Below are 230,686 nucleotides of genomic sequence, written 5' to 3'. Positions count from 1 at the left end.
AGAATATATCCAGATTCAATTTGTTTAATTGCTTTTGCATTGATTGATGTTTGTATAGCGACTTCGCTCACACTTAAATCTTTGCTATAACGAATTATACGTAATCTTTGTCCAATCAATCGCATTTAATCACATCCTTATACTTTTTATTTGTAAATTACTTTTTTAAATTTCTCGTATAAATTTATATTTATATATAGTAAAATTAATATATAACATACGACTTAATGATCATATCCAGGAGGGTATCTAAATGTTTAACGATAAAATAGTTTTTAACTACATGTACAATTTGTGGGTTGCAGTTATTTCTGATTTGAAAGATAAAGAAGTCGAAGAAATTGGTCAAGAATTGCAAGCAAAGTACAGTAAAGAATATAATGACCAAAATGATACCAATTTATCAGATGATGATTTCATTGATATGGTTTCTAATTACACTGAATCAATTCGTGAACAAGCAGTCAGTGATGCTGAAGAAGATGTCAAAAATCATAAAGCACCTAAATTTATTAAAAGTGGTTCTACTTGGAATGTATAGAAAGGTTATCCAAATTTGGATAACCATTTTTATTACTCATATTTATCAACATCCCAAACTAGAATTGACGCTAAAATAGCTATCATGCCAAAAACTAATAACATTGCACCAAATGCACCTAATCTATCAAAATTAATTACCATTAATGCTATTCCAGCAATTAGTAATGTAATTGAGAGTATATAAGAAACACCTCTAGTTAAATGTTTTTTTATCTTTGCGTTTAATGGATTGTATAATCCCAAAGGGTTAACTATTTTATCTAATCGCCCCCAGTGATTACTCCAAAGACTACCAATAAATCCAATTGTAAATAAAATCGAATATGGAATAAATGAATCATAATTAATTACAAAGATAGAAATTAAAAATGGAATCATCGATAAATCACTTACTAAATATCTTCTGTTAACTTCATCTTTAACATCTTCCTTATTAACCAAATCATCTAACGATAAATTGTAATATTTACTTATTTTATCTAATTGGAAAATGTTTGGCTTTTCATTATTAATTTCAAAACTATAAATTTTATTTGCTGAAATCTTAGTATTAGCTGCCAATTCTTGAATTGATATTTCTTTATCATCTCTAAGATTTTTCAATCTTTCTCCTAAACTCATATTAAACGCCACCTTATGTATTTATAATTAGTATAAAAAAGACATATATTATTTACAACCGATAATTAAAAATTATAGATGTTATTTGATCTATAGTTAACTATAGGTTGTATGTTAGGAATTGATAAATAATTTAACAAACAAATTATTTGTATTTAAAATTTTGATATAAGAAAATGTATTTACATAATAAATAATTTAGGTAAGGGGATTTGAAAATGAAAAATACTTTATTTGTTGAACCTGGTAAAGTTAAGATTGAAAATATTGACAAGCCTCAAATTCAAGCTGACGATGATGTAATTCTTCGTGTTGTTCGTACTTGTGTTTGTGGATCTGATTTATGGGCATATCGTGGATTGTCTGATAAGGAAAAGAATTCACAAAACGGTGGTCATGAAGCTATCGGAGTTGTTGAATCAGTTGGTAAAGATATTACTACTGTAAAACCTGGTGACTTTGTGATTGCTCCATTTACTCACGGTTGTGGTAAATGTGCTGCATGTCGTGCTGGATACGATGGTAACTGTTTGAACCACAAAGACAATACTACTTCCGGTGCACAAGCTGAATTCTTACGTTATCAACATGCTGAATGGTCATTAGTTAAGGTTCCCGGTAATCCTGATGACTATAGTGATGCAATGTTAGACTCATTATTAGCATTATCTGATGTTATGGCTACTGGTTATCACGCTGCTCATGCTGCTGAAGTAAGCAAGGGTGATACAGTTGTCGTTGTTGGTGATGGTGCCGTTGGTCTATGTGGAGTTATTTCTGCACAAATGATGGGTGCTAAAAAGATTATCATCATGAGTCGTCATGAAGATCGTCAAAACTTAGCCTTTGAATTTGGTGCAACTGATGCTGTTGCTGAACGTGGTGACGAAGCTGTTGAAAAGGTTATGCAATTAACTAATAACCAAGGCGCTGATGCTGTACTTGAATGTGTTGGTACTGAACTATCAACTGAAACTGCACTTAAGGTTGCTCGTCCAGGTGCAAGTGTTGGTCGTGTTGGTCTTCCACATGTTAAGAACCCAGATGTTGTTACACCATTCATTAAGAATGTTGCATTATCCGGTGGAATTGCTTCAGTAACAACTTATGATAAAGATGTTCTATTAAAGGCTGTTTTAGATGGAGAAATTCATCCAGGAAAAGTCTTTACTAAGAGCTTTGACCTAGATAATATTGATGATGCATATCAAGCTATGACTAATCGTGAAGCTATCAAGGCTGCAATTACAATTGATTAATTAAAAAATATCTTAATGAAAGCGACTACTTTTTGGTAGTCGCTTTATTTTTTGTTTTTTTAATATGATAATAAATATTTAATATGGCAATGATTAACACAAATGTGAATTCATTTAACGGAGTTGTATCATATTGAGTAAATAAGAATATTATTGCACTTGTAATTAAAACAATTGTTAATATTACTTCAGTAACTATTAAAGCCCGTAGATTAGTAAAAATTTTTTCAAACCATGTGCTACTATATAAATCTAATCTTTTTTCCAAAGTTACGAATTTCCTCTGAACATAAACAAAGGATGCGCATATTATTATAAAAACTAATAATAATAATAGTTGCACCCATAAATTAATGTTTAAAGCATTCTCAAAAAATATTAAAAGATATGCAAATAGAACAGCACAACCTAATATATTAAGTCCAATCTGAATTGGTCTTAATCCAACTTTTACATCTTTTTTATCCAAAAATTCTTTCATTCCCACATCTTCTTTTAATAAAGTATCTAAAGAAATATGATAAAAATTACTAATTTGAATTAAGCTATTAATATCGGGGTAACTATTTTCATTTTCCCAACTAGAAATTGTTTTACGTGAAACTTTAAAAATAACTGCAACATTATCTTGCGTCAGCTCTTTCTTATTTCTAGCGGTTTTTAATCTCTCACCAAAACGCATTTGAACACTTTCTTTCTTTAAGTTATTTACATATATCATATATATTTTTTATTGAAATAACTAGCTAAGTTTCTTGGCATCATTGTTATATCAACATTTTAATTTTGTGATATGATTTGTATTAAAGATAAAACAAGGAGAAAATTATGCAAACTGACCAATTATTAAATTTATTTATTAACCATAAAAATGAATGGCTGTCAGGAAATGAATTAGCTAGTAAACTATCAATTAGCCGAACGATGATTTGGAAGCTGATTCGTAATTTAAAACAATCAGGACATCAAATCGAAAGTAAGAAAAATGCTGGGTATAAATATATTGGATCTAATAATTTTGATCGATTATTGATTCAAAAAAATTTACACGCACCATTTGACGTTCAGACCTTTAATGAAGTTGATTCAACTAATACTTATGCTAAAAAATTATTAAGTCAAAATAAGATATCGGACCCGATGGTGATTGTAGCTGATAAACAAACTGCTGGTCATGGTCGTCGTGGGCGTGAATTTTATTCACCCAAAGATACAGGTATTTATATGAGTATGGTTTTACCAATTAAGGATAATGAAGTATTTGATGGTGGCTTGATAACTACTATGACGGCAGTTGCGACAGTCCATGGTTTAAAGCAATCCTATCCTAACGTTAATTTTCAATTAAAGTGGGTTAATGACATTTATGTAAATAATAAAAAGGTTTCGGGAATTTTAACTGAATCGGTCATGGATGTTGAATTGATGCACCCATCTGCGTTAATTATTGGCATTGGGATTAACCTTAACTCTAATCATTTTCCTAAAAATATGGGGCGACCAATTGGTGCAATTAGTGATAATAAAGTTGATAAAAATAAAGTAGTTACTGATATTCTAAATGAATTTTATAAGTTATATCCTAATTATCAAAAGGGTGAATTCATGGATGAATATCGTGATTTATCAATGTTGATTAATCATCAAGTTCAAATTGAAACTCATAGAGGCTTAATTACTGGTAAAGTTGTTGATTTTGATCATCATGGCAGATTAATTTTAGATGATGGTAATGAAACAAAGTCTATAATGACCGGTGAAGTAGTTAAAGTTCATTTTTAAAATAAATTGAATGGTGAAAGACACATTTTGCATTAAATTGGTGTTGACAATTTGGACAATAATTCATTTTGTACTGATCATAATTAAGCAAAGTTTGGCAATTACCGCATAATATATTATGTAATTGTTTCACCGAAACAGCTTTAAATAAGTGATTATTTAAGGCATCATGGCATTTGTAGCAAGCATAAAATTGATGACATTGTTGGCACATTAAGGCTACAATGTCATTTTTATTATGGTAATGGATACAGCGTCCTTTGTAATCTAAATTAATACCGTGTATTTTCATTTTTTCTCCTAACTGTTAACTTAAATTGACATATTTGTTAACTAATTATATCATTATTATTTGTTAACGTTATTTTTAATATCAGTTAACTAATACATATGTGAGGTAACTTATGAAAACTAAAGACTTAACACAAATCGCTTTAATGACCGCTTTAATTATTGTTTTAGGAATGTTTCCAGGCATTCCAATTTTGATGATTCCAGTGCCAATTGTGCTGCAAAATTTTGGTATTATGTTATCCGGTATCTTATTAGGCGGTAAAAAGGGAACCATTGCAGTTTTAATATTTATGCTGCTGGTGATGATGGGATTCCCATTTTTATCAGGATTTCGTGGCGGTATTGCTGTATTTGTTAGTCCAACTGCTGGATATTTATTTGCATGGATGTTAACGCCAATGCTCATAGCCTTTATTAATCGGATGATTAAACATTATATAAACTGTAAAAATAATTTTGGACCATTATTAATATCTACATTGTTAACCTCAGTTTGTTTTACCTATTTAATAGCAATTTTGTGGTTAAGCATTCAAAGTCACGTTTCACTGTCAGCTGCATTTTATGCTAATGCATTATTTATCCCAGGGGATGTTTTAAAGGCAATTATAGCGGTATTGCTGGCACAAAGATTAAATAAAATAATCAAATAAAAAAGGCAGATTCATTGGAATCTGCCTTTGATATTAATTATTTAAATTGCTAATTAACATTTTAGCAACAGCTTTAGCTGAAAAAGGATTTTGTCCAGTTATAATATGACCATCTTGAACAACAAATTCTTTATATGCACGACGTTTTTTAAAAATGGCACCATGTTGTTCAGCAATTTCTTGGTTAAAAAATGGCACTAGTTTTAATTTACCAGCGATCATCTCTTCTGCTTTTGTAAAACCAGTTACATTTTTTTTATTAATTAGGTATTTACCGTTGCCATCTCTTATATTTAAAAGTCCAGCAATGCCATGGCAAACTGAAGTAATGAAACCGTTATTATTATAAATAGTTCTGGAAATATTTTGTATTTCTACATTATTTGTAAAATCCCACATAACGCCATGACCACCAGTGTAGTAAATTGCAATATATTCGCTGGAATTAATGTCACTAGGTTTCAAGGATTTGCAAAGCGCACGATCTTGAAAATCACTGATTTCATAATCTTCCATAATGTCTTCATTTACATATTTCATACTGCGTGGATCAATCGGCACAAAACCACCTTTAGGACTGACATAATCAACTGAATATCCGGCTTGATGAACGACATCTACAAATTCTGTAGCTTCACCTAGCCAAAGCCCAGTGGGCTCATTTGTATGCCTGTATCTAGTGGTATTTGTTAAGACTACCAGGATTTTTTTCATGTTTCTATCCCCAATATAAATTAATTAATTTTATTATATAGCACATTTGGTCTAAAATGAAGTATATAGTAAGGAGATAATATATAATGAAAACAATGATTTTTGCACATCGTGGTATCCCAGTTAAGTTTCCTGAAAATTCTTTAGAAGGCTTTAAATATTGTATTGAAAATAATGCCGATGCAGTTGAATTTGATGTCCATTTAACTAAAGATGGCATTCCAGTCATTATGCATGATGAAAAAATTGACCGCACAACTGATGGTGAAGGCTTAATTAATTCTTATGATTTTGATGAATTGCGTAAATTTAAATTAGGTAATGGGGAAGCAATTCCCAGCTTGAAAGAATTTTTAAATCTATTTTCTGGTAAAGATATTAGATTAAACCTTGAGTTTAAGACTAATAAAATTCATTACCAAGATATTGAAGAAAAAGTTATGAACATGGTTAACGATACTAACTTAATGTATCCGGTGATTTATTCTTCATTTAACATTGATAGTATTAAAGTAGCTCAAAGAATTGATCCTAATCAGGATTATAATTTTCTATTCGACAAAAGAATGAATGTTGATCCTAAACTATTTATGGAAAGCGAACACCTTAATAGTTTACATCCTGGTACATACATTCCAGGCATTGAAGATCATGAAAGAATTTGGACTGTTGATGATGATATGGAAATTCATCAATTATGTAAGATTGGTATCCAAGGTATTTTTACTAATGATTTTGAAAAAGCTCAGAAAATTAGGAATACAATCTAGATAAAAGTCTTATCCTTTGAATTAAACATGTACAAGTGTTACAACAGAATTAAAGGAGATGATATTATGAATTTTGATGATATCAAGAATAAGGCTAGTGAAACTGCTAGTGATTTAAAAGGCAAAGCTTCAGAAGCAGCTGGCAAAGCTAAAGGAAAGGCTTCTGAAATGTCTGGTAAAGCCAAAGGTAAAATGTCTGAAATGACTAACAAAGCCGACTCAGATAAATAATATCAATAACAAATTACTAAAATGTACATGCTATACTTAGCATGTACATTTTTTTGTGAAAAGAGTTGAACATATAAATGATAACCATCGAGTATTTTAATAATCACTATTTTTATAAAAAAGATTTGCAACGTCTTTGTAGAAAATATGGATTGCCTGCAAATGGGACTAAAGCTGAATTAAACAATTATATTTTAAAAATGCTACATGGTGTGTTACCAAAAGATATTAAACCATTAAGAAAATTGAATAAGCAAAAATCTTTGCAATTTTCAGAGATTAGTTTAGATACTAAACTGTTTAATTCAGGATTTAAATTGAATAATGAAGCTAGAAAGTATTTTGCTAATTATTTTCATGTAGCTAACTTTCATTTTAAAAAGTCGATGGCAATTAAAATGAGGCAAGTACAGACAAATCATGATAATAGGGCAACCGTTAAAGATTTGATTTTAATATTAAATAAACCTAGTAAAGTATTAAGCAATTCTGAAGAAGATACGTATCAATGGAATCATTTTTTGCAAGATTTTTATAAAGATCCTTCATACCGAAAGTTTAATATGCCAATAAAAGTTGCTGCGATACTATGGAAAATTATACGTGATTCCAATCTTCCTAAAAAATACAATCACAACTTAATTATTGATTATTATTCATTAATTAAACAATACAAAAAAAGATGCTAAATAATTATTTAGCATCTTTTTGATTTAACTTATTATTAAGTTCTTCATAATGATTTAATTTATATTCTAAAACTTGCTGAGCATTTTTATATTTTAGAATTTGATATTTAATGTCATCTAATTGATCAGCAATTAGTTGTTTTCTTTGTTCAAAAGTTTGGTCACCATAGCTATATAACAACATATATTTTTGTAACTTATTGATAGTCATTCCAGCATTACGCATACAAGAAATGAATTCAATTTGTTTTAAATTTTCTTCATCATAATTTCGATAGCCATTGCTATCCTTATCGATTTTATATAGTAAGCTAATTCTTTCCCAATAATATAATGTTTGTTTAGAAATATTGTATTTTTTAGTTACTTCTGAAATTTGCATTAAACATTTTGACCAGTAGGGCGAACCAAGATTTCATTCATATTAACATTATCAGGTTGTTCCATCATAAAGATGGCTGAGTTAGCAACATCTTCAGCTGATAATGCCATATTTTTGTCTTTTGACATTTTAGTAATAGCTTCTTGGATTTGTTTGTTTCCAATTGTTGAAACTAAGTTAGTATCAACAGCACCTGGAGATACAATACCAGTCTTAATCCCATTACCGTGTTCTTCTTGGCGTAGACCTTCCATAATTGCACGAACAGCAAACTTAGTACTGTTATATACAGCAGAACCTGGGTAAACAACATGACCAGCAACAGAATCAGTAGCCATGATTAAACCTTTACCTTGCTTCTGCATAATTGGTAAAGTAGCTTTAATTCCATTTAAGACACCAATGACATTAGTATTAAACATTGCTTTCCAAGATTCTGGATCACTATCTACCAACTTATCTTGTGGCATAATACCGGCATTATTATAAATAATATCCACTTTGTCGAACTTATCAACCGCAGTTTTTACTAAAGCTTTAACATCTTCTAAATTAGTGACATCAGTTTTTTGGTAAACAACATTGGCCGGATTTTCAGTGCTATTAGCAATTGCTTTTAGTTTTTCTTCATTTCTAGCTCCGATTACAACTTTGGCACCCTTAGCGATTGCTTTTTTAGTAGTAGCAGCTCCCATACCAGAACTAGCACCAGTAATAACGATTACTTTATTTTGTAAAGTCATTATAAAACACTCCTTTATTGATTAAGTTCATTTATAATAAACCTTATACCCAACTATAATGCAAATGATTAGTCTTTTTTATTTATAAATACGTTATTATTGCCAAACCAAAATAATAATGTTGATATGATTGCAGCGATATACATTTGATGACCTACAAAATTGATACATAAACTATATATGGAAGTTATGACTATTATAGATGAAAAAATTATTGCAAATAATCTGTTAATTTTTATAAATAATAAAATATTCTGTAAAATTAATAACAGAATTAAAATAATTAATGTTATGTACAAAGATTTAGTAATTAAATTACTACTGTTATATGCAGGACCACCAATACCTCCATCTGAAAATGCGTAATTTAATCCTAGAAACACAATAGCAAATAAACTAATATAAAAGCTTAATAATTTAAAAAATAATTTCATATATACATCCTTTCTTTTGTAATTAACAATAACAAAAAATTTAGATACTAAAAAATACCAACTTACATTTAAGCAAGTTGGTATTTTTATATCAATTTTATTCTTGATTAATTTTCTTAATACCATGTGAATAGAATAACCATGCCACAATGATAAAGAAGACTGGTCCAAATAATGTCCAGAATGCAGTTTGAACATCATGATCCATCAATGGTTGGATGGTGGTGAAAATAATAGCAAATGCTAATGTAAGAATGGTAATCACAGTAGTTACATTTGTAAAGGTTTTGTTTTGATAGAAAATAAAGCCATTCTTATTTTGTGTAATCTTTTTCTTAAACAATGGAAATGCGATTACCAAGAATAAGTATGGAACCGCAGTCGTCATATTATTCATGTCAGTTAAAATTGTATAGAAAGCTTGAGCTGATGATCCACCAAATGAAACCCCAGCAATAATCAAGCAAATAACTAAACATTGAACCCAAAGTGCATGGGCAGGGACATCAAATTTATTAAGCTTAGTCATTGTCTTAGGCCATAATTTTTTTGGTGAACCTTCAATGAATGACTTAATTGGAGCATAGGTTAAGAAGATGAATTCACCTAAATAACTAATAAAACCAGTTAAACTGGTAAATCTAGCAACCCATTGTCCCATTACTAACGATTGACCAGAGTTTAAATGCAGGAAGTTATGCCCAAATTCAACACCCAAATTAGTTAGTAGGGCGAAACGAACATTTCCTAGATTAATATCACTATGGCCTAAATCACGAAGCCAGTTAGCACTAATTCCACACATTAGGATTCCTAATAGGTATCCAACAGTCATTACAACCGTAGCGATAATAACAGCACGAGGAAATGTTTTCTTAGGATTCTTGGTATTATCAGTAATACTACCTAATGTTTCCATTCCAGCATATGCAAAGATTGCATAAACTAAGAAAGAAAACATAGAAACTGGTGATTGAAAGGCAGGATTAGGTGAAGTTACCATGTTATGCATGTTAATTGGTTCAGCAAATTGTCCATGATTAGCCATTAATACTAAGATAGATAATCCAACAAAGATAACTAAATCCACAATTCCAATAATTCCACTGACGTATGATAATCCAGCAATGGACTTCATACCACGTGAAGCTAACCAAGTTACAAACATAATAACTAAAATTCCTAGTACACCAATGGTAGCAGTTGAATCTAAACCAAATAAATGCCAACTACCAGTAGTATCTTTACCAGAGATAGTAACGGCTAAAGGAATCCACATATTAGTAACTAATGAAACTAATGTGATGACCCAACCAGCTAGCCAGGTAAAACTACCTATAAATGCCCAACGCTTGCCAATAGTTTGTTCTAACCATGAGTAAATCCCACCATGAGCATCTTTAAAGGTGGAACCATATTCAGCAAACATTAAACTTGTAGGGATAAAAAATAAAATTGCCCCTAATATGTACCAAATAATACTTGAATAGCCCATCTGATAAAAGGCTGTTTGTGAATTAGAAATTCCAAAAATGGTTGAAAAGATAATTAATACTAATCCCATCGTGGAAATCTTCTTTTGACTCTGCATGTTTTCCATGAAACATTACTCCCTTCAATGAGGAAGATACTTTTAATTGATAAAACAAATTTAATTATTTATAATTCACAAGTATAAACAGTTAAGTTAATAAATAAAGGGAACTATTCAAATTGGAATAGTTCCCTTAAAGTATATTATCAACGTTTTATTTTATCGTCAGTTTACCTTAAAAGCACCCCGTAAGTTTCAACTTACGACAGTGCTTAGCTTATTAAGCTAAGCCCCAACAAATTAATTTGTTAAGCAAATTAATAGTTTCGGCAATTATCCCTTTCAACTTATATCAACATGTCTTAACTCATTACTTAAGTCTACTGATAATAATCGCGCCTCTTCCTTAGATATATTTAATTTACATTTATTATATTATCATTAATCTTTAATAATGCAAAGGTTTTAATTTAGTGAGTAGGATATTGATGCTCAATTTCATATACGATTTCTGGATCATCACCGGTACGTTGTTGTTTATCCAATGCGTTGATTTGTTTCATTTCTTCATCCGATAAGTTGAAATCGTATATATCAGCGTTTTGTTTGATTCTTTCAGGGTTACTAGATTTAGGAATGATTGCAATACCACGTTGTAAATGCCATCTTAAAATGACTTGAGCGGTTGATTTGTTATGGTTATTAGCAATTCCTTTTATATTTGAATCATTTAGAGTTGCTCCACGACCCATTGGACTCCAAGCTTGAGTTAGGATATTTCTTTGCTTATTAGCATTGAGCATGGGTTCTTGAGTAAGATATGGGTGATCCTCAATTTGATTAACAACTGGCATTTCGTCAGCTGCAGTTGATAATAAATCTAAATGAGTCTGGTGATAATTACTTACTCCGATAGATTTAACTTTACCATCAGCTTTTGCTTTTTCAAAAGCACGCCAAGTTTCAAAAAATTGGGAATGAATAGGCCAGTGGACCAAAAGTAAGTCAATATAATTGGTTTGTAACCTTGCTAAAGATTCATCAATTGCGTTTAAGGTTGATTGATAACCTTGTTTTGGTTCAGGAATTTTAGTCGTAATAAATATTTCTTTTCGATTAAGTTTTAGCTTTTTAATTGAATTACCTAGTAGTTCTTCATTATTATAGAACTGTGCGGTATCGAATAAACGATAACCGCTTTCAAAAGCAGCCTTGATTGCTGCATCCATGGTAGCTTGATCTGCTAATTTGTAGGTTCCAAAACCTTCCATTGGCATTTGGTTACCATCAGCCAATTTAATTGTATCTTTAATTGAATTAGGCATAATAATCCCCCTTGGATTTAAAGTAATTTAATAATAAGACAATTTGATAAATAAAATCAATTAAAAAACATAAATGAGGTGAGATATTGGCAGAACAAGTAAACAGCCAGAAGGGCTTAACCCATTCTGAAGTAAGTAAATTATATGCAAAAGGTCTTCATAATAATAAAAGTCATGATTTTACGTTAAGCATTTCACAAATCTTAAAAAACAATACATTCACATTATTTAATTTAATTAACATTGTGTTAGCATTAATGGTTTTATATACAGGTGATTATAAAAATTTATTGTTCCTAATAATTGCCGTGGCGAATACTATAATTGGTAGTATTCAAGAAATTCGTTCTAAAAGACAACTAGATAAGATGGCCATTTTATCTGAAAGTAAGATTAAGGTTGTTCGTGATGGCAACGTGCAAGAGGTAGATCCTGAACAAATTGTTTTGGGAGATGTGATTTTGCTTAGTCACGGGGACCAAGTACCAGTTGATGGTGAAATTTTAACCGCAACTGGGTTACAAGTAGATGAATCACAGATTACGGGCGAACCTAATTCGATTGCTAAACAAGCTTCTGACCATATTACTTCTGGCAGCTTTGTTCTAAGTGGGAGTGCACGTATCTTGGCGGCTAAAGTTGGTGATGATACATTTGTTAATAAAATGGAATCAGAAGTTAACCAAACTGATAAAAAGTCTGACAGTAAGATGCTCCACACTATCAATCGTATTATTAAAATTCTTACCTTTATTATCGTCCCTTTAGGCAGTGCTTTATTGGCTATCAAATTATTATCTGGCGATGATATTAATAAAGCTCTGTTAGGAACAGTTGCATCCATGATTGGTATGATTCCTGAAGGACTGGTACTTTTATCCTCAGTTACATTAGCAGTATCAGCGATGAAATTAGCGAAGAAAAATGTGCTGGTAAGAGATTTGTCGGCGATTGAAACATTGGCACGAGTGGACACAATTTGTCTGGATAAAACTGGAACTATTACCACGGGTAATCTCAAATTTGAGGATGTTGTGCCTGTTGGTAAAATTTCAAAAGAAAATATGAAATCAGTTTTGGGAGGCATTGTTTACTCTAGTGATGATGACAATGAAACTTCCTTAGCAATCAAAAAATCCATTGATGATCCTAATTGGAACTTAGTTGAAAGCGTTCCATTTTCTTCTGATAAAAAGTGGAGTGGTGCTAAATTTGATAATGGTAATTATGTAATGGGAGCTCCACAGTTTGTTTTCAAGAATATGAATAGTGAACTCAAAACAAAAATTGATAGTTATACTTTAAGTGGCTATCGAGTATTGTGTTTAGCTAAGGTATCTGGCGAATTAAAACAACCATTGAATAATGCAAGTCTATTAGGATTGATTTTAATTAGTGATGAGATTCGTTCAGATGCACGCGATACACTGGCTTATTTTAAGAATCAGGATACTGATTTAAATATTATTTCAGGTGATGATCCTAAAACTGTTAGCAATATTGGTCAGCGTGTAGGGTTACCTAATAGCAGTGATTTAGTTGATATGTCAACGATATCTGATAACACTGATTATCAAGAATTAGTAAATAAATACACTATTTTTGGCAGAGTTACACCTAAACAAAAGAAACGTTTAATTCAAGCTTATCAATCCAATGGTCGTACAGTGGCGATGACTGGTGATGGAGTTAACGATATGCTAGCCATGAAACAAGCCAATTGTGGAGTTGCGATGGCTTCTGGTAGTGAAAGTACCAAAGGAATTGCTGATTTTGTTTTGATCAACTCTAATTTTTCGTCAATGGTTAATGTTTTAGGTGAAGGACGTCGGGTGATTAATAATATAAGTAGTGTTGCTTCATTATATTTGATTAAGACGATGTTTTCATTGGCGTTAACGGTCTTATTTATGTTTAGTGCATATAGTTATCCATTTCAACCAATTCAATTAACACCGATTAATACTTTCATGGTCGGATTACCATCTTTTCTATTAGCGCTTTCGCCAAATTATCAACGAGTAACTAATCAATTTTATCGGAAGATATATGAAGTGGCATTACCAGCAGCAATTACGATTGTTGGATATGTCTTATTGATTATGCTGATCGGAGAATGGGTTGATTTTACTTATTTACAACGAGCCACGTTAAGTGTTCTTGTAACTGGATTTATCTATTGGCTGGCCTTATTTATGGTTTCAAAACCATTTAATAAAACCAAGATAGTTATTATTGTACCAACGATTGTTATCTTTGCGATGATTTTTATCTTCTTCAATAAAGTATTTTCATTGGTATCAATCTTGGATTATCCAATTAATTTACATGCGTTGCTTGTCGTAGGAACTTCAATTCCAGTATTCTTTTTTGTTACATTAATTGTTACGAAAATAGTTAAAATTTGTAGTAAATATAGAAAACGTAAGTTAGGCTAAGTAATTATAGAAACTAGATAATATGATATAATCATTGCATAGAGGTGGTTATATGAATAAGCAATATAATAAATGGCAAACGCAAATGAAAAGCGTAAGTTTGCCTAAATGGGAAGATTTACCAAAATTTGATTTGTACATGGATCAGCTGATTGCAGTTGTGAATGAAGCAATTGGACCATTAGGTATGGACACGGTTACTAGATCGATGGTAAATAATTATGTAAAACAAAAAGCTACTTTTGCGCCCGTAAAGAAAAAGTATCAAACAGTTCATGTTGCTGACATTATTGTTATTAGTTTATTAAAACCAGTTTTCTCAATTAAGGACATTCGACAAGGAATTGATGAGATTACTAAAAATCAATTTCCAAAACAAGCATATGATGAATTCATTGAAACATTAGTTGAAAAGCTACATCATATTGCCGACGAAGGTGAAAAGCCGGTTAGCGATAATGATATCGATCATTTATTAAACGCAATTGCTGATACGATTATTAATCGTTTAATTGCGAATGAAATTTATTCAGATATGATGCATGAAGAGTGATGTGATGAAATTCATATCACTCTTTTTATTTATGAAAAGGGATGTTATTTATGAATGAGATAGCAGAAATTGCTAATTTTGTAGAAGGACAATTAGCAGATGATCAAACAGGGCATGATTTCTCACATATTAAAAGAGTTGTTAAGCTGGCAGAACAATTATCAGATGAAATTCCTAGTTCTAATCAAATGATTGTTTTAACTGCCGCTTATTTACATGATGTAATTGATGATAAGCTAGTTAAAGATACTAATAAACAGAAAAATTTGGTGATTGATAAATTATCTGAATTGGATTTTTCTTCTGAATATATTAATCAGATTATGAATATTATTGAACATATGTCTTATAGCAAAAATCTAACTAATCACTATCAATTAGATATCAATGGTCAAATTGTTCAAGATGCTGATCGACTGGATGCAATTGGGGCAATTGGCATTGCTCGAGCTTTTTATTTTGGTGGACATTTTGGGGACGCAATGTATAATCTTGATCAGCTACCTCGCACTAATATGGATAAAAAAGAATATCGTAAACATACCACTGTGATTAATCATTTTTATGAAAAATTATTTAAATTACCAGATTTAATGAATACAAAAACCGCAAGAAAACTTGCGGCTCAAAGAAAAAAATATATGGAAAATTTTGTAAATGAATTTAAAAATGAATGGCAATAAACTATTTTTGACGAATATCAGCAAAATTTCCTTTAACTAAATTAATCATTTTTTCAGCATTAACTTCAACAGAACGACCAACTTGGCCAGAAGAAACTAGAATATTTTCTTGTTGTTTAGCTTCTTGGTCAATATAAACTGGATAATGGAACTTTTCATAAATTCCAATGGGGGTGTTAGCTCCATGAACATATCCGGTAGTTTTTAGTAAATCTTTAAGTGGAACCATATTTACTTTTTTATTACCAGACTCTTTAGCCAATTTCTTTTCATCTAGACGTTCATCCATTGGGACGACTCCAACAACCGGTCCAGTGTTTTTACCGTTTAGGACTAAAGTTTTATAAACCCGATGTTGGTCGACACCTTCTTCAATGTCCATTTGTCTAACGTCACCCTCTTCGTGAGTGGCAAAAGTATATTGTTTATATGGAATTTTATTTTTATCTAGAATTTGTTCAACTAAAGTTTTATGAATGCTGTTCTTTTTTTTCTTTTTTGACATTCAAATCACCTCAATAGATATTTTAGCATATTATTTGTTTAAAATTTAATGTACAAATCTGTTATACTTATTTTAATAAATTTGTTCGAGTTAGGAGTAAACAATGGCTGATTTAGTTTATCGTAAAGTTATGCACGATTTGAAACAAAAAATTGTGAACAATAAATTTCCTAATAAACGTCTTCCTGATGAACGTAGCCTAAGTGAAGAATATAATGTAAGTCGTAGTTCCATAAAACGAGCTCTTAAATTATTAGCTGATGATGGAATTATTTTTAAAAAACGAGGGTCTGGAACTTTTATTAATCCACTATATATGAAGAATCAAACTATTTTTCACTATGAAGGCTCTAATCTAGGAATTACTGATAGTTTAAAAAGTCAGGGAAAAACACCGAAAATTAAATTATTAGATTTTAAAGTTATTCCAGCAAGTAAAGAAATCCAGCAAGATCTCTTCCTATCTGAGGGTGATTTTGTTTATGAGATTCAACGGCTTCGTTTGTTTGATGATAAGCCATTTATGATTGAAACAGGTTATATTCCAATTAAGATTGCACCAGAATTAAGTAGACAAATTGTTTCGGGATCTATTTTTAATTATGTTGAAGATAAGATTAATAAACGTGTAACGCAATCGTTTTTATCAATATTAGCTAGTCCATCAAATGAACAGGACCAAAAATTACTTCATTTAAAGCCTAATGAACCGGTTGGATTAATGGAAGGAATTTTTTTCTTAGACGATGGAACGCCATTTGAAGTTTCAAACATGCGTCTTCATTATCAATATTTAAGATATAATACTTTCGTTATGTTAAACGATAATTAATTATTAAAATTTGTGAGAAATATTGGACTATTGCTAATAAATCGTTCATAATAATGACGATATTAATAATGATTTATTACAATCATATTAATTGGACCGTATCAATTTATAAAAAGGTTGACTTTTTATAAAAACCAGTTATCATATTCATTGTATTAAAAATTATTAACCATTTTGTTGATGATTTTTTATGTAAACCATTATTAATTTCAATAGTTTTTTATTAAAAAGGAGTGTTAATTAATGGCACAAGATTTCGATTCCAAACAATACTTGGAAGAATTAGACAAATACTGGCGTACTGCTAACTACTTATCAGTAGGTCAATTATATCTAAGAGATAACCCATTATTAAAGAACAAGTTAACATCAGACGATGTTAAAGTTAAACCAATTGGACACTGGGGTACTATCGTATCTCAAAACTTTATTTACGCACATTTAAACCGTGCAATCAATAAATATGACCTAAATATGTTCTACATTGAAGGTTCAGGTCATGGTGGCCAAGTTATGGTATCTAACTCATACATTGATGGTAGTTACTCAGACATTTACCCAAATATTTCACAAGATGAAAAGGGTATGGCTAAATTATTTAAACAATTCTCATTCCCTGGTGGAGTTGCATCACATGCTGCCCCTGAAACTCCAGGTTCAATTCACGAAGGTGGAGAATTAGGTTACTCACTATCACATGGTGTTGGTGCTATCCTAGATAACCCTGACGTAATTGCTGCTGTTGAAATTGGTGATGGTGAAGCTGAAACTGGCCCACTAGCTGCTGGTTGGTTCTCAGATAAGTTCATCAACCCTGTTAAAGATGGTGCTGTATTGCCTATCATTAACATGAATGGTTTCAAGATTTCAAACCCAACTATTATGTCACGTATGTCAGATGAAGAATTATCTGACTACTTCAAGGGTATGGGATGGAAAGCTTACTTCGTTGAAAACGAAGAAGACTTTGACGATCACATGGCTTACCATGAAAAAATGGCTAAAGTTATGGATGAAGTTATTCCAGAAATTAAAGACATTCAAAAGAATGCTCGTGAAAACGAAACTGCTGACACAGCAACTGAACCTGTATGGCCAATGATTGTTGTTAGAACACCAAAAGGTTGGACTGGTCCTAAGAAGAGTCTTGATGGTGAACCTATCGAAAACTCATTCCGTGCTCACCAAGTTCCACTACCAATTTCTTCAAACAATATGGAACATGCTGATCTACTTGTAGATTGGATGAAGTCATACAAGCCAGAAGAATTATTTAACGATGATGGTACTATCAAGGATGACATTAAGGCATTAGCACCTAAGGGTGACCGTCGTATGTCAGTAAACCCTATCACTAATGGTGGTATCGATCCTAAACCTCTAGTTTTACCAGACGTAAAGAAATTTGCTGTTGATGTTAAAACTCCAGGTGAAACAGTCGCTGAAGATATGAGTGTATGGTCAAACTGGTTAGGTGCTGTTATGGATGCAAACCCTAACAACTTCCGTGCCTTTGGTCCTGATGAATCAATGTCAAATCGTCTATACGGTGTGTTCAATGAAACTAACCGTCAATGGATGGAAGACATTATGGAACCAAATGACCAATACATCGCTCATGATGGTCGTTTAATTGATTCACAATTATCTGAACATCAAGACGAAGGTTGGTTAGAAGGTTACGTTCTAACTGGTCGTCATGGTTTCTTTGCTACTTATGAATCATTTGGTCGTGTAGTTGACTCAATGTTAACTCAACACTTCAAGTGGTTACGTAAAGCTGCTGACCAACCATGGAGAAAACGTTACCCATCATTGAACTTTGTTGATACTTCAACTGTATTCCAACAAGATCACAATGGTTACACTCACCAAGACCCAGGTATGTTAACTCACTTATCTGAAAAGAAACCTGAATTCATTCGTGAATACTTACCAGCTGATGCTAACTCATTATTAGCTGTAGGTAAGGTTGCATTTGCAAGTGAAGAAAAGATTAACTTAATCGTTACTTCAAAACACCCACGTCCACAATGGTTCTCAATTGAAGAAGCAACTAACCTTGTAAACAATGGTTTAGGTTACGTTGACTGGGCTTCAACTGACCAAGGTCAAGAACCTGATGTTGTTATCGCTTCAGCTGGTACTGAACCTACTTGGGAAAGTCTTGCTGCAATTTCATTATTACACGATGAATTCCCAGAAATGAAGATCAGATACATTAACGTTGTTGACTTCTTGAAGTTACGTTCACCTAAGGTTGACCCTCGTGGATTAACTGATGAAGAATTTGATCGTCTATTTACTACTGACAAGCCAGTTGTATTTGCATTCCACGGCTTCGAAGGTTTAGTTAAAGATGTATTCTTCGATCGTCACAACCATAACTTACATGTTCATGGTTACCGTGAAAATGGTGACATTACTACACCATTCGACATGCGTGTATTGAACCAATTAGATCGTTACGACTTAGCTAAAGAAGTTGTAAATGATATTCCAGAATACTCTGTTAAGGGTGCTTCATTCGTACAACGTATGAATGACATGGTTGACAAGCACAATGCTTACATCCGTGAAGTTGGTACTGACTTACCAGAAGTAAATGATTGGCAATGGAAACCATTAAAGTAATTAGATAATAATTAACTTTTAAAACCTAAAAAGAGCCGTATCCATTTGGATGCGGCTCTTTTGTTATATAATTTTAAATTCTTCTGGAATAGGCGATGATATAATTTTTGTTTGCATATAATATGGTGTGATCAACTTTAATTTCCAAGAGTGTAACAACATTTTATCTACGTTACTTTTTTCATTATATAATGGATCACCAATGATAGGATGACCAATTGCTTGCATATGAACTCTGATTTGATGGGTACGTCCCGTTTGGATGTTAATTTTGACTAAAGATTCGTTTTTATATTCTTTTATAACTTGATATTCAGTTAATGCTTTTTTGGAATTTGGACCGTTTACTGCTCTTTTTCTTTTATCTGTTTGGTCATAACCAATAGGTAAATTAATTTTACCCGTTTTTTTATGAAATATTCCATTAACCCATGCTAAATAAGTACGATGGATTGTTTTTTCCTTAATTAATCTTACTAAAATTGGAACAACAGCAGGGTTTTTACCAACTATAATGGCTCCTGAAGTTTCCTGGTCTAAGCGATGAATCATATAAGCATTTTGATTGGACTTATTTAGATATCCCTCACAAAAATTCAAAAGGGTGCCAATTTCCTTAGGTTTATTAGGATGGGTCTTGATACCACGTTTCTTATTGACCACTAATAAATCGTTATTTTCAAATAATATTTTGATACTTTGGCTATTATCAGGCAATAAATTTTGGGTTGGCAAGTTGAAATCATTATCAATAAATGTAATTTTAATATGATCATCATTTTTGATGGTAAAATTCATGGGTAAATATTTTTTATTAACAGTTACTCTTTTATCTTTTCTTAATGAAAAAATTAAGTGTTTAGGGATTAATAAATATTGGCTTAAATATTCTCTAATGCTAATAGTCGATTTAAGATTTTGAACTATTATTTGATACGTCCACTTATGCATTTCAAGCCTGCTTTCTTAAAATTTTTTAGTAAAATATAATAAGTTGTGATAAGGTGTAAATGAGTAAAATGTACTGGAGGAGAATATGAATAAACATAAAATTGCGTTAGTCAGTGCATTATCATTAATAATATTTATTATATGCGATATTTTAATGAGTGGAAATAGTGCTGATTTACTTAAAACAATTATTATTGCAATTATTTTATATGTTGGTTTTAATGTTTTAGGCTACATTAGATGGAAGTTTGCATATCATTTTTTAGGGGTCATTATTGGTATTTATACACTTAGTTTATTTGTAATTATCAATACTATGTTTAGAAGCCCTGATGTGCCTGCTTTACATCGTTTTGGTGCCATTTTAATTGCTATCATTGGTGTAATTGTAAATCTCTTTTGGTATCGTCTTGCATGGCCACGTATAAAAAATGACTATGTAAGAATTGTAAAACGAAATATAAAGAAAAAATAGGTGTAAAAGATGAAAATGGATGTACAAGAATTCATTGATAAGATTAATGATGAACAATTTGAGGTGCAAACTGTTGAAGTAACCTCTGCCGACTTAGCTAATGATCCGGTTAAGTCATTTCAACCAATTTTAAAATTTATGGAAGAACAAGTTAATCTGGGTCATTTAGCTTCTGCAATGCTACATGTAAAAGGTGAAGAAACTAGCTTTTTCTTGCAAAATTGTATTGTTAACTTACCATATCGTTATTCTAAAAATATTAGTAAAATGATGTCTGGCGATGGAGATTGTGACTTAAATATCTATATGATTGTTGAATCACCAGATGTTAATCGTTCGAAATTACGTATTGATGAACTATCTTCTCAAGATGACTTTTCTGATAACACTAAGCTAGAACAAAAATTAGCTGATTGGTCTAAAGATCAGTTAACATCAATTGATGAAAATAAAGAAAAACGTCTTAAAGCTGAAAAAGAATTAGCTCAAGATTCTAAAGGCAAAAAGAAAACGACTAAAAAGAAAAAATCTAGTAAAAAATAATTAAAAACATGTTATAATTAATTTGCGATGAGTCGAGAAGGTCACGCAACTTGTTTGTTTTCATCAGATGATGATTAAGTGATGTTTTTGATGTGGGACACATGATGCTACCGTATTGTAGCGTGTTTGATAATGCTGGTGATGTGAACACCACTTATCCATTTATTTGATAAATGCCACAAAAATACCCCAACTATTAAGTTGGGGTATTTTTTATTTTAATTTACAAAATATAATTGATCTTTAATTAAGTCAAAGGGGCGATGATGTGTATTTAATTCATTTGCTATGTCTGAATTAATAATTTTTGCATTATCCCAGAATGATTTTGAGTCAGTAGCACCATACTTTTCACCGATTACTATTAGCTGAATATCTTTATTATATTCACGAATTTTTTGTAGTAATTGCCAATCGATATCAACGCCATCAGGAGACCAACACATAATGACAAAGTCAATTTCATTTTTATATTTATCAAAGGCTGCATTAGCATCTAATTTTTCAATATTAGTTACTAAATGATGGCCAGTTTCATTTTCTTTTTGCCAGCTCATACTATCAGTACAAATGACATCTGCTTTGGCATCACGCAGGCCCTTCGAAATATAACCATTACCAGCCATTACTTCAAGTGCTTTTTTACCATTTATATATTTAGCAATACCATTTGTGAAGGAAGCTGATATATATGCCCACATACCATACTCAGCTTCTAAATAATCACGAAATGACCTTAAATCTTTGTCTAAGATAGGTAATTGATCTACATATTTATTCCATACTTTGTCACCTTCACGATCATTCATTGAGTATTGATTATTAACAAATTGGAAAATTTCGTCTTGAATATTATTGGGTAAAATTAATTCTGGCAAATCTTGTGGTAATTGATTTGATCTTAAAAGTCGGTCAGCTTCCAATATATTATTAACTAAAAAAATGATGGCAGGAAAATCACTGAAGATTTTTCTATATTTTTTCATTCTTTCAATATATGAGGGCTTTTTGACTATTTTTTTATTTTTACGTAATTTCCTTATTAGCTGTTTTTTATTCATAATAACCACCTTTAACTACTTAATTGTATTTGAAAAAAACAAATGATGCAAAATACATTTTATGTGATAACTTATAACATTAATTGATAAAAAATTGATTAAATTTTTAATATTTTTAACATTTATCTTTTTTAATGTTATAATTTATTACATTAACATAAGGGAAGCGATAATAATGGACTTAGCTAGTACATCATTCGTATTTTTATCAAGTATTTTGGTATTATTTATGACTCCAGGTTTGGCATTTTTCTATGGAGGACTGGTTTCAAAGAAAAATGTAGTTAATACAATGTTGTCAGTTTTTATTATTACTGGTTTGGCAATCTTATTATGGATTATTTTAGGGTACAGTTTATCATTTTCAGGGAATATTGGAGGATTTATTGGGAACTTATCGAATCCTTTTATGCATGGAATTGATTTAAAGACTTTAATGCCTAATAAAATTCCTACCAGCGTTTATGCAATTTTTGAAATGATGTTTGCAGTTATTACCCCAGCATTATTTGTTGGTTCTGTCGTTGGTAGAATTCATTTTAAATTTTTGTTGGTTTTTATTATATTATGGTCGATTATTTTGTATTATCCAATGGTACATATGGTTTGGTCAGCTAACGGAATTCTAGCAAAATTGGGTACTTTAGATTTTGCTGGAGGCACCGTTGTTCATATTAATGCAGGGGTTACGGCTTTAGTTTTATCTATCTTTTTAGGTAAAAGAATAAAGGGTAATCGTAATGCTAGTCATTATAATTTACCTTGGGTTTTATTAGGAACTACAATTTTATGGATTGGCTGGTATGGATTTAATGCTGGATCGGCATTAGCAGTTAATAATGTAGCAATGCAAGCAACAATGACCACTACTATTGCTACTGCTACTTCAATGCTTGTATGGATGTTATTGGACATGTATTTTGTTGGTAAACCACAATTAAATGGAGTATGTACAGGAACATTATGTGGGTTAGTTGGTATTACCCCAGCTGCTGGTTTTGTCACTATTACGGGTTCATTTATTATCGGGATTGTTGCTACATTAGCTAGCTACTTCTTCGTAAATTATTTAAAGCCAAAAATTGGTGTTGATGATGTTTTAGATGCTTTTGGTTGCCATGGTGTTAGTGGGATTGTTGGCAGCATTTTAACCGGATTTTTAGCTACTAAATCAGTTAACTCAGCAGTAACTATTAATGGATTGTTTTACGGTGGCGGATTTCATATGGTTTTCATTCAGATAATTGCTACAGTAGGAACAATTATTTTTGTTGTAATTGCCTGTTCAATTATTATTTCTTTATTAAGGTTAGTTATTCCAATGCGTGTAACTAAGAAAGAAGAAATGCGTGGATTGGATCAATCTGAACATGGTGAAAATGCTGATTACACAGTTTCTATTAATGATCAAGCATTTAATAAGAACAAAGATATTGAAGTGAATGCTAGTGAATTTAAAGGACAAGTTGGGCATTTAAATAATCCTAATTTACCAAAAGATTAATAAAAGAGGATGATTTCATTTTTGAAATCATCCTCTTTTATTATCATCCTCTAAATTTAAATTTAGGCTTTCTTGATATTCATTATCATTTTTTGTTTTATTTTTGTTACTTTTACCATGAAGGTATCCATTAATCAATTGAAAAATTTCATAACGATCATGATGAGTTAAGGTTTGATCGTTAAATGTAATTTTATTTTCACTCATTAAAACAGTTGCTAAATTAAAATGTTGAATTGATGTTCTACCAATTAAATAGTCCATACTGACATTAAAATATGACGATAACTTTTTGATTTCCAAATAAGACGGTGATCTAACACCACGTTCCCAATTTCCAATTTGGGCTGGTGTATTATGATGTTCACTATCTTTTGAATAGTTATTTAAGTTTTCAGCTAATTGTTTTAAACTGATTTTTTGACCTTTTCTTAATGCTTTTAATCTTATTGGAAACAACTTAATCACCTCTAATAATAGTATAACTTAAAATAATAATTCCTGTTAGATAGTTGTATTTTAGTAATATGCAACATATAATCAAAATAATATTAAATTAAATGGAGTGGTTTGATTTGGGTAAAAAAATAAAAATTTTCTTAACTACTTTAGGAATATTCTTTTTCCTATTGTGTTTTGGCTTTTTGGGAGCTGGACTATATTTCTACCATGTAGCAGTAGTTCCAGGAAAGAAAAATTTCTTAAAAGACAAAAAAGTATCTAAATCATCACCACTTTATCCAGGTGATCAGTGGTATAAATCAGCTAAAAAATATCATTGGACCCAAATGTCAACAACTGACCATCTAAAACTAGTTGCTAATTATTTACCGGCTGATAAACCCACAAAGAAAACAGTAATCATTGCACATGGATACATGGGTAATAAAGAGCTAATGGCTCCATATGCTTATATATTTCATCGAATGGGCTACAATGTTTTAACTCCTGATAGTCGTGGCCATGGTCAAAGCCAAGGTAACTATGTAGGATATGGTTGGCCTGATCGCATGGATTATATCAAATGGATGCGTCGAGTAATTGAGGAAAATGGTAAGAATTCTAAATTGATTATGTTTGGAGTTAGCATGGGTGGTGCTACTACCATGATGGTATCTGGTGAAAAATCGGTACCATCTCAATTGAAAGCTTATATTGAAGATTGTGGATATACTAGTGCTTCAGATGAAATTAATCATGAAGCAAAACAGTTATATCATTTATCGGATTTCCCTAGATGGCCATTAGTGCCAATTTTAAGTGGAATTACTCATATTAGAGCTGGTTATAGTTTGTATAAAGCTTCTGCTTTGAAACAAGTTAAAAAGAATCATAAACCAATGCTATTTATTCATGGATCTAAAGATAATTTTGTACCTACTAGAATGGTTTATCCTGTGTATAATGCAACCGAGGGACCTAAAAAACTATTATTAGTTAAAAATGCTCCACATGCTGCATCTTATCAAACTAATCCAGAATTATATGTTAAAACAATCAAATCTTTCTTAGATCGTTATTTTAACTAATATAGATAAGCTATAATTTATTTTATAGCTTATTTTTTATAAAATTATTGTTTATTATTATAAAAAAAGGGATTTAAAATGTTATGATAATAAGAGTATATAGATACTTTAAATTAAATTTAATATAAAAAGTAATTAATAATTTTAGAAAGGGGGACGCCATTTTGGTTGGTTTATTATTTGCTTTATTTTTGTTATTAGGAATTATCGCTGGTGTATTGATCAATAAATTTAAAATGAATAATGAAATAAATAATGCACAAATAAAAGCGAAATACTATCTTAAAGATAATAATCGTAAAGTTGAAGAATATTGTAATAATATCGTTAATAAAGAAAAGCATGATATAGACCAATATATTAAAACTTCTAATGATGAAATTGAAACACAAAAGTATGAAAATGAGACTCGTAATCAACGTCTTGATCAGCATGAAGATTTTTTAAATCAAATGAAAGAACGTTTAGTAGGATTTTCTAATGATTTAAATAATCGTAAATTACAACAAGATGAACTAGTTTCAGATGTTGATAAAACTTTAGATAATGCCCATGGTATTTTAAAGCAACGTTATGCTAAACTTGAACAAATTAGTGATTTTAATTTTGATCAAGCTCGCGATTATGTATTAGCAAATACTAAGCAAAAGTTAAAACGAGAAATGGATATTGAAGTTAAATATCAATTGGCTGAAAGTAAGGTCTCTGCTAATAAACGAGCTAACTCATTATTAATTGAATCAATTCAGCGTGGTGCTCGTGATGAACCTAAGACACATATTGAACGAAACATAGTTTTACCTAATGGTGATTTAAAAGCTAAGCTAATTGGAAGAGACGAACAACATATTCGACTATTAGAATCGTTGACGGGCACTGAATTAATATTTGATGACGAAAATTCGCTATTATTGCATATTGTTACCCATGATGCCTTTCGTCGTGAAATTGTTCGTACAACCATCGAAAACTTAATCATTTCTCGTCAATTTACTAATAGTAATATTGAAAATCAAGTTAATATTTCAACACAAAATGTACATGCTGGTTTACGTGAAACCGGTGAGAATGTTGTTCGTTCATTAAAAGTGGGCCTGATGCATCCTGATTTAATGAAGATTATTGGTAAATTAAAATTCAGAACTAGTTATGGGCAAAATGTTTTATACCATTCAATTGAAGTTGCTCAAATTACCGGTGTATTAGCTGCTGAATTAGGGATGAATGTTAAATTGGCAAAACGAGCAGGTTTGTTGCACGATATTGGAAAAGCCATTGATCATGAAGTTGATGGGACACATGTTGAGTTAGGAATTAAATTGACTAAAGCATTTGATGAAAATTCCGTTATTGTTAATGCAATTRCTTCTCATCATGGCGATGTCGAGCCAACTAATGCCATTTCCATTTTAGTAGCAACTGCGGATTCAATGTCAGGAGCTAGACCTGGTGCTAGAAGTGAATCAATTGAAGAATATGTTACTCGATTAAGAAATCTTGAAAACATTGCTAATCAACATAAAGGCGTTAAAGATAGTTATGCTATTCAAGCTGGCCGTGAGATTAGAATTATTGTTAATCCAGAAATCCTTAATGATGACAAGAGTAAAGCACTTACTCAACATGTTAGAGATCAGATTCAAGATGAATTAACTTATCCTGGTAAAATTAAAGTGACAGCTATTCGTTCATTAAAAGCAGTTCAATATGTTGGAAAACGCAAAAAACAGTATTCGGGTAGTAAATAAAAAATAACCTCTAGATTTGTCTAGAGGTTATTTTTTATGGTTCATAAATCACTTTAAAGTTATGATTGTTTTTTGCTTTAATATTTTTATGATTTCTTAAATAATCAGCGATTAATTGACTCATCATACGACCGTCTTTTTTGATAATTTTACTAGCATTAAACATTGTAAAATTACCACCACCAACAGCTCGATAAATATTTAGAGCAATTTTTAGTTTTTGATTACTAACAACTGGTTTGCCATGATATAGTAATTTTGTAACACGTTGACCAAATGGCTTGGCAACGTTGATTACATAGTCAATTCCTTCATACATATCATAGTTATAATGTTTAGCTTTAGGGAAAATATAATCATGATTAATGGTTATATTCCCATTTTCAGCTGTAAAATATTTGGCACTAGTTTCAATAGCGGCTTTTAAATCAGCACCGGTTATTTCTAGCACAGCTAGTGTATTCGGATAGACATAATTAGTTATAATATTACGCATTGTGATAGGGTTCTCAAAGCCATGTGCTTCATTGTTAAAAAGAGCAGTAGCTGAAATATCAACACCCATAGTTGTCATTTGAATTTCTTGGATAAATTGAATAAAACTATTTTTATTTAAACGAACATTAAACGAATCATTAAACTCCATATTACCTTGAATATTGGCCATAGGTTCATCTAACCAATTATTAATTTGATTTTGTATAGGTAATAAGGTTTTAGCAATGTCGTTATCTATTTGGTAGCCTTTTGTTTCGATTAATTCGGCATTGCTATTTTTTACAGAATATTTACCGTCTTGTTTATCAATATCTAGCTCAATGTGTCCCACATATTCACCACGATGACCTACTTGGATGATTGGAACGTTGAATAAGTGCCCAGCAATTTTGCGATGTTGGTGACCAGTAACGATGGCATCAATACCGTCAATATTAGACAAAATTTCGTAAGTTTCGTTTTCGCCATTTAATTCTTCAGTTGGATTACCAAATTCATCTTTTTCAATACCCCCATGATACACAATGACATTTAAGTCGGTTTGTTTACACATTTCAGGAACGTATTTTTTAGCAGTATCAGCTGCTGATAAAAATTTTAAACCTTTTAGATTATCGGGATTTTCCCATTTGGTAGTACCTTGAGTGGTTAAGCCCAAGAAACCAATTTTAATGCCATTAACATTCTTAATTGCATATGGTTTACCAAGTGGATGATTATTGTGCTCGTCGATAATATTAGCACATAAAAATTGGCGATCAGATTCTTTAATTGCTTTATGTAAATAATCCAACCCATAATTAAATTCATGGTTCCCTAACACTCCAAAATCATAATCCATCATATTGAAAGTATTACTAATTTGAGAGGGAGAAGGTTGCTTTTTAACTTTAGCTATAAAATATGCTAAAGGCGATCCTTCTATAAAGTCACCATTATCGATAGTTACAGTATTTTCCATTTTTTCTTTTTGGTCTTTAAAGCAAGATGCACATCTTAAAAGCCCAAAAGGTTTATTATCTTTTAAATTTACATAGTTAGTAGGGAATAAGAATCCGTGAGTATCACTAGTTGCTAAAATGTTAATTTTCATTCTTTTTCACTCCCGTATATATTCCGTTCATTTAATGAAATTATAATCTTATTTTATCCTTGTGTAAATTTATAATATGTTTTTAAATGCTGTTGATTTCTAATTCTAGTGTGTTAGCATAAAAGTAGTTATGAATATTTACTATTAGTAAGTATTTATAATTAGATATACTTGTTTTTTCGTTAATTAAGCGATTTTAGAGGTGATAGATATGTTGAATCTTTATGTTGCACCAAGTAGTGCTTCAAGTCGTAAAGCCAGAGCTTGGTTAAAAGCTCATAATATCTCATTTAAGGAAAGAAACATCAATTCTAATCCATTAAATGCAGACGAAGTAAAACAAATTCTTCGTTTAACTGAAAATGGTAGTGAAGATATTATTTCAACTCGTTCCAAAATATTTAAGAAATTAAACATCGATTTTGATAGTCTATCATTATCAAAATTAGTTGATTTAGTTGTTAAATACCCAGATTTAATTAAGCGCCCTATCGTGTTTGATAACAAGCGTCTAGAAGTCGGTTATAACGAAGAAGAAATTCGTCGTTTCTTACCACGTTCTATTCGCGAAACTGAATTGAAGGAACTCGAATCACAACTCGAAGCTTAAGCTTGATTTTTAGAGTATACGGCATTAATTCATATTTGAATTAATGCTTTTTTTGTATAGAATGGTATTAACAGGGGAGATGAATTTTATGATACAAATGATTGCGTTAGATTTAGATAATACATTATTAAATTCACATAAAGAAATTAGCCCAAGAAATGAAGATATTTTGAAAAGACTACATAGCCAAGGAATTAAAATTGTTTTATGTACTGGGCGTCCAATTAATGCGGTGTGGCCATATATTGAACAATTAGGATTAACAGAAGGCCAAGACTACACCATTACCTTTAATGGAGCAATGGTTATTAGAAATCGTGATAAGCACTTACTATTCAAAAAAGGATTAAAATTAAAAGATTTTGATTTGGTGCATAAATTTGCTAAAGAGAACGATTTACCATTAGATATTTTAGATTTTGAAAAAGTATACGAATTAACTGACCTAGTTAAGTCTACCTATAAAGAAGTTTTAAATTCTGATTTAGAATTTATTAACGCTAAATTTGATGACCTATCTGATAAGGAATATAGTAAAGCCATTATGTCAGAACAATCAGCCAAATTAGATTGGGCTCGTGATCATATGCCTGAAGCAGTACAAAATCATTATCATGTTGTACGATCGCAACCTAAAATTATGGAATTTATTCAAAATGGTATGAATAAATCAGTTGGATTAGAACAATTATTGAAGCATTTTGATTTAGATTTTGATAATCTGATATCTTTTGGTGATGCAGAAAATGATATTGAAATGCTAAAATCTGCACAATTAGGGATAGTAATGGATAATGCTAAGGATAATATTAAAGCAATTGGTGATGATGTAACGCTTAATCATGATCAAGATGGTGTTGCTGATTATTTAGAAAAATATTTTAAAGACTAAATAAAAAAGTTTCCTACTAATTATTTTATAGTAGGAAACTTTTTTGTTATTTATTGTCTGCAAATAATTTAGTTAAATATTGCATAAATGTTTTTAGATAACGTTCGTCATCAACTTGAATGGCTGCTTTATCTGAAGGATTAGGATCATCTAATTTTGCAGTATCACCAGTAGTACGGCCATAATTTTCTTTACCGTGATGAACAATCATATCAAGATCTAATGTTTTAACAAAAGTAGGGTCACAAGCAACACCAACCGCTAGTGGATCATGAAGCGAACAACCACCTAGTTCAGGATACATTTCATCATAAATGCCAATGTAGTAATCAACAATGTCCGCAAATTTTTCACCAGCCATTGTACCTAAATCACGCCATTGTTGAGTTTCTTTTTTAGTTAATAATGTTCTTAAAGTAACATCTAAACCAACCATAGTAACAGGCACTTTGTTAGTGAATACTTCATTTGCGGCTTCAGCATCTTGATTAATGTTTGCTTCAGCAGCGTCTGAAACATTACCAGGAACAGTTAGAGCACCACCCATTAAAGTAACGTGACCAATTAAATCACTAATTGCAGGATCCTTGCGAAGTGCTGCTGCCAAATTAGTTAATGGACCAGTAGGAATAATAGTTAAATCTTTGCCATATTTATGTGCAGCATCAATCATAAAATCAACACCAGATTCTTTTTCTACTGAACGGCTACTTTCTGGTAATTGAACTTCACCAATTCCATTTTTGCCATGAATATGAGCTGAAACAGGCATTACATCAAAATGATCACTTGTTTGTGAATGACTTTCACCTTCGAATACTGGCACATCACTTGCACCTAGTAAATCAAGAATTTGTAATGAATTTTTAGCTGCTTGTTCAACAACTACATTTCCATAAGAATTAACGATACCAACTAAGTCAGCATCAGGTGCAGCAACAGCATAAGCAATAGCCATTGCATCGTCTACACCAGTATCTAAATCAAGAATTAATTTCTTTTTTGCCATAATGAAAAACCCTCCCAAATTTTTTGCCCCTCATGAAATTATTTTTTCATGAACATTTTTCATTTATAAATTCATTATATTGCTCAAAACTGAAAAAATAAACCATTTTAATATAATTTATTTAATGAACTATATTAAATCCGAACAATAAAAAAGACTGAAGCACATATCTTCAGTCTTTTTCTTATAATTTAGGATGCTTATTAAACAAGAATTCAGCAATCGTCTTATCAAGGCTAGGGTTTTCATGAAGCATTGAATGTTCTGCTGAAAGTGGATCAGCTCGATAGAGATAGAATTGATAACTCTTAACATATGGAGATACCAATTTACCCATAGGTTTAACAATATTAACGGCTTCTTCACCATCAGTACCAACATTATAAATTTCACCAGCAATGTTTAATACATGTAAAGTACGAGGTAAATTCTTAACACGTTTATCATTTGGATCATAATCATTAGCGATACTTACAAATTTATTAGCCTCTGGAGCATTCTTTTGATGTGGATGTTTTACCATGTATTCATAGGCAATTGTTCCACCAGATGAATGCCCTAAGAAGTTTACTGACTTAATGTTGTATTTATCATGTAGGTATGACATTACGTTAACCATTTGATCAGCTTGTTTTTCAGGATGAGTGTTATCTTGGAAAATTAATTGCACTAATGGGTTATCTTTCTTAATTTTTTTAACATATTGTTTCATGGTAGAAACTTTACCATCATTAGATATATAAATACGTAATGAACGTTTAGCAATCCCATGATCATTAAATTGGTTTATGAAATCGTCAGTAGAAACGGCATTCCCACCATAACCAGGGATGAAAATGGTTGCAGTTCTGCTTTTTTCGACTTTAACGTCATTTAAGACGCGTCCTCTAAAAACCCAAAGGGTAGATGTAATAAACGCAATTGCTTCTAGGAACAAAACAATTCCGATGATAATCTTTCTTTTTCTTCTGCTATGCATAAGTGCTCTTCCTTTGCTAAAGTATGACTATATGGTACATAATATATTAAATAACACCAAAATAAAAGGAGTTAATTTAAAATGACAGATTCAACTTATGATATCACAATTATTGGCGGTGGTCCTGTTGGAATGTTTGCAGGTTTATATGCTGGTCTAAGGGATGCTAAGTTTCAAATTATTGAAAGCTTATCTGAGTTAGGTGGCCAAGTAAATGCTCTTTATCCAGAAAAAACTTTATTAGATATTCCTGGTCAAGCAGCTATTAAAGGTCGTAATTTGGTAAGTAATTTGCAAAGCCAATTAGATACAATGAATGGTGATATTAAGTTAAATGAGACTGTTACCAATGTAGTCAAGGATGAAAATATATTTAATATTACTACCAATAAAGGTAATAGTAAATCGAAAGCCATTATTATTGCCGTAGGGAATGGAGCATTTAATCCTCGTAAATTAATGGCAGATGGTGCCGATGATTTTGAAGGCAAACAATTAGTTTATACCGCTAAGGATGTTCAACAATTCAAAGATAAGACAGTTTTAGTTGCTGGAGGTGGTGATTCAGCAATTGATCAAGCTTTAATGTTAGAAAAGACTGCCAAAAAAGTCTATTTACTTCACCGTCGTAATGAGTTTAGAGGATTAGAACATATGGTAGATTTATTGAAAAAATCTTCTGTTGAATTAATTACCCCATATTTAATTAAACAATTGAAAGCTGCTGATAACGACCAAGTTAAAGTTGTTGCTAAAAAGATGAAGACCGATGATGATTTTAAAAATCTTAACGTTGATAAAATTTTAGTAAATTATGGTTTTATTTCTAATAACAAAAATATGGAAGGTTGGAATTTAGACCTAGAAAAAGATCATCATGCTACTAAAGTTAACCCAACTTTAGAAACCAACATTCATAATATATATTCAGTAGGTGATCAAGCCAAATATAATGGTAAACAAACTATTATTGCTACTGGCTTTGGAGAAGTGCCTATTGCAGTTAATGCAATTATGAATGATTTATATCCTGATAATCATACTCCAATTCATAGTACTCAGCTAACCAATGATTAGTTTTTATTTTTAGTGTTCCTTTTTTGGGGAACACTTTTTTTATTAATATTTTTTTGTAAATAATTGACCTGTTTGGTTAATTCTTCAATTTGTGCACTTAGTTTATCAATTTTATCATCAGTTGCATCACTACTATCATGAGTGAAAAAATCAGTAATGGTAGATGTTAACAAACCAATAAAACCAACCCCTCCGAACATTAGGAATACAGCGATACATCTACCGCCAGCAGTTTGAGGGGCAATATCACCATAACCAACAGTGGTAGCAGTTGTAATTGCCCACCACAAAGAAGTGGATAGATTATAATGTTCAAAAAATGCAAAAATTAATGCACTTAAAATTAAAATTACAATACTGACAGAAAATAGATAAATAAATCCAGTGTCATATATAAAACGATGTAACCCGCCAGTAAATTTACCATCCCAGCCAAATTTCCAAAAAATATTGTAGTATCTTACAATTCTTATCACCCGGTATAATCGAAAAATTACAAAAATAGGGTGTGCTGGAATCAATGAGATTAAATCCAAAGCAGTATCTAAAAGGAATTGTTTTTTATTCTCTGCCATAAAGAACCCAGTTACATAATCTATGATGTAAAATATCCAGATACCATAATATATTTTAAATAAAACACCATGATAAATGTTAATAATATTAAGATAATCAAAGATGACCAGTAAAACTGATATAACTGCTAGCATAACAATAAAAATACTATATAGTATTTCAATCTTTTTATTTTTAAATCTTTTCATTTCTTAACGCTCACTTATTAATATAAATTTATTACAGTCATTTTAGAATAAAAATTATAAAATTCAAATAAAAAAGCGAACACTTATGACTAAAATGTTCGCTTTTATTTAATTATCAAGGTCTTGATGTTTGTTATTTAATTTAGAATTTCTGTTGGTATAGTGCCTTAATTCGGGAGCATCAGTCTTATATAGTGCTTTGGTTGAGCGATTTTTATTTTGACTGAAGATACTAGTAGATTTTTTGCCTAATTCAGTTTCTTTACCCTTTTCTTTTTGTAAACCATTGGTGTAATTATAATCATTAGGATTTACTGGTGTAAATCCGTTTGGATTGTAAAAACGTAGTAAGTTTTGCTCGTTTAATTCATCTGAGAACGATAATTCAGTATTTACACGTGCTTGCATCTTATTAAAAATTCGACGTTGATTTGGTGATGGTTGTAATGCTTTACCAGTTTTATTGCTATAGATAGTCCCACCAATTGAAGTGTATTTAGTGCTTACCCAATCTCGATCTCTAAATGCCACGATTGTATCGTGTTCATTTGAGAATAAATCAGTTCCAAATTGAACATATTTTTTAGTATTAATTCCCAATAAGTGTAATAGAGTAGGTAGAACATCAATTTCACCGCCATAAGTATGGTCGACATAACCACCTTTTTTACCAGGAATATTAAACATTAATGGAACTCTTTGTAATTGTGCATTATCAAAATCATTCCAATTATCAGGATTTTTACCAATTACTTTGGCTAAATTAGGATTTTCAGAATTTGAAATACCATAATGATCACCATAAAGCATAATGACAGATTTTTTCAATAAGCCGACCTTATTAAGATAATTATAAAATTCTTTAATAGATTGATCTAAATAATGAGCAGTCTTAAAGTAATTATCAACACTGCTATCACCAGTGTTAGTAGTCTTAAATTTAGAATCTTCATTATCTAAAGTATAAGGGAAGTGATTGGTAACAGTTATATACTTAGCATAAAAAGGTTGTTGTAATCTTTGCAGGTATTTTACTGAGTCTTTAAATAACAATTTATCTTTTAGTCCATAGCCTAGTGATTTATCACCAGAAGTATCATAGTAACTAGAATCAAAGAAATATTGGTATCCCATATTTTTGTAAACACTGTTACGATTCCAAAAACTAGCAACGTTTCCATGAAATACAGCACTAGAATAATTTTTTTGCTGTTTTAAAATAGCTGGGGCGGCCTGGAAAATATTATCACTACCAAATTGGGTAAATAATGATCCTTGTGGTAACCCAAACGTACTGGTTTCTAGCATGTTTTCAGCATCCGATGTCTTTCCTTGACCAACTTGATGAAAGAAATTATCGAATGAATAAGTGGACTTATTTTTATATAAACTGTTTAAAAAGGGGGTGACTTCTTTACCATTAATCTTTTTATTAATTAGAAATTGTTGAAAACTCTCTAAATGAATTACAAAAACATTCTTACCCTTAGCCAGGCCAAACATTTTGTTATTAGGAGCAGCATAATGTTTACGCGTATATTTTAAAACATCATCCATTTCTGATTTAGTAGCCATTGCTCTTAAATCATTATTATGTTGTTGTTTAATAGCATCATACATAGTGAAAGAGTCAATTCCTAAATATTTTACTATGTAAGTTCGATCAAAAGTTCTTGTTAGCAGTTGAGGTCTATCCATTTCACCAAATGATAAATTGATGGTAAATAATAATACTGATAATGAAGTAATTGTGAATGCTCCTTTAAAACCAATTGGCTTTTTATCAATTCTAATAACTCTTAATAACATTAAAAATATAATTATTACTAAATCTAACCAAAAGAAAACATCGTGAGGCATAGTTAAAGCTAAGGATGAACCACTTAAACCTTGATTTACTTTAGAATAACCAGTCATGGTACTAATCGTCATAAAATCGGTGAATTCACGGAAATATATAACGTTTAAATACAATAATAGAGTATTTACGATATCTAGGATTAATATAATTGGATAGAATAAACGACTTGGCTTGATATACATTGCAATGCCAAATAAAAAGGCAGTTGTTGCAATAGGGTTTATCAAAGCCACTATGAATTCAAAAGGACTATTTAATCCTAACTGAAAATCATAAAAATATGCATATATAGTTTTTAGCCAAAAAAGAAATAACAATAGACTAAAGAATCCCAGTCTAGTACTTAATTTTTGACGAATATAATTCATCGCTTTCAATTTTATAGCTCCTTTGATAATTCATAATAGTTTTAATATTAACAGACAAATAAAAAAATGACATTCTTTTATTTAATCTAAATTTCAGTAGCTACTATATATAGATTTTTTTATTTTTGAAATCTATATATAGTTGAAATTTATATAATTTGTTGTAAAATAAAAGTTAAGTTATTAGGGGAGGTTTATTTAGACAATGCAAGCAAAAAAGAAACTTGATATTCAATTGAATGATGGCAAAATCATTCAATTTATGCCTGATATGATTCATAAAGATTTATTGTCTTTAACGAATAATCAAGAAATTGTTTATAGAACTGAACGTTTGATTTTGGTGCAATTAGCCTCCTACAATTTAATAAAATTACATGAATTAAGAATGATTATTTATCGAACCTTAGACCAATTAAGATATCATAAAATTGCTTCTAAGTATTATCATGAGGAGCTAAGTTAATATATCCATTAAAAAAGATGTTTCCCAATTTAGGAAACATCTTTTTTAATTATAAACATTTTAGAGATTTTTAATCGTCGATATGACCATAGCCAACAACGTTCCACCAAGGAGCCTTGATGCTTTCTTGAACAACACCGCGGTTTTGTGCATCAATCATTTTACCATGACCGATATACATACCTACATGATAGATACTTGCAGTTGAACCACCAATAAATACTAAGTCACCTTTTTGTAAGTTATTACGTGAAACCTTAGTTGAAGCATTGTATTGAGCTTGAGCAGTTCTTGGTAATCTAACACCTAGAGAATTTTTATAAACATATCCTGTAAATCCTGAACAATCAAATGCATTGGATCCAGTTGCACCATATATGTATGGACTACCTAATTTTGATTTGGCAACTGTATAGACTTGTTGAAAATTATCATTTGCATCTGCATGTACATTATTGTTGCTGATTGCTGATCCCATAAATAATAGTGAAGTAAATGCAATCATGGTCATCGCTAACTTTGTAAAATACTTTTTCATCTCTAAAAATGTCCTCCTCGTTTATTTATACTTATAATAATAGTAAAAGAATATTGCAAAAGTGTAACAAAGCAGTTTCATTCCGATTAAATCATGCAATTAATAGTGTAATAAAGTGATTTTTGTTGTTTAATATTAATTGTGATATAAAAATTAATGAAACTAACTAAAAATTATGCTAAATTAATAAATAGTTTCACAATTATATTATTGCAATGAAAGGAAAACACAATGGATAATAATTTTAAACCCTTATTTCCCAAAGCCTTAGATTTAGATCAATTAATATTTAAAATAGGCGAGGTTAGTAAGATATTAAATGTCTCTGCTCGCCAACTAAGATATTGGGAACAAAGGGGATACATTCAATCTATTCGTAGCAATTCTTATTCATCACGTGTTTTTGACATGAAAAATTTCATGTGCGCTAATCTAATGAAGTATTATTTAGATAAAGGTTTCACTCTGTCTGTTGCTCATGAATCGGCTAAAAAGAACTTAGATAACATGAAGTTTATAAGAAAATTTATGACACACTCGTTTCAGGGAATCGAAAATATTAATAATCATCCTGCTGTTAATTTAGGATATTTTGATAAAGAAAAGAAAAAATTATTATATGGATTTATTGATGAAGAAAATAATATTAGTTATAAAGTATTAAAAAATGACTAATTTTGAGGAGAAATATTTAAATGAAAACTTTTAAATGGATTTTTGGAATAATAGTTGTTTTAATTATTGGCTTTTTTGGTTTTAAAGGTGCTAAAGCTGTTTACAATAATATGGAACAAAACCAAGTTGCTAAAGATAATCAAAATCAAATTATAGAAACACAAAAAAAAGAAGCTGAAGCCAAGCATAAATTTGCTGTAAGTATTGCTAATCCTTCAATTAAGGTCTATAAACAAAGCCATCAAGTATTGCCAAGTATTGTGGTTGCCCAAGCAATTCAAGAATCTAATTGGGGAACTTCTGAATTGTATAAGAAAGCCAATAATATTTTTGGTATTAAGGGTAAGTACAAAGGGCAATTTATCAGATACTATACTGATGAATATGTAAGTAATGATACACCTACCAAAAAAGGTGAAAAAGTTGTTCGTGAAGGTTCACAAAAGAAAGTATCTGTTCCTGCAACTTTTAGAAAATATCCAAGTATTACCGAAGCTGTTGAAAATCATGATCGTGTAATTGCACTTAACTTTATTAAACAAAAGAATATTACTAGTTATGTTGATCAAGCTAACATGTTACAAAAAAATAATTATGCGACAGATCCTACTTATGCAAAATCGTTAATCAAATTAATTCGTCAATATAATCTAGAAAAATATGATAATGAGGCAATAAATAATTAAGACATTTTATGTCATTTTTTAATTAATTTAATATATAATATAGTTATATTATATAAGTAAAGGAGACCTTAGTTGTTATCGATATTAGGTAAGTTATATGGTCCATTTTTTGATGGAAATAATTGGATTAGTGTCCTAACATCTGAAGATGCATGGATTGTTATTCTTTCATTAGTTTTAATTGAATGTTTATTGTCAGTTGATAATGCAGTTGTACTAGCTGCCCAAACACAAGTTTTACCAGATAAAAAAGAGCAAGAAGAATCTTTATTTTATGGTATTTGGGGATCTTATCTTTTCCGCTTTATAATAATTGGATTAGGTACTTTTTTAATTCATTTATGGGAAATTAAGATCATAGGTGGTTTATATCTATTTTATTTAGTGTATAAACATTTTTTTGGTCGTGAAAAACAGAAGAAAAATTTTTCCAATAAAGCTAAACCTGGTAGTCGAAAACAATTCTGGATGACAGTTGCACAAATTGAATTTATGGATATTGTTTTTTCTGTAGATTCAGTGTTGGCAGCACTAGCTATTTCACCTAATCCAGTTGTGGTATTAATCGGTGGTTTAATTGGTATTTTATGTATGCGGGGAATTGCTGAAATTATTATGGTAATTATGAAGAAAATTCCTGAGCTTAAATCTATGGCATACTTTTTAATTGCTGTTATTGCATTGAAATTGGTCCTTTCAATCCCGGCAATTGATATTGAGATTCCACCTGTTTACTTTGGATTAATTGTATTAGTTACTTTTATAGTTACAATTATTATCCATTTTGTTCGTCGTAAGATAAAAAAATAGGAGCGATATATATTTCAACCGAAATTACTAGAAATAATATTAAACAAGAAACTGATAATAAAATAACCGTTATTGATTTTTGGGCTCCTTGGTGTGGTCCATGTAAGATAATGGATCCAGTTATAAATCAAATGGAGAAACAATTTGCTGATAACATTCACTTTGGAAAAATGAATGTTGATGGTAATGAAGATATTGCCAAACAGTATAAAGTAATGAGTATGCCTAGCATTGTTTTGTTTAAAAATGGTAAGGCTGTTGAAAAAGTAACTGGAATTTACTCAACTAAACAAATGGCACATTACTTAAAGCGTAAATTAGCAGAGATTTAGTTTCTTATTGACTTTTAAAATACCAGATGCTAATATTTATTTAATCGAATATTAATAAAACAGTTATTCCAAATTTAAGTAACAATTTAACTGAGCGTCAGGAAGTCGACGGTTGCTGCGAGTCGATCAGGTTAAATTTGATGAAATACGTTGGATAGTGTCTACCCAAGAACGGAGCTAGAACCGTTACTTTCTAGAGAGTGAGGAATCTTGTTATTGTAGATTCCTAATTTGGGTGGTACCACGGTAAAATAAAAATTAATTCGTCCCTGTTGTTTTAAACAACAGGGACTTTTTTTATGGAAAGAAGAGGTATTAATTATGATTAAAAATAATTGTGGAGGTAATCCTCGATATATAAACGCCGTTTAATTACATAATTTACTGAATAAAAAATAAAGGAGCGTTTATCATGGAAAATGAAAAACCAAAAGTTAGTGTTTTAGAAGGCATTATAGTTTTGTTAATTATGATTGTTATGATGTCATTTGGAGTTATCGGATTGGGAATTTCTCCAGAACTACCCATATTAGTAAGTATTTTGTTATTAGTATTTTGGGCAAAGTTCAGAGGATTTGCATGGGATGATATTGATGAAGGATTTGTTGTAGGAGTTAAAAATGGAATCGTTCCATTATTTATCTTCATTTTAATCGGAAGTTTAATTGCAGTATGGATTGCATCTGGTGTTATTCCTAGCTTAATGGTCTTTGGCTTTCACTTAATTAATGTTAATTGGTTTTTACCATCAATTTTTCTAGTTTGTGCTTTAGTCGGAACTGCAATTGGGAGTGCCTTTACAGTAATTTCTACATTAGGAATTGCCTTTATGGGAATTGGAATTACTATGGGGATGAATCCAGCAATGATTGCAGGGGCTGTTATTTCTGGAGCTGTTTTTGGAGATAAATCTTCACCATTATCTGCAACCGTTAATTTAGCTTCTGCAGTTGCCGGAGCAGATTTAATTGATCATATTAAAAATTTAATGTGGTCTACAATTCCAGCAATGGTTGGTTCATTTATTATTTTTGTATTTTTGAATCATAGTAGCGGATCCGCTAATTTAGGGAATGTTAGCAAAACTGTTGCAACTTTAAATGCCCATTTCAACATTACATTTTGGGCTGTGATTCCAATTGCATTACTTCTAATTTGTGCATGGAGTCATATTCCAACTATTCCAACATTATTTATTAATATCGTAGTTTCTTCAATTTTACTTTTCATTGAACATCCACATTTCGGAATCATTAAATTGAATGATTTAATTTTGAATGGTTTTGTATCTAAAACAGGTAATAAATCAGTTGATGTTTTACTTTCACGTGGTGGAATTAGTTCAATGATGGGAACAATAGCATTGATTATGATTGCTTTAGCCTTTGGTGGTTTATTAATGCACCTTGGCATTATTGATGCAGTAATTACTCCTTTGGCTAAACATTTGAATACTGATGCTAAATTAATTGTTAGTGTAATCTTTACAGCCATCGGTGTTAATATCTTTGTTGGTGAACAATTCTTATCAGAAATTTTACCAGCCAATGCATTTAAAGGAGTCTTTAAAAAAGCAGGTTTAGCTCCTGTCGCATTAAGTAGGGCGTTAGAAGATGGTGGAACAGTAATTAATTACTTAGTACCATGGGGGGTTGCCGGTGCATTTATTTCAGCAACTTTAAACGTGCCAGCAAGTCATTTTGCTCCATTTGTCTTTTTAAGTATTCTTTCACCAGTTTTCTCAATTTTAAGTGCGGTTACTGGAATCAAAATTAAACATATTAAAACAACAAAATAATTAAAAAGGGATAGTTAATTTTTAACTATCCCTTTTTAAGTTGCATTTTATTATATATGCAACTTCATATTTAAAATATGTTTATACAATCATAATATGTTGAAAAATAGTTAAACCTTTTTAAATCAACAGTTTATAAATGATTTAAATATATATATTACAATTACATTAATATTATTTCTGCATGCCTATATTTGTAATTTTATGGAAACTTGATTGTAATGTTTAACCTATAGAATATTTTTTTGTTGCTCAATTACGGGTAAATAATTCGCAATTATATATTTTTTATAGGAGTGTTTAAATCATTACAGAAAGAAATCGTTACTTTTTTTACCTTTTTATCGTGATGCTAGCAATAGTATCAATTTCTATTTATCGTAAATCTACAAATAATATTGCTGATGCCAATACTAATTCTGTAGTTACTGTCAAATCTGGTGATACTTTAGAAAATCTATCAGATAAATATAATATATTTATTTCTATGTTAAAAAGTGCCAATGGTAAATATGATAATAGTCAATTATTACCTGGAGATCATTTATTACTTTTAAATGGAAATAATAAAAATTCTTACTCAAAAGAAAAGAAAAATGTTGCTGATAAACAACAAAAGGCTAAAGAGCAAGACTTGGACGCAAAAGAAAATTATGAAAAGCAATGGAACCAAGCAAATGCTGATGCAAAGGCCTGGATTTCTTTTCATGAATCAACTGATTCATATACAGCACAAAATGGTCAATACTATGGTAGATATCAGTTAGATAGAAACTATTTGGGTGGTAATTATTCACCCGAACATCAAGAGCAGGTAGCTAATCAATATGTATCAGATCGATATGGATCTTGGATTAATGCTAAAGCTCATTGGGTTTCTAATAATTGGTATTAGTGAAAAAACATGTAGAAATTCTACATGTTTTTTTAGTATATATTTTTATTTGTAAAATTAGCTTTCCTGTTTTTATAACTATAATTATGATAATAGTTTCATAAAGTTACATAATAAAAACATTATTACATAAAAGGCTTATTTTTTAACTAGTTTGAAACTTTCATGTAAAAAAATAATTGTACGATGTTCTCAGTTGATTGACGAAGGTTAAGAAACAACAATTGAAAACAAAATATATTTAAGATTTCTTACAGGAGTGATTTTATTTTTAAACCAAACAATATCAAATCAATTTTATTTGCAACTGTTGCCGCTGCCGGATTATTCATTGCAGGTGGCACTGCCGCTAATGCGGATCAAAACACAAATTCTAATTCACAACAAACAGTAACTGTGAAATCTGGTGATTCATTATGGAGCTTATCTCAAAATCATAATGTTTCATTAGATGCTTTGAAGCAAGCTAATCAAAATGTTTCAAATGATACTATTTATGTTGGAGAAAAATTAGTATTACCAAGTACTGCTCAATCAGCAAGTACTAGTGATAATGTGCAAGTACAACCACAACAAGCACAATCTTCACAACAAACTACTAACCAGAATCAATCAACTAATAGTTCTACTAATTCTTCTAGCAGTTCTAATTCTGCTAAAGATTGGATTGCATCTCACGAATCAAGTGGTTCATATGGAGCATCAAATGGACAATACTATGGTAAATACCAAATATCCAAAGCTTCATTAAACGGGGACTATTCTGCAGCTAACCAAGAAAGAACAGCTGATCAATATGTTCAATCACGTTATGGTTCATGGGACAATGCTAAATCTTTCTGGCAACAAAATGGTTGGTATTAATTAGAAATGCCAATTAAAAAAATGCATCGATTAATTTCGATGTATTTTTTATTTTCTATATAATACTTTTTAAAATTACAAATTTTTAATTACCCTAAAGGGGGCTATTTTCAAAAATCAACCCTTATTTATAAAAAATTAATGAATATTATATTTTTTAATCTTATTGTGCTTAATTTTAAAATGTTGATTTAACAGTGTTTTGTTCAACTAGTATGTCTTTATATTACATAAGTAAGACATTATTACGAAAAAACTGATTATTTTAATTTTGATGAGAAGTCTATGTAATGATTAGCATGTACTATATGAAACAGTTAATCAATAGCGATTAACACTTTGGAAAATTATCGAATTACAAGATATAGATTTTTATAGGAGTGAATTATTATTATTAAGTTAAACAATATTAAGTCAATGTTAGTCGTAACTGCAGCTGCTGCAGGTTTATTCATCGCAAGTGCTGGTTCTGCCAATGCTGATCAAACTACAAATACAAACGCAGACCAAACAAAAGTTACTGTTAAGTCTGGTGACACTCTATGGAGTTTAGCTCAACAAAATAATGTTTCATTAGATTCATTAGAACAAGCAAATAACAAAACATCTGATTTTATGATTTATGTTGGTGAACAGCTAACATTACCAAGTAATGCTAGTACAAATAATCAGCAAACTACTCAATCACAATCAGTTCAAGCAAACTCAGCTCAATCTCAACCAGCTCAACAAACACAATCAACAACTACTCAAAATACATCTGCATCAACTGGTGATAACTCAGCTAAAGAATGGATTGCATCTCATGAATCAAGTGGTTCCTATGGTGCATCAAATGGCCAATACTATGGTCGTTACCAACTAGATAAGAGTTATTTAAATGGTGACTATTCTGAAGCAAACCAGGAAAGAGTCGCTAATCAATATGTTCAATCACGTTATGGTTCATGGGAAAATGCTCAATCATTTTGGCAACAAAATGGTTGGTATTAAAATTTAATTTGAACAACCAATTTTAATTACTCATCTGATATTAAGACATGGATTTTTTAATCCATGTCTTTTTTGTAGCTTGTAAATATTAAGATTTGTGCTATTATTATAAATAACAAATACGAAAGACCTTTTAATAGTTGACCAGAGAGTCACCAAGGGTTATAAAATATGGGATATAAGTAGATACTTCTAGACCAACCTTGGGACTTTCTGAATTTTCAGGAAGTCTTTTTTATTTCAATTAAGTTACTCCAGAGAGGGAACATTGGATTTAAGTAACAATACCAGTCCATCTAAAGCACCTTACTCTGTGTAGTAAGGTGCTTTTTTATAATTTTGGAAGGAGTTGTAATGGCTTTAGATATGAATTTTTTAAATATTAATGAATTTTCAAATGATGAAATTAAACAAATGATTTTATTAGCACATAAATTTAGAAATGGTAAGCAAATTAAATTTAAAAAACAAATGTATGCAGCTAATTTATTTTTTGAAAATAGTACTAGAACCCACACCTCATTTGAGATGGCACAGCGTAAATTAGGAATACAAACTTTCAACATTAATCCGCAAACTAGTTCAATGAAGAAAGGTGAATCTTTATCAGACACTATTAAAACACTACAAGCAATTGGAATGGATTGCCTAGTGATTAGACATAAACTTACAGGATGGTATCAAGAATTATCTAAAGATTCTAATATCAACATTTCATTGGTCAATGCTGGTGATGGTAGTGGTCAACATCCTTCACAAAGTTTGTTAGATTTAGTAACTATTGACGATGAATTCCACAAATTTGCTGGATTGAGTATTGGAATTATTGGGGATTTAGTGCATTCAAGAGTTGCTAGATCGGATGCGGAAATTTTGCAAAGACTAGGTGCAAATGTATATTTTGCTGGACCCAAAGCATGGTATCCAAAAGATTTTGATAAATTTGGCACCTATGTAACCATTGATGAAATTATCGATAAGTTAGATGTTGTAATGATGTTAAGGGTGCAACTAGAAAGACTAAATCATGAATTGGTATCAAAATTTACCAATCAAAATTATTTTGAAGATTATGGATTGACTAAACAAAGGGCAGCAAAAATGAAAAAGAAAGCTATTATTATGCATCCAGCACCAGTTAATCGGGATGTTGAAATTGCTTCGCAATTAGTTGAATCATCTAATTCAAGAATTTTTAGACAAATGAACAATGGCGTTTACGCAAGAATGGCAATTCTTACAACTGTATTGAATAAATACTTGGAGGACAAATAATGAAGCTATTAATTAAGCACACAATTTTAAATAATAATTTAGTCGACCTTTTAATTGAAAATGGAGTTATTACTTCAATTTCACCAGAAATTATGGAAGATGATGCTCAAATATTTGATGCCAAACATCATACCATTTTACCAGGATTGGTTGATGTGCATGTTCATTTTAGAGACCCCGGATTAACTTATAAAGAAACAATTGCAACTGGTAGTAAAGCAGCTGCCCATGGTGGATTTACTAGTGTCCTTGTCATGCCTAATGTAAGGCCAGCAATTGATAATCCCGAAGCTTTAAAAGAACAACTTGAAAGAAATAAAAAGAAGAGCTTGATCAATATTTATCAATTTGCTGCCATATCGAGTAATTTAATTGCATATAAAACTGCTGATATTGAAAAGATGGCTAAATTAGGAGCAATTGGATTTACTAATGATGGACATGGCGTTCAAGATGCTGAAACAATGTATCAAGCGATGCTTCAAGCAAAATTAGTGAATAAACCAATTTCTGCCCATGTTGAAGATGATAGTTTAATCAACGGTGGTGTGATGAATGCAGGATCAGCTGCTGACAAATTAGGTTTACCAGGAATGAATCCATTATCAGAAGCTAGTCAGTTAGCACGCGATTTGGTTTTAGCTAAAGCTTCTGGAGTTCACTACCATGTTGCTCATATTTCAACCAAAGAATCAGTGGATTTACTAAGGATTGCTAAAAAAGAAGGAGTAAATGTAACTGCTGAAGTTTCACCTCATCATTTATTATTAGACGATGAAATGATTGAAATGGATAATCCAATGATGAAAATGAATCCACCACTGAGAACACCTACTGATCGAAAAGCATTAATTGGCGGCTTACTAGATGGAACTATTGATATGATAGCAACTGATCATGCTCCACATAGTGAAAAAGAGAAATCTGGATCAATGTTAACTTCTTCATTCGGTATTGTTGGTTTAGAAACAGCTTTTAGTTTAATTTATACGCATTTTGTAAAAAGTGGCTTAGTTGATATGCAAACCTTAATTAATTGGATGAGTAATAATCCAGCACAAAAATTTAATATTAATGCTGGCGTAATAAAAGTAGGGGCACCAGCTGACTTAACCATTATGGACTTAGTACATCCGTATAAGATTGATGCTAAAAACTTTTTATCCAAAGGTAAAAATTCACCATTCATTGGTGAAAAAGTCTATGGAAAAACAATGGCAACTTTTGTAGCAGGTAAATTAGTTTATCAAAATGGGGGTAATTACTAATGAAACGTTACTTGGTATTGAAAAATGGATCTATTTATAAAGGTAATGGATTCGGTTCTAAAAAAATGGTTCATGGAGAGCTAGTTTTTTCTACAGGGATGACAGGTTATCAAGAAAGTATGACGGATGCTAGTTATGATGGTCAGATGTTGGTATTTACTTATCCATTGATTGGTAATTATGGTATTAATCAAGATGATATGGAAAGCTTACACCCAGCAGTAAATGCAATTATTGTGAAAGAAATTGCCCGTCTTACTGGTAATTGGCGAAGCAAGATGACATTGCAACAATATGCTGAAAGGGAAGATTTACCAGGAATTTCAGGAATTGATACTCGGGCATTATCAAAAGAATTAAGATTGTATGGATCAATGGAAGCAATTATAGTAGATAGCTTAGACAAGAAAGTTATCAATGATGCCTTTAAAAGTCCATTAGCAAGTTCATCTGCTCAATTAGCATCTACTAATAGTATCTATCAAGCTCCCAATAGTGGATTACGAGTTGCGATGATAGATTTTGGCTTGAAAGATTCGATTTTAAGAGCCTTAGCTAAACGAAATGTCAACGTCATTGTTTTTCCTTCTGATACTAGCGCTGAAGAGATTATGAAAGTTGATCCTGATGGATTGTTGCTATCAAATGGTCCTGGAAATCCAGAAAATATTGCATATGCTTTGCCAACAATTAAATCATTAGAACAGCAATTACCAGTTTTAGGAATTTGTATGGGTCATCAGTTATTTGCTCTAGCCAATGGAGCCAAAACATACAAAATGAAATTTGGCCATCGTGGATTTAATCATGCTGTAAAAGATGAAAAGCAGATTAGGACTAACTTTACCTCGCAAAATCATGGTTATGCGGTTGATGAATCATCATTAAAAGGTACTGATTTAGAAGTGACACAAAGAGAAATTAATGACGGGACTGTTGAAGGACTAAAATTAAAACATCTTCCAGTATTTTCTGTTCAATATCATCCAGATGCTTCTCCAGGACCACACGATGCAGAATATGTATTTGATGAGTTTATTGATGCAATGAATGCAAATCAGAAAGTGGGGAATAAATAATGCCAAAACGTACAGATATTAAGAAAATTTTAGTGATTGGTTCAGGCCCAATTGTGATTGGACAAGCTGCTGAATTTGATTATTCTGGTTCACAGGCATGTCTATCATTAAAAGAAGAGGGTTATCAAGTAATCTTGATTAATTCTAATCCAGCTACAATTATGACTGATACCGAAATTGCCGATAAAGTTTTTATTGAACCAATAACCGTTGACTTTGTTAGCAAAATCATCCGCCAAGAATTACCGGATGCTATCCTACCAACATTGGGAGGGCAGACAGGTCTAAATATGGCTAAAGAATTGTCTGATTCGGGAATTTTAAAAGAATTTAATGTTGAATTGCTAGGWACCAAATTAGATTCAATCGAAGAGGCTGAAGATCGCGAAAGATTTAAAGAATTGATGCTTGAAATTTCAGAGCCGGTTCCAGAATCAAAGACGGTAAATAGTATGGATGAGGCAGTCAACTTTGCTAACAAAATTGGTTTTCCACTTGTAATTAGACCTGCTTATACTTTAGGCGGCACTGGTGGCGGTTTTGCATATGATTTAGATGAATTTAAAGAAATTGCTCATAATGGACTGAGATTATCACCTATTAATCAGATCTTAGTAGAACGTTCAATTATGGGATACAAAGAAATTGAAATGGAAGTTATGCGCGACCATAAAGACAACGCCATGATTGTTTGTTCAATGGAGAATGTAGACCCTGTTGGTATTCACACTGGTGATTCAATTGTGACTTCACCAGTTCAAACTCTATCTGATCGTGAATATGAAATGATGCGTGATGCCGCCTTGAAAATAATTCGGAATTTACATATTGAAGGCGGATGTAATGTTCAAATGGCAATAAGTGAAAATAGCATGCAATATTACATTATTGAAGTTAATCCTAGGGTATCTCGATCATCTGCGTTAGCTTCTAAGGCAACAGGTTATCCGATTGCCAAATTGGCCGCTAAGATTGCAGTTGGTTTAAATCTAGATGAGATTAAAAATCCAATTACTCAAACAACGTTAGCACAATTTGAACCAGCTCTAGATTATGTAGTCACTAAAATTCCACGTTGGCCATTTGATAAATTTACTAGTGCTGATAACCACCTAGGCACTCAGATGAAAGCCACCGGTGAAGTTATGGCCATTGGTAGAACTTTTGAAGAATCTATATTAAAAGCTATTCGATCACTAGAAATTGGTAAAACCTATTTCGATAATGAAGATTACAAAAAGATATCCACAAATGATTTAATAGCTAACTTAATGCCGGCTACTGATGATCGGATCTTTTCAATAGCAGAATTAATTCGTCGAAATATCAAAATTGAAAAGATATCAGAAATAACTAAAATTAATATTTTCTTCTTAGACAAAATTAAACATATTATTGAAATTGAAAATGCATTAAAGAAAAATCAATCCATTGAACTATTAGAAACAGCCAAACAATATGGCTTTAACGATACCGAAATATCTAAATTATGGCAGCAAAGTGAAAATGAAATTCGTGATTTAAGGAAACAACACAACATTACTCCTGTTTATAAAATGGTTGATACTTCAGCGGGCGAATTCGAATCATACACTCCTTATTACTACTCAACTTATGAACAAGAAAATGAATCAATCAAAACCAATCAACCATCAGTATTAGTTTTAGGATCTGGACCCATTAGAATTGGTCAGGGGGTTGAATTTGACTATGCAACTGTTCATGGAGTACAAACCATTCAGAAATTAGGATATGAAGCCATTATTATGAATTCTAATCCCGAGACTGTCTCGACTGATTTTTCGATTTCAGATAAATTATATTTTGAGCCATTAACTTTAGAGGATGTATTAAATGTAATAGATTTGGAAAAACCAGAAGGCGTCATCTTACAATTTGGTGGTCAAACAGCAATTAACTTAGCTGAAGCCTTGCATAAAAGAGGTGTAAAAATATTAGGGACCACCGTTGATGATATTAATCGTGCTGAAGATCGTCACCAATTTGATGAAGTTATTAAGCAATTAAATTTACCACAACCCAAGGGTGATACAGCCACTGACACAAAGGAATCTGTAAAAATTGCTAATCGAATTGGGTATCCCGTTATGATTAGGCCATCGTATGTATTAGGTGGAAAAGCAATGGAAATTGTGAATAACAATGATGAGTTAAATCACTATATGCAAAATGCAGTGAAGGTTTCTAATGATCATCCAGTGCTAATTGACTCCTACTTACTAGGTTCAGAAGCAGAAGTTGATGTGATTTCTGACGGTGAAACAGTAGTTATTCCTGGAATCTTAGAACATGTTGAAAGAGCAGGAGTACACTCTGGAGATTCAATGGGCGTTTATCCACCACAACAAATGCATCAAAGTGTACAAAAACAAATTGAAGATGATGCGATTAAGTTAGCGAAAGCTTTAAACACTAAAGGTTTAATGAATGTTCAATTTGTCATTAAAGATGGTAAAGCATATGTCATTGAAGTTAATCCACGTGCCTCTAGAACAGTGCCTTTTATGTCTAAGGTGACTAAGGTGCCAATGACTCAATTAGCAACTAAAGTGATGCTCAATCACAAACTTTCAGAAATGGGATATGAAACCGGTCTAGTTAAGAAGGCTAAAAGGATTAGCGTTAAATCACCAGTATTTAGTTTTTCTAAATTGCCATTGGTAGATAATACTTTAGGACCAGAAATGAAATCAACCGGTGAAGCGATGGGATCAGATAAGAGCTTTTCTAAAGCCTTATATAAATCATTTATTGCTTCAGGTATTCAAGTGCCAAATACGGGGACTATCTTATTTACGGTAGCTGATGAAGATAAAGCAACGGCTTTGAATTTGGCAAAACGTTTTCGCCATTTAGGTTTTCAAATTGAGGCCACTAAAAATACTCAAGAATATTTTGCAAAAGGTGGCCTAAAAACTAAATGTGTTGGAAAAGTTGCTAACAAAGATGCGATTAATCCAGTAACTGAATTATATAAGCATCACTTACAATTAGTTGTTAATACGATTGATAATTCGAATACTACATTTGATGATGAAGCTAAAATTAGAGGGGCTGCAATTGAAAGTTCAGTACCATTATTTACAGCCTTAGATACAGTAGCATCACTGTTGACAGTACTCGAAGCACAAGCATTTGACGTAACTGCGCTACAATAGGAGGAATTATTTATATGACTGTTGATTTATCATCTAAAATTCAAAATACTCAATTTAAAAATCTTTTCTTAAATGCATCTGGCATTCATTGTCAAAGTAAAAAAGAGCTAGAAGAATTAATGAATGATCATTATTCTGGTGGATTAGTAACCAAGAGTGCAACACCAAACAGTCGCTTTGGTAATCCGTTACCTCGTTATCATTCACTACCAGCTGGCTCAATTAATTCGATGGGTTTACCTAATGAAGGATTTCAATTTTATTTAGACTATGTAACTCATTCAAACATCCAAAAACCAACTATTTTATCAATAGCTGGGATGTCCAAAGAAGAAGATTTAGAACTATTACATCAAATTCAAGATTCCAAATATCAAGGATTAACCGAATTGAATCTTTCTTGCCCTAATGTAATTGGTAAACCACAAATGGCCTATGATTTTGCAAGTTCCAATCAAATGTTAAAAGAGATTTTTGCATTTTTCAAAAAGCCTTTAGGAATTAAATTGCCACCATACTTCGATTTAGTACATTTCGATAAAATTGCTAAAATATTAAATCAGTATCCGCTTAGTCATGTTAATACCATTAACTCGATTGGAAACGGGATGTGGGTTGATATTGAAAGCGAAAGCACAGTATTAAAACCAAAAGGTGGTTTTGGTGGTGTAGGTGGGGCCATTGCTTTACCTACAGCATTAGCTAATGTTCGGGCATTACGCCAACGATTAAATTCATCAATTAACATTATTGGAACTGGTGGTGTTACCACTGGACAAGATGCTTTTGCTCATATTTTATGTGGCGCAGATATGGTTTCAATTGGTACGCAGTTATATGAAGAGGGGCTTGGAGCCTTTCAACGTATCAATAATGAATTAATTGAAATAATGAAAGCCAAAGGATATCATTCATTAGATGATTTTAGGGGAAAATTAAAGGAACAATAAAAAATAAAGCGTTGAGAATATTTCTCAACGCTTTATTTTTATAAATTTTTTTTCATTGTATTAAAAACGCTTATTTCCCCATCACTAGCATGTTTTTGATAAAACTCAATTAACATTTGAATTACTGATTGATCATAAGTCATACAATTAATATGTTTAACTATCTGTAAGTCTTTATATGTTTCGTTTGTTATATTCATTTTTTCCATTTATATAATACAACCTTTTAATATGATTTATGTCTATTGGTAACCTAACCAAACTTAAAAATTATATCATATTATATTGATTATAAATAATAATATGCTTAACTAATCAATACTATCAACTAATACATAATTAACCTTTCTTAATGCCATTAGATCTTTACCACCAGCATATGAAATCGCTGATTGAAGATCTTCTTGCATTTCAGTAAGGGTATCGTTAATTTTGCCACGATATGGAATCAGTAATTGACGTCCTTCAACATTGTGACGAGCACCTTTTTGTTTAGCAGATGCAGATCCCCAATATTGTTTGAACTTTTTACCATCTTTTTCCACAATTTCACCAGGAGATTCTAAATGACCAGCAAACATAGAACCAATCATAATCATAGAAGCACCGAATTTAATGGATTTAGCTAAGTCGCCGTTAGTTCTAATTCCACCATCAGCAATCATTGGTTTAGTTGCAACTTTTGAACACCATTTAAGAGCAGATAATTGCCAACCACCGGTACCAAAACCAGTTTTGTATTTAGTGATACATGCTTTACCTGGGCCAATACCAATCTTAGTTGCATCAGCACCAGCTCGTTCAATTTCACGCACAGCATCGGGGGTACCTAAGTTGCCTACGATTAAGAATGTTTCAGGTAAATTATCTTTAATATAGTGAATCATTTTGATAACAAAATCTGAATGCCCATGGGCAACATCAATTGTGATGTATTCAGGACTTTCTTTAGCCTCCTTTAATTCATCAATAAAGTCATATTCGGAATCTTTGATTCCCACACTAATTGAAGCAAATAAGTTTTTTCGATGCATGCTTTTTACAAAATCTAAACGTTCTGCTGGTTGAAAACGATGCATTACATAAAAATAATCGTTGCTTGCTAACCAAGTAGCTAAATTCTCATCAATAACAGTTTGCATATTAGCGGGTACTACCGGTAGTTTGAAAGCATGAGGGCCAAATTTAATGGTTGTATCAGCTTCTTTACGACTCTTAATGATGCATTTTTCTGGTAATAGTTGAACATTATTATAATCAAAAGTTTGCATATTTTTTACCTCACTTCTTCAGCTTCATTTTCTTCCCAGACATTTTTTAAAATGTTTGTGGACTTACGATCAGGGCCAACGGCAAAAGTACATAGATTAACGCCGACTAGTTCCGCAACTCGTTTTAAATAATTTTTAGCATTTTCAGGTAGTTCATCAACTGTTTTACATTGCGTAATGTCTTCATCCCATCCCGGCATTTCTTCATAGATAGGTTTACATTTATCTAAGATATCTAAATTAGCAGGATAATAATTTAAAACTTTGCCTTCATATTCATAGGCAGTACATACAGGAACAGTTTTAAATCCAGATAATACATCTAAACAATTCAATGAAAGGTGAGTAAAACCAGAAATTCTAGCAGCATGTTTTAACACCACTGTATCTAACCAACCAATTCTACGGGGCCTTTTAGTAACCACTCCATATTCGTGGGCGACATCTCTGATATGATCACCTTTTTTATCAAAAAGTTCAGTAGGAAAAGGACCTTCACCAACACGGGAAGTATATGCTTTACATACTCCGACAATAGAATCAATTCGATTAGGACCAATTCCAGTTCCAATAGCTGCATTTCCAGCAATTGGATTCGATGATGTAACGAATGGATAAGTGCCTTGGTCAATGTCTAGCATTGAACCTTGCGCACCTTCAAATAAAACTTTTTTACCTTGATCTAAATATTCATTGATTAACAATGAAGTATCACAAACATAAGGTTTAATTTTTTGTCCCATTGCATAATATTCGTTAAAAATTTCATTAAAATCAAAAGGTTCTAAATCATACATTTTGTCTAAAATATTATTTTTGATGTCTAGGACTTGATGTAATTTTCTTGCAAAAGTTTCTTTATTAATTAGGTCCGCTATGCGAATACCAATTCGCTCTAACTTATCCATGTAAGCAGGACCAATTCCTTTATGGGTAGTGCCTAACTTAACTTTTTTAGCTTTTTCTTGTAATTTATCAAATAAAATGTGGTATGGCATGATGACTTGAGCTCTGGAAGAGATTCTTAAGCCTTCATAACTCAAACCGTTTTCTTTTAAATAGTTCATTTCTTGAAGCAATGTTTTTGGATTAACGACTACGCCATTTCCAATCACACTTAGTTTGTCAGAGTAGAAGATTCCAGATGGAATAAGTTGACAATGAAATTTTTTACCATCGATTACGATGGTGTGTCCAGCATTGTCACCACCAGAATATCTAACAATCATGTTAGCGTCTTGACTTAAAAAGTCAGTAATTTTTCCCTTTCCTTCGTCTCCCCATTGACTACCTACGATTACGATTGATGACATAAAGTCCACCTCAAATTTTTAAGTATAGTTAGTTTTATAGTTTATAATTTAACTAGAGTATTAAATAACACTCCAAGAAAGAATTTTAACAGTTTATAAAAATAAATCAAGAACTATATTATAAAAATGCCATAAAATGTTTCGTGTTTTATAATTTAAAGAACGATAATTAATATAAAATATAAAAGATAATATGAAAACACGAACTATATGTGCTAAAATGTATATATTCAATGATTTTGATTAAGGAGTTGGCATTAATGATTGGTCGTTATACAAGAGAAAAAATGGGATCAGTTTGGTCTAAGCATAATCAATATGTTTCGTGGTTAGAAGTAGAAATTGCAGTTGATGAGGCATGGGCTAAATTAGGTGAGATTCCAGAAGACGATGTAAGAAAAATTCGTGAAAATGCTACATTTGATGAAAAAGAAATTGCTAAAATTGAAGCAATTACTCATCATGATGTGGTTGCATTTACTCGTGATGTTTCAAAATCATTAGGACCAGAAAAGAAATGGATTCATTTTGGTATGACTAGTACCGATATAGTTGACACGGCGCAAGGATATCGATTAAAACAAGCTAATAAAATTTTAAAACAAGATCTTGAAGAATTAACGAATACTATTGCTAAAAAAGCGCTTAAATATAAAGATACTGTAATGATGGGACGTACCCATGGAGTACAAGCTGAGCCAACTACTTTTGGTTTGAAAATTGCCCGCTGGTATTCAGAAATGAAACGTAATATGAAACGTTTTGAAATCGCCGCAAATGAAGTTGAAGCAGGTAAGATCTCTGGAGCAGTTGGTACATTTGCGAATGTAGATCCATTTGTTGAAAAGTATGTATGTAATAAGTTAGGGATTCGTCCACAAGAAATTACTAGTCAAATTTTACCCCGTGATTTACATGCTGATTACATTGCATGTTTAGGTTTAATTGCTACTAGTCTTGAAGAATTTGCAACTGAAATTCGTAGTTTACAACGTTCTGAAATTCATGAAGTTGAAGAACACTTTGCCAAGGGGCAGAAGGGATCTTCTGCAATGCCTCATAAAAGAAATCCAATTGGTTCTGAAAATATTTGTGGATTAGCTCGAGTAGTTCGTGGACATATTATGACTGCATATGAAGATATTCCATTATGGCACGAAAGAGATATTTCGCATTCGTCTGCTGAAAGAATTATCTTACCTGATACTACAATTTTGCTAGACTATATGTTGCATCGTTTTAACAAGATAGTTGATAGTCTAGATGTATTTCCAGACAAAATGAAGAAGAATTTAAATGCTACTAATGGTTTGATTTATTCACAAAGGGTAATGCTTAAATTAATTGATTCAGGGATGTCACGTGAAAGTGCTTATGATTTAGTACAGCCATTGACTGCCATTTCATGGGATGAAGATAAGCAATTTAAACCATTGGTTGAGAACAATGCAACAATTAAAGAACATTTGTCTACCTCTGATATCGAAGATGCTTTTGATTATCATTATCATATTCGTCGAGTTGATAATATTTTTAAACGCATTGGATTGTTAAAATAATTAATAAGTAAAGGCGTATCTAAAACCATATAGGTACGTCTTTTTTATATTTTGAGCTAAATAATTATTGAAAGCAGCTTTAAATGTTATTATATATTTAAATAAAGTACTAAGTGGTGAATTTTAAATGAGTAAACAGATTTTAAAAAAATCATTAATTTCTTTATCATTAGCTGCATCGTTTACAGGATTGTCATATTTAACAACTTCTAACGTTCATGCGATGAACATTGGTGTTCCTAGAGGCGATTTTGATACAATGCAAGCAATTAGAGTTGCCCTAGATAATAAAGCAGATACAATTACTTTAACTAATCATCAAATTATTTATAGAAATGCGAATGGAGAAAAAGTAGTTAATTTAGGTGATAATAGCAATTATTATTATAATTTGTATGCAACTCAGATTAATCAAATTCTTAATAAAATGAAGTCTTTAGGAATTAATAGCGTGACAGCTACGCCAACAAGAACATATGTTACTAATAGTGGAGAAAATATTAATGTATATCCCTATAGTGAATCAATTGCTCCAGTAACCCCAAATAATAATAAACCTAATGAAAATAATGGGCATAATAATAGTGAACATAATCCCGCTAATGAAAATAATGAACATAAGGCGAGTCGACGCCCTGCTAAAAAGCATCAAGTTACAGTTAAATCTATCAAAAAACAAACTAATATTATTGATAGAAAATTGCATAACAAGAAGCTTAGCAAAAATGTTCGTCAGAATTTATTGATGCAAAGAAAAGATTTAAAGGCACAGTCACAATCAGTTACGACCATTAATAGAGTTAACTATCGACTAGCCCACAAACATTTAAGTAAGCGAGTTCGTCATAACTTAACTAACTATAAACATAATTTGATTCAACAAGTAAATAATTTCACGCTAATTAATCAAATTGATGGAAGATTAGGTCATCGTAAGTTGAGTTTCACATTGCGTAACAACTTAAGAGGGGCCCGTAATGATTTAATTAAACAAAATACAATTATATCTAGAATTGATAAAATCAATACTAGATTAGAGTATAAAAATATAAATCATAAAACTAGAAAGCAATTAAACTTAGAAAAAAATAAATTAAATAAAATTTTCAGAATATATAAGAAATTAGATTCTTTAAATAATAAACTTATTAATAAACATCTAAGTAAGTATGAACATAATAAATTAAATCAACAAGTTAAAAAATTGCATCATCAAATTATTAAACTAAATAAATAAAAAACGGAGAATTTATATTCTCCGTTTTTTATTATCTACATATAAGTACCAGTGAAATCATGTACTTTTTGTTTATAATTTACTGGATTAGTCCAGAAACTTTCTTCATGTCCAGCACCTGGAACAATCCACAATTGTTTTGGTCCCTTAGATGCATGATAATTTTCATAAGACATATAGGTGGGAACATATATGTCTTTATCACCATGAATAAATAAAATAGGTCGTTTATTCTTTTTTAATGCGTTGGTGCATGAAGCATTATGCAAACGATAGCCCACACGATGCCAATTAATGGCACTCACTAGTGGTTCAAAAGGATATGCAGGTAAATTAAAACGTTCTCTGAGTAGATAATTAAATTCATCGCCAACATTTGTATATCCACAATCAGCAATGATGGATTTTACCTGTGAAGGTAAATCTTCACCACTTAACATTGTGACAATCCCAGCACCCATACTAATTCCATACAATAGAATTTCAGTGTCTAGGCCTACTTTATATAAAACCATGTTAATCCAACGCTTATAATCAACCCGATCGGTCCAACCATAACTCACATATTTACCATCACTATCACCATGTGCACGGTCATCAGGTGCTAATACGTTAAAACCTAAATCATGAAACATTTTTATGAAATTAGCCATTGTTTCCCGATTGCATGCGACACCATGAGCCATTATAACGGTTTTATTAGTTTTGTTTAAAGCGGGAATATACGAAGCCACCATTTTTTCGCCAGTTTCTTCTTCGTTTAAAATCCATTCATCCTTTGGGATGGCGTGAAACCAATCTACATATCGATAGTATTCATAAGCAAATTTTAATTGATTGTTTTGAGGAATTGGATCAGCGTCTCTGCGACTCATACCTAATTTAAATAAATATTCACTGAAAGTAAAAACACCAACACCAACGGTTGCCGATAACATGCCAATTGTAGCGGCAGCTTTTTTTAAGCTCATTGTTCTTCCTCCTTATTAATTAATCTGTCAAATAAATATCTCTTAATTGTTTAATTTCTTGATTGGATAATCCAATAAAATCATGTAAGAAATTATCGATATTACCATATTCTTTTTTGATCATATCCATTGCGGCATCAAAATATTTTTCATCAACACTATATAAATTAGATAAATTATTTTTCAATATATCATTCATACCATATGCTGAATATTCATTAATCTTTAATCGTACGTATGGTTTCATTTGTTCTTTGGATATTAGGTAATCTTGTCTAATATTATTTTCGCTGACTCCTAAAGCAAATAGGATAAATGCAGCTGATAGTCCTGTTCGATCCTTACCTTGAGCACAATGAAATAAAACGGATGAATCGTCTTGATTATTTTGAAGTAAAATATTAAATAAATTTCTAAAAGCTTTTTTAGCACTAACTTCTGTAACCATACTTTGATAAGACAAAATCATATTTTCAGTACCTAAATTTGGGTTGATACTATATTGTTTAGCATATTCTTCATCTGTTTTGTCATGGCCAGTATTGAAGACAGGGTTAGGAATAAAAGTAGTTTTAGGAAGCATTTTATCTGCAGCATTTTTACGTTCTAAATCTGAACGTAAATCAACATCATATTTAACTCCATAGTTAGTTAAGTATTCTTGATCTACTTTGGATAATTCCGATAATTCACCGGAACGAATTAATTTATTCCATTTGATAGTTCTGCCATCTTTAGTGGGGTAGCCACCTAATTCTCTGAAGTTATAACCATCTTTAACATCTAAAAGTCTTTTATTATTCATCTTATCCCTCATTAATCGTGTTAATATTTATATTTAATTGTAAAAGAAATTTTATTTTATTGAAAGTATATACACATTTTATTAACAAATTAATTTGTGTTAATTTATAATATGTAGTTTATTAATTAATAAGGAGATAAGTTCATGAAATTTAGAAGATTAATTTCAATTTCATTAATTACTGCTAGTACTTTATTGTTTGTTGGAACTACCGGTAATAATAATGTTTCAGCTAATGCTAATCATCATAAACGAGTACATAAAGTGGTTAATAAGAAAAACAAAGCGCATAAGCAATCAAAAAAACGCGCTTTTAAACCAGTTATTAATAAATGGTATAAAGGAACCCCTAAGAGAGTTCATGGAACTTGGTACTATAATGGTAGAGATACTAAAGCATATATAACATATGATAATTATAAAAGCTCTGGAAATTATATGTATAAAGACGATGATGATAACCTGTATGAAAAAGAACCTGCTGAAGGTGTTAAAAACATTGAGTATAGATATTTAGGCGGATATACTTATCAATTCCGTGGTGTTCAATATGAACTGAATGATCAACATCAAATGGTTTCAAAACATCAATATTATCCATATAAACTAAAAATTTATCCTGATAAACTTCATTTTTATTTGGGCCATGGTATTCAAGATTATGTTAGAAAAGCAGACTTTAATATGAGGGATGTAAATAAGAAGTAGCATTAAATAATTGTATTTATTCATTTTTCCTTATATATTATATAAGGAGGGTGATAAATTGAATATTTTAGTTGCTGCACCAAATACCAATTTTGATATTGATAAAATTAAAACTAACTTTAAAGAAAATGGAAATTTTGATAATGATAATATCTATTATGAAGATGAATCATTGTCTAAAGATATTTTAGATAGTATTGATATTTTAGTTGGTTATAACAAAGAACTTTTAGATAAGATTTTAAATAGTGATAATGCTCAATTAAAATGGATTCAAGCTTTATCTGCAGGTGTTGATTATTATCCATTAGATCAACTAAAGGCTAAGAATGTTTACTTAACTACTGTTAGTGGCATTCATGCTGAACCAATTTCAGAAACTGTTATTGGGATGATTTTAGGTAATTATCGTGCAATTAATGAATCTGCACGTAAGAGATCATGGTATCAACCAAATGCAATGCCTAAGATGATTAATGGTAAACATGCGGTTGTATTTGGAACTGGTCATATTGGTGGCAGAATTGCTGAACTATTAGATGCTTTTGGTGCTGAAACCATTGGCGTTAATCATAGTGGGCACCCAATTGATGGTTTTGCACAAACCGTTAGTATGGACAATGTCATGAATGATGATCGTGTTTTAAACGCTGATCTTATCATTAATGCATTACCATTAAGCGATAGTACTTACCATTATTACAATGAAAAATTTTTCAATGCTTTGAATAATCAACCAATGTTTATCAGTATTGGTCGTGGACCAAGTACGGTTACTAAAGATTTGATTAATGCTTTATATAATCAACAAGTAGGATCAGCAGCATTAGATGTAACTGATCCTGAGCCATTACCTTCGGATAATCCATTATGGCAAATGGAGAATGTTTTAATTACTGCTCATATTTCAGGATTACATGCAGAGTATATGGATGAATCATTAGCGATTTTAGATGAAAATATGCAAGCATTTAATAATGATGGAAAACCAAATAAAAATTTAGTTAACTTAGTAGAAGGGTATTAAAAAAATAAGCTGCTTTTAAGCAGCTTATTTTTTTAATTATTAGCTTCTTGTGGGACGCTATTTTTAACTGTTTTGATAAAGTGAACTGATAAACCAACAATTAGTCMAACCACTGCTGGAACCACCCAGTCCATTCCAATAGATGCTAATGGAAGATAACTTTGTTGGAAACCAGTTACTGCGTTGCCAAAAGCACTTTTGGAAACTACTGTTGGAAAAGAGGAGATCATATCCATCAAAGCAGGCACAGTCGTAAATAGTACAACAAATAGATAAACAACAGAATCATGTTTAAATAATGGTGAAAATACGGATAATAGGATTAATACCATTGCGAATGGGTATAAGAACATTAGCATAGGTGTTGACCATTGAATAATGGTATCCAAGCCAAAGTTAGCGGTCATGAATGATGCTAAACACATGAAGCCTAACCATTGACGGTAACTTAAGAATGAAAAATGTTTATGGAAATCTTGAGCAAAAGCAGCCACTAACCCCATTGCTGTAGTTAAACAGGTTAATGTTAACAAAGTTGCTAGCAATGCATGACCAACATTTCCCATATAGTAACCCATCAATTGATTAAAAGCAGTTCCACCATCAGCTGATCCTTTGAATTTATTTAAAGTAGTAGCACCTAACCATACTAATATTACATAAATAGTAGCAACTAAGCCTTCTGCAATTAAACCAGCTTTAGCAGTTACTTTAGCATTACTTAAAGGATTGTTTTTACCTAATTGATTAACAGCAGTTACGACAGTAACACCAAATGCCAATCCGGCAAGGGCATCCATAGTGTTGTAACCCTGTAGAAATCCATTAAAGAACGATCCATTTTGATATGCTGTAGTTGCAGCTTGTGTTGCTGCACTTCCCATGGGGTGAAGAAATCCTAATAAGAAAACTGCAAATAGTAATAATAAGAAAATTGGATTTAGTAATTTACCAATACTTTTCATGATACTAGATTCTTTATATGAAAGTAAGAATGCAGTTAGGAAAAATAAAAATGAAAAGACGAGTAACCCTAAATGACTATACTTAGCGGGCAATAGTGGTTGTACCCCAACACTGAATGGAACCGTAGCGGTTCTAGGAGTGCCAAATAATGGACCAATCGTGGCATGAATTAAAACCATGAAGACTAATGCAAAGGCTCCGCCTAATGGTTTTCCAATATCATAAACGCCTTTAGAATGAGTAACGCTGATTGCAAGTACTGATAGTAATGGTAAAACAACGGCTGTACATAAAAAGCCTAACATTGCTAGCCACCAATTAGCGCCTGATAATTGTCCTAAGTGTAAGGGGAAAATTAAATTCCCAGCACCGAAAAATAAGGCAAATAATAATGAACTAACGACTAAATATTGTTTTAAAGATAATGGTTTTTTGTTTAAATCTTCCATAAATAAACTCCTCCGATATATTGAAAAATAGGTTACTTATAAATTGAATCGCCATGTGTAAAATCTGAATCGGACTATCCAAAACCATCATCTCCTTTGTAAAAATATGTATAAATGAGTAAATAAAAAACGCCCTTAATCCATTACTAGACTAAGGGCGTCATCAGTGACACGGTACCACCTTACATTTGTAGACTAAATAAAATCTACTTCTCCACGTACAATCATACGCTGACACTTTAAGGGGTGTACCCCATGTACTTTAATCCACTCGTTTAAGTACATTGCTCGAAAGGGATTTTCACAATTAGATTAATGCTTCCTTGCACCTAACGAAGCTCGCTTCAAAAATCGTCATTGCTACTCAACTTTCTCGTCGCAATTAATTTATTTATAAATTATCATAAGATTTTAATTTAAACTTGTCAAATATTATTTTTAGCTGGTGTTTTTTATTTAAAATAGATATAATTCTCGTGTTATAATAAATGTATGCTTTTAAACGAGACAAGTTAATTTATTTTTTATCAAATTTTCGGCTCTCGCCAAAAGGAGAATTTTGTATGAAGATTGATAATTATGTACCAAAGAATAAACGTAAAGAAGTTTCAGATAAACGTATTAAAAATCTAAAACTTATGAGCAAAGTTGCAATTTTGACTTCTTCTCTAATGTATATTGCATATATTCCTGAAATTATGCAAAACCTCTCAGGTAATCCAGTTAGTCCTATTCAACCATTTGTAGCTACGATCAATGCTACTTTATGGACATTATATGGTTGGTTTAAGACTTATCGTGATTGGCCACTAGTTATTTCTAATGTACCTGGAGTGATTTTTGGATTAGTTACTTTGGTTACTATTTTCATCCACTAATAACAAAAATAATTTGCAAAAGCAGACGAAATTTTCGTCTGCTTTACTTTTTTATATATTATAATATTATTGTTGATTAAGAAGGGGGCAGTTAAATGAGTAAAAAAGGTAAAATTACATTTTGGCTATTTGTGATATCAATTCTTTACGCTGTGTTTTTTATGCATCCAACTTTGTGGCGAGATGAAAGCTTTACAATGGCATTAGTAAAACATAGTTATTCTGAGATTATTCATCTTGATTCAATGGATGTTCATCCACCATTTTATTACATAGTTTTAAAATTCTATTTGAGTATTACTACTTTTTGGACTAGTTCACTTTTTATTAAAGTAATTTTTGCCCGGGTCTTATCTTATATAATTACACTACTTTCTTTTATTGTTTTAGGCAAAACAGCTAAATCATTAAATGTCATTGGTGGTAATGCACTGCAGTGGGCAGGGTTATTTTTAGCACCTAGTATTATGCATTATGCAACACAAGTTAGAATGTATGCACTAGCTGCGTTATTGTTAGCGTTACTTTTAAATCAGTTACAGCACTATGATAATTCACATAAACCTGGTCACATTATTTTGGCAGTAATTTTTGCCTCTTTGGCTTCTTACACGCACTATTTTGCTGCAGTATCGGCGGGCTGGTTATTGATTTTATATTTTGTGAAATTTGTTTTCCAAAAATATGATACGCATTCGTTGAAAGTATCGATTGGATTATTTGTGGGGATGTTTGTCCCATGGGGGATTGTTGCATATTTTCAAGTGCAATCAGTCGCTAAAAATTATTGGATCCCGCCAATGAATGGGCAAACTTTTTTAAACGATTTAGTAAATCTATTTACGGATTTAAATACGCAAACAAGTTTTGATTTATGGGCAGCCATTGCATTGATGGTTTTATGTATCTATCCAATTGTCTGGAGTTATTTTAGAATGCCTAAAAAATTTAATTTGTTATTTTCATTTGTAATGGCTGACTTTATGTTAACAGCAATGACTGGATTATTAGTTTCATTGTTATTTAGACCAATCTATCTGGCTAGGTATGGATATCCAATTTACTTTATCTTTATTTTCTTTGTTGTAGTTATTATTGGACATATGTTGTCTGAAAGTTGGCAGAAGCCTACTGGTCGTGTTTTAAACTATATATATGGATTTTTATTATCAATTTTGATTGCTACGAATGTGGGATTAGCATTGCAAAGTCAAATTGTAAATTACGATTTAAGGACCTTTAATCTCATTGAGTCAGTTGATGGATATAAAGACATTCCAAGAGACACAATCAATCTTAATCCTAATCAAAGTCCAAATGCGATTGCCCAAAAAATCGTTTATCTTGATTCAATAAATAAAAAAGCTAAAATTAAAAATTTTGAAATTAAGCATTTATTTGGTAATGATAATCGCAAATTGTTTCATGGCACTTTTGATAATGTGGAAATGGATGATATTGAATAGGATTGATGAAAAAATCATCAATCTTTTTTTATCTGCTGATTTACGTCAATATATTATGATATAATAACTCAGTTATTATTGTTATACATATTAATTGAATTTAAGAAAAGAGGTTTTTTCACTCTATGAGTGATTCTGGTCAGCCGGTTTGGCGAAGAAATTTATTAGTTTTATGGTTTGCAACTTTTATTGCAGGGACGGGGTTTAGTGAAGTTATTCCTTTCCTATCGCTATATGTTAGTGAACTAGGTAATTTTTCCCATGGAGCTTTATCCATGATTAGTGGATTAGTTTATGCAGCGACCTTTGTGGTGGTAGCGGTGACTGCTCCGATGTGGGGACGCTTTGCTGATCGGCATGGACGCAAACGATTATTATTACAGACGACGATTGGTTCTGCAATCGCCATTACTTTAATGGGATTAGTTACCAATGCTTGGGAACTAGTTGCATTAAGAGCAGCACAAGGCTTTTTTGCAGGAGTTATTCCCAACGCCACAGCATTAGTAGCTGCTGAAACTCCTAAGAAAAAAGAAGGCTATGCATTAGGCATTATTACGACAGGATATGTTGGTGGTAATTTATTGGGACCTATTTTAGGGGGCTTCTTAGCCGGATTATTCTCGATTCGAGTAACTTTCTTTATTACCGGTGGCTTATTATTCTTATCATTCTTACTTAGTTTATTTATGGTTAAAGAAACCTTTAAGCCGGATCCAAAGAAAATAAAAAATCAACCTTCATTGTTTGATATTCATTTTCTAAAAGAATTTCCTGATCCCAAATTGACGGCCTGGTTGCTAGTTTCAACTATTATTGTCCAGGCTGGATTATACTCAATTTATCCTGTAATTAGTTTATTTGTAAAAGAATTAATGAATAACCATGGACCAATTACGGTAGTAGCGGGGATTATTTCTTCACTACCAGGAATTGCGATGTTAATAGCTTCACCTTTTTGGGGTCGTTTGGGGGATCGCATTGGTTCCAATAAAATTTTGATTTATGGTTTTATTTTTTCCATTATTTTTTACTTTCCCCAAGGCTTTTTTACTAGTGTCATTGTTTTAGGAATTCTAAGATTCTTAGTAGGAATTTCAAATGCGGCTATTTATCCCATTATTCAAACATTGCTAGCTAAAAAAACACCAGCTGGTTCCACAGGGATGGTCTTTAGTTTGAATCAAGCTGCGCAAGCTATTGGTGCCGTTGTGGGTTCGATGATGGGTGGATTTATTTCTAACATTTTTGATTATAGTGGAGTCTTTGTCTTTACCGCGTTATTATTATTAGTGAACTTAATTCTTTTGGAATGGCGAGTACCTGAAATTAGAAAAAAACATTAACCAAATAAGGGGACAGATAAAATGCGTCGTCATAATCAACATATTATGGAACTTGCAGATAGTAACTTATCGAAAGATGCTTTGACACAACCAGCAATTAATTTTGATAAAGCAGATATTAAAAAAATGATTCGACAAACACAAAATGAATATAATGATTTATATGTAGCCAGATTTGATAGCAATGATAGTAATGACGTATTTAAAATAAGTCAAAGCTATAATGAATATTTAAATTATTTTATTGATAATTATTTGAAAAAATTTTATAGTATTCGTGAAATTGCAAAAATTCATTTTCATCAAGAAATGACGCTAGGTTATTGTATTGATGAGTGTATTGCCTTATTGCATCGTAAATTCGAAAATCATCAAGATAAAGATTCGATGGTGACGGTTGATAGTAAAGGTAAAATGATTTAAAAAGTAATTAGGGAGTAATGTTGATGAATAATGAGCAAAACATGCATAGAAATAATAAAAAGAAGATGAGTACAGGAAAGAAGATATTTCTTTGGATTATTTCAATTATTGTATTGATTGTTTTAGCATTAGGGGGCTTATTTGCCTATGCTTATCATAATGTCCATGAGGCTTATAATAAGACCTATAAAAAAGCTCAAGGAACTACTAAGCCTAAGGGCAATAAGTATCATATGGTGGTAAAAGTTAAAGGGACTAAGAAAGATGGTTCTGATGATAAATTATTGTATGTAACTGGGACAAATGGGAAGCGTGATTTCCAAGTCAAGAAGCTACAAAATGGTACTTATACTGAAAAATCAGATGGACAAATTGTTGATAATAAGAGCGGACAAGTGCTAGGTAATAGTAAGAATACGCCTAAAAAATCAGATATTGATCATGCCACAAAAGGTTTTATTAACCAAAATAAAACCAATGACCGTGATCAAAGTAATAGCGATGCAAATGGTAATCATGATAATCAAAGCAATCGTAATAAGCAAAATAATACTTCTGAACAAGATATTAAGAATGCTAAACAACAGACTAATGGCCCAGTCAATTATTACACTTCATTTGATATGAGTGCAGCTGCTCGGGCAGTGAATGCTTTAGGTGGCCTGGATGTAGATGGACAACATATGAATGGTGATCAAGTAGTGCAATATTATGAAAGTGGACATTCTGCTGCTATTATGAGTGCGGCAATGAACCGTAAAAATGATATTAAAGCGTTAGTGAACCAAGGTTTTTTAAATGGCATTGCTGGAGGTACACATACTAATGTGACATGGGACCAAGCTAAACAAATGGTTAAATAAAAAATTATATTTAAATAAAAAATAATTAATGTTAATATATTTGTATAACATAATTGATTTAAGGAGCAGTTTTTAATGAAGAATAATTTAGTAAAAAAAGGAATTTTTTCTTTTGTAGCAGCTTTATCACTTGCAGGAGCAAGTAACTTAATGATGAATTCAGCACATGCAGCTACTAAGACAGTGTATGTTCAACCATCTGAATACGCTGCAATGAATACAATTAAGGATGAGTTAGCAAGTCATAAAAATATTAAGAGTATTACAATTAATGGTAATCAGGCTAGTTATACCGTGAATAATGGTCAACCAGATAATAGTAAGATTGCTAGATACCAAGGGGCCATTGATAAGATTGCAGATGTAATGCAACAAAAAAATAACAGTATTAAATCTGTTACTTATAATGTGGCTGATAATAGTAAATTTGATCAAAACGGCGATTCAATTGATGTTGAAGTGGCTGCTACTCCAAGTCCAATCGTACCTACTCCAGCACCAACACCAACACCAACTAATAATAGTACCAATAAACAAAATGATAATAATGGTAAAAATAATAATGTATCAAAGCATGACGATAACAAATTACCAGCTCGTAAAGATGACAAGGTTAAGATTAATGATTCAGTGAAGGCTGATATTGACAATGTTAATGATTCCTTAAAAAATGATAACTTGTCTAAAACACAAGTAAAGGCTTTAAAACAACAACGTCAAGATTTGCATAAAGAAGATCGAGTACGTTCATCAATTAAAAGCATCAATAAAGACTTAAGTAACAAACATTTAAGTCGGAATGTTAAGAAAGAATTAAGAGCCGAACGTAATAACTTAAATAAACAAAATAAAGCAATGAAGACGGTTAATAAGATTGACAAGGAATTGAACAAGAAGAACCTTTCAAAAACAACTCGTCGTGAATTAGTAATCCAACGTAAGGATTTGAACCAACAAGCTAATAACCTTGCTAAGGTTAATAAGATTGATCAACAATTAAAGAGCAAACATCTAACTCGTAAGAATCATAAACGCTTAGTAGCTCAACGTAACAAGCTAAATAAAACAATTAAGCTAGATGCTAAGTTGTCCAAACTAAATGACAAAATTATTAACCATAAACTAAGCCGTAAAAACTATAATAAAACAATTAAACAAGCTAATGCATTACGTCGTCAAATTAATAAATTAGCTAAATAAAAAATAAAATCCATCTAATTTTGTTGATTAGATGGATTTTATTTTAATATATGGGATTAATTATTAGAAATGAAATTTATTTTTCAATTATAAAATTAGGATGTAATTAAATATGACATTTTTATGCGATAACTCTTCTTTGAAAAAAACTTTACTTGATAGTAATATTTAAATGGTGATATTATATAACCTTAATCATAGGTTAATTAATATACCAAAATGCTAATTTATTTTTAATATTAATATGTTATTATCTTATAATATAATTGCGATTAGGTAAAACATATTAAAAGATACCATAAAATTTATACATATTGAAAGTAATTAGACTTATTATTTTGATTTTATTGATAGTAAATAAAATATGTTTAAACAATTTGAACCATTTTATATAATAAAATATGTAAAGGATGTTTTTTTTGAATACAGAAGATAGCAACTCTCTTGAAGAATTAAGTAACATTTTCAAAATGTTACTTAAACATATTAAGTTAATCATTACGGTAACTATAATAACAGTCGCAATATTTGCAATTGCTGTACTGTTTGTAATTAAGCCTAAATACCAATCAACTAATGAAATTATTGTGAATCAAAAAATAACTAAATCTAATAATCAGTATAGTGAGCTACAACAAGCTCAATCAACTGATTTACAATTGGTGAATACTTATAAGACTATTTTAACTAGTCAAACTGTAAGTAGTGCAGTTGCTAAAGATGTTGGAAATAAGGACTATGGGAACAGTAGTTTATCAGTGAATACGGATCAAAGCTCTCAAGTTATTGGTATTAGTGTTACATCTTCTAATCCTATAATTGCTTCAAAGGTAGCAAATTCCACTGCTAATGTGTTTAAGAAAAAAATAAAAGAAATTATGAACGTTAATAATGTTTCTGTTATTTCAAAGGCCAGTCCTAATTACACGCCTGTGTCTCCTAAAACTGTTCCTAATTTAATTATTGGTTGCTTGATTGGAATTATCCTTGGAATTTTATTAGCTTTATTAAAGGAATATAGTGATAAAACTATCAAAGATATGGATTATGTTACTAATGAATTAGGCTTAACTGATTTAGGTCAGATTAATGATATTGATATGAAACTAATTAAAAAGAATGTTAAACATTAGGAGGAAACCATTTGTTTGCTAAAAAGAAAAAATTAAGTAACCATAGTAACAAATATGGTGTTCGATTAGTTGCTAGGGACTATCCAGAATCATCAATTGCTGAACAATTTCGTACCTTAATGACTAATATTTCATTTGCATATTATGATAAAAAAATGAATAGTATTTTAGTCACTTCTAGTGATCCGTCAGAAGGTAAGTCCACGGTCAGTGCTAATTTAGCGATTACTTATGCTAAACAAGGCAAAAATGTTCTGTTAATTGATGCTGATATGCGTAAACCAACGGTTCATAAATCATTTGTAGTATCTAATCGAGAAGGATTGTCCACTTATCTTTCTGGTAATAGTTACTTAGATAATGTCATTAAGAAAACTGATATTGCAAACTTAAATGTAATTACTAGTGGACCAACGCCACCTAATCCAGCTATTTTATTAGATAATGACCGATTAAGTAATTTGATTGATCACTATCATGGCAGCAACGATTTGATTATTTTGGATGTACCGCCGGTTAATACAATGTCAGATACTTCAATTATAGCAACTAAGGTTGATGGAGTGATTATTAATCTTCCTAATGGTATTGCTGATAAAAAGGATAGCATGCAGGCAGTTAAGCAACTAAAAAAAGTTCATGCTAATATTATTGGCGCAGTGATGAATATGGTACCTAACGATAAGCATAATAACGATTACTACTATTTTTATTCTAAGTAGGGAAGGGTGTTTATCTTGATTGATTTACATTCGCATATTTTGCCAGGGGTTGATGACGGATCGCCTGATTTAACGACATCGTTAAATTTAGCCCAAATTGCAGTTAAACAGGGTATTGATAAGATGTTATTAACACCACATCATATGGACGGTAAATATATGAATAATAAAAAGTCCATATTAGCAAAAACTGCTTCTTTTCAAAGCGAACTGAATAATCATAATATTCCATTGGAAGTTAGAGCAGGACAAGAGGTTCATTTAAACGGTAATTTATTAACTGCTATTGAGCAGGATAATATATTATTTGCCGATGAACAGCAGCATTATATGATGCTAGAGTTACCACATAACGAAGTCCCTGAATATACTAATGATATGGTTTTTGAATTGCAACTTAAGGGGATTACTCCAGTCATTGTGCATCCAGAACGTAATCGAGGTTTTCAAAAAGCACCAGATAAACTATATGAATTAGTAAAGCATGGTTGTTTAACGCAGCTAACTGCTAGTAGCTATCTTGGGGGGTTTGGTAAAAAGGTTCAAAAGTTTACTAATGAAATAATCAAGGCAAACTTGGGTTTTACTTTTGCTTCGGATGCACATAACTTAGCTGGTAGAAATTTTAAAATGAAACAGGCTTATGATTTAATAAGTAAAAATAATTATGAAATATCAATAAAGTATCAACAAATTGCTCAATCAATTTGGAATGGTAAAGCAATACAATCCGTTAATATAAGCCGCATTCATAGTAAATCTAGATTAGAAAATTTAATTCATCGTTTGTTTTAGAAAGGAGAAAATCGTTTGATTAGATATGATGATATATTATGGGATAGTCATTTGAAAAAAGTAGGGATTAAGCATAGATTATATCTATTTTTTAAAAGAAATTTTGATATAATTATCAGTTTGCTGGCATTAATTGTTTTGTCTCCTTTGTTTTTATTCGTTGCAATTGCCATTAAAATTGATAATTATAAAGGAAGCATATTCTATACTCAAACAAGGGTAGGTAAAAGAGGCAAAAAATTTAAGATTTATAAATTTAGATCAATGTATAGCAATGCTGAAAACTTAAAACAGAAATTAATTCAGCTAAATGAAGTAGATGGTGCGATGTTTAAAATGCATGATGATCCTCGCGTTACTAAAGTGGGAAGATTTATTAGAAAACACAGTATTGATGAATTACCGCAATTAATTAATGTGCTAATCGGTGACATGTCATTAGTAGGACCTAGACCACCTTTAACTAGAGAAGTAGCACAATATACTAATCATGATAAACTAAGGTTACTGGTTAAACCTGGATGTACTGGCTTGTGGCAAGTTAGTGGAAGAAATGCACTTTGTTTTAAAGAAATGGTTAGTTTAGATTTAGATTATATTAGTAATTCAAGTATATTAATGGATGTAAAAATTTGTTTTAAAACAATTTGGATTATGATTTTTCCAAATGATGCTTGTTGATTTTTTATGGAGAATATTAAATATGGTTAAAACTACTAGAATTGCTATGGTTATGGGAAAAATGATTGGCGGTGGAGTTGAATCCGTCATTATGAATTATTATCGAAATATAGATAAGTCAAGATATCAATTTGATTTCATCGTTGATAATGATTCTACTGAAGTTCCAATGGCTGAAATTGAAGAAATGGGCGGTAGAGTTATATTTGTTGCACCATATCAAAAGGTTATAGAAAATCAGCGAGATTTGAAGCGCATCTTTAGGAAAAATAAATATTTAATTGTTCATTCCAACCTTAATAGTTTGAGTTTTTTTCCATTAAGGGCAGCTAAAAAATGTGGAGTACCGATAAGAATAGCACATAATCATAATACGGCTTCTTCTGGTGAGGGGATACGTAATTTAATTAAGAATGTTTTAAGACTGGCTGCTAGGTGGTATCCAAACCATTATATGGCACCAACTTATTCTACTGGTAAATGGTTATTTGGTAAAAAGATTGCTAATAATAAATTATATATTTTAAAAAATTCTTTGAATTTGAATAAATTGGGATTTCGTAAAGACGTTAGAGCAAAACAACGTAAAGCTTTAGGATATCGAGATAATGATATAGTCATTGGTAACGTAGGACGTTTAGTATGGCAAAAAAACCAGACATTCATTCTCGATATTTTTAATCGATTACACCAATCGAATCCCAATTATAGATTATTAATTATTGGCGAAGGGCCCTTAATAGATGATTTAGTTCAAAAATGTTATAAATTGGGTATATTAGATGTGGTTCAGTTTCTAAAAAATAAATCTAATATTGAAGATTATTATCAAGCAATGGATTTATTTTTATTTCCTTCACATTATGAAGGATTTGGAATGGTAGCTGTGGAAGCTCAAGTGACTGGATTACCAGTAGTGGTGTCGAAAAATGTACCCGATGAGGTCGCCATTGCTGATAATATTGATTTCTTGGGCCTAAATGAATCTATTGATAAGTGGTGTATTTCGATTCAAAATGAGTTATACCATGCAGATAAACGACATAGTTTTATAAATGAGGCCCAGCAGATGGGATATGATATTTCTATAGAAACTAAAAAATTAGAAGATAAATATGATGAGTTATTGGAGAAGTAAATGAAAAAAGTATTAATGCTAACCTCTGGGCATGTTCCGGTGCCTGCTAGTAGGAGTGGTGGGGTTGAAAATTTAATCGATATTTTTGTCGAAGAAAATGAGAAATTTAAAGATTGTAAGTTAGACGTTATTAGCATTTATGATGATGAAGCCGAAAAGATGACCAGGGAAATTCACGATACTAGTTTCACCTATATACATACTCCTATGATATTGAGAAAACTGAACAAGTTAAGTTATTTTATCGCAAATCGAATTTTAAAAAAAAAGAATGCAATGTCATATGCTTCATTATTTACGCGGATTTTTTATATCTATCAGGCAGCTAAGTACATTAAATTAAATAGAAATGAATACGAGTATGTAATTGTGGAGAATCATCCATCTGCTTTTATGGCATTGAAGAAATATAATAATTATAATTACTTTGAAAATAAGATTTTATATCATGTGCATAATGAGTTCCATAATGATTATGGGTGTAAGAAAATTATTGAAAAGTCTAAGATTATTTGTGTTAGTCAGTTCATTGCTAATTCTATTTTAAATCGTTTTAATGTTAATCCTAATCAAGTTAAAGTGTTAAGAAATTGTGTGAGAAAAATGAGTATCGACCAGGAATTCAATATAAGAGAGAAGTATGGAATTCCAAACAATCATGTTATTTTTACCTTTTTTGGTAGAATTATCCCGGAAAAAGGGATATTGCAGCTGATACAAGCGTTTAATAAACTTGAAGAAGACAAGATTACGTTGCTGATTGTTGGTTCATCGGCGTTTGAAGAAAATATATCCAGTGATTACGAAAAAAAAGTTAGATTTGAGTGTCTCAAAAGCAAGCATCAGATTATTTCGACAGGATATGTGGATTATGAGAAGATTGCCAACTATTATACGCAGTCTGATGTGATTGTGGTGCCGTCTATATGGAATGATCCAGCACCATTAACGGTTATTGAATCAATTATTTATGATCGTCCATTGATTGCTACTATTTCTGGGGGAATTCCAGAATATGCTAGTAACAATTCAGCTATTTTGGTGGAACGTAATGATAAGGTCGTGGATAATTTAAATGCGGCTTTGCACCAAATTTTGAATAATCATAGCTTGGTTGATGAATTAAATAGAAATAGACAATTAATACGAAAAGACTTTACGCTAGAACAATATTATAAGGACTATACCAGTTATATAGTGTAAAACAATATTGCGTTGATGATAGGAGGGCGTACAAATGCTACTAGAAATTTTTATATTTTTGACTCTGGCCTTCCCAAAAGCTGGAATGATGATATCTGGAGTTCCTGTGACTGTGGCTGAATTATTATTTGGACTAATATTTATAGTTAGTTTTATCCAAATAAAAAAAATAAATGTTAGTTTTGAAATGATTGTATTGTATTTAATCTATTCTCTATTTTTATTGATTAACTTGGCTTTTAATATTGAGGGTACCAATATTTCATCAATATTTACATTATTCATCCTAATGATTTCTCCTATAGCATTTTTAATTGGTAAATTGGTTGATAGAGTTCGTTTTGTTAAGTATGTGACAAGCGCGGTGATTATTACTAGTTTGTTTGCTATTCTCCAGAAGTCCTTTGGTGTCTTGAACGTAAACGTTCAAGGGATAACTGAGTCCTTTGGTACTGCTATTCAATATAAGCCAATAGGTCTTGTGTCAGACGGAATGGCATTTAAAATGCCATCGACCTACCAAAATGGCAATGGACTTGGATTGTTTTTAGCCCTGAGTCTGCCATTGTTAATCGGTTATAGATTTGATAATAGAATTTGGCAGGCAGTTAAAAACATATCATTGATATTAGGACTTATCGGATTGATATTATCGGGTACTAGGTCCTCAATGATTCCTTTTTTTATTTTTGTTCCCTACATACTTTATCTATTTTTTAAACGTAATTTTAATAAGGCAATTACATGGATTGTAGTTGTGGTTTCATTGCTTATACTGTTAATAATATACTTCTATTATGTTCGGCCGGCATTTATATTCAATTTTTTTGATGATTATATACTACGGACTATTAATGATAAGACTGGTAATCAAAGAATTCCTCAAATTAGAATTTTATTTAACCAATTACGTGAGGATACAGGAATAAGTTATCTTAGAGACATTTTAATTGGAGTTCCATGGGTAAATTCATATGCACTGGAAGGTGTATTTTCTGTTATTGGGTATCACGGATTTTTGGGATTACCTATATTATATGGATTATGGATATCACCTATCTTTTATATTTGGAAAAAAAATAAGTTTATTGCTATTGGTTTGTTATTTAATATTATTGCTTGGATGGTTGATGGATCATTTAATTTTCCACCATATTTGATGAATTATTTTTTGTTTGTAGGAGTCGGAATTAATTGGAAGGATGAAAGAATTGAAAAGAATAGCCATAGTGACGGCGGGTCCGCTACCGGTTCCCGCAGTTAAAGGCGGGGCAGTAGAAAACATTGTTGAAAATCTGGTCAAAGAAAATGAAATTGAAGAAAAAGTGGAGTTTCATATTATAAGTGTTTATGATGCGAAAGCCGAGCTTATATCTAATCGTTATAAGCTTTCTAAATTTCACTTTATTAAAACTCCTAACTATATTAAATCAATGGATAGAAAGCTATTCTTTTTAATTAGGTTGATAAAGAAGCACACAAAGAAATCTCATGAAATTATTTTGGAAAGACTGCATATCGTTAATGCCATCTCTAAAATTTTGAAGCAAAATAATTTTGATGAGATTATTTTTGAGAATAGTGCACCACTTTTGTTATCTTTGAAGACGAGAGGCAATTACAAAAAGTATCTAGGAAAATATTCATACCACATGCATAATAAAATTTCTGGAAGCTACGGATGTAAAAACATATTTTCTAATTGTCATAAAATTCTATCAGTAAGTAACTTTATGCTTCAACATTTACCTGATTTTTTGAGCAACTTTGATACAAAGAAAAAAGTTGTTGTTAAAAATGGCGTAGATACTGAAATATTTAGACCTGTAGATGATGATCAATCTAAGAGCAAGGAATTGCTGTCGAAGTATCATCTTAGCGAACATGATTTTATAATTATGTTTGCGGGGAGACTGGTTCCAGAAAAAGGAATTTTGGAATTAGTGAATGCTTTTGAAAATTTGCATAGTAAAAATGCCAAGCTACTGATTATTGGAGCACCATTTTTTGATACTGCTGCTAATGATAGTGACTATATGAAACAATTAAAATCTAAAGTAGCACAACTTAAAGATAAAATAATATTTACTGGCTATGTACCTTATGATGAGATTGCTGACTACTATAGATTGGCTAATTTATCGGTAGTTCCATCTATGTGGGACGATCCAGCACCACTTACAAATATCGAGGCGCTTTGTTGTGGAACCGAATTATTGACGACTAATCGAGGCGGAATTCCAGAATACGCTAGTCCTGATTATGCTACCGTTCTAAATGTCAATAATGAGTTCACTCATAATATGTCTCAGGCGATTGATAATATTATTAATAACCCCGAGAGTAGTAAAGAAAAACTTGCAATTAGTAATCACTTTTTGAAGACTCATAACCAATCTCAATATTATAAAGATTTTATCTCAGTATTTGATGAGAATTGAGGAATTAATTCTATGGATAAGGTTTCAATAATTGTGCCAATTTACAATGCACATGAATATTTGGCGCCATGTTTACAGTCTATTAAGAATCAGACGTATACCAATATTGAAGTAATCATGGTAGATGATGGATCGACTGATGATTCTTCGAGAATATGTAAAGAGTATGTGGACGTTGATGCTAGATTCAAATATATACACCAAAATAATAGCGGGGTATCAGCAGCCAGAAATAAAGGACTAGAAAATGTTAGTGGAAAGTATTTGATTTTCATCGATGGTGATGATTATGTGGATAATAATCACGTTGAGATGATGATGAATGAAATTTCCCCGGATGTTCAGATGATAGTAACTGGGTACTACAATAAATTAGTAAATAAAGATGTGCCTATGATACCAGATGATAATTTATTATCCGTTAGGTCAGTTTATTACAAAATTTTAAAGGATATTAGAATTCAAGGATTTCTGGTTAACAAGCTATTTAATGTGAAAATACTAAGTAGTTCTCCTCGAAATAGATTTGATACATCAATTTATTTTGGAGAGGATCTTCTCTTTGTTTTTTCTTATCTTAGAAAATGTGAAATGATCAAAGTACGTCATATAGCGACCTATCATTATCGTTATAATACATTGAGTGCCAGCAAACAGAAACCGAATGCTGAAATGTTTAGTAACATAACCACATTATTGTCTGCTTACATTAAAGTATTTGAAAACGAGTCACTATTGGATGATAGAAGTAAATCTTTTCTAAAAAGACAAATTGTTAAACTATCTTTAATTTATTACCAGGAAGCTGCTATTCTAAATATTGACAACGATAGGTTCTTAAAGATATATCACAAATATAATAGTGATATAGCATGGTCTTTTAGAGAGAAAATAGAGCTGGTTCTACTTAAGAATAAATATGGCTTTAAATTATTTAAGGTTATTAAAAAATTATTTTAGGAGATTAGTGTTGAAAAAATCATTGCTTAATAAGAAAAACTATACCAATATTATATATTTATTAATTGTGTTTTGCATAATGCTTTCTTGCTTTAGACTGTGGCTCAATGCCGATGAAGGGTTTTCTATTAATCTGGTAAGTCACAGTTATAGAAAAATGATATATCTAGATTCTATAGATGTTCATCCACCACTATACTATATTATGCTAAAAACATTTTTGCTTCCAATTGGGTATTTTGGAAATTCATTTTTACTAAAAGTAATTTTTGCAAGAATTTTGTCCTTTATATTTTCAGTCGCAACATTTTTCTATTTACGTAAGCTTTCTAATTATTTTACTATAAGTATTAGTATGAAAAAGCAGTTTATCATATTTTTGATGTTACCAGGAGTCCTATATTGGAATCCATATGATGCTCAGGCACTTTTTAATATAAGAATGTATTCTCTGTCTGCGATGTTTTTTGTTATGTCATTTTACTATATTTTAAAATATTTGAATAATGACTCCAAATATAGTCTATCTTTGATAATAATATTATCTATTTGTTCTTCTTATACGCATTATTTTTCAGCTATGATGTCAGGAATACTGATTTTATCTTATTGTGTATACTTTTTAGCTATAAAGTCATATAAATATTTTAGTATATTTTTATTTATTGGAATGGGATTTTTGATTTTCAATATACCTTGGATAGGATACAGCTCTTTGAATCAATTAGGAAACGTATCAAAAGGTTATTGGATAGGATATGGGTTGCTGTTAAAGAATATGCTTCTGATACTTTTGATTGCATTTTTATTTACATATATGTTTGTAAAACTAATTACTGTAAATAAGAGTGATAAGAGAAGAGACCTTATTATTATATTGATAGTTAATGTGGTCACTTTGTCATTAGTATTCATGTTTTCCATTTTAGATAATCCAATATTAATGCTTAGATATATGTATCCGTCATTTCTGCTTTTCGAATTTTTATCTATGTCTTATTTTTCGTTTCATATACGTAATAGCAAGATTGAGTTCAATAATTTTTATATGCTCGCTGTTCCTTTAATCTTTATATTTTCGATTTTGTTTTCTGCGAATACAAATTTGAAGAATAATTCATATATTTTTAAAGAATTTCACTTTATTAAGGATTATAATTCATCTGATATTGATATGATCAATTTTAAATATATAAGATTACATGAAAACTTCAGTCATGCCAGTGACGATGAAAAGTCTAAGCAGAATTTACTGACTCAAAGCGTTATGTATGCCGGCAGTATCCATAAGAAAATAATTTTGACCAGTAAAAACAGGAATATAGTTTTAAAACAGTTTGCTAATGATAAATTCTATGATAATTTAAAATATTATATAGTTTTGGGTAAGTAAATAAGAAATGATTTGTTAAATGATGAAATTTTTAAGAGGTGAATGAATATATGATCAAGTTATTTGAATTTCTTAGAGAGAGAATATATAGACACATTATTGTACCAATGTTTTTTGATAAGGTTTATAAAAGTGTATCTTCTGATAATGTTGCTAGTATAGAGAGAACAGCCAAAGAATTGGAAAAAACTAACAAATCTATAGGTAGATTTGGGGATGGTGAAATTTCATGGATGTTTAATGTTAGGGGTGATAATAAGAAGAGCTTTGAACGGTCATCACCTTTATTATCTGAAAGACTTAAAGAAGTGTTTAGTAGTAATAATGATGATTTTATGATTGGAGTACCCGATTACATTACAAATATCGGTAATGACCAATATGTTTTTAATATTGATTTGTTTTGGAAAATATATATTATTAGGCGCAGAAAATATTTAAAAAAAATTATTAATAAACATCAAAATTATTGGAATACTGCTGTGACAAGACCTTATATTGATTTTAATAATAGAGATATTGCCGATAAGACCTTTTCTACTTTAAAGAAAGTGTGGAGGTCTAAAAAGATATTAATAGTTGAAGGCAATGAGTCGAGACTGGGTGCTGATGATGATCTTTTTGACAATGTAAAAGAGATTAGAAGAATAGAGTGTCCATATAAAAATGCTTTTGACTCTTATAATGATATATTAAAAACAACTATTGATTTTTTAAATATCAATAGAGATTTTTTAGTTTTAATATCTTTGGGCCCTACCGCAACGGTTTTATCCTATGATTTATTTATGAATGGTTACAGAGCAATTGATATTGGACATATAGACGTAGAATATGAGTGGTACTTGATGGGAGCTAAGGAAAAAGTCGATTTAAAATATAAGTATGTCAACGAAGTTAGTGGCGGTCATGGTGCATTGACATTATCTAATTCAACTTTTGATAAAGAAGTAGTTGCTATTGTTAAATAGACTTGAGTGACACATTTAAATCTATTTCAACTTTTATGATTAACATATTTTATAAATTGGAGTAATTTGTTTTGTATAAAATTCGTAGCTTTATTAAAGATGCCTCAAAAATGGTTTTTAGCAATACTTTATTTTTGATTACTGGTATTTTAGCATCATTTGTAATACCAACAGTTCTTGATAAGAGTAATTATGGAGATTATAAGTTATTTATGTTATATACAGGGTATGTCTCTATATTTCATTTTGGATTTGTCGATGGTATTCTAATTAGACTTTCTGGTAATGAGTACGAGGATATGGATGTTATTAATATAAGACTATTTTCTAGGTTCTTTTTAGAGTTTGAAGTAGCTATATCTTTTGTGATGGCTTTATGTATTTTTGTACTTAACTTGGATTACATTACTCGAGTCATTTTTTTACTAATCTGCGCATCTATCTTTTTAAATAACGTTCAGACATATTATCAATTTATAGCTAGATCTTTATTGAGGTTCAGTCAAATTGCATTTATGAACTTTCTTCAATCTATGTTTAATATTATTATGATAATTTCATCTATATTTATTTATAATATTTTCCATAGAGTTAGCTTATATTATTATCTTATTTTTATTATCTCCGCCAATTTTGTTATGACATTTATTTATATTTATAAGTATCGTAATTTAACATTTGGAACTCACGATAGATTAAAAAATCATTTCAAAGACATTTTACAATTATTTAAGAATGGTATTTTTTTAACGATATCTTATCAAAGTGCTAATATATTTACTAATCTGGATAATCAAATTATTTCGATGCTATTCAGATCATCAGTATACGCTGAGTATGCTTTTACATATAGCATTGTTTCAGTTATATCAACGGTACTAAATTCAATGTCATCCATGGTATTTCCTTATATGAAGAAATACAAAAAGGAAACAGTTATTAAAAATCATTCTAATATAGTTAAGTATATATCAATATTATCGATGTTGATGATTAGTCTATACTATCCGTTTGAATTTATAGTTAATAACTTTTTATCTAAGTATAGTTCTTCACTCACATTCTTGAAGCCTATTATTCCATTGGTATGCATTAATTCAATTGTGGATATAGTGATTTTTAACTTTTTTATTTATTTGAAAAAGAACAGAAGTTATTTATTGATTAATGTGTTTAACATTATTGTTTCTATTGTCATGTCGTGGGGGGCTTACTTTATTTTTGGTACACCGATAGCTTTGGCATATGTTTCATTGATATCTGCATTGATTTGGTTTTTCTCTTTAGAACTTTATCTGCATATTAATTATAAAGTGGCTTTTATTAAAAATTATCTTTATGTCTTTTGTATTATAATGTTGTTCATCGTTATTGCTAGTCTTATTAATGGTATTTCACTATTGTTGCTTTATATTGCTATATACGCAGTTGTGACATTGTTATTTTACAAGCATGATGTTATTGGTATTATCAATTACCTGGTTGGTAAGATTAGGAGAAAAAATGAAAATTAACAATCAATTTAGACTTATTTTAATATTCATTTTATTATTACTATCACTCTTTATTGCATATTTAGTTTTTACGCCTAATTTTCCACTGCCACTGAATGTTGGAGCTTCTTCATTACCTAGTTTGGTGATGGTTGGCAAAGCTCCAGTGGTGTATGTACCATTTCAAGAACTTCATGATATGGGCTTCTGGTTGAATGTTGTTATGACGATGCCAGTCGGTGGATTATTGTTGCTTCTTAGTAATCGAACTATTCATTTTAATTGGGTATTATTAACTGGATTGCTTACAGGGGTTCTTATTGAAAGCATCCAATTTATTTTAGACAATACTTTGAATGGCTTTATGCGTTTTGTTGACATTAATGATGTCATTTCCAATGCTATGGGAGTGGTTATTGGTTTCTACGCGTTAAAGTTGTTAATAGTTATTTTAATGAGAATATTTAACAAATAGTTAAGCACGTCAATAAAATAATATTACTTTATCATTTATTGCTATATTAAAAAATTTAGTTAGATTGGATTGATTTTTATTAAAATTTTGTCAAAAAACAAGCAACTAATATTTGTATCGATTTTCACTATTATCTTGGTTGCTTTCTATATGCATCCAACTTTCATGGATGACGAAGCCTTTACAATGGGCATGGTTCATCATAACTACAAAGAAATTTTAGACCTAACAGCATTAGATATTCATCCACCTCTTTATTATATTGTGTTAAAAGTTTTTTTGACCCTTACAACTTTTTGGACGTCTAATATTTTTGTGGAAGTGTTTTTTGCTAGAGTACTCTCAATTATTTGTTCTATGATAGCTTTTTATTATTTATGTAGATTATCTGAGTATTTCGGATTTAAACATAATAAATATTTACTATGGTTTGCATTTTTATTTATGCCATTCATTACAGGATATGGTGAGCAACTCACTAATATAAGGATGTATGCCTTTTCTATCATGTTGATGGCAATAGAAATTTACTATTTAATCATATATATCAATTGTAAGCCTAGTAAAAAGTATCTTTTTATTTTCACTTTAGCCACTATTTTAAATTTTTATACAAATTACTTTTCGGCAGTAGTTGCCGGAACTTACTTATTCTTGTTTTTTATTGATACTGTCATTAAAGGTAAGACTCACAAAGCCGTAGTCATATTTATAGCGGGAATTGTATCATTAATATCGTTTATTCCTTGTATTTATATCTTATCTATCCAAACATCGTTGATACCCAGTGGAGTTATTTCAATGGATAGTATTAAGAACTCACTTGTGCCATTCTTAAAAAGCTTAATGTTTATGGTCTTCATTATTCCTTTTATTGCCTATCATAAGCACTTAAAAAATGAATTCAAATTATTTTATATTTATTCTATGATTGTTGTATTTGTTAATATGTTATTGGTACTTGAAAGCTTTCATTTTAGATATTTGGTGCCATCATACTTTGTGTATGCATTCTTTGGTATTAATATATGCTTATCTTTTTTTAAAAGATATAAGGATGATAACAAGATGATTAGTATTATTTTGTTGTTGCCATTATTTGTAATAATGATTTCCTTTGGTAGAGAGATTGTTAAGCAAATTCATGTTTACGATGTTTCTTCTATAAAACTCATTTCTAATTTTAATCGTTGGAAAAAAAGCGATGAGAATAACTTAAAAATTAATCTCACTGCCTACAGTTCATCTATTCAAGAAAGAGGCCAAAACTCAATATATTTACAATCTATAAATAAAAGAATTTCAAACAAACATTACATGAATGCGTATGATTATTTAGGAAATGGAAATGATAAATTGTTCCGTTCTATTTTCTGGAATGTGGACCATTATTACAAGAAAAAGTAAATGTAGTTTTTGACAGTGACGTTAATGCATAAATTTGATTATTGAAAAAATATAATCCATTGTAATGACAGATTGAAAGGTTAATTTATAAGCTATGAGAAACTGGTTTTAATTGGAGGAATCTCACTATTAATAAGAGAATAGAGTGGTTAGACTTTTCGAAAGGTATTACAATTTTGGGCGTTGTCTTATTTCATAGTCTCACCAATTTTTATACACTAATAAATTTTGATGGAACTTATTACAGAAGTATAGTATATTTGCTATCAATCTTTATAATGCCCTGTTTCTTCGCTATTTCTGGTTATTTGTATAAACCAATAAGTAGTCTACATGATTACGTTTTATTAATTTATAAGAAAGTTATTTCTTTGATCGTGCCTTATATTTTATTTTCAATAATTTATGTTTTTCTTCAAAATATATCTGGAGGTAATAATGTAAAACATCTACATGGATATGATGATCTTTTAAATATTTTTTACTCGTCCATAGGATATTTATGGTTCCTATACGCCTTATTCATAATATTTTTAATTGTTGGTGTGTTAAGCTTGTTAAAATTTAACAGGTATTTTCAGTTGCTTCTATTTTTTTCTATAAATGTAATAACATCTTTATACCCTAATTATTTTTTCCCAGGTTTGCAGGTATCATTACAATACATACTCTATTTCTATATCGGATATATATTGAAGAATATTGATCAGAATACGGAATTCAGTTTTTTGAGAATAAGTATGTTAAATTTAATTGCGTTGTTTATAATTTCTATACCAATATCATATGTAACTAGTTCTATTATTGCAAAATCATTGGGGATTGTTCTCCTTATGAATATTTACTCCAAAATACCATTGAATAGTAAAGTATCTATGTTTTTTGATTATTATGGTAAAAATACATTGGTGATTTATTTAGTACATGTGCCAATTATAGCTATATTAAGATATTTCATATATAAATTTATTCCTATAAATTCTTATACATTATTTGTTTCTCCCATAGTGTTATTTGCGCTTGCGGGACTAATATCAATAACGATTTCAAACATTACAAACAGAGTTCCATTAATATATTTTATATTTTACCCTATGAAATATATTAATAGTATTGTTTGGCGTACCAAGTTCGGGAAATGGTTATTGCAGAAGTAGAGAATTTATACTATTTATAGTAGTTCAATAAGTAAATTTTTAGAGTATAATTTTAAATAATTGGGGAATGATTATGAATAGTAATAGATGTTCTAAAGAAAAGTTTCTTAGTATAATCGATGGGAAAGTCCATGATAGCTGTGCACATGTATCTAGCTTCGCTGTATATCCTAATTCAAAATATTTGAATGATAGTGGTGTGCAAAAGAAGGATTTGGCAAGATTAGCTGAGAAAAAATATACAATAATAATCTAAATAAAGTATATAATAAAAGAGAATTTTTAGAAGAAATACACTTGGGAGATTTTGCTTTAGTGGGTTTGAATTCCGCTGATTTTAAAAATCACAGTAACAATTGTTCTTTTCAAACCATGCATTTAACTTCGCAGGACTCCTTTATTCCACGTATGATTGAAAATGCAAAACATGGGGATCTAGTAAAGGGTTGTTTTATGTTTGACATAATTAATAATGTAAGAGCCACAAAGTTACCAATCATTGATGATGCGATTAATCGTCTTAAAAAGAAACCTGATGCCGACTTTAATCTGAGTCAAACGGAGTTTGATTTAGAAAGTATTGAACCTATTGAATTATATGATGTGAAAAATTATATAAGCACAGAAATGAAACTAAAAAAGATGAGTATAATCAATGTGTTGACAAGTTAGTGAAACATATTGTAGATTATGGTATCCCAGCTTTTGTATACATTATGATTCTCATTAAGCCCAAGTTCTTGATTTGCTTTGGTATAAAATCTGAAAGACTTACTAAGATCTTAGTAGATAGATGTACAATAAATGGTAAAAGTATGAAAGATGAACTGGGAATAATTGATGTACAAAGAGTGTTACATTATTCGTCATATGGTAAATACTGCACGRAGGTGCTATTGATAAAAAAATTGGATTATTGAAAAAATAAAATTTATCGTAATAAATTTTGTAAATCCACTAAGTAACAAAATCTTAATATAGGTTTTGTTACTTTTTTCTTGCCTTTTATTTTAATAATCGTTATGTTGGTAATTACACAGTAAATATAATGAGGAGGTTATAATTTGGACGATAATTCATATTGGCGTAAGAACTTATGGATATTGTTATTCGGAACGTTTTTAACCGGAGTGGCATTTAGTGAAGTCATTCCATTTCAGCCATTATATATATCCCAATTAGGTTCATTCGATAAGAATGCCTTATCGATTTGGAGTGGGATTATTTATGCGGTTCCATTTTTAGTAGTAATTTTTACTTCTACGATGTGGGGTCGTTTTGCTGATCGACATGGTCGAAGGCGCATGGTATTACAAACTTCATTGGGTTCTGCTATTACCATTTTTCTAATGGCTTTTTGTACTAATGTTTGGCAATTGTTCTTTTTAAAGGCTTTACAGGGATTCTTTGATGGGGTGATTCCTAATTCAATTGCGTTAGTAGCAACTGGAACTCCCCGTAAAAAAACTGGTTATGCGTTAAGTTTACTTTCAACCGGTTATACTAGTGGTTTTCTAGTGGGGCCTATCTTTGGTGGCTTTTTAGTCCGGTTGTTTAGTATTCGAATTTCTTTTATGTTGACGGGATTGTTATTATTTTCATTTTTTGCATTAACTTTATTATTCGTTAAAGAAAGTTTTCAACCAGATCCAGCCAAACTTAAAGAGAAAAAACAGTCTACAATTAAGATTATTAAAAGTTTTTCCAACCCACGTTTTATTACTTGGATTTTAATTATTTCGATTTCCTTACAGATTATGAATAATTCAATTAACCCATTAATTACTTTGTATGTGAAAGAATTAATGGGTAGTTCAGGCGATTTATCATTAGTTTCAGGGTTGGTAGCTGCATTACCAGGAATTGGGATGGTAATGACTTCACCATTATTTGGTCGTTTTAGTGATAAACATGGTTCTAATCGAGTCTTAACGATTGGTTTTTTACTAGCGATTCTATTCCTATTTCCACAAGGATTTGCGCCTAGTGTTTTATTCTTTGGTCTTTTTAGATTTTTAACCGGAATTTCCAATGCGGCACTATTTCCATCGGTCCAAACGCTACTTGCTAAGGGGACTCCTGATAATTCAACTGGAATGGCATTTAGCTTGAACCAAGGGGCGCAGGCTATTGGAATTTGTATTGGATCTATCTTAGGTAGTATCGTTTCATCTATTTGGGATTATGATATGGTCTTTTACGTTAGTGCCTTAGTCGTTTTAATTACTTTCATTTTAGTTAAATGGAAGGTACCGGAGTTAAGGAATAATTATAATATTTAAGCAAAAAAATATATTTTTTTGCTTAAAATAATACAGCATATACATACTATATGTTGTATTTATAAGCAATATTATTGCGCTTCATCTTATTTATTATCTATATTTAGTGTTTTGACATAACTTTATTTATAGTTATAATTAAATATAGATTAAGTTCAGAGGGCCCGAGGAGATAGGTGCTGAACTAACGAAAGGCCTTGGTATTTTATACTAAGGCCTTTCGTTTACTATAAATCAGGAGAAAAATATGGACAACCAAAAACCTTTTAAAACAATTGAAGAACAAATTAAGATATTGAATAATCGTGGTCTTATAATAGATGATGAAACTGAAATAAGTCTTAGACAATTTGGATATTATTCAATTGTTAATGGATATAAGTGGTTATTTCTTAGTAGAAATAGTGTTGGAAAAATTATTAAACCTGAAAGATTTATAAAAGGTAGTAGTTTTTTTGAAATTAGAGGATTGTACGACTTTGATAAAGAGTTAAGATCTATTTTATATAAAGCATTATTAGAATATGAATCTAATTTAAAAGCTAAAGTATCATATATCTTTTGTAAAAATCATCCTGAAGAAAAATCTTATTTGAATGTTAAAAATTATAGAGACTATAAACATAATAGTGTTAATAAAACAATTAACAACTTAGATAATACAATTAAAAAATATTCTCTAAAAGACTATGATAATGCTATAAAACATTATCTTAATAATTATAATCAGGTTCCACTATGGGTATTAGTAAACTTTTTGACTTTTGGGGATATTAACTATCTTTATAGAAATATTGATGAACAGGTCAGAATAAGTATAGCTAAAGAATTCTCTAAAAAATATAAAGATAATTACAATGAAGATGTTAAAATTCAAGTTGAATCTTTAGATTCAGTAAATCATCTTGTTAATAACTTTAGGAATGCGGTTGCTCATGGAGAAATTACTTATTATATGCATTTAACTAAAGGGCCATCTTTTCAAAATATAAAAAAGGATTTAAACTTAAAAACTTAAAAATATCTAGTCAAAGAGGAATTTTTGAATTAGTTATTTCTTTGAAATTAGTTTTAACTAAAAAATGTTTTGAAGAATTGAAAAATAGTCTATTTAATTTATTAGATACATATAATGATATATTTACTTCTGTAAGCTTTGCTTCAATTCTGCATGATATGAATTTTCCAGATGACTACAAAACTTTCATTAAATAATGCATTATTTGGGTTCTTCGTCAACTATTGTTGGTAAGAAAAATATTTAAGTTATAATCAATTTGTGATTAGGACCTTTTTTGTATTAACGCTAAGTGCATAAAGTACTTTTAACCTAAATTTAAAAAATTTTTATAACTAAAACTAACCCTTTTAGCAACTTAATGTTTATTTTTACCATCTTGGAGTGGAATTATCTATCTTATTTGTTAAAGAGAGTTTTAATCCAGATCTAGCCAAGTTAAAAGAAAAGAAGCAATCTACGATTAAGATTATTAAAAGTTTTTCCAATCCACGGTTTATTACCTGGATTTTAAACATCTCCATTGTTTTACAGATTATGAACAACTCGATTAATCCGTTAATTACTTTGTATGTCAAAGAATTAATGCATTGTTCCGGTAATGCATCGGTTATCTCAGAAATTGTAGCAGCTTTACCCGGAATTGAAATGGTCATGACTTCACCAATTTTTGGCCGCTTTGGCGATAGGTTCTAACCGGGTTTTAACAATTGGCTTCTTACTAGCTATTTTGTTCTTATTCCCACAAGAATTTGCGCCTAGTGTCTTATTCTTTGGTATTTTTAGATTTTTAACCGGAATTTCCAATGCTGCATTGTTTCCATCAGTGCAAACTTTATTAGCCAAAGGGACTCCTGATAATTCAACTGGAATGGCGTTTAGCTTGGCAGGCTATTGGAATTTGTATTGGATCTATCTTAGGTAGTATTGTTTCATCTATTTGGGATTATGATATGGTCTTTTACGTTAGTGCCTTAGTCATTTTAATTACTTTAATTTTAGTTAAGTGGAAGGTACCGGAGTTAAGGAATAATTACGATATTTAATAAGTATATATAATAATTTGACATAAAATAAGTTATAGTTATTAGGTATTTCAAGTTTGGATTAACCGAAGAGTATGTGACAAACTATAAAAATCCCTAGAAGTCAACATGTTGAATTCTAGGGATTTTTATTTGAGTATTATTAATACATTTTAATTATTTAAAATATTAATTACTTGATTCTTACGTCTTTCATCTTCATTTCCATACTTTTTAGCATTACCCGTGTAAGAATAATGATCCATTTTAAAAATGTTTAGATTTAAATCACACAGTTGGTTAAATGTGTTTGCTAGTGAATTGGAGTTATTACCAAAACAAATTACTACTTTTGGATCTAATTTCCTCATTAATTTGTAGAAAATAGGTATGTCATAGTCTTTAATATGTTTATATAAATTATTAGTATTATTGTTTTTTATAGGTAAGCCTATAAAGTTTTCTTTATTTTTCTTTATTTCAAATTTATTTTTATTCATCTTTTTAATCACACTATTTAATTCTGGCATATGTGTGATTTGAATCCCATTTATTATATCAAAAGCAAAGCTTCCTTCAACAGCTTTAACATTATGTACTAGTTTAGCTATTGCATAGTCCTTAGAGGTGTTTCTTTTTTCATTTAGAGCTCTTATATATTTGTGCATAGTTTGAAATGAATTATGATTTTCATCTATTTGAGTACCGATACTAGCTTCATTTAATCCTAAGAACACAATTCCATTCTTAATTTGCATTTTTTCTAGGAAATAATCGGATGAATTAATAGTTTCATTTGTTAATTCAACATATGAAGAAATATTTTTAACTTTTTTATTTGAATCAGTATCTTTTAACTTCTTTTCGTATAAAGGATAGGTTAGAAAGGTACACATTTTATCAAATTTATGTTCTTTAGTGTAATTAATGAAATCTTTTTGTTTTTTGAAATCTTTTTTTTTCAATGTTCATGTCTCCTTTTTTAATATAAACGAGTAATATGATTTAATCTTAACATATGATTAAATCTTTTATTCTACATAATAGAATTTTTTTATTTATTATGAGTCAAAATTATTGTGTTTTATTTCACAATATATATAATTATATGCATCAAGTTAATTATTGATAAATTTAATTACGAGGTAATAAATATGAAAATCATTGTAGTTGGTTGTACTCATGCTGGAACTTTTGCAGTTAAGGAAACTTTGAAAAATAATCCACAAGCTGAAGTAACTGTTTATGAAAAAAATGATAATATTTCATTTCTTTCATGTGGAATTGCATTGTATTTAGATGGTAAGGTAAAAGATCCTAATGGTTTATTTTATTCTAATCCTAAAGAATTATCTGACTTAGGAGCAGATATTCAAATGTCACACAATGTTAAATCTATTGATCCAGACACCAAAACCATTGTTGTTGAAAACTTAACTGATGGTTCAACTAAGACAGAGAACTATGACAAGTTAGTGATGACAACAGGTTCTAGACCAGTATTACCACCAATTGAAGGTAGCAATAATGAGCATGTTTATTTTTGTAAGAATTGGCACGATGCGCAAATCCTATTTGAAAAAGCTAAAACTGCTAAACGCATTACGATAGTGGGTGGAGGCTACATTGGAGCAGAATTAGTAGAAGCCTTCTCTAATCATGGCCATGAAACGACATTAATTGATACTAATGATCGTGTTATGTCGAAGTACTTTGATCAAGAGTTCACAGATGTAATTGATGCACAATACGAAGAACATGGGGTACATTTAGAATTAAATCAACGGGTAAATAATTTTGAAACTATCGATGATGAATTAGTCTTAACCACTAATAAAAAGAAAATTAAGACCGATATTGCTATTTTATGTGTTGGTTTTAAACCAAATACTGAACTATTAAAAAACAAGGTTAAAATGTTGGACAATGGGGCTTTAATTACTAACGAGTACATGCAAACATCTAATCCGGATATTTTTGGTGCTGGTGATAGTGTTGCAGTTCATTATAATCCGACTAATCAAAATGAATACTTTCCATTAGCTACCAATGCAGTTCGTCAGGGGATACTAGTAGGTAAGAATATTGTGAACCCCACTACTAAATACATGGGAACACAATCATCTTCTGGTTTACAGTTATATGATTATTCAATAGTTTCAACTGGAATGACAGTTTCAATGGCCCATAACAAAGAAATTGATGTCCATTCAGTTGTATTGAAAGATAATTATCGTCCTGAATTTATGCCCACGACAGAAGAAGTGTTAATGTCATTGGTATATGATCCTAAAAATCGCCAAATCTTAGGAGCTTCTTTAATGAGTAAGTATGATATTTCTCAATCAGCCAACACTTTATCAGTATGTATTCAAAATAAAAACACAATTGATGACTTAGCGATGGTAGACATGTTATTTCAACCTAATTTTGACCGTCCATTTAACTATTTAAATCTTTTAGGGCAAGCCGCCCAAGAAAAAGAAGCTAAGTAAATATTTTATACACAAAAAAGAGATAACTCTTAGGAGCTATCTCTTTTATTGTTTATTCGATTTTATTATCAAAGTCATTATTTTTATCTCTTAATTCAGCAGCTTGAGTTTTAGCACGATTATGCATGCCATAAGCAAAGTAGACAATCATACCGACAATGAACCAAATTAAAGCATATAACTTAGCATCAGCATCTAATCCCCAGAATACCCATAATGATGCTAGGAAACCAAGTGCTGGCATTACTGGGAAGAAAGGCATTTTAAAGCCAGGCATTTTGATATCTTTACCTTCACGTTTTCTTAATGGATAAATTCCAATTGAAACAAACATGAAAGCAATTAAAGTTCCAGCTGAGATTAATTGTGATAGGAAGTTAAAAGTTAGGAAAGCACCAATTAACACTGAAATTACAGTAATTGTTAAAATCGCATTAACAGGTAATTTGTGTTTATCACTTACTTTACCTAGGAACTTAGGTAACATGCCATCACGACCGAATGAATAAAGTAGACGTGATCCAGCCATCATCATTCCAATTAATGCAGTAAACATTCCAACAACTGCTACAATTTGAACTCCGGAAGCGACATATGGATGACCACTCTGACGTAGTGCCCAACCAACTGGTTCAGCATTATTAGCATAATTAGTGTATTTGAACATTCCAACTAACACTAATGAAACAGCGACAAATAATGTAACTGCAATCACTAATGAACCAATGATTCCGCGAGGCATGGTTTTTTGTGGGTTTTTAGCTTCCGCAGAGTTAGCAGCAATTGAATCAAAACCAATGTATGATAGGAAAATTACTGAAACCCCAGCGTAAATACCACCAAAGCCACCAAATGCGGTGCCATCTGGATTAGTATGGGGAGCAGGAACAAATGGTACATAATTTTGAATGTGAATGGCAAATAAACCAACAAAGATAAATACTAAAATAGCTAATACTTTTAGGATAACTAATACATTTTCGATTTTTGAAGTTTTATTATCACCACGAGTAATTAAAAATGCGACGATTAAAATAATTACAACAGTACAAATATCAACAAATCCACCAGGAGCACTAATTGGATTAGACAAGGCCGTTGGAATATTGATTCCTAAGGGTGCAATTAAACCTCTAAAGTTAGCAGATAACCCGGCTGCTACAAACGCTACAGCGATAAAATATTCTGCTAGGAGGGCCCAACCAGCAACCCAGCCCCAAAATTCACCAAAAATAACGTTAATCCATGAATAAGCAGATCCAGCAAATGGCATTGCTGAAGCCATTTCAGCGTATCCTAAGGCGACCAAACCAGCAACAATGGCTGCTAATAAGAATGAAATGGTTACCGCTGGTCCAGCATTATTAGCAGCTACTACTCCAGGTAAAGTAAAAATTGCTGTTGATACAATGGTCCCAACACCCAAAGCTAAAAAATCTTTGGTGGTCATTGATCGAACCATTTTAGAATCTTTACTCTCGTAAACTTTAGGATCTTCTTTTCGATTCATTCGCTTGAAAAGATTGCCCATACACATTACCTCTTTCTCTTTATTAAAAAATGATTATAGATTAATTAAAAGATTAATTTACTATAAGTATATTGTCAAGTTAAAAATAACTATAAACATTATTATATCATGAAAATAACCACCCTTAAATTAGATAATAAAAGGGTGGTTATTTTTAATTTTTTCGTTAATTAATTATTCTTTTTATTAAATTTAGCGAAATATAGAATTGTCATAAAGCCTAAGAAGACCACTCCTACAATTAATGGAATTCTAGTATCATTGTTAAAGAACATAAATACTAAAGTAATTGCTAACATTGCTAAAGTTAAATAATTTGAGAAAGGTGCAAAAGGCATCTTGAATGGATGCTTTTTAATACGATCTGGATATAATTTACGATATTTTAATTCAGACATAATAATTACGAACCAAGGCACCATTCCGGGGAGTACTGAAGAACTGTACACGTAAACGAAGATTTGACTGGCACCTTTATAGAAAAGTGGTAGGATTACGTTTAATAATACCCCAATCAAAATTCCAGTAGCAATTGAAATTACTGAAATGTATGGTACTCCATGTTTATTCATTTTATTGTAACGTTTTGGTAATTGTCCATTTTGTGCTAACAAGTATGACATTCTACTGGAGCTATAAATAGCTGAGTTAGAACCTGATAGAGCAGCAGTTAAAACCACAAAATTAATAATTGATGCGGCAAAACTAATTCCAACTCYTGAGAATGTTTCAACGAATGGAGAGCCAATGTTAACAATCTTATCCCATGGATAAATTGCTAACATAACAAAAATAGAACCAATGTAGAAAATTAAAATTCTGCCAATCGTATCTTGAATAGCTTTAACTAAAGTATGTTTAGGATCTTCAGCTTCACCAGCAGTCACCCCAATTAATTCAATCCCTTGATAAGAAGCAAATACTATTGATAGAGCAAAGAAGAATCCTTTAACACCACCTGTAAAGAATCCATGTGACCATAAATTAGAAATACCAGTAGGCCCAACTCCATTGAAACCTAGGACAATAACAACAGCACCAACAACAATCATAGCAATAATAGTAACAACTTTGATTAGTGCAAACCAGTATTCTAACTCACCAAATGCGCTAACAGAGATTAAATTAGCAATACATAAGAATACAATCGCGATGATGCCTGGTACCCATGATGGTATTCCTGGCCACCAGAACTGCATATATGTTCCAATTGCAATCATTTCGGAAATACCGACAACAATCCATTGAAAAATATTACTCCAAGCAGTTAAATAACCAAAAACTGGATGCATATATTCAGTAGCAAATTGTGAAAATGAACCACTAATTGGATTATCATAAAGCATTTCTCCAAGGGCTCTCATAATCAAGTATAAGAAAATTCCAGCAATTCCATATGCTAATAATACAGAAGGACCCGTCCAAGCAATTGTTGACTTGGCACCCATAAATAGTCCTACACCAATAGTTCCACCAAGGGCAATCATTTGCATATGTCTAGAGCTAAGCTTTCTTTCTAATTCTTCTTCTTTTTTCTTTTCTGCCAATATTTTCACCATCCTATAATATATTTATGTAGAAAAAATCCCTAGTACACTATCTATTGTACTAGGGATTGAGTAACAATGTTACTAATAAATATTCTAAAATGAAAATTATTAGTTTTAGGTCATAAAATAATTGCTACTTCCCAGTAAAACTTTTCTACTTTTATATAATTTTAGCATTAAGAAATATATTATATATATCTTAATCTGTCAATTATTGTGTGTTTATAATTATTAATTTTCAGATTTATTATTATATTTAATGAAGTAAATGCCTGTCATTACAATCAAGAAGATAACACCAATAATCAATGGAATTCTTGTTGAGTCATTAATAAACATAAATACTAATGTAATAATTAAGAAGATTAAAGTAATGTAATTTGTATAAGGTGATAAAGGCATTTTAAATGGATGACCTTTTAATTCTTCTGGATGTTGTTTTCTAAATCTAATTTGTGAAATCAAGATGATAAACCAAGGCACCATTCCAGGTAATACAGATGAACTGTATACATAAACGAAAATTTGATTAGCAGAGGGGTTAATCATTGGAAGGACAACATTTAATACAAGTCCTAGCAGAATTCCCGATGAAATACTAATAACTGATACAAAAGGGACACCATGTTTATTTAATTTCTTAAATACTTTAGGGATTTGATGATGTTGTGCTAATAGATATGACATACGACTAGCACTGTAAATTCCTGAATTAGATCCGGATAGAGCAGCAGTTACAACCACAAAATTAATAATTGAAGCTGCAGATGTAATTCCAATTTGTGAGAAAGTTTCGACAAATGGAGAACCCATTGAATTAATTTTATCCCAAGGATAAATACTTAAAATTACAAAAATAGCACCAATATAGAAAATTAAGATTCTACCAATTGTATCTTGAATAGCTTTCACTAATGTATGTTTAGGATCTTCAGCTTCTCCAGCGGTCACACCAATTAATTCAATTCCTTGATAAGAAGCAATTACAATCGCTAACGCAAAGAAGAACCCTTTAAATCCATGAGCGAAGAAACCAAATTTCCAAATATTTGAAATACCAGTAGGACCAATTCCATTAAAGCCAAATATAATTAAAACCAATCCTACAATAATCATTGCAACAATAGTTACAACCTTGACTAGTGCGAACCAATATTCTAATTCACCAAATGTACTAACAGAAATTAAATTGGCTATACATAAGAAAGCAATTGCAACAATTCCTGGTAACCAACTAGGCAGATTAGGCCACCAAAATTGCATATATGTACCAATTGCAATTACCTCGGACATTCCAACGACTAAATATTGAAATATATTACTCCATGAGGTTAAGAAACCAAAAACGGGATGCATATACATAGAAGCAAATTGGGAAAATGATCCAGTAATAGGATGAACATATAACATTTCTCCTAATGCACGCATAATTAAATATAAGAATAATCCAGCAACTCCATATGCTAATAATACAGAAGGACCCGTCCAATCAATGGTTGATTTAGCCCCCATAAATAGTCCTACACCAATAGTTCCACCCAATGCAATCATTTTCATATGACGAGCACTAAGTTTTCTTTCTAAATTATTATTTTTATCTGCCATAACTATTCACCTTCTTTAAAATATTTGAGTTGATAGTAAATAAAAACGTCCCTAGTACAAATTAATGTACTAGGGACGTAATGTTTACGTGGTTCCACCCATATTTATATAGCACAAAAGTACTATATATTCTCATTAGTCGTTAACAGAACAATCTGATTTGGCATTGTTCGCCAAATTATTTGAAAAGTGGTAACTATATTTTAATGATGATCTAACTTACAGAAAATGCTAAATCTCTCTGAAACATTAGTAAATATAATCATGTCTTTTCTCATTAATTGTTATAATTGTATACTGAGAATAGACAGATGTCAATATTATAAAAACAACATTAACTATTTTCTTTTGCTTCTTCAGATTTTTCAAGGCGATTTTGAACGTCTAAGATAGTATTCATTGTGTTGTTGAAAGTTTTATCATCATAATCTAAACTATTTAAACACCCTTGAACAGTACTTGTAATAGGTTCTTCTTGTTTAGCACCATGTTCAGTTAGTTTGATTAATACTCGACGTTCATCTTTTTTATCACGAGTTCTGGTAATCCAACCAGCTTTTTCTAGTCGCTTTAATAATGGAGTTAATGTCCCATTAGATAAGCCCAATTTTTGGCTAAGATAATTTACAGTAACCCCATCTTTTTCCCATAATGATAATAGGGTAATGTATTGAACATATGTTAAATTGAATTTACTTAAAGGTTCTTGATAAAATTTGTTAAACAATTGGTGTGCTCTGGTAATTTGAAAACAGATTTGATTATCTAATGTGATCTTATTTGTCATATTATATAACTCCTTTCTTTGCTAGTATGTATAAAAGTATAGCGTATCAATAAATTGTATACAATATAAAATATATCACTAAATCAAAATTGGTCAAGCAAACAAATAAAGCACCGTAAATTAATATTTACGATGCTTTACTTATTTGTTAATTATGCTTCTTTAGTATCTTGGTTATTCTTTTCTTCATCATCATTCCACGTATTAAATTTACGGAAATGAACAAAGATAATAAATGCAATTATAAAGAAAATTAGGGCATACAATAAGGATCCCTTGATAATCATCGGTAATTGTAATCTAGTCATCATATGTTTCATACCATCTTGAATTTGCTTTTCAACGAAAAAGAAATTAAATGGATTGTAAATTAATTTACGGTGTGTATAGATGAAAATCATGAAAATACCAGCGATGATTTCTGTAATCCAAGTACATGCAACCCCAAAAGCAATTGCTCCATACCAAGTTTTACAAAAACCAATTATCATCATAATAAATGATTGAAAGATAAAGAAATAAGCAATATTACCAAGAACAGCCCAACTTAATTCTTGGGCTAAAGTTCCAGCTAAAGGTTTGTGAGGGAACACTAAGTACTTCATTAATATTACAGCAATAATTGCTACCAATAGTAGAATTAAATATGAAATTAAAATTGTAATTACTTTTGAAAAAAAGATTGAAGACTTACTATGATTCTTCATGTTTTCTTTAACCTGGGCATTGCTTTCTTGTCCGGCAAATCTGGTAGCAACGATAATGGTAGTTAATAATTCAATAACACCAGTTACAGCACCAAATTGGTTCATCCATTTCCAACCATCTAAGGTTTTAGTTTCCATCCCAGTAATTGCCATAATGATAGTCACTATGAATAGTCCTAATGCCATAAAACTAAAAATTTTACGATTATGACTATTCATTTCTTGTTTTAATAAATCACTCAATTTTTTGACCTCCTAGGTCCTTAACGAAAGTTAATCATGTCATGAGTTTATCACGTTCACGTAACTAGTCAATAGAAAAACACCCAATTTATTAATATAAAAAGGGTGCTTAAATTTAATTGTTGAATTTTAATTAGACGTTTCTATGATTATAGATAACGTATGCAATTGCTGTGAAAATTAAGGCATATACAACAGTTCCAATTTCCATCGTTGTTAATGAAAGATGTGTCATTGCTTTTGTACCATGATCAAGAAATTGGTTATATACATTTAAAAAGTTAAACGGACTAAATTTTAATATTTCCCATTTTCGCATCAAAAGGATTGAAAAGCCACTAATCATGCTAGATGCAAAGAAGAAAACAATTCCTAGTGCAATTGCGACTCCGTTATTTTTAACAATATTGCTTACCAACATTACCATTGGTAGAAGTAATAATAGTAGCCATGCAATACCAAATGTATTTTGGTTAATATATTTCATTCCCATATCACCAGAGCGATTAAAAATCATTTTTGTGATAAATGTAAAAATATAGCTCATTGCGATTAAATAAATATACATAAAAACTGTGACTATTAATTTAGAAATGAAAATTTGTAACCTAGAGAATTGACGGGAAAATAGATACTTAACTGTGTTATTGGCAAAATCACCAATCATGATTGTACTTGCAAATACAATCATTGCAATCATGACTAAATCAATATTATCGTTAAATATATTGAAAGCAAATGCTTCATGATCTACATTTCCTTTTCCAGATGTCAGAAAATAGCCAGCTGTTAGTGATGCCAATAGCATTACAATTGGCCAACCAATATAAAACTTACCATGAATTTGTTTATAAATTTCTTGTCTTAATAGAGTTAACATTATTTAGTTTCCTCCTTTTTATTATCTTCAGTTAATAAATTCAATAATGATTCTTCTAAATCTGCTTTATCCTTAGAAACATCTTGAATTTCAAGACCAGCATTATTTAAAGCAGCTAAGGCTTTGTTCATTGCATCGCCATCGTCTTTAATTTCAACAACTTTGTCATTAATCTTAGCTTCAAAACCAGCTTGAACTAATGCATTATAAGCTTTTTCTGTATCATTAGTAGCGAACTTAATATTTTGATTATCACTTGATAGGAATGATTTAGCATCTGATTCTTTAACAACACGTCCATGATTGATTACTACATAGTAATCAGCGATACGAGCTAATTCATCAAGTAAATGACTTGAAATTAGAACACTGATACCACGTTTTGATAATTTCAATAGCAAGTCACGTAAATCATGAGTTGATTGAGGATCAAGACCATTCATAGGTTCATCTAAAATCAATAACTTAGGATGATTTAATAATGAAATAGCAATTCCTAAACGTTGTTTCATACCCAATGAATATTTCTTTGCTTTTCGGTTACAGAAGGAATCGATTTGTGTATCCTTCATAATTTCTTTAATTTCACCTTCTGTAGTTGACCCATCATTGAATAATTTTAAATTTTGATAGCCAGTTAGACTTAAATAAGGAGCGGGGGACTCAATCATTGAACCAACATTTTTTAATCCTTTACGATTGTTTTTAGTTAAGGACTCACCATTAATTTTAATAGATCCGTTATTATAATCAATTAAACCAACAATGCTTTTCATAATTGTAGATTTACCGGCACCATTAGGACCAATAAGTCCCAAGATAGTACCTGGTTCAACGTCAAATGTAACATCGAATAAGGCTTGCTTTTGACCGAACTTTTTATTTAAGTTATTTACTTCAAGCACTTTCATAATACAATCTCCTTTATTAATTAGTTATTTACTTATGTAACTAACTATATTGCAACTTCATTAGAAAGTCAAGGTTGATTATTAGAGTATGGTAATTTATGGGGTGAATATGTAAATATATTTCAATTTGCAAAGAAATGTAAACAAAATGTAACTTTAATATAATCGTTTCGTAAGAAACATAATGTAAGGTACATTATGTAATTTGTAAGGAGGGAAAAACATATATGCATTCGAATAAAGCATTTATATCACTTTTAAGTGTAGTTACATTATTCGCTGCGATTTTGTTTTTATTACCACAGACTAACGCTAGTGCTAATGCTAGACATAGACAAAACGTACATATAGGTAGACGTTATAAACATAGTAAATTATCTGCTGCTAATGCAGCTGCCAAACATTTTATTGCTATTCGTGAATCAGGTGGATCATATAGTGCAAGCAATGGCACTTGTTATGGCAAATATCAATTATCAATTGCTTCTTATCACGGAAACTATTCAGCACACAATCAAGAACTTACTGCTGATCATTATGCTAATAGTCGTTACGGCTCATGGCTTGGTGCCAAAAGTTTTTGGTTATCACATGGTTGGTATTAAATGATTAATAATTCCCACTGCTGGGAATTATTTTTTTACAATCTTTCATCTAGTATTGAAAACTAGATTATGTGGTTTTATAATATAAATAAAAGATACTTAAGGAATGATTAAATGAAAAATAATAATACAATTTCTAAAAATGTTACCTGGGTAGGTAGTAAAAACTATTTTTTACTAAGTGAAATATTTAGTGCTATTACTCATGGAATAGGGGTGTTATTAGCAATAGCGGGAGCTATTTGTTTAATTGTACATGGCTCATTTGAGGGTGGTGCTATGCGAATTACTACTTTTTCCATTTATGGTGGAATGTTAATACTTTTTTATCTAGCATCAACTTTATTCCATAGTTTATATTTCACAGGTGCTGAAAAATTATTCCAAATTTTTGATCATTCAGCCATTTATCTGCTAATTGCTGGAACTTATACTCCATACTGCTTAGTTGCTATTCAAGGATGGCTAGGATGGACTATTTTTGGAATTATTTGGGCAGTAACCATTATGGGAATAGTATATAAGTCAATTTGGATGGGGAAATATAAAACTCTATCCACAGTGATGTATGTAGTAATGGGGTGGATGTGCCTTCTAGGCATTGTTAGGTTATATCAATATTTAGGAGTTAATGGTTTCTTTTTACTATTATTTGGAGGTATTGCCTTTACTTTAGGAGCCGTAATTTATAGTTTTAAACAAATTCCTTTTGGTCATGTTATCTGGCATTTATTCGTACTTGTAGGAACAATTATGATGTATTTTTCAATTTATTTATATGTTTAAAAAATACCGTTAGGTTATTAACTTAACGGTATTTATTTTGGACTAAATAGATTTAGCAATATAACGCCCACAATGATAAATGCAACTCCAATAATAGATGCAATATTAGTTGGTTCCTTGTACACAAAAATTGCGATAATTGTAGTTACTAGGATCCCAATTGCACTCCAGTCAGCGTAAGTGATGTTTAAAGGAATTTTAATCATAGCAATTGATAAAAAGTAAAAACATAATATAAATGATATTATGGAACCAATTGCTGGTACGATTCTAGAAAATCCCATAGACATTTTTAATAGGTTAGTACCGATAATTTCACCGATAATAGCTAGACCTAAAAATAGATAATAAAACATATTTTTTACCTCGATATTATATTTAATATATAATTAAATCATAACATTTATAAATAGTAATGTTTAAAAAAATAAAAAACTTTACTTATAAAAAGTAAGTGATATAATATACTTAATATTTAAGAAAGAGGGATGTTTTTTTATGAAGACAGATTTATTAGACTTACAAAAACAACGCCGTTCAATTTATGCTTTGGGTAAAAACGTTGATCAATCTCCTGAAGAAATTGCTGATTTTATTAAGGAAACTATTAAACAAGCTCCTACTCCATTTAATAGTCAATCAACTCGTGCAGTTATTTTATTTAATGATTATCATAAAAAATTATGGGACATTGTATTAAATAATTTAAAACCACATTTGAAATCAGAAGATGCTGTTAAGGCAACAACCGAAAAAATCAATTCATTTAGTAATGCATTTGGGACTGTATTGTACTTTACTGATATGGATGTTGTTCACGATCTTGAAAATCAATTCCCAGCATATGCAGACAATTTTTATGACTGGTCAGAACAATCACAAGGTAATGCACAATATGCTGTTTGGACTGGATTAGCTGAAAACGGAATTGGTGCGAACTTACAACATTACAATCCACTAATCGATGAAGATGTCACTAAGGAATTTGGTATTCCTGAAAACTGGAAATTACGTAGTGAAATGGACTTTGGGTCTATTGAATCACCAGCTGGTGACAAAGATTACATGGATGATGACAAACGTTTTAAACTATTTAAATAATCTTATTTAATAATTAAAAATGGCGTTCACAATTTTTGTGAACGCCATTTTTGTATCTAATTATTTGCGATTACGATGATTGGGAGTCTTTTTTTCACTTTGTTGATTATTTTTATCGTTGTTGCTTTCGTGATGTCTTCTTTGAGAAAACTCTTTCAACTTTTTCATTGATTTGGATCTCTTAATTCGATCAGGAGTGAGATTATGGTTTGAATTAAAATTAGACATTTGAGCACCTAATTCATAATACCAAGGTCTTCTTGGTTTAGTAGGATATGAAATGATTATCAAATGATCATCAACATATTGGCCTAGAAAAATTTGAGAAATTTCTTTATTACTATCTTTCACTAAATCATTAATCCATTCTTCACTATGCCCCATTCTTTCAAGAACGTCCATATTAACGCTACCATCGGTAATAACAGGATAGCTCATTGATTCATCGCCAAATGTATTAACTGTCAATTGTCCATTTTGTTCAAGTACTGCAGATTGAACATCTTTAAAATTATGAACACCTTGAGTTCTTAATTTAAATGCTAAGTCGGATGCAGAAAGACCATTTCTTAAAGCAGTATCAACATTTATGAAACCATTCTTAATAATGTTCTTAGGCTCACCAGCAAGCAATTTTTTGAAAAATTGACTTTGTCGAATTAAAATCCTGCTAACAAAAATGATTAATGACCATATTAGTAGAACAATAAAGAATTGTAGTGTAGTGACAGATTCACTATAAATCATACCACCAATAATTCCACCAAGAACATAATTTTGTAATTGATCAACAGCATTGGAAGGCGCCAAATTACCCTTTCCAGAAAGATTAATCTGAATTACTAACATCACAAAACCAATTAACAATTTGAAGAATATAGTTAGATATTGTTGATTAATTGGTCCTAAATTTAATTTTGCATCATTGTGAATATTAACATTATTGTCAATTGCACCACTTTTAGTTAAATTATAATTATTAAAAGTTGAATTAAAATTAGCTTCATAATATTTTTTGTTAATTAAAATTGTCATTCCATTAGTTAACTGGGTACTACTTGTATATATTTTTGATTTTGGTACTTTCATATTTTTACTAATCGTTTGTACCATTTTAACCGTTTGAGAATTTTGACTATTAGAATTGTTCTGTTGCAGTATGTTAGCGAATAATAAGCTAATTGCTAATACCGCAAATAAAATAAGCATGATAAACATATCACGATATTTAAGATTGGTTCTATCGCGCATATATTTGAAACCATTGAATATAATAAACCCACCGACAATAAGTGCTAATACTAGTAATATGTAATAGATAAAAGTATTAGGGTGAGTTAAATAATGATAAGAATAGAAATCCAAAAAATCACCTGTATTAATAAAATTTGTCACATATATATTATAGAACCTTTTACCCCTTTAGACCATTAAGTAACATTTGGTAATTGTTTTTTAATTATTTTGATACTTACTTGTAGCTGAATAGTATTGTTTCTATTCTATAATTCTAAATACTGAATTATAGAACGTATGAAAAAATATTATTAATAAAGAAGGTAAATAAATGAAATCTATACCGATGGTTAAAATATTATTATTTGTATCGTTATTAATAGGCTTATTTACATTTAGTATAGTTAACACGCAGACAGCTTCTGCGAATGAACATAGTCAACAAGAAAATTTTAATAAAGTTTATAAGATTGCAAAAAAACAATTAGGTAAAAAATATGTATATGGTTCAACTGGTCCCAAATCATTTGATTGTTCTGGATTTGTTAAATATGTCTATAAACATGGTGTTGGTAAAAATTTGCCTAGAACAGCCCAAAGTCAATATAAAAGTAGTAAAAAGGTTTCTAAACATCATTTGAAACCAGGTGATTTAGTTTTCTTTGGTGGTAGTAAACACAGTATTTACCATGTTGGTATGTATATTGGAAAAGGAAAAATGATTGATTCACAAAATAGAGGCGTTGTTCGAGAAAATGTTAAGGCTCCTTGGTGGCACGCAGTTGGATATTCTAGAATTATGAAGTAAGGGAGATAGATTTCTATCTGCTTTTTTCTATTGCTATGTAGCTGCTTAATACTATGGTAATATGTTTATATGTACAATATAGATAGGAATGAAAAAACGTTTATGGAACAACTATTATGGGATAAGATTGAATATAATAATATTCAATTAATAATTACTGCTAATGATAGTGGTATAAATTTTGTTAATAATCCTAATTGTGGTATTTCTGAGATTTATGATTTTTTTTCAAATTTAGCAGCAGAATTTAAATATGGCAATGAGAAAACCGAAGAATATAAGATTCAAATCCGTGAATATTTAGATGGTAATCGAAAATATTTTGACTTACCAATGAATTTTATAGGTAATGAATTCCAAAAGAAAGTATGGTCAGAAATTACTACCATTAAATATGGTGACACAATTGATTTAAATGATTTTGCCAATCAATTTGCTGAAAGTAAATCACAAGTTGAAGAAGCAATTTTATCTAACCCATTAATTATTTTAATCCCAAGTCATCGAATTACAGGTGTTGATTATAAAAACAGCCTTAGAAACAGCTCTGCATTTATTAAATATCTTTTAAATATCGAAAAGGAGTAGTTTTATGAAAAAATTACCTGAAAATGTTAAAAAAATATGGATGCAGGCTTCAATCATTATTTTTGTTTTTTGGCTATTAGTATTTGCACTATCTAGATTCTTATTATCTCTTATTAAATGGCCGCTTTGGTTTTCTTTTATCATCTTGGGTATTGGAATATTTGAATTAATATGTGAGTTAACACTAATTCCATATCGTTATGCATTTAATAAATACAAAATCTCTGAAGAATATGTCGAGATTCAAAAGGGCTTTTTCTTTAGAAAATTATCTTCCATTCCAATTGCCAGAGTACAAAATGTCAACCTAAATCAAGGTCCCTTGTTAAGAATACAAAAATTAAATAGCGTTTATATTGATACTGCCGGCGATAATCATAAAATTGAAGCAGTTACGCATCAAGAAGCCCAACTTATTAGAAAACAAGTAATGGATTTAGCAATGGAGGCCAAAAATGCAAAATAAGCTTTTAAACCCATTAGCATTGTTATTTGGTTTAAGAAATTATTTTTCTCAAGTTATAGGAATATTTGCTATAAGTATATGGATAAGAATTATTTGGCTAACTCCAATCTTTGCACTTTGTTTATTTGTATATAACATTGCTGCTTATTTTTCTTACCGCTATTCTATTTTAGATGAACAATTACTAGTAAAGCGTGGCATCTTTTTCAAAAAAGAAATACATATGCCTTATGAAAAAATTCAAAATATTCATCGCAAACAATGGTTCTTTTTGAAACCGTTTAGTTTAGAAGAGGTAATTGTTGATAATGCTAGTCGTTCTGATTCCAATATTAATTTAATTGCAGTTAATGAGAATGTTGCTAAAATATTGGAAAATAAAAAATCCGTTGCTATTAACTCGAAACCTGAAAATAAGATTACAAAGTCAGATGTTAATAATAGCTTTGATGCACAGTATAAAATTTCTAATCATTCAATGAATTTATTTGCTTTAACTAGTTTTAGAGGCTTATTTGGATTATTTATTTTATTTGAATTTTATCAAAGGTATTCATTTGCAATCTCTGCTAAGTATAAGGATGCGTTTTTTAATTATTTAGGTAGCAAAGGAATTATAATAGTTATACTAGAGATTGTTATTTTATTAATAATTGCTTTTGTTGTTAGTTATATCTCGATATGGATTCAATACTATCGATTTACACTTACTAAAAAGGATGGCTACTTAACTTTCAGTCGGGGGTTACTAAAGAAAGAAACACTCAGAATAAATATTAAGCGTATTCAAAGCATTAACTTTTCACAAAATATCATTCGAAGTTTATTTAAACTAATAACTGTTAAAATTACAATTATCTCCGATCGAAAAGAAAGCACTAATACTAAAGATCCTATTGTTATTCCGGTTTTAAATTCTAAAAACTTATATACAATTACTAACCAATTTTTTGATAATTTACCACCAAAAGATCCTAAAATATTAGGACAACGTGCTTATTCGATTTGGTTGTTTATTAGAAATAGTTTGTGGACCCTTTTATTACCATTACCATTGTTATTAAATGGAAATAATTGGTTAACTATGTTTTTTTTTATAGAAATAATGATACTAGTTGCAGTTATATTTAACGGATTTTATCGATATCGTCATAATGGGGTTAAAGTTATTAAAAATGATGATTTAGTGATTGAAAACTGTCGATTCTTTAATCGTCATTTACATTTTATAAATTGGCATTGTATTCAATCGATAACTTTAAGAGAAAGCATTTGGATGCAAAAAAAGAATTTAGCTCATTTAAAAATATCTGAGAGAAGAGGAGATACTTCAGGGGAAATCCTTGCTAAGTATATCGATTTAGATGTTGCTAGATCAATATATGACTGGTATCAGAATCAGTGATTTATAAATGCTAAAATATTTTGTACACAAAACATTGACACAAGATTTATAACGTGTACAATGTAATTTGTGATATAAATTGTAGGGGGTATTGATATGAAATTAACAATTACAGATGCAGCAAAGAAAAAGATTCAAGACAATATTTCTGGTAACGCAAAATTATTTTTAAGTTTAGATGATGGTGTTGGAAATTATTCTGATGCTGGTTCTTGTGCAATTGACACATCTTTTGATTTCATTGCAGTTGACCCTGATTTAGATGATCATGATTTTGATGAAAGCATGGATTCAGATCTTGGACCAATTTATATTAAGGGATACAGCAAGTCATATATGGATCAAAATTTGAAATTAGATCTTAAGATGAATAATTTACAATTATCTGGCGATGCTGGAATTATTGATGAAAATGTTCCAATTTCAGATGAAAGAAAAATTAAATAAAAATACTCGACTTAATTAAACGAAAAAACAATTTTATAAAAACGTCTCTATCAATTTAGAGACGTTTTTATAATTTTATGAACAAAATATTTTCAATATGATTTATAGACTGGTAGTATATTACTACTTACTTTAAGAAAGGAAGTTTAAAATGAAAAAAGTATTCGTTGTAGGTGCTCATGGGCACGTAGGTAAACAAATGGTTGAAAAATTAGGCAAGCAAGGTTACGCTACTTTGGCTGGTGTAAGAAATGAAAATCAATTTGATGAATATAAAGATATGGAAAATGTTGAACCAACACTTTTTGATTTAACATCAAGTCCTGAAAACATGACAACAGCATTTAAACGAAGTGGTGCGCAAGCAATTGTTTTCTCTGCTGGATCAGGTGGAGCTACAGGTGATGATATGACCTTAAGCATTGATTTAGATGGTGCCATTAAAACTATGATTGCTGCTAAAGATGCTGGAATTAAACGTTATGTAATGGTCAGTGCTGTTGGTGCTGATAATCGTGCTTTCTGGCCTAATTCAGGATTACCAGGTTACTATGTTGCAAAACATTATGCTGATGCATATTTGAAAAATAGTGGCTTAGACTACACTATTTTACGTCCAACTGCATTAACTAATAACGCTGAAACTGGTAAAATTATTTTGACAAGTGAATCTGATTCTCAAATGGATATTCCAAGAGCTGATGTGGCTAACTCAGTCGTTGAAATCTTAGGTAATGATGATACTGTAAATAATATTTACGAAATCACTTCTGGTGACAAGAACATATCAGATGTCCTACAATAATAAACTTGTGTTGTTTATTAGCATGTGATAAGGTTATCAGAGTTATAAATTGAATCAATAAAATATTAACGTCCTTGATTCTATATTTAGAACTAAGGACGTTTTTTATTATTTAATTAGATGGAGGTATGAAATGATAACTGTATCAGATATGGGATTACATTTCTCAGGTAAAAAATTATATGAAAATGTTAATCTTAAGTTCACGCCTGGTAACTGTTATGGAGTTATTGGGGCCAACGGTGCCGGTAAGTCAACCTTTTTGAAGATGCTAGAAGGAAAAATTGAGCCCACTAGTGGTAATATCTCAATCGGACCTAATGAACGTTTATCAAGTTTAAGTCAAGACCATTATGGTTTTGAAGATTATGAAGTATTAGATACTGTAATTCAAGGTTATGAAAAGTTATATCGAATAATGAAAGAAAAAGATGCTTTGTATGCAAAATCTGATTTTTCTGATGAAGATGGTGTTAAAGCTGCTGAATTAGAAGGTGAATTTGCGGAAATGGACGGTTGGAACGCTGATTCTGATGCATCCCAATTGTTACAAAGTGTTGGAATTCCTGAAGAATTACATCATCAAAAGATGAGTGAATTAACAGAAGGTCAAAAAGTTAAAGTCTTACTTGCACAAGCTTTATTTGGTAATCCAGATATTTTATTACTTGATGAACCTACTAATGGTTTGGATAATCATACTATTGATTGGTTACAAAACTTTTTAGCTGATTATGAAAACATTGCGATTGTAGTATCTCATGATAGATATTTCTTAAATCAAGTATGTACTATGATGTGTGACGTTGACTATCAAAAAATTCAATTATATGTTGGTAATTATGATTTTTGGTTAAAATCTAGTCAATTAGCTACTAAAATGCAACAAAATGAAAATGCTAAAAAAGAAGATCAAATTAAAGAATTAAAAGAATTTATTGCGCGTTTCTCAGCTAATGCTTCTAAATCTAAGCAGGCGACTTCACGTAAAAAGCAATTGGATAAAATTACCTTAGATGATATCAAACCATCTTCACGTAAATATCCATTTATTAAGTTTGAAAAAGAACGTGACTTAGGAAACGACTTATTAAGTGTTAATAATGTATCTAAGACCATTGATGGTAAGAAGATTTTAGATAATATTACATTTACCCTTCGTCCTGGTGAAAAAACTGCAATTACTAGTCGTAATGATTTAGCTACTACTACTTTAATGCAAATTATTGCTGGTAAAATTGAACCAGATACAGGTGAAGTTGTTTGGGGACAAACTACTCGTCGTTCTTACATGCCTAGAAATATTAATTCTGATTTCGAAGATGATTCATTAACGATTATCGATTGGTTAAGACAATTTGCTTCAAAAGAAGAAAGTGATGATCCATTCCTACGTAGTTTCTTAGGTCGTATGTTATTCTCTGGTGATAATATTCAAAAGCAAATTAAAGTATTATCAGGGGGAGAAAAAGTACGTTGTATGTTATCCAAGATGATGTTACAAAAGGGTAATGTTTTAATTATGGATGATCCTACTAACCACTTAGACATGGAATCAATTACTGCATTGAATGATAGTTTAATTCCATTTGATGGTTCGATTGTCTTTACTTCTCATGACCGTGAATTTATTCAAACTATTGCTGATCATATTATTGAAGTGTCTGATAAAGGTATGATCCAAAGAGCTGATACTAGTTATAATGATTTTATGGATAATTCCGATATTCAAAAGCAAGTAGAACAACTATACAAATAAAAATTAATAAGGACACAGTAAATATGACTTTACTGTGTCTTTTTTTGCCATTAGAACAATAATATTACCTGAGTGTTAAAATTTATTTACATAAATGGTTATTATTATTATTTACTTCCTTTTTGTACTATATTGTAGTTATATAATAATTGGATGGAGTTGAAATATATGAAAAGGATATTGTCATCATCTGCATTGGCATTATTTTTAGCTACTGCATTTGTTGTAGGTGGTCAATCTTCTTTGGCACATGCTGATACTAATAGCAATAATATTGCTACTGCTCAATCTACCAGTAATGAAAGTCAAAATAATGATAACGATGCTGATAAGCAAAAAGAAAAACAAGAGGGCGAAAAACAAGCTCAGGCTAAACAAGAAGCTGAGAAACAAGAAGCAGCTAGAAAAGAAGCTGAAAAAAATAAATTTGTGGATCATGTTAATTTTACATATTCTTCAGCAGCTAACTATAATGCTAGAAATGTAAATGTTAATGGAATCAAATCATTTGTGGGTCCTTATAATCGTGGTACTCGTGTGAAAAAGACTTTAAACTTGAAAGGGCAATTAGTTCAATTGACGAATGTCGCAAGAGCTAAAGAAAGAACCTATTATCAAATTAAATATCGTGGGCAAGATCAGGGTTGGATTAATGCTACTTATTTATCTACGACTAATGTATATGAAATTCCATTTACATATACTAGTCAACATTTTCCATTTGATGCACCTAATGGTTGTGAAGCAACAGCTTTAAAGATGGCCTTATCCACTAAGGGTGTTGGAGAAAATATTAGTTTAAATGGCTTTTTGAAAAAAATGCCTCGTGCAAAATATGATCATAATAAGGGATTTGTTGGGAATCCATATGCTGTAAATCATACTAATCAAGATTGGACCATTTATCCTAGTGCATTAGCACCATTTGGTAGAAAATATTATAATGGTGTATATAATATAACCGGTGCTTCTAAGACTAAAATTATTAATGAAGTGCAACATGGAAATCCAGTAATTGCTGCAACTGGATATCGTATGAGAAAAGCAACTGGTCATACTTTAGTAGTAGTCGGTTATAAACGTGGATACTTTAAAATGGCTGATCCTTCTTCATGGAAGGCAACTTATAGAACTACTAATAAACCCGTTTTCTGGACTTCTACAAAGCAATTTATGAAATTATATAATCAAGAAGGACGTAAAGCAGTTTTAGTTAAATAAAAAATTCAGCAAAAAAAGAACCTTTCATTTTAAATTATGAAAGGTTCTTTTTATTAATTTAAAACATTTCCAGAATCATTTAGAACACTGGCTTTTACTTTATTGGTAGGTAATAAATGGAATTTATATTCTGGTTTCCAAGTTGCCTTTTTTACATCAAAATGATTATTAATTTTATGCCCATTAAATATATTATTTTGATTGGTTAAACGAGCATTTTTAAAGACTGATACAAACTTTTTACCTTTTGCCTTTTTGGCCTCGACAACATTATTTTGTGCAATGATATTAGATTTAAATCCAGCACCAATTGCATAACTAAATTTATAAGCATTATCGCTATTGTTTTGATAATAGTTGTTAAAGACTTGAACTTTACCATAACGGACACGAGGATTTCTTTGAACAGTGTTTAAGAAAAAGTTATGTGAAATGGTTACATTTAATTTATTTGAATCTGATTTTTTGCTATCAGAACTACCAATTAACATTGTTTTATCATGATTAGCAAATTTGTTGTAACTAACAGAAATATTATTAGCTCCATCAGTTATATCTACCATGCCATCATGGTGTTGATATTGACGACTAAAATATTCCTTAGCATTATTATCTGATTGATAGCCATTACCATCACTAAATGAATTGTGATCAATCCAAATGTTTTTAGCTTTTTTTATTGAAATTGCATCATATTGAGAATTCCAATTACCACTTTTGCCATCTTTAGGATCCCACTGTGGGAATAAATCAAAAGGGGTAGTAAATTTAACATTTTGAACAATTACATTATCTTTTTTGATAATTAAATTAGCGTTTTTAATTTGAGCATCTTTTTTACCAATAATTGATGTGTTTTCAGGTATTTTTAGTTCAATTTGTTTAGCTTGATTCTTTTGAGCTAAATTTCTAGCATTTTCTTGTTTACCAGTTGGTTCTTTTTTACCATATGTTTTTGGATTGTAATCTGACATGTATTTTTGAAACTCATATCCTGTATTTTTAGCATAATCAGACATTGATTTGCCGTCATTCATATCAATTTTGCCCTCAATATAAATGATCCTTGAGGCAACTTTGTCTTTTAATGCCCTTTTTAATTGTTTATCATTCTTAACTACATAAATATTTTTATGTTTGTTAGTATTGCCACCAGTCGTGTTGTTACCAAATCCAATGATATTTTGTTTTTTACTGGCATTAGCGACATTTATCTTTGGGGTGTTTTGAACTTCAATAAATAAAATTGAAAGTAAAGCAATAGTTAATATTGATGTGATAGTTTTTTTCATATTTAATATATCCTTTCTAATTATTATGGTATTATTTTAATCAAGGAGTGTTTTATATGCCCGAAATAATTACCATTATTATTTTACTAATTTTAATAGTAACTATGTTTGTATTGAAAAAATTTAGGGATAGGATGACTAGAAAAACTTATATTTTAGTTATGTTAGCCATCTTATTAATTGCATTATTGTCTATGGTTGCACTACATGTGAATAGAATTTAGAGAGCATATAATTTTATGCTCTTTTTATTTTTTTATAAAGTTTTATCAATGCATTTCTTAAATTATCATCATGTGCAAAAATGTAGAGGCCTTTAACTCCACGTTTCATTAAAACATTAACTGAATTAAGGACTAATTGTGCTTTAATCTTATTAAATTCAGTTGGATCACTTATGTCTTTACGTTTCTTCAAGGATTCAACATCAGTAAAATTATTGAAATTAACTTGAATATTATTTTTATCCAAATAAATAGGGGGTCCTAAAATTACACCGACATAGTTTAAATCAAATCCCTGACATGTGAACATTGATCCTACTTCATTGATAGTTTCTGGAATTTCAGCCCATGGAGTTTGCGTGTAGTTATATTGATCCCATGGCATTTTAAAATCTGGTTCAACAACATAGTGTTTGCCACCATCAAGCGTAGAGGGATAACCAGATGTCGAAACAATCCTAGATAGTCCAACCTGATTATTTCTTTTGATAATTGCTTGGCGCATTTTTTCTGCATTATCAAAAATCCTAAAATCATATTTTTCGTCAGCATTTTTGGGAATCTCTTCTAATTTACCATCAGTAAAATGATTGATCCAATTAACCAATTCATCACTAGCGGTCATTCTAAATTGATGAGTTAAATGATATTCACCATTTGTATATGGGTCAATGACTTTATGCAATCGATCTAAGTTCCAGAATGATTTTGTCCTTAATACTTGGCGATGATCAAATACTAAAATTGTTACCTTTGAACGTTTAATAACTTCATTTAATTGGTTTTCTTGATAAAAATTATTGTAATGATCGCCTCTAGATAGCAATAAATGAGCTTCATCAATAACAGTAATGTCAACTGATCTTTTTTCTTTGTCTAGTTTATTAATAAATGAAGTGGGGCGATTAAAGTTCTTCTTTAATACGTTTTTTTCATCCCCAGCCATGTTTTTATATACTTTTAGTATTTCGGGATGATTAACTAGGAAATGGTTATTAGTATGATATAACTTACTATCCTTATCTTTACTCATTTGTTGAATATCATAAAATAATTTACTTAAAATAACTGATTTACCAGTTCCAGCATCACCATAAATTGTAAAAATAGCATGCTTTTTATCATTAATATGGTTCTTAGTGAATGTTTCTATTTTGTTTATTAGCTTAGACTGTTCTTTTGTTAATTGATGTTTAGGTGATAATTTTTCATTAGCTGCGTTTAATTCACTCATTTAATTCACTTCTTTTAATATTTTTAATAATTTCATCTGTAGCTGACCAGTTGTTCATAGTGTACAAGTGGATGCCATCAACATTATTTTTATATAAATCATTAATTTGTTCAATTGTAAAATTAATTCCAGCTTGTTTTAAGTCATTATTATTTTGAATAAATTGTGGTATGTTCATTTTAATTTTTTTGAGCCAATTAACAGTTTTCATTTCAGTAACTGGCATTATTCCAGCCAATATTGGGACATTAATATTCTGCTTTTTAGTTTCATCTATAAATTGATAATACTTTTGGTTATCAAAAAACATTTGGCTGATTAGTTGATTGCATCCAGCATTGACTTTTGTTTTTAGGTGCTGAATGTCTTCAACCAAAGATTGAGCTTCTGGATGCACTTCAGGGTAACAGGCACCCATTATTTTGAATTCATCATTTTTACTTTTTACATACTTAACTAATTCACTTGCATAAGGAAAGTCATTCTTAATATGACCATGATTATCTCCACGTAATAATAATAAATTATGAATATTATTATTATGCACGTGAGTTAATAATCTATCAATTTCATTTCTATCGCGATTAATGCCAGTAATGTGTATAATTACGGGAATATTTATTTCTTTTTTAACATAATTTGCGCATTGCATAATACTATCAAATGAAAAACGACTTAAATTACTGATCGATACAAAGTCAGGGTGCCACTTATTTAAATAATATCGTATGGATTTTATTTGTAACATGTCAGGTGCTATTTCAACGGATAAAGTTTGTTTTGACATAAGATAAACTACCTCATTTACATATTTATTAACAAATAAAAGAGTAGTCGAAAAATTGAATTTCTGACTACTCTATATAAAATTTATTTAGTTAATTTTTCAATTAACTGGTTAACTGCATTAACATATGAATCTAGTCGTTGGTTAGCTTTTGCTTGAGTTTGATCTTCAGTGCCAATATAGAACTTAACTTTAGGTTCAGTTCCTGATGGACGAATAGCAATCCAAGTTCCATCTTCAAGCCAATATTTTAAAACATTTGATTTTGGTAAATTAATTTTTTTAGTTGACCCATCTTGATTGGTTTGAGTAGCAGTTGCAAAGTCTTCTAGTGCGACTACTTTACTATTATTAAAGGAATCCATTGGATTAGATCTTAATTCGTTCATAATTTTAGCCATTTTATCTTTTCCATCAATGCCTTCAAACATTTTAGAAATTGTTTTTTCTTTAAAGTATCCATATTTTTCGTACATTGATTGAAGACCATCATACAATGTTTTACCTTGTTGTTTGTAATAAGCAGCAACTTCAGCTAATAAAATTGTTGATTGAATAGCGTCTTTATCACGAACAAAGGGTTTAATTAAATAGCCAAAACTTTCTTCAAAACCAAATAGGAAAGTGTGGTCATGATTTTGTTCAAAGTTATGAATTTGTTCAGCAATGTATTTAAAGCCAGTTAATACATTTTTCATTTCAATATTATAATTATTAGCAATCTTAGTTGCTAATTCAGTAGAAACGATTGATTTAACAACAATTCCATCTGCTGGTAATTCATGATTATCTTGCTTAGCTTTTAAAATATAATCTAATAGTACGGATGCAATTTGATTACCAGTCATTAATTTATATGAATTATCTGGTTGTCTAACTGCAGCGCCTAAACGATCAGCATCAGGGTCAGTTGCAATTAAAACATCTGCACCCACTTTTTTGCCTAATTTAATTGATAAATTAAATGCTTCTGGAAATTCAGGATTAGGAAAATCAACGGTTGGAAATTCGGGATCAGAAATAGTTTGTTCTGGAACAATTGAATAATTCTTAAATCCAGCATTTTCTAATGCACGACGACATAATACTTTTCCAGTTCCATGAAGTGGGGTGTAAACAAATTTTAAATCTTTGCCAACTTCTTGGATTAATTCATGGTTAACATTAACTTTATGCGCATTGGTTAAGTATGCTTCATCAACATCTTCACCAATAACATCAAGTAATTGGTGTTTTCTTAAATCACGAATATTTGCTACTTTAATTGTAAATACATCGGAAGCCTTTCTAGCGTAAGTAGTAATCATATCAGAAGCTTTTGGTGGCATTTGTCCACCATCTTCGCCATAAATTTTATAACCATTATATTGCATAGGATTATGGCTGGCTGTAATCATTACCCCAGCAAATGTATTTAAATGACGAATTGTGAAAGAAAGTTCTGGAGTAGGACGAATATCATCAAAAACGAAAGATTTAATTCCATGAGCGCCTAGTACACGAGCAGTTTCATAAGCAAATTCTTTTGAATGATATCTAGAGTCGAAACTAATGGCAACGCCACGTTGTTTTTGTTTATCATCTAAGGTATCCATGTATGAAGCAAGGCCTTCAGTTGCTTGTCTAACAGTATAAATATTCATTCTATTCATACCAGCACCCATTAGTCCACGCATACCGGCAGTTCCAAATGACATTTGAGTACCAAAAGCATCTTCAATTTCTTCATCATTATTTTTCATTTTTTGTAAATCTAATTTAACTGATTCAGCAAGCTCCTTTTGAGCAAGCCAATTTTGATAATCTTCTTTGTAATTCATATTAAATGTCTCCAATAAACTGAATTATGTTACTAAAATTAGTATAGTTAATGGCTTTATTTTAGTCAATTTATATTAAGTCACATTCTTTGCGATATCATTTCTTAGGTGGTATTCTACTTACAATTAGTAATTAAAAGAAAGGTGAATTTAATTAATGAATAAGAATGAAGAATTAATTAAGGTTGCTAATAGAAGATATGCAACCAAGAAATTCAATCCTGATAAGAAAATATCGGATAAAGATTGGCAAACAATTATGGAAGTAGCTCGTTTATCACCAAGTTCAATGGGCTTTGCTCCATGGAAATTTTTGCTTATTGAAAATAATGATCTAAAAAAAGATATTTACGATTATGCTTGGGGAGCACAAAATAGTTTAGATGGTGCTGATAAATTTGTTATTATTTTAGCAAAGAAGAATGTCACGCCAACATCTAAATACGTTCAACATATCAGTGAAGATGTGCAAAATCATGCATTTGATCCTAACTCAGCTTTCGTTGCTAAGTTACAAGATTTTCAAGATAATGATTTTAAATTAAATGATGAACGGACATTGTTTGAATGGTCTGCAAGGCAAACCTACATTCCATTAGCTAATATGATGGATGCGGCTGCTACTTTAGATATTGATAGTTGCCCAATTGAAGGATTCAATCGTGAAAATGTTGAAAAAGTATTAGAAAAATATGATGCCATTGATCTTAAAGAATGGGGAGTTTCAGTAATGGCTGGATTTGGTTATCGTGATCAAGACATTACACCCAAAAAACGTCAGCCAATGGATGAAATCTATAAGGTAATTAAGTAATTCATTTTAAAATAGCCCGTAGTTAATAACTATGGGCTATTTTTGTGTGATAAAGTAGAAGTAATATATTAAATAATATTGGAGTGTTTAGGATTGAATATTTTAATTGGGCTAATTCCAGCTTTGTTATGGGGAATTCAGCCAATTATTTTACTAAAAGCCAGAGGCTCTACTATCAACCAATTATGTGGAACGGTTTATGGTGCTTTTATTGTTTCATTAATTGTTTACTTAATTTATCGTCCAGAAATTTCGATGCGACCATTTATATTATGTCTTGTTTCTGGGATGTGCTGGACTTTTGGTCAAATGACTCAGTATCAAGCATTTAAATCGATGGGAATTGCATTAGGAACACCTTTATCCACGGCAATGCAATTAATTGGAAATCCAATTACTGCGGTTATTTTATTTCAAGAATGGCCTACAGCAATGGATAAATATAAGGGCTTTTTTGCACTGTTAGTAATTATTATTGGAATAATTTTAATCACTAAAAATGGTAAACAAGATGTACCCGAATCTAATCATCGTTATAAATATGGATTTTGGATATTATTTATAGGTACTTTTGGTTATATTGGATATTCTGCTTTTCCACGTTTAGCTAATGTTAGTGGTTCAGATGCTATTTTTCCACAAGCAATTGGAATGGTGATTGCAGCCATTATTTTTTCTTCGTTTATTACCGAGTATCGAATGCAAAAACCATTATTTAGTAAATTTAGTTTTGAAAATATATTATTAGGATTTATCTTTGGAATTGCTGCCTTTGCTTATTTGGTTTCCATTAAATTAAATGGTGTGGCAACTGGTTTTACCTTAACTCAGATGGATGTTGTAGTTGCTACATTAGGTGGCATGATATTATTTCATGAAGTTAAGGGAAAGAGAAATATATTCTTTACTTTATTGGGACTTTTAATAATTATTTTAGGTGGAATTTTGATTCAAACAATCTAATTTTATATAATAAATTACGTTACAAATTAAAAAAATAGTAACTTATTAAAAATTAGGAAATCTATATGATATAATCATTGTTGTATCAAGGATACAAATGATTTTTTATTTTTAATTAACAATCTAAGATAAATATCAGTTGAAAAAAGTTTCAAATTATTTAAAACTTAGTGAGTGATATTAAAAATAAATTATTAAATATTGATTTTATTTAGAGGAGATATCATGAGCAGTTTTTCAATTAAAGCAACTGCCAAAGCTGTTCCTGAAAAGATAGTTACTAATGATGACTTGGCTGAGATTATGGACACTTCTGATGAATGGATTAGCAGAAGAACAGGAATCAAAGAACGTCGAGTAGCTATTAGTGAGACTACTACTTCTTTATGTGCTGAGGTTGCATCTAAATTATTAGATAAAGCCAATGTTGATGCTTCACAAATTGATTTTATCATCGTTGGTACAATGTCTTCTGATTATCAAACGCCATCAACGGCAGCAGCTGTGCAAGGTATTATTGGAGCAAATAAAGCAATTGCTTTTGATATTAATGCTGCATGCTCTGGTTTTGTTTACGGATCTTATACCATGCAATCATTATTAAACGGCAAACCTAATTCATTAGGAATTGTTATTGGTGGTGAACAATTAAGTAAGTTAATTAATTGGCATGACCGAACAACTGCTGTGTTATTCGGTGATGGTGCTGGTGGGATGTTAGTCTCAAACCAAGGTAGTGGAGAAGTCTTAGCTTCTAACTTGAAAACTTATGGTGATCAAGGAAAAGCACTATTAGCTGGTCATATGATTGGTGATGAACATTTTGGGAAAGTAGCTGATCGAACTGATCAATACTTTCATATGGATGGTCGTGAAGTTTTTAATTTTGCTACTAAGAACGTGCCAAATTCAATTAAAGAAGCACTAAGTGAAGCAAACCTTGATGCGAATGATGTTAAATATTTTATTTTGCACCAAGCTAATGCTCGAATAGTTAGGAACGTTGCTCGTAAAATGAAAGTAGACGATCAAAAATTTCCAATTAACATCGATCGTTATGGGAACACAGCGGCTGCTAGTGAACCAATATTGTTGTCAGAAATGATGGAAAATGGTTTAATAGCTAAAGGGGATATTATTGTCCTATCGGGTTTTGGTGGTGGATTAACCACCGGAACAATGATTTTAAGATACTAAAAAATTATTTTATATATGGAGTGTATGTATTATGGCAGATAAGAACGCAATTTTTGACAAAGTAAAAGAAATCGTTGTAGATCAATCAGATGTTAATGCTGATGATATTAAAATGGAAACTAAATTCCAAGATGAACTAGACTTAGATAGTTTAGATTTATTCGAAATTATTGATGCTCTAGAAGATGAATATGATATCGAAATTGATACTGATAATGACATTACAACTGTTCAACAATTAGTTGATTATGTTGCAAAACAAGTTGAAGACAAATAATATTTTTATATTAATTTAGGAGTGTTTAAGTTTGAATATTTGTTATTTATTTAGTGGCCAAGGTAGTCAATTTAAAGAAATGGGACAGGACTTATATAAAAGTAATTCTATTTATAAAGAAACAATTGACGAGGCTTCTAAAACATTAGATTTAAACTTAGCAGATCCAGACATTTTTGATAATCCTAATAATACTCAAATTTCCATTTTAACGATGAGTGTAGCAATTTATCGTATTTTAGCTGACAAATTGGACAAACCTGTTGCGATGATGGGATTGAGTTTAGGTGAGTATAGTGCTTTAGTTGCTGCTAAAGCACTATCTTTTCAATCAGGACTAAAACTAGTACATGATCGCTCACGTTACATGGATGCAGCTGGGAAGCAAAATCCAGGTTCTATGGCAGCTGTATTAGGTGTTAGTCCTGATTTTGTTAAAAATGTTTGTGACCAAATTGATGACGTTTATCCTGCTAACTACAATGCTAAAAAACAAACTGTAATTGGTGGAACTAAGGAAGGCGTTCAAAAAGCAATGACTGAATTAAAGGAAAAGGGAGCTAAACGTGTTATTCCACTAAAGGTATCCGTTGCTTCTCATACTCCTTTAATGCAACCAGCTTCTGATCAATTAGCTAAGCGTTTAGAATCAGTTGAATTTGATGAACCAGAATTTGACGTAATTAGTAATACCACTGTTAAACCATTTAAAACTGATACAATCAAGGAAACATTGACCAACCAATTAATTAATCCAACTCATTTTATGCAAGATGTTGCATCGATTGAAGATAAAAATATCGATGCATTTATTGAAATTGGTCCTGGTAATACGCTAAGTAAACTTGCTAAAAAGACATTGAAAGCTGACACTTATAATGTAGAAAGTGTTGATACCTTAAATGACTTATTAGATAAGTTAGGAGAATAATCATGGAAAAAACTGAAAAAAGAGTTATTTTAATCACTGGTGCAACTAAAGGATTAGGATTAGCTGATGCTATTCGTTTATCCAAAGATAAAAATAATATTGTTATTGTTAACTCTCACCGTGAATTAAGTGATGATGAAAATAAAGCATTACAAGATAACTTTGATAATGAAATTGAAGTTTTAACTGGTGATGTTGCATCTGAAGAAGATGCTAAAGCTATGATTGATAGTATTATTGATGAGTATGGCAAAATTGATGTTTTAGTCAATAATGCTGGAATTACTCAAGATACTTTATTAACTAGAATGAAAGCTTACTCATTTAAGCAAGTTTTAAATACTAATTTATTTGGTGCTTTCAACATGACTAAATTTGCAATGAAAAAAATGCAAAGGGCTCGTAAGGGTAGTATTATTAATATGTCTAGTATTGCAGGTCTTCATGGTAATTTAGGTCAAGCCAACTATTCATCAACTAAGGCTGGTCTTGTTGGATTAACTAAGACCACTGCACAGGAAGGATCGCTTCGCGGAATTCGTTGTAATGCAGTTGCCCCAGGGATGATTAAGACAGCTATGACTGATAAATTGAGTGAAAAGAATATTAAAGCTTGGGAAGAACAAATTCCAGCAAGACGTTTTGGTAATCCTGATGAAGTTGCTCAAGTTGTTGAATTCCTAATTGATAATGAATATATTAACGGTCAAGTAATCACTGTAGATGGTGGATTAACAATGTAGTTCAATTTCAGTAAGAATATTCTTAATTAACAGGAGAAATTTAACGATGGACGAAAAAGATATTGAAAATTTAATGGACAAGTTTGATAAATCCAGTATGAAAGAATTTAAAGTTACTGGTGATGATGGTACTGATATTTATTTCAGTAAATTAGAACATGCTCCAGTACAAAATATGGCTCCTACTACATCATCTAATACGGTTTCAGTTACAAATGAGAATGCTTCTAAAAGTAAAGCCTCTCAAAATGATTCTACTAAAATTAAAGCTCCATTAGTAGGAATTGTTTATTTTGCGCCAAGTCCTGAAAAACCAGTATATAAAAATGTTGGGGATCATGTTAAAAAGGGCGAAACTGTTTGTGTGATTGAAGCAATGAAAGTTATTAATGAAGTTAAGAGTCCTATTTCTGGAACTATTACTAAACAAGTAGCTAATGATGGAGATATGGTTGAATATGATCAACCAATTTTTGAAGTTGAGGAGGATTAATCTTGGATTATAATGTGCATGATTTCATTCCTCAACGTTTTCCTTTTCAAATGATTGATAAAATTATTGATGTAAAACCAGGTGAAAGTGCGAAAGCGCTAAAATTATTAAACATTAATGAATGGTTCTTTCAAAATCAACCATCCAATAGTCTAGGGATGCCTAGACCTATTGCTATGGAAATGCTTGCTCAAACTGGTGTTTGTGCATTGTTATCAATGCCTGAATATAAGGGCAAAAATGTTTTCTTTGGTGGGATTAAAGAGGCATCTTACAAAGATAGTTTTCGTCCTGGTGATCAATTAGAACTAAACGTTGAAATGACTAAATTAAAACGTAATATTGGTGAAGGCCATGGAACCATCATTAGAGATGGTGAAGTTATTTGTGAAGGTACTTTAATTTTTGCAATGGAATAGAATTTCATAAAGGATGACTGAAATGTTTAAAAAAGTTTTAATTGCCAACCGTGGTGAAATCGCGGTGCAAATTATAAGATCACTTCATGAAATGAATATTAAAGCTGTTGCTGTTTATTCAACTGCTGATAAGGATAGCATGTTTGTTAAGTTAGCTGATGAAGCTATATGTATTGGAGGACCACAACCCAATGAATCATATTTAAATATACCTGCAATTATTGATGCTGCTATTTTAACTAAAAGTGATGCTATTCATCCTGGATATGGATTCTTATCTGAAAATGCTGAATTTGCTGAATTGTGTGAAAAATGTTCAATTAAATTTATTGGACCTAGCTCAAAAGTTATTGATTTAATGGGAAATAAAGCACATGCAAAGGATGCCATGAAGAATAGTGGAGTTCCTACTATTCCTGGTAGTGATGGGTCAATTGACACTCTTGATGAGGCCCTAAAATTAGCAGATGAAATTGGATATCCAGTAATGCTAAAGGCAGCTGCTGGTGGTGGTGGAAAGGGAATTCGCGAGTGTGATGACCTAGAACAATTAAAAGAAATTTTCACTACTACTAAACGTGAAGCAAAAATTTCTTATAATGATGATTCATTATATATGGAAAAAGATTTAAGCAATGCTAAACATATTGAAATGCAAGTAATTGCTGATCAATTTGGCAATGTTGTTTATTTCCCTGAACGTGATTGTTCTTTACAAAGAGAACATCAAAAAATAATTGAAGAAACCCCATGTATGGAAGTTTCTCAAGATCAACGTGATTATTTAGGTAGTTTAGTTGCTAAAGCTACTAAAGAAATTGGTTACGAAAATACTGGAACTTTTGAGTTTTTACTTGATGAAAAAACAAATAAGTTTTATTTCATGGAAATGAATACTCGTTTACAAGTTGAACATACTGTTACAGAAGAAGTTTCCGGTGTGCAATTAATTAAGGATCAAATTTTAGTTGCAGCAGGTGAACAACTACCATTTACTCAAAAAGATATTAACGTTGATAGTTATGCAATTGAATGTCGAATTAATGCCGAAAAGCCTGAAAATGGTTTTATGCCATCACCAGGTAAATTAAAACGAGTTAATTTTCCATTTGGGACTAAGGGTGTTCGTATTGATTCAGGAGTTGAATCTGGAGATACTATTTCGCCTTTCTATGATTCAATGATTGCTAAAATCATTGTACATATGCCTAATAAAAAAGAAGCAGTTGTAAAAATGAGACGAGTAATTAATGAGTTTTCAATTGATGGGGTAAGTACAAACCGTCAATTCTTAAATGATTTATTACTAGATAAGCATTTCAATGACTCAGATTTTAATAATTTGTATATTGAAAAATCATTCTTGAAAGAGTGGTTAAAAAATGTCAAAAAATAAAGAAGACTTACAAGAATTAATGGATCAAATTCCAGATAATTTATTTGTAAAATGTCCAATATGTAAGGATAATTTTTACAATAAAAAATTAGGTGCTTATAAAGTATGTCCTAATTGTGGATTTGGTTTTAGACTTGGTGCAGATGAACGCATTAAGTTAACTTGTGATGAATTTACTCCAATTAATGAAGATGTTGTTGCACCTAATAGATTTTTAAGTGATGAAAAATACGCTGGAAAACTAGAAAAATCCAAAAAAATTACTGATTTAAATGAAAGTGTTCAAACTGGAATTGCTAAAATTGGTAATCAAGAATTTGGACTAGGTGTGATGGACTGGCGCTTTATCATGGGGAGCTTAGGAACTGCAACTGGTGAAAAATTGGCACGTTTATTTGAAGAATGTACTAAAAAATGTTTACCAGTAGTAGTATTTTCTTGTTCTGGTGGAGCTAGAATGCAAGAAGGTATCCATTCATTAATGCAGATGGCTAAAGTTTCTCAAGCAGTTTCTGACCATTCAGCAAAAGGATTGTTATACATATCAGTGTTAACCGATCCAACAACTGGTGGAGTGACTGCTAGTTATGCAATGGAAGGTGACATTAACCTTTCAGAACCTCACACATTGATTGGTTTTGCTGGACGTCGTGTAATTGAAAAAACCATTCAACAACGTCCACCAAAAGATTTCCAAAGAGCGGAAACTTTATTAAGAAACGGTTTCTTAGATGCGATTGTAAAACGTTCTAATATGAAATCAGTATTAGCCAAATTATTGGCCTGGAATTAAGGAGGATATTATGACAAAAGCATATGATCGTGTTCTTGCAGCTAGAAGTGCTGATAAAATTAGTATCCAAAACTTGGTTGCTGGGATTACTGAAGATTTTATGGAACTACATGGTGATCGTGCTTATGGTGATGATTCCGCAGTTTATGCTGGAATTGGAACTATTGGTGGCGAACCAGTTACAATTACTAGTATTCAAAAAGGTAACAATACTGATGAAAATATCGAAAGACATTTTGGATCAGCTGAACCTGATGGATATCGTAAATCTTTACGTTTAATGAAGCAGGCTGAAAAATTTAATCGCCCAATCATTAATTTAATTAATACTCCTGGTGCTTACCCAGGGGTAGATGCTGAATATAAGGGTCAAGGATATATGATTGCTCAATCAATTATCCAAGGCCTAAAACTTTCAGTTCCTTACATTAGTGTAATTGTTGGTGAAGGTGGCAGTGGTGGTGCTTTAGCACTAGCTGTTGGAGATACTGTTTGGGCGTTTGAAAACAGTGTTTATTCAATTCTTTCACCAGAAGGTTATGCTACCATTTTATGGAAAGATTCTAGTAAAGCAGCTGATGCTGCTGAACAAATGCAATTAACTCCAAAGGATTTATTATCAAATAAAATTATTGATAAAATTGTACCTGAAGTAAAAGATAGTGAATCAATGCAAAACTTTAAGAATGCATTAATTGATAAAATAAATGAACTTAAGAAATTACCTAAAGAAGAATTGTTGGAAAAACGTCATGCACGTTACCGTAAATTCAACTAATGTAATTTTTAAAAATTGATTTGAATATTTAGGAGGACAAATCTAATGTCAAACTTATTAGATGGAAAGAAAATTGTTATTATGGGTGTTGCTAACAAGCGTAGTATTGCTTGGGGTTGTGCCCAATCATTGATGGATAATGGTGCTGAAGTTATTTTGACTTATCAAAATGATCGTCTAAAGCGTCAATTAGATAAAATTGTTCCTGAAGGCACTACAATGATTCAATGTGATGTTTCAGAAGATGAAAATGTTGAAAAAACTTTTGATGAAATTCATGAAAAATTTGGCAATATTGATGGTGTAATTCATGCAATTGCATATGCTGACAAGAAAACTCTTGAAGGTGGCGTAATTGATGTTGAAAAAGATGGTTACAATTTAGCACAAGATGTTAGTGCATATTCATTTATTTCAGTATCACGTTATGCAAGCAGAATTATGAACCCATCTGGTAGTATTGCTACTCTAACTTACATGGGATCAACTCGTGCTATTCCTTCATATAATATGATGGGAGTTGCTAAAGCAGCACTAGAAGCAAATGTTAGATACATTGCTACTGATTTAGGACCAAAGAAGATTCGTGTAAATGCTATTTCAGCTGGTGCTCTTAAGACCCTTGCTGTTACTGGTATTAAGAACCACGGTGATTTATTAAGAGAATCAGAAGCTAGAACTGTTGATGGCGAATCAGTTAACACCGTACAAGTTGGTAACGTTGCTACATTCTTAATGAGTGATTTATCAACAGGTGTTACTGGTGACTTGATTTATGCTGATAAGGGTGTTCATTTACTTGCCTAATAATATTCAAATATTTACAGATACGATTGATAATCCTAAGTATCAAGATATCTTTAAAAAAGTTGATGTAGATTTTACTAAGTATCATAAAAGACAATCAATTGTTGGTAATTGTCTTTTAGCTGATTATATGAATATTAGTATTGAAGAATTAATTAATGGAGATTTTTTTAATTACGGTAAACATGGTAAACCATATTTAAAATCTAACGATTTCTATTTTAATATTTCTAATTCTTATAATTTGGTTATTTTAGTTATTAGTGACGAAAATATTGGTGTCGATATAGAAAAAATTCGTCCATTTTCTTACCGTAGGATTACTCGTGCTTTCAATGATAGTGAACTTAAACATTTAAGTTCACTACCTAAGGAAGACGAGGGTAATGAAACTTTGAAGTTATGGACAATTAAAGAAGCCATACTAAAGTTACTTGGAACTGGCCTTTCTGGTAAAGCTAAAAGTGTGAATATTGAGACTGAATTCAAAGCTTCTGCTGATCGATTAGGGCAACAATTTAAATTAACTAATATTGATTTAGAATCAGATTATTTAGGAACTTTAGCTACTTTTAAATAAAAATTTGATATAGTTGTTTAACTTTGTCACACAAGTGCTATTATTTTTTAATTATATTATTGGGCATTGTTAAATAAAACGTTTTATCATTCTTTTAAAAATGTTTATTCATTGTTAAACTAGTTATTGTTATTAAATTTTAGAAATTAAGTTAATTATTTTACAAGATATAAAATAATTATTAAGGAGAACTTATTGTGAGTGTTTTAAATACAACTGAAATTATGGATCTAATTCCTAACAGATTTCCAATTTTATACATTGATAAAGTTGATGAATTAGTTCCTGGTGAAAAAATTGTTGCTACTAAAAACGTAACAATTAATGAAAATTATTTCCAAGGTCATTTTCCTGGTAATCCAGTTATGCCTGGTGTTTTAATTATTGAATCAATGGCACAAGTTGCATCAATTTTGATTCTAAAGAGTGAAAAATACAAAGACAAAACTGCTTACTTAGGTGAAATTAAGAAAGCTAAATTTAGAAAAATTGTTCGTCCCGGTGATGTTATTCGCTTTGAAGTTACTATGGGTAAACAAAAGAGCAATATGGGAATGGTTGACTGTACTGCATATGTTGGCGACAAAAAGGCTTGCCAAGCAGAATTAACTTTCATCGTTCCAAATGAAAAGCGTAAATAGGAGGGAATTCTTATGCAACATCGTGTAGTTATTACTGGTATTGGTGCTGTAAGTCCAATGGGTAATGATGCAAAAAGTTTCTTAGACAGCGTTTTTGCATCCAAAACTGGAATTGCACCAATCACTCATTTTGATTCATCCAACACTGGTGTAACTTTAGCTGCTGAAGTTAAAGATTTTGATCCATTGCAACGTTTAGACAAAAAAGTATCCAAACGTATGGATGACTTTTCACGCTACGCTGTATATTCAGCAATGGAAGCCATGGAACAAGCTGGTTTGAAAAAGGGTGAATATGATCCTAAAGAACTGGGTGTTATCTATGGTTCAGGAATTGGTGGTTTAACCACTATTCAACAACAAGCTATTAAGATGAGTAAAAAGGGACCAGGTCGTGTTTCACCATTCTTTGTTCCTAATTCAATCATTAATATGGCTGCTGGTAACATTTCTATTAATTTAGATGCCAGAAACACTAGTCAAGCTATTGTTACTGCTTGTGCTTCTGGTACTAATGCTATCGGTGATGCATTTGAACGTATCCAATATGGWAAGGCTAAGATGATGATTACTGGTGGTTCTGAAGCATCAGTTAACGAACTTGGTATTTCAGGTTTCGCTGCATTATCTGCATTATCTACTGCTGAAAATGTAGAAGACGGTTCAATGCCATTTGATAAAGATAGAAACGGTTTCGTTATGGGTGAAGGTGCTGGTACTTTAGTATTAGAAGATTTAGAACATGCTAAAGCTCGTGGCGCTAATATTTTAGGTGAAATTGTTGGTTATGGTACCAATAGTGATGCTTATCATTTAACTGCTCCTAGACCTGACGGTTCAGGTGCTATGGATGCAATGAAATTAGCGCTTGAAGATGCTGGAATTTCAACTAAAGACGTTGATTACGTAAATGCTCACGGTACAAGTACTCATGCTAATGATTCTGCTGAATCTAAAGCTATTTCATCTGTATTCTCTGATAACGATCACATCAAGGTAAGTAGTACTAAGGGAATGACTGGTCATGCCCTAGGTGCTGCTGGTTCACTTGAAGCTGTTATTATGGTTGGTGCACTACAACGTCAACAAATGCCAGTTAATGTTGGTCTAAAGAATAAAGATCCTGAAGTTGAAGTTGACTTAGTAAATGAAGACAACAAGAAAGCTCCAGTTAATTACGAAATTAGTAATTCATTTGGTTTTGGTGGTCATAATGCAGTGCTTGCATTTAAGAAATATGAAGATGACTAAAACCAATTAAAATAAAAAACTCCTATTAATTTAGGAGTTTTTTATTTTGTTTTAAGTTTCTGATATATAATGACATTAGAATTTAAACTTATTTATTAGGAGATATAAAATGGCAATTTTGGTACCTGGTGGAGCTGGATATATTGGCTCGCATACAGTTGATAGATTAATTGAAAATAATTTCGATGTGGTGGTTGTTGATAATTTGGCAACTGGACATAGATCAAGTGTTAATAAAAAAGCTCGCTTTTATAATGGTGATATTCGCGAGAAAGAATTTTTAAATGATGTTTTTGAAAAAGAATCCATTGATGGAGTAATTCATTTTGCTGCTAATTCAATTGTGCCAGAATCAATGGAAAAACCAATGAAATATTTTGATAACAATGTTTATGGCATGATTAATTTACTTGAAGTTATGAACCAACATAACGTTAAAAATATTGTCTTTTCATCAACAGCGGCAGTTTATGGAGAACCTGAACAAATTCCAATTAAAGAAATCGATGCTAAGGAACCTACTAATCCCTATGGAGAAAGTAAATTAATGATGGAAAAGATGATGCATTGGGCTGATGTTGCTCATGATATTAAATTTACTGCATTACGTTACTTTAATGTCGGTGGTGCCAAAATGGATGGATCAATTGGCGAAGATCATCATCCAGAAACACATTTAATTCCAATTATTTTGCAAGTAGCACAAGGAGTAAGAAGTAAATTACAAATCTTTGGGAATGATTATCCTACCAAGGATGGAACTAATGTCCGCGATTATGTGCATGTTTTAGACTTAGCAGATGCACATATTTTAGCAATGCAACGTCTATTAAATGGTGGCGATTCACAAGTATTTAATCTTGGATCATCTACTGGATTTTCTAATCGCCAGATACTTGAAACTGCCCGTACTGTTACCGGTAAAGAAATTCCTGCTGAAGATGCACCCAGAAGAGCAGGTGATCCTAGTACATTAGTTGCTGATTCAACTAAAGCTAGGGATGTTTTGGGATGGACACCTAAACATGATAATGTTAAAGACATCATTGCTAGTGCATGGAAATGGGAACAAACTCATCCCAATGGTTATGAAAATTAAGATTTGATTATAATGCATTCAAGATGATTGCAATAAGAAAAAATTACCTTTATCATATTATTGGATGATTAATAGGGAGGTTGAATTTTATGAACAGATTAGAAGGACTCGAAGAAACAACAACCCTAAATAATGGTGTTAAAATGCCACGTTTAGGACTTGGTGTTTGGAAAACAGATAATACAAGTGCTAAAGAATCAGTTAAAGAAGGTATCATTAAAGGGTACCACTTAATTGATACTGCAAAACAATATGGTAATGAAGCTGGTGTTGGTGAAGGAATCAAAGAAGGCCTTGCTGCTACTGGTATGAATCGTAAAGATTTATTTATTACTACTAAGTTATTTAATGGTGACCAAGGTTACCAAAGTACTTTAGATGCTGTAAATGGTACTCTAGAACGTTTAGATTTAACTTACATTGATTTATACTTAATCCACTGGCCTGTAGATGGTAAGTATATTGATACTTGGCGTGCAATGGAAAAGTTATATCATGATGGTAAGGTAAGAGCAATTGGTGTTTCTAACTTTGATAATGAAAGATTACAAAACTTGTTAGACAATACTAATATTGTTCCTGCTGTTAACCAAATGGAATTTAACCCAATTAACCAAGAAAAGGGAATTGTTGAGTTCAACAACCATGCAGGTATTCAACTTGAAGCCTGGTCTCCACTTGGTGGTGGTGAAGCACTATCAAATCCTGAAATTAAGAAAATTGCCGATAAATACAGTAAGTCTGTTGCTCAAGTAATTATTCGTTGGGATTGGCAAAAAGGAATTGTGACAATTCCTAAGTCATCACATGAAAAGAGAATTATTCAAAACTCAGACATCTTTGATTTCAAATTATCTGACGATGATATTAAGACGATTGATGCTATTGATAAGGCAAAACGTAGTTTATGGTATGACGACTTTGGCTGGCATAATCCAGAAGGACAAGTTGTTGATGCTGTTGATAAGTGGGATGACTCTCCTAAAAACTACAAAGACTAATATATAGCTTTGATAAAAGTGTTGTAATTTGTGTTACAACACTTTTATTTTTGCTTTATAATTATAAATGTATTTAAATTTAGAGTTAGGAGTTTACATATTGGATAATAATAAAACTAGAAATCACCTTTTAGGATCTATTTTGGCGATTATTGGAGCTTTATTATGGGGAATTCAAGGCCCAGTGTCACAATTTTTATTTCAAGATAATCATTTATCACCTGAATGGTTAATGGGAATTAAGATGGGCATTTCAGGAATCTTTATTTTAATGTTTTCCAAATTTTATCGAAAAGAACATCTAATGCAATTATGGAAAAAGCCTAAAAATATATTCGTATTTATTATGTATGCTGTTTTTGGATTAGCTGCTGTGCAGTATTTATATTTAGTAACGGTAAATTTAAGTAATGCTGGAACCGCTACAATCTTACAAAGTTTAGGTACTGTATTAATTGTCATCTTTACTGCTATTTTTTACCATAAATTACCTAACAAATTTGAATTTATTGCCGTCATTGTAGCCTTAGTTGGAACTTGGTTATTAGTGACAAGAGGTAATTTAACACAACTATCGATATCTACACCAGCCTTAACGACTGGATTATTATTAGCTTTAGCCGGTGCCATCCAAACGATGTTACCAGTTAATTTATTAAAAAAATTCAGTTCTTTAATGGTTGTCGGGTGGGCAATGTTAGTAGGAGGAATACTATTTACCATTATTCATCCATTCTGGGTAGAAGTACCTAAATTTACTTTAGGTACAATTCTTGGAGTTTTATTTATTGTATTTTTTGGTACCATGGCGTCATTTCTTTGTTTCATTAATAGTCTAAAATTTATTTCACCTACAGTTGCAGGAATGTTAGATACTTTTGAACCATTATCTGCTACTTTAGGAGCAATTATATTTTTAAATACATCATTTAATGGGTACGAAGTTATTGGTGGAATATTAATATTAAGTACGGTATTTATATTAGCATTAGGTTCTAAAAAATAATGAACACCGTGTTGACTTATTGTGTATTTTTATTATAATTGTCTTTGTATTATAAATTTATCCTAAGTTAGGAGGTGTGATTGTTTGAGGCGAGATAAACGTACTGTTCATACTAAATCTGTAATTATACATGCATTAGTTAAATTAATTAATGATAAAGGGTTTAATAATATTAATGTGACTGATTTAACTAGAGAAGCTAGAATTGGTAGAGGAACTTTTTATATTCATTATTTAGATAAATTTGATTTGCTTAATAAAATTGAGGATAAATTACTTAGTGATATTAAAGATGTTTTAAATAATTTAATGCCAGAAGAATTAAAAAGTTTCACTCAATCAGATGAAAGTATTAGTACTCCATCTGATATTGTTATTAAGACTTTAAATTATTTTTATGACAATTCAAAATTATTATCGGCTCTATTAAGTGAAAATGGTGATCCTTACTTGTTTGGTCGAATAAAAAGAATATTTAGTGATGTAACAGATGATTCTTTTGCACAATTTGATGGAAAAGTTACACTTACTGATGAAATTCCAAAAGATTATGTTAAAGAAATTATGTTAAATCACTTAATGAACATTGTAGTTTATTGGATTAGCAAGGATAATCCAGAAAGTCCTAATAATTTAGCTAAAATTATTATTGCTTCACAATATATTGCACCGAATGATTTAATCAAAGTCAATAAGAAATAGGAGGTAGAGTAATGCCTAAATTTGTTAAAAAGTATACGGGTAGTCTAATTGCTTGGATTGTTGTAGTAATCTTAAGTATTGTTTTCCTACCTAATATGTCTTCTTTAGTTGCTCAAAAAGGGCAAACTAAAATTCCATCAAATTCCCAAAGTCAAGTGGCTCAAAAGATTCAAGAAAAATGGGGACATGGAATTGGTAATACCATGGATACAGTAATTGTATTCAATAATGGAAGCAAGAAGATTGATAATAATTCACAACAAAAAATTAATTATACAATTAATAAGTTGCGTGATAATAAAAAGAACTATGGGATTAAAGGAATTACTGCACCATATGATAATGATGCAACTAAAGAACAATTAATCTCTAAAGATAAAACTACTGAACTTGTTCAACTAAATGTTACTAAAGATCGTTCTATTCAGAGTGTAAACGATCAGTTGAAAGATGTTGTTAAAACTGGTGGCATAAATACATATGTAACTGGTGGAGATATTCTAAATGATGATTTTAGAGTATCTACTGAGCAAGGAATTCAAAAAACTGAAGTAATTGCTGCAATCTTTATTTTGATTGTACTAATTATTGTATTTAGATCACCTATAGTTCCATTAGTTTCATTATTAACAGTAGGAGTTTCATTCATTGTTTCTCTAAGCATTGTAATGAACTTAGTTCAATATTATGGATTTCCACTATCTAACTTTACTAGAGTATTTATGGTAGTGGTTCTATTTGGAATTGGTACTGACTACAATATACTCCTATATAATCAATTCAAAGAAGAATTGAGCCGTGGGAAGGATAAAGTTACTGCTGCTATTGACGCTAGAAAAATTGCTGGTAAAACAATCCTTTATTCTGGTTCATCGGTATTGATTGGATTTGCTGTATTAGCATTAGCTAAATTCTCCATTTATCAATCTGCTGTTGGAGTTGCTGTTGGTGTAGCTGTACTATTATTAGTTCTAACTACATTGAATCCATTCTTTATGTCTGTGATGGGTAAAGGCATGTTCTGGCCATCTAAGAATTTTGATGGCGAAGGTGAAAATAAATTTTGGAGATTCTTATCAAGCAAATCAGTAAAATGGTCAATTCCAGCTATTATCTTAGTATTAATTGCTACTGTTCCATTTATGGCTTCATACCACAATAAATTAAACTATGATAACAGTGTTGAATTGCATGACAACGTTCCTGCTAAAAAAGGATTCCAAGTTGTACAAAAGCACTTTTCTAAGGGAACTGCAGAACCTTCAACTATTTATATTAAAGCTAACAAACGTTTAGATAATGAAAAATCATTAAATGAATTGGATCGCTTAACTACTCAATTGAGTAAACAAGAAGGCATTAAAACTGTTGCTTCAGTAACTCAACCAAGTGGGATGCCAATTGAACAATTATATGTTAATGATCAATTAGATACATTAACTGGTAAAATGAAGACTGCTAGATCAGGATTAAATACTATTCAAAAAGGTACTACAAATTCTAACTTTGATACAACACCATTAAGTGATATTGGTAGTTCAGTACAAAGTATTGCTAGTTCTTTGAATACAATTAATGCTTCATCTGGTCAAAATAGTAGTATGTCTGGGCAACAAGTATTGCAATCATTACAACAAAAAATGACTGCCGCTAAGCAACCACTTAGTGCTCAACAAATGCAAATTGTGGGAGCTACATTACAAGGAATTAATTCTCAACAACAAAATGTAATGGCTGGATTAAAGAGCCAATTACAAGGTATTGCTACTAATACACAAAGCATTGGTAATAATACTAAGTCTGTTGTGGCTCAATTGAAGGAAACTCAACAAAAACTAGCTAAAGCTGCTCAAGGAATTAATAAGGTTAATAAGGGGATTGGTTCTGCCAATGATTACTTGAAGACTTTATCTAATTCCAAAGCTTCAGATTCCTTTAATATTCCAGAAAATATATTGAAGAGTGATACATTCAAAAACTCTGTAAAATCTTACTTATCACAAGATAAGAAAACTGCTAAGATTACTGTTGTTTTAGATAAAGATCCAAGTTCTGAAGCAGCAATGAATGAAATTGATAAGTTACAAACAAAGGTTCAAAATAATTTGAGTGGTACTGATTTGGCACACACAACTGTGGCAATTGGTGGACAAACTGCTTCAACTTCTGATACTAGACATATTGCTAGTTCAGACTTTATTAGAACCGCTGTTATCATGGTAGTTGGAATTATGATTGCTTTAATGATTATTACTAGATCAATTCTTCAACCATTCTATATTCTTGGTACACTATTAATTGCTTATGTAACTTCTCTAAGTATTACTAAGTTAATTAGTTCATCATTATTAGGGCAAAATATGCTAACCTGGAACACTCCATTCTTTACATTTGTTATGTTAATTGCTTTGGGTGTTGACTACAGTATTTTCTTAATGATGAAGTATAGAGAATTTGGTGACGTTGATGATACTGCATCTAAGCAAATTATTCATGCATCTGCTGTAATTGGAACTGTTGTAATTTCAGCTGCAATTATTTTAGGTGGGACATTTGCTGCATTAATGCCTTCAGGTGTATTAACATTAATTCAAGTTGCAATTGGTGTTATTGTTGGATTGATTATCTTAGTTATTATCATTCCAATGTTACTACCAAGTTTAATTAAGCTAACTTATGACAACAATTCAAAAAAGCATGAAGCTAAACATTCAAAATAGTTTTATGTAAATAAAAATCGCTAAACTGATATTTATCAGCTTAGCGATTTTTTTATTATAATGAGTAATAACGTTTTAATGCATTTTGTTCATGACTCGATAAATCATTTGCATTTCTATGGTGTTTTGGATTCATTATGTCACTTTTTATATATTGATTTGAATCATCATCATTGAATCCAAGACAATGACCTAATTCATGAGCAGCTACATCAACTTTTTCGGTTTGTTTTAATTTATTAAAGCCATGGTTTAATTTTACTTTAGTATCATGGTAGTAACATATGTTATTACCATTTTTGGTTTTAGTTATTGGAGTTCTTGAAGAAAAGGTGGATGCTATAACTTTATGATTACTTAAGTTACTCTCACCATATAGTTTAATTGGATGAATATTAGGATCTTTATTATCCTTTGCAGGCTTAAATTTGATTATATTTAATTTGTTCCATTTATTAATTGCTTTTTTAAATATCTTTTTTAAATGGTTATTACATTTAAACTGATAATACACTTGTCCATCATGACTTTTTTGTACGATTGGAGCTTTGTTATTATCGTTAGTACTATTCCCATATACGATCCAAGGAGCCTCTTTATTATTGTGAATGATTTCTTGCGGCTTATTGAAGCCAGTTAAGATGATTATCGGTAAAAGTATCAATGCATAGATAAATCTTTTTTTTATCATTTTACCTCCTATTGGTACATTCGATTATCGAAACACAATAATTTTATCATATTATGGTTACAATTGTGAATGTTGTAATTAATTTTAATCTTTTTCTTTTATTATTAAATAGTTATATAATTGAATTGCAATCAAAATTTAAGAGGGTAATTAAAAATGGATAATGTACCATATGATAATTCTAAAAGTGTTATTAATAAGCCTTTAGATATTTTATTAAAATCAATTTGTTCTTTAATTGGAATAATGTTAATTTCCGTTGGAGCTACATTTCTATTAGAAGGACATATTGGGATGGATCCTTTTACTGCAATGAATACCGGAATATCTAATAAGCTAGGTATTTCTTTAGGGGTGCTCCAGTTAATTGTTAACTTCGTATTATTTATTTTTGTATTAATTTTTGATAGAAAACAAATTGGAATTGGCACGATATTTAATATGTTTTTAGTTGGATATGAAATTGATTACTTTTCAGGATTGTATCAACATTTATTTCAAGGTAATTTGAATATTCCAATGATGATTATTGATGCAATTATCGGGATTTCACTTTTTACTCTGGGAACTTCGCTTTACATGTCTACTAAATTAGGAGTGTCTCCATATGATGCAATTGCTCCCATTATATCTGATAAAATTCATGTTAAATATCAAATTGTTAGAAGTGCCCAAGATATAATTATAATGATAATTGCTGTACTATTTGCAGGACMATTTGGAATTATGACCTTATTTACAGCATTTTTTGCGGGATCTTTAATTAATTTTTGGAACAATACTATTAGTCGTGGAATTATGATTCATATTGATCATTTTAGTGAAAAGCCAAGCTTCCATAATGTGTCTGGTGGATTATTGGAATTAGGTAAAAATAGTTACAATATTGTATTACATGCCTATCAAAATACTTACATTATGCAAAAAAACATGTCGGGATATTCCGAAGCAGAGATTGAAGAACTAATTAATCGAACCAATGATAATATTAGAAAAAATGAACAAGTTTCTATCATTTTGCAAAAGAGGTTAGATTCATTGAAGGATGAGTTAAAAGAAAGAAAAAATAAAACCAATAATAAATAGTTCTTGCATTTTAATAAGATATTAGTTAAAATAACTATAATAAATAAACGAATATTAGGAGGTTTAAATCATGACGATTGTTTATAGAATTGAGACTATAAAACGAGATAATAATAATTTCTTCTTTAACATTACTAGCTGTTAAGTATAGTACGCAGAAGAAATTATTTTGTTATGATTCAAACTTCGAGCACTAGAAAAATAGCTGGTAACAGTTATTCTTTCTAGTGCTTTTTTAATCGCACTGGTTAAGAATAACCGGTGCGTTTTTTATTTGTTTATTAGGATGGGGGGAATTCTATGAGTTTACTTTCAAAGGTGAATCGTAAGACATCATTATCTAAGTTCATTGATCGAGATGAGAATCTAAAAAGAACTATTGATACAAAAGATTTAATAATGATGGGAATCGGAGCAGTTATTGGTACTGGTATTTTTATTTTACCAGGTACAGTTGCTGCCACTACAGCTGGTCCAGGAATTATACTTTCTTTTGTTTTAGCAACAATTGTATGTTCACTTTGTGCGATGTGTTATGCAGAATTTTCTTCAGCATTACCAATTGCTGGAAGTGCTTACTCGTTTGGGAATGTTATTTTTGGTGAACTAACCGGCTGGGTAATAGGCTGGGGATTAATTCTTGAATATATGTTGTCAGTTGCCACGGTTTCTTCTGGTTGGTCAGCATACCTACAGTCATTTTTGCGCAGTTTTGGGATTGTCATACCCAAAGCAATTTCTGCAAACTATAATCCAAGTAAAGGTACATATGTTGATATAATTGCTATTTTAATTGTTGTATTTATTTCATGGATTTTGACTAATAATGTTAAGTCATCTACAAAGCTAAATGACATTATGGTATTAGTAAAGATTGCTATCATTATTATCTTCGTGGTTGCAGGAATTTTCTTTGTTAAGCCAGGTAATTGGAATCCATTTTTACCATTTGGAGTTCATGGTATCTTCAAAGGTGCATCGCTAGTGTTTTTTGCTTATTTAGGCTTTGATGTGATTGCATCTTCAGCTGGAGAAGTTAAAAAACCTGAGAGAACAATGCCAATCGGAATTATTGGTACATTATTAATTTGTACAGTGCTATATATTTTGGTATCAATTGTTTTAACAGGAATTGTTCCTTACACAGCTTTAAATGTGTCTGATCCAGTTACTTATGCCTTACAAGTAATTCATTTAGATAAATTAAGTGTTTTAATATCTTTAGGTGCACTAGCTGGAATGTTTACTATGATGATTAATATGATTTATAGTAGTTCTCGCCTAATATACTCTATTGGTAGAGATGGATTATTACCACAAAAATTAAGTAAAATTAATAAGAAAAATAATGTTCCTAAGCGTAGTATCATATTCGTTACTATTATTATTGCTTTTATGGGTGGATTGGTTTCATTAGACAAGTTAGCTAGTTTAGTTAATATAGGAACACTAATAGCATTTACTTTCATGTCAATTGGGATCATTCCACTTAGGAAAAGAAAAGATATTAATAATTCTAATGGATTTAAAGTGCCATTTTATCCAATTTTGCCAATTATATCTGCTTTAGCATGTATCTATTTGTTAACTCAATTATCATTAGAAACATGGTTAACAGCAATTGTATGGTTTATAATTGGTTTAGTAATTTACTTTGGATATGGTATTAAACATAGTCGTACTAATAACGAAAAATAAATTATAAATATAATTTTAGGAGTTTTGAAAATGGAAAAACGACATAAAACATCGGAAAATGTTGTGAAAGGTATTTTTTGGTCATCGATGGCTTCAACTCTTTGGGGAATTTCGGGTGTAATTACTCAATTTGTTTCGCAATCAGAAAATGTACCAACAAACTGGTTTATTTCAGTTAGAACTTTATTTGCTGGTATTTTATTATTAATTATTGGTGCATCATTTGTTGGGAAACATATTTTTGATGTATTTAAGTCAAAAGAATCAATTATTAGATTGTTTATATATGCTATTTTTGGTTTAGCTGTTAATATGTCAACATTCTATGTAAGTATTCAAACTGGTAACGCTTCTACTGCAACCATATTGCAGTATTTGGCCCCTGTATTTATCGTTTTGTATGGATTGATTTTCTTGCATAAAAAGCCACTTAAAGTTGATATTATTTCTTTTTTGTTTGCTTTAGTTGGTGTTTTCTTGATTATTACTAAAGGAAGTTTTAGTGAATTATCAGTACCAATGATTTCTATAATCTTTGGATTATTCTCAGCTGTTTCAGCTGCAATCTATTATTCAGTTCCTAAACCTTTAACACAAGATAATTCACCATTTGTTGTTTTAGGATGGGGAACATTGATTGCTGGAATTGGTTTTAATCTTTATCATCCATTTTGGACTGATGCACCTAAATTAAATACTGGGATTGTTCTAGGAATTGGTGGAATAATTTTAATTGGTACTATTTTTGCATTTTCATCTGTTTTATACAGTCTAAAATTTGCTCCATCTGAAGTTTCAAGCATTGTAGATGCTGTTGAACCGGTTGTTACAATTATTTTAAGTATTATTGTATTTAAGCAAATTCCAAGTTTCTTTGAAGCATTAGGTGCAGTTATCATTATTGTATCTATTTACTTCTTACAAAGATCACATCAAAAACGTGCTAAAAAGGCACCTGATATTAGATAATGAAAAAAGCCATTTAAATAATGGCTTTTTTTTAATGGTTTATTTAATATAAATATGATAATGTATTTAATGTACGATTTATTTTATAAAAATAGTAATAACACATTTTATACATATATTTATTGAGGTGTAATTATGAATAATGAAAAAGGTGTTTTAGAAACTAACGTTTTAAAGGGAATCTTTTGGGCATTTATTGCTTCTGCTCTTTGGGGAGTTTCTGGAACTGTACTTCAATTTGTTTCGCAACAAGAAAAATTAGAAGCAAATTGGTTTTTATCTACTAGAACTATGATTGCTGGAATAATATTATTAGTCATTTCTGCAATTGTCTACAAGGGACATATATTTAATGTATTTGGTTCTTGGAAGTCGTTTTTATGTATTGTTGCTTATGGAGTTTTTGGAATCGGTGCTAATTTATATACATTCTTTATGAGTGTTCAAACTGGTAATGCAGATGCTTCAACTATTTTACAATACTTATCACCACTATTTATTTTATTAGGTTCGATGATTTTTCAAAAAAGGAAACCTTTGCCCATTGATGTGGTAGTTTTCGTAATTGCGATTTCCGGAATTATTTTATCTTTAACACAAGGTGATTTTAGTAAGTTGTCTATTTCAATGGAATCATTAATTTGGGGAATCCTATCAGGAGTTACTGCTGCTTTATATGTAGTTTTACCTCGCCCAATTGTTAAAACTAGTTCACCAATGGTTATTCTAGGTTGGGGAACATTAATTGCTGGAATTATTTTTAATATTAGACAACCTTTGTGGGTTGATGCTCCTCATTTAACTACTGGAATTGTTTTAGGTGTTGGTGCAATAATATTGCTTGGTACAATTTTACCTTTCATAATCTTATTGCATTCATTAAATTTTGCACCTTCAGAAGTGGTTAGTTTGGTTGATGCTACTCAACCAGTAGTTACATTTATTTTAAGCATTATTTTCTTTAATACAGGAATTAATCTAATTAAAATTATTGGTGCTTTATTAGTTATTTTAGCAATATTTGTTCTACAAAATTCACATCGTAAATTAACTATTGATAAACATAGCGAAGAATAATTGATTTTAAGTTGTATCTGAAACTTTTCGGGTACAACTTTTTTTATGTTATATTATTAATATGTTGTTTTTTTAATTTTAAAGATTGAGGAAGTTATAGTGTATGCAAAAAGCAATAAAAAAACTATGGCCTTATTTATTGATATCACTAGTTGCAATTTTAATTCTACTTCCACAAATTGTGACTGGTTCATATATCTTAGGTGTGGATTCAATTTTTCACATGAATCGTTTTTATGAAGCAGCAATGCAGATAAAAACAGGTCATTTTAGTTATTTCTTATCTATTTATGGATACCAACAATCGGGTAGAATCATTAATGCACTATATGGTCCACTAGCTGCTTACTTTAATGGGTTACTTTTAATAATTGCTGGTAATTGGGTAAGATTTCAAATTTTATCATCATTGTCAGTGATGATTATTGGTGGATCATTAATGTACCATTTGGCGATAAGAACAAGAATTAGTAAAATTTATTCGTTAGTTGTAGCAATTGTTTATATGCTATCTTATATCGTGATGGGATGGGTAGTTGGTAATCAGTTTACGGGATTAGCGGCTGCCTTATTACCTTGGTTATTAAATGCTGGTTTTGATATGGTTGACTATAAAAAAATCAATGTTTTACGTTTAGCAATACCGATGACTTTTATTTTACAAACGCATATCATGACTAGTTTGATTGGAGCACTTGCACTGATACCATTCTTTATCATTGGCTATTTAGAAACTGATAATCGAAGAAAAATGTTACTTAATGCAATTTATTCAGTTTTAATTACACTCTGTTTAACTGCAAACGTGTGGTATGGGATGATTCAAATTGATTTCACAAATCATGCATTACCGGTTGCACCTCAATTAGATATGAATTCTGATTCAATTGCATTTTTTGGTCATAATGTATTTGTCCTACCATCAATTTATTCTTTAATATTGATTTTAACTACTATTTATTTTTTATATAATTGGAAGAAAATTTCTACATATCGTCGTATTATTTTTGTTACAGGAATTTTGTTTTTTTGGATTTCATCGACATTTTTCCCATGGCAATTTTTGGATAATAGATTTCCAAGTATTTCCTATCTAATTCAGATGCCTCGTCGATTTACAGTAATTACATTTGTTCTTTTGATTATTTGTTTTGGGGTTATGATTAACGATTCATTTAAAAATAAATGGCTTAATTATGTAAAATATTTAGGGACATTTGTAATCGTTGTTTTAATAGCATTGAATGCTGCAAAATCTGTCCAAAATGGTGTTAAAGCTTATTTTTCACCTGAGGTAGTACAAAACGACTATAATTTAAATTATCATACTTATGATACTGACAAGGTTAGAAGAAGCTTATCTGATGAAGATACGGGAAAAGTATTGAAATATTTAACTAAAAGTACTCCAGATTACTTACCGGTTCAATATAAAGTAACTCCTTTTAACTACTTTAATTATCACCCATATGGTAGTTATACTGAACAAATTATTGATGATTCTGGAAATGTTAAAAAGCATGTTAATAAAGCTGGACATTTAATTTTAACTTGGCATAGTAATAATAATGATAAAATACAATTACCTATTGTAAAATATAAAGATAGTAACATTATTTTAAATGGTAAACATATTAGTAATGTATCATTAACTAATATTGGTAGTGTAATTGTTCATTCTAAAGTAGGGGAGAATCAGCTAGAACTTTATTACCATGGATCTAAACTGTTGATTATGATGCTTTGGGTTACAGTTATTAGTTGGATTATACTAATTTCATATACTATGTATAAATATTTATATAAACTAAAAAAGGCGCTATAAAAGCGCCTTTTTATAAGCTATTTTTTACTGTTATGTTCAGCAAGCTCTTGATTAATATTTTTATTATGCTTAAGCTTTGGAAATATCCATTTATCAGCAGCTTCAATTAAAATACCATTGCATGCTACAGAAAAGATGGTTCCAATACCAATTGAATCGACATGACCTAACTTTATAGCACAAAGTATAATTATGATGATTGGTGGTGTCATATCTAATAACTGTGATTTAATTGCACTACCTTTTAAAAATTTGAAACGTAGAATATTAGAAGTATCATCATTTGGATGCATGAATATATTTGCTCTTTGATATAATGAAATAGCAGTACAAAAACACATAACTCCTATTATTGCCATGGGTATTCTGATCCAAATAGATGTATCGGCCCACCCCCAAGATCTAAAAATACTAGTAAAAATATTGATAAAATAACTAAAACAGGTAATAAATATAATTTCTTCAATAAAGCGAAAAACATCAATTCTGCCAATTAATATTTGATTAGTAATAGCATTAATAACTCCTAAAATAAAGATTAAAGTTCCAACTTCAATTCCAAAGATTTCATTCATATTAACGGCTGCAGCAGTCCAAATACCTGAACCACTTGCTGATATAATGGTTAGTGAGTTTCCAAATGCATTTAGAATTAATCCAAAAATTAAAGCAAAAATTCTTGTTTTTAACGTATTAACAGAACTAATAATTAACATCTCCTAATATTGTTTAACTAAATTCTATACTATCACAATAAAAAGATAGTTTTTATAAAAAATTATAAAGGATGATTAAAATGAAGGGTAAATATAAAGTAACAAGATATAAAGGAATACCTATCGAAAGTGATGCTTCCGGTAATTATATAATAAAAAAAGATGATCATAATGATTTTAAATTACATGATTGGCGAACTGGTAAACATACCAAGGGAAGTTACAAATCGTTAGGACAAATCTTTTTAACTGAGAATAATATGATGGTGGCAGTGATTGCTACTTATCCATTGAAGTTCAATAATCGTCATAATTTTACACCCTTACAAAGATTTACTAGTGAATATGTTTCTAATGATATTTTAGATGAAGCTAAAAAAAGACTTGATGAATAAATCATCAAGTCTTTTTCATTGGCGTTTTATTGCCAAGTTGAGCTTAAAAAATAAGTTGAGCTTTGTAGTTAAAGCGTCGAAAAAATTAATTAGATAAAGAAACTAGTTCTTTAGTAACTTTTCGGCATTTGCAGCGACTTCGTCGTTTGACATGTCTAAGTATGGGTGCATTTTAGCTTCAGTCTTCATTGTATCTCTGCCATCAGCTTCCATGTAGTGATCCCAAAGAGCATCTCTAACTGGAGTTTTATCATCTTTCTTAGCCCAGTCAAATTCTTTATCCATAGGTGTATCTAATACACGTTCTCTTTCTTCTACTTTTTCTTCTGCAGTTTCTGCCATAATTAATTCCTCCTTAAAATTTAGCTCAATTTCTATTATAGTTCTATTGGTCTATTATGTGAACATATATATACAAAATTATTATAAAAATTGTATAGATTAATAATTCATTTATGATGGCTTGCATTTATTAATAATTTCGTATATATTTTTAAATATAATAAAGTGAGGCAAAAGTGATGAGAGATAAGTTTGCAACAAAAAATAAAATTGTTAATGGAATGTTTGAATTACTTAAGACGACGCCATTCGATGAGATTAATGTGAAAGATATATGTTCTCAAGCTGATGTTTCACGAATGACTTATTATCGTAATTTTCATAACAAGAAAGATATTATTATCTATCGTTTTGATAGTTCTTTTACAACTTTCGTTCAAAGACTTGCATCTAGTCATTCGCATAATTTATCAGACATTGCTACCATTTTCTTTGAAATTGTAAAAGAAGATCAAGATATGATGGAAATGATTATTAACAATAACCTTTCGATGATTTTACTTGAAAGATTAAAATATTATATATCTGATTTAATTGATGAAGATGTTTTAGAAACTAGAGAAGAATCATCTAAAATGTTGGTTTCCTTAATAGCAGGGGGATTAACTGAAATTATAATTACATGGACTGAAGATGGAATGTCTGAACCAGTTCAATCACTAGTTATTTTTGTTTCTAAGTATATGCACTTTAAAATTAATTAAGAAATAAAAAAAGAGTTCTTAGATAAAATCTAAGAACTCTTTTTTAAAACTTTTTATCTAAACATTAACCTTCAACAGGAGTAACGTTAGCAGCTTGTGGGCCACGGTCGCCTTCTTCAACGTCCAATGTAACCTTTTCGCCTTCGTCTAAAGTCTTGAAACCTTCTTTGTTGATAGCTGAGAAGTGAACGAATACGTCACCATCATCAGTAGTGATGAAACCGTAACCCTTATCAGCGTTGAACCATTTAACTGTACCTTGTTTCATAATATGAAACCTCCATAAAATCGCACTAGATGTGCTTGAATTCTAATGTATCATAAAGCCTGAATCAAGGAAGTTATTTCATAAAACTATAAAACAAGTAACCTTAGAAACTCGAACCTCTGTAACACATTAGTTAATAATATACCCTATATACATATTATTGTCAAACAAATTTTGAAACAAATTTTATTAATTTTAATAACTATAGTCTAGAGTTAATTTAGGAGCATAAATTATTTATTATTTAAATAGAATCGTTTAGAATTATCAGCATAAGCAAATTAAGGAGAAATATATAAATGAAAACATTAGTAATCGTCTCACATCCCGAATATGACAACTCAATGACCGAATCATTTTTACAACAATGTCAAAATGATATCGATGAAGTAGATTGGTTAGTTCTGGATCATTTAACTAATAATTATGAATTTGATATAGATAAAGAACAGAATCGACTAATTAAATATGATCGTATTCTTCTGCAATTTCCGATGTATTGGTACAGTTCACCAGCGTTGTTAAAAAAATATGAAGATGATATTTTCACGAGAAGTTTTACTTATGCTAATGAAGATGGAAAATTAAAGGGCAAAGAATTAGGTATCATTACTACTTTAGGGGAGCCCTTAAAAAATTATACCGTTGGTGGTAGTGAAGGCTTTAGTATTAATGAAATATTAAAGCCATATCAAGCCTTGGCTTTTAAATCGGGGATGAAGTTTATCAAACCATTTGCTGTTGATCAGTTTGCATATATGACTGATGATGAAAAGGGTAAATTATTGGTAGACTATCGGAATTATCTAACCAACGAAGATATTAATGGCTTTGGTAGCAAACAAATTTGGTATTTGTCACAATTAAAACAATTAAGAAGTAATCTAAGTTCAGAAAAACAAGCCAAACTGGACATTATTATTGATTATTTGCAAGATAATTATGATCGACTTGATGAAATAAAATGGGAATTAGACATGATTAAGAAAGAAGAAGACTAATAATGGAAACTAATAAATGGTTAGATCAAGAAATTAATGCTTTAAAAACAGATGAAACTAGTTTTAAGTTAATTTCTATTTTAGAAGGAACTAAGTCATTAGCGGCTGAACAAACTAAAAGATTACAACAAGCCCAAGATGAATTAGATGGAAGAACTTGGAGCCCAGATAAATGGTAAACAAAAACCACTCTTATGAGTGGTTTTTTATCTGTATTTTTATTATGACCAATGATTAATTGGGCCGAATTTGTGACCAACTTCAATCCCATTTTTAATAGCTCGATCTACATATTCATCAGCAATGCGAATTGCTTGTTCAATATCAGTACCCTTAGCAATTTCAGCAGTAATTGCTGCTGATAATGAATCACCAGTGCCATTTTTATGGGTAGTATTATAATAAGGACCATCAATCCAAAAATTTTTGCCAGATTCTAATAATACATAGTCTCTCACTTTATCGGTTTTTCCAGCAATGTGTTTGCCTTTAATAATGACGTTTTTTGCACCCATTTTTATTAATTCTTTAGCTGCTTGTTTAATATCATTATCAGATTTAATTTTTTTATCAGTTAATTTTTCGGCTTCATAGAAGTTAGGTGTAATTACAGTTGCTAATGGCAGTAATTTTGCTTTTAATGTTTCCAAAGCATCTGTTTTTAATAACATGTTACCGTGTTTTGTGACAATTACAGGGTCAACAACTAATGGACCAAAATCGTATTTCTTATAATTATCAACAACAATATTAATCATATTAGTATCGTCTAACATGCCAGTTTTAGCCGCTCTAATTTTAAAGTCGTCGGCCAAATCTTTAAATTCTTGATTAATAAAATGTTCAGGCATTGTCACACTATCATGAATTCCATAAGAATTACCAGCAACACAGGCGGTTATTACCGATGTTCCATAAGTTTTTCTTACAAAGAAAGTATGCAAATCAGCTTGCATGCCAGCGCTACCATCACTGTCTGAACCTGCAATTGTTAAAGCTTGCGGAAATTCATTTACCATAAATTAACACATCCCTGATATTTAAATTAATAACATTCTAACATAAACTTGATAAATTCAATCATTATATATATAATAATATTTGATTAAGACTAATTTGCGTTAAATGTCATTATTGTATTATAATGACATGAGTTAAGTTTTTAGATAAAGGAGTAATTGAAATGAGAGCTTGTCATCCAAATGGTGTACAAGGACGTCGTCCAATTAACACCAACAAACGTAATAAAAAACAAAAAGAAGTAGCTGACTTAAGAAAATTCTTGAAGTCATCACCTGCTAAATAAATTTTTAGAGACTCAGTATGTTACTGGGTCTTTTTTTGTATATAAAAGGAGAATTTAGATGGCTAAGAAAAAATATTATGCCGTTAAAAAAGGTAGGAAACCCGGTATTTATCAAACCTGGTCAGATACGCAAAAACAAGTAAATGGATTTTCAGGAGCACAATTTAAAAGTTTTGCTACTAAAAAAGAGGCTCAAACATTTATCAAACTAGATGATTCTAGAAAATTTAATCAAAGTAGTGAAATTGTTATTTATACCGATGGTGGATCCAGAAATCATGGTAATAAATTAGGCCAACATGTTAAAAGTAATGATCCAGCAGCTTGGGCATATTTAATTAATAACAGTGGTAAAAGATATTCCAATTCTGCTGGTGAATTTGGTGCAACTAATAATAAAATGGAAGTACTAGGACTAGTGAATGCATTAGACTATTTAATAAAAATGCATTTAAATAATTGCAACATCGATGCTATCTTGGATTCTAAATATGTATTGAATGCAATTAATAATAAGTGGATATATGGTTGGCAAAGACGTGGTTGGCGTAAAAGTAGTGGTGAAACGATTAAGAATAAAGCAGAATTTATTCAATTAGCCGACTTATTACCTAAATTCTCCAATATTAATTTCTATTGGACTAAAGGCCATGCTAATGATGAAGGAAATAACTTTGTAGATCATTTATTAAATAAAACAATGGATGATTTAGAAAATGGCAAAAATAATAAACTAAAAGTGTACGATTTTGATGATAAAAATACAAATGAAGGCAACAAAAATAATCATTCAAATATTATAAAAAACAAAGATAAAATGAAACATAGAGATAAATATATTGATAAAGAAAAGTCAATTAATAATATAGAAGAAAATCTAAAACAAATGGGATTTTTTAGTTAATTATATTATTGTGATATAATTAATTTTAAATATATGAAAGTGGGATCTTTAATGAAAACTGAACGACAAAAGATGACTGATGGAGAACCTTATGAACAATTTGATGAAGAATTACAAGCCCGTCGTAGTTTTATCCGTAAACAATTAAAATCAATTTCTAAAATTGATAATAACTCAAAACAAAATGAACTTATTGCTAAACTATTAGGTGATTGCGGCAAAAATTTATGGATTGAAGATGGATTAGAATTTGACTATGGATACAATATTCATATTGGAGATTCATTTTATGGTAATTACCATTTAACTTTACTTGATACCTGCCCAATTATAATTGGTGATAATTGTTATTTTGGCCCTGATGTTGGATTGTATACTCCAGTTCATCCAATTGATCCAGATAAAAGGAAAGCAGATGTTGAATCAGGTAAACCAATTACAATTGGTAATAACTGTTGGTTTGGTGGTCATGTTACTGTATTACCAGGTGTTCAGTTAGGTGAAAATGTCGTTGTTGGTGCTGGATCAGTTGTTACTAAATCTTTTGGGGATAATGTTGTTTTAGTAGGAAATCCCGCACGTGTAATTAAAACAGTAAAATAAACTATAAACCCCTTACCTAAAGCATTTTACATATTTTCTTATTTGTGTATAATGTAATTGATATGTAAATATAAAATCAACTTATTTTGTATAACCTTAGCAAAGCTGTGCAAATAGTTATTCGTCATTTCGAATCACTTTTTGGCAGCTTTTTGCGTAAAATGGGTTTATAAATATCATGAATATCATGAGGAGGATTACTATTTTTAAAAGTAAAAATATTGACAAACTAGTCTTTATTCCTACTGTAATTTTATTCTTTGCAGTTTCCATTTTTCTAATGATTGGTGGATCTTCACTACAGGGAGTGTTGCAAACAATTCTAAACTGTGTTACTGGTAACATGGGATGGGGTTATATGTGGATTTACATAATTAATTTCATTTTCTTTGCTTATCTTATTTTTTCTAAGTATGGAAATATTCGTTTAGGTGAAGTTGATGACAAGCCTGCATATAGTAACTTCCAGTGGGGAAGTATGGTTTTTGCTACAGCAATTGATGCAAGTATCTTAATGTTGAGTATGGTTGATCCTTTAAGATATGTTCAAAGTCCTGAAGGTAGTGTTAAACCATTTTCTGAGACTGCTTATAATTTAGCACATATGTATGGTCAATATGACTGGGGTCCTATGGCATGGTTAATGTTTGGTGCGCCTACAGTTGCTATTGGTTATATGATGTATAATAAGAAACGTAAAATTCAATCATTAAGTGATGCCATTACTATTTTAGATGGCGATTCACTTTGGAAAAACATTACTAAAAAAATTGTAAATATTTTGGTTGTATTTGGAATAATGGGAGGTGTTGGAGCCTCTGTTGGAATGGAAATTCCTATTATTTCTAATGTATTAAGTTCTTTAACCGGCTTACCAGATAATTTGGCTATGAAAATAGGATTGTTCTTAGTTCTGTTTGTTATTTTCTCTGTTGCTGTATTTAAGGGACTTAATGGTGGAATTGATAAGTTAAGTAATGCTCATATTTGGACAGCGATTACTTTCTTAGCAATTGTATTGATATTAGGACCAACTGTTTATATCTTAAACTCTGAGACTAATAGTGTCGGAGTCCTTATTCAAAAATTCATTCCAATGAGTTTGAATACAGTTCCTAATGGTCATCCAAGTATTGAGCAACAAGAAACCATCTTCTATTGGGGTTGGTGGTTATCTTACATGCCTTTCATGGGGTTATTCATTGCTAAAATTTCTCGCGGACGTACTATTCGTCAAGTTTTAGTAGGGATGCTTACTTATGGTGCCTTAGGTTGCATGAGTTTTTATGCGGTTTTAGGTGGTTATTCATTATGGTTGCAAAAAAATGGAGTAATTGATTTAGTTCATATTTTGAATACTCAAGGCCAAGCTGCTGTTATTTCAGCAGTCGTTGGAACATTGCCGATGAAATATCTAATGTTTGCCATTTATTTCTTGTCTTGTTTTGTCTTTTTGGCAACCACAATTTCTTCATCAGCGTTTGTTCTTTCATCATTTACTAGTGTACCTTTAAAACCAGGTCAAGAACCAAGCCAATTTAACAGAATGACTTGGGTAGTTGTTTTCATTATCTTCTCATTTAGTTTGGTATTAGTTGGTGGATTTGAAACAGTGCAAACTTTCTGTACGTTGGCTGGTTTTCCACTAATGTTTGTTTGTATTTTAATTATCATTTCTGTTTTTAAAATGATTCGAGAAGACAAATCAATCATTAGTACTAAGAGATATATAAATCGTAGACGTCGTAAAAAGAAGGCTACTGCTGAAAGAAAGAGTGCCATTAAAGGTAAATTAATTTTATGGCCCAAAAATACAATTAATAAAAAGCCTAAATAAAAATAATAAGAATCACTTATTAAGTAATTTAATAAGTGATTCTTTTCTTTTTATGATAGTATTTATATACTATATAAATAATGGAGGTATCAAAATGACTAAAAAAGTTATTGTTCCTAAAGAATTTGAAAAGTATTTAAGACCATCACTAGAAGCGAAGGGCTTTGAAGTAATTTCATTGGTTAGTGAAAATGAAAGTGCAATTTTAGAACATAAAGATGCTTCTGGAATTGTAATTAATACTTCTCCTTTGTCTAAAGAAATTTTGGATCAAATGCCTAATTTAAAAATTATTTCTCGTTTTGGGGTCGGTTATAATAATGTTGATTTAGATTATACTAATGAAAGAGGAACATACGTCACCAATACACCAGCTGGAAATGAAGTTTCAGTTGCCGAAAATGCTGTAACTGATATGCTGTTAATATCAAAAGACTTATATAATGTATCTAAACATATGCGTAATGGTGATAATGAATATGCTTTTGACAATCCTTCAAGAGATCTAAGAGGTAAAACTGTGGGAATTATTGGCTATGGTAATATTGGAAAATATGTTGCTAAATTACTTTCTCGTTTTGGCGTTAATATTTTAATTTGGAATCGTACCGAGAAAGAATCTCAATATGGCACATTCGTGGAATGGGATGATTTACTTAAACAATCAGATTTCGTTTCATTACATCTTCCAGCTGTTAAAGGAACTATTGGATCAATTAATAAAGAATCCTTTAAAATGATGAAAAATTCAGCATACATCATAAACTTTGCTCGTGGTGCCGTTATTAACCAAGCTGATTTAGTCAGTGCTTTAAAAGATGGTGAAATTGCTGGTGCTGGTTTAGATGTTTATGAAACAGAACCGCTTCCAATGGATAGTGAATTAAGAAAATTAGACAACGTCTTTTTGACCCCACATAGTGCAAGTAACTCAATCGAATCATTTACTAAAATTGCTAATATGGATGTTAGCGAGATTAACAAAGTTCTAAATGGTGAAAAACCTGATCATTGTGTAAATGGACTATAAAAATAAAATAACCACTAACAATTGTTAGTGGTTATTTTTTATATTAAAAGTTTAATTTATATTTTTCATCGATATCATCATCTTGTGATGTTAATATTTTAGGCCCATCTTTTGTAATAGCGATAGTATGTTCATATTGTGCCGAATTAGTACCATCAGCTGAAACATAATATGTCCAGTCATCTTTTTTGTCATAACGATCAGTGATTTCCCAAGTACCTAAGTTTACCATGGGTTCAATGGTGATAGTCATACCTTCTTTTAGACGAAGACCTTGTCCTTTTTCACCATAGGCTGGGACATTTGGTTTTTCATGCATAGTAGGTTGAATACCATGACCAATCAATTCACGAACATCACCCATATGGTTTTGATTTTCGATATAATCTTGGCAAGCAAAACCAATATCACCTAGGCGATTACCAATAACAGCTTGATCAATTCCACGATATAAAGCATCATGACATACTTGCATTAGTTTTTCATCTTTAGCTGACATCTTACCAACTTTGTATGTCCAACATGAATCACTTTCAAAGCCATCTTTATTAACAGTCATATCAACTTTTAAGACGTCGCCTTCTTTTAATAAAAGACCTTTGCGTGGAATTCCATGAGCGACTTCATCGTTGATTGAAATACAAGTAGCAAATTTGTATCCATCAAATCCTTTTTCTGAAGGAGTTGCACCATGTTCAGTGATATATTTGTTAGCAAATTCTTCAATTTCCCAAGTATCTAATCCTGGTTTAATCATTTTTCTTAGTCCTTTGTGGACACCAGCTAAAACAGCACCTGATTTAGCCATCATTTCAATTTCTCTTGGTGATTTTAGTGTAATCAAAATAAATTCTCCTTTGATATTGAATAATGAATCTATATCTCTAATCTACTACAATTTAGACGATTTGGCTAATTATAATAATTAATGTAATTTTTTTCATTTTCTAGTATCATAATAATAGGAGCAAAGGAGGAGTTTTTTCTTGAGTAAGACAGCAAGAACTAATGTTATTTTAATAATTATTACAATTATAGTTGCTTTTTTTGCAGTATTTTTTGCAATTCGTAGTGATCGTATTATAAACAATAGTAAAAATAATGGGTCTTTTGGTGGAAATAATGTTCCAACACTTTATGTTCATGGAATGCGTGGTTCAACTAAATCCACATCTCATTTAACTAAAATAGCTAGTCGTGATGGTGGACATAAAGCACTAGCAGTTTTTGTAGAAAAAGATGGAACCATTAATTATAAAGGAAATTTAAATTTAAAAACTAGTAAACCACTTATTCAAGTGATATTTAAGAAAAAATTTACACCGGTTAAACAACAAACTAAATGGCTTCATGAAATCTTAAAAAGATTAAAGCGTCATTATGGATTTAATTTTTATAATGCCTTAGGACATTCAACTGGAGCAGTATCTATTCTGGAAACCGTTGCAAAACATAATAAAGACAATGATATGCCGAAGTTACAAAAATTTGTATCAATTGCAGGTCCATATGATGGTATCTTAACAATTAATGATCGTCCAAATACTAATTATATTAGCAATAATGGTAAGCCTAGCATTATGTATCCTGCTAATAAATGGTACCCAGCTTATACTTCATTATTGAATGACTGCAAAGACTTTCCTACTAATGTTCAAATATTAAATATTTATGGTAATGACAACAGTAATACTAATTCAGATGGTATTGTTTCGACTGCATCTGCTAAATCAATGAAATATTTAATTTCTAAAAGGGTAAAAGATTATCAAGAAATTCCAATCTATGGTGTTAATGGTCAGCATTCCAATTTGCATAATAATATAGCTGTTGATCACATTATTGCTCGTTTCTTATTTGATCAAAATTAAAAAGCAAGATATTTTACTTATTTCATTTTTGGTATAGAATTGATATTGTTATTAAATTATAAACATTCTAAACTGGAAGGTGAAATTTGTGAAGAACTATGATTTAAATGGGAAACCTTATAGTAGAGTCCTTTTTGTTTTTATTATGTTGTTAGGTAGCTTTACGATGTCGATTAGTCAATCTTCTATTTCAACAGCTTACCCAACTTTAATGCAATTTTTCGGTATTGATGCCTCAACAGTTCAATGGTTAACCACTGGTTTTATGTTAATTATGTGTGTCATGATGCCAGTTAGTCCTTGGTTATTAAATAATATAAAATTTAAGCAATTATTTTTAATGATACTGGCAATTTTTGATGTTGGAACTTTAATTGTTGTTGTTGCACCAAACTTTTCTATTATGATGTTAGGGCGTGCACTAGAAGCAGTTGCAGTTGGAATCTTATTTCCATCTTACCAATCAGTTTTGCTATATATTACTCCTGAGGAAAAACGTGGTTCTACAATGGGGTATGCTGGGTTGATTATGGGGTCTGCGCTTGCTTGTGGTCCTATTTTGTCAGCTATCGTGTTGCATTTCTCTGCATGGAGAGGATTATTTATAGTATTTATGGTTATTATTAGTATACTATTTGTGATTTCTTTATATGCAATTAAAGATGTTATGCCTCAAAAAGAGAGCCATTTAGATATTACATCAGTTATTATGTCTTTTGGACTAATTGGAATCTTATATGTAGTTAATATGATTGGGAAGGCTAATATTGATTTAACACTAGCTTTGATTGTATTAATTGTAAGTATTCTAATGATTGTGATATTTGTATTTAGACAATTTAAAATTAAACAACCATTACTACAATTAAGAGTATTAAAGAGTTTTAATTATGATCTATCAATTGGATTGACTGGAGCTTCTTATATTGCTTTAATTGTAGTGACAGTTATTTTTCCATTATATTATCAAAATGTTTTAGGAGTTTCTAAAACTATTTCAGGTTTAGCATTAGCTCCAGGAGCTATTCTATTAAGTTTGTTAAATCCAATTACTGGTAAATTAGCTGATAAGATTGGTTTTAAACGTGTAATGTTAATTGGAATGGTAATGATCCTAATCGGTTGGGGAACATTAAGCATTATTGGTGCCACAATTAGTTTAGTGCCAATGATGATTCTTGCAGCCTTAATTGAAGGTGGAAATGCCTTTGTTATGATGCCAGCGGTAACTATGGGAGCTAATTCACTACCTAATGAATTTATTTCAGATGGAACTGCGGTGGTTAGTACCTTTAGACAAATTTTAGGATCCACTGGAGTGTTAGTCGCAACATTGATATTATCAAATGTTATGACTAATAATATATCTAATGGAATGAGTCATGCTTTAGCACAACAAAGCGGTTATCATGTTGTCTTTATTACATTCTTTGTAATTGAGATTATTGGATTAGTAATGGCTTTGATGTTAAAAAATACTAAAAAAGTAAAATAAACATTTATTAAAAAGCTTCTTAAACATTGTTTAAGAAGCTTTTTTGTATTGACTTATACTTTCATTAGTTTTAGTCTAATCATAACTAATTATAAGATGGATGGTATTTAATATGAATATACATAATTTAAATTCAGTTGCTAAATTTACTTTTAAGACTAATATTAAAAAAACGTCTTATTGGATTTGGTTCACTTTACCAATATCTACATCTATTTTTTTATTTACCATGCTTTTGTTAAATAAAAATGCTATTAATAGTTATAATAGTAAACTTAGTTTATTAACTATAATGATATCTTTAATATTGTTTATTGCTATGTTTTTTTCTCCTATCGTTAGTAATGAATTAATTGATGATCGTTCGTCAAAAATTAATGAGTATCTTTTTTCTATTAGTAATAGTCGAAATATTATTTTTGGTAAAATTTTAGGCATTATTAATTTAATATTTTTTACGTTATTAACTTATTTTTGCTTACTTCTAATTGTTATTTTTAATGAAAATGAAATTAAAATAACTTTTTCAAAAATATATACATATATAGGGACAATAACATTAATCCAATTATTTATTCTAATGATACTAGGAATTATATGGATTATTTTATTTGCTTCTTTTATTAGCATTTTTGTGAAAAATAAGAAAAAAATTTTATACTCATTATTGCCAATTTATCTATTTATAGGAATATCTGCATTTATAACTTTACATTTTTATGCTAAAAGTTTGATTATTATTTCTATGTTCCTACCAATATTATCGCAATTATTTAGTTCTAAATTATTATTATTGGACAATTATAATATTTATTTATTGATCTCAGAAATAATTATTCAATTTTTAGAAATATATATATTTGCTAGATTTTTTAATAAAGAACATAAAAAATATTTATTTAAATAAAATTTATTATGGAAGTGATATTTTGAACTTTAAAATGAGACAATTATTTGCGGTCGCTAGACACGAATTTTTAAATCAATTTAATAGCTTTTCTTATTGGATGATGTTTGTTATACCTCTAATTGTTGTTACAGCATTATTTAAATATGTAAATTTAAAATTTAATTTTAATAATTCTAATTTTATAAATATGGTTTGGGGATTTTCTATACCAGTGTTAACATTTTTCTTTTGTTTAATTTATATAGGAATAATAGCTAATTCTGTTGCAAGAGATAAAACATCTAAGTTATCTGAAATGTTGATGTCAATTGTGGATGCAAAAGAACAAATAAATGGGAAAATGTTGGGAATTTACTTATTACTATGTTTTCAAATTGCTTTTTATACTATTTTTATATTAATTTTAAGCAAAGTAATGAATAATAATTTTCTATTTTTATTTATTGGTCGTGTAAAAATAGGACTGATAGTTTATTCAATACTAGCATTATTTGTTTCATTATTTATGTTTTTAGCAATCACGGTACAATTCTCATGTTTTATAACTGATACTAGTCAAATTAGTTCAGCTACAATGCCACCAATGATTTTTTTGTTAGAATTTTTTAGTTTATCTTTATTATATAATTCTGTAGGATTTGATGGAGATAATATGATTTGGATTTTTTATATAATATGTATGTGGCCACCTGTTGGGTCAACGCTTACACCATCTTTAATCGCATCAGGTAATATTTCATATTTATTCGCATATTCTACATTGATTATTCAAATCATGATTATGTACATATTGTATGTTAAGTCGATTCATGTTTTTAAATATGGATTATTATCCAACAAAAAGAAGAATATTTTCATAGAAGGATTTAAATTTAGATAATTATTTTGAGGTGCTTATATTGATTGAATTTAAAAATGTATCAAAAAGTTATGATGGATTTCAAGCAGTTAATAATTTATCCTTTCAATTGCACAAAGGAGAAATATTAAGCTTAATTGGTCAAAATGGTGCAGGTAAATCAACAACTTTTCATATGCTGCTGGATTTTATAAAACCTAGTAGTGGTAACATTAATAGAAATAATAATTTAAATATAGGGTATATGCCAGAAGAACGTGGTTTATACTTGAAAGAGAGCATAAAGAATCAAATGCTTTATTTTGCCTCTTTGCATGGAATGAAACGTGTTGAAGCTTTAAAAAAAATAAAAGTATGGATGGAAAAATTAAATGTAGTTGGTGATATTGAAGATAAGGTGGAAAGCCTTTCTAAGGGTAATGCACAAAAAGTTCAATTAATTGCTTGTTTAATGTTTAATCCAGACTTATTAATATTGGATGAACCCTTCTCTGGATTGGATCCAGTTAACGCTGATCTGTTAATCAAAGCAGTGTTGGAAGCTAAAAAGTCAGGAACAATGATTATCTTTTCTACTCATAACATGGAAAACGTTGAAAAACTATCTGATTATGTTGTTATGTTAAGCCATGGAAAAACTGTTTTAAAGGGTACTCTAAACGACATATATAATCAATTTGGTAGATCTAAATTAGATATTGTAGGGTATAATAACTTGCAAAAATTTGAAGGTATGAATGGAATTAAAAATATTGATATAATTAATGATAATTCTGCGCATATAACATTAAATGATGTGAGCTTTGGAAAATATATTTTTGATGATGTAACTAAAGAAGGCTATTTACCAGTTTTTAATCAGCATTATCCGACTTTAGATGAAATTTTTAAAACAAAAGTTAAACAAAGTGAATAAAAAAGGGCTGTCCTTATAAGGACAGTCCTTTTTAGTTATATTAATTACCAAATATTTACACGATCTTCAGGTTTCATGTACATACTATCACTAGGTTTAACATCAAATGTAGTATAGAAATCAGATAAATTTTTAACCTGAACTTGTGCTCTTAATTCAGAAGGAGCATGCACATCAATTGATAATAATAATTGTTTAAATTGTTCAGTTGACTTTGTACGCCAGATTTTAGCCCAGTTAATGAAGAAATCACGTAAATTGCAATCTTCTTCGCCTTTAGCTGCTTCTTCTGCACAACTTAAGCCACCACCATCAGCGATGTTTTCAGAAACTGTAAGTTTACCATTAACTTTTTGGCCGGCAAATGGAATACCATCGAATTCTTTGATCATGCTTTGAGCTAGTTTATCAAAGTGCTCATGATCTTCTTTAGTCCACCAGTTGTTTAAATTACCTTCTTCGTCAAATTGACATCCATTATTATCAAATGCATGTGAGATTTCATGTGCAATTACAGCTCCAATACCACCAAAGTTTTCACTTGATGATTGTTTTAAACTGTAGAAAGGTGCTTGCAGAATAGCAGCAGGGAAGACAATTACATTTTCTAATGGTGAATAATAAGCATTCACTGTGTTAGCACTCATATCCCATAAACTTTTATCTACTGGTTTGTTCCACTTGCTAAATTCATCTTTAATAACTAATTTACCAATGTTGTGAACATTAGTGAATAAATCACCATTTTCATCTTTGCCATTAACTTTGAAAGTATCAAATAAAGGATTGATTTTATCTGGATAACCAACATGAATTTGCAGTGCATTTAATTTCTTAATTGCCATTTTTTTAGTATCTTCGCTTAACCAAGTATTATTGTTTAAACGTTTTTCATATACATTGATCATTTTCACAACCATGTCGTAAACATTTTGTTTAGCTTTTTCACCAAAGTATTTATGACCATAGTAATCACCAATTACTTGGTCAAAAGTTCCTGATGCGAGGTAATAAGCAGCTTTTTCTTTCTTAACAGCTGATTTTTTACCAGATAAGGTTCTAGAGAATTCGCCACCAACTTGTCTAAATTCTTCAGTTAAAAGACCAGTGGAAGCATTAATTGTTTTAACTAACATCCAATTTTTCATCATCGCAAAAGTATCATCATTTACAATTTTGTTAAATGCATCAAAATATTCAGGTTCTGATACAATTACTTGATCTGGCTCTTGTCCAATTAAATCCTTTACATAACTATTTAAATTAAATTTGTCTACTTTATTTGATAAAGAATCAAATGACATAGGATTATACATCTTTGTAAAATCGGCACTTTCTTCAGCTGATTTAATGTTTGGTGCAATTAAGCGATCAAACTTTTCAGCAGAATCAACAATATTTTTAGCTTGTGCTTCATTATATCCAGCCATTACTAGTAATTTTTTAGACATATCTTTAAACACTGGCATTAATTTGGCACCAGCAGGATTGTCTTTATCATAATAAGTTTTATCTGGTAAGAAAGTTCCAGCTCCACTTGCATATAAAGCATTATATTTTGCATTCTTCATATCAGCTTCAATACCAAAATTAAATGGAAGGGGAAGCCCATCCAAAGTCCAGTTGGCTAATTGATTGTTTAAATCATCAAATGATTTAATATTTTCAATTTTTTCCAAAATAGATTTAACTGGTTTTGCACCATCTTTTTCACGTTTATCAAAATCAGTCGCTAATTCGTATAGCTTTTTAAATTCAATCATATCATCATTTTGAAGCTTAATTTTACCTGCTTTTATATCTTTAAAATCATTCATTAATGTTTTATCAATATTATCTACTAAGTCCATAAATCCACCAGTAGATGAATGATCACTAGGGATGGTAGCATTTTTAATCCATTCACCATTCACAGCATCATAAAAGTTATTTCTAATTTTTGAATCACTAATTTCATTATTATTCATTAGAACACCTCATCTTATAAATATAATCTATATCAAACTATAATATACAAAAAAACCATTCACAAGCTATGTGAATGGTTTTTCATTTTATTTATTGATTAAATCATCAATTGAATTGATATTCTTCATATATTTTGGAACAGCCAAACCAACTTTAGCACCATTTAGGTTGGTACCAACATCATCAATCTTGCCTTTATATTGTTTCATGTAAAGACCAGCAGTGTTTGGTAACCAAGCAGCTAGTGAAGCATCAGCAGCATTAGTTGCAATAGATGCAAACATTGGTTGCATTTCTAGAGCTTGGATATTTGCCTTGTAGCCTAAATGATTTAATAGTTCAGCCATAACATTAGTAGATGCGATTTCAGAATCCCATGCTACGTAAGATAATTTAATTGGCTTACCATTTCCCTTTGGAACACCTTTAGTCCATTCAGCCACTAATTTTGGATTATTCTTAATGAAATCATCAGCAGCTTTTTTAGGATCAACTCCGGCATTTGTCTTTAACATAACATCAGACATTTGAGCAGGGGTCCAATGGAATTGTTTTAGAAGTTGATAGGCACCAGGATTATCTTTCTTCAAGCCAACCCTTGCAATGGTATGGATTTGTTCAGCTTTACCATATACATTCTTAGGATCTTTTAAGAATTTAATAGGGAATTTTTTGAACATCCAATGTGGTTGCCAACCAGTTATAACAATTGGTTGTTTATATTTAATTGCTTTGTTCAAAGTACTTGTCATAGCAGCAGTAGAACTTGTTTGTAATTGCCAATTATTTTTTGCTAAAGGATATTCCTTTAAAGCATTTTGAGTAGAAGCCATAATACCAGCACCAGCATCAATCCCAGTAATTGTGTAATTGATTTGAGGTCCTAACTTCTTATGAGAATTATAAGGTGAAGTAGCACTACTGCAAGCAGTTAATACTGTAGCAAGAAGAAACATTGATAAAGTTCCAAGAACAAATTTAAGTCTCTTTCTCATTATAATCCTCCTTAATTAGTCTGAACTTTTTTTACTTTTGTTAAATGCTTGTGTAATACGGTCTAAGATAATTGCCAAGATAACGATAGCAATACCAGCAGCAAATCCTGAACCAGCATTATTTCTACCAACGGCAAAGTAAACTTGAGCACCTAGACCAGTAGCACCAATCATAGAAGCAATAACAACCATTGATAGTGCTAACATCATACCTTGGTTTACACCAGACATTAATGTGCTCTTTGCAATTGGTAATTCAACTTTAATTAATTTTTGCCAACCAGTTGAACCGAATGAATCGGCAGCTTCAACTAAATCAGCAGGAACTTGTTGAATACCTAAATCAGTCATTCTAACTACTGGAGGTAGTGAGAAAATAACTGAAGCAATAACACCTGGAACCATTCCAATACCAAATAATGATACAGCAGGAATTAAGTAAACAAAGGCGGGCATGGTTTGCATAAAGTCTAAGATTGGTTTAACAATCAAATGAACAGTATGACTTTTAGCCATCCAAATACCTAATGGAATACCAATAATTACAATAATCAAACTAGAAGTTAAAACTAAAGTTAAAGTTTGAGTCATATCACGCCAGTAACCTTGGTTCCAAATTAATAATAAACCTAATATTTCAAATAACATTAATCCCCAGTGCTTACTATCATGTAAAGCCCAGTAGGTAATACCAAGAACAATAATAATAAATAACCAAATAGGTAGAATATCAAAAATAGCTTGAAAACCGTTAACAATTCCACCAATAAAATTAGTAATACCATTAAAGAATCCAACAAATTGAGTTAACCAATTAACAAACTTGTTAATCCAATCTGCCAAAGGAATTTGTGTCATATTTAATGTGAATAAATTAGCCATTATTTTCAACCTCACTTCCAGAAATTGCTTCAAGAACAGAACTTCTAAGGATAATTCCTAATAAACGACCCTCATTATCAACAACTGAGAAAGGAACGGAAGTTTTAGAAATATCATTCAAAATTGATTTGATAGGAGTATCAGGAGAGGTTGTTGGAATGCTAGTATTTAAAATTTCAGTAAGATCACGTTTATCATTTTCGATTAAGTTAATAACTTCTTTAGCATCAACTAAACCTTTGAAATGATGTTGTGAATCAACAACGAAGACACTTGAAACTTCATTATGTTGCATTAATCTTAATGCAGTTCTAGGTCCATCTTTTTCAATGTTTACAACATTTGGACGAATCATAACACGACTAGCAGTAAGAATCTTAGTACGATCAACACCTTCAATGAATTTTTCAACGTATTCATTTTTAGGATGTTGTAAAATATCTTCTGGTCCACCGATTTGAACGATTTCACCATCACGCATAATCATAATACGATCACCAATACGTAAAGCTTCATTCAAATCATGTGAAATAAATATGATTGTCTTCTTTAAATGTGCCTGTAATTCAAGCAATTCATCTTGCATTTCTTTTCTGTTAAGTGGATCTAAGGCAGAGAAAGCTTCATCCATTAGTAGGATTTCAGGATCATTAGCTAATCCACGAGCTAGTCCAACACGTTGTTGTTGACCACCTGATAGTTCACTAGGATAACGATTGTCATAGCCATGAAGACCTACTAATTCTAAACATTCATGAGCTTTTTTATCACGAGTAGCTTTATCAACGCCTTGAATTTCCAAACCATAAGATGTATTTCCTAAAATTGTACGATTAGGGAATAACGCAAAGTTTTGGAAAACCATGCTCATTTTTTTACGTCTAAATTCACGTAATTGTTTTTTATCAAAATTAGTAACGTTTTGTCCATCTAGGATGATTTCACCACTAGTTGGTTCATACAAACGATTTAACATTCTGATTAATGTAGACTTACCACTTCCGGATAGTCCCATAATAACAAAGATTTCATTTTCATTAACATCGAAGTTGGCGTCATGAACACCAACAACACTATTAGTCTTTGCCAAAATTTCGTCTTTGGACTTACCATCACTGATCATTTCTTTTGCACGACCAGTATGATGACCGAAAATTTTAGTTAGGTGTTTAACTTCAACTTTTTTGGTCATAAAATTCCTCCTTAAAAATTATAGATACTATAATAAGTGTAAACGCATAAATAACATTATTACAAGAAAGTAACAGTTATGTCAAATTTTACACCATTTTGAAAAGTTGATTTGACGGGATGAAGTGCTTCTATAGCTTAAAGTTATGCACTTTATTAGTAATTTATTTGAACTATGTTAAAATTACGTTATCTACATTACATTGTAGTACAAATTACCAAAAATGAGATGAAAAGTGCATGGTTAAATTATTGAAAAGGTTACCTATTAAAATGATCTTAGCATTTTTGTTAGGTGGAATATTACTAATTACATTTACTAATCACGATGATTTCTTATATCAAAAACCAATTTTTAAAGTAGAAACTGCTAAGCAAATTAGCACCGACAAGAGTAAAGATAGCTTTCAAAATACTGATTATACTTATCAACAAAACTTAACAGGACATATCACAAATGGTCAGTATAAAGGTAAAAGAATTTCTATTAATAATAGTTACACGATGTCTAGAGCAATGGATCATAAATATTATCCTGGACAAAAAGCATTTATCATATTACATAAATCTGGTGGATTAAATGCCACAATTAAAGATTATAAGCGGGATGTGCCTATTATATTCTTAATATATTTAGCAATCGCATTGCTATGTATTTTCCTAAAATTTTCTGGAATTACTGCTGTTGGTAGTATTATCATTAATACTATTTTATTTATTTTTGCTATATATTTGGATGGCTTTAATAACGGGAATAATGTTTTAATTATTTTTAGTATTTTAGCTGCCATCTTTTCAGCTGTTACATTATTGGTAATTATTGGTCATAACAGACAAATGTATGTAACGCTAGCTTCTACATTAATATGTACAGTTATTTCAATTATCTTAAGTTTAATTGTTTTTAAATTTACTCATGAAAAGGGCATCTTTTATGAATCAATGCAATATGTGACCCAACCACCTCGACCATTGTTTTTGGCATCCACGATTATTGGTTCATTAGGTGCTGTCATGGATGAGTCGACTGATATTATTTCCTCCTTATTTGCATTAAAAATGGAACGTCCACAAATATCTAAAAAACAAATTTTCCTTTCCGGTAGAAATATCGGTAAAACCATTATGGGACCTCTAATTAATGTATTGTTCTTTATTTTTATGGGAGAAACATTGCCAATGACATTGTTGTTCTTAAAGAACGGTAATAGTTGGGGTTATTCTTTTTCTATGAATATGTCATTAGGCATGGTTCAAAGTCTTATTAGTGGTATTGGAATTGTTTTAGCAATTCCAGTTGCTAGTGCATTAACTAGTTTATTTGCTAAGGAGAATCAAAAATGAGTGCAATTATTGTATTAGGAATTGTTTTATTTATTTTGATGTTATTAGTAGGTGGGAAACAAGGGTTACAATCATTTTTAAGTTTAATTTTAAACTTTGGTTTTTTGTTTTTTGCAATTGTTTTAATTGCTTTTCATTTTCCGCCAATTATTGTAACTGTTATAACTGGTGTTATTGTACTAGCTTTGACAATTTTTTTAAGTGGAACCGATGATAATACTAGTGGATTAGCTTTTTTATCTTCAATTTTAGTCTTATTTATTTTAGTTTTACTTATTATTCCAGTGGAACACTGGGCACAAGTTCAGGGATTCGGATTAGAAGATAGTGATGACTTAGAAGGCTTATCTATTTTGATTGGTATTAATTTTGTTAAGATTGAAATAGCAACAGCTATTTTAAGTACACTAGGTGCAATTGCTGAAGCAACTATGGCGATTGCATCTGGCTTAGATGAAATTAAAGAGCAGCATCCAAAAATTAAACCAAGCCGATTATTATTTGATGGTATTTATGTTGGGAAACAAATTATTGGGACTACCTTAAATACATTATTTTTTGGACTTTTTGGTGGATCTTTATCTTTATTTGTTTGGTTTCATAGTTTGAATTATTCATTTGGTAATATTCTTAATGACAAGGTCTTTGATGCTCAACTAATCGTAATTTTATTTTCATTAATAGGAGTTATTTTAACAATTCCAATTACTTCATTAGTGATTGCTGAAAAATGGCGGAAAGATAATAACTAAGAGGCTAATTATATGCAAAAAATCAATTCTGAGGACATTTATAATTTATTTTCATTAACACAATTAAATAGTGATGGATTTTTCGTTAAAAATGGTATAAATAAAATTGAAAATAATTATACTGCAAAAATATTTCATTTAGATTCGAATTTTAATGTAGAGCAATGCACTAATGAAAATTTCAGTACTAACCCGATTAAACTAGGAAATTCACTTTATTATTTAGCTAGTATCGATTCAAAAATGCAATTAATTAAGATGTCTTTAAATAATGATTGCAGTAAACAGCTTACTTTTGGTGATACAGTAAGCAATTTGATTAGTTCCAAAAATAACAAAAAATTATTTTTTAAAACTACAAAGAGGTTTACTGTTCCTAAATTTTCTGTAAACAAATTCCCTAAAACTAGGTATATAAATAAACTAGATAATCGTTCTGATGGTTTTGGTTGGAAAGATAATCAGACGCTTTATTATTTATATGCATTAGATGTTCAAACAGGGAAAATAAATTTATTAAAATCTACATATCAAAATTTTAAAATGCTAGATGTTGATAATACTGGGGAGCATATTTTATTTAGTGAAAGTGTTTTTTCTAATGAAAAGAGTATTTCTCGAATCTACGAAATTAATCTAATTAATATGGAAAAATCATTAATAACTACTAGTGATGGTAATTTTAATGAGGCAGTATATTCTCCAGATTGTAAAAGCATATTATTAGTGGGTAATTATAATATTTATGGTAGTAGTAATGTTTTTAGTCTTTATTTATTTAATTCTTTTGAAAATAAGCTCATTAATCTTACTGAAAATCTTTTTGATATAGAACCAAGTTATAATGGCGGTTTAGCAACTGATTTTGTACAGAATCGTAGTAACAATGGTGTTAAATGGCTAAACAATCAGCAGTATATTTTTCATGCTACTCATCATGGGCGGAGTCAACTTTATTTAGGACAAAATAGTGATATTCAAAAAATATATGATGATAAAACAGAAATATATGACTTCAGTATATTGAAAAATAAAAAATTATTATTAAGTGTTTCTTCTCAAAAATTACCCAATCAATTAATCATTTTTGATTTTTGTAACAATATTCAAAAATTGATATATGATCCTAATAAGCAGTTTACTTTGAATCATGAATTCTGTAGTTCATATAAATTTTCTACTATTTCTAAAGACAACTTGTTTAATATAAATGGTTGGTTATTATTGCCTAATCAAAAAAGAGACAAATATCCTACTATTTTGTATATTCACGGAGGTCCACATGAAACATATGGTGAAAGTTTTTTCTATGAATTTCAATTTCTTGCTAACCATGGATATGCAATTTTATTTATTAATCCGCGAGGCTCTAGCAGCTATGGTCAAGCATTTGAAAAAGCATCTGTTGGTAGAGTGGGAAAAGAAGATTTTGCAGATATCATGAGCGGTTTAGATTATGCACTAAATAAATTTAAGCATTTAGACCAGAATAATCTTTTTATAGCTGGTGGTTCCTACGGAGGATTCATGTCTAGTTGGATTATTTCACATACTGATAGATTCAAAGCAGCCATTGTTCAAAGACCTATTGTTGATTGGCACTCATTTTATGGAACTTCTGATATTGGAGTACGTTTTTCAAAAAATGAATTGGGATTAGATTTATATGATAAATATGGACTCAATTTTTATTGGAATCGTTCCCCACTAAAATATGTTCATAATATTCATACGCCAACTAGAATTCAGCATGGTGAGTGGGATATGCGCTGTCCTGTTAATCAAAGTGAGGCATTATTTCAAGGTATTAAGTGTAACAATGTTGAAAGTGATTATATTAGATATCCTCAATCATTTCATGGATTTTCAAGAAATGGTTTACCAAATTTAAGAGTCACAAGAATGAATGATATATGTGAATGGTTCAATATACATCTTAATTAGTTTTTTATTTATAAAATTAGTGTGATAATGTAAATAACATTACATATGAAAGTGAAGTGGAATTTATGAATACTATGGTTTATATTGTTTTATTATTTGTATTAGCAGCTGCGGTATTGTTTGGATTGTTAGAAGTTTATCCCAAAATTAGGAAACTTAATAATCAAGTCCATAAAAATATCACAACTTCATTGAATGATAAGTCATTAATTGCGAAACTTAATAATCAAGGTAAACAATCAACTGGCTTAAATCTTCGTTATAGTTTAATTGCAATTATATTTACAATTTTTATTTTAAGTATTTTTTATGTACAACTTGCCAACAATTGGATGATTTTGATTTTAATAGTTATTGAGGCTATTTATATTATTAATGAGTTTAAAAACACTAATTTTATCAAAAAGCTTTGGCAGTATGACAATGAAACTTTGAAATTGAAACAACAATCTAATAAATTAACTTTCTTCACAATGATTGGAATATTTATTGCTGTGGATGTATTTGAATTATTATTTGAATTATTATATGAACAAGGTTTTACCTTGCTATAGTAATAAAAGAACCGCTAATCTAATTTATAGATTAGCGGTTCTTTTATTTCATAAAATCTTTAATTGTTTTTTCGAGTAAATTAATCATATTGAAGTAACTAGGCATATCTACATATTCGTTAGGACTATGCGCAGTTGTATTTCCAGGACCTAAGATAATGACATCCATGTCTTTATTACGACTTCGAAACTCTGATGCATCAGTACCTAAGGAAACACCAATTTTTGGTAGGGGCATTGGTTCATCCATAATGTTTTTAGCATTATTCTGTAAAATTTGAATTAAACCAGTGTGATTATCACTTTTTACGGGCATTTCACTATGTTCAATTGTTAATTCTAAATCAATTCCTGGTTCTGTATTCATTTTATCGATCATACATTGAAGGCGATTAGTTAATTCTTCATTATCCACTTGTGGGATAGTACGAACCTTAACGATTTCATATGCTAAATCAGGAACTGAATTAATTTGTTTACCACCACGAAAAATATCAGGAGAGTAAACAGTTTTTCCTAATTCAGGATCTGATTCTTTTAATTCAGCATAAAATTCCTTTTCTTTTAAATAGTATTTTATTAAAGTATCAATAGCATTAATTCCCATACGAGGCATTGAACTATGAACCGCTTTACCATGGGCAGTTACTCGATAAGCCATCCATCCTTTATGAGCACTAACTATAAAATGCTGTTCATTAGCATCTGACAGGAATGATGTTTTTAACAATTCTTTTAATGTTTCAGGTGCAATAGTCACACCATCACTATTAACATATTTTCTTAATCGATGAAGATTTACACCACTAGGTTCAGCAATAATCATTGCATCTAAGTCATCAGCAAAACCTTTATCAGTTAAATATTTTGCACCAGCTGCACTTAATTCTTCGCCAATAGTGGCAATAAATCTAATGGTACCGTTAATTTTAGAGGATGATTCATATAATTCAATCATTGAAATAACCATTTGTGCTATCCCTGATTTCATATCAGAAGCACCACGACCATATAAACGACCATTTTTAATATTGGCTTTGAATGGATCAGATAGCCAAGTCCGTTCATCTCCTTGATGAACAGTATCTAAATGACCACTTAAACCTAATTTAGGATGTTCGCCATTTCCAATTTCAACAATTAAATTACTACGACCATGATATTGCATGATTAGTTTGCTATTAATATTGTGTTTTTTGAATGTATCTGATAGATATTTTGCAACATCATTTTCATTATCATCAACAGTGGGCATATTTACAATGTTCTTTAAAATTTGAATCTTCTCGACTTTTTCCATAGAACATCCTCCTAAAATCATATAACGATTAGAATAATTCTATGGGATAATAACTAAAAAATCAATATTATATTTTAATTAAAATTGATTCATTAATTTTCCAAGCGCAAAGTGAATCGCCATAGTTAAAATACCAATAATTATATTACGGATAACGGCGGTTTTAGCTAAACCATTACCTAATTTAGCACTTAGATAACCAGTTATGGCGACTGATAGAATTACAGCAACAATAGTTGATGGCCAACGATAAATACCACTAGTTAGACTCATAGCTAGTAATGGAAAGATTCCTCCTAAAGATGCAGATACCAATGAAGAAAAAGCTGCATTCCAAGGATTCATATAATGTCCTAATTGAATACCGTATTTTGTGTTAACAACAGTATCTAAAGGCTTCTTTTCAATCAATTCTTTAGCTATTTCAGTAGATGTTTCATCACTGATACCTCTGCTTACATAGTATTTTTTTACAGCTTTAATTTCACTACTAATATCATCTTGTAATAATTTTTGTTCAACTTTTACAGCAGAACTTTCAGCATCTCTTTGCGAACTAACTGATGCATATTCACCAGAAGCCATTGAAAATGCACATGCCAATAAGTCAGAAAGTCCAGCAATGAAAATGGTGAATATATTTGGTGTAGCAACGGCCACAGAGAATAATACTCCTACAACTGTTAAAATCCCATCATTTGAACCAAGAACTCCTGCTCTTAGGGTATTTAATTTTTCATTCATATTTTGTTTTTTCTTTTGCATAATAATTTAATCTCCTGTTAACTAAACATCCCAACTAATAAACCAATTAAGTATGTAACAATCATTGTTAATGTTCCAGATATAATATTTCTGATCATTGATCTTAATTTATTAGCATGACTCAGAATTGCTGCAATATATCCAGTGATTGCAAGAGCAATGATTACGGCAATAAAGGTAGCAATGATATTAATTCCGGATGGAAATAACGATATGGCTAATAATGGTAATATAGATCCAATTGGAAATGAAATCATTGATGCAATTGCTGCATCATATGGACTAGTAAAATTATTAACAACAAAGCCATATTTTTCACGAACAGTTGTAACTAAAGCATCTTTGTTCATCATTTCTTTAGTTGCTTTATTAGATAGTGCTTCAGAAATACCACTTTGCATGTATTTGTTTTTGACAAAATTAAATTCTTCATCATAGTTATTTTTTAAAGCATATTTTTCGTTCATAACAGCTCGCTTTTGAGAATCACTTTCGGTATTAACGGATACATATTCACCCATTGCCATTGAAACAGTCCCAGCAATCATTCCAGCAATTCCTGAAATGAAAATTGAAAAAGTATTAGTAGTTGCTCCAGCAACTCCGATGACAATTCCAGCAACTGAAAGGATGCCATCATTAGACCCCATCACACTAGCTCTAATAACGTTTATTTTTTGAGCTAAACTTTTTTTATTTTTCATTAAATATTCACCTTTTAGTTTATAATGATTATTAATTAATAACAATTATAACTATATTATTAAATTGCGATCTTGTAAAGTCTTTATAAAATATTGTATATTGAAAGAAAAAGTTAGGCAAACCAAAAAAGAGGTGTTTGATTAGTTAAAATGCCCATATAATAAGGCCTACTAATGAAAATTAAATTATTGATTATAATATGGTTATAAAACAATGTTGATTTTATTAATAAGTTATACTATGATTTTATTAACATTAAAATGTGAATTGTTCTTTGAAAAGAGACCCGTTGTTTTATGAAAAAACAAGGGTCTCTTTTTGTTAATTTAGGGGGAAAAGTAATGCCAAAATTGGCTTCATCATTAAACAATGTATACAATAAAAGTTTAGATTTATTAGCACCGTCTGGAATTAGAAGTTTTGATAAAAAGATTTCTAATATTGATGGAATTATTAAATTAACAATTGGAGAACCTGATTTAAATACTCCTGAACATGTTAAAAAAGCGGGTGCCGATAGCATCATGAATAATGATTCCCATTATGCTACTCAAACTGGTAAGCAAGAATTAAGGGATGCAATTTCTAATTATTTAAATAAAATGCATAATTTAAATTATGATGCTGAATCTGAAGTTGTTGTTACTGTAGGAGCTACTGAAGCGATTTATGCAGCTTTTCAAACTATTTTAAATAAAGGTGATAAAGTAATTGTTCCTACACCAACATTTGCTTTGTATTTTCCTATTATTAAGATTTTAGGAGCAACTCCTATTAAAGTTGATACTTCTGATAATGATTTTGTTTTAAGTCCAGAAAAATTAAAAGAAACATTGGATAAAGAAGGTTCATCAGTCAAAGCCGTTTTATTAAACTATCCTGGTAATCCAACTGGAGTGGAATATTCAAAGGATGATTTACAAAAATTAGCTAATGTTATTAAGAAACGTAAATTATTTGTTGTTTCTGATGAAATTTATAGTGACATTACTTATGATGTAAAGCATTATTCAATTGCTGAAATGTTACCAGAACAAACTTTATATATTAGTGGATTGTCCAAATCACATGCTATGACGGGCTATCGAGTAGGATATATTTGTGGACCTAGTCCAATTATTAAAAAATTATCAATGGTGCATGCATTTTTAGTTACAGCCACTACCAATTCTGCACAAGTTGCAGCAGAAGAAGCCTTAAAAAATGGAATGCAAGATCCAACTGAAATGAGCAAAATTTATAAAAAACGTCGTGATATCTTACAAAAAGGATTAACTGAATTAGGTTTTGATATGCCACAACCTAAAGGTGCTTTTTACATGTTTGCCAAAATTCCAGATCAATTTGGTAAAGACGATGAAGCATTTGCATTAGATTTAGCCAAAAAAGCTAAAGTTGGTGTAATTCCAGGAAGTGCATTTGGACCTGGCGGTGAAGGCCATATTAGATTTTCCTATGCGGCATCTGATGAAACTATTCATGAAGCACTAAAAAGACTGAAATCATATTTAAATTAGATTATTTTGGGGGTAAATATTATGGATAGAAGAATACCGAACATTATGGGCACTCAACACCCAGATAACGCTAACGTTCCATTTTTTAAAAAAGATGGCGAACCATTTGTTTCAGCTTTTAATGAAATTAATGAGGCATATCAAAATTATGATGTTTTGGATGCTGATGAATATATGTGGGATTGGGAAGGCAAACATGCTGATTCCTCAGTAATTGATCGATTATATTCAGAACATTATGAATATTTTAAAAAACATCCACTAGGCAATGATAAATTTCTTACTTTTAGATTACCTAATATTTGGGAAGAAAAAGGCTATAGCTTAATGCAGGCTATGACAACAATTTTATTAGCAGAAGATTTTGCTGATGATTTAAAGTTTAAAAATCGTCCATTATTTGAAGCAATTTTACCAATGGCTAGAACTGCTGATCAATTATTAAAAATGGAAGAAAAATTTTCTAGCTTAGCTCATTTTAAAGACCGAGAATTTGGTAATGGTCATAAAAATACCGATCGTCTGAGAATGATTCCATTATTTGAAAGCTTTGAAGCTCAATATAATGCACCTAAAATTTTGAAAAAATATGTAGAACTATATAAGAAAAACTTTGGTGAAGATTTAAAATATATGCGTGTATTTTTAGCTGGTTCTGATTCAGCACTATCAAATGGTTTCTTAAATAGTATTATTGGAAACAAATTAGCATTGACTAAATTAGGTGAATTTTCAACTGAGTCTGGAATTGATATTTATCCAATTGCCGGTACTGGTAGCACTATTTTTAGAGGGGGGTTATCTCCTAAGTTAGTTGATCGTTATCTAGAAGAATTTCCGGGATTAAAGACTGCAACCATTCAGTCAGCATTTAGATATGACTATCCACTAGATTCAGTGGTCAAACCAGCAATTGCTAAATTACGTGATGGTTTACAACATAATGCTTTTAAAATTATCAATGATGAAGATCAACAAACATTGCTAAATGTTGCAGATAAAGCAGCAGCTGAATATCATAAAACGCTAGATCCTTTAATTAATGATTTACAATCTGTTTTTGATGCCTTTCCAAAACGTCGTGATCGTCATCAACATGTTGGAATTATTGGATATTCTCGTGACGTTGATGGCTATAAAATGCCTCGTGCAATTACTTTTACTGGCTCCTTATATTCAGTAGGAGTGCCACCAGAAGTGCTTGGAACGGGTCGTATTTTGCAGAAATTGGATAAGGAAGAATTTAAAACTTTAACTCAATACTATCCAAATATTAAATATGATTTTGAACACGTGTTAAAATACTTTAGTGCAAATGCTTTAGATTCATTAATTAAACAAAATAATAATTGGCAAGGCGTAAAAGAAGATGTTGATGCTATTCAAGATATCTTTGATATTACCGCTGGTCCAACTGATGAAGATGAAATGGAACATGCTAAATTAGCTAATGATTTAGTTAGAATTAATGATGAAGAAGTTCGTAATATTTTAATTGAAAAAATGGCGAAAATAAGACATTTCTTAGGATAATAAAAGACCACTACTAATTAATTTTAGTAGTGGCTTTATTTTTTATTTTATATTTTTACGATGATGCATTAACCAAATTAGCATTATAGTAACTGCCATCATAATTAAGGCAGCTATCCAGTAGGTAAAATGCATCCCAAATAGGAACCAATCATCATGTCCAAACGGGTAAGTTGTTATTGAACGATTAGCTTTAAAACTCATTCCGGTATATAACAACGATGTTGATAGGGATAATCCAACGGTAAAACCAATATTACGACTTAATGCTAGTACTGAACCAGCAACTCCTTGCTGTTCTTTACTAGCATTTTCCATTACCATTGGGTTGTTTTGGAATAATCCATTTGCAGTGGCAAATACCATAAAACCAAATAATAGAATTGCTAACGGCCAAGTTGGTTGAACCACAGCAAAGATGATTTCAGCAATTACAAAGATAATGGATGCTCTAAATGACATTTTAACAGCACCATATTTATCACAAAGCACTCCACCTAAATAAGCCGTAAAGACATTTACCACCGGTAGAACGCTCATCATGAAACCAGTTTGAGAAGGGGAAAATTTTAGATTATCTTGAATATAAAATGGCAATAACACGTTATTAAAGTAAATAATAATATACATGAACATTAAAGAAATAATACTGATTGTAAAACCAGGGTTTTTAAATAATGATAAATCTAAAATAGGCTCTGAAACTTTTAGCTCAATTCTAATAAAAGAAATAATTAAAATGGCAGTAATAATGAATGCAACAATCACACCTAAATTACTAAAACCAATTTCTTGTCCAGTAAAAATTGCAATAAAGAATAGGCCAATAGCCAGTGCTAATGTTATAAATCCTAAATAATCAATATTTAATTTGGGATTGGGTTTGTTTTTATCAGGCTTACTATAAACAAATTCACCAAAAATAAATGCTGCAATTCCAATTGGCACATTGAATAAAAAGATCCAGTTCCAACTAGCAATTGATAATATGATTCCAGCCACTGCAGGACCAGCAATGTATCCTAATTGTCCAATTGTGGTATTAATACCTAATGCTTTACCACGTGAACTAAATGGCACTGATTCGGTAATAATACCTAGATTGGTTGCCATAGTCATTGATGCACCTAATCCTTGCAGACAACGAGCAATCAACAGGATAACCAGATTTGTACTAATCCCACAAGCTAATGAACTAATTGTAAAAACTAAAGTTCCTAGTTGAAAGATCTTAGCTTTACTTAATTGATCACCGAGCTTACCAAAAAGAATCAATGACATACATATTAGGACTAGGTATGCTGATGAAATCCATTCTGCTTGATTCATTGGAACATTTAAGTCCTTAGAAATTTGCGGTAATGCAGTATTTACAATGCTCATATCCACTGTTCCTAAAAATGAAACAATTGCTACAGACAAAATAATAAGCATTTGTTTATGCTTCATATTTTCACTTCCTTAACTTAGTTATCTAATATTGTATCAGATAAAATGAATTTGCATTAACTAAAAAGACATCCACTTTGAGTGAATGCCTTCTTTTATTTGATTGAATCAACAAATTTTTGATAATCTAATTCTTCACCTGTATCAGTAAAGCTAATATTATTAACTTCTGCAGCATGTAAATTTTCTTCTGAAATTGATAGCTTTCCAACAAAAGTGGCATTACCAATTAATTCAATCCACTGATTATTAGGAGTGTTATGAACTTTAGTTTGGACCATTCCACCAGGATTATACACATCAATCGGTTCTTTAGTATTTACTAAATTAGGAAAGTTAATTGCAAATGCTAATGAAGTTGCTGACATTCCAGTTCCACAAGCGTTAGTGAAACCGACACCACGTTCATAAGTATGTACAAATAACTTATTGCGACTTAATATTTTAGCAAAATTAACATTAACACCATCAGTAAAATAAGGGTTAGGGTCATTTAATTTTTTACCAATTTCGCCTAAAGTTTCATTTAAATCATGATCATTTTCTACAAAACTAATTAGGTGTGGATTAGGAACCGCAATTGCAGTAAATCTTAAATGGTCGCTTAATTGTGGTAATGCAGTGTTTAAAATGTTAGTAGTGTTTAAATTTTGAAATGGAAAATATTTACCATCAAAATAAACCGGTGATATTTCGACACTAAAAGCAGCAACATTATGTGATAAGTCTGCATGTTGGTTTACTAATAAATCAGCTGATTTAGTTTCTACCTTAAAACTATCTTTATGGTATTTATTGGATAAATATCTAGCTACACATCTTAAGCCGTTACCACACATTGAGGCTTCACTACCATCAGCATTGATTACTCTCATTTGAGCTAAAGCATCTTGATGACTTGATTCATTAACAACTAATAAGCCATCTGCTGGATTCAAATCATTATCTTTGTTAGTTATTGATTTTGTTAATTTTATTAATTCAATATCATTGAGCTTATTATTGAGTAATGTTTGATCTAAAATATAAAAATGGTTTWCAGAACCATGTACATAAAACAAATTAATCATATTAATTACTCCTTATTCAAAGAATTCATTGTAGATACTTTTAACAGCTTGATTAGCATTAGCTTCTCTAGTCCCAATCATGATAGAAATTTGGGAAGCACCTTGGTTAATCATGTGGATAGGGATGTTTTCATTGGTTATGGGATCAATAATGTCACTAATAGTAGTTGCAGCATCACGCATACCTTCACCAACCACCATGATAATAGCATAATCGTCAATCCAATTTAATTTATCAGGTTTGATACTTTCTTGAATTTCTTTACATAAACTTTTAATCGTAATTTTATCTAAACTTTCTTTATTAAAAATAACGGTTAAATCATCAATTCCGGATGGCATATGTTCGTATGAAATATTATATTTTTGAAAAATTTGCAGTAATTTTAAAGTTATTCCAACCTCTTTATTTAGCAAGTATTTATGTAAATAAAGTGCTGAAAAATGTTTCGATGATGACACTCCAGTAATAGGATGTTCAGGTTGAAATGAACCTTCTGGCACAATTAATGTTCCAGGTTTATCTGGCATATTAGTATTTTTAACATTAATGGTTACATTCCCCTTAATTGCAGGGATAATAGCTTCATCGTTAAAAACGGAAAAGCCAGCATATGCAAGTTCACGCATTTCACGATAGGTCATTTTCTTAATTGGAACAGGGTGATTGATAATTTTTGGATTAGCAGAATAAATTGAACTAACATCAGTGAAATTCTCATACATTGGAATATTTAGTCCATTTGCAATAATTGATCCAGTGATATCTGAACCACCGCGTGCAAAAGTTGCCATGTTGCCATCTTTTGTATATCCAAAGAAGCCAGGAATAACTAGTTTTTCATTACCGTAACCAAAGTGACCCAAATTTTCATATGTTTCTTTGAGCACATCAGCAGCATTAGGATCCTCTTTAGAAACAACAATTCCCAATTCTTTAGGATCTACGAACTTAGCTTTAATGTTTAAGTGATTTAGCACAATTGACATTAATTTAGCGTTCATTCTTTCACCGTGTGCTTTAAAAGCCGCCAATAAATATTCATTATTAGAATATTTTTGCTTAGGTAGATTATTAAAAATACTTACAATTGGAGCAAATTCATCATCACTAATATCATATGTATCAGCAATATCTTTATATCGCCCAATAATATTATTTAAGATATCTTTATAATCTTGTTTATTAATCACAGCTTTTGCATATTGAATTAATAAATCGGTTACTTTAATATCATCATCAAATCTTTTACCAGGAGCTGATAAGACGATGATTTGTCGTGTTTTATCTTTTTTGATTATATTAATTACTTTTTTGTATTGATCACCATTAGCTAGTGAACTGCCACCAAATTTTATTAACTTTGTCATCTAATATCATCTCACAATTTAATCTTTCTAATTAATTTGCATTCTAACATTAAAATAAAATTAGACAAGCAGCATATTTATTTGATGGATGCATTTTTAAAATGTATATATAGTAAATAAAAAATATAAAAAATATGTTATAAAAAGTAGTTGACTTAAGTAGGCAAATAGTTTTATTATGTAATTAATCGAAGAGGTCGCAACCAAGAATATTAGATAAACTCAGTCACTACAATGATTTTTAAAGTTTGTTGAAAGGCGAGGTTGCCGAAGCAAAAATTACTTGTGGGTAGTTATTTGCTGGGACATGGTTTAATAGATCATGGACTGTCACAAGAAAATATTTCTTGTGGAGCGCTTTCGACAATTGAAACCGAAAATGAGAAGAACATTAAATTTGGATTCTTTTGTACGAGTGTAACCACATTCATGCAAAGGAATCCTTTTTGTTTTCAATTGGCCGAAATCGAACGAATAAATTCGATAGAAGGGCATGTTTATTATGACGAAACAAATAACAAAGCAAAATATTAATGAAGCAGGTCATCTAGAAATTGGTGGGTGTGATGCCATTGATTTAGCAAATCAATTTGGAACACCACTCGTTGTATATGATACTGGCAAAATTAGATCACAAATTAGAAAATTCAAAGCAGTTTTTGAAAAAAGTAATATTGATTATGCTGTTTGTTATGCTAGCAAAGCTTTTGCGAACACTGCAATGTATCAATTAGTCAATCAAGAACAAGGTCATATTGATGTAGTTTCTGGTGGAGAATTATCAATGGCATTACATGCGGGTTTTCCAGTAAGCAGAATTAGCTTTCACGGTAATAATAAATCTGAAGATGAATTAAGAATGGCTTTGGAAAATCATGTCGGTGTAATTATGTTAGATAATTTTCACGAAATTGATTTATTAAATCAATTGTTGACTGATATGAATACTCATTGTGATGTCATGTTAAGGATTACACCTGGAATTTCAGCACATACACATGAATTTATTCAAACTGGTCAAACTGATAGTAAATTTGGCTTTGACTTAGAATCTGGTGAAGCTAAAAAAGCTTTTGAAATTGTGCATGCCAATAAATCAATTCATTTATTAGGTATTCACGCACATATTGGTTCACAAGTTTTTGAATTAAAGGGTTTTGAGATGGCTGCTAGTAAGCTAGTTGATTTAGCATCTGAATGGAAACAAGAATATGGATATGAAGCTCAAGTGATCAATGTTGGCGGTGGATTTGGTATTCAATATACAGATGAGGATGATCCATTAAGGCCAGAAGCATTCGTACAAAAAATTGTTGATACAGTTAAAGCTAGAACTAAAGTTGAAGGTTTAAAGATGCCAGCTATTTGGATTGAACCGGGGCGTTCAATTGTGGGAAATGCTGGATATAACTTATATCGTATTGGTTCTAGAAAAGACGTTCCTGGTATTAAATCTTATGTTTCAGTGGACGGTGGTATGGGTGACAATATTAGACCAATGTTGTATGACGCCAAATATGAAGCAGTAATGGCTGATCATCCATTACGTAGTGCAGTTGAGAATGTTCATTTGGTTGGTAAATATTGTGAATCAGGAGATGTTTTGATTAAGAATCAACCATTACCTGAAACAAAACCAGGGGATGTAATTGTAATGTTAGATACTGGTGCTTATGGGTATTCAATGGCATCTAACTATAATTTGAATCCTAAACCAGCAATTGTTTTTGTTGAAAACGGTAAAGAGCAATTAGTCACTCGTCGTCAAAATTATACAGATTTATATGAATTAGATAATAAATTGAAATAAAGGGAGATATAAAAATGGCAAATTTAGATGCACACGAAATTATTAATTATATTGGAAATGCAGAAAAGAAAACTCCAGTTAAGGTTTATATTAGTGGTCAAATGGATAAAATTGATTTCCCAAATTCAATTAAGGTCTTTAAAGAAGCTCATACAGCTACCATTTTTGGTGATTGGAAAGATGTAGAACCTTTACTTAAATCTGATTTGATTGACGATTACGAAATTGAAAATAATGCGCGTAATTCAGCGGTTCCTTTATTAAATTTAAAGAATGTAAATGCGCGTATTGAACCAGGAGCAGTTATTCGTGATCAAGTAAAGATTGCTGACAATGCTGTAGTTATGATGGGTGCCATTATAAATATTGGTTGTGAAATTGGTGAAGGCTCCATGATTGATATGGGAGTTGTAATGGGCGGACGAGCCTTTGTTGGAAGTCATTCTCATATTGGTGCTGGTGCTGTCTTGGCTGGTGTAATTGAACCAGCATCAGCTAAGCCAGTACAAATTGATGATGATGTTTTAATTGGTGCCAATGCAGTAGTCATTGAAGGAGTCCATGTTGGCAAGGGTGCAGTTGTAGCAGCTGGTGCAATTGTTACTTCAGACGTTGCTCCATATACAATGGTTGCTGGCACTCCAGCTCGTAAAATTAAGGACGTTGATGCTAAAACACAATCTAAGACTAGTCTTGAAGATGATTTAAGAAAGTTGTGATTTAAATGTCTGAAATGAATTTAATTGATATTAGGCGTCATTTGCATCAGATTCCTGAATTAGCATTACATGAAAATCAAACTCATGATTATTTATTGCATATAATAGGAAGTTTTAAACAAAAATATTTAACTTTAGGGAGTATTGAATCTTTACCTACTGCTATTTTGGTAAGAATTAAAGGAAGTAACCCTAATCGCACAATTGGTTATCGAACTGACATTGATGCACTGCCGATTGAAGAAAAAACTAATTTGCCATTTTCATCAATTCATCCAGGGGTTATGCATGCTTGTGGACATGATGTACATATGACAGTTGCTTTAGGTATTTTACATTATTTTACTGAGCATCAGCCTAAAGATAATTTAGTATTTTTCTTTCAACCAGCTGAAGAGAGCGAAAGTGGTGGACGGTTAGCATACGAAGCTAATGCATTTAGCGACCAGTTTAGGATCAATGAATTTTATGGATTGCATGATAATCCTAGTCTACCTGCTGGTTCAATTGGATGTCGAATGGGAACGTTATTTGCTGGCACTACTGAAATTAATATTGATTTAACTGGTAAAGGTGGACATGCTGCTTATCCACAAAATGCTAATGATATGGTTGTTGCAGCTGCACAACTAATTAGTCAAATTCAAACAATTATTTCTAGAAGTATTGATCCAATTCAAAGTGGTGTTATTACTTTAGGTAAAATTGAAGCTGGAACAATTCGGAATGTAATTGCTGGTCATGCCAGAATTGAAGGAACAATTCGTGGATTAACGCAATCAATGATTGAACTAATTGATCAAAGATTAAAAGACATTTGTCATGGCATTGAATTGAGCTATAACTGTAAAATTGATTTAGAGTTAAATCAAGGTGGTTATTATCCAGTGAAAAATAATTCAGCATTAACTAAAGGCTTTATTAATTTTATGAAAAATAATTCAGACGTTGATTTTATTGAAACCCAGCCAGCGATGACTGGAGAAGATTTTGGTTACTTATTATCTAAGATTCCAGGAACCATGTTTTGGCTAGGGGTTGGCGATGATTCATCGTTGCACACAGCAACTTTAACACCAGATGAAAGTTCTATTGGTAAAGGGGTTAATGCAATTACTAGTTTCTTAGAAAATCGAATGAAAGAATAGGTGATAATTATGTTTGAAAATGTAGATTTAATGACGGCAATTATTACGCCTTTTGATAATGACGGCAAAATTGATTTTGATGCATTAAAAGCGATTACTGATCATTGCTTAAACACAGGTAGTCGAGGATTTGTTATTGGTGGTACTACTGGAGAAACTCCTACATTAACTCACGATGAGAAAATTGAACTATATCGTCGCTTTGTTGACATTGTTGACGGTCGCGGTTCAATTATTGCGGGAACTGGTAGTAATAATACTCAAGAAACCATCAATTTTACTAAGGAAGTTAGTATGATTAATGGGATTGATGCAGCTTTAGTAGTGGTGCCTTATTATAATAAGCCTAATCAGCGTTGCATGAAGGCTCATTTTGAAGCGGTCGCTAAGCAATCTAATGTACCATTAATTATTTATAATATTCCTGGTAGAACTGGCATCACTATGAGTAATGAAACAGTGATTGAATTGTCTCACAATGAAAATATTTTGGGAGTAAAACAATGTACTTCAATGGGAGATTTGGAATATCTAGTTGAAAATACTGATGATAATTTCAATATCTATACCGGTGAGGATGCGCAAGCATTATTTGCTAAGTCAATTGGCGCAAATGGAGTTATTTCAGTTGCATCTCATATTTATGGCAATGCAATGCGTGAAATGTATGATGATTTAGAGTCCGGTAATTATAAAGCTGCTGGTGCGATGCAAAGAAAACTAACGCCAAAGATGTCAGCATTGTTTATGTATCCATCACCATCACCTGTAAAAGCAGTTATGAGTGCGCAAGGATATCAAGTTGGTGCTTGTCGTTTACCAATTCTTTCATTAAACAATAAAGAAAAACAACGTTTAGCCGATAATTTAGGTTTAAGTCATGATGCATTATTAAATTCTTTACCAAAGGAGTTAAAACTATGATTAAAATTTTATTAGCCGGTTTTACTGGCTCAATGGGACAAAAAGCAATTAATTTAATAAATAGTAATGATGATATGCAATTGAGTGGCGTTTATTCACCACATTGTACTGATGATCATTCTAAATATAATTTATCTAGTGAAGTTAATATCTATAATTCATTAAATCAAATTACTGATAATTTTGATGTCTGGGTGGACTTTACTCAACCAGATGCAGTTTATGAAAATACAAAATTTGCTATTGAACATAATATCCATCCAGTAATTGGTACTAGTGGAATGAGTGATGAACACCAAAAAGAACTAATTAGTTTATCCAAGGATAAACAGATGGGGGGTATTATTGCACCTAATTTTGGCTTATCAGCGGTTCTTTTAATGAAATTTGCTGGTGAAGCTGCTAAATACTTTCCTGATGCTGAAGTAATTGAAATGCATCACCAAGATAAAAAAGATGCACCATCGGGAACGGCCTTAAATACGGCTAAAATTATTGGTCAAAATCGTGACGATAGCGCAGTTAGTGATGACGAAATTAAAGATAATTTATCTGGTTCACGTGGTGGTACATATGATGGTGTGCATGTTCATGCAGTGCGTTTGCCAGGATATGTTGCCCATGAACAAGTCTTATTTGGTGGGGCTGGCGAAGCCTTAACCCTTCGTCAAGATTCATTTGATCGTGGTTCATTTATGAAAGGGGTTAAAGTTGCAATTCAAAAAGTTAGTAACTTAGACCACTTATTAATTGGACTAGAAAATATTCTATAGAAAAGATGATATAAAATGCCAGAATTATCTTTGGGATTAACGCAAACTTATAATCAACGTTTAAATTCAATTCAACCTTCTAACATTAGAGGATTTGATACCCAAATTTCTAAAATAAAAGATATTATTAAACTAACAATTGGTGAACCGGACTTAAATACTCCTGATCACATTAAGGATGCTGCGAAAAATAGCATTGATGCTGATGATTCTCATTATTCAAATCAGGCAGGTAAATTACAATTGCGTAAAGCTATTCATAAATATTTGTTTCAAAATTATGAATTAAATTATAATGCAGAAGATGAAATTGTAGTTACTATTGGAGCCACCGAAGCTATTTATGCCACCTTTGAAACATTGCTTAACCCTGGTGATGTGGTTATCTTACCAACTCCATTATTTTCATTATATGAACCCATTATTACTTTATTAGGTGGTAAAGCCATTGACTTAGATACTTCAAATAATGGTTTTAAATTGCAACCAGATCAATTAAAAGCAGTATTGGATAAATATGGTGATCAAGTTAAAGCAGTATTACTTAATTATCCAGGAAATCCGACTGGTATTGAATACTCACCGGATGAAGTTAAGTCACTGGCAGATGTTATTCAACAATATAATATTTTTGCAATTACTGATGAGATTTATTGCGAACTAACATATGATGTTAAGCATAAGTCCTTAGCTAGCTTTCTTCCGGAACAAACTATTTACATTAATGGTTTATCTAAATCACATGCTATGACTGGTTGGCGAGTTGGTTATGTTTGTGGACCCTATTCATTTATTAAGAAGTTATTAATGGTACATGCATTTATGGTTACATGTCCACCAGACGTAACTCAAATGGCTGCTTATGAAGCGCTTAAAAATGGTTTGAAAGATCCTAAAAAAATGCGTGATATTTATAAACGTCGTCGTGATTTTATTAGTGAAAAATTAACTAGTTTTGGTTTTGAAATGGCAATGCCTAGTGGAGCATTCTATGTATTTGTTAAAATCCCTGACCGTTTTGGTAAAGACGATACCAAATTTGCTTTATCTCTAGCTGAAAAGGCTAAAGTAGGAGTAATTCCAGGAAGTTGTTTTGGTAAGGGTGGTCAAGGATACATTCGCTTATCTTACGCTGCTTCAGATGAAAACATTAAAGAAGCAATGAATAGAATCGAACAATTTTTAAATAATTAAAGAAGGTAATTATGATGAAGGAATACAATGTAGCAATTTTAGGTGCAACTGGTGCTGTTGGGATGAGAATGGTTGATCAATTAGCTAATTCAACGGTTCCAGTTAAATCCTTGAAACTATTAGCTTCAGCTCGTTCTGCTGGGAAGAAAATGGAATTTAAGGGCGAAAAAATAACGGTTGAAGAAACTACAAATGATTCATTTGATAATGTTGATCTAGTATTAGCTTCAGCTGGCGGAGCTGCTTCCAAGAAGTTCCTACCAGAAGCCGTTAAGCGTGGCGCTGTTTGTGTTGATAATACAAGCGCATTTAGAATGGATCCAGAAGTTCCATTAGTTGTTCCTGAAGTAAATCCAGAACAATTAAAGAATCATAAGGGGATTATTGCTAATCCAAATTGTTCTACTATTCAAATGGTAGTTGCTTTAGCTCCAGTGTTTAAGAAGTATGGATTAAAGCAAGTTATTGTTTCTACATATCAAGCTGCATCAGGAGCTGGACAATCTGCTTTAAATGAATTTTATCAACAAGCAAAAGACTACTTAGATGGTAAGCAAATGTCTGCTGATATTTTGCCAACAGCGGGTGATAAGAAACATTATCCATTAGCATTCAACTTACTTCCTCAAATTGATGTTTTTGAGGACGAAGGATACACTCATGAAGAATGGAAAATGATTCATGAAACTAAGAAAATTATGCTTAATGACATGAACGCTTCTGATTTAAAAGTTACTGCTACTTGTGTTCGTGTTCCAGTGCCTATTTCACATGGTGAATCTGTGTACTTCGAAGTTAAGGATAAGAATGCTAGTGCAGCTGATATTAAAAAGACTATTAGTGATGCTGCAGGAGTAACTTTGCAAGATGATCCAGAGCATCAAGTATATCCTCAACCATTAAATGCTGAAGGCAAGCGTGAAACTTTTGCTGGAAGAATTCGTCCCGATCAAGAAAATAAGGGATGTTTTAATATGTGGGTTGTTGCAGATAACCTACTAAAAGGAGCTGCTTGGAATACGGTTGAAAATGCGGAACGCTTAGTTGATGAAGATCTAGTTAGTGTACCTAAGGATCATTATCAAGGTTAAATAACAAGTGAAAAATGGTCACCAGAATATATCTGATGACCATTTTTTTATTTGCTTAGTTTTGCTTGACATTCTTTGCATAAGCCATATACTTCAATATGACTTTGTTTAACCTTGAATCCAGTTTGTTCTTCTGTAGTTTTACTTAATGATTGTTCTAAACTCTTATAATCTGGATATTCTACATCAATAATTTTACCGCAGTTTTCACAAATTGCATGAAAATGTGGAGTGCCAAAGAAATCATAACGAATACCGCCGTCTTCAGCAGGTAATTCAATAATAATTCCTAATTTTTCGAATAATTGTAAACTATTATAAATAGTGGCAACACTCAGATTAGAGAATTCCTTTTTTAATGCTTCATAAATAGTATCTACAGAAGGATGATTATCATTATTAATCAAATACTTAAGAATAATTTGTCGTTGAGGAGTAATTCTAATTTTACTTTCACGCAAAGTATCTAAAGCTTTTTGATATGTTTCATTGTGCATATAATATCCCTCCTTAAATAATAAGCTAGTTTAGAATTATTATTATCTTAATAATAAAATTAATTATATAATAAATCAAACAAATAGCTATTAAATAAAGCTGAAATTAGTAAAGTTTTAGATGACGTTCAATTTCTGCATTAGATGGATAAACATTATAACTGAATTTGGCAGTAGGCCAGTAGTTTTTAGCTAATATATGAATACGATTGATTAATTCTAATTCTAAACCAGTGTCCATGCTATCAATAGCTTGAATATAAATAGTAGGGGCAGTATCATCGTCGCTAATATTAGCAATACCACCCATACCCATGAATTTATGAGTTTCTTTATCTTCAATTCCCCATAAAAGGGCTTTTTGTCTCATAACATCCTTCATTGCTTCATTGATGAAATCGCCGGTTGATTTAATGTTAGCATCTTTATCAAATTTTTTTTGAAAATCAATAACATCCTGTAGTTTAAATTCTGTTAACCAATCTAACCTTAAATGGTTAGTTAAAATTGGGTGTATGCCTTCAAAACTTTTCATATTAATTAAACTCCTTTATTAAGTTCATAGCTTAATTATATTCCATAAAAATTATTTTTAAAAGAAATGTTCATTGATAGAAGCAGTCTGTTGTTCAGACATACAACAACATCCACCAATATATTTTAATCCTATGTTTAGCCATTCTTGAACCAATTTATTAAATTCTTCAATACTAATTCCTTGATTATCCCATTCTTTAATTTTGGGATTATAGTTAGCGCCAGAATTGGGAAAAGCAATTAGATCTTTGTGTTCTGGTTCATTATTAATGATTGCTTTTAATGCATTTGTTACGATTCGAGGGTCAGTACAATTTAATCCATAGGCAATCACATTTGCTTGTTTTTCTAAGAATGATTGTACAAATTTAAAATTAGTTCCATCTGCTAAATGTGTAGTATCTTTCATAGAACAAGCGACTATTGATGGAATATTAAATTGATTAGTAAATTTAACTAGTGCTTTTATTTCTTGAAAATTAGGTAAAGTTTCTAACAATAAAACATCAATTCCAGCTTTTACCAATATTTCAATTCTTTCTTTATGAAATTGTATATATTCATTTTCAGTTAAATTATAGTTACCAGTATATTCTGAGCCATTAGCTAAATATGCTCCATATGGACCAATTCCAGCTGCTAACCAAGTTGGATAATTTCTTGAAAGTTTTTGAGCATCTTTAGCAACATTAAAAGCTTTTTGAATCAATTTACGAGCTTCCCTATGACTGTAGCCAGCATTTTTCATTAATCCACTAACACTTGCTTGGTAGGTATCAATCGTAGTCATTGAAGAACCAGCATTAAAATATGATTTATGAACATCTTTAATCAAATCACTATGATCTTTTAATGCTTTAGCTGTCCATAATTTTCCATTGAGATTTAATCCACGTTCTTCTAGTCCAGTTGACATTGAACTATCAATTAAAATTTTTTTTGTTTAGTTGCCCATTCTGTAAAGTTATTCATTTTTATTAAACATCCTTTCTTGAGTAAAATATTTTATAAGATACATAGCAAATAATTGAGAAAGGAATCCCAATTATGATTGCAATTCTTTGATTAGGATCAAAAGTGATTCCAATGAGTGATAATAAACAGGTGACAATTACTAACCATGGCATAATTGGATAAAATGGGGCTCTATAAGATAGTTCAGTTGTTGAATGCCCATTCTTAATAAATTGTTTACGAAAATTTAATTGGGCCCAACCGATAATTAGCCAAACTACGACAACTGCAAATGCTGAAATAGCAGTTAATGCTAAGTAAACGGTATTAGGTGCATAAATACTGGAAAATAATGCTAAGAATCCACCTAAAATAGTTAAACCAAGTCCATATATTGGAATGCCATTTTTACTTAATTTTGATAATTTTTTAGGTAAAGTGTTCTTTTCAGATAATGACCAAATCATTCTAGAAGCAGCATAAACACCTGAATTTGCACCTGAAAAAATAGTAATAAATAAAATAATATTCATAATATCTGACGCATAAGGAATATTTATTGATTGTAAAATAGTCACGAATGGACTTTGTGATAACGAAGAAGAATTCTGAGATAAAATTGATCCTAGTGCAATAATAGTACCGATAAATAATACAATTAGAGTAACTAGTGTTCTACGAATAGCTTTAGGTACTGATTTTTTAGGGTTTTTACTTTCACCAGCACCTACAGCAATCATTTCAGTTCCTGAGAAAGCAAAATTAGCCGATAGGATAATTGAAATCACTGGTGAGATACCATTTGGGAAAATTCCATTTTTGGATAATTGGCCAAAAAATGGAGTAAAGTTTTGGTGGTGAAAAGGTATCATCTTGAAAATTATTAAAATACTAATAATTAAAAATAGGACTAATAAAATTACTTTGATTAATGACATGTAAAGTTCACTTTTAGCAAATAAATTCATATTAATAATGTTTAATAATAAAATAATAATGGCAAAAATTAAACTATATCCCCAAACGGGAATAAAGCTAATATATTGTTTAGCAATGGTTGAAAGAGCAATAAATTCAGAACCTAAGGCAACTGTCCAAGTTAGCCAATACATCCAAGCGACAACAAACCCCATTGCTGGACTAATATATTTACTAGCATAAGTATGAAATGCTCCCGTACTAGGGTCATGCACCGATAGTTCGCCCAAACATGCCATTACCATACATACTAATAATGATCCAATAATGTAAGCAATAATGGTTCCAATGGGGCCAGCAAAATGTATTGAATATCCTGTACTCATAAAAATACCAGTACCAATAACTCCACCCAATGACATAGTAATTAAATGTCGACTTTGCAAATCTTTAGATAACCTTTGTTTGCTCATTTTCATCACTCCTTTGAAATAAAAAAGCATCCGTCCCTTATTTAAAAGGGCGAATGCTTCGCTGTACCACCTTAATTTATAGCCTTATTTCAAGACTACCTTATCCAGAACTTCTTTCATATTCCTTTGTGCTATATCGGGCACTTACCGCTATGAGTTAAATATCACCCATAAAAGTTCAGAGACCATTTTCATTAATAACAATTTGCTCATTTTCATCAACCATGAACTTTCTGAAAAATTATTAATTAAATACTTTTCTCATCAAAACCTAATTTTTTAATTAATTATTAATAATTATAATTGTAATTTATGAATAGTCAACATAAAATAGATAATAAGATTATCAAACCATTTCTGATTGATATAAAAATATGTATAATAGAGATATACATTATTAATATAATTCTAGTTGAAAGTGAGATTTTAACATGATTGAAAAGTTCTTAATTGGAACGTATACTACGAAACTTAGTAAAGGTGTTTATGAAATTGATTTAGACACTGACAAAAAAGAATTAAAGAATTTACAATTCGTTGCTAAAGGTAGAAATCCTACATATGTAGCTATGTCAAAGGATAATAAAATTTATTCAGTTGATAAAGCTGAAAACGGTGCTGGTGGAGCAATGGCTTTAGATGCTTCTACTCGTCCAACTACAGAAATTAATCGTTGTATTAATGAAGCCACTAATCCGGCTTACATTACTGTTGATGAACAACGTCAATTTGTATATACCGCTAATTATCATACAGGTGAAGTAATGGTATATAAAATTGAATCAGATGGTTCAATTGATTTCCAAAATAAAGTTGTTCATGAAGGACATGTTGGTCCAAGACCTGAGCAACAAAATGGGGCACATCCTCATTATGCAGATTTAACTCCAGATAATCGTTTAGTTGTTGTTGACTTAGGACAAGATCGTGTTTATGTTTATGATATTAATGATGAAGATGGTAGTTTAACTGAAGTTTCATGTTTACACATGGAACCTGGATTTGGACCAAGACATATTGTATTTGATCCAAAGAAACATCTTGCTTACTTGGTAGGAGAATTAAGTAGTAAGTTAGCGGTTCTAAGATATAATGCTGAAAATGGCTCATTTGAAGTTAAACATATTGTAGATACGATTCCTCATGATTGGGCGGATCATAATGGATCTGCTGCTATTAGAATGTCTGAAGATGGCCGCTTTATTTATGTTTCAAACCGTGGAAATAATAGTTTAGCTGTCTTTGAAGCGAAAGATAACGACAAAGTTGCACGTATTCAATTAATACCAACTGAAGGTGATTTTCCACGTGACTTTAACTTCAATTCAAATGAAAGTTTCATAATTGTTGTTAATCAAAATAGTGATAATGCTACATTATATGCTCGTGACAAGGAATCTGGTAAATTATCAGTTATTCAAAAAGACTTTATGGTTCCAGAAGGCGTTTGTGTAGCTCAAGAATATTAATGAAAAATAACGCACTTTACTGTGCGTTATTTTTTATTATTCCAAAAATTATCTATTAAGGTTTTAGTATTATTTTTATTATAAGAAATTTTTACATTCCAATTGTTAGGGAAAAATTTTTGATATCTTTGCTTACTGAATCTACGGTCCATAAGTATAATATTTCCTAAATCATGGTTAGTTCTAATTAATCTACCGGCTGCCTGCATCACATTATTTAATCCAGGAAGTTGATAAGCATATTCAAAGCCTTGACCATTTTCTTTATCGAAATAATCTCTAATTAAATTATTTTCGGCACTTAATCTGGGCAGTCCGACAGAAACAATTCCAACCCCAATTAAGTCATCATATTTTAAATCAATGCCTTCACTAAAAATTCCACCTAATAATGCAAAACCAACTAAAGTTTCAGTTTGATTATTTTTAAATTGATTGATAAATGCTTGTCGCTCCTTATCTTCCATCGATGATTGTTGCATAATTATTTTTATATTAGGATATCTTGTTGTAAAAGCTTTAACTATCATTGATAAATATTTGTTTGATGGAGCAAAAATAATATAATGTCCATTTTTACTATTAATCATATCGTATATACTTTCAATAATTAAATTGATACTATTATTTCTTTGTTTATAAGTAGTTTCGATATAATTGGTGCTAATTAATTGCTGATTATTAATCGGAAATGGAGATTCAATTTCAAAGGCTAAACTATTATCTTCATGACCTAATACTCTTTGGTAATAATTCATAGGTGATAGAGTTGCAGAAAATAAAATTGCACTGCCACCTAATTGTAATGATTCACTTAAATGAGGGCTGGGATCCATACAGAAAAGTTTGATTGTAATATTGTTATTGTAATCATGATAAATTCTAGTTGTATAAGTATCATCATAATATTCATTGATTTTTTGATAGTGCAGTAACTTAAAATAATATTCCAAAATCTCATCATTTAACTTGTCTTCTGGATGATCTTTCTTTAGCCAATCATGCATTTTATCCACTAATTTGTTTACTTGTTTATTAAATGCATCTAGTGGTTCTGTGACATTTATTTGATCAACGTTATTATCTTTTAGTACTTTAGTATTAATATGAAAAGATTGGTTAAATGACTTTAGAGCCCGGTGCAACTTATCGTTGATATCAGGATTATTTTTGCTTATTTTTATTAATTTATTTAATTTACTATCACTCAATTCAGCAGAATACATATCACGAGAACGATCTACTAAATTATGAGCTTCATCAATTAAAAACACGTTATTTGAATCTTCTACTGCAAAAAATCTTTGTAGATATACTTGTGGATCAAATAAGTAATTATAGTCGCAAATAATGACGTCACAAAAAAGACTTAAATCTAATGAAAATTCAAATGGATCTAGCATGTATTTTTTGGCATACTTTTGCACAACATCTCTGGTTATTTGATTTTCATTTCCCAATACTTCTTTGATAGCTGGTTTTAAACGGTCATAATATCCAACCATATAAGGATTATCCTCAGGTTTTAAATCTTTTTCTTCATCAAAAGTGATCTTTTCTTTTGATGTTATGGTAATACTTTTGATATATAAGTCTTTATTTGCCATCAAATTCATTGTATTTTCAGCGATATTTTGGGTACTTTGTTTAGCGGTTAAATAAAAAATACGATTACATAATTTTTCCCCCATGCCTTTAATGGCTGGAAATAATGTGGAAATGGTCTTACCAGTTCCGGTAGGAGCTTGGGCAAATAAATGTTTATTGAATGCAATGGTTTTATAAACAGCCACAGATAGTTCACGTTGACCTTTACGAAACTTTGTAAATGGAAATTTCATTAATTGAGCTGACTTATTACGTTTGTCGATAATATCACTACGTAATTTTAGCCATTCTTCATATTCATTAATTAATGATTGAAAGAAGTGCTTAGCTTCGGCTTGACTAATTTCTTTAAATTTCACTGTTATTTGTTCATTAGGTGTCTGTACATATGTTAATTTAAGTTTAGCTTTTTTAATCTCAGGATTCGCATCCATTAATAAATAAGCATAAGCTTGTACTTGTCCCCAATAAAGTTGCAAAATACTATTAGGTAAATCTTCAAATATAATATCTGAAGTTTTTATTTCTTCAATTTCTGCCTGATGTTTTTTTAAAATAAGACCGTCAATGCGACCATCAATTTTAAAATTAATATTATTCATTTTGATATTTTTGGAAAGGGGCACTTCAGCTTGATATCCTTTGCCGTGTTTTTTCTGTAGCTTACGATGAATTTTAGCCCCTTGTTGAGCAGTATTATTACTGTTTAACTTACTATTTAAATCACCACTTCTAAGAGTGAATTCTACTAATTCACGGACGCCAATTTTATTAATGATAAATCACCTCTGAAAAATAAATTATGAAAGTAGTTTTATGTATGAATGAAAATGAATTAAAAAAATTAGTTTTGGTATTTGCAAAATATAATATAAAAATTAAGCATAGTGATTTAATGATTACTCAAATTAATGAGCAACCAGCAACGTTAGATGCTGGTACTTACATGCCAGATCAAATGGTGGAATTAATATGTAAATTTATGAAAACCCAAATTATTAAAGATATATGGAATTTGTAACATAATTGTAACTTACGAAGAATTTTTTAGCATGGTATGGTTGAAATTGTTGATAACAGTACTATTTTAATAAGGAGATTGTATTAATGCCAAGAAATTTTAAAGAAGAATTAATGTTTACTGGAATGATGGCTGGAATGATGGTTATTGTTATGGAAGCATATAATATTGCTATTGCAAGTGGTGTTAATTCAGGTTTTGTTTTAGATGTTTTAAAAGGTTACCCATTAGCTTTAATTGTTGCTGCTATTTTGGATTTAGCATTAGTAGGACCAATCGTTAAAGGAGTCTTTTTTAAATTTATTTTTAAACCTGAATGGGAAGAAACACCAATTAAGATTGCTTTATGGATTTCATGTCTAATGGTCTTAGGAATGGTAACATTAATGTCACTATTTGGGATTATTGTAACATTTGGTTTAGAAAATATTTCTTTTGGAATTTATGTACATGCATGGATTTTTAATTTAATCGTTGCTCTACCATTACAATTAATTATTGTTGGTCCTATTAGTCGTATGGGACTAAATAAAATTCAATCATCAGGTAGTAATTCTAATGAAGTTTAAACAAAGATAGATGGCTATATTTAGCTGTCTATCTTTTTATTATATATAAAATAAATTTTTTAAATATACCATATAATTGAATTTTAGATTGATACTTATAAAAAGATAGTGAAAAAATATGCAAATACCTTTATCATAGTGATATATGAATACGTAAGCTAAAGGAGAATTAAAATGATTAAAATTGTAACTGATTCAACGGCATTAGTTCCAGATAAAATAGTTGAAGAATTAGGAATTAAGATTATTCCTCTAAATGTAAGTATTGGTGATCAATCATTTAAAGATAATATTGATATCAATGGTAAAAAATTAATTAACTATCTTGAAGATAATCCCAAAGGTGATTTTCCAATTACTAGTCAACCATCAATTGGTGATTTTGTTGAATTATATAACAGTATTACTGCTAATGGGGATACTGTATTATCAATTCATATGACAGATTTATTAAGTGGAACTGTACATGCTGCCCAACAAGCAGCACAAATTGCTGATGGTACAGTTAAAGTTATTAATACACACTTTATTGATCAAAGTTTAGGTCATATTGTAACTAGTGCTGCTAAGTTAGCTAATTCAAATGAATATAATCTTGATGAAATTTCAGCAGCAGTAGATAAAATGATTGAAAATAGTAATTTGTATATTGGTGCTAGTACTTTAGAAAACCTGGTTAGAGGCGGTAGAATTAGTAAAGCCAAGGGTATTATTTCAAAGTTAATTAATCTTCATGTTATTTTTGAAGTTTTACCTAAAGACATGGATTTAAAAGTTAAAGGTCGTGGGAAGAAAACATTTACTAAATGGTTGGATAAATATTGTGAAAGTATAAAAGATGAACAACTTGAATTTATTGGCATTAGTTATACAGGTGATGATACTTTTCCATTAATAATAAAAAAACGTCTAGAAGAAATGCTCCCAGACGCTGATATTTCAATGTTATATACTTCTGCAATTGTTGCCACACATACTGGTAACGATGCCTTTGCTGTTATGACCTGCAAAAAATGGTCTTAAAGGAAAAAGCTAAATATTATCCCTAAAATACCACCGATAATTGGTCCTAGTAATGGCACAATAGAATATTTCCATTGTGATAATCTTTTATCGTAAGTTCTTGAGAAGAAGAAGCGAGGGATAATATCACGAGTAGGGTTAAAGGCAGCACCAGTAATTGGTGCGATAACCGAAATGATAATAGTCATCAAGATGGATGACCAAATAGTCTTAATCCACCAAGGACTTTGTACATTAGAGGATGTTTGAGTATTTACCACAATTAAAAATGTACCAAATATTTCCCATCCAAAATTAGCACGCCAATTATTAATGTTTCTTGGAACAGTTGCATAAAAGTTAAGATTTAATGGTAAGCTTCTAAGCCATTTAGACCAAACTAGTTTAACTGTTAATGATGCTAACCAAGCTCCAAGAATTTGTGTAATGACTTCACCAACAAATATCCAGAAACTTATTTTTCCGCTGACAGCTAATGTTAATGAAACTACAGGATTAAATCCAGCAGTGCCAAAGAAAATAGTTGTTATGAATGAAGGAATTAGGATACTAAGCCCCCAATAAAATCCCGTTAGGAAACGGTTCTGATGCTTTGGAAATAAGAAGTAATTAACCACAACACTGCTTACTAGTCCAAGCGATAACATAATATATGTACCGATAAACTCTCCTAATAATGATTTCATTGATTGATTCCTCCTTTGCTAAATATTTTATATTAAAATTAAATAATATTTATCATAAAAAAGCAAGCCATAAATATAGGCTTGCTTTTTTATGCTTCCCAAGCATCTAATGCTTGCTCATTTTTACCTAAATAATTGAAAGCTTTTTTAGCAATTTCAGGTGCCTTTTGATTTACAATTTCACTATTGTGATCGTAAACATCGTTTAAGTATCCAACACCAATATTGTAAAACTTTTCAGTTCTGCCAAATCCTTGATCATTGAATAAGTTATCTAAGTTTTTAATGTTACCTTTACCAGTTTCATAAATTTTATTAGCAACATCGACATCGTTGCCTAATCTTTTAGCTCCATATTCTACCAAAAAGTCATCCATATCATGAATGATTTTTTCTTCCATATTAAGTATTTTCTTTTTGGTCATTTTAATCACCTCATACTTAATTCTAGTTCTAGCTTTCATTTATTATCAAGTAGGTTGCTTTTAAAAAAATAATCACTATACATTTTGTATAGTGATTATTTTGATTATTCTTTATCTAATTTAATTTGTCCACTGATGCTGAACAATATAGTTAATAGTACAGCCATAAATCCACCAACAACAATTCCATTATCTAAGATAATTTGTGCTGATTTAGGGAATGAACTAAAGATTTGAGGGTAAACGGTAACACCAATACCTGATCCTACAGCAATTGCAACAATTAATAAGTTAGCATTTTTATTGAAATCAACTTGTTGAAGAATTCTAATACCCTGAACTCCAACCATTCCAAACATTACAATCATTGCACCACCAAGAACTGAGCTTGGCACTACTGTAGCAAAAGCACCAACCTTAGGTAATAATCCTAAAATTAATAAGAACAAACCAGCATAGTAAATAGGGCGCTTAGTTTTGATTCCTGATAATTGTACAACTCCAACATTTTCAGAGAATGTTGAGTATGGAAAAGTATTAAAAATTCCACCAAGCATAGCTGCAATTCCCTCTGCACGATATCCTTTGGCTAATTCTTTACTACTTAATTTACGATTAGTTAAATCACCTAAAGCTAAAAATACTCCAGTAGATTCAACCATTGTAGTTAATGAGACCAAAATCATTGTTAAAATAGCTGACCAACTAAAGTGAGGGGTACCAAAGTAAAATGGCTGTGGTAATTTAAACCAGCTAGCACTTGAAACTGAGCTTAATGAGATCATCCCCATAGCACCAGCTAATCCAGTTCCAACAATCATTCCAACTAAGACTGAGATTGATCTTAAAAAGCCTTTACCAAAAATGTTAATTATTAACACAACTACCATTGTAACTAAACCAACAGTTAGATTTTGAGCATTTGCAAATGTTTTAGCACTAGCATCACCACCACCTAAATCTTGCACGGCAACTGGAACTAATGAAAATCCAATAATTGTAATCAATGATCCAGTTACAACTGGTGGGAAAAATCTTCTTAATTTTGAAAATAGTCCAGAAATTAAGAATACAAACAATCCAGAGCAAATAATTGCACCGTAAATATAGGTAACGCCTAGAGTACCGCCAATTGTTTCAAGTGGCGTAATAACTTGGACTGCACATCCTAAGACAACTGGTAATCCAATTCCTGTAATAGGGGTACGTTTAAGTTGAAGCAAGGTGGCGATCCCACACATAAAAATATCTGCAGAAACTAAATAAGTCATTTGAGCAGCATTAAAATGTAGAAATGCTCCAATTAATAACGGTACTATGATATCACCGGAATACATAGCTAATAAATGTTGTAGACCTAAAACAGCAGCCTTTAAATGTGAAACTTGCTTTAAGCCTTTTTCACTATTATTCAAAATAATCCTCCTAAATTTTACTATTGACCTATATGTAAATATGCAAATAAAAAAATCCCTATGCATAAGCAAAAGGACTTAGATCATTTCGCTTATAGTCTGAAATTTAAGGTTCCAGGTAGAAACTTACTAACCATATTTTAGTAATTATATAGGCAACAAAATATATATTATTAAAATAGATAATATATTAAAATATTAAAAAAAGCAACCTTACCATATTATATAATTGTGATAGTAATTAATTAAATGTACAATATAGAGTATTAGTTTCTATATTATTGGGAGGCATTTAGTCTTGAAGAAAATATTAGCAATCCATACAGGTGGAACTATTTCTATGTCTCAAGATGATAGTGGAGAAGTAGTTCAAAATGAAAAAAATCCTATTGCAAATCAAGATAATTTATTAGGTCGTAATATTAAAATTGTAAATGAAGAATTGTTTAACTTACCTTCACCACACATTACGCCAAAAGTAATGTTGAAAATTGTTAAACGTATTAAAGAAGCAGAACATGAAGGATACTATGGTGTAGTTGTTACGCATGGTACTGATACCTTGGAAGAAACTGCATACTTTTTAGACTTAACATTAAAAAATGATATGCCAGTAGTTGTCACGGGTGCAATGCGTTCTTCTAACGAAATTGGATCTGATGGACTTTATAACTTATTGAATGCCGCAGCTACTGCAGCAAGTGAAGATGCAAAAGGCAAGGGTGTCTTAGTAGTAATGAATGATGAAATTCATACTGCTAGATATGTAACTAAGACACATACTACGAATGTAGCAACTTTTAGGACCCCAACTTTTGGGCCAATTGGAATTATTAGTAAACATCATCCATCATTTTTCCAAGAATTAATTCAAAGTGAAGTAGTGGATATTAATAATGTTGTTGATGGTGTTTATTTAATTAAAGGTTTTGCCGGCATGGATGGAACATTATTTGATGCTTTAGATAACGGTAAAACTAAAGGATTAGTCATTGAAGGCCTTGGAGCAGGTAATTTACCACCTGAAACATTACCATCACTACAAAAATTATTAGATCGTAATATTCCAATTATCTTAGTATCAAGATGTATCAATGGAGTTGCTCAAGATATCTATGCTTATCATGGTGGTGGTATTGAACTGCAAGATATGGGACTAACTATTTGTCATGGATTAAACGGCCAAAAGGCTAGAATTAAATTAATAGTAGGTCTTAGTGCTGGTAAATCAGGCCAAGAATTAGCTCGTTTTATGGGCAACGCAATTTCTTAAAATTTGAGGTTTTTAAATATGGAGTATGTACTAGAAGAAATAAGGAAAGCATACCTAAATCACTTGTTAGTTAATATTTATTTAGTATCAGGTGATATTTTTTATACTGGTTATATTGACCGATATAACGAACATGAAGTTTTGGTTAAAACTTATGAATCAACTGCAATGGCTGATGGCTTTGTTGCAATTAAGTTATTTTCAATTGAAAGTATTGAGCGTAAAAGTGAAGATTTAGATCGCATAGAAGAAAAAATGGTAGTGGTCGAAAACGATAACTTACTACAATTTTCTCCAAAACCAGTGAATTTTGCTAGTAAGATTAACTTATTTCAACAAATTTTAATTCAAAGCTATTTAGATAAACAAATGATGTTGATTCAAGAAAATGATTCAGAAAAATTTTATACGGGGATTATCAAAAAAGTTAACAATGATAGCATTGAATTTTTAGTCATCAATAAGTTTAAATTGTCTGAAAATTATTTAAAGAATTTTGCATTTAGTAATATTAGATTAATAGAATTTCAAGGTCGCGAACTTGAAACAATGAGTAAAGTCATTGATAAGGTTAGCCCTAGTGATTCCATTGCTCATACAGCTAAATCTATTAATCACATTATTGAAATGTTAACTCATTCTTTTGATCAACAAAGCTTTATCGAAGTTAATGCTAGGTATAACCACAATTACTTTTATGTTGGAAAAGTTATTATGATTAATGAGGATAGCATCATCCTAAAAGTTGTTGACATGGCAGGACAGTTTGGTGGATACGTATTGATGCGGATGTTAGCTATTGATAGTGTCACCATTAATACTGACTATTTAAAAATTATGCAATTGATGGTTCAAAATAATATTAAGCAAAAAATTGAGAGACAACCGGTTTTAAATGCCGATCGTCAATTTGATATAACTGAAAATAATTTATTATTACTGTTAAATCAATCATTAAGGATGAAACATTTAATTAGACTACAGTTAAAAAATGGAAATGTATTTTTAGGATATCCTTCTTTAATTACGAATGAATATATTAAATTTAATTTGTTAGATGAAACTAGAACTTTCTTTATTAATGATAAGGAGATTCCGGTAAATGATATTGCTGAAATTGGATTTGATTATATTCAAGCTTATTTAGATGAACGACGATTAAAATTAAATGGTGATTTGTAAAAAAAGGTACTACGCATATGCGTAGTACCTTTTTTTCATGAATTTCAGATTAAGCTAAAGTTTGTTTGATTATATTAACTTCGTCTTGATTTGGTGATTTTTCCATACTTTTAATATCGTGTAATTCTTCAACACTAAAATGTAATTTAAAAGCTAATAAAGTATCTGGGATATCATGATCCTTTTGATAATTAATGATTTCTTCAGAAATATTGTTCATTTTACGTTCCATCTGAAATGCCCCCTATGTAATTAGCATCTAATTTCATTATAACGTAATTATGAATTTACACATTAATTTAGTTTCAAAATTTGATTAACACTATTTGAACAAGAAAAATTATAATAATCATTTTAACGTAATCCAATTTATTGATATTGATATTTTTAAAGTGAGTTCTAGGACTATCTTCAACAAATAAATGAGATGTCATGCCTTCAGCCAATAAATTAGACCAGTTCAATGCCGACATAATACTCTTAAAGTATAAAGTAGGGGAAAAGAAAGTTAAATGAACATTTCGCATTGCGGCGGCTAATTTAATTTGTTTGATTTCTTTTCGGATAGTTTCAGTTAAATTAAATGCTCCTAGTACTCCATATGCAAATTTAGCAGGTAGTTTACAATTTTGTTCAAGTGTAAATATTAAATTTTTAATCGATGCAGTTTTAGTAAAAGTGGTGCCTAAAAAGACATATGCATAAACCCTTGTTGCAAGGATGATACCATAATTTGTACTACCATTTATTAGTTGAGCAGCATAAATTCCAATTGCTGGAATTATAGGTACTAAAAAAATGTACAGTAAACTTTTTAAACTGATCTTGTTTAAGATTAGTATTAATAAACTAACAATTATAATGATAAAATTTAATATCAAGTTTTGCGTAAATGATATCTCAATTGCAATTATTAATATAGTGATTAATTTAAGCGCTGGATCCATTTAAAAAGACTCCTTATACTCCAATTTTCTATTGCTTAAGGTTACATGAAAGTCTACTAATTCTTTTAGTTCATATCTTTGATGGCTAATAATTATTTGAGTTTGACCTCTTGTTTTAGCCAACTTTATCATGTCGTTTATAACTTCAATTGATTTTAAATCCACACCCTTAAAGGGTTCGTCTAGTAGTAAAACTGAATGACCCATAATCAGCATTGATAGAATTTGCAACTTTTTTTGTTGACCTTCACTTAGCGAGTATACTACTTGATCTAATAAGGATTCTAAGCCCAAATTTTTGATGAAATTGTCGATTTCTATCGTGGAAAATAGTTTATAATTATGTTTTTTTATTGATAATTGAATTTCTTCTTTGACGGTTAATTTAATAAATTGTTTGTTTGAATCTTGAAAGACAATACCAATGTTTTTGTAATATTTAGCAATTCTTATTTTTCTGATATTTTTTTGATTAAGTCTAATTTCACCATTAAAGGGGTGCATTTTGATTAGAGTGTTAAATAATGATGTTTTACCAGAACCATTCTTACCAGTAATTAGCGTTGTATATCCTTGATAGAAATTAATGCTATTGTTCTGAATTAATTTTTTATCACCATTATTTATAGATATATTTTTAAGCTCTAGGGTAATAGGCTGCTTATTTGGTATGGAACATTTTATCGCAGGAGATATTTGAAACTCTTCAAACTTTCTAATAGATGCTTTATATGAAATAGACTTAAAAGTATTATTATTATATATAATTAAATTATCAAATATTTTTTCGTACAAAGACAAATCATGGTCAACGACGATGATCGTTTTTCCCATATTTTTTAATTGATTTAATTTTCCAATCAATATTTGTCTAGTTTCATAATCAACGCTAGCAAAAGGTTCATCCAATAAAATAATATTGGGATTTATTGCATATATTATGGATAATGCTACTCTTTGCTTTTCACCACCTGATAAAGTATCAAAAGGATGATATATAATATTACTTGTATTACCAAATTGAATGGCTTCATTAATTTTTTTGCTGATTTTATCCTTTGGTAATTGCAAATTTTCCATGGTAAATATTAGTTCGTCATATCCGTTTTGCATGCAAAACTGTTGATTGGGATTTTGAAACATCATAGCAATTTGTTTTCTAAATGAAAGTTCATTAATTAAATTAATATCTTTTTGATTTAAAAATATTTTACCAGAAGAAATACCTTCATTATATTTTGGATACAGTCTCGCAATGATCTTTAACAAGGTGGATTTACCACAACCAGAAGGCCCATGAATTATTGAAAGTGTTTTAGGTGCAAAATTTAAATTTACATCATTAAATATTGGCATCTTATTGTTTGCATAGTTAAATTTTAAATTTTTAATAGTTAATGTAGCCAAGTTATTTTACTCCTATTATTTAATTACATTGCTTCTAGTTAACATGTTAGTAACTAATTTGGTTAAAATGCCACCAAATATAAATATTGATATCATTCTAGTGATGAATAATAAAATTAACATATGAATACTATAAGCACTATAACCATTTTTGAAGCAGTCCCATATAAATGTGATAATGGTTGTAGTTAAAGTGGTGCTAATGATTCCAATCCAATCGTAATGTTTATATTTCGTTAGAGTAAAACCCAATTCAGAGGCTATACCTTGAATAAATCCACCAATCATAGTGGCGGCACCCCATTGTCCACCTAGAAACATTTCTACAATTGATCCCAAAACTTCTGATAATATGGATGCTCCAGGAGCCTTAAAAATAAAACTAGCTAATGGGGCTGCCATAATCCACAAACCAATTAATATATCGTTGGCAAATGGTGCTAAACCAAATGGGGTTAACATTAATGATAAAGAATTATATATAAAACCAGTAGCAAAGAAAATAATTCCGCATATAATAGAAATTAAGGTTAGTAATATAATATTTCTTAAATTCCAAGTTTTTTGCATATTGTTTCTCCTTCCGGGGGCATAAAAAAAGAGCCCCAAAAAGTTTGGAGCCCTTTAAATTATTGTTGAATGCACAACGATATAAGGTAAAAGGTATTGTTTTCCTTCGCAGGGATTATCCTGAATCAGGTACAATGGGTTTATCTCAGCCTAAACGGCACCCCAAACATTAATAATATTTATTTCATAAGTACTATACAATTAAATTAAACTAAAATCAACCTATATTTATATACAGAAAGTAGAATCAATGATGAATAGAAAAAAATTAGTCTTTTTTGTTGCTATAATAATTACCTTTATAATAGGTCTCGGATTTATTAGTAAAGGTTCAATTTTTACAAAATCTTTTAATAAGATTGAAAATCAAGATCATAATATTGATTTTAAATACAATTTAATTTCGCATAAAATAAAACCCAAATTTTTAGGTGAAGCAGAAGCTATGATAGCCATTGATGCCAAAAATGGTCAAATAGTTTACGCACATAATGAAAACAAACCAGAAAAAATCGCATCATTATCTAAATTAATGACTTTATATTTGGTAATTCAAAAAGCACAAAAAAATCATGGCTGGAATCAAATTGTTAATACCACTAATCCTAATTTAGTCAGAATGAGTCATAGTTATGATTTAGGTGGCTTTGATTTTAAGAAAAATCATAAGTATACAGTTAAGGAACTTTATAAGGCAGCTTTAATTCGCTCATCTAATAATGCTGCAATTGCTCTGGGTGAATGGGTAGCAGGTAGTAATAAAAAGTTTATTAATATGATGAATCAACAAGCTAAAATCTGGGGATTGAAAGCACATTTTGTATCATCATCTGGTTTGGAGAATAGTGACCTTAAGCATTATGGATATAATCAAGTTGGCAATGATAATGATGGTAATGAGGTCTCTGCAAAAGATATTGGTAAAATTGCAGTTTATATTTTAAAAGCATATCCATCAATTGTTGATGATTCAAGCCAAGCTGTCACTTATGATGGTGACCAAACTATTTATAATGAGAATGGTTTATTACCTGGAAAAGAATTTTATGATCCTAGTTTAGGTGTGGACGGACTAAAGACTGGTTATACTGATTCTGCGGGGTTATGTTTTGTTGGCACAGGTAAAGTAAAAGGCAAAGATCGCTTAGTAACAGTTACTTTGAATGATGATGATGAATTTAGTAATACTATTAAATTAATGAAATTTGTATACAAGAATTCTGCGTTGTACAAATAAATAAGATAATACTTCTAATTTCTATAATAATAATTTGGTAATTTTACTGATATAGTGTAGAATACTTATTATGTAATTTTACGTTTTTATTTATTTCACTTTATAGAAGGAGAAGATTTATGAAATCGAGCTGGAACTTAATTGGTTTGATTTTTTGGATTGCTCTAATTATTTATGCTGCATTTGTAGTACATAATATTGGTGTAAGAAGAAGTAGAATCATTTTAAACAACAATTATTCCTTTTCATGGAAACATTTGTACAAAACTTTAGCACAGCTTATTATTTTGTTTTTGGGATTAGGTTTCATGATATTTGAAACTTTTAATTCAAATATTAGAGCTAAAGATGTTTCAATTAAAAGAGAATATAATCCATTAGTATTGGATACCAATGGTAAAAATTCTTACTATGTTAAAGTATTAACGCAAAAAACTCCTAATTTGAATCAGTCTTATTCATATTTAATTAAAAATAAAATAAATCAAGTTTCTAGTAATTCATCCAATGTTTTAATGGGGGATAATAATGCAATTAATATTCCTAATTTTGCTTTTGATTGGAAAAAACAAAGCATTAAAAAATTAGATGATCGTTATCAAAAGGCTTGGGTAATTAAAGTTAAAGCTACTTATAAAAACAACTTTTTGAATGGTATAGGGATGCATGCAGGTAGACAAGCACATGAATATACTTTAATCAGAGTGCCCGATAGCTCATTCATTTATAAAAATTAATTAAAATAGTCCAACAATCTAATGATTGTTGGACTATTTTTACATATATTTAGTTGGATTTTTAACAGGAATGTTTAAAATATTTTTACTGATATTGTCAGCTGCAGTTAAAATATCATCTTTAACTCCAGGTCTAGGAATAGCACTTGTAACGAAATACAAACCTTCAGTATTTAATCCCCAAGTAAACATATTAGGTTCACCTTTTACTTGATCATTTTCAACATTAATATCGATAGATGAATTATTAACATCATCATCTGCTAATTTAATGACTTGTGGTTTGATAATATTATTTTTCTTTAAATTATTTAATAATGGATTATCTGTAATATTGAGGTTTGGTGCATTTGTTCTGGCCTCAATTAAGGCATCACCTTGAATAATTTGGTGTCCATAGAATGCAGAACGAGTTATAAATTTATGGTTAGCACCAATAACTTGCATTTGAGGAGGTAAAATTTCAACAATACCAGCGTTAATTAATGCTAAAAGTTCTTCACTTCTAATTACTGGGGCACCCATTGATAAGAATTTAATGTTTGATGAAAATTGTCCTTTATATTTACTTACATAATCTTCATTTGATAATAAATTATTAGCTAAAACGTATCTAATATTGTTTCTTAAATCTCTTAACATTTCCAGTGCACCAATAATAGGGCCTGTCTTAGATCCTAATCTGGCATCATTGATTACTGTTGATAACCATGTTTTGACATGTTCTTGGTAATCTTCCATGTTAGTAATTTTGATGCCAGCAGCAGGATTTAAAATTAAATTCCAATTGAACATAGCTTCACTCGATAATCCTGATTTTTTAACCACCTCAATTGGATTATCACTATTTAAAAATTCATTTTGAAATGATTCTAAGTTAATTTTAGGATAATCTTTTTGGATTAAAAATGTATAATAGTGATATTCAACATCTAATCTTAATAGCTTTTGAAAATCTTCAAACGGCAATTTACCATCTTTAAGATATTTATTAATATTATCTTTAGTTAAGAAATAAGCTGGGTAGTTCTCATCAAATTGCTTTTGACTAATTGCTTTGGGATAGTATGGGATGCCACGTCTTGATCCAGCAAAAATTTTTGGTTCATTTCCAGATCTATGGTAACTTAATTTACCATTTTCATCCTTGATAAATTTACCACCACGTTCTTTAGTTAAACGACTTACATAATCATTGAAGCTAAGCCCTAATCCGCGAATGATTACAGTACTTTGATTATTAATGCTTGATAGATCAACTTCATCTGCATATTCAGGGAGAATGTAAGTTAGATTGTTCTCACTAGCATATTTTTTAAAAGACTTTTCAGTGTTAGATAACTGATTTTCTTGTTGTCCTAAACTAAATACAACTTTATCAACAGTATAATCTTTCTGTGATTTTACAATGAATTGCTTACTATCTTTTTGAATATCATTAACTGTTTGATTGAGATGCAATGAAAGATTAATATTGTTATCCTTGCTAATCTTATTTTTTAACAACTCAAAGAACCAAGTGCAGTAAACTCCACAAATTGCTCTAGGAACATAACTATTTTCTTGAAGATTATTAATTGCATTAAGCAATTCTTTTTTATTTGGATATTTATTTTCATCTAATGATTGAATAAATTTGCTAGATTTATCTGATTTTATCCAATCAGCAATTGAATAACTATTATTTTGATCATCATTGAACAATGTTAGTTCATTAGCAGGGGTATTCATAATTAAGTCAATTGGTTGATTTATTTTCCAAACACGACCACCAATATTTTTTCGATCAAACAAATGAATATTTAATTGTTGATTATTGTTTTGTATTAAATTATTTAATAAGAGTAGTCCTCTTGGACCAGCTCCAATAATTGCTATATCCATATATTTAGCACTCCTTTATTATATTAATAATGTTAACATGAAATGATTTAAAATTTGCATTTTTGATTTTAAAATAATTATTATCAATATGATAAAATTATAAATAAGGATGGTGTTATAAATGAGTGAATCAATTCCAGAAAATATGGATGAAGTAAAATTAAAAATGGCACGTTTAAAAATAGATGGTCATGAAAATATAAACGAAGATGCTATTATCACTAAAGCAGTTAGTGATCTATTTCAAGACTATTTGGACGAAGCTGAAGAGGGTCACTATGATACTGGAAGCTTGGATGTTGATACAATCAGCGTTGTTGGTGTAACGGGTGAGAAGATTACTGAATTTAAATCCAAAGAAAAAGATTTTATCTCAGATTTTAAAAAAGATGCCATGGCACTTTGTTTTAGATTAGAAGATGAAGCAATTAAAATTGCTAAAATGTAAAAAACGACTAGTTATGAACTAGCCGTTTTTTATTTGTTTATTTTTCAACTGGCAGATTTAAAACTTCTTGTTCAATAATATGTCCATTCATTTTATGAATCATTTCGTTATACCAAAAACCATTATTTAAATCTATTTTTTTATCCAATGCATATACTGTAAAAGTATAATTGTGTTTTTTATTAGGTGGAGTAGGACCAACATAGCCTAAACTCATAGGATCACTTTTCATATTTAATAGACTACCAGCTAAGCTATTGTATCCATGATCATATTCAATTGAATGATTTTTAGCTGCATTTTCTGGGATGTGTCTGATTTCAGGATCAATGTTAGCACCAATCCAGTGAATCCACTCAAATCCACATACTGGAATTGAATCTAAGTCAGTTAAGGAAAATGCTAATGATTTAGTATCAGCAGGAATATTATCAATATCAACGGGAAATGATATTGAAGGTCTTCCATTTTCTTTGTACTGGTTATCTGTATGTTTAGTATATTTATTTAATAAATTACCATTTTTCATTGGAATTTTAATATTCATAAATAAAAACCTCCATTTAATTTGATTTTAACCAATTTATCTTGAAAATAAAAACAAATCGTTTATAATAAATAGTTAGTTAGCTAACTAAATGTGAGGTGAAATTAAGTTGAAAGAAAATTTAGGTCGTTTAGTAAAAATAGCATCTATTCAATTCGTTAGGCATTTCGATAATATGTCGAGAAAATACGGTTTAACTAGCACTCAAATGTCAATTATTGATTTTATTAATATAAACAAGCAGAAGGAAATATTCCAAAAAGATATTGAAGAAGAATTTTATATTCAACGTTCTACTGCTTCAGTTTTATTAAAAAGAATGGAAAATAAGCAATTAATTAAGCGAATTCCTTCTTCTATGGATGCAAGAAAAAAACAAGTTATTCTTACTAATAAATCATTAAAATTACAATCTAAAATTAATGATTTTATGAATCAAAATCAAAAGTTAATTAATGATAATTTTTCTGATAATGATTTAACTGAGTTAACTAAAGGATTAAAAAAATTAATTTATATTATGGAGGATAAAAAATATGAATGAGAAAATTTCTTTAAAGGTTTTAATGTCAGTTATTGCTGCTGGTATTATGTCTTTTAGTGGTGTAGTTATTGAAACTTCGATGAACATAACCTTTCCAACTTTAATGAAAGACTTTAATATTGATACTAGTACTGTTCAATGGATGACTACTATTTATTTATTAATTGTTTCTGTTGTAGTTCCCCTATCTGCTATTTTAAAACAAAATTTTAAGACGAAGCCATTGTTTATAACTGCCAATGTATTATTTATTTTAGGTATTTTGATTGATTTATTTGCACCAAGTTTTACTTTGTTACTTATTGGTAGAATAGTGCAAGGATTAGGGACAGGAATTGCTTTGCCATTGATGTTTAATATTATATTGGAACAAGTTCCCAGTAAGAAAATTGGTTTAATGATGGGAGTTGGTAACCTTATCACAGCGATTGCTCCAGCAGTTGGACCTACTTTCGGTGGAATTGTTGTTTCTTCGATTGGCTGGCGCTATATTTTTCTAATTTTACTACCAATACTAATTATTTCTTTATTAATGGGTAGTTTTTCGATTGAGCAAAAGAGCAATATTCAACATAATAAGTTAGATTTTCTTAGTTTGCTATTAATTGTTATAACCTTTGCAGGTTTAGTTTATGGATTTAGCAGTATGGGTAGTGGAAGTATTATTAGCATTAAAGTTTTAATACCAATTATTATTGGTTTGATTGCAATTATCGCTTTATATAAACGTTCAGTTAATATTGATAACCCAATTGTTAACTTATCAATATTAAAAAATACAAAATTTTCTGGTCACGTCGTAGCTTTCTTTATCTTACAATTTATTACTTTAGGGATGTCATTCATCCTTCCTAATTATGTTCAGATAGTAAACAAACAATCTGCATTTGTTGCCGGATTAATTGTGTTACCCGGTGCTGCTTTAGGTGCTGTGTTTGCACCATTAGCTGGTAAAATTATGGACAAAGTGGGTGCTTATAAACCTATCTTCTTTGGAATGTTTGCTGGATTAATTGGATTATTATTATTCACTATTTTTGGAACTCATTTATCAAATACTATGATTTTAGTATTCTACCTAGTTTATATGCTATGTCTAGGTCTTTCATTTGGTAATATTATGACCAGTGGACTAAGCATGTTAAATGCTAATGATAGTTCAGATGGTAATGCTATATTTAATACAATCCAACAAATATCTGGTGCTATTAGTACTTCAATTATTTCTGCAGTGGTTGCGATTAGCCAAATGAATCCTAACTACAGTAAACAATTGGGAACTGCGATTGGATCAGAACATGGTTTTATTTTATTAATTATATTATTGTTATTAGCCGCAATTATTTTAAATAAAGTCGTAAGAAGAGCAAAATAATAAATAAAAATAACCTTAAGTATTAGAAATTAATCTAATACTTAAGGTTATTTTTTGTTTCAATTATTTAACGAACTTTAAAGTATAGTAGCCTTGACTATCAGAACTGACAGTGTAAGTCTTATATCCATCGTTTAACCACTTACTTTGTGTAGCTTTAGCATAATTTTGTGCATCTGTTACTGAACTAAAGGTATGTGGTTGTGTAAACATATCTTCATTACTATCATTATTTTGGTTATTGTCATTTTGTTTATCGGCATTATTTTCGTTACTGTCATTAACTTTATTATTTTTTGCCTCGGGAACAGAACTTTGCTTACTACTTCCTTTTTTGTAACCTTTATTATTTTTTTCTTGGTTAGTAGTGTTATGAGTCTTCCTTTTGTTAGATGTTATTTCTGTTTTTGGATTATTATTGCTGGAAGTAAAATGGGTTATTGCTTTTACTCCACCGATAATTAAGGCAGCGATTACAACGATAAAAATAATAATTGGCCAAATACTGACATTTGAAGAAGTTGATTTTTTATTTCCATATTCTTCTTCGTTAAAGTCATATTTCTTAATGCGATTATTTTCGTCATTATTCATATATGAATATTCCACTCCATTTCAAGTAAAATAAATTACAACATTTTATATTATAACAAAGTTTATCCACCTTCGTATAATTATTGAAATTTAAACATATTATTCGAAATATTAAAATCATAATTTTCTTATGAAAAAAGAAAGAAGGCATATCGTATGAAAATTTATTTTATAGGAACTGTTGTTATGGGCACTGGAATGATTAATAATCTACTTAAAAATAATTATGAAGTTAATGTTTTTAATCGAACTAAGGCTCATGCTGATACCGTAATTAACAATGGTGCAAAATGGAACGATAGTCCTAAATCGGTTGCTGAAAAGTCTGATGTTGTAATTACGATTGTCGGATTTCCAAATGATGTTAAGCAAGTTTATTTTGGCGATAAAGGATTATTAGCAGGCTCTAGTAAAGGTGAAATCTTAATTGATTCTACTACTAGTAAACCTAAAATTGATGTTGAAGCATTAGATGCATCTGTATCTGGAGGGGATGTTGGTGCTCAAAATGGTAATTTAACTTTTATGGTTGGTGGAGATCAAGACATTTTTAATAAAGTTAAACCTGTATTAAATTCTATGGGTAGTAATATTCAAATATTTGGTTCTGCTGGCAAAGGTCAACATACAAAAATGGCTAATCAAATCATGATTGCGGGTAACATGACAGGATTAACTGAAATTCTTGATTATGGTAAGCATGCAGTTCTTGATTTATCATCATTAGTTAAAATTGTTGGCCAAGGTAGTGGTGATAACTGGAGTCTTGATAATTATGGTCCTCGTGTATTACATGATGATTTTAAGCCTGGTTTTGCAGCAAAACATTTTCTTAAGGAGTTACGAATTGCTTTATAAGGTGCAAATGAAATGCATATAGATTTACCAGCTACTAAATTGGCTAAACAATTATATGAAAAAATGGTTGACCAGATTGATTTAGGTAGTGATGGTACCCAAGGATTAATCAAATTATATAAATAATAAAAATAGCTATACTGACTTATTAGTCAATATAGCTATTTTTTATTGAATATCATTAAAGAAGGTTAATAATTTTTCTTTAGTTAAATTTTTCTTTTCTTCTCCAGAAATATCATATGATATTTTACCTTGATGTAGAACTAATAAACGATTTCCATATTTGATAGCATCATCTAGATGGTGAGTAATCATTAAACAAGTTAATTTTTCTTTATTAATAGTATTATCAGTAATATTCATTAATTGTTCTGAAGTTTTAGGATCTAATGCGGCCGTATGTTCATCTAATAATAAAATGCCAGGTCTATTAATCGTAGCCATTAAGAAACTTAAAGTTTGTCTTTGACCACCAGATAGGTTACCAGTTGCAGTTTCTAGTCGATCGTCTAAATTATTATTCATTTTAGCAGTTATTTCTTTGAATTTACGCATCTGACTTTTAAGATTACGAGGAACTAATGAATGATTTTTACCACGTTTTTCTGCTAATAATAAATTTTCAGCAACGGTCATTCGAGGAGCGGTACCTAATTTAGGATCTTGGAAAACACGACTTAAAAATTCAGTTCTTCTTACAACCGACATCCTTGTTATATCTTTACCATTATAAATTACTTTTCCAGAATTAGGTTTTAAATTACCACCAATTGTATTAAAAAGGGTAGATTTACCGGCTCCATTAGAACCTAAAATGGTAATAAAATCTCCTGGATAAATATCTAAATTGATATTATCTAAAATATTTAATTGTTCTGGTGTATCTTCATTGACAGTTTTAACAATATTTTTTAATTGAAAGATTGGTTTAGTCATTCTTTAACCCCCGTTTCAAGACATGTTTTAAATGGAATTTACTTTCTAATGCTGGTAATCCCATGAAAATTGCTAATAAGATTGATGAAATTAAGTTTAAATCGGTAGCGTTGAAGCCTAATTGTAGAACCAGTAATAAGACTAAACGATAAATAATACTACCAATAGTGACGGCAATTAATCTTTGAATCATGGTTAAATCACCAAAAATAACTTCACCAATGATAATCGATGCAAGGGCAACTACAATGATTCCAATTCCCATATTTACATCTGAGTAACCATTATTTTGGGCTACTAATGCACCACCTAGTGCAATTAGACCATTTGAAACACTTACACCCATGATCTTCATATTATCGGTATTGATACCTAATGATTCGGCCATGTTTTCATTATCACCAGTAGCGATAAAAGCTTGTCCTAAGTCTGTTTGTAAAAAGTAAACTAGAATCGTTGTAACAATTACAATGACAATGAATCCTAGAGCAACACTATCAAAGTATGGTGGTAAAGATTGGAAAAATTTACCGCTTAATAATGTAGGCATACCAAGTAATGATTGATTAGGTTTACCCATGATTCTTAAATCAATTGAATAAGAAGCAGTCATTACTAAAATACCAGCTAATAGTACAGGAATTCTTGCTTTTGTGTATAAGAGGCCGGTTACTAGTCCAGCAATACAACCCACTAAGAAGGCAAGAATCGTTGCGATAATAGGTGAAACACCATGTGAAATAGCTGTAACAGCAGTAGCTGCTCCCATTGGAAACGTTCCTTCGACAGTCATATCAGGGAAGTCTAAAATTCTAAATGTTAAGTAAAGGCCGACACCAATGACTGCCCATAATAGACCTTGCCCAACTGCAGAAATTATTAAACTCATTTGTAGATCACTCCTTGTCTTTCAGCTTTTTGAATTAATGATTGTGGAATATTTATACCTAGCTTTTTAGCTTGGTTTAGATTAATGGCTAAATCACCACGATTTAATGTTTGAATAGGCATATTAGAAGCATTTTTACCTTTTAAAATTTGTGCAGTAACTTTTCCAGTTTCAACACCTAATTTAAATTGATTTAGTCCATATGTTGCTAAACCACCATTCTTAACAACATTAGATGCAGTAGGGAAGATTGGAACGTTACGCTTATTTGCGACGGCTACTAAAGTTTGAATGGCTGAAGCAACAGTATTATCGTTTGGAACATAAACAGCATTCACATTTTGTACCATTTGTGTGGCCACTTGATTTAAATCATTAGTGTTCGCAATAGAATATCCTTTAACTCTAATTCCTTCTTGTTTACATAATTGAGTAAATCTTTGATATTGACTAGTTGCTGAATCATCACTAGAAGTATAAATAATACCAAGGGTTTTCATATGAGGCATGATTTGTTTGATTAAATCTATTTGTTGCTTCATAGGTGGTAAGTCAGATACCCCAGTGGTATTTCTACCAGGCTTTTGATTAGAATCAACTAATCCAGCTGATTTAGGATCAGTGATAGCACCTAAAACTAATGGTCTATTTTTAACAGTATTTGCTAAAACTTGTGCTGAAGGAGTAGCAATTCCAATGGATAAATCAACATTTTCGTTAGCAAACTTAGTGCTCATAGTTTTTAAATTGCTTTGGTCATTTTCGGCATTTTGAAAATCAATTTTTATATTCTTACCAGGTTGAAAACCAGACTCCTTTAATCCTTGAATAATTCCATGATGAATGGCATCTAAAGCAGGGTGTTCAGTTAATTGAAGAATCCCAACTTCTGGAATATGATCTCGACTAATTTTCATTGGTTGTTGTTCTTTGTAATAACCAAATGCCAGTATTAAGCATAGTAATATAATTGCTGAATATAAACGTTTCATTTATGTAAACTCCTTTATTTGATGTTATTAATAAATTATTCCAATAAAAAAGCGGATAACCCAAACACTACAGGTTATCCGCTTAATTAAAAGGTTTAGCAATACCTGTGGTGTTTTGAATTCATTCCGCACAGGCTTTTTATTATTCGTGAGAAAGAAGCCGGTACAGATGCGCTTAATTATATAGACATCTAATTAAATCGCATCTGTATAAATTAATGCGATTTAATAACACCAGCTTTGCCAAGTAGAAACTAATAATAAATTTTGTAAAATATTTCTCATGGTTTCTTTCTCCTTTCATTTATTAACATTAATTCTAAAATTAAGACTTATAAAAGTCAAGCATAATAAAAAGAGTAAGCCTTATAGCTTACTCTTTTGCAGATTTATTTTATTTGTCTTATTTATCTTTGTTGTCTTCATCTTCGAAATCTTCTAAGTTGATTTCATCATTTACTTCTTTGGCATTGTGAAGATCTTTAGTTACCATAGCACTTGAAATTCCCCATTTGTAGAATACGAGTGATGAAATAATGATAACGACAAAGTCTAATGGATATGGAATCCAGTTTTGACCACCAAATGGTGTTGATCCCATGTAAGAAATAATTGAAATAAAAATTAAGTAACCAATCATCCAGAAACTTCCAGTAAATTGATTTCTAGTTTTCTTCCAACCAGTCTTCCATTCGAAATAGAAGTAGAACGGTAAACCTAATAAGATAACAAGAATTACTTTAACAGTTGTTGGCCACATTGCCCAGTAAGTTGCTAAACTTGCAAGTACGAAGGCTAACGGGGCCATAATTTTTAATAACTTCAAACGAATAGGACGTTTAAAGTTTGGTGCCATTTGTCTTAGTGCAGTAACAGTAACAGGACCAGTTAAGTAAGCAATTAAAGTAGAAGTAGAAATAACACTAGCAAGTGTACCCCAACTTCTGAATATTGCTACTAATAATACACTAATAACAAGGTTAACAACCATAGCCATTCTTGGGACACCCCAACGTTTATTGATTTTACCAATAAACTTAGGCATATGTTCATTTTGCACCATAGCTGCTAATGTACGACCAGTTTGAGCAACGAAGGAAACTCCGGTACCAAATGGTGATACAAATGCATCAAAATACAATAGTACGGCTAACCAATGAATACCTAACAAGATAGCTAAGTCAGCAAATGGTGATTGGAAATCCACTCCATGCCAACCATTAGCTAAGTCTTGAGGTACTATAGTACCGATAAATGTGAATTGTAATAGAACATAAATTACAATACTAATTGCAAGTGAAATTGTAATTCCCAATGCAATATTTCTCTTAGGATTTTTAATTTCCTTACCCATATTGATAACAACTTGAAATGCATTATATGAGAAAATAATACCAGAAGCGGTTGTAGCTGAGAAAATAGCAGCACTACCATAAGGCATAAATCCTTGAGAAGCAAAGTTTCCTGAATGGAAACCAGACATTAATAACATAATTATTGTTAATAATGGAATTCCTAGTTTGAAAATTGAAATAAAACTAGTGAATCGAGCTAATAAATTAACAGACCAATAGTTTAATAATGTAAAGACTAATATGAAAAGAAAAACGACAAATAAACCGGTATTGGATATTTCACCATTTACCAAGAAACCATGTGTCCAATGTGCCCATTTCCAAGGCCAAGAACCCATGTATTGCACAGCTGCAACAGCTTCAATTGGAATCAAAGTAACCAATGATACCCAGTTAGCCCAAGCAGCTATAAATCCTAGTAAAGAACCGTGGGTGTATTGAGCATATTTACTCATTCCACCACTTTCTGGGAACATAGAACCAAGTTCAATATAGTTGAATGCAATGGCACCAATAACGATGGCACCAACGATCCAAGATAGAATAGCAGCTGGCCCAGCAACCTTGGAAGCCTCCCAAGATCCGAATAACCAACCTGAACCAATAATGGAACTGAGTCCCAACATTACAATCTGAAATAAACCTATCTTTCCTGAATTATTATTTTTTTTCATAATACTCCTTTCATGGTCTTTAAGTATATTATCAAAAATAATTATCAGTGTAAACTGATAAAAGACCAGCATGATAAGCTTTTAAGCTCCCATTTACTATAATAATAGCATTTACAAGCATTTACAAATAATTAAATTAATAATAAAAACTATTAAAAAAATATAATATTATTAATCTTTATATTCACATATTTCAATGATATTATTTTCAGGATCATTAACATAAATGGAATTCATTTCTCCATTAGCGCCACGTACTTTTTTAGGACCATCAATAATATCTACACCATAATTTGCCAGGTGCGATGTAATATCTGATAATGAATCTTTTGTAATAATACAAAATTTACCTGAACCAGCGGTTGGATTTTTGGGGTTGTTTTTTTCATCAGAAATAATAGGTAAGAAAATTAATTTTTGTTTACCTAATTGAAATTCCAATTGCTTATCGTCAAATTTTAGGATAGGTAAATCAAATACTTCATGATAAAAACGCATGCATTTTTCTAAATCATCCACAAAAATAGTGATATTATCAATATCTTTAACTTTCATTTTTAAGTTCCTTTCTAAAATTAATATTAAACCTAACTATAATATTATAAACAAGTTTATCTTAAAATGAAATTGACTAAAGGTTTTTTAGTGTGGTACTTTTAAGAGTATGTATAAGTACGATTAGAAAAATGATTGGGAGTGAAAATATTGGCTTTACTTGATGTTAAAGATATAAGTATGGGCTTTGCCGATAAGAAACTATATGATGAAGCAAGTTTTACCTTAAACAAAGGTGAACATATGGGAATTGTTGGGCAAAATGGTGTTGGTAAAAGTACACTTATTAAAATTATTACTGGAGTCGAATTACCAGTATCTGGATCAATTAAATGGCAAAACAACGTTAGTGTAGGATACTTAGACCAATATGCTGATATTGAAGATGGTATGACATTAATTGATTTCTTACACACTGCTTATAAAGATTTATATGAACAATCAAATCACATGCAAAAATTATATGAAAAGTATGCTGAAAATTTTGATGATAAATTATTAGAACAAGCAGGTCGCATTCAAGAAAATCTAGAAGCTAATAACTTCTATGATATTGAAACTGAAATCGAACAAGTAATTACTGGTTTAGGTTTAGATGATGTTAAGCGTGATCAACAAATCGCTCATATGTCAGGAGGACAACGTTCTAAGATTATTTTAGCTAAATTAATTTTAGAAAATCCAGATGTTATTTTACTTGATGAACCAACCAATTATTTGGATACTGCTCACATTTCATGGTTGGAAGATTATCTAAATAATTTTGATGGTGCAGTTATGGTAATTTCTCATGATTATGAATTCCTGGAAAAAGTTACTAACTGTATCGTAAATATTGCTTTTGGTAAAATTACTAAATATCGTGGTGACTTTAAATCAGCCATGCGTCAACGTGATGAACGTGAAAAAGTTCAACAAAGAGAATATGACAAACAACAAGTTGAAATTGAAAAAGCTAAAGCTTTCATTCGTAAAAATAAAGCTGGTTCTAGATCAACAATGGCTAAATCACGTGAAAAAATGCTATCGCATATGGAAGTTGTTGATCCACCATCAACTAATATTCATGCTTCATTCAACTTTCCATATGAAGACACTGGCTCACAAAATGCTTTAGTGGTTGATGAACTATCAGTTGGATACGATAAACCATTATTAAAACCAGTTAGCTTCTCAGTTAATACTGATGAAAAAGTTGGTTTTGAAGGATTTAATGGGGTTGGTAAATCAACTTTAATTAAATCAATCTTAGGGTTATTAAAACCAATGGGTGGTAAAGCGGACTTTTCACCATCTGCTAAAGTTAGCTATTTTAGTCAAGATTTAATCTGGTCCAATGATAAAGAAACTCCATTACAAATTATTCAAAATAAGTTCCCTAAATTAGAACAAAAACCAATTCGCACTAAATTAGCTAAATGTGGATTAGATGCTGCAAATGCAATGAAACCAATTGGCGAATTATCTGGTGGGGAACAAACTAAGGTTAAATTAGCCATGTTAGAATTTACACCAAGTAATTTCTTAATTATGGATGAACCTACTAATCATTTGGATGATGAAACTAAGGAATCATTAAAACAAGCAATTAATAATTTTCCTGGTAATGCAATTATTGTATCTCATGAAACTAGTTTTTATAACGGTTTAGTTGATAAGGTATTAGATGTTGAAAAACTTAGTTTACGTGATAAAGATGAAATTGAAAAAGCAAATGGTCAAAGTAATTAAATAATAAAAAGGTGTACTTCATTCAGAAGTGCACCTTTTTATTTGAAGTTTTTAGGTTCATCTGCATAATCATTCATAAAAGCTTTAGCATCACTATAAGAAGGAAATTGACTAATGATTGTAATCTTAGAATGATGTCTTTTTAATTTTAAATTAGTTACTTTTTTAATTAGGAAGTATTCTTTAATATCATCTAGTGGTTTTAATTCATTGTTTTTAACGAATATTTGTAAAAATATTTTTTTATCTTTAATTGTAAATTCACGCTTTGCTAAATTAATGTATTCCTTTGAATTTAAATGACTTTCACGGGGATGTTTTTCTGAAATTATATTATCTGTTTTACAGAAGTACATTAAGCACCAATATATATTTGCAATTAATAAAAATAAAGAAAATAAGTTCCTGAATAAGATTGGAAAAAATTGCGTTATTAGATTAGTATTTTTAGTTAGCGTTAATAAAAATCTAAAATCAATTATACTTTGTAGGTTAGTAGCTAACAGACAAATAATGAAGATGATAATCCAATAAAATTTATAAACTTTGGTAATTTGATGTAAAAAATTATAATGTAGATTTTCAAAATAATGATGTTTGGTAGAAACTTTTGAAATCACAATTGAACAAATCCAAACAATAACTAAAAGAAAAGGAACTTTATAGTCTGTTAATAAATAGAAAATATTTAATAAAAAAGTGTTCATAGATGTGGATAAAAATGTCGGAATTCGATATCCTAATATTTCTAACACAACTAGTAAAATAGCACCTTCCCGAATTAAATTGATGAATTTTTCAGAACTATTACTGTTAGTCCGATTAATAACTAAATTATAAAGATTATTCATAAGCATAAACTCCTTAAAATATCTAAATCTAGTTATACCACTAAATTATTAAAATAAACATAAAAAATAAAAAAACATAACTACAATTTAAGTAGCTATGCTTTAATTTTTATTTATTAAAAGTATTATTTTCAACTTCACTAATGAAAGTTGCCAAATGATCATAATAAACAGGTGCATTATCAATCATATGATGATGTCCAGCATTTGGAGTAGAAACAAATTGAGCATTTGGAATCATCTTAGCCATTCTTTTACCAGTTTCAACGGGCATTGATTCATGTTCACCAAAAGTAACTAGTGTAGGAACATGATTATCTTTCAGATTTTTAGTATTATGCCATTCACCCAACTTACCAGTAATAACAAATTCATTGTCACCTTGGAATGCATTGTAAATGTCAGTGTTAGAAAGACCAATTAAATGATCTAATTTTGAAGGTTGTTTACGATCAATGTAGTCCTTATTTAATTTATCAACATCTTGTTGGTAACGGTCATTGTCATAATCATTATTGGCTTCACATTTTTTCATGAATGCTAGTTCATCAGGGGCAAATTCTTTTTCACGAATTTCATTTAAATGAGCAGTATAATCATCAATTTCATCAACCATTGATGAAATAATCGCACCTTTTAGGTGCTTACCATATTTTTGTGCATATAGTTGAACTAATAGGCCACCCCAAGATTGACCAATTAGATAAAAATTATCTAAACCGAGTTTTTGTCTAACTTCTTCAATTTCATCTAAAAAGTAATCATATGTTAAAACTTTTTTGGCAACTTCAGGATCGGAAAAGTCAGGAGTATCTGAATACCATGATCCTAATTGATCATAATAAGTTACTGAAACATCTAATCCTTGTTTCTTTAGTTCATCAGCAGTATTTTCCCAATATTCATGGGTACCACCAGGCCCACCATGGAGAGCAAGTAAATTAATTTTACCTTCACCTGAGGTGTGAGTCCATAAATGATATCCGCTATCTAAAGTAATAATTTTAGTCTTTTGTTTCATGACAATCCCTCATTTCTTTTAATTAATATCCTAACACTATTGTTTAAGGATAGGCAATTTAATATCTGTTTCAGCCAAGCTAATTCTGTATTTAAGATCTTGATTACCACGAATAGTATTTTCAAAGTCAGTTGCAAAAATAATTAAGCCTAATTGATGATCAGCAGGAACGTGATAGAAAGTAGGTTGTAGTTCTAATTCCATATCATAAAATTCATTGGCTTTCATATCATCAACATGATAGCTATTCTTACGATTTTGCATATTAATGTGGCCTTCTGCAATTTCTTTATAAGGAGTTTTCTTATTTTGCATTTTAAATTCTCTTAATGAATCTTCACGCCATAGATATCCTTCATTAATACGATGACCAAGATTCTTTGGTGATTCAGTTAAGCGGTATGCTTCACCATAATCAACTAACATACAGCTAAGCATTCCATAGTTCTTCGTTGATGATGCATTTAATGATATTTTAACTTTACCATCAATTGTGAAATCCTCTTTAGCAGGAGTAGTTTTAAAAATAACCCGATTATTTGTTAGAGGATTATTTTCATAGTCTAATACTAAATCATCACGCCATTGTTTGTAATCTAGACAATATTTTTCAAAGTCGTTAACTGATAATTGATCTTTAAATTCTTTACGTCCATGATCGAATTCATCAGTTAGTTCATTATTATTGGAAGGGTGAAGAGTTTTTACATCATCAGGATTTTCCCATTCGTCAAATATATTCCAAGTTTCAGCCTTAACATTATCTTGGATTAGCACGTTTGGAATAAGTTCATTGGCGTTGTTATCAACATCTAATAATTTATAAGTTAACCATAAGTTAATCATGTCGGTAAAATCAATTGATTGAAATGCATTAATGTAAATATGTTTTCCTTGATGTAAAATTAATTTTTTATTGATATTTAATGGTTTAATTGCGTTCCAAATTTTTTCCACATTTTTAGGCTTAACATTATCATCATTTAAACCATGGATTAAGAACATATCGGCTTTAATGTTTTTAGCATTCTTTAAGTAGTTTCGAGCATCCCAAAATTCATTATAGTTACCGGTGTCACGATCTTGACCATCTGTAATTGAATTCAATTGCTTTTCCCAAGCATTTTTATTTTTGTAAAATTCAGTTGCTTGTTGTTTACGACTATAGGTCTCAGCTGCTAAGACATCAGCATCTTCACCTTGAAAGCCACCAGGAGCTAATACCAATCCATTTTCACGGTAGTAGTCATACCAATTAGAAATAGCAGCCTCAGCGATACAAGTTTTTAAGCCATCAACACCAGTGGTAGCAGCAGCAATTTGAAGAGTTCCCAGATATGAGCGACCGGACATCGCAATATTACCGTTTGACCAATAAGCTTCAATTTGATTGTTATCGGTTTTATTAGTAAAAGCATTCCGTTTCCCATTTAGCCATTCAATGACAGCAGTGGCCGATAAGGTTTCATCATTATCACCGGTAGTTCTAAATCCATCTGATTCATAAGTTCCAATTCCAGCAGAATAAACGACAGCAAAACCACGTGCTAAAAAGTAATCATTTAATGTATAAGATTGTTCACGATCAAGTGTTTGTTCTGATTTTCTAGTTTTACCTTCAATTGGACGAGGTTCAGGTAGTTTTTCTTTTTTAGAACGATATTCAACATCTGAATATGAGTAATTATTAGGTTCTTTGTGGTTTAAACTTAAATTAACGTTATGTGTTAATTGTTCACCATCTTTATCATTAGTACCTTGATTGTAAGGACTAGCAGTAAAGATAACAGGAACTTTATTTTTATTACTTTCCTTCGGTCTAATAATTTCTGTTTTTAATAAGTCTAATTTACCATCGTGGTCATTATCTTGAGCTGCTTCTACATAGACCACTTCACGAATTAAGTTATTGGTATCATAAACAGGCATGGTTTTACCATTAAAAATTAACGGCTTTTTAAAACTGCTTAGATTTTGTGCAAAATACCCTTTAGATGCTAAGTCATCGATAAAAGTAGTACCATACTTGTTATGGGTATTTAATAGTAAATACCATGCTGTCATGGTATCATATAAATTCATATTGTCATGAACGTTAGCGACAGGTAAATTAAGAGTCTTCATTTTAGTGATTGGATTATCAATTAAAAAATCTTCGCCAACTTCAAAATGTAATAGTTGTAGCGCGATATTATAAAAACCAATTTTTGAAATAGGGGCATTTTTATCGAGAAAAGTTAACGCATTTTCTTCAAAGCTAGCCATCATTCCTGCAATTTTTTGCCCTCTAATTGCCAAACTTTGTTGATCTAAAAATGATTTTAACAAGAATGTTTTTAATAGTTCAGCTGGATTATCAATTTCATCAGTTGAATCATCTAAGAAGTGAAGATCTCTTAGTTCTTTCTTTACAATTTTTAAATTGTAGTCGGCAATTGCGTATTGGTGATTTTTCATGAAAGCCCTCCTAAAATTTATATATATTTTACATTATATCGTAAATTAGAAGAAAATGAGGAGAAAATCAATAGTTAATTATTTAAGACTTAATTTTTAAAATGATATAATATTACTAAATAACAAATACTAATGGAGGCATAATTATGGTTACTGAAGTTGATGGTGGCGCAATTGTTTATAAAATGGTAGATAACAAACCACAATATTTATTGGAAAAAAGTGCAACTAGTGATTTTTGGGGTTTCCCTAAAGGTCATATCGAAGGAAAAGAAACACTGGAACAAGCTGCAGTTAGAGAAATCAAAGAAGAAACAAATATTGATGCAACGATTGATACTGATTTTAGTGTTGATGCTGAGTACGATATGAAGAATGGGCATCATAAAATAGTTACTTTTTATACATCTAAAGTAGGAGACCCTAAAGTAACTTTACAAAAAGAAGAAATTAGTGATTATGTTTGGCAAAATTACGCAGATGCTCGTAATACTTTAACTTATGATAATTTGAAAAAAATTTTAGATAAAACAAATGATTATGTAGTAAGTAAGTGGTCTTAATATGGAAGAAAAATTAATTGTAATTACCGGAGCAACCGGTAGTGGTAAAACCACGGTTCGTAACTATTTAGTTAATCAATATCATGTGGGCAAAGTAATTACGCATACTACCAGATCTCCACGTAAAAATGAAAAAAACAATATTGATTATTATTTTGAAACTGATTCAAGTTTTGCAAAAAAACACTTTTTAGAACATGTTGAATATTCCAATGCTAAATACGGTTCTTCATATGAGGGATTAAAAAATGCTTGGCATAATAATCCAATCGCTTCCATTGTTTTGGATACCCAAGGTGCGATTACTTATCTGAATAAATTAGGAAATCAAGCAATTGTTTTCTTTATTCAAGTTAATAATCATAATAGTTTGAAAAAACGGATGATTGAACGTGGTGATAGTAAAGAAAAAATCAAACAAAGGTTATGTAGCGTTGAGTATGAACGTGATTTAAAGATTCCAATTGAATTACGTTCATCAGCATATATTATCGATAATAGTAATTGGCAAAATGCCAAGCATACTGTCGATAAATTAATGCATGAGCTATTTTAAAAGGAGTTATGTTTTAAACATAACTCCTTTTTATTCTATTAAATTAATTAGCTCATTAAAGTAGTTATTTTTTAAGGCAACTAAGTTAATGGGTCTAACAATGTCTAAACCTTTAATTTTAATTTCTTTTAAATGACCAGCATTAATTTCTTTTTCAGCTAATGATTTGTACATAAATGAAATGCCTAAATTATATTGTAATAGGTTATTAATGACAGTTGGCTCGTTTACATTAATTACTTTATTAAAATCATTTTCGGTAATGTTTAAAGATTCCAACCAATTGGCAAAGATGAAACGAGTACCAGACCCCATTTCTCTTAACAATAAGTTTTGTTTTAATAGCTCTTGAATTTTAAATATTTTATTACTGGTTAGCGGATTATCAACCCCAGCAACACAAATAAATTTTTCATCTTTAACAACATGATAACTATATTTTTGTTTATTAAAATTGCCTTCTAAAATTGCAAAATCTAATTTACCATTATCAATCATTTTTAATATTTCGTTGGTGTTAGTAACAACACATTCAATATTGTAAAATTGATTTTCCAATTTATTAATTATATTGGGCGTCATAAAAATTGCTACAGATCTAGTTGATCCAAAAATTAATTTACGTTTTTTAGGTGTTTCTTTTAGTTGGTGAATGAATTTATTACTCTGTACATTAATATTATTAATAAATTCGGCTAATTTTTGTCCATCTTCAGTAATTTGCAACGATGGTTGTTTATAATTAACTAATTTTAACTTTAATTCATTTTCCAAACTTTTAATTTGTTGAGTGACTGCTGGTTGAGTGATGAACAGCTGTTTGGCAGTCTTTGTATAAGATTTAGTTTTAGATAAAATTTGAAAAGTAATATACCGTTGATCTAACATAATATTTCCTTATAAGTTTTATTAATATCATAATTAAAAATGATAATTTTATATTATAGTAACACATAGATATACTTAAGACATAAGTTAATAGGGGGAAATTAGATTGAAAATTATATTTACACCTAAATTCTGGTTAACCATCATTGTTACATTTATTTGTACAATGATTGGTACATATTTAGCTGGTATGCCATATTTAAATATTATTGGTTCATTGGTTTTAGCACTTATTTTTGGAATGTTATTACAAGTTCAACCTAAAATTACTAGAGGATTAAAAGCTGAAGCTGGATTTATTTCTAATAAATTTCTACGTTTAGGAATTATATTGTTAGGTTTTAAATTAAACCTTAATACTTTAATGTCTTCAGGAATTAAAACCATTTTATTAGCAATCTTAGTGGTCTTAGGAACAATTACAGGTACTTATTTACTTAATCGTAAATTAGGGGTTAATAAGGAGCTATCCATTTTAACTGCTAGTGGGACAGGTATTTGTGGAGCTGCTGCGGTTATGGGGATTTCACCACAAATTAAAGTTAGTTCAGACAAGCAAGCACAAAAAGAAGAAGATCAAGTCCTTGCAGTCGCTATTGTTGCTATTATGGGAACAGCCTTTACTTTAATTGAAATTGCTATTAAACCATTATTACACATGGCACCAGACCAATTTGGTGTGATGGCTGGTGGCTCTTTACATGAAATTGCTCATGCTGTAGCAACAGGTAGTTCTGACGGTCCAATTGCTTTAAATATTGCAATTATTACTAAGCTATCGCGAGTACTAATGTTAGCACCAGCTGCATTAATTATTGGGATCTGGTATCAAAAAACTACTGCTAATGGTGAAGTTAATAGTAAAAGTAAACTACCAATACCATGGTTTATGGCTGGTTTTATTCTAACTAGTATTATTGGGACATATGCTCATTTTAGTGTGGGTTTATTGTCAATTTTAGTAAATGCAGCTTATATTTTCTTAGGAATTGCTATGGCAGCATTAGGGATGACAGTTAACTTTAAGGTTTTACTTAACCGTGGAGTTAAACCATTAGTTGCTTCATTTACAAGTTCAGTTATTTTATTAGTATTTGTCATTATTGTTAGTAAATTATTCTTTTAAAATAATAAATAAAAATGCCGCTAACTATTTAGCGGCATTTTTTTAATCTTCATTTTTAATAATATAATCTTTAAATCTGTCCATTTGTGAAACTGGTAGTTCGGCTTTTATTTTAGTTCCTTCAGCAAGATAGTGAGTTGCTAACACATTCGCATTATTATTTAAGTAATTAATAATTTCACCCTTATCAAATGGAATCATGAATTCAGCAACAGCATAATTAGAATAACTATTCTTTTTAATTACTTTGACTAATTCATCGATAGAATCATCTTCATTAGCTGAGATGGTTAAATCTTCACCCACATGTTCAGGACGTTTTTCATTAGCTAAATCAGCTTTATTGAAGACTGTAATCATTGGAATATTTTTAACACCAATTTCTTTTAAGGTCTTCATAGTAGTATCCATCATTAATTCTTTATTTTCATCAGACTCATCAACTACTTGTATCAATAAATCAGCGTTAGCAGCTTCTGATAAAGTAGAACGAAAAGCTTGCACTAATTGATGGGGTAACTTACTAACAAAACCAACAGTATCGGAAAGCAACATATCCTTATTATCTGAGAAGGTTATTTTTCTTACGCTTGTATTTAAAGTAGCAAATAGCATATTTTTAACCATTACTTGTTTATCAACATTTTCACCATAACGACCAACTAATTGATTCATAATAGTTGATTTACCAGCATTAGTATATCCGACTAAAGCAACAGTTGGAATGTTAGTTGAATCACGTTGTTTACGTTGTGTTTTGTCTGATTTTTGAATTGCTTTTAACTCATTTTTAATATGAGTAACGTCTCTTTCAATTGCACGACGGTTCAATTCAATTTGTGATTCACCAGAACCACGATTGGCAAAACCACCGCCACCTTGTTGATCTAGGCGTTGGCTGGCGCTAGTGTGCAATCTAGGTAATTGGTATTCCAATTTAGCTAATTGAACTTGTAGTTTAGCTTCATGGGTTTGAGCACGATTACCAAATATTTCTAAAATTAATCCAGTACGATCAATAACTTTAGTATTAGTTTTCTTTTCTAAATTTCTTAATTGACTGGGGGAAAGTTCATCGTTAACGATGATCATATCAGCATCGTAATCAATAATATCAGTTGCCAATTCTTCAACTTTTCCTTTACCAAAATAGGTTGCTGAATCGGGATGGTCTAATTTTTGTACTAATGTAGAAAGTACCTCAATATTATTAGCATTTGCTAAGGCAGTCAGTTCATCCATCGAATAATCGAATTCTTCATTATCTAAATTTAATCCGATTGTAATTGCAGTTGTTTGCTTGTTATCCACTCGATCATCCTCCTTGATTTGATATATTATAACATTTTTATTTATGAATTAATTTACTTATGACAAATTATAAAAATATGAGAATTTATTTTTAAATAATAATCTTAATTTGTAGTGCTAATAATTTATAATCAAGGCATTTAACGAGAAATAGGCCTTTTGTAATGAAATGTTACATATAATTGCTACTTTTTGTATAAAATTAAAATAATATTATAAAATCCATTGCTTTGAATTATAAAGCAATGTTAACATTTTATTAATGTATCTATAAAAATTAATTTATATTTATAGATATATTTGTATTTGGAGGGATTACATATGAAGATTAAATCAGCTATTACAGCTGGTGCTGTGGGCATTTCATCTTTATGTCTGCTTGTGGCATGTGGTAATAAGCAACAATCCAGTAGCAAGTTAGTACAATGGCAACAACCTGGGAATCTAACTACTTTGGATGCTTCTAAAGCTACTGATAATGTTTCTTTTGGAACGTTAAACAATAGTAATGAAGGACTAACAATGTCGGCAAAGAATAATACCATTAAACTAGGAGTAGCTAAAAATTATCGAGTTTCTTCAGATGGTAAAACTTATACTTTTAATTTACGTCATTCTAAATGGAATAATGGGCAGCCAGTGACAGCACATGACTTTGTGTATGGTTGGCAACGAACAGTTAATCCAAAAACTGCTTCTCAATATTCATACTTATTTGATCATGTTAAAAACGCAAATCAAATCGGAGAAAATAAAGCTCCAATATCTTCATTAGGCGTTAGAGCTGATGGTGATTATAAATTAGTAGTTAGTTTAACAAAGCCACAATCATATTTTAAATACTTAATAGCAATGGCACCATTTTATCCTCAAAGTAAAGCAATCGTTGATAAATATGGTCAATCATATGGAACCAGTAGTTCAAGCATGCTTTACAATGGTCCATTTAAGGTTACTGGTTGGAGTGGTACTAACGATAGTTGGAAATTAATTAAAAATAATAATTATTGGAATGCTAAAAATATTAAGTTTAATGGTGTTAAATTTAATGTACAAAAAGATTCTAATACTGCCCTAAATCAATATTCAACAGGTGATTTAGATTTAACAAATCTTGTTGGTAAACAACAAGTTGGAGAGTTTAAAAATTCAAAGGAATTACATAATCTAAATATGGCATCAACATTTTATATTGAAATGAATGAGAAGAAAAATCCGATTTTTAAAAACCAAAATATTAGAAAAGCGATTTCGTTAGCAATTGATCGGAATCAATTCACTAAGAATATTTTAGGTGATGGTTCTAAACCAGCTCAAGGATATGTTTCACCAGGAATGCCTAAACATAATGGCAAAACTTTTGTTCAAGATGCTGGCACTAACATAGGGGTTTCCTATAATTTAAATGATGCTAAGAAGCTATGGAACAAAGGATTAAAAGAAACAGGTCAAAATTCTGTTGATATTACGCTTCTATCTGATGATACAGATAACGGTAGATCTACAACTGAATTTTTACAAACTTCATTAGAAAAGTTACCAGGTTTAAGTATTACATCACAAAATATACCACCGAAGTCTAGAATCAGCAGAGCTCAAAGTGGTCAATTTGATATGGTTATTAATTCATGGGTAGCTGATTTTCCAGATCCAATTTCATTCTTATCAATGTTTGTAAGTAATGGTTCCTATAATAATGGAAAGTGGAGTAATTCTAAATATGATGCATTAGTTAACAATGCAGAAGGTACTGATGCTAATAATTCTAATAAACGTTGGGAAGATTTAGTTAATGCTGAAAAAACTTTAATGAATGATCAGGGAATTGTCCCTATTTATTATCCAGTTAAACCAACTATAATTAAACCAAGGATTAGTGGTATTCAATTCTTTCCAACAGGTTCTCCATATGATCTTAGAAATACTCATATAGATAATGATAAACATTGATATGTAATTTTAAGTTACATATCAATACAAAAAATCCGTAAAATTAAAATCAAATTAGAAAACAGCTTGCTTTTAATTATAAAGTAATGTTAAAATTTCACTAATCCTTTTAAAAGAAGTTTAATCTATTTCGCGAATAGATGTATGTAATTGGGGGTAAGGATATTATGAAGTTAAAATCTATGTTGGAAGTTGGTGCTGTGGGAGCAGCATCAGCATTCTTATTGGCCGCTTGTGGTAATAACAGTGGCAAAGAATCAAGTAGTAAGTTGGTACAATGGCAACAATCAGCTAATTTAACTACTCTAGATGCATCAAAGGCTACTGACAATACTGCTTTTGGTACATTGAATAATAGTAATGAAGGGTTATTAATGTCTGGTGAAAATAATACTGTTAAGCCAGGAGTTGCTGAAAGTTATAAAGTTTCTAAGGACGGTAAGACTTATACATTTAATCTTAGACATTCTAAATGGAGTAATGGAAAACCAGTTACTGCTAAAGACTTTGTATATGGTTGGCAACGTACTGTAAATCCAAAGACTGCTTCTCAATATTCATACTTATTCGATCATGTTAAAAATGCGACCGAAATTGGTAAAAATAAAGCACCACTTTCTTCTTTAGGTGTTAAAGCTGATGGTGATTATAAGTTAGTTGTAAGTTTGACCAAACCTCAAACATATTTTAAATACTTAGTTGCAATGGCACCATTTTATCCACAAAGTGAATCAGTGGTTAATAAATATGGCGGTTCATATGGAACTAACAGTAACAACATGATTTACAATGGCCCATTCAAGGTAACTGGTTGGACTGGTACCAATGATAGTTGGAAATTAGTTAAAAACAATGATTATTGGAATGCCAAGAACATTAAATTTGATGGTGTTAAATTTAATGTTCAAAAAGATCCTAATACTGCTTTGAATCAATACCAAACTGGTGGTTTAGATGTTGATACACTTACTGGGAAACAACAAGTTAATGAATTCAAGAATAGTAAAGAATTACACAGTGCTAAGGGTGCAACTACTTTCTATATTGAAATGAATGAAAAGAGTAATCCAGTATTCAAGAATGCTAATATTAGGAAAGCAATTTCATTGGCTATTGACCGTAAACAATTTACCCAAGATGTTTTAGGTGATGGTTCAACTCCAGCGGTTGGCTATGTTGCTCCAGGAATGTCTAAGCGTGACGGTAAAGACTTTACAGATGATGCTGGCACTAAAGAAGGCGTTAGTTACAACTTAGCAGAAGCTAAGAAATTATGGGCTAAGGGTCTAAAAGAAACTGGTAAAAAATCTGTAAATGTTTCAATGCTATCTGATGATACTCCAGCTGGTAAAAATACTACTGAATTTTTACAAACTGCATTAGAAAAGCTACCTAATTTAAAGGTTACTGCACAAAACATTCCATTTAAATCAAGATTAAGCCGTTCACAAAATGGTCAATTTGATATGGTAGTAAGTGCATGGGGCGCTGATTTTCCAGATCCAATTTCATTCTTATCATTGTTTACTAGTGATAATGCATACAACAATGGTAAATGGAAGAATGAGGAATATGACGCTTTAGTACAAAATGCTGAAGGCAAAGATGCTAATAATGCTGGTAAGCGTTGGGATGATCTTGTAAAAGCTGAAAAGGTATTGATGTCAGACCAAGGAATTATTCCTATCTATCATCAAGTAACCCCAAGAGTTATCAAACCAAGAGTTCAAGGAATTCAATTCTTCCCAACAGGTTCGCCATATAATCTTAGAGATATAACTTTATCAAATAAATAGTACACAAGTTATTTGAGATATTATCAATAGATAGACTATAATAGGGATAAGTTAAATGCTTACTGTATTTATGGCAAGTGTTTAACTTTTTCCGTACATATTAAACATAGTTTAGTATAAAAACTAAAAAAGATTGTGAGGAGTCATCATGGTAAGATATCTGGCAAAACGAATATTTTATTTAATCTTGACATTATTTATTGTAACGACAGTTACATTCTTTCTTATGAAGATAATGCCAGGAACACCATTAACTAATGAAGCGAAGTTATCGCCTTCAGAAAGAAATATGGTTTTACAACAATATGGTTTAAACAAACCAGTTTGGCAACAATATATTAGTTATATTGCAAATGCCGTCCATGGTAATTTTGGAACATCATTCCAATTTAGTGATCAACAGGTTTCTTACTTAATTTCTAGTCGTGTTGGACCTTCATTGTTATTAGGTCTACAAGCAATTATCGTAGGAGTTTTGGCAGGAATTGTTGTTGGATCATTAGGAGCTATCAAAAAAGGAACATGGGTTGATACAACAACTACTATTGTTTCCATTTTAGGAATTTCAATTCCTTCATTCGTGCTTTCAATCTTACTACAATACTTTGTGGCATTGAAATGGGGTTGGCTACCAATTGCCGGTTGGAGTGGATTTGCTTATACGATTCTGCCAACGCTAGCGTTAGCGGCAATGCCATTTGCTGAATCTGCTCGGTTTGTTAGAACTGAAATGGTTGATGTTTTAAGTGCCGATTACATTGAATTAGCTCGTGCTAAAGGTTTAAGTAAATTCGGTATTATTTACCATCACGCTTTAAGAAATAGTTTGATTCCATTAGTAACAATTGTTGGACCACTAGCTGTTAACATTATGACTGGTTCACTTGTTGTTGAAAATATCTTTGCTATTCCTGGAATTGGTGAACAATTCGTTAATTCAGTTGTAACTAATGATTATCCAACTATTATGGGATTAACTATTATGTACTGCTTTATGTTATGTGTGGTATTACTAATAACTGATATTATTTATGGATTAATTGATCCAAGAATCAGAATTACAGGAAAGAGGGGTTAAAACATGGCAGACAAACAACAAGAATTACCAAAAGATGCATTTGAACCCTTATCAGATGGTTCACATCTAGATAATGAAAAAATTGCTGCTCCTTCGTTAACTTTCTTAAGAGATTCTTGGCGTCGTTTAAAGAAAAACAAAGCGGCAATGATTTCGTTAATTATTTTAATTCTATTATTCGTGGT

Annotated in this window: 229 protein-coding genes, 1 pseudogene, 4 riboswitches and 2 other annotated features (2 of these 236 cut by a window edge); of the genes and pseudogenes, 150 read left to right on the top strand and 80 right to left on the bottom strand. The window is 30.5% G+C overall.

Going from position 1 to position 230,686, the window contains the following annotated elements; genetic code table 11:
* On the bottom strand, nt 1–125 hold the beginning of the coding sequence (locus C7N71_RS01790; RefSeq protein ID WP_105987470.1) for a helix-turn-helix domain-containing protein. The gene continues 472 nt to the left of window position 1, outside the view; 125 of the gene's 597 nt are visible here — the first part of the coding sequence; the start codon lies at nt 123–125; its stop codon lies beyond the left edge, outside the window.
* A gap of 128 nt (nt 126–253) precedes the next feature.
* Here C7N71_RS01790 and C7N71_RS01785 point away from each other — a divergent pair, with 128 nt between their 5' ends.
* The gene (locus tag C7N71_RS01785) at nt 254–541 is read left to right on the top strand and encodes a hypothetical protein (protein ID WP_105987469.1); all 288 of its coding nucleotides are present in this window, start codon (nt 254–256) and stop codon (nt 539–541) included.
* 32 nt (nt 542–573) lie between these two features.
* Here the strand turns inward: C7N71_RS01785 and C7N71_RS01780 are convergent, their stop codons facing one another.
* A complete protein-coding gene (locus C7N71_RS01780; protein ID WP_105987468.1) occupies nt 574–1,164 on the bottom strand; it encodes a helix-turn-helix domain-containing protein in 591 nt (196 codons plus the stop codon).
* A 218-nt stretch (nt 1,165–1,382) separates the two neighbouring features.
* Here C7N71_RS01780 and C7N71_RS01775 point away from each other — a divergent pair, with 218 nt between their 5' ends.
* On the top strand, nt 1,383–2,423 hold the full coding sequence (locus tag C7N71_RS01775) for a zinc-binding dehydrogenase (RefSeq protein WP_105987467.1): 1,041 nt from the start codon (nt 1,383–1,385) through the stop codon (nt 2,421–2,423).
* A gap of 25 nt (nt 2,424–2,448) precedes the next feature.
* Here the strand turns inward: C7N71_RS01775 and C7N71_RS01770 are convergent, their stop codons facing one another.
* Nucleotides 2,449–3,105 carry a helix-turn-helix domain-containing protein gene (locus tag C7N71_RS01770; RefSeq protein ID WP_105987466.1) on the bottom strand — a complete coding sequence of 219 codons (657 nt, stop codon included), beginning with the start codon at nt 3,103–3,105 and terminating at the stop codon, nt 2,449–2,451.
* A 146-nt stretch (nt 3,106–3,251) separates the two neighbouring features.
* Between C7N71_RS01770 and C7N71_RS01765 the strand changes: the two genes are divergently transcribed.
* Nucleotides 3,252–4,205 carry a biotin--[acetyl-CoA-carboxylase] ligase gene (locus C7N71_RS01765; RefSeq protein WP_105987465.1) on the top strand — a complete coding sequence of 318 codons (954 nt, stop codon included), beginning with the start codon at nt 3,252–3,254 and terminating at the stop codon, nt 4,203–4,205.
* Here the strand turns inward: C7N71_RS01765 and C7N71_RS01760 are convergent.
* Nucleotides 4,189–4,497, bottom strand: a complete 309-nt coding sequence (locus C7N71_RS01760) for a CHY zinc finger protein (RefSeq protein WP_105987464.1) — start codon at nt 4,495–4,497, stop codon at nt 4,189–4,191. The genes C7N71_RS01765 and C7N71_RS01760 overlap by 17 nt on opposite strands.
* Nucleotides 4,498–4,609: 112 nt before the next feature.
* Here C7N71_RS01760 and C7N71_RS01755 point away from each other — a divergent pair, with 112 nt between their 5' ends.
* Nucleotides 4,610–5,152 carry a biotin transporter BioY gene (locus C7N71_RS01755; protein ID WP_105987463.1) on the top strand — a complete coding sequence of 181 codons (543 nt, stop codon included), beginning with the start codon at nt 4,610–4,612 and terminating at the stop codon, nt 5,150–5,152.
* 33 nt (nt 5,153–5,185) lie between these two features.
* On the opposite strand, the gene C7N71_RS01750 is transcribed toward C7N71_RS01755, so the two are convergent.
* A complete protein-coding gene (locus C7N71_RS01750) occupies nt 5,186–5,866 on the bottom strand; it encodes a type 1 glutamine amidotransferase domain-containing protein (RefSeq protein ID WP_105987462.1) in 681 nt (226 codons plus the stop codon).
* An 86-nt stretch (nt 5,867–5,952) separates the two neighbouring features.
* On the opposite strand from C7N71_RS01750, the gene C7N71_RS01745 reads away from it, so the two are divergent.
* From C7N71_RS01745 to C7N71_RS01735, 3 genes are all read left to right on the top strand, one after another.
* On the top strand, nt 5,953–6,636 hold the full coding sequence (locus tag C7N71_RS01745) for a glycerophosphodiester phosphodiesterase family protein (protein ID WP_105987461.1): 684 nt from the start codon (nt 5,953–5,955) through the stop codon (nt 6,634–6,636).
* Between the two features lie 66 nt (nt 6,637–6,702).
* Entirely contained in the window at nt 6,703–6,867 is a 165-nt protein-coding gene (locus C7N71_RS01740) for a hypothetical protein (protein ID WP_225361858.1), read from the top strand.
* 77 nt (nt 6,868–6,944) lie between these two features.
* A complete protein-coding gene (locus C7N71_RS01735) occupies nt 6,945–7,556 on the top strand; it encodes an SAP domain-containing protein (protein WP_105987460.1) in 612 nt (203 codons plus the stop codon).
* Nucleotides 7,557–7,560: 4 nt separating this feature from the next.
* On the opposite strand, the gene C7N71_RS01730 is transcribed toward C7N71_RS01735, so the two are convergent.
* The 4 genes from C7N71_RS01730 to C7N71_RS01710 all read right to left on the bottom strand — a co-directional run bounded on the left by C7N71_RS01730 (nt 7,561) and on the right by C7N71_RS01710 (nt 11,974).
* Nucleotides 7,561–7,938 (bottom strand): MerR family transcriptional regulator, encoded by a 378-nt coding sequence (locus C7N71_RS01730; protein ID WP_105987459.1) that lies wholly within the window; start codon nt 7,936–7,938, stop codon nt 7,561–7,563.
* Nucleotides 7,938–8,681, bottom strand: coding sequence for an SDR family oxidoreductase (locus C7N71_RS01725; protein ID WP_105987458.1), 744 nt, complete (start codon nt 8,679–8,681; stop codon nt 7,938–7,940). The genes C7N71_RS01730 and C7N71_RS01725 overlap by 1 nt, the downstream gene beginning before the upstream one ends.
* Before the next feature lie 531 nt (nt 8,682–9,212).
* Nucleotides 9,213–10,715, bottom strand: a complete 1,503-nt coding sequence (yjeM, locus tag C7N71_RS01715) for a glutamate/gamma-aminobutyrate family transporter YjeM (protein WP_318530528.1) — start codon at nt 10,713–10,715, stop codon at nt 9,213–9,215.
* Nucleotides 10,716–10,880: 165 nt separating this feature from the next.
* Nucleotides 10,881–11,061, bottom strand: a riboswitch (Lysine riboswitch).
* 58 nt (nt 11,062–11,119) lie between these two features.
* Complete coding sequence (locus C7N71_RS01710) at nt 11,120–11,974, bottom strand: aldo/keto reductase (protein WP_105987456.1); 855 nt, start codon at nt 11,972–11,974, stop codon at nt 11,120–11,122.
* 86 nt (nt 11,975–12,060) lie between these two features.
* On the opposite strand from C7N71_RS01710, the gene C7N71_RS01705 reads away from it, so the two are divergent.
* From C7N71_RS01705 to C7N71_RS01695, 3 genes are read left to right on the top strand one after another with little or no spacing between them, the layout of a single operon-like run.
* Nucleotides 12,061–14,412, top strand: a complete 2,352-nt coding sequence (locus tag C7N71_RS01705) for an HAD-IC family P-type ATPase (protein WP_225361857.1) — start codon at nt 12,061–12,063, stop codon at nt 14,410–14,412.
* Nucleotides 14,413–14,464: 52 nt separating this feature from the next.
* Nucleotides 14,465–14,965, top strand: a complete 501-nt coding sequence (locus C7N71_RS01700; protein ID WP_105987454.1) for a DUF1836 domain-containing protein — start codon at nt 14,465–14,467, stop codon at nt 14,963–14,965.
* A 50-nt stretch (nt 14,966–15,015) separates the two neighbouring features.
* The gene (locus C7N71_RS01695) at nt 15,016–15,648 is read left to right on the top strand and encodes an HD domain-containing protein (protein WP_105987453.1); all 633 of its coding nucleotides are present in this window, start codon (nt 15,016–15,018) and stop codon (nt 15,646–15,648) included.
* 1 nt (nt 15,649) lies between these two features.
* On the opposite strand, the gene ybaK is transcribed toward C7N71_RS01695, so the two are convergent.
* Nucleotides 15,650–16,153, bottom strand: coding sequence for a Cys-tRNA(Pro) deacylase (gene ybaK, locus C7N71_RS01690; RefSeq protein WP_105987452.1), 504 nt, complete (start codon nt 16,151–16,153; stop codon nt 15,650–15,652).
* A gap of 103 nt (nt 16,154–16,256) precedes the next feature.
* Here ybaK and C7N71_RS01685 point away from each other — a divergent pair, with 103 nt between their 5' ends.
* On the top strand, nt 16,257–16,985 hold the full coding sequence (locus tag C7N71_RS01685) for a GntR family transcriptional regulator (RefSeq protein ID WP_105987451.1): 729 nt from the start codon (nt 16,257–16,259) through the stop codon (nt 16,983–16,985).
* Between the two features lie 243 nt (nt 16,986–17,228).
* Nucleotides 17,229–19,619, top strand: coding sequence for a phosphoketolase family protein (locus C7N71_RS01680; protein WP_105987450.1), 2,391 nt, complete (start codon nt 17,229–17,231; stop codon nt 19,617–19,619).
* 63 nt (nt 19,620–19,682) lie between these two features.
* Here the strand turns inward: C7N71_RS01680 and C7N71_RS01675 are convergent, their stop codons facing one another.
* Nucleotides 19,683–20,570 carry an RluA family pseudouridine synthase gene (locus C7N71_RS01675; protein WP_105987449.1) on the bottom strand — a complete coding sequence of 296 codons (888 nt, stop codon included), beginning with the start codon at nt 20,568–20,570 and terminating at the stop codon, nt 19,683–19,685.
* An 85-nt stretch (nt 20,571–20,655) separates the two neighbouring features.
* On the opposite strand from C7N71_RS01675, the gene C7N71_RS01670 reads away from it, so the two are divergent.
* Both C7N71_RS01670 and C7N71_RS01665 read left to right on the top strand, forming a co-directional pair.
* Nucleotides 20,656–21,045 carry a hypothetical protein gene (locus C7N71_RS01670; RefSeq protein WP_105987448.1) on the top strand — a complete coding sequence of 130 codons (390 nt, stop codon included), beginning with the start codon at nt 20,656–20,658 and terminating at the stop codon, nt 21,043–21,045.
* 9 nt (nt 21,046–21,054) lie between these two features.
* The gene (locus tag C7N71_RS01665) at nt 21,055–21,588 is read left to right on the top strand and encodes a hypothetical protein (protein WP_105987447.1); all 534 of its coding nucleotides are present in this window, start codon (nt 21,055–21,057) and stop codon (nt 21,586–21,588) included.
* 218 nt (nt 21,589–21,806) lie between these two features.
* Here the strand turns inward: C7N71_RS01665 and C7N71_RS01660 are convergent, their stop codons facing one another.
* Nucleotides 21,807–22,649, bottom strand: coding sequence for an SAM-dependent methyltransferase (locus C7N71_RS01660; RefSeq protein ID WP_105987446.1), 843 nt, complete (start codon nt 22,647–22,649; stop codon nt 21,807–21,809).
* Between the two features lie 175 nt (nt 22,650–22,824).
* Between C7N71_RS01660 and C7N71_RS01655 the strand changes: the two genes are divergently transcribed.
* Nucleotides 22,825–24,153: an ammonium transporter gene (locus tag C7N71_RS01655; protein WP_105987445.1), complete on the top strand. Its 1,329-nt coding sequence runs from the start codon at nt 22,825–22,827 to the stop codon at nt 24,151–24,153.
* Nucleotides 24,154–24,180: 27 nt separating this feature from the next.
* Here C7N71_RS01655 and C7N71_RS01650 read toward each other — a convergent pair whose 3' ends face one another.
* Entirely contained in the window at nt 24,181–24,612 is a 432-nt protein-coding gene (locus C7N71_RS01650; protein ID WP_105987444.1) for a helix-turn-helix domain-containing protein, read from the bottom strand.
* A gap of 101 nt (nt 24,613–24,713) precedes the next feature.
* Between C7N71_RS01650 and C7N71_RS01645 the strand changes: the two genes are divergently transcribed.
* Together C7N71_RS01645 and rny are read left to right on the top strand one after the other, a co-directional pair.
* Nucleotides 24,714–25,682 (top strand): alpha/beta hydrolase, encoded by a 969-nt coding sequence (locus C7N71_RS01645; protein ID WP_105987443.1) that lies wholly within the window; start codon nt 24,714–24,716, stop codon nt 25,680–25,682.
* A gap of 164 nt (nt 25,683–25,846) precedes the next feature.
* A complete protein-coding gene (gene rny, locus C7N71_RS01640) occupies nt 25,847–27,430 on the top strand; it encodes a ribonuclease Y (RefSeq protein ID WP_157944338.1) in 1,584 nt (527 codons plus the stop codon).
* A 34-nt stretch (nt 27,431–27,464) separates the two neighbouring features.
* On the opposite strand, the gene C7N71_RS01635 is transcribed toward rny, so the two are convergent.
* Entirely contained in the window at nt 27,465–29,021 is a 1,557-nt protein-coding gene (locus C7N71_RS01635) for a bifunctional metallophosphatase/5'-nucleotidase (RefSeq protein ID WP_105987441.1), read from the bottom strand.
* 211 nt (nt 29,022–29,232) lie between these two features.
* Here C7N71_RS01635 and spx point away from each other — a divergent pair, with 211 nt between their 5' ends.
* Together spx and C7N71_RS01625 are read left to right on the top strand one after the other, a co-directional pair.
* A complete protein-coding gene (gene spx, locus C7N71_RS01630) occupies nt 29,233–29,631 on the top strand; it encodes a transcriptional regulator Spx (protein WP_105963966.1) in 399 nt (132 codons plus the stop codon).
* Nucleotides 29,632–29,719: 88 nt separating this feature from the next.
* Entirely contained in the window at nt 29,720–30,523 is an 804-nt protein-coding gene (locus C7N71_RS01625) for a Cof-type HAD-IIB family hydrolase (RefSeq protein WP_105987440.1), read from the top strand.
* A 46-nt stretch (nt 30,524–30,569) separates the two neighbouring features.
* Here C7N71_RS01625 and C7N71_RS01620 read toward each other — a convergent pair whose 3' ends face one another.
* Both C7N71_RS01620 and C7N71_RS01615 read right to left on the bottom strand, forming a co-directional pair.
* Nucleotides 30,570–31,532 carry a nucleoside hydrolase gene (locus tag C7N71_RS01620; RefSeq protein ID WP_105987439.1) on the bottom strand — a complete coding sequence of 321 codons (963 nt, stop codon included), beginning with the start codon at nt 31,530–31,532 and terminating at the stop codon, nt 30,570–30,572.
* A gap of 184 nt (nt 31,533–31,716) precedes the next feature.
* A complete protein-coding gene (locus C7N71_RS01615; RefSeq protein WP_105963963.1) occupies nt 31,717–32,511 on the bottom strand; it encodes an alpha/beta hydrolase in 795 nt (264 codons plus the stop codon).
* An 81-nt stretch (nt 32,512–32,592) separates the two neighbouring features.
* Between C7N71_RS01615 and C7N71_RS01610 the strand changes: the two genes are divergently transcribed.
* Nucleotides 32,593–33,588 (top strand): NAD(P)/FAD-dependent oxidoreductase, encoded by a 996-nt coding sequence (locus C7N71_RS01610; RefSeq protein WP_105987438.1) that lies wholly within the window; start codon nt 32,593–32,595, stop codon nt 33,586–33,588.
* On the opposite strand, the gene C7N71_RS01605 is transcribed toward C7N71_RS01610, so the two are convergent.
* Nucleotides 33,585–34,352 (bottom strand): potassium channel family protein, encoded by a 768-nt coding sequence (locus C7N71_RS01605; protein ID WP_105987437.1) that lies wholly within the window; start codon nt 34,350–34,352, stop codon nt 33,585–33,587. The genes C7N71_RS01610 and C7N71_RS01605 overlap by 4 nt on opposite strands.
* 108 nt (nt 34,353–34,460) lie before the next feature.
* Nucleotides 34,461–36,581, bottom strand: coding sequence for an LTA synthase family protein (locus C7N71_RS01600; protein ID WP_105987513.1), 2,121 nt, complete (start codon nt 36,579–36,581; stop codon nt 34,461–34,463).
* 205 nt (nt 36,582–36,786) lie between these two features.
* Between C7N71_RS01600 and C7N71_RS01595 the strand changes: the two genes are divergently transcribed.
* Nucleotides 36,787–37,047 (top strand): hypothetical protein, encoded by a 261-nt coding sequence (locus C7N71_RS01595; protein ID WP_105987436.1) that lies wholly within the window; start codon nt 36,787–36,789, stop codon nt 37,045–37,047.
* Nucleotides 37,048–37,117: 70 nt separating this feature from the next.
* On the opposite strand, the gene C7N71_RS01590 is transcribed toward C7N71_RS01595, so the two are convergent.
* Nucleotides 37,118–37,585, bottom strand: coding sequence for a C40 family peptidase (locus tag C7N71_RS01590; protein ID WP_105987435.1), 468 nt, complete (start codon nt 37,583–37,585; stop codon nt 37,118–37,120).
* Between the two features lie 231 nt (nt 37,586–37,816).
* Here C7N71_RS01590 and C7N71_RS01585 point away from each other — a divergent pair, with 231 nt between their 5' ends.
* The 13 genes from C7N71_RS01585 (at nt 37,817) to C7N71_RS01525 (ending at nt 52,389) form a co-directional block, all read left to right on the top strand.
* The gene (locus tag C7N71_RS01585; protein ID WP_105987434.1) at nt 37,817–38,260 is read left to right on the top strand and encodes a MerR family transcriptional regulator; all 444 of its coding nucleotides are present in this window, start codon (nt 37,817–37,819) and stop codon (nt 38,258–38,260) included.
* A 20-nt stretch (nt 38,261–38,280) separates the two neighbouring features.
* On the top strand, nt 38,281–38,946 hold the full coding sequence (locus tag C7N71_RS01580; RefSeq protein WP_105987433.1) for a glycoside hydrolase family 73 protein: 666 nt from the start codon (nt 38,281–38,283) through the stop codon (nt 38,944–38,946).
* A 72-nt stretch (nt 38,947–39,018) separates the two neighbouring features.
* The gene (locus tag C7N71_RS01575; RefSeq protein WP_105987432.1) at nt 39,019–39,756 is read left to right on the top strand and encodes a TerC family protein; all 738 of its coding nucleotides are present in this window, start codon (nt 39,019–39,021) and stop codon (nt 39,754–39,756) included.
* A gap of 11 nt (nt 39,757–39,767) precedes the next feature.
* Nucleotides 39,768–40,088 (top strand): thioredoxin, encoded by a 321-nt coding sequence (gene trxA / locus C7N71_RS01570; RefSeq protein WP_105987431.1) that lies wholly within the window; start codon nt 39,768–39,770, stop codon nt 40,086–40,088.
* A 412-nt stretch (nt 40,089–40,500) separates the two neighbouring features.
* Nucleotides 40,501–41,886 carry a Na+/H+ antiporter NhaC family protein gene (locus C7N71_RS01565; protein ID WP_105987430.1) on the top strand — a complete coding sequence of 462 codons (1,386 nt, stop codon included), beginning with the start codon at nt 40,501–40,503 and terminating at the stop codon, nt 41,884–41,886.
* A 349-nt stretch (nt 41,887–42,235) separates the two neighbouring features.
* Nucleotides 42,236–42,781, top strand: a complete 546-nt coding sequence (locus C7N71_RS01560) for a LysM peptidoglycan-binding domain-containing protein (protein WP_105987429.1) — start codon at nt 42,236–42,238, stop codon at nt 42,779–42,781.
* 237 nt (nt 42,782–43,018) lie between these two features.
* The gene (gene apf, locus C7N71_RS01555) at nt 43,019–43,645 is read left to right on the top strand and encodes an aggregation-promoting factor (protein ID WP_455423359.1); all 627 of its coding nucleotides are present in this window, start codon (nt 43,019–43,021) and stop codon (nt 43,643–43,645) included.
* A gap of 417 nt (nt 43,646–44,062) precedes the next feature.
* On the top strand, nt 44,063–44,638 hold the full coding sequence (gene apf, locus C7N71_RS01550; RefSeq protein ID WP_105987427.1) for an aggregation-promoting factor: 576 nt from the start codon (nt 44,063–44,065) through the stop codon (nt 44,636–44,638).
* Nucleotides 44,639–44,992: 354 nt separating this feature from the next.
* Nucleotides 44,993–45,913 carry an aspartate carbamoyltransferase catalytic subunit gene (locus C7N71_RS01545; protein ID WP_105987426.1) on the top strand — a complete coding sequence of 307 codons (921 nt, stop codon included), beginning with the start codon at nt 44,993–44,995 and terminating at the stop codon, nt 45,911–45,913.
* Nucleotides 45,913–47,181 carry a dihydroorotase gene (locus tag C7N71_RS01540; RefSeq protein WP_105987425.1) on the top strand — a complete coding sequence of 423 codons (1,269 nt, stop codon included), beginning with the start codon at nt 45,913–45,915 and terminating at the stop codon, nt 47,179–47,181. The genes C7N71_RS01545 and C7N71_RS01540 overlap by 1 nt, the downstream gene beginning before the upstream one ends.
* Nucleotides 47,181–48,260, top strand: coding sequence for a carbamoyl phosphate synthase small subunit (locus C7N71_RS01535; RefSeq protein WP_105987424.1), 1,080 nt, complete (start codon nt 47,181–47,183; stop codon nt 48,258–48,260). Before C7N71_RS01540 ends, C7N71_RS01535 begins: the two co-directional genes overlap by 1 nt.
* A complete protein-coding gene (gene carB, locus C7N71_RS01530) occupies nt 48,260–51,439 on the top strand; it encodes a carbamoyl-phosphate synthase large subunit (protein WP_105987423.1) in 3,180 nt (1,059 codons plus the stop codon). The genes C7N71_RS01535 and carB overlap by 1 nt, the downstream gene beginning before the upstream one ends.
* Before the next feature lie 14 nt (nt 51,440–51,453).
* Nucleotides 51,454–52,389: a dihydroorotate oxidase gene (locus tag C7N71_RS01525; RefSeq protein WP_105987422.1), complete on the top strand. Its 936-nt coding sequence runs from the start codon at nt 51,454–51,456 to the stop codon at nt 52,387–52,389.
* 38 nt (nt 52,390–52,427) lie between these two features.
* Here the strand turns inward: C7N71_RS01525 and C7N71_RS08030 are convergent, their stop codons facing one another.
* From C7N71_RS08030 to C7N71_RS01515, 3 genes are all read right to left on the bottom strand, one after another.
* Nucleotides 52,428–52,589, bottom strand: a complete 162-nt coding sequence (locus C7N71_RS08030) for a hypothetical protein (RefSeq protein ID WP_181399193.1) — start codon at nt 52,587–52,589, stop codon at nt 52,428–52,430.
* 111 nt (nt 52,590–52,700) lie between these two features.
* A complete protein-coding gene (locus tag C7N71_RS01520; RefSeq protein ID WP_105987421.1) occupies nt 52,701–53,660 on the bottom strand; it encodes a GMP reductase in 960 nt (319 codons plus the stop codon).
* Nucleotides 53,661–53,665: 5 nt separating this feature from the next.
* Nucleotides 53,666–54,973, bottom strand: coding sequence for an adenylosuccinate synthase (locus tag C7N71_RS01515; protein WP_105987420.1), 1,308 nt, complete (start codon nt 54,971–54,973; stop codon nt 53,666–53,668).
* 260 nt (nt 54,974–55,233) lie between these two features.
* Here C7N71_RS01515 and purB point away from each other — a divergent pair, with 260 nt between their 5' ends.
* Nucleotides 55,234–56,532: an adenylosuccinate lyase gene (gene purB, locus C7N71_RS01510; RefSeq protein ID WP_105987419.1), complete on the top strand. Its 1,299-nt coding sequence runs from the start codon at nt 55,234–55,236 to the stop codon at nt 56,530–56,532.
* A gap of 127 nt (nt 56,533–56,659) precedes the next feature.
* Nucleotides 56,660–57,769 carry a hypothetical protein gene (locus C7N71_RS01505; RefSeq protein ID WP_105987418.1) on the top strand — a complete coding sequence of 370 codons (1,110 nt, stop codon included), beginning with the start codon at nt 56,660–56,662 and terminating at the stop codon, nt 57,767–57,769.
* A 35-nt stretch (nt 57,770–57,804) separates the two neighbouring features.
* Here C7N71_RS01505 and C7N71_RS01500 read toward each other — a convergent pair whose 3' ends face one another.
* Together C7N71_RS01500 and C7N71_RS01495 are read right to left on the bottom strand one after the other, a co-directional pair.
* Entirely contained in the window at nt 57,805–58,740 is a 936-nt protein-coding gene (locus C7N71_RS01500; protein ID WP_105987417.1) for an alpha/beta hydrolase, read from the bottom strand.
* A gap of 19 nt (nt 58,741–58,759) precedes the next feature.
* The gene (locus C7N71_RS01495) at nt 58,760–59,545 is read right to left on the bottom strand and encodes a tyrosine-protein phosphatase (protein ID WP_157944336.1); all 786 of its coding nucleotides are present in this window, start codon (nt 59,543–59,545) and stop codon (nt 58,760–58,762) included.
* A 144-nt stretch (nt 59,546–59,689) separates the two neighbouring features.
* Between C7N71_RS01495 and C7N71_RS01490 the strand changes: the two genes are divergently transcribed.
* Entirely contained in the window at nt 59,690–60,253 is a 564-nt protein-coding gene (locus C7N71_RS01490; RefSeq protein WP_105987415.1) for a hypothetical protein, read from the top strand.
* A 58-nt stretch (nt 60,254–60,311) separates the two neighbouring features.
* On the top strand, nt 60,312–61,280 hold the full coding sequence (locus C7N71_RS01485; protein ID WP_157944335.1) for an NAD(P)-dependent oxidoreductase: 969 nt from the start codon (nt 60,312–60,314) through the stop codon (nt 61,278–61,280).
* 32 nt (nt 61,281–61,312) lie between these two features.
* On the opposite strand, the gene brnQ is transcribed toward C7N71_RS01485, so the two are convergent.
* A complete protein-coding gene (gene brnQ, locus C7N71_RS01480; protein WP_105987413.1) occupies nt 61,313–62,695 on the bottom strand; it encodes a branched-chain amino acid transport system II carrier protein in 1,383 nt (460 codons plus the stop codon).
* Between the two features lie 150 nt (nt 62,696–62,845).
* Nucleotides 62,846–63,081 (bottom strand) — a binding site (T-box leader).
* 177 nt (nt 63,082–63,258) lie between these two features.
* On the opposite strand from brnQ, the gene C7N71_RS01475 reads away from it, so the two are divergent.
* The 27 genes from C7N71_RS01475 (at nt 63,259) to C7N71_RS08015 (ending at nt 89,065) form a co-directional block, all read left to right on the top strand.
* Entirely contained in the window at nt 63,259–63,573 is a 315-nt protein-coding gene (locus C7N71_RS01475; RefSeq protein ID WP_105963937.1) for a SemiSWEET family transporter, read from the top strand.
* A gap of 95 nt (nt 63,574–63,668) precedes the next feature.
* On the top strand, nt 63,669–65,039 hold the full coding sequence (locus C7N71_RS01470; protein ID WP_105987412.1) for a hypothetical protein: 1,371 nt from the start codon (nt 63,669–63,671) through the stop codon (nt 65,037–65,039).
* A gap of 125 nt (nt 65,040–65,164) precedes the next feature.
* Nucleotides 65,165–66,385, top strand: a complete 1,221-nt coding sequence (locus C7N71_RS01465) for an MFS transporter (protein WP_105987411.1) — start codon at nt 65,165–65,167, stop codon at nt 66,383–66,385.
* Between the two features lie 21 nt (nt 66,386–66,406).
* Entirely contained in the window at nt 66,407–66,808 is a 402-nt protein-coding gene (locus C7N71_RS01460) for a hypothetical protein (protein WP_105987410.1), read from the top strand.
* A gap of 23 nt (nt 66,809–66,831) precedes the next feature.
* Nucleotides 66,832–67,671 carry an LCP family protein gene (locus tag C7N71_RS01455; RefSeq protein WP_105987409.1) on the top strand — a complete coding sequence of 280 codons (840 nt, stop codon included), beginning with the start codon at nt 66,832–66,834 and terminating at the stop codon, nt 67,669–67,671.
* Between the two features lie 75 nt (nt 67,672–67,746).
* Nucleotides 67,747–68,871: a hypothetical protein gene (locus tag C7N71_RS01450; protein WP_105987408.1), complete on the top strand. Its 1,125-nt coding sequence runs from the start codon at nt 67,747–67,749 to the stop codon at nt 68,869–68,871.
* 419 nt (nt 68,872–69,290) lie between these two features.
* Nucleotides 69,291–70,004, top strand: coding sequence for a YveK family protein (locus C7N71_RS01445; protein ID WP_167387710.1), 714 nt, complete (start codon nt 69,291–69,293; stop codon nt 70,002–70,004).
* Nucleotides 70,005–70,015: 11 nt separating this feature from the next.
* Entirely contained in the window at nt 70,016–70,726 is a 711-nt protein-coding gene (locus C7N71_RS01440) for a CpsD/CapB family tyrosine-protein kinase (protein ID WP_105987406.1), read from the top strand.
* Between the two features lie 15 nt (nt 70,727–70,741).
* On the top strand, nt 70,742–71,521 hold the full coding sequence (locus C7N71_RS01435; RefSeq protein WP_404799016.1) for a tyrosine-protein phosphatase: 780 nt from the start codon (nt 70,742–70,744) through the stop codon (nt 71,519–71,521).
* 18 nt (nt 71,522–71,539) lie between these two features.
* Nucleotides 71,540–72,202, top strand: coding sequence for a sugar transferase (locus C7N71_RS01430; RefSeq protein WP_105987512.1), 663 nt, complete (start codon nt 71,540–71,542; stop codon nt 72,200–72,202).
* 22 nt (nt 72,203–72,224) lie between these two features.
* Nucleotides 72,225–73,340 (top strand): glycosyltransferase family 1 protein, encoded by a 1,116-nt coding sequence (locus C7N71_RS01425; protein ID WP_167387709.1) that lies wholly within the window; start codon nt 72,225–72,227, stop codon nt 73,338–73,340.
* The gene (locus C7N71_RS01420; protein ID WP_105987403.1) at nt 73,341–74,543 is read left to right on the top strand and encodes a glycosyltransferase family 4 protein; all 1,203 of its coding nucleotides are present in this window, start codon (nt 73,341–73,343) and stop codon (nt 74,541–74,543) included.
* A 34-nt stretch (nt 74,544–74,577) separates the two neighbouring features.
* Nucleotides 74,578–75,807, top strand: a complete 1,230-nt coding sequence (locus C7N71_RS01415; protein WP_105987402.1) for a hypothetical protein — start codon at nt 74,578–74,580, stop codon at nt 75,805–75,807.
* Nucleotides 75,746–76,984: a glycosyltransferase family 4 protein gene (locus C7N71_RS01410; RefSeq protein WP_105987401.1), complete on the top strand. Its 1,239-nt coding sequence runs from the start codon at nt 75,746–75,748 to the stop codon at nt 76,982–76,984. The genes C7N71_RS01415 and C7N71_RS01410 overlap by 62 nt, the downstream gene beginning before the upstream one ends.
* A gap of 12 nt (nt 76,985–76,996) precedes the next feature.
* A complete protein-coding gene (locus tag C7N71_RS01405; RefSeq protein WP_105987400.1) occupies nt 76,997–77,944 on the top strand; it encodes a glycosyltransferase family 2 protein in 948 nt (315 codons plus the stop codon).
* A 10-nt stretch (nt 77,945–77,954) separates the two neighbouring features.
* Nucleotides 77,955–79,337, top strand: coding sequence for a hypothetical protein (locus tag C7N71_RS01400; RefSeq protein ID WP_140921681.1), 1,383 nt, complete (start codon nt 77,955–77,957; stop codon nt 79,335–79,337).
* Between the two features lie 107 nt (nt 79,338–79,444).
* Nucleotides 79,445–80,308 carry a GT-D fold domain-containing glycosyltransferase gene (locus C7N71_RS01395; protein ID WP_181399543.1) on the top strand — a complete coding sequence of 288 codons (864 nt, stop codon included), beginning with the start codon at nt 79,445–79,447 and terminating at the stop codon, nt 80,306–80,308.
* Nucleotides 80,309–80,379: 71 nt separating this feature from the next.
* Nucleotides 80,380–81,822: an oligosaccharide flippase family protein gene (locus C7N71_RS01390; protein ID WP_105987397.1), complete on the top strand. Its 1,443-nt coding sequence runs from the start codon at nt 80,380–80,382 to the stop codon at nt 81,820–81,822.
* A complete protein-coding gene (locus C7N71_RS01385; protein ID WP_157944333.1) occupies nt 81,812–82,276 on the top strand; it encodes a VanZ family protein in 465 nt (154 codons plus the stop codon). Before C7N71_RS01390 ends, C7N71_RS01385 begins: the two co-directional genes overlap by 11 nt.
* Nucleotides 82,277–82,441: 165 nt before the next feature.
* Nucleotides 82,442–83,683, top strand: a complete 1,242-nt coding sequence (locus tag C7N71_RS01380) for a hypothetical protein (RefSeq protein WP_225361855.1) — start codon at nt 82,442–82,444, stop codon at nt 83,681–83,683.
* Between the two features lie 128 nt (nt 83,684–83,811).
* Nucleotides 83,812–84,840 carry an acyltransferase family protein gene (locus C7N71_RS08300; protein ID WP_105987394.1) on the top strand — a complete coding sequence of 343 codons (1,029 nt, stop codon included), beginning with the start codon at nt 83,812–83,814 and terminating at the stop codon, nt 84,838–84,840.
* A 297-nt stretch (nt 84,841–85,137) separates the two neighbouring features.
* Nucleotides 85,138–85,512, top strand: a complete 375-nt coding sequence (locus tag C7N71_RS01365; protein ID WP_105987392.1) for a hypothetical protein — start codon at nt 85,138–85,140, stop codon at nt 85,510–85,512.
* A 392-nt stretch (nt 85,513–85,904) separates the two neighbouring features.
* A complete protein-coding gene (locus tag C7N71_RS01360; protein WP_105987391.1) occupies nt 85,905–87,122 on the top strand; it encodes an MFS transporter in 1,218 nt (405 codons plus the stop codon).
* 247 nt (nt 87,123–87,369) lie between these two features.
* Nucleotides 87,370–88,140 (top strand): Abi family protein, encoded by a 771-nt coding sequence (locus C7N71_RS01355; protein WP_105987390.1) that lies wholly within the window; start codon nt 87,370–87,372, stop codon nt 88,138–88,140.
* A 41-nt stretch (nt 88,141–88,181) separates the two neighbouring features.
* On the top strand, nt 88,182–88,337 hold the full coding sequence (locus C7N71_RS08025; protein ID WP_157944331.1) for a hypothetical protein: 156 nt from the start codon (nt 88,182–88,184) through the stop codon (nt 88,335–88,337).
* Between the two features lie 340 nt (nt 88,338–88,677).
* Nucleotides 88,678–88,836, top strand: a complete 159-nt coding sequence (locus tag C7N71_RS08020) for a multidrug efflux MFS transporter (protein WP_140921679.1) — start codon at nt 88,678–88,680, stop codon at nt 88,834–88,836.
* Nucleotides 88,811–89,065: a multidrug efflux MFS transporter gene (locus tag C7N71_RS08015; RefSeq protein ID WP_140921678.1), complete on the top strand. Its 255-nt coding sequence runs from the start codon at nt 88,811–88,813 to the stop codon at nt 89,063–89,065. The genes C7N71_RS08020 and C7N71_RS08015 overlap by 26 nt, the downstream gene beginning before the upstream one ends.
* Nucleotides 89,066–89,338: 273 nt before the next feature.
* Here C7N71_RS08015 and C7N71_RS01345 read toward each other — a convergent pair whose 3' ends face one another.
* Nucleotides 89,339–90,130: a hypothetical protein gene (locus C7N71_RS01345; RefSeq protein ID WP_105987388.1), complete on the bottom strand. Its 792-nt coding sequence runs from the start codon at nt 90,128–90,130 to the stop codon at nt 89,339–89,341.
* Between the two features lie 189 nt (nt 90,131–90,319).
* Between C7N71_RS01345 and C7N71_RS01340 the strand changes: the two genes are divergently transcribed.
* Nucleotides 90,320–91,660 carry an FAD-dependent oxidoreductase gene (locus C7N71_RS01340; protein WP_105987387.1) on the top strand — a complete coding sequence of 447 codons (1,341 nt, stop codon included), beginning with the start codon at nt 90,320–90,322 and terminating at the stop codon, nt 91,658–91,660.
* Nucleotides 91,661–91,712: 52 nt separating this feature from the next.
* Here C7N71_RS01340 and C7N71_RS01335 read toward each other — a convergent pair whose 3' ends face one another.
* The 7 genes from C7N71_RS01335 to C7N71_RS01305 form a co-directional block, all read right to left on the bottom strand.
* A complete protein-coding gene (locus C7N71_RS01335) occupies nt 91,713–93,191 on the bottom strand; it encodes an APC family permease (protein WP_105987386.1) in 1,479 nt (492 codons plus the stop codon).
* A 170-nt stretch (nt 93,192–93,361) separates the two neighbouring features.
* Nucleotides 93,362–94,684, bottom strand: coding sequence for an amino acid permease (locus tag C7N71_RS01330; protein WP_105987511.1), 1,323 nt, complete (start codon nt 94,682–94,684; stop codon nt 93,362–93,364).
* 288 nt (nt 94,685–94,972) lie between these two features.
* Nucleotides 94,973–96,346 (bottom strand): amino acid permease, encoded by a 1,374-nt coding sequence (locus C7N71_RS01325; RefSeq protein WP_225361854.1) that lies wholly within the window; start codon nt 96,344–96,346, stop codon nt 94,973–94,975.
* A gap of 334 nt (nt 96,347–96,680) precedes the next feature.
* Nucleotides 96,681–97,133 carry a MarR family winged helix-turn-helix transcriptional regulator gene (locus tag C7N71_RS01320; protein ID WP_105987385.1) on the bottom strand — a complete coding sequence of 151 codons (453 nt, stop codon included), beginning with the start codon at nt 97,131–97,133 and terminating at the stop codon, nt 96,681–96,683.
* A gap of 152 nt (nt 97,134–97,285) precedes the next feature.
* A complete protein-coding gene (locus tag C7N71_RS01315; protein ID WP_105987384.1) occupies nt 97,286–98,083 on the bottom strand; it encodes a hypothetical protein in 798 nt (265 codons plus the stop codon).
* A gap of 133 nt (nt 98,084–98,216) precedes the next feature.
* Nucleotides 98,217–98,963, bottom strand: coding sequence for an ABC transporter permease (locus C7N71_RS01310; protein ID WP_105987383.1), 747 nt, complete (start codon nt 98,961–98,963; stop codon nt 98,217–98,219).
* Nucleotides 98,963–99,874, bottom strand: coding sequence for an ABC transporter ATP-binding protein (locus C7N71_RS01305; protein WP_105987382.1), 912 nt, complete (start codon nt 99,872–99,874; stop codon nt 98,963–98,965). The genes C7N71_RS01310 and C7N71_RS01305 overlap by 1 nt, the downstream gene beginning before the upstream one ends.
* A 227-nt stretch (nt 99,875–100,101) precedes the next feature.
* Here C7N71_RS01305 and C7N71_RS01300 point away from each other — a divergent pair, with 227 nt between their 5' ends.
* Together C7N71_RS01300 and trhA are read left to right on the top strand one after the other, a co-directional pair.
* Complete coding sequence (locus C7N71_RS01300; RefSeq protein ID WP_105987381.1) at nt 100,102–100,479, top strand: aggregation-promoting factor C-terminal-like domain-containing protein; 378 nt, start codon at nt 100,102–100,104, stop codon at nt 100,477–100,479.
* A 114-nt stretch (nt 100,480–100,593) separates the two neighbouring features.
* A complete protein-coding gene (trhA, locus tag C7N71_RS01295; protein ID WP_105987380.1) occupies nt 100,594–101,265 on the top strand; it encodes a PAQR family membrane homeostasis protein TrhA in 672 nt (223 codons plus the stop codon).
* A gap of 32 nt (nt 101,266–101,297) precedes the next feature.
* Here the strand turns inward: trhA and C7N71_RS01290 are convergent, their stop codons facing one another.
* Complete coding sequence (locus tag C7N71_RS01290) at nt 101,298–101,621, bottom strand: DMT family transporter (RefSeq protein WP_105987379.1); 324 nt, start codon at nt 101,619–101,621, stop codon at nt 101,298–101,300.
* 142 nt (nt 101,622–101,763) lie between these two features.
* On the opposite strand from C7N71_RS01290, the gene C7N71_RS01285 reads away from it, so the two are divergent.
* A complete protein-coding gene (locus tag C7N71_RS01285) occupies nt 101,764–102,366 on the top strand; it encodes a nitroreductase family protein (protein ID WP_105987378.1) in 603 nt (200 codons plus the stop codon).
* Nucleotides 102,367–102,426: 60 nt separating this feature from the next.
* On the opposite strand, the gene C7N71_RS08150 is transcribed toward C7N71_RS01285, so the two are convergent.
* On the bottom strand, nt 102,427–103,761 hold the full coding sequence (locus tag C7N71_RS08150; RefSeq protein ID WP_105987377.1) for a DUF3290 family protein: 1,335 nt from the start codon (nt 103,759–103,761) through the stop codon (nt 102,427–102,429).
* Between the two features lie 172 nt (nt 103,762–103,933).
* Here C7N71_RS08150 and C7N71_RS01275 point away from each other — a divergent pair, with 172 nt between their 5' ends.
* The 8 genes from C7N71_RS01275 (at nt 103,934) to C7N71_RS01240 (ending at nt 111,101) form a co-directional block, all read left to right on the top strand.
* The gene (locus tag C7N71_RS01275) at nt 103,934–104,410 is read left to right on the top strand and encodes a C40 family peptidase (RefSeq protein WP_105987376.1); all 477 of its coding nucleotides are present in this window, start codon (nt 103,934–103,936) and stop codon (nt 104,408–104,410) included.
* Between the two features lie 102 nt (nt 104,411–104,512).
* Nucleotides 104,513–104,998, top strand: a complete 486-nt coding sequence (locus C7N71_RS01270) for a methylated-DNA--[protein]-cysteine S-methyltransferase (RefSeq protein WP_157944330.1) — start codon at nt 104,513–104,515, stop codon at nt 104,996–104,998.
* Between the two features lie 4 nt (nt 104,999–105,002).
* Complete coding sequence (locus C7N71_RS01265) at nt 105,003–105,464, top strand: PH domain-containing protein (protein ID WP_105987374.1); 462 nt, start codon at nt 105,003–105,005, stop codon at nt 105,462–105,464.
* Complete coding sequence (locus C7N71_RS01260; RefSeq protein ID WP_105987373.1) at nt 105,454–106,869, top strand: PH domain-containing protein; 1,416 nt, start codon at nt 105,454–105,456, stop codon at nt 106,867–106,869. Before C7N71_RS01265 ends, C7N71_RS01260 begins: the two co-directional genes overlap by 11 nt.
* 96 nt (nt 106,870–106,965) lie before the next feature.
* Nucleotides 106,966–107,316 carry an iron-sulfur cluster biosynthesis family protein gene (locus C7N71_RS01255; RefSeq protein ID WP_105987372.1) on the top strand — a complete coding sequence of 117 codons (351 nt, stop codon included), beginning with the start codon at nt 106,966–106,968 and terminating at the stop codon, nt 107,314–107,316.
* 151 nt (nt 107,317–107,467) lie between these two features.
* A complete protein-coding gene (locus C7N71_RS01250) occupies nt 107,468–108,121 on the top strand; it encodes an SDR family oxidoreductase (protein WP_105987371.1) in 654 nt (217 codons plus the stop codon).
* 133 nt (nt 108,122–108,254) lie between these two features.
* On the top strand, nt 108,255–109,880 hold the full coding sequence (locus tag C7N71_RS01245; RefSeq protein ID WP_105987370.1) for an ABC-F family ATP-binding cassette domain-containing protein: 1,626 nt from the start codon (nt 108,255–108,257) through the stop codon (nt 109,878–109,880).
* Nucleotides 109,881–110,048: 168 nt separating this feature from the next.
* Complete coding sequence (locus tag C7N71_RS01240; RefSeq protein ID WP_167387708.1) at nt 110,049–111,101, top strand: C39 family peptidase; 1,053 nt, start codon at nt 110,049–110,051, stop codon at nt 111,099–111,101.
* 53 nt (nt 111,102–111,154) lie between these two features.
* On the opposite strand, the gene C7N71_RS01235 is transcribed toward C7N71_RS01240, so the two are convergent.
* A complete protein-coding gene (locus C7N71_RS01235; RefSeq protein WP_105987368.1) occupies nt 111,155–112,393 on the bottom strand; it encodes a pectate lyase family protein in 1,239 nt (412 codons plus the stop codon).
* Between the two features lie 56 nt (nt 112,394–112,449).
* Between C7N71_RS01235 and C7N71_RS08000 the strand changes: the two genes are divergently transcribed.
* Nucleotides 112,450–112,617 carry a hypothetical protein gene (locus C7N71_RS08000; RefSeq protein ID WP_157944329.1) on the top strand — a complete coding sequence of 56 codons (168 nt, stop codon included), beginning with the start codon at nt 112,450–112,452 and terminating at the stop codon, nt 112,615–112,617.
* A 13-nt stretch (nt 112,618–112,630) separates the two neighbouring features.
* Here the strand turns inward: C7N71_RS08000 and C7N71_RS01230 are convergent, their stop codons facing one another.
* From C7N71_RS01230 to C7N71_RS01220, 3 genes are all read right to left on the bottom strand, one after another.
* Complete coding sequence (locus C7N71_RS01230) at nt 112,631–113,851, bottom strand: DUF2075 domain-containing protein (RefSeq protein WP_105987367.1); 1,221 nt, start codon at nt 113,849–113,851, stop codon at nt 112,631–112,633.
* Entirely contained in the window at nt 113,844–114,638 is a 795-nt protein-coding gene (locus C7N71_RS01225) for a methylenetetrahydrofolate reductase (RefSeq protein ID WP_105987366.1), read from the bottom strand. The genes C7N71_RS01230 and C7N71_RS01225 overlap by 8 nt, the downstream gene beginning before the upstream one ends.
* A gap of 83 nt (nt 114,639–114,721) precedes the next feature.
* Complete coding sequence (locus tag C7N71_RS01220) at nt 114,722–116,458, bottom strand: phospho-sugar mutase (protein ID WP_105987365.1); 1,737 nt, start codon at nt 116,456–116,458, stop codon at nt 114,722–114,724.
* A gap of 157 nt (nt 116,459–116,615) precedes the next feature.
* On the opposite strand from C7N71_RS01220, the gene C7N71_RS01215 reads away from it, so the two are divergent.
* The 20 genes from C7N71_RS01215 (at nt 116,616) to C7N71_RS01120 (ending at nt 135,069) form a co-directional block, all read left to right on the top strand.
* Entirely contained in the window at nt 116,616–117,272 is a 657-nt protein-coding gene (locus C7N71_RS01215) for an NAD(P)H-dependent oxidoreductase (RefSeq protein ID WP_105987364.1), read from the top strand.
* 93 nt (nt 117,273–117,365) lie between these two features.
* Complete coding sequence (locus C7N71_RS01210) at nt 117,366–118,235, top strand: GRP family sugar transporter (RefSeq protein ID WP_157944328.1); 870 nt, start codon at nt 117,366–117,368, stop codon at nt 118,233–118,235.
* A gap of 225 nt (nt 118,236–118,460) precedes the next feature.
* Complete coding sequence (locus tag C7N71_RS01205; protein WP_105987362.1) at nt 118,461–119,432, top strand: beta-ketoacyl-ACP synthase III; 972 nt, start codon at nt 118,461–118,463, stop codon at nt 119,430–119,432.
* 31 nt (nt 119,433–119,463) lie between these two features.
* A complete protein-coding gene (locus tag C7N71_RS01200; protein ID WP_105956522.1) occupies nt 119,464–119,709 on the top strand; it encodes an acyl carrier protein in 246 nt (81 codons plus the stop codon).
* Nucleotides 119,710–119,740: 31 nt separating this feature from the next.
* Complete coding sequence (fabD, locus tag C7N71_RS01195; RefSeq protein ID WP_105987361.1) at nt 119,741–120,640, top strand: ACP S-malonyltransferase; 900 nt, start codon at nt 119,741–119,743, stop codon at nt 120,638–120,640.
* A 2-nt stretch (nt 120,641–120,642) separates the two neighbouring features.
* Entirely contained in the window at nt 120,643–121,383 is a 741-nt protein-coding gene (gene fabG, locus C7N71_RS01190) for a 3-oxoacyl-ACP reductase FabG (RefSeq protein WP_105987360.1), read from the top strand.
* Between the two features lie 46 nt (nt 121,384–121,429).
* Entirely contained in the window at nt 121,430–121,876 is a 447-nt protein-coding gene (locus tag C7N71_RS01185) for an acetyl-CoA carboxylase biotin carboxyl carrier protein (protein ID WP_105987359.1), read from the top strand.
* 50 nt (nt 121,877–121,926) lie between these two features.
* Nucleotides 121,927–122,295: a 3-hydroxyacyl-ACP dehydratase FabZ family protein gene (locus C7N71_RS01180; protein ID WP_404799017.1), complete on the top strand. Its 369-nt coding sequence runs from the start codon at nt 121,927–121,929 to the stop codon at nt 122,293–122,295.
* A 22-nt stretch (nt 122,296–122,317) separates the two neighbouring features.
* Nucleotides 122,318–123,691: an acetyl-CoA carboxylase biotin carboxylase subunit gene (locus C7N71_RS01175; protein ID WP_105987357.1), complete on the top strand. Its 1,374-nt coding sequence runs from the start codon at nt 122,318–122,320 to the stop codon at nt 123,689–123,691.
* Nucleotides 123,678–124,484, top strand: a complete 807-nt coding sequence (locus C7N71_RS01170; protein WP_105987356.1) for an acetyl-CoA carboxylase carboxyltransferase subunit beta — start codon at nt 123,678–123,680, stop codon at nt 124,482–124,484. The genes C7N71_RS01175 and C7N71_RS01170 overlap by 14 nt, the downstream gene beginning before the upstream one ends.
* 10 nt (nt 124,485–124,494) lie before the next feature.
* On the top strand, nt 124,495–125,262 hold the full coding sequence (gene accA, locus C7N71_RS01165; RefSeq protein ID WP_105987355.1) for a carboxyltransferase subunit alpha: 768 nt from the start codon (nt 124,495–124,497) through the stop codon (nt 125,260–125,262).
* Between the two features lie 45 nt (nt 125,263–125,307).
* Complete coding sequence (fabI, locus tag C7N71_RS01160) at nt 125,308–126,069, top strand: enoyl-ACP reductase FabI (RefSeq protein WP_105963901.1); 762 nt, start codon at nt 125,308–125,310, stop codon at nt 126,067–126,069.
* The gene (locus C7N71_RS01155; protein ID WP_157944327.1) at nt 126,062–126,649 is read left to right on the top strand and encodes a 4'-phosphopantetheinyl transferase family protein; all 588 of its coding nucleotides are present in this window, start codon (nt 126,062–126,064) and stop codon (nt 126,647–126,649) included. Before fabI ends, C7N71_RS01155 begins: the two co-directional genes overlap by 8 nt.
* Before the next feature lie 197 nt (nt 126,650–126,846).
* A complete protein-coding gene (gene fabZ, locus C7N71_RS01150; protein WP_105956512.1) occupies nt 126,847–127,290 on the top strand; it encodes a 3-hydroxyacyl-ACP dehydratase FabZ in 444 nt (147 codons plus the stop codon).
* 12 nt (nt 127,291–127,302) lie between these two features.
* A complete protein-coding gene (gene fabF / locus C7N71_RS01145) occupies nt 127,303–128,541 on the top strand; it encodes a beta-ketoacyl-ACP synthase II (RefSeq protein WP_105963899.1) in 1,239 nt (412 codons plus the stop codon).
* Between the two features lie 109 nt (nt 128,542–128,650).
* Nucleotides 128,651–129,640, top strand: coding sequence for a UDP-glucose 4-epimerase GalE (galE, locus tag C7N71_RS01140; protein WP_105987353.1), 990 nt, complete (start codon nt 128,651–128,653; stop codon nt 129,638–129,640).
* Between the two features lie 89 nt (nt 129,641–129,729).
* Nucleotides 129,730–130,641: an aldo/keto reductase gene (locus tag C7N71_RS01135; protein WP_105987352.1), complete on the top strand. Its 912-nt coding sequence runs from the start codon at nt 129,730–129,732 to the stop codon at nt 130,639–130,641.
* A gap of 100 nt (nt 130,642–130,741) precedes the next feature.
* Nucleotides 130,742–131,647 (top strand): DMT family transporter, encoded by a 906-nt coding sequence (locus C7N71_RS01130; RefSeq protein WP_225361853.1) that lies wholly within the window; start codon nt 130,742–130,744, stop codon nt 131,645–131,647.
* A gap of 84 nt (nt 131,648–131,731) precedes the next feature.
* Nucleotides 131,732–132,349, top strand: coding sequence for a TetR/AcrR family transcriptional regulator (locus C7N71_RS01125; RefSeq protein WP_105987350.1), 618 nt, complete (start codon nt 131,732–131,734; stop codon nt 132,347–132,349).
* Nucleotides 132,350–132,360: 11 nt separating this feature from the next.
* On the top strand, nt 132,361–135,069 hold the full coding sequence (locus C7N71_RS01120; RefSeq protein WP_105987349.1) for an MMPL family transporter: 2,709 nt from the start codon (nt 132,361–132,363) through the stop codon (nt 135,067–135,069).
* Nucleotides 135,070–135,124: 55 nt separating this feature from the next.
* Here the strand turns inward: C7N71_RS01120 and C7N71_RS01115 are convergent, their stop codons facing one another.
* On the bottom strand, nt 135,125–135,760 hold the full coding sequence (locus tag C7N71_RS01115; RefSeq protein ID WP_105987348.1) for a matrixin family metalloprotease: 636 nt from the start codon (nt 135,758–135,760) through the stop codon (nt 135,125–135,127).
* 156 nt (nt 135,761–135,916) lie between these two features.
* Here C7N71_RS01115 and C7N71_RS01110 point away from each other — a divergent pair, with 156 nt between their 5' ends.
* From C7N71_RS01110 to C7N71_RS01090, 5 genes are all read left to right on the top strand, one after another.
* Nucleotides 135,917–136,846 carry a YczE/YyaS/YitT family protein gene (locus C7N71_RS01110; protein ID WP_105987347.1) on the top strand — a complete coding sequence of 310 codons (930 nt, stop codon included), beginning with the start codon at nt 135,917–135,919 and terminating at the stop codon, nt 136,844–136,846.
* A gap of 300 nt (nt 136,847–137,146) precedes the next feature.
* The gene (locus C7N71_RS01105; RefSeq protein ID WP_105987346.1) at nt 137,147–138,544 is read left to right on the top strand and encodes an APC family permease; all 1,398 of its coding nucleotides are present in this window, start codon (nt 137,147–137,149) and stop codon (nt 138,542–138,544) included.
* Between the two features lie 30 nt (nt 138,545–138,574).
* Entirely contained in the window at nt 138,575–139,513 is a 939-nt protein-coding gene (locus C7N71_RS01100; protein WP_105987345.1) for a DMT family transporter, read from the top strand.
* A gap of 135 nt (nt 139,514–139,648) precedes the next feature.
* Nucleotides 139,649–140,590 (top strand): DMT family transporter, encoded by a 942-nt coding sequence (locus C7N71_RS01095; protein ID WP_105987344.1) that lies wholly within the window; start codon nt 139,649–139,651, stop codon nt 140,588–140,590.
* Between the two features lie 103 nt (nt 140,591–140,693).
* On the top strand, nt 140,694–142,415 hold the full coding sequence (locus C7N71_RS01090; protein WP_105987343.1) for a hypothetical protein: 1,722 nt from the start codon (nt 140,694–140,696) through the stop codon (nt 142,413–142,415).
* 17 nt (nt 142,416–142,432) lie between these two features.
* On the opposite strand, the gene C7N71_RS01085 is transcribed toward C7N71_RS01090, so the two are convergent.
* Nucleotides 142,433–143,131, bottom strand: a complete 699-nt coding sequence (locus C7N71_RS01085; RefSeq protein WP_105987342.1) for a DUF6198 family protein — start codon at nt 143,129–143,131, stop codon at nt 142,433–142,435.
* A gap of 80 nt (nt 143,132–143,211) precedes the next feature.
* Here C7N71_RS01085 and C7N71_RS01080 point away from each other — a divergent pair, with 80 nt between their 5' ends.
* Nucleotides 143,212–143,526, top strand: a complete 315-nt coding sequence (locus tag C7N71_RS01080; protein ID WP_181399247.1) for a DUF7671 family protein — start codon at nt 143,212–143,214, stop codon at nt 143,524–143,526.
* 102 nt (nt 143,527–143,628) lie between these two features.
* Here C7N71_RS01080 and C7N71_RS01075 read toward each other — a convergent pair whose 3' ends face one another.
* Entirely contained in the window at nt 143,629–143,868 is a 240-nt protein-coding gene (locus C7N71_RS01075) for a P8 family protein (protein WP_105987340.1), read from the bottom strand.
* A gap of 179 nt (nt 143,869–144,047) precedes the next feature.
* Here C7N71_RS01075 and C7N71_RS01070 point away from each other — a divergent pair, with 179 nt between their 5' ends.
* Nucleotides 144,048–144,572: a TetR/AcrR family transcriptional regulator gene (locus C7N71_RS01070; RefSeq protein ID WP_105963884.1), complete on the top strand. Its 525-nt coding sequence runs from the start codon at nt 144,048–144,050 to the stop codon at nt 144,570–144,572.
* Between the two features lie 64 nt (nt 144,573–144,636).
* Here the strand turns inward: C7N71_RS01070 and C7N71_RS01065 are convergent, their stop codons facing one another.
* Nucleotides 144,637–144,840, bottom strand: a complete 204-nt coding sequence (locus C7N71_RS01065; RefSeq protein WP_105956496.1) for a cold-shock protein — start codon at nt 144,838–144,840, stop codon at nt 144,637–144,639.
* A 299-nt stretch (nt 144,841–145,139) separates the two neighbouring features.
* Between C7N71_RS01065 and C7N71_RS01060 the strand changes: the two genes are divergently transcribed.
* Together C7N71_RS01060 and C7N71_RS01055 are read left to right on the top strand one after the other, a co-directional pair.
* On the top strand, nt 145,140–145,841 hold the full coding sequence (locus tag C7N71_RS01060; RefSeq protein WP_105987339.1) for an NAD(P)H-dependent oxidoreductase: 702 nt from the start codon (nt 145,140–145,142) through the stop codon (nt 145,839–145,841).
* A gap of 2 nt (nt 145,842–145,843) precedes the next feature.
* Entirely contained in the window at nt 145,844–146,020 is a 177-nt protein-coding gene (locus C7N71_RS01055; RefSeq protein ID WP_181398630.1) for a hypothetical protein, read from the top strand.
* A gap of 42 nt (nt 146,021–146,062) precedes the next feature.
* Here the strand turns inward: C7N71_RS01055 and thiD are convergent, their stop codons facing one another.
* Nucleotides 146,063–146,860, bottom strand: coding sequence for a bifunctional hydroxymethylpyrimidine kinase/phosphomethylpyrimidine kinase (thiD, locus tag C7N71_RS01050; RefSeq protein ID WP_105987337.1), 798 nt, complete (start codon nt 146,858–146,860; stop codon nt 146,063–146,065).
* A 164-nt stretch (nt 146,861–147,024) separates the two neighbouring features.
* Here thiD and C7N71_RS08240 point away from each other — a divergent pair, with 164 nt between their 5' ends.
* The 5 genes from C7N71_RS08240 (at nt 147,025) to C7N71_RS01030 (ending at nt 151,521) form a co-directional block, all read left to right on the top strand.
* The gene (locus C7N71_RS08240) at nt 147,025–147,147 is read left to right on the top strand and encodes a hypothetical protein (RefSeq protein WP_263850849.1); all 123 of its coding nucleotides are present in this window, start codon (nt 147,025–147,027) and stop codon (nt 147,145–147,147) included.
* Between the two features lie 58 nt (nt 147,148–147,205).
* Complete coding sequence (locus tag C7N71_RS01045) at nt 147,206–148,051, top strand: ribonuclease H family protein (protein WP_105987336.1); 846 nt, start codon at nt 147,206–147,208, stop codon at nt 148,049–148,051.
* A 51-nt stretch (nt 148,052–148,102) separates the two neighbouring features.
* Nucleotides 148,103–148,654: a sugar O-acetyltransferase gene (locus C7N71_RS01040; RefSeq protein WP_105987335.1), complete on the top strand. Its 552-nt coding sequence runs from the start codon at nt 148,103–148,105 to the stop codon at nt 148,652–148,654.
* Between the two features lie 187 nt (nt 148,655–148,841).
* Nucleotides 148,842–150,491: a BCCT family transporter gene (locus C7N71_RS01035; protein ID WP_105987509.1), complete on the top strand. Its 1,650-nt coding sequence runs from the start codon at nt 148,842–148,844 to the stop codon at nt 150,489–150,491.
* A gap of 94 nt (nt 150,492–150,585) precedes the next feature.
* Entirely contained in the window at nt 150,586–151,521 is a 936-nt protein-coding gene (locus tag C7N71_RS01030; RefSeq protein WP_157944326.1) for a phosphoglycerate dehydrogenase, read from the top strand.
* Between the two features lie 43 nt (nt 151,522–151,564).
* On the opposite strand, the gene map is transcribed toward C7N71_RS01030, so the two are convergent.
* Entirely contained in the window at nt 151,565–152,365 is an 801-nt protein-coding gene (gene map / locus C7N71_RS01025) for a type I methionyl aminopeptidase (RefSeq protein WP_105987333.1), read from the bottom strand.
* A gap of 142 nt (nt 152,366–152,507) precedes the next feature.
* Here map and C7N71_RS01020 point away from each other — a divergent pair, with 142 nt between their 5' ends.
* The 5 genes from C7N71_RS01020 (at nt 152,508) to C7N71_RS01000 (ending at nt 157,572) form a co-directional block, all read left to right on the top strand.
* On the top strand, nt 152,508–153,392 hold the full coding sequence (locus C7N71_RS01020; RefSeq protein WP_105987332.1) for an alpha/beta hydrolase: 885 nt from the start codon (nt 152,508–152,510) through the stop codon (nt 153,390–153,392).
* 145 nt (nt 153,393–153,537) lie between these two features.
* Nucleotides 153,538–154,887: an MFS transporter gene (locus C7N71_RS01015; protein ID WP_105987508.1), complete on the top strand. Its 1,350-nt coding sequence runs from the start codon at nt 153,538–153,540 to the stop codon at nt 154,885–154,887.
* 112 nt (nt 154,888–154,999) lie between these two features.
* Complete coding sequence (locus C7N71_RS01010) at nt 155,000–155,794, top strand: ABC transporter permease family protein (protein ID WP_105987331.1); 795 nt, start codon at nt 155,000–155,002, stop codon at nt 155,792–155,794.
* A gap of 34 nt (nt 155,795–155,828) precedes the next feature.
* Nucleotides 155,829–156,677 (top strand): ABC transporter permease family protein, encoded by an 849-nt coding sequence (locus tag C7N71_RS01005; RefSeq protein ID WP_140921675.1) that lies wholly within the window; start codon nt 155,829–155,831, stop codon nt 156,675–156,677.
* 19 nt (nt 156,678–156,696) lie between these two features.
* Nucleotides 156,697–157,572, top strand: a complete 876-nt coding sequence (locus tag C7N71_RS01000; protein WP_105987329.1) for an ABC transporter ATP-binding protein — start codon at nt 156,697–156,699, stop codon at nt 157,570–157,572.
* Nucleotides 157,573–157,616: 44 nt separating this feature from the next.
* On the opposite strand, the gene C7N71_RS00995 is transcribed toward C7N71_RS01000, so the two are convergent.
* From C7N71_RS00995 to C7N71_RS00980, 4 genes are all read right to left on the bottom strand, one after another.
* Nucleotides 157,617–159,539 carry a M13 family metallopeptidase gene (locus tag C7N71_RS00995; RefSeq protein WP_105987328.1) on the bottom strand — a complete coding sequence of 641 codons (1,923 nt, stop codon included), beginning with the start codon at nt 159,537–159,539 and terminating at the stop codon, nt 157,617–157,619.
* Nucleotides 159,540–159,626: 87 nt separating this feature from the next.
* Nucleotides 159,627–160,535, bottom strand: coding sequence for a glycine betaine ABC transporter substrate-binding protein (locus C7N71_RS00990; RefSeq protein WP_105987327.1), 909 nt, complete (start codon nt 160,533–160,535; stop codon nt 159,627–159,629).
* 15 nt (nt 160,536–160,550) lie between these two features.
* A complete protein-coding gene (locus C7N71_RS00985) occupies nt 160,551–161,417 on the bottom strand; it encodes an ABC transporter permease (RefSeq protein WP_105987326.1) in 867 nt (288 codons plus the stop codon).
* Nucleotides 161,410–162,609 (bottom strand): quaternary amine ABC transporter ATP-binding protein, encoded by a 1,200-nt coding sequence (locus C7N71_RS00980; protein WP_105987325.1) that lies wholly within the window; start codon nt 162,607–162,609, stop codon nt 161,410–161,412. The genes C7N71_RS00985 and C7N71_RS00980 overlap by 8 nt, the downstream gene beginning before the upstream one ends.
* Before the next feature lie 239 nt (nt 162,610–162,848).
* Between C7N71_RS00980 and C7N71_RS00975 the strand changes: the two genes are divergently transcribed.
* From C7N71_RS00975 to C7N71_RS00960, 4 genes are all read left to right on the top strand, one after another.
* Complete coding sequence (locus C7N71_RS00975; protein ID WP_105987324.1) at nt 162,849–163,952, top strand: YibE/F family protein; 1,104 nt, start codon at nt 162,849–162,851, stop codon at nt 163,950–163,952.
* On the top strand, nt 163,949–164,704 hold the full coding sequence (locus C7N71_RS00970; protein ID WP_105987323.1) for a YibE/F family protein: 756 nt from the start codon (nt 163,949–163,951) through the stop codon (nt 164,702–164,704). The genes C7N71_RS00975 and C7N71_RS00970 overlap by 4 nt, the downstream gene beginning before the upstream one ends.
* 12 nt (nt 164,705–164,716) lie before the next feature.
* Entirely contained in the window at nt 164,717–166,648 is a 1,932-nt protein-coding gene (locus C7N71_RS00965) for a S9 family peptidase (RefSeq protein ID WP_105987322.1), read from the top strand.
* A gap of 65 nt (nt 166,649–166,713) precedes the next feature.
* A complete protein-coding gene (locus tag C7N71_RS00960; RefSeq protein WP_105987321.1) occupies nt 166,714–167,202 on the top strand; it encodes a hypothetical protein in 489 nt (162 codons plus the stop codon).
* Nucleotides 167,203–167,245: 43 nt separating this feature from the next.
* Here C7N71_RS00960 and C7N71_RS00955 read toward each other — a convergent pair whose 3' ends face one another.
* From C7N71_RS00955 to C7N71_RS00945, 3 genes are all read right to left on the bottom strand, one after another.
* A complete protein-coding gene (locus C7N71_RS00955) occupies nt 167,246–168,502 on the bottom strand; it encodes a M20/M25/M40 family metallo-hydrolase (RefSeq protein ID WP_105987320.1) in 1,257 nt (418 codons plus the stop codon).
* Between the two features lie 78 nt (nt 168,503–168,580).
* Nucleotides 168,581–169,267: a VIT1/CCC1 transporter family protein gene (locus C7N71_RS00950; RefSeq protein ID WP_225361851.1), complete on the bottom strand. Its 687-nt coding sequence runs from the start codon at nt 169,265–169,267 to the stop codon at nt 168,581–168,583.
* A 17-nt stretch (nt 169,268–169,284) separates the two neighbouring features.
* On the bottom strand, nt 169,285–169,971 hold the full coding sequence (locus tag C7N71_RS00945; protein WP_105987319.1) for a VIT1/CCC1 transporter family protein: 687 nt from the start codon (nt 169,969–169,971) through the stop codon (nt 169,285–169,287).
* A 342-nt stretch (nt 169,972–170,313) separates the two neighbouring features.
* Here C7N71_RS00945 and C7N71_RS00940 point away from each other — a divergent pair, with 342 nt between their 5' ends.
* Both C7N71_RS00940 and ppcA read left to right on the top strand, forming a co-directional pair.
* Nucleotides 170,314–171,489, top strand: coding sequence for an aminotransferase class I/II-fold pyridoxal phosphate-dependent enzyme (locus C7N71_RS00940; protein ID WP_105987318.1), 1,176 nt, complete (start codon nt 170,314–170,316; stop codon nt 171,487–171,489).
* A gap of 21 nt (nt 171,490–171,510) precedes the next feature.
* On the top strand, nt 171,511–173,022 hold the full coding sequence (gene ppcA / locus C7N71_RS00935; protein WP_105987317.1) for a phosphoenolpyruvate carboxylase: 1,512 nt from the start codon (nt 171,511–171,513) through the stop codon (nt 173,020–173,022).
* Nucleotides 173,023–173,064: 42 nt separating this feature from the next.
* Here ppcA and C7N71_RS00930 read toward each other — a convergent pair whose 3' ends face one another.
* The 3 genes from C7N71_RS00930 to C7N71_RS00920 all read right to left on the bottom strand — a co-directional run bounded on the left by C7N71_RS00930 (nt 173,065) and on the right by C7N71_RS00920 (nt 176,912).
* Nucleotides 173,065–174,471, bottom strand: a complete 1,407-nt coding sequence (locus C7N71_RS00930; RefSeq protein WP_105987316.1) for an MFS transporter — start codon at nt 174,469–174,471, stop codon at nt 173,065–173,067.
* Nucleotides 174,472–174,566: 95 nt separating this feature from the next.
* The gene (dapF, locus tag C7N71_RS00925; RefSeq protein ID WP_105987315.1) at nt 174,567–175,541 is read right to left on the bottom strand and encodes a diaminopimelate epimerase; all 975 of its coding nucleotides are present in this window, start codon (nt 175,539–175,541) and stop codon (nt 174,567–174,569) included.
* Between the two features lie 12 nt (nt 175,542–175,553).
* Complete coding sequence (locus C7N71_RS00920) at nt 175,554–176,912, bottom strand: aspartate kinase (protein WP_105987314.1); 1,359 nt, start codon at nt 176,910–176,912, stop codon at nt 175,554–175,556.
* Nucleotides 176,913–177,095: 183 nt separating this feature from the next.
* Nucleotides 177,096–177,281, top strand: a riboswitch (Lysine riboswitch).
* A gap of 133 nt (nt 177,282–177,414) precedes the next feature.
* Here C7N71_RS00920 and lysA point away from each other — a divergent pair.
* From lysA to C7N71_RS00880, 7 genes are read left to right on the top strand one after another with little or no spacing between them, the layout of a single operon-like run.
* Nucleotides 177,415–178,722, top strand: coding sequence for a diaminopimelate decarboxylase (lysA, locus tag C7N71_RS00910; protein WP_105987312.1), 1,308 nt, complete (start codon nt 177,415–177,417; stop codon nt 178,720–178,722).
* A 14-nt stretch (nt 178,723–178,736) separates the two neighbouring features.
* The gene (gene dapD / locus C7N71_RS00905) at nt 178,737–179,441 is read left to right on the top strand and encodes a 2,3,4,5-tetrahydropyridine-2,6-dicarboxylate N-acetyltransferase (protein ID WP_105987311.1); all 705 of its coding nucleotides are present in this window, start codon (nt 178,737–178,739) and stop codon (nt 179,439–179,441) included.
* Between the two features lie 5 nt (nt 179,442–179,446).
* Nucleotides 179,447–180,589 (top strand): N-acetyldiaminopimelate deacetylase, encoded by a 1,143-nt coding sequence (locus C7N71_RS00900; RefSeq protein WP_105987310.1) that lies wholly within the window; start codon nt 179,447–179,449, stop codon nt 180,587–180,589.
* A 9-nt stretch (nt 180,590–180,598) separates the two neighbouring features.
* The gene (dapA, locus tag C7N71_RS00895; protein ID WP_105987309.1) at nt 180,599–181,513 is read left to right on the top strand and encodes a 4-hydroxy-tetrahydrodipicolinate synthase; all 915 of its coding nucleotides are present in this window, start codon (nt 180,599–180,601) and stop codon (nt 181,511–181,513) included.
* Entirely contained in the window at nt 181,510–182,286 is a 777-nt protein-coding gene (dapB, locus tag C7N71_RS00890) for a 4-hydroxy-tetrahydrodipicolinate reductase (RefSeq protein ID WP_105987308.1), read from the top strand. The genes dapA and dapB overlap by 4 nt, the downstream gene beginning before the upstream one ends.
* 15 nt (nt 182,287–182,301) lie before the next feature.
* On the top strand, nt 182,302–183,480 hold the full coding sequence (locus C7N71_RS00885) for an aminotransferase class I/II-fold pyridoxal phosphate-dependent enzyme (protein WP_105987307.1): 1,179 nt from the start codon (nt 182,302–182,304) through the stop codon (nt 183,478–183,480).
* A gap of 11 nt (nt 183,481–183,491) precedes the next feature.
* On the top strand, nt 183,492–184,571 hold the full coding sequence (locus C7N71_RS00880; protein ID WP_105987306.1) for an aspartate-semialdehyde dehydrogenase: 1,080 nt from the start codon (nt 183,492–183,494) through the stop codon (nt 184,569–184,571).
* Between the two features lie 47 nt (nt 184,572–184,618).
* Here C7N71_RS00880 and C7N71_RS00875 read toward each other — a convergent pair whose 3' ends face one another.
* The 4 genes from C7N71_RS00875 to C7N71_RS00860 form a co-directional block, all read right to left on the bottom strand.
* Nucleotides 184,619–185,068, bottom strand: coding sequence for a Fur family transcriptional regulator (locus tag C7N71_RS00875; protein WP_105987305.1), 450 nt, complete (start codon nt 185,066–185,068; stop codon nt 184,619–184,621).
* Nucleotides 185,069–185,174: 106 nt separating this feature from the next.
* The gene (locus C7N71_RS00870; RefSeq protein ID WP_105987304.1) at nt 185,175–185,603 is read right to left on the bottom strand and encodes a hypothetical protein; all 429 of its coding nucleotides are present in this window, start codon (nt 185,601–185,603) and stop codon (nt 185,175–185,177) included.
* Nucleotides 185,604–185,660: 57 nt separating this feature from the next.
* Nucleotides 185,661–186,533 carry a homocysteine S-methyltransferase gene (mmuM, locus tag C7N71_RS00865; protein WP_225361863.1) on the bottom strand — a complete coding sequence of 291 codons (873 nt, stop codon included), beginning with the start codon at nt 186,531–186,533 and terminating at the stop codon, nt 185,661–185,663.
* A gap of 49 nt (nt 186,534–186,582) precedes the next feature.
* Nucleotides 186,583–187,950, bottom strand: a complete 1,368-nt coding sequence (locus C7N71_RS00860) for an amino acid permease (RefSeq protein ID WP_105987302.1) — start codon at nt 187,948–187,950, stop codon at nt 186,583–186,585.
* 42 nt (nt 187,951–187,992) lie between these two features.
* Nucleotides 187,993–188,227, bottom strand: a binding site (T-box leader).
* Nucleotides 188,228–188,381: 154 nt separating this feature from the next.
* Between C7N71_RS00860 and C7N71_RS00855 the strand changes: the two genes are divergently transcribed.
* Entirely contained in the window at nt 188,382–189,419 is a 1,038-nt protein-coding gene (locus C7N71_RS00855) for a lactonase family protein (protein WP_105987301.1), read from the top strand.
* Nucleotides 189,420–189,445: 26 nt separating this feature from the next.
* Here the strand turns inward: C7N71_RS00855 and C7N71_RS00850 are convergent, their stop codons facing one another.
* On the bottom strand, nt 189,446–191,806 hold the full coding sequence (locus C7N71_RS00850; protein WP_105987300.1) for an ATP-dependent DNA helicase: 2,361 nt from the start codon (nt 191,804–191,806) through the stop codon (nt 189,446–189,448).
* A 23-nt stretch (nt 191,807–191,829) separates the two neighbouring features.
* Here C7N71_RS00850 and C7N71_RS00845 point away from each other — a divergent pair, with 23 nt between their 5' ends.
* The 3 genes from C7N71_RS00845 (at nt 191,830) to C7N71_RS00835 (ending at nt 193,640) form a co-directional block, all read left to right on the top strand.
* Nucleotides 191,830–192,048 carry a hypothetical protein gene (locus C7N71_RS00845; RefSeq protein ID WP_140935214.1) on the top strand — a complete coding sequence of 73 codons (219 nt, stop codon included), beginning with the start codon at nt 191,830–191,832 and terminating at the stop codon, nt 192,046–192,048.
* Nucleotides 192,049–192,134: 86 nt separating this feature from the next.
* On the top strand, nt 192,135–192,617 hold the full coding sequence (locus C7N71_RS00840) for a DUF2798 domain-containing protein (protein WP_105987298.1): 483 nt from the start codon (nt 192,135–192,137) through the stop codon (nt 192,615–192,617).
* Nucleotides 192,618–192,791: 174 nt separating this feature from the next.
* Nucleotides 192,792–193,640 carry a DegV family protein gene (locus C7N71_RS00835; RefSeq protein ID WP_105987297.1) on the top strand — a complete coding sequence of 283 codons (849 nt, stop codon included), beginning with the start codon at nt 192,792–192,794 and terminating at the stop codon, nt 193,638–193,640.
* Here the strand turns inward: C7N71_RS00835 and C7N71_RS00830 are convergent.
* The 3 genes from C7N71_RS00830 to C7N71_RS00820 all read right to left on the bottom strand — a co-directional run bounded on the left by C7N71_RS00830 (nt 193,637) and on the right by C7N71_RS00820 (nt 196,166).
* Nucleotides 193,637–194,326: an aquaporin gene (locus tag C7N71_RS00830; protein WP_105987296.1), complete on the bottom strand. Its 690-nt coding sequence runs from the start codon at nt 194,324–194,326 to the stop codon at nt 193,637–193,639. The genes C7N71_RS00835 and C7N71_RS00830 overlap by 4 nt on opposite strands.
* 89 nt (nt 194,327–194,415) lie before the next feature.
* Entirely contained in the window at nt 194,416–194,751 is a 336-nt protein-coding gene (locus C7N71_RS00825) for a hypothetical protein (RefSeq protein WP_105987295.1), read from the bottom strand.
* 104 nt (nt 194,752–194,855) lie between these two features.
* Nucleotides 194,856–196,166, bottom strand: a complete 1,311-nt coding sequence (locus C7N71_RS00820; RefSeq protein WP_263850844.1) for a nucleobase:cation symporter-2 family protein — start codon at nt 196,164–196,166, stop codon at nt 194,856–194,858.
* A 75-nt stretch (nt 196,167–196,241) separates the two neighbouring features.
* A riboswitch (purine riboswitch) is annotated at nt 196,242–196,341 on the bottom strand.
* Between the two features lie 123 nt (nt 196,342–196,464).
* On the opposite strand from C7N71_RS00820, the gene C7N71_RS00815 reads away from it, so the two are divergent.
* Together C7N71_RS00815 and C7N71_RS00810 are read left to right on the top strand one after the other, a co-directional pair.
* Nucleotides 196,465–197,439, top strand: coding sequence for an asparaginase (locus tag C7N71_RS00815; protein ID WP_105987293.1), 975 nt, complete (start codon nt 196,465–196,467; stop codon nt 197,437–197,439).
* 18 nt (nt 197,440–197,457) lie between these two features.
* Nucleotides 197,458–198,621, top strand: coding sequence for a hypothetical protein (locus tag C7N71_RS00810; RefSeq protein WP_105987292.1), 1,164 nt, complete (start codon nt 197,458–197,460; stop codon nt 198,619–198,621).
* 49 nt (nt 198,622–198,670) lie between these two features.
* Here the strand turns inward: C7N71_RS00810 and C7N71_RS00805 are convergent, their stop codons facing one another.
* From C7N71_RS00805 to C7N71_RS00790, 4 genes are all read right to left on the bottom strand, one after another.
* On the bottom strand, nt 198,671–198,853 hold the full coding sequence (locus C7N71_RS00805) for an LBP_cg2779 family protein (protein WP_105963838.1): 183 nt from the start codon (nt 198,851–198,853) through the stop codon (nt 198,671–198,673).
* 73 nt (nt 198,854–198,926) lie between these two features.
* On the bottom strand, nt 198,927–199,568 hold the full coding sequence (locus C7N71_RS00800; protein WP_105987291.1) for an ABC transporter permease: 642 nt from the start codon (nt 199,566–199,568) through the stop codon (nt 198,927–198,929).
* The gene (locus tag C7N71_RS00795) at nt 199,569–200,975 is read right to left on the bottom strand and encodes an ATP-binding cassette domain-containing protein (protein WP_105987290.1); all 1,407 of its coding nucleotides are present in this window, start codon (nt 200,973–200,975) and stop codon (nt 199,569–199,571) included.
* Nucleotides 200,976–200,990: 15 nt separating this feature from the next.
* Nucleotides 200,991–201,545, bottom strand: a complete 555-nt coding sequence (locus C7N71_RS00790; protein ID WP_105987289.1) for an ECF transporter S component — start codon at nt 201,543–201,545, stop codon at nt 200,991–200,993.
* Nucleotides 201,546–201,629: 84 nt separating this feature from the next.
* Nucleotides 201,630–201,720, bottom strand: a riboswitch (TPP riboswitch).
* A gap of 78 nt (nt 201,721–201,798) precedes the next feature.
* Here C7N71_RS00790 and C7N71_RS00785 point away from each other — a divergent pair.
* The gene (locus C7N71_RS00785; protein WP_181399542.1) at nt 201,799–202,782 is read left to right on the top strand and encodes a D-alanyl-D-alanine carboxypeptidase family protein; all 984 of its coding nucleotides are present in this window, start codon (nt 201,799–201,801) and stop codon (nt 202,780–202,782) included.
* Nucleotides 202,783–202,901: 119 nt separating this feature from the next.
* Entirely contained in the window at nt 202,902–203,519 is a 618-nt protein-coding gene (locus C7N71_RS00780; RefSeq protein WP_105963833.1) for an LVIS_2131 family protein, read from the top strand.
* Between the two features lie 39 nt (nt 203,520–203,558).
* Here the strand turns inward: C7N71_RS00780 and C7N71_RS00775 are convergent, their stop codons facing one another.
* Nucleotides 203,559–205,403: an FAD/NAD(P)-binding protein gene (locus C7N71_RS00775; protein ID WP_105987287.1), complete on the bottom strand. Its 1,845-nt coding sequence runs from the start codon at nt 205,401–205,403 to the stop codon at nt 203,559–203,561.
* A gap of 121 nt (nt 205,404–205,524) precedes the next feature.
* On the opposite strand from C7N71_RS00775, the gene C7N71_RS00770 reads away from it, so the two are divergent.
* On the top strand, nt 205,525–205,851 hold the full coding sequence (locus C7N71_RS00770; RefSeq protein ID WP_105987286.1) for a hypothetical protein: 327 nt from the start codon (nt 205,525–205,527) through the stop codon (nt 205,849–205,851).
* A 37-nt stretch (nt 205,852–205,888) separates the two neighbouring features.
* Here the strand turns inward: C7N71_RS00770 and C7N71_RS00765 are convergent, their stop codons facing one another.
* Entirely contained in the window at nt 205,889–206,398 is a 510-nt protein-coding gene (locus tag C7N71_RS00765) for a YbhB/YbcL family Raf kinase inhibitor-like protein (RefSeq protein ID WP_105987285.1), read from the bottom strand.
* Nucleotides 206,399–206,507: 109 nt separating this feature from the next.
* On the opposite strand from C7N71_RS00765, the gene C7N71_RS00760 reads away from it, so the two are divergent.
* Together C7N71_RS00760 and C7N71_RS00755 are read left to right on the top strand one after the other, a co-directional pair.
* A complete protein-coding gene (locus C7N71_RS00760) occupies nt 206,508–206,942 on the top strand; it encodes a MarR family winged helix-turn-helix transcriptional regulator (RefSeq protein WP_105987284.1) in 435 nt (144 codons plus the stop codon).
* The gene (locus C7N71_RS00755; protein WP_105987283.1) at nt 206,935–208,317 is read left to right on the top strand and encodes a DHA2 family efflux MFS transporter permease subunit; all 1,383 of its coding nucleotides are present in this window, start codon (nt 206,935–206,937) and stop codon (nt 208,315–208,317) included. Before C7N71_RS00760 ends, C7N71_RS00755 begins: the two co-directional genes overlap by 8 nt.
* A gap of 63 nt (nt 208,318–208,380) precedes the next feature.
* On the opposite strand, the gene C7N71_RS00750 is transcribed toward C7N71_RS00755, so the two are convergent.
* Nucleotides 208,381–208,911 (bottom strand): hypothetical protein, encoded by a 531-nt coding sequence (locus C7N71_RS00750; protein ID WP_105987282.1) that lies wholly within the window; start codon nt 208,909–208,911, stop codon nt 208,381–208,383.
* A 156-nt stretch (nt 208,912–209,067) separates the two neighbouring features.
* On the opposite strand from C7N71_RS00750, the pseudogene C7N71_RS00745 reads away from it, so the two are divergent.
* Nucleotides 209,068–209,895, top strand: a pseudogene (locus C7N71_RS00745) (NAD(P)-dependent oxidoreductase).
* A 42-nt stretch (nt 209,896–209,937) separates the two neighbouring features.
* Here C7N71_RS00745 and C7N71_RS00740 read toward each other — a convergent pair.
* From C7N71_RS00740 to C7N71_RS00720, 5 genes are all read right to left on the bottom strand, one after another.
* Entirely contained in the window at nt 209,938–210,708 is a 771-nt protein-coding gene (locus C7N71_RS00740) for an ABC transporter ATP-binding protein (RefSeq protein ID WP_105987281.1), read from the bottom strand.
* Entirely contained in the window at nt 210,701–211,597 is an 897-nt protein-coding gene (locus tag C7N71_RS00735) for an ABC transporter permease (RefSeq protein WP_105987280.1), read from the bottom strand. Before C7N71_RS00735 ends, C7N71_RS00740 begins: the two co-directional genes overlap by 8 nt.
* Entirely contained in the window at nt 211,594–212,589 is a 996-nt protein-coding gene (gene trpX / locus C7N71_RS00730; RefSeq protein ID WP_105987279.1) for a tryptophan ABC transporter substrate-binding protein, read from the bottom strand. The genes C7N71_RS00735 and trpX overlap by 4 nt, the downstream gene beginning before the upstream one ends.
* 403 nt (nt 212,590–212,992) lie before the next feature.
* The gene (locus C7N71_RS00725; RefSeq protein WP_105987278.1) at nt 212,993–214,618 is read right to left on the bottom strand and encodes an APC family permease; all 1,626 of its coding nucleotides are present in this window, start codon (nt 214,616–214,618) and stop codon (nt 212,993–212,995) included.
* A gap of 171 nt (nt 214,619–214,789) precedes the next feature.
* The gene (locus C7N71_RS00720; RefSeq protein ID WP_105987277.1) at nt 214,790–215,173 is read right to left on the bottom strand and encodes a VOC family protein; all 384 of its coding nucleotides are present in this window, start codon (nt 215,171–215,173) and stop codon (nt 214,790–214,792) included.
* Nucleotides 215,174–215,353: 180 nt separating this feature from the next.
* Here C7N71_RS00720 and C7N71_RS00715 point away from each other — a divergent pair, with 180 nt between their 5' ends.
* Nucleotides 215,354–216,904 (top strand): ABC-F family ATP-binding cassette domain-containing protein, encoded by a 1,551-nt coding sequence (locus tag C7N71_RS00715; RefSeq protein WP_105987506.1) that lies wholly within the window; start codon nt 215,354–215,356, stop codon nt 216,902–216,904.
* Nucleotides 216,905–216,942: 38 nt separating this feature from the next.
* On the opposite strand, the gene C7N71_RS00710 is transcribed toward C7N71_RS00715, so the two are convergent.
* The 3 genes from C7N71_RS00710 to C7N71_RS00700 all read right to left on the bottom strand — a co-directional run bounded on the left by C7N71_RS00710 (nt 216,943) and on the right by C7N71_RS00700 (nt 221,233).
* Nucleotides 216,943–217,755 (bottom strand): hypothetical protein, encoded by an 813-nt coding sequence (locus C7N71_RS00710; RefSeq protein WP_105987276.1) that lies wholly within the window; start codon nt 217,753–217,755, stop codon nt 216,943–216,945.
* A 109-nt stretch (nt 217,756–217,864) separates the two neighbouring features.
* On the bottom strand, nt 217,865–218,776 hold the full coding sequence (locus C7N71_RS00705) for a proline iminopeptidase-family hydrolase (protein WP_105987275.1): 912 nt from the start codon (nt 218,774–218,776) through the stop codon (nt 217,865–217,867).
* Nucleotides 218,777–218,812: 36 nt separating this feature from the next.
* On the bottom strand, nt 218,813–221,233 hold the full coding sequence (locus C7N71_RS00700) for a Xaa-Pro dipeptidyl-peptidase (RefSeq protein WP_105987274.1): 2,421 nt from the start codon (nt 221,231–221,233) through the stop codon (nt 218,813–218,815).
* 146 nt (nt 221,234–221,379) lie between these two features.
* Here C7N71_RS00700 and C7N71_RS00695 point away from each other — a divergent pair, with 146 nt between their 5' ends.
* Together C7N71_RS00695 and C7N71_RS00690 are read left to right on the top strand one after the other, a co-directional pair.
* Nucleotides 221,380–221,796 (top strand): bis(5'-nucleosyl)-tetraphosphatase, encoded by a 417-nt coding sequence (locus C7N71_RS00695; protein ID WP_105987273.1) that lies wholly within the window; start codon nt 221,380–221,382, stop codon nt 221,794–221,796.
* Between the two features lies 1 nt (nt 221,797).
* Nucleotides 221,798–222,352: a guanylate kinase gene (locus C7N71_RS00690; RefSeq protein WP_105987272.1), complete on the top strand. Its 555-nt coding sequence runs from the start codon at nt 221,798–221,800 to the stop codon at nt 222,350–222,352.
* 30 nt (nt 222,353–222,382) lie between these two features.
* On the opposite strand, the gene C7N71_RS00685 is transcribed toward C7N71_RS00690, so the two are convergent.
* Nucleotides 222,383–223,240 (bottom strand): LysR family transcriptional regulator, encoded by an 858-nt coding sequence (locus tag C7N71_RS00685; RefSeq protein ID WP_105987271.1) that lies wholly within the window; start codon nt 223,238–223,240, stop codon nt 222,383–222,385.
* Between the two features lie 106 nt (nt 223,241–223,346).
* On the opposite strand from C7N71_RS00685, the gene C7N71_RS00680 reads away from it, so the two are divergent.
* A complete protein-coding gene (locus tag C7N71_RS00680; protein WP_404799014.1) occupies nt 223,347–224,366 on the top strand; it encodes a YeiH family protein in 1,020 nt (339 codons plus the stop codon).
* A gap of 42 nt (nt 224,367–224,408) precedes the next feature.
* Here C7N71_RS00680 and hflX read toward each other — a convergent pair whose 3' ends face one another.
* Nucleotides 224,409–225,677: a GTPase HflX gene (gene hflX, locus C7N71_RS00675; RefSeq protein WP_105987269.1), complete on the bottom strand. Its 1,269-nt coding sequence runs from the start codon at nt 225,675–225,677 to the stop codon at nt 224,409–224,411.
* Between the two features lie 321 nt (nt 225,678–225,998).
* On the opposite strand from hflX, the gene C7N71_RS00670 reads away from it, so the two are divergent.
* The 4 genes from C7N71_RS00670 to C7N71_RS00655 all read left to right on the top strand — a co-directional run.
* The gene (locus C7N71_RS00670; protein ID WP_105987268.1) at nt 225,999–227,627 is read left to right on the top strand and encodes a peptide ABC transporter substrate-binding protein; all 1,629 of its coding nucleotides are present in this window, start codon (nt 225,999–226,001) and stop codon (nt 227,625–227,627) included.
* 167 nt (nt 227,628–227,794) lie between these two features.
* Nucleotides 227,795–229,423 (top strand): peptide ABC transporter substrate-binding protein, encoded by a 1,629-nt coding sequence (locus tag C7N71_RS00665; RefSeq protein WP_105987267.1) that lies wholly within the window; start codon nt 227,795–227,797, stop codon nt 229,421–229,423.
* 148 nt (nt 229,424–229,571) lie between these two features.
* Entirely contained in the window at nt 229,572–230,501 is a 930-nt protein-coding gene (gene opp3b / locus C7N71_RS00660) for an oligopeptide ABC transporter permease (protein ID WP_105987266.1), read from the top strand.
* Between the two features lie 3 nt (nt 230,502–230,504).
* Nucleotides 230,505–230,686, top strand: the 5' end (the start) of a protein-coding gene (locus C7N71_RS00655; protein WP_105987265.1) for an ABC transporter permease. The gene runs 838 nt beyond the window's last position; 182 of the gene's 1,020 nt are visible here — the first part of the coding sequence; the start codon lies at nt 230,505–230,507; its stop codon lies beyond the right edge, outside the window.

It is taken from the genome of Apilactobacillus timberlakei, from assembly GCF_002993965.1.
GTDB lineage: Bacteria > Bacillota > Bacilli > Lactobacillales > Lactobacillaceae > Apilactobacillus > Apilactobacillus timberlakei.
The sequence above is the reverse complement of the archived record's forward strand: the minus strand, read 5'-3'. Positions and strand labels throughout refer to the sequence as shown.

Excerpts from the sequence above, each read along its gene's own strand:
- C7N71_RS01635 (WP_105987441.1), bottom strand. The coding sequence starts at position 29,021 with ATGAAAATTAACATTTTAGCAACTAGTGATACTCACGGATTCTTATTC.
- C7N71_RS01260 (WP_105987373.1), top strand. The coding sequence starts at position 105,454 with ATGCAAAATAAGCTTTTAAACCCATTAGCATTGTTATTTGGTTTAAGA.
- C7N71_RS01245 (WP_105987370.1), top strand. The coding sequence starts at position 108,255 with ATGATAACTGTATCAGATATGGGATTACATTTCTCAGGTAAAAAATTA.
- C7N71_RS01505 (WP_105987418.1), top strand. The coding sequence starts at position 56,660 with ATGAGTAAACAGATTTTAAAAAAATCATTAATTTCTTTATCATTAGCT.
- ppcA (WP_105987317.1), top strand. The coding sequence starts at position 171,511 with ATGGATAGAAGAATACCGAACATTATGGGCACTCAACACCCAGATAAC.
- C7N71_RS01605 (WP_105987437.1), bottom strand. The coding sequence starts at position 34,352 with ATGAAAAGATTTAAAAATAAAAAGATTGAAATACTATATAGTATTTTT.
- trhA (WP_105987380.1), top strand. The coding sequence starts at position 100,594 with ATGAAAAATAATAATACAATTTCTAAAAATGTTACCTGGGTAGGTAGT.
- C7N71_RS01710 (WP_105987456.1), bottom strand. The coding sequence starts at position 11,974 with ATGCCTAATTCAATTAAAGATACAATTAAATTGGCTGATGGTAACCAA.
- C7N71_RS01320 (WP_105987385.1), bottom strand. The coding sequence starts at position 97,133 with ATGACAAATAAGATCACATTAGATAATCAAATCTGTTTTCAAATTACC.
- C7N71_RS01225 (WP_105987366.1), bottom strand. The coding sequence starts at position 114,638 with ATGTCAAAACAAACTTTATCCGTTGAAATAGCACCTGACATGTTACAA.
- galE (WP_105987353.1), top strand. The coding sequence starts at position 128,651 with ATGGCAATTTTGGTACCTGGTGGAGCTGGATATATTGGCTCGCATACA.
- C7N71_RS01450 (WP_105987408.1), top strand. The coding sequence starts at position 67,747 with ATGAAGAATAATTTAGTAAAAAAAGGAATTTTTTCTTTTGTAGCAGCT.
- C7N71_RS01380 (WP_225361855.1), top strand. The coding sequence starts at position 82,442 with ATGGATGACGAAGCCTTTACAATGGGCATGGTTCATCATAACTACAAA.
- trpX (WP_105987279.1), bottom strand. The coding sequence starts at position 212,589 with ATGAAACGTTTATATTCAGCAATTATATTACTATGCTTAATACTGGCA.
- C7N71_RS01090 (WP_105987343.1), top strand. The coding sequence starts at position 140,694 with ATGCAAAAAGCAATAAAAAAACTATGGCCTTATTTATTGATATCACTA.
- C7N71_RS01135 (WP_105987352.1), top strand. The coding sequence starts at position 129,730 with ATGAACAGATTAGAAGGACTCGAAGAAACAACAACCCTAAATAATGGT.
- spx (WP_105963966.1), top strand. The coding sequence starts at position 29,233 with ATGTTGAATCTTTATGTTGCACCAAGTAGTGCTTCAAGTCGTAAAGCC.
- C7N71_RS01675 (WP_105987449.1), bottom strand. The coding sequence starts at position 20,570 with ATGCATAAGTGGACGTATCAAATAATAGTTCAAAATCTTAAATCGACT.
- C7N71_RS01600 (WP_105987513.1), bottom strand. The coding sequence starts at position 36,581 with ATGAATTATATTCGTCAAAAATTAAGTACTAGACTGGGATTCTTTAGT.
- ybaK (WP_105987452.1), bottom strand. The coding sequence starts at position 16,153 with ATGTCAAAAAAGAAAAAAAAGAACAGCATTCATAAAACTTTAGTTGAA.
- C7N71_RS00700 (WP_105987274.1), bottom strand. The coding sequence starts at position 221,233 with ATGAAAAATCACCAATACGCAATTGCCGACTACAATTTAAAAATTGTA.
- C7N71_RS01625 (WP_105987440.1), top strand. The coding sequence starts at position 29,720 with ATGATACAAATGATTGCGTTAGATTTAGATAATACATTATTAAATTCA.
- C7N71_RS00710 (WP_105987276.1), bottom strand. The coding sequence starts at position 217,755 with ATGAATAATCTTTATAATTTAGTTATTAATCGGACTAACAGTAATAGT.
- C7N71_RS01255 (WP_105987372.1), top strand. The coding sequence starts at position 106,966 with ATGAAATTAACAATTACAGATGCAGCAAAGAAAAAGATTCAAGACAAT.
- C7N71_RS00775 (WP_105987287.1), bottom strand. The coding sequence starts at position 205,403 with ATGGATATAGCAATTATTGGAGCTGGTCCAAGAGGACTACTCTTATTA.
- C7N71_RS08020 (WP_140921679.1), top strand. The coding sequence starts at position 88,678 with ATGAACAACTCGATTAATCCGTTAATTACTTTGTATGTCAAAGAATTA.
- dapD (WP_105987311.1), top strand. The coding sequence starts at position 178,737 with ATGGCAAATTTAGATGCACACGAAATTATTAATTATATTGGAAATGCA.
- C7N71_RS01620 (WP_105987439.1), bottom strand. The coding sequence starts at position 31,532 with ATGGCAAAAAAGAAATTAATTCTTGATTTAGATACTGGTGTAGACGAT.
- opp3b (WP_105987266.1), top strand. The coding sequence starts at position 229,572 with ATGGTAAGATATCTGGCAAAACGAATATTTTATTTAATCTTGACATTA.
- C7N71_RS01645 (WP_105987443.1), top strand. The coding sequence starts at position 24,714 with ATGGAGTGGTTTGATTTGGGTAAAAAAATAAAAATTTTCTTAACTACT.
- C7N71_RS01730 (WP_105987459.1), bottom strand. The coding sequence starts at position 7,938 with ATGCAAATTTCAGAAGTAACTAAAAAATACAATATTTCTAAACAAACA.
- C7N71_RS01355 (WP_105987390.1), top strand. The coding sequence starts at position 87,370 with ATGGACAACCAAAAACCTTTTAAAACAATTGAAGAACAAATTAAGATA.
- C7N71_RS01080 (WP_181399247.1), top strand. The coding sequence starts at position 143,212 with ATGAAGGGTAAATATAAAGTAACAAGATATAAAGGAATACCTATCGAA.
- C7N71_RS00940 (WP_105987318.1), top strand. The coding sequence starts at position 170,314 with ATGCCAAAATTGGCTTCATCATTAAACAATGTATACAATAAAAGTTTA.
- C7N71_RS00825 (WP_105987295.1), bottom strand. The coding sequence starts at position 194,751 with ATGACCAAAAAGAAAATACTTAATATGGAAGAAAAAATCATTCATGAT.
- C7N71_RS01595 (WP_105987436.1), top strand. The coding sequence starts at position 36,787 with ATGCAAGCAAAAAAGAAACTTGATATTCAATTGAATGATGGCAAAATC.
- C7N71_RS00875 (WP_105987305.1), bottom strand. The coding sequence starts at position 185,068 with ATGCACAATGAAACATATCAAAAAGCTTTAGATACTTTGCGTGAAAGT.
- C7N71_RS01015 (WP_105987508.1), top strand. The coding sequence starts at position 153,538 with ATGTTGTTAGGTAGCTTTACGATGTCGATTAGTCAATCTTCTATTTCA.
- C7N71_RS00785 (WP_181399542.1), top strand. The coding sequence starts at position 201,799 with ATGAATAGAAAAAAATTAGTCTTTTTTGTTGCTATAATAATTACCTTT.
- C7N71_RS01115 (WP_105987348.1), bottom strand. The coding sequence starts at position 135,760 with ATGATAAAAAAAAGATTTATCTATGCATTGATACTTTTACCGATAATC.
- C7N71_RS01565 (WP_105987430.1), top strand. The coding sequence starts at position 40,501 with ATGGAAAATGAAAAACCAAAAGTTAGTGTTTTAGAAGGCATTATAGTT.
- C7N71_RS01470 (WP_105987412.1), top strand. The coding sequence starts at position 63,669 with ATGAGTAAAAAAGGTAAAATTACATTTTGGCTATTTGTGATATCAATT.
- C7N71_RS01105 (WP_105987346.1), top strand. The coding sequence starts at position 137,147 with ATGAGTTTACTTTCAAAGGTGAATCGTAAGACATCATTATCTAAGTTC.
- C7N71_RS01325 (WP_225361854.1), bottom strand. The coding sequence starts at position 96,346 with ATGGCAGATAAAAATAATAATTTAGAAAGAAAACTTAGTGCTCGTCAT.
- C7N71_RS00880 (WP_105987306.1), top strand. The coding sequence starts at position 183,492 with ATGATGAAGGAATACAATGTAGCAATTTTAGGTGCAACTGGTGCTGTT.
- C7N71_RS00945 (WP_105987319.1), bottom strand. The coding sequence starts at position 169,971 with ATGAAAAATAAAAAAAGTTTAGCTCAAAAAATAAACGTTATTAGAGCT.
- C7N71_RS01515 (WP_105987420.1), bottom strand. The coding sequence starts at position 54,973 with ATGTCATCAATCGTAATCGTAGGTAGTCAATGGGGAGACGAAGGAAAG.
- C7N71_RS01520 (WP_105987421.1), bottom strand. The coding sequence starts at position 53,660 with ATGCAAACTTTTGATTATAATAATGTTCAACTATTACCAGAAAAATGC.
- C7N71_RS01120 (WP_105987349.1), top strand. The coding sequence starts at position 132,361 with ATGCCTAAATTTGTTAAAAAGTATACGGGTAGTCTAATTGCTTGGATT.
- C7N71_RS01780 (WP_105987468.1), bottom strand. The coding sequence starts at position 1,164 with ATGAGTTTAGGAGAAAGATTGAAAAATCTTAGAGATGATAAAGAAATA.
- C7N71_RS01490 (WP_105987415.1), top strand. The coding sequence starts at position 59,690 with ATGAAATTTAGAAGATTAATTTCAATTTCATTAATTACTGCTAGTACT.
- C7N71_RS01540 (WP_105987425.1), top strand. The coding sequence starts at position 45,913 with ATGAAGCTATTAATTAAGCACACAATTTTAAATAATAATTTAGTCGAC.
- C7N71_RS01405 (WP_105987400.1), top strand. The coding sequence starts at position 76,997 with ATGGATAAGGTTTCAATAATTGTGCCAATTTACAATGCACATGAATAT.
- C7N71_RS01275 (WP_105987376.1), top strand. The coding sequence starts at position 103,934 with ATGAAATCTATACCGATGGTTAAAATATTATTATTTGTATCGTTATTA.
- C7N71_RS01290 (WP_105987379.1), bottom strand. The coding sequence starts at position 101,621 with ATGTTTTATTATCTATTTTTAGGTCTAGCTATTATCGGTGAAATTATC.
- C7N71_RS01070 (WP_105963884.1), top strand. The coding sequence starts at position 144,048 with ATGAGAGATAAGTTTGCAACAAAAAATAAAATTGTTAATGGAATGTTT.
- C7N71_RS00950 (WP_225361851.1), bottom strand. The coding sequence starts at position 169,267 with ATGCAAAAGAAAAAACAAAATATGAATGAAAAATTAAATACCCTAAGA.
- C7N71_RS01005 (WP_140921675.1), top strand. The coding sequence starts at position 155,829 with ATGAGACAATTATTTGCGGTCGCTAGACACGAATTTTTAAATCAATTT.
- C7N71_RS01250 (WP_105987371.1), top strand. The coding sequence starts at position 107,468 with ATGAAAAAAGTATTCGTTGTAGGTGCTCATGGGCACGTAGGTAAACAA.
- C7N71_RS00885 (WP_105987307.1), top strand. The coding sequence starts at position 182,302 with ATGCCAGAATTATCTTTGGGATTAACGCAAACTTATAATCAACGTTTA.
- C7N71_RS00830 (WP_105987296.1), bottom strand. The coding sequence starts at position 194,326 with ATGAAATCATTATTAGGAGAGTTTATCGGTACATATATTATGTTATCG.
- C7N71_RS00920 (WP_105987314.1), bottom strand. The coding sequence starts at position 176,912 with ATGACAAAGTTAATAAAATTTGGTGGCAGTTCACTAGCTAATGGTGAT.
- C7N71_RS00685 (WP_105987271.1), bottom strand. The coding sequence starts at position 223,240 with ATGTTAGATCAACGGTATATTACTTTTCAAATTTTATCTAAAACTAAA.
- dapB (WP_105987308.1), top strand. The coding sequence starts at position 181,510 with ATGATTAAAATTTTATTAGCCGGTTTTACTGGCTCAATGGGACAAAAA.
- C7N71_RS01040 (WP_105987335.1), top strand. The coding sequence starts at position 148,103 with ATGAAAACTGAACGACAAAAGATGACTGATGGAGAACCTTATGAACAA.
- C7N71_RS01740 (WP_225361858.1), top strand. The coding sequence starts at position 6,703 with ATGAATTTTGATGATATCAAGAATAAGGCTAGTGAAACTGCTAGTGAT.
- C7N71_RS01060 (WP_105987339.1), top strand. The coding sequence starts at position 145,140 with ATGAAAACATTAGTAATCGTCTCACATCCCGAATATGACAACTCAATG.
- C7N71_RS00770 (WP_105987286.1), top strand. The coding sequence starts at position 205,525 with ATGAGTGAATCAATTCCAGAAAATATGGATGAAGTAAAATTAAAAATG.
- C7N71_RS00960 (WP_105987321.1), top strand. The coding sequence starts at position 166,714 with ATGAATACTATGGTTTATATTGTTTTATTATTTGTATTAGCAGCTGCG.
- C7N71_RS01535 (WP_105987424.1), top strand. The coding sequence starts at position 47,181 with ATGAAACGTTACTTGGTATTGAAAAATGGATCTATTTATAAAGGTAAT.
- C7N71_RS01010 (WP_105987331.1), top strand. The coding sequence starts at position 155,000 with ATGAATATACATAATTTAAATTCAGTTGCTAAATTTACTTTTAAGACT.
- C7N71_RS01415 (WP_105987402.1), top strand. The coding sequence starts at position 74,578 with ATGCTACTAGAAATTTTTATATTTTTGACTCTGGCCTTCCCAAAAGCT.
- C7N71_RS01785 (WP_105987469.1), top strand. The coding sequence starts at position 254 with ATGTTTAACGATAAAATAGTTTTTAACTACATGTACAATTTGTGGGTT.
- C7N71_RS01660 (WP_105987446.1), bottom strand. The coding sequence starts at position 22,649 with ATGAATAAAAAACAGCTAATAAGGAAATTACGTAAAAATAAAAAAATA.
- C7N71_RS01585 (WP_105987434.1), top strand. The coding sequence starts at position 37,817 with ATGGATAATAATTTTAAACCCTTATTTCCCAAAGCCTTAGATTTAGAT.
- C7N71_RS01385 (WP_157944333.1), top strand. The coding sequence starts at position 81,812 with ATGAAAATTAACAATCAATTTAGACTTATTTTAATATTCATTTTATTA.
- C7N71_RS00690 (WP_105987272.1), top strand. The coding sequence starts at position 221,798 with ATGGAAGAAAAATTAATTGTAATTACCGGAGCAACCGGTAGTGGTAAA.
- C7N71_RS01560 (WP_105987429.1), top strand. The coding sequence starts at position 42,236 with ATGCTAGCAATAGTATCAATTTCTATTTATCGTAAATCTACAAATAAT.
- apf (WP_105987427.1), top strand. The coding sequence starts at position 44,063 with ATGTTAGTCGTAACTGCAGCTGCTGCAGGTTTATTCATCGCAAGTGCT.
- C7N71_RS00995 (WP_105987328.1), bottom strand. The coding sequence starts at position 159,539 with ATGAATAATAATGAAATTAGTGATTCAAAAATTAGAAATAACTTTTAT.
- C7N71_RS01055 (WP_181398630.1), top strand. The coding sequence starts at position 145,844 with ATGGAAACTAATAAATGGTTAGATCAAGAAATTAATGCTTTAAAAACA.
- C7N71_RS00740 (WP_105987281.1), bottom strand. The coding sequence starts at position 210,708 with ATGACTAAACCAATCTTTCAATTAAAAAATATTGTTAAAACTGTCAAT.
- C7N71_RS01215 (WP_105987364.1), top strand. The coding sequence starts at position 116,616 with ATGAATAAGAATGAAGAATTAATTAAGGTTGCTAATAGAAGATATGCA.
- C7N71_RS01545 (WP_105987426.1), top strand. The coding sequence starts at position 44,993 with ATGGCTTTAGATATGAATTTTTTAAATATTAATGAATTTTCAAATGAT.
- C7N71_RS00790 (WP_105987289.1), bottom strand. The coding sequence starts at position 201,545 with ATGCAAAAAACTTGGAATTTAAGAAATATTATATTACTAACCTTAATT.
- C7N71_RS00665 (WP_105987267.1), top strand. The coding sequence starts at position 227,795 with ATGAAGTTAAAATCTATGTTGGAAGTTGGTGCTGTGGGAGCAGCATCA.
- C7N71_RS00725 (WP_105987278.1), bottom strand. The coding sequence starts at position 214,618 with ATGAAAAAAAATAATAATTCAGGAAAGATAGGTTTATTTCAGATTGTA.
- C7N71_RS00955 (WP_105987320.1), bottom strand. The coding sequence starts at position 168,502 with ATGGAAAAAGTCGAGAAGATTCAAATTTTAAAGAACATTGTAAATATG.
- C7N71_RS00755 (WP_105987283.1), top strand. The coding sequence starts at position 206,935 with ATGAATGAGAAAATTTCTTTAAAGGTTTTAATGTCAGTTATTGCTGCT.
- C7N71_RS01100 (WP_105987345.1), top strand. The coding sequence starts at position 138,575 with ATGGAAAAACGACATAAAACATCGGAAAATGTTGTGAAAGGTATTTTT.
- C7N71_RS08240 (WP_263850849.1), top strand. The coding sequence starts at position 147,025 with ATGAGAGCTTGTCATCCAAATGGTGTACAAGGACGTCGTCCAATTAAC.
- C7N71_RS00900 (WP_105987310.1), top strand. The coding sequence starts at position 179,447 with ATGTCTGAAATGAATTTAATTGATATTAGGCGTCATTTGCATCAGATT.
- C7N71_RS01750 (WP_105987462.1), bottom strand. The coding sequence starts at position 5,866 with ATGAAAAAAATCCTGGTAGTCTTAACAAATACCACTAGATACAGGCAT.
- C7N71_RS00860 (WP_105987302.1), bottom strand. The coding sequence starts at position 187,950 with ATGAGCAAACAAAGGTTATCTAAAGATTTGCAAAGTCGACATTTAATT.
- C7N71_RS01180 (WP_404799017.1), top strand. The coding sequence starts at position 121,927 with ATGATTGATAAAATTATTGATGTAAAACCAGGTGAAAGTGCGAAAGCG.
- C7N71_RS00845 (WP_140935214.1), top strand. The coding sequence starts at position 191,830 with ATGAAAGTAGTTTTATGTATGAATGAAAATGAATTAAAAAAATTAGTT.
- C7N71_RS00985 (WP_105987326.1), bottom strand. The coding sequence starts at position 161,417 with ATGGCTAATTTATTCACATTAAATATGACACAAATTCCTTTGGCAGAT.
- C7N71_RS00810 (WP_105987292.1), top strand. The coding sequence starts at position 197,458 with ATGGAGTATGTACTAGAAGAAATAAGGAAAGCATACCTAAATCACTTG.
- C7N71_RS01725 (WP_105987458.1), bottom strand. The coding sequence starts at position 8,681 with ATGACTTTACAAAATAAAGTAATCGTTATTACTGGTGCTAGTTCTGGT.
- C7N71_RS01460 (WP_105987410.1), top strand. The coding sequence starts at position 66,407 with ATGCGTCGTCATAATCAACATATTATGGAACTTGCAGATAGTAACTTA.
- C7N71_RS01775 (WP_105987467.1), top strand. The coding sequence starts at position 1,383 with ATGAAAAATACTTTATTTGTTGAACCTGGTAAAGTTAAGATTGAAAAT.
- C7N71_RS00750 (WP_105987282.1), bottom strand. The coding sequence starts at position 208,911 with ATGAATAATGACGAAAATAATCGCATTAAGAAATATGACTTTAACGAA.
- C7N71_RS01085 (WP_105987342.1), bottom strand. The coding sequence starts at position 143,131 with ATGTTAATTATTAGTTCTGTTAATACGTTAAAAACAAGAATTTTTGCT.
- C7N71_RS01410 (WP_105987401.1), top strand. The coding sequence starts at position 75,746 with ATGAAAGAATTGAAAAGAATAGCCATAGTGACGGCGGGTCCGCTACCG.
- C7N71_RS01420 (WP_105987403.1), top strand. The coding sequence starts at position 73,341 with ATGAAAAAAGTATTAATGCTAACCTCTGGGCATGTTCCGGTGCCTGCT.
- C7N71_RS00835 (WP_105987297.1), top strand. The coding sequence starts at position 192,792 with ATGATTAAAATTGTAACTGATTCAACGGCATTAGTTCCAGATAAAATA.
- C7N71_RS01590 (WP_105987435.1), bottom strand. The coding sequence starts at position 37,585 with ATGAAAAAGTATTTTACAAAGTTAGCGATGACCATGATTGCATTTACT.
- C7N71_RS00720 (WP_105987277.1), bottom strand. The coding sequence starts at position 215,173 with ATGAAAGTTAAAGATATTGATAATATCACTATTTTTGTGGATGATTTA.
- C7N71_RS01475 (WP_105963937.1), top strand. The coding sequence starts at position 63,259 with ATGAAGATTGATAATTATGTACCAAAGAATAAACGTAAAGAAGTTTCA.
- C7N71_RS01455 (WP_105987409.1), top strand. The coding sequence starts at position 66,832 with ATGAATAATGAGCAAAACATGCATAGAAATAATAAAAAGAAGATGAGT.
- C7N71_RS01205 (WP_105987362.1), top strand. The coding sequence starts at position 118,461 with ATGAGCAGTTTTTCAATTAAAGCAACTGCCAAAGCTGTTCCTGAAAAG.
- C7N71_RS01465 (WP_105987411.1), top strand. The coding sequence starts at position 65,165 with ATGAGTGATTCTGGTCAGCCGGTTTGGCGAAGAAATTTATTAGTTTTA.
- C7N71_RS00870 (WP_105987304.1), bottom strand. The coding sequence starts at position 185,603 with ATGAAAAGTTTTGAAGGCATACACCCAATTTTAACTAACCATTTAAGG.
- C7N71_RS00930 (WP_105987316.1), bottom strand. The coding sequence starts at position 174,471 with ATGAAGCATAAACAAATGCTTATTATTTTGTCTGTAGCAATTGTTTCA.
- C7N71_RS01185 (WP_105987359.1), top strand. The coding sequence starts at position 121,430 with ATGGACGAAAAAGATATTGAAAATTTAATGGACAAGTTTGATAAATCC.
- C7N71_RS00840 (WP_105987298.1), top strand. The coding sequence starts at position 192,135 with ATGCCAAGAAATTTTAAAGAAGAATTAATGTTTACTGGAATGATGGCT.
- C7N71_RS01495 (WP_157944336.1), bottom strand. The coding sequence starts at position 59,545 with ATGAATAATAAAAGACTTTTAGATGTTAAAGATGGTTATAACTTCAGA.
- fabG (WP_105987360.1), top strand. The coding sequence starts at position 120,643 with ATGGAAAAAACTGAAAAAAGAGTTATTTTAATCACTGGTGCAACTAAA.
- C7N71_RS01695 (WP_105987453.1), top strand. The coding sequence starts at position 15,016 with ATGAATGAGATAGCAGAAATTGCTAATTTTGTAGAAGGACAATTAGCA.
- C7N71_RS01240 (WP_167387708.1), top strand. The coding sequence starts at position 110,049 with ATGAAAAGGATATTGTCATCATCTGCATTGGCATTATTTTTAGCTACT.
- C7N71_RS01615 (WP_105963963.1), bottom strand. The coding sequence starts at position 32,511 with ATGCATAGCAGAAGAAAAAGAAAGATTATCATCGGAATTGTTTTGTTC.
- C7N71_RS01525 (WP_105987422.1), top strand. The coding sequence starts at position 51,454 with ATGACTGTTGATTTATCATCTAAAATTCAAAATACTCAATTTAAAAAT.
- C7N71_RS00735 (WP_105987280.1), bottom strand. The coding sequence starts at position 211,597 with ATGAGTTTAATAATTTCTGCAGTTGGGCAAGGTCTATTATGGGCAGTC.
- C7N71_RS01270 (WP_157944330.1), top strand. The coding sequence starts at position 104,513 with ATGGAACAACTATTATGGGATAAGATTGAATATAATAATATTCAATTA.
- C7N71_RS01655 (WP_105987445.1), top strand. The coding sequence starts at position 22,825 with ATGGACTTAGCTAGTACATCATTCGTATTTTTATCAAGTATTTTGGTA.
- C7N71_RS01305 (WP_105987382.1), bottom strand. The coding sequence starts at position 99,874 with ATGAAAGTGCTTGAAGTAAATAACTTAAATAAAAAGTTCGGTCAAAAG.
- C7N71_RS01670 (WP_105987448.1), top strand. The coding sequence starts at position 20,656 with ATGAATAAACATAAAATTGCGTTAGTCAGTGCATTATCATTAATAATA.
- C7N71_RS00780 (WP_105963833.1), top strand. The coding sequence starts at position 202,902 with ATGAAATCGAGCTGGAACTTAATTGGTTTGATTTTTTGGATTGCTCTA.
- C7N71_RS00990 (WP_105987327.1), bottom strand. The coding sequence starts at position 160,535 with ATGAGAAAGAGACTTAAATTTGTTCTTGGAACTTTATCAATGTTTCTT.
- C7N71_RS01230 (WP_105987367.1), bottom strand. The coding sequence starts at position 113,851 with ATGAGTGAATTAAACGCAGCTAATGAAAAATTATCACCTAAACATCAA.
- C7N71_RS01310 (WP_105987383.1), bottom strand. The coding sequence starts at position 98,963 with ATGTTAACTCTATTAAGACAAGAAATTTATAAACAAATTCATGGTAAG.
- C7N71_RS01685 (WP_105987451.1), top strand. The coding sequence starts at position 16,257 with ATGGCTGATTTAGTTTATCGTAAAGTTATGCACGATTTGAAACAAAAA.
- C7N71_RS01580 (WP_105987433.1), top strand. The coding sequence starts at position 38,281 with ATGAAAACTTTTAAATGGATTTTTGGAATAATAGTTGTTTTAATTATT.
- C7N71_RS01300 (WP_105987381.1), top strand. The coding sequence starts at position 100,102 with ATGCATTCGAATAAAGCATTTATATCACTTTTAAGTGTAGTTACATTA.
- accA (WP_105987355.1), top strand. The coding sequence starts at position 124,495 with ATGACAAAAGCATATGATCGTGTTCTTGCAGCTAGAAGTGCTGATAAA.
- C7N71_RS01200 (WP_105956522.1), top strand. The coding sequence starts at position 119,464 with ATGGCAGATAAGAACGCAATTTTTGACAAAGTAAAAGAAATCGTTGTA.
- C7N71_RS01265 (WP_105987374.1), top strand. The coding sequence starts at position 105,003 with ATGAAAAAATTACCTGAAAATGTTAAAAAAATATGGATGCAGGCTTCA.
- yjeM (WP_318530528.1), bottom strand. The coding sequence starts at position 10,715 with ATGGAAAACATGCAGAGTCAAAAGAAGATTTCCACGATGGGATTAGTA.
- C7N71_RS01760 (WP_105987464.1), bottom strand. The coding sequence starts at position 4,497 with ATGAAAATACACGGTATTAATTTAGATTACAAAGGACGCTGTATCCAT.
- C7N71_RS01755 (WP_105987463.1), top strand. The coding sequence starts at position 4,610 with ATGAAAACTAAAGACTTAACACAAATCGCTTTAATGACCGCTTTAATT.
- dapA (WP_105987309.1), top strand. The coding sequence starts at position 180,599 with ATGTTTGAAAATGTAGATTTAATGACGGCAATTATTACGCCTTTTGAT.
- C7N71_RS01285 (WP_105987378.1), top strand. The coding sequence starts at position 101,764 with ATGAAGACAGATTTATTAGACTTACAAAAACAACGCCGTTCAATTTAT.
- C7N71_RS08000 (WP_157944329.1), top strand. The coding sequence starts at position 112,450 with ATGCCCGAAATAATTACCATTATTATTTTACTAATTTTAATAGTAACT.
- C7N71_RS01680 (WP_105987450.1), top strand. The coding sequence starts at position 17,229 with ATGGCACAAGATTTCGATTCCAAACAATACTTGGAAGAATTAGACAAA.
- thiD (WP_105987337.1), bottom strand. The coding sequence starts at position 146,860 with ATGGTAAATGAATTTCCGCAAGCTTTAACAATTGCAGGTTCAGACAGT.
- C7N71_RS08030 (WP_181399193.1), bottom strand. The coding sequence starts at position 52,589 with ATGAATATAACAAACGAAACATATAAAGACTTACAGATAGTTAAACAT.
- C7N71_RS01500 (WP_105987417.1), bottom strand. The coding sequence starts at position 58,740 with ATGAGCTTAAAAAAAGCTGCCGCTACAATTGGCATGTTATCGGCAACC.
- C7N71_RS01745 (WP_105987461.1), top strand. The coding sequence starts at position 5,953 with ATGAAAACAATGATTTTTGCACATCGTGGTATCCCAGTTAAGTTTCCT.
- C7N71_RS01045 (WP_105987336.1), top strand. The coding sequence starts at position 147,206 with ATGGCTAAGAAAAAATATTATGCCGTTAAAAAAGGTAGGAAACCCGGT.
- lysA (WP_105987312.1), top strand. The coding sequence starts at position 177,415 with ATGACGAAACAAATAACAAAGCAAAATATTAATGAAGCAGGTCATCTA.
- C7N71_RS01170 (WP_105987356.1), top strand. The coding sequence starts at position 123,678 with ATGTCAAAAAATAAAGAAGACTTACAAGAATTAATGGATCAAATTCCA.
- C7N71_RS01395 (WP_181399543.1), top strand. The coding sequence starts at position 79,445 with ATGTTTTTTGATAAGGTTTATAAAAGTGTATCTTCTGATAATGTTGCT.
- C7N71_RS01235 (WP_105987368.1), bottom strand. The coding sequence starts at position 112,393 with ATGAAAAAAACTATCACATCAATATTAACTATTGCTTTACTTTCAATT.
- C7N71_RS01095 (WP_105987344.1), top strand. The coding sequence starts at position 139,649 with ATGAATAATGAAAAAGGTGTTTTAGAAACTAACGTTTTAAAGGGAATC.
- C7N71_RS01700 (WP_105987454.1), top strand. The coding sequence starts at position 14,465 with ATGAATAAGCAATATAATAAATGGCAAACGCAAATGAAAAGCGTAAGT.
- C7N71_RS01035 (WP_105987509.1), top strand. The coding sequence starts at position 148,842 with ATGAGGAGGATTACTATTTTTAAAAGTAAAAATATTGACAAACTAGTC.
- C7N71_RS01665 (WP_105987447.1), top strand. The coding sequence starts at position 21,055 with ATGAAAATGGATGTACAAGAATTCATTGATAAGATTAATGATGAACAA.
- C7N71_RS01335 (WP_105987386.1), bottom strand. The coding sequence starts at position 93,191 with ATGGGCAATCTTTTCAAGCGAATGAATCGAAAAGAAGATCCTAAAGTT.
- C7N71_RS00855 (WP_105987301.1), top strand. The coding sequence starts at position 188,382 with ATGATTGAAAAGTTCTTAATTGGAACGTATACTACGAAACTTAGTAAA.
- C7N71_RS00715 (WP_105987506.1), top strand. The coding sequence starts at position 215,354 with ATGGGCTTTGCCGATAAGAAACTATATGATGAAGCAAGTTTTACCTTA.
- C7N71_RS01340 (WP_105987387.1), top strand. The coding sequence starts at position 90,320 with ATGAAAATCATTGTAGTTGGTTGTACTCATGCTGGAACTTTTGCAGTT.
- C7N71_RS01075 (WP_105987340.1), bottom strand. The coding sequence starts at position 143,868 with ATGGCAGAAACTGCAGAAGAAAAAGTAGAAGAAAGAGAACGTGTATTA.
- C7N71_RS01175 (WP_105987357.1), top strand. The coding sequence starts at position 122,318 with ATGTTTAAAAAAGTTTTAATTGCCAACCGTGGTGAAATCGCGGTGCAA.
- C7N71_RS00980 (WP_105987325.1), bottom strand. The coding sequence starts at position 162,609 with ATGACCAAAAAAGTTGAAGTTAAACACCTAACTAAAATTTTCGGTCAT.
- C7N71_RS00975 (WP_105987324.1), top strand. The coding sequence starts at position 162,849 with ATGGTTAAATTATTGAAAAGGTTACCTATTAAAATGATCTTAGCATTT.
- C7N71_RS01610 (WP_105987438.1), top strand. The coding sequence starts at position 32,593 with ATGACAGATTCAACTTATGATATCACAATTATTGGCGGTGGTCCTGTT.
- fabI (WP_105963901.1), top strand. The coding sequence starts at position 125,308 with ATGTCAAACTTATTAGATGGAAAGAAAATTGTTATTATGGGTGTTGCT.
- C7N71_RS01770 (WP_105987466.1), bottom strand. The coding sequence starts at position 3,105 with ATGCGTTTTGGTGAGAGATTAAAAACCGCTAGAAATAAGAAAGAGCTG.
- C7N71_RS01030 (WP_157944326.1), top strand. The coding sequence starts at position 150,586 with ATGACTAAAAAAGTTATTGTTCCTAAAGAATTTGAAAAGTATTTAAGA.
- C7N71_RS00695 (WP_105987273.1), top strand. The coding sequence starts at position 221,380 with ATGGTTACTGAAGTTGATGGTGGCGCAATTGTTTATAAAATGGTAGAT.
- C7N71_RS00705 (WP_105987275.1), bottom strand. The coding sequence starts at position 218,776 with ATGAAACAAAAGACTAAAATTATTACTTTAGATAGCGGATATCATTTA.
- C7N71_RS00765 (WP_105987285.1), bottom strand. The coding sequence starts at position 206,398 with ATGAATATTAAAATTCCAATGAAAAATGGTAATTTATTAAATAAATAT.
- purB (WP_105987419.1), top strand. The coding sequence starts at position 55,234 with ATGATTGGTCGTTATACAAGAGAAAAAATGGGATCAGTTTGGTCTAAG.
- C7N71_RS01735 (WP_105987460.1), top strand. The coding sequence starts at position 6,945 with ATGATAACCATCGAGTATTTTAATAATCACTATTTTTATAAAAAAGAT.
- C7N71_RS01065 (WP_105956496.1), bottom strand. The coding sequence starts at position 144,840 with ATGAAACAAGGTACAGTTAAATGGTTCAACGCTGATAAGGGTTACGGT.
- C7N71_RS01765 (WP_105987465.1), top strand. The coding sequence starts at position 3,252 with ATGCAAACTGACCAATTATTAAATTTATTTATTAACCATAAAAATGAA.
- C7N71_RS01425 (WP_167387709.1), top strand. The coding sequence starts at position 72,225 with ATGGTTAAAACTACTAGAATTGCTATGGTTATGGGAAAAATGATTGGC.
- C7N71_RS00965 (WP_105987322.1), top strand. The coding sequence starts at position 164,717 with ATGCAAAAAATCAATTCTGAGGACATTTATAATTTATTTTCATTAACA.
- C7N71_RS01220 (WP_105987365.1), bottom strand. The coding sequence starts at position 116,458 with ATGAATTACAAAGAAGATTATCAAAATTGGCTTGCTCAAAAGGAGCTT.
- C7N71_RS00805 (WP_105963838.1), bottom strand. The coding sequence starts at position 198,853 with ATGGAACGTAAAATGAACAATATTTCTGAAGAAATCATTAATTATCAA.
- C7N71_RS00670 (WP_105987268.1), top strand. The coding sequence starts at position 225,999 with ATGAAGATTAAATCAGCTATTACAGCTGGTGCTGTGGGCATTTCATCT.
- C7N71_RS00800 (WP_105987291.1), bottom strand. The coding sequence starts at position 199,568 with ATGGATCCAGCGCTTAAATTAATCACTATATTAATAATTGCAATTGAG.
- C7N71_RS00970 (WP_105987323.1), top strand. The coding sequence starts at position 163,949 with ATGAGTGCAATTATTGTATTAGGAATTGTTTTATTTATTTTGATGTTA.